Raw genomic sequence first — 221,438 nt, 5'->3', positions numbered from 1 at the left:
GGCCAGGGAGGACCCCGGCTACGACGGTGCGTCCACCCTGTCGGCGGTCCGCTGGCTCGGGCGAGGTCGTGGCCTCGAAACGACTCTCGATGTCATGCCTGGCGCGACTCCTGTCGTGAGGGGCCAGTCTGTGGCGGCACCAGAAAACCGCACGGCTTGATGATCATGCCAGCGTTGGTGCTGGCCGGAAGAGGTCAGAGCCTGGCAGGAATGGGACAGAACCGACGTTCGGGTTGATCCGAAGGGGGCAAACCGTGAACAGCATTCGTATTCGGTGTGCCCGGCGATGGTGGGTTCCCTTCGCCGGTCGCTCGACGCGCCGGGACGCTCGATGTCCATCACGGCGTGGTGGAGGAGTCCACCCGGACGGAGTAGTGGCAGGCGTGGCGAGCCGAGGCCGCCCGGAGGAGGAGTGTCCGAAGTGGACAGGCGGTGTGCTGGGGGGTTGATCGGGGCGCAGTGATCCGGGTGCCGCCCGGCGACGGCCCGGCGACCGGGGTGGGCCGGAGGGGGGAACCGGGCGGCGCGCGGCTGCGTCGAAGCGACGTCGAGGAGCGTTCAGGCGAGATCCGCAGGAGCTACATGAGTGACGAGCACGGCAGGGCCGACGATCCCGACTCGGAGTTCCACCCCGGCAGCGCCGACGATTCCGTCTATCGATTCCTCCTCAAAGGCCCCGCGACGCTTCCCGACTGCTGCGCCGCCACAGGTCTCGACGAGGACACGGTGGCCCGCGCTCTCGCCGACCTCACCCGATCCAAGCTGGTGAGGCCGCTGTCCACTCAGCCGCGATCGTGGCTCGCCGTGTCGTCCAACCTCGCCTTCCTCCGCTACCTGACGAGGCTGCGGACGGAGTACACGGCGCTGAGCAGACAGACACGGTCGCTCAACGCCGTCCTCGACGAGCTGAGAACGGCGATGAGCGGGGACACCTTCGACCACAGGGCGATGGTGGGCATCAAGAAACTCGAAGACTCCCGGCAGACCCGGCGCACACTCGCCGAACTGCTCGCGGGCGCCCAGCACAGCGTGCGGGCCATGCACCCCACCGTCTCCTCCGACGAGGAGGTGCGCGCCGATTTCTCGTCAGACCGCACCCTGCACGACCGGGGCATCGAGGTCCGCTCCATCTACCCGCACACGGCGCGACGGCAGAGGGAGGGGCTGAACTATCTCAGGCACATCCAGCGGATCGGCGGCCAGTTGCGGACCACGGTCGCGGTTCCCAGCCGCGTGATCCTCATCGACGACCGGGTCGCGGTGTTGCTGCGCTCACGCAACGACGGCGGCATCATCGCCCGCGAGCCCAACATCGTCGGCTTCTTCGAGCAGCTCTTCGAGGACACATGGGACAGAGCGCTCCCCGTGTCGGAGTACGACTACGACAAGGATGTCTGGCGCGAGATCGAACTTCTGGTGCTCGTCGAGCTGAGCACCGGCCGGTCCGACGAGGCCATCGCGCGCAGGCTCGACATCTCCACACGCACCCTTCGCCGGTACATCACCGGGCTCTACGAGCGGTTCGGGGTCGAGACCCGGTTCCAGCTCGGGGTCGCGGCGGCCAGAGCGGGAGTGCTGCCGGGCGAACCGGGTCTCGACTGAGTCGGTGACCGGATCAGCCCCCCGATTCCGTGGTGAGCGCGGAGAGATCGGGTGCGTACACGCTCATCCAGTGCGGATGCAGGCGGAAGTAGACCACGTCGCTGTCCCAGTCGAAGGTATCGTCGCCGTAGAAGTCCTTGACGTACGCGAGCAGGCCGGGCCAGTCGGGCGAGGGCTCGCCGTGCTCGGGGTTGAGGATCTCCACCGTTCCGTGGGTGAACACACCGAGGTCCTCGCCGCGTAGGTGCGCGGCACTGGCGGAGGGCCTTGCGGCGAGGTGGCGGGCCTTGGCCGCGTCGCGGGCAGTGCCGAAATGCCACTTCCCGTGCAGGAAATGCCCGTCCACCGCGCTGATCCGAGGTTCACCCTTCGCCGTCACGGTGGACAGAGCGAGGGTGCACATGCCGGTGAGCACACCGGTGAGTTGCTCCGCGGTCAACGTCCGCTCCGCGTTGATGATGGAGCGGAGATGTGAGGTGGAGCGGGCCAGCGAAGTGTCCAGCAGGGTTTGGAGTGCGTCGAGCTCCTCCGGTGTTTCGCGCATTGAGGTCCTTGTCGTCGAACATCTGCCGGCCCACGGGTTCGTGGTGCCGATCGGTGTCTCCATCGTGACCCCGAACCCTGACAACCGCTGTCATGGTCACCGTGCGCAGGGTGCCAACACGCGTACATAAGGTGCGGACACGAGACGCAGCGTGTCGTGTCCGCAGTCTGTGCACGGGTGTTGGCATCTCACGGGACGGCCATCCGTGCGGGAGGTGCCAACACCCGTACGGGAGGTGCGGACACAGGTGCGGAAGTGCCAACGCCCGTGCGGGAGGTGCCAACACCCGTGCATGAAGTGCGGACACGGGTGCATGAGGTGCGGACACGGCTTACAGGTATTGGCCTGACAGTGGGGGGAGTTCCGGGGCGGGGCTTCGCAGTTCGCCGATGTCCTCGGCCCGCAGGGTCCTGATCTCCTCGGCGTCGTCGGCGGACAACCCCTGCCCTGTGATGCGCTCGGCCTGCAACGCCACAGCCCTGTCGAACAGGTTCCGCATCACCCTGCCGTTGCCGAACGACTCGTCGCGGGGCATGGTGCGCAGGCGGTCGCGCACGGCCTCGATGACGTCGCCCGCGAGGGTGTAGCCCGCCGAGCCGGCCAGGTGCTCGAAGATCGCGACGAGTTCGGCGTCGTCGTAGTCGGGGAAGTCAACGGTGGTGGGAAACCGCGAGGCCAGCCCCGGGTTGGTGGCGAGGAAGGAGGTCATGCGGTCGCGGTACCCGGCGACGATCACGACGAGGTCGTCGCGGTACTCCTCCATGAGCCGCAGCAGTTCGGCGATCGCCTCGGGACCGTAGGAGTTGTGCGAGTCGCCGGTCAGCGCGTACGCCTCGTCGATGAACAACACGCCGCCCCGTGCGCTCTCGACGGCGGCCCTGACCTTGGGCGCCGTCTGTCCGATGTACTCGGCGATGAGGTCGGCGTGGGAGACCTCCACCAGGTGACCCGACGTGAGCAGGCCCAGCTTCGCGTATCCCGCCGCGACCAGGCGGGCCACCGTGGTCTTCGCGGTGCCGGGGTTCCCGGTGAACACCAGGTGCCGGGTGGGCCGCGCCGGTGGGAGCCCGACCTCCTTGCGCAGCCGGTCGGCCTCCACCTCGGCCACCAGCAACCGGACCTCTCGCTTCACCGACGCGAGCCCCACCAGCCGCTCGATCTCCCCGATGGGGTCGTCCGGCAGATCGGTGTGGACGGCGGGAACGGCGGTGGAAGGCAGGTCGGCCACCGTGATCGGGGAGTGCGCCTGCTCCTCGCCGTCGCCGGAGAGCAGGCGGCGGGAACGCAGGGACAGGCAGCGGTCGAGCAGCGTGACGGCGAGGCGGGCGTTGGCGAACACGGCGTCCTTGCGGGCCGAGCGGGCCAGCGTGCGCACCCTGTCGAGCACACCGTCCGACAGTTCCACACCCGCCCTCGCCGCGCGGTCGGCGAACACCTCGGCCACCTCGGCATCGCCGAGGTCGGGGAACCGCAGCACGGAGGGGAACAGCGCTCCGAGTCCTGGTTCGGACTTGAGCAGTCCCGTCACGGTGGCGTCCGCACCGGTGAGCACCACGAGCAGGTCGTCGTGCCCTTCCCTCAACAGTGACCGCAGCGCGTCGATCACCTCGCGGTTGCGGACGGCGTCCAGTTCGGAACCAGCGCCGGCGAGCGATCCGGCGTCCTCGACACAGAGCACTCCGCCCTCGGCGCGATCCAGCGCCCGCCGCACCCCCGCGGCGCCGTCGCCCGCGGCGCGGCCGACGAGATCCGAACGATCGACGGAGACGAGATGCCCTGACGAGAGCAGGCCCGCGTCGGCGCACAGACGGCCGAGAATGCCGGCCACCGTGGTCTTCCCGGTGCCTGCCGATCCCGTGAACACCAGATGCCGCAGAGGTGTCCCCTGCGGAGCGAGGCGTGCTTCGGCGACGAACAGCCGCAGCTCCCGCTTGACGGTGTCGCTCCGCACAGCCCTGTCGAGCCGGGCTCCCGCGTCCCCGGCGGTCTCGGTGTTCCCGCCGTCCCGGCCGTGCGCACCGGTCGCGTCGTGGACCGGCAGCGTCGGCGGAAGGTCGCGGGTGCTCACCACCACGGACACTGCGGGCGCGAGGTCGCAGCGGTGCCTCGCGGCCTTCACGGCGGCGGCGGCGAGGTGATCGACGAGCCTGGCGCCGCGCAGGTTGCGCGTGCCGGGCGTGGTGCGCAGCAGCGCGGTGGCCTGGGCGACCACATCGGAGTCCTCGGCGCTCGCGTTGCGGCGTGCGAGTGCCCTCCGGAACAACTCGGCATGGTCGGCTTCGGTGAACTCCCGCGTGCGGACGACGGTGAACTCGTGGTGCAGTGCGGGGTCGGCCTCGGCGAGGCGCACATCGGCACCGCGGCGGCAGATCGCCGCGACGTGCAGGCCGGGACGTTGCCGCAGCAGCCTGCGGACCTCGTCGAGCACCGCCGCACCGCAGCGGGGGAACGAGGCGATGCGATCCAGCCCGTACACGACGAGGATGTCGCCGTCGGCCAGATCCCTCGTGCGCGTCAGCAGATGCAGGACGGCCTCGCTCGGGGCGAGCGAGGTGAAGGCGTGATCGGAGACCCACACCACCTGTGGTGTCCCCTCGGGCTTCGGCAGCGCGTCGCGCAGGATCTCCACGGCGGTGGTGCGGCCGGTGCTTTCCGGCCCGCACAGGAGCAGTCGCGCGGCCGGGGCTCCCTCCCGCAGCACGCGATCGATGACGGCACCCAGCACGCCCGCCAGCCCGGGCTGCCCGACGAGCCGGGCCCCGGGGTCGGCCACGGGCCGGGTCTGCGACCACTCTCCGGCGTAGCGGCGCAGCAGCGGATTGACGGCCTTGCGCGGCGCGCACAGGATGCGCAGGTCACGCTGGAACGGCCCGATGGGCAGGTAACTCTCGGGGTTCACCGCCGGTCCCGGGAGCCCCTGCACGGCGCCGGTGACGCGCAAGGCCATGTCGAGCCAGTCCCGGCAGGCGTCCACCTCACCGGCCAGCACGGCCCTCGTCAGCCAGCCCCGCACCCTGGCGTGCCAGGCATCGCCGTCGAAGCCGTCCTTCACCTTGACGAAAAGCGCGCGCACCCGCTCGAACATCGAGGTCCCGATGCTGAGCGCCAGTTCGGCAGGCACCTCGGGCACGTCGGCCTGCGCCATGAGGCAGGCCAGTATCACGTCGTGTTCGAGCGAGAACTCCATTCCGGGAAGAGGTCCCGCTGCCGAATCGCCGGGCGCGTACTCGATCAGTCGCGTGTGGACGGCAAGGAACGCCGAGCACGCCCAGTCGAGATATCCGGCAGGGCCGAGGAGTTCGGGCAGCACCGAGAGGATGTCCTCGTCGGCCCGGTCGGCCCACAGTCGCGGAAGCGCGGCCAGCGGCTCGACGAGGTCGGCCTTCGCCAGCGCCGGGTGCTGGTGCCGCAGCTCGTGCAGGCGGATCAGCGCCTGCCGCCGGGGTTCGAGCGGCTCGATCCCGGCGAACACGTCGAGACACCGGCGGGCCATGGACAGCGCCAGCTCCCGCAGTTCCGGGTCGTCCTCGGTCGCGTCGAGCAGCCAGTAGGCGGGAGGCCGGTACACGGTGTGTCCCGAGGCCCAGATCCAGCTCCGGTTGGGCAGGCGAGGGTCGGCCACGAGGTCGCGCAGCGTCTCGTACGCCAGGTCGCACGCGGACCCGCCGCGCAACGCGACGGAGCCGATGAGGAATTCCAGCAGAGCCCACAGTTCCGCGCCGATCACCGTGGTCGCGTCGGCGAAGAAGTCCGGCAGGTCCACGGCGAGTGCCTCGGCGGCAGGGTCCTGGTTCAGCTCGACTGCGCGCCGCCGGATCTCCTCGAACAATCCGTCCGGCACCCGCCACGGCCCGTACGAGTAGAGGTCGAAGACGGGCTCGTCGGACAGCAGCAGGGCGAGGTGGTCGGGAAGGGTGGGGCGGCTCACGAGCACGATCCTAGGACAGTGCCGTGGGCGCCTCGTGCGCTCGTGCGACGATGCGCCGGTGCCGGATTATCAGTGGTTCGTCCGTATCCACGACGACGACACGACCTCAATGATTGTGGCGCTGTACCTGCTGCACCGCCTGTGTGGTGTCGCCTGGCCGCAGGCCGCGCAGCTGACCGTCGCGGTGCAGCGGAAGGGTTTCGCCGACGTTGCCGCGTGCGCGAGCAGGGACGAGGCCGAGGGTCTCGTCGTGGCCCTGCAACGGGGCGGGCTGCGCGCCACGCTGAGGTGCCGATGAGCCGGGACGAGGCATGGCAGGACGTCACACCGGACTACTTCGACGCCGTCCCATCGGCGGGTGGCGTCGCCGTGCGAATGGGAGCCAACGTCGCGGCGACCCTGCATCACCACGCCGACCGGCTCGTGCGCGCGCTGGAGGAGCCCGGCGACCCGGATGAGATGCTCGCGCGGTTGTTCGGCGACGCCTACCCTGACCGGGCCGCCTCGCAGGACTTCCGCCGCAGGCAGGCCCGCTGGCTACGGGACAGCTCGGCGCCGAGGCGGGTGCGTGACCAGCTCGCCGTCGCGCCCAATCATGTGCTGTCACCGCCCGAGGTGGATGACTGGCTGGTCACCTTCGCGCTGGCCCGCTTCGTCGATGCGCCACCGAGGCGGCGACGGCGGTTGTCCCGGCCCGTCCTTGCGGAGATGTGGTTCAACCACGTGCAGGAGAGTCTCGTGCTCGCCGCGCACCCCGAACTGTTGTGGGAGAACCCTTGACGCCGCTTCAGGGACGGATCACGTACACGATGCCGCCGGGACCGCCCGCGACCCCGCCGCTGGCGGTGTGCCGCTTGGTGCGTTGCCACACGGTCTCGAACTGGTCACGCCGGTAAACGTTGCGCACGCCGTCGTTGGAGTCGGAGGCCGGGTCGTTGACGATGACGTCGCCCTCGGGCGTGAAGCCGATCACCACCATGAGATGACCGTTCGTGCCGTATCCGGCGCCGTCGAGTTCTTTCTCCAGGAAGGACACCGACGTCACGACGGGGATGCCCCGCGCGATGTAGCGTTCGAGCTCGGCCAGGGAATGCAGGCGTGTGACGTGGCCGCGCAGCCCGTAGTGGGCGGCGTAGGCCGTGTTGAACGGCCAGTTCCCCGTGCCCTCGTAGGAGTAGTCATAGGTGTGGCGTGCGGCGTGGGCCACCGTCGGGTCGGGGTAGTCGCCGGGCAGCCACGACAGCTCGGCGGCGTCCGGTCCGCGTCCCCAGTATTCGACGACCATCTCGGTGGAGGTGGGGCTGCACCAGTTCTGGCCGCCCCCGCCGTACTCGGGATAGTTGCCCGTGTGCAGGTTCTGCGCGTAGCGGGGTACGGCCAACTCGATGCCGGAGGCCACCCCCGGCTCGGAGGTCGGTACCGTGAACCGTTCCGGAACGGCCGAGGTCATCGCGCCGAGTGCCCGCACCGTGGGGGTGGCCCGCGACAACTCGGCTCGGTGCAGCGTCACCCGCAGCCGGTACGACTGCAACGCCACGCCGTCGGCGGCGGCGAGCGTGTCCACGTACACGGCGGCGTGCTCGTCGCGCTGCCCGGCCACCGTGGTGCGCTCGATGTCGCCGTCACCGAAGGACCACCTCCCGAGCACGTACCAGGCCGTGAGCTCCCCGCCGCCGGTACGCGCGGACGCCTCGACGGTGATCCAGGTGCCGTCGGGGGTGTCGGCGTTCCAGGAGGCGATGAGTTCGCTGGCGTCGAAGCCGGGCGTGTACCAGGGGGAGGTCCAAGTGCCGTACTCGGAGCCGTCGTCCGCCCGTGAAGGCCGGGTGAGACGCAGACCGGCGGCGGTGGCGCGCACCCCGTCGGCCTCTCCGCGGTGGAAGGCCGAGACGCCGGACCACTCGTGGTAGTCGATCTCCTCGGCTCCGGGTTCCGTTGCCGAGGCCGAGGCGGCCGGGGCGAGTGTGGCCGCGACGGTGACGGCGGCGAGGGCGAACGACAGCAGGCTCCTGCGCATGGCCAGTGATTTTCACCATGCCGTCACGTCTTGTAAACCTCTGTCCGGGTGAGGAGTGCCCCTCGACGCCCATGCTGTTCCCTCGGATCGCGTTCGCGAGATACTGCGAGGTGAGGCCGCGATCGCGGTCCGACCGACCCTTGGTTCGTCCCACGAGGAGACGTGAGTGACTGCTCAGATCGAGACGCACGAGTTCCAGGCCGAGGCCCGGCAGCTTCTGCAGTTGATGGTCCACTCCATTTACTCGAACAAGGACATCTTCCTGCGCGAGCTCATCTCCAACGCCTCCGACGCGCTGGACAAACTGCGCCTTGAGTCCTTCCGCGACAAGAGCATCGAGGGCATCGACATCGATGACCTCCACATCGACCTCGAAGCCGACCGCGCCGCCAGGACGCTCACCGTCCGCGACAACGGCATCGGCATGTCCCGCGACGAGGTGGTCGGCCTCATCGGCACGATCGCGAAGTCGGGAACCGGTGAGCTGATCGAGAAGCTCAGGGCCGCGAGGAAGGCCGAAGGCGGCGACGGCGCCACCGGCGAGCTCATCGGCCAGTTCGGCGTCGGTTTCTACTCGGCGTTCATGGTCGCCGACACGGTCACGCTCGTGACAAGGCGAGCGGGGCGGAGCGAGGCGACCCGCTGGTCGTCCGACGGCACCGGCACCTACACCGTGGAGACGGTCACCGGCGAGGACATCCCCGTGGGCACCTCGGTCACCCTCCACCTCAAGCCCGAGGACCCCGACGACCAGCTCCACGACTACACCTCCGAGCCGGTGCTGAGGGAGATCGTTCGCCGCTATTCCGACTTCGTCACCTGGCCGATCCGGCTGCGGACCGAGAAGATCGAGGACGGCACCACCACGCACGAGTGGGAGACGATCAACTCGCGGAAGGCGCTGTGGGCTCGGCCGAAGGACGAGGTGTCCGAGGAGGAGTACCGCGAGTTCTACAAGCACATCAGCCACGACTGGCTCGACCCGCTGCGCACGGTGTCGGTCAGGGCCGAGGGCACGTTCGAGTACCAGGCGCTGCTGTTCCTGCCGTCCCGCGCGCCGATGGACCTGTACTACCGCGACGCCAAGCGCGGCGTACAACTCTACGTCAAGCGCGTGTTCATCATGGACAACTGTGAGGCGCTGGTCCCCGATTACCTGCGGTTCGTCAAGGGCGTCGTGGACGCGCAGGACCTCTCGCTGAACGTGTCGCGGGAGATCCTGCAACAGGACCGGCACATCCAGCTCATGCGGCGGCGGCTGGTGAAGAAGGTGCTGGGCGCGGTCAAGGAGATGATGACCGACGACAGGGGCCGCTACGACACTTTCTGGAGCGAGTTCGGCCGCGTCGTCAAGGAAGGGCTGGTCGAGGACCCCGACAACCGCAAGGCCATCCTCGACATCTCCTCATTCGCCTCCACCCACTCGGCCGACGAGCTGACGACGCTGCGCGACTACGTGGAGCGAGCGAAGGACGATCAGGACCACATCTACTACCTGACCGGGGCATCGCGGTCCATTGTCGAGAACTCCCCGCACATGGAGGCGTTCCGGGCCAACGGGCTGGAGGTGCTCATCCTCACCGACCCCATCGACGAGTTCTGGGTCGAGCAGGTAGGCGAGTACGAGGGGAAGACGTTCCAGTCGATCGCCAAGGGGCAGGTGGACCTGAAGACCAGCGAGGGTGACGAGCCCGGTTCGGAGAAGGTGGACGAGAGCAGCTTCGACGGAGTGCGGGAATGGCTCGCCGAGACGTTGTCCGACCACGTCAAGGAGGTGCGGCTGTCCCACCGGCTCACGACCTCGCCCGCGTGCCTCGTCGGCGACACCTTCGACATCCCTCCCGCGCTGGCGAAGATGTATCAGCAGGCGGGTCAGGAGGTTCCGATGGCCAAACGCATCCTGGAGCTGAACCCGGATCACGCGCTGGTGACGGGACTTCGCGACGCCCACAAGGCCGGAGCCGATACGGCCGCGCTGGCCGAGACCGCCGAGGTCGTGTACGGGATGGCGCTGCTGGCTGAGGGGAGTGAGCTGCCCGATCCGCAGCGGTTCACCACGCTGCTGGCGAACCGGCTGGCCGGGTCGCTGTAGGGGCGCGGGGTCTCGTTCTCGGTGGCAGGCAGGGAACGAGACCCCGGCACTACAACCGTAGTGCGTTATGGCGAAACGGGTCCGGTCAGGAATCCCGTGTCGGATCACAGTGGACGGTCGTGGCGCGTGACCCGAAGGTGGCACGCTGACTTGACGCTCACCCCGGCCGCGCCGAAGCTGTTGCCCGACGGTTCGGGAGGCGCAGTGACCGATCGCGAGACCAGGCAACCGCCGCGAAGGCCGCGTCGCGGAACCGGCCGCCTTTCCCTGCCGCACTCTCCCCGTCACGGTGCGCGCCGAGCTCGCGCGGCTGCCCGTGCCGCCAGGAGGACCCGTGGAGCGGGATAGGGCCAAGCCGTACGGAAGGTGCGCACCTCCGCACGACCGAGGCGGGTTCTGTCTCACCGAGACCGCGCTGTACTGGCTCGTCCTTCTGGCTCGGCTCCGCCGCACCGAGTTAGCACGGGATCTCGCGGAGCTCGGGATGTACAGCGGGCAGGAACAGGTGCTGCTCCAGCGGTGGGACGGCCGGGGTTTCACGCAGTCGGAACTGGCGGGCCGGGTCCAGGCCGCGCCCGCGACGATCACGAGGATGCTCCAGCGCATGGAACGCGCGGGGCTCGTCCGCCGCGAACGCGGCCGGGGAACGCGGGGCGGCAGGGTGTTCCTCACCGAGCGCGGCTGGGCGGCGCGGGACGCGGCCGAGTCGCTGTGGTTACGGGCGGAGGAACGGCTCGTGGCGAACCTGAGCGGATCGGAATACGCGTCACTGCGGTCTCTGCTCACCAAGCTGGGAGACTGATTATTACCGGCCGACCGTGAACGATATTCAGCTCCGGTCGCGCGAGGGAAGTCGATTAGCTGGCTAAATAACTGGTCTCGACCGGCGTTATACTTGCTCCCCGCCCTCGGGTTTTCGCTTTCGGTTTCGCCGACGTGCTGAACTGGCAACGTTGTCGCGTTTCTTCCGCCCGGTGGCGGTCTGTCGCCGTCGGCGTCGCAACGCTGAGGGGGACGCAGGCCAATGGTCTCGGTGAAGTACCGCGTCGCGGTGGAGACGGAAGCCCTGGGCCCGCACGGGAGCGGCGGGGAACGGGTGGCGACCGCGGTCGTGGTCAGGGTAGGGCGGTGGCGGAAGGACGAGGTGGTCTGAATGTCCGAAGAGCTTCCGTCGCCTGGTGTGCGGGCGGCACCGAGGCAGGCGTGTCCCGCCGAGGTGGAGGGCGCGGGCACGGCATCGCACCGGCGCCAGCCTGGCAGGCCCCGCAGTGAGCGGGCGAGCCGCGCGATCACGCGGGCCGCGCTGGAGTTGTTGCTGGACGGCGTCTCGGTGGACGCGCTGTCGGTCGAGGCCATCGCCGCGAGGGCAGGTGTCGGCAAGGCGACGATCTACCGGCGCTGGCCCAACAAGGAGGCGGTGCTGCTGGAGGCGCTGGAGTCCCTCGCCGAGCCGCAAACGGGGAGCGCGGGAGGTGGCGTGCTCGGCGAGTTGACGGCGATCGTGGAGGAGTTCTGCCGCTGGGCGGAGGAATCGCGGTCGGCGCGCCTGCTGCCCCGGCTGATCGGTGCGCCAGGGCTTCGCGGGCACTACCTGCGGGTGGTGATCGATCCCAGGGTCACCGCGATCCGGGAGGTGCTGGGCAAGGGTGTCCACCGTGGCGTGCTCGCGGCAGACGTTGATGTCGAAACGCTCACGACCCTGATCGTGGGGTCGGTGCTCTGCGGGCTCGTGCTGTGCGAGGAGGCGTCGATGTGGAATCCGGCCGACCGCGCCGCGCACATCGTCGATCACGCCCTCGCCGGGCACCTCACGGATCAGGCGGCGTCCCGGACGGCATGACCGCCTGCCGGGCTGCCCGATCTTGAGCATGCGCGTTCGGCGATGTGATCAGTAGCATGCTGAACGTGCGCCAACGAACGGACGGGCTCGTCTTCCGGATCAACCTCGTCTCGCGGCGGCTGCGCGGAGAGGCGCAACGGCGGCTGCTGCCGCACGGCGTGCACTCGGGGCAGGAGTCCATCCTCGGCTGTCTCTGGGAACGTGACGGGCTGACGCCGGGCGAGATCGCGGCGCGGATCTCCGTCGAGGCTCCCACGGTGACCCGTGCCGTGCGGCGCATGACGGACGCCGGTCTCGTCCGCGTGGACGGTGACCGGGACGACGGAAGGCGCGTCAGAGTGTGGTTGACGGCGCGGGGGGCGACCCTGAGGCACGCCGTCGATGAGGTCACCCGGAACCTGGAGGCCGACGCGCTGGCGACCCTGTCCGGTGAGGAGCGAACGCAGTTGCTCGACCTGCTGGGGCGTATCGAGACCGCGCTGCTTTCGCGCCGGTCCTGATCCGCGGCGACGCTGAAACGACCCTCACTCGTTTCTTTTTCCGGTAATTCGCACCTGTCTCGTTCATGAATTCCGGTCATCCATTTCCCGTATTGACATTCCATTTCTCCGTGCGCGAGCCTGGAAAAGCGAATTGGTCGGGAAGGTGTTCGGGACGGCTCTCGGGAAATCGCGTTCCGGCGATTCGCCGAGACTTCCACCGCTTCGTGTGCACGGTGTCGAAGGTGGCGGAGGAACCGACGCGGCTACCAGGCCGTGGCCTCGACCGGAGGTGAGGAACATGACCGAAAGAGCTGGGTTCCGTGTGTTGTTCCTGCTCACCCTGAAACCGGGAGCGCAGGAGCGGTTCCTCGCGGCCTATGAGGCCGTGCGCTGGGCCGTGGCGCGCGTTCCCGGCCATCTCGGCGACCAGGTGTGCCAGTCCACAGAGGACCCTGAGGAGTGGCTGCTGACCAGTCAATGGCGCAGCGCCGAGGACTTCCTCGCCTGGGAACGCACGCCGGAGCACCGTGCGCTGGCCGCGCCCATGCTGGCGGCCGTGGCGCGGCGACGATCCCAGCGCTACGTCGTGCGTCGCGACACCGTCGGAAGAACCGGGAACCGCCGCGCCGAACCCGCAGCCGGAACCGCAGACCTGGAGGGATGATCCATGGAACGACACGCTCTGACTTTCCGGGTGCTGCGGGGAAGTGAGGACAGGGTCCGCCGCGTGCTCGCCGCATACCCGCGTCCGGAAACCGAGATCGGAAACGGCTGCCGGTTGCTCTCGACAACGGTGTTCCTGTGGGACAACCGCGTCGTCAGGGTGATCGACGTGGAGGGCCCGCTCGCGGCTGTGGCGGGACACCTGGCGAGCGACCCCGCGATCCGGAGGACCGAAGAGGAGCTGAACCCGTTTCTGGTGCTGCCGCGTGACTTCAGCGATCCGGAGTCGGTGGGCCGGTTCTTCCGCCGTGCCTTGATGACGCGGGTGGTGCACCACCGGGTCAGGAGAGAGTCACCGGAATCCGATGGCGGCCGGACGCGCGTGGCTCTGCGCTATCCCGTTCGCCCGGGCCGGGGTGAGGCGGCGGCCCGCCTCTTCGCCTGGGGCCAGTCCCTTCCGCTGGGGACAGCCCTCGGCACGGCGCTCGTGGACACGACGGTGTTCCGCAAGGGAGACCTCGTGATCCGGGTGCTCGACGTCGAGGGCGATCCCGACGAGGCTCTCGACCGGCTCGGCCCCGTGGTCCTCGGAGGACCGACCGCGCCCGCGCTGACCGAGCTGCTCGAACCCGGCTGGAACCTCGGCACGGCGGCAGGCCGCGCGAGGTTCCTCGCCGAGCAACGCATGACCGTGGTGACCCACCGCGAGGCGGGGGATGTCGCGGGCGGTTCCGCCCCAGGACCGGGGCCTGCCGAGTTGTCGCCGAACTGAGCAGGGGAGACATCATGCCGGACGAGACCGAGCCCTCGGTGCGGACAGCCGCTGACGGCGTGCACCGACGTCGGCCCGAACGCCTCGTGGTTCGTGTGCGCGAGGCGGACATCGCCGCCGACCACCGCAGAGGCGGGGTGATCCGCACGATGCTGAGTCCCCGCAACGCAGGTTCGGTGTCCGGCTTCCTCGGGGTGGCCAGGCTGGAGCCGGGGGAACGCATCGCCGAGCACTATCACCCGTACTCGGAGGAATTCCTGTACGTGGCCGACGGCGAGCTGACCGTCGATCTCGACGGTGAGCCGTGGAATCTGGAGTGCTGCTCGGCGCTGCTGATCCCACCAGGAACCCGGCACCGGCTCCGCAACGAGGGGCCCGTGCCAGCCCGCGTGGTGTTCCAGCTCGGCCCGCTCGCTCCCCGGCCCGAACTCGGGCACGTGGACACGGAGCCGTCCACCACGTCAGGAGGACGTGACGGAGGTGGCACATGATCCGGAGGGTCGCCGTGACAGGGCTGGGCGTCGTGGCCCCCGGTGGCGCGGGAGTGAGGGCGTTCTGGGACCTGCTCACCGCCGGCACCACCGCGACGAGGGGCATCACGCTGTTCGACCCGAGTGGTTTCCGGTCGCGGATCGCCGCCGAGTGCGACTTCGATCCGCTCGCCGAGGGACTCGACCCCGCCGACGTCGCCCGCCTCGACCGGCACGTGCAGTTCGGGCTCGTGGCGGCGCGGGAGGCCGTGGACGACTCCGGACTCGAACTCGACGCCGTTGACCCGTGGCGGGTGGGGGTGAGCATGGGAACCGCTGTGGGCTCGACGATCCGGCTCGAACGGGGATACGTCGAGGTCTCCGGCGGCGGGGCCGAATGGCTCGTCGATCCGGGGCGCGCCGATCCGTTCCTGTACCACGCGCTGGTGCCCAGCACGCTCGCGGCGGAGGTAGCCGACGCGCACGGTGCGCGAGGGCCCGTGCGCACCGTCTCGACCGGATGCACGTCGGGCCTCGACGCGGTCGGCTACGGGGCGATGGCCGTCGAGGACGGCGCGGCGGACGTGGTGATCGCGGGGGCCGCCGACGCGCCGATCTCGCCGATCACGGTGGCGTGTTTCGACGCCATCAAGGCGACCAGCGCCCGCAACGACGAGCCCGCGCGGGCGAGCAGGCCCTTCGACGCGCTGCGCGACGGGTTCGTGCTCGGCGAGGGCGCGGCGGTGCTCGTGCTGGAGGAGCTGGGCAGGGCGCGGCGGCGGGGCGCGCGGGTGTACTGCGAGGTCGCCGGGTTCGCGACGTTCGGCAACGCCTACCACATGACCGGGCTGACGGCGGAGGGTGCGGAGCTGGCGAGGGCGATCACGGCGGCGTTGCGGGCGGCGAAGGCAGAGCCCTGGGAGGTCGGCTACGTCAACGCGCACGGGTCGAGCACGAAGCAGAACGACCGGCACGAGACGGCGGCGGTGAAGCGCAGTCTCGGCGAGCACGCGTACCGGACGCCGATGAGCTCCATCAAGTCGATGATCGGGCATTCCCTCGGCGCGATCGGCAGCCTCGAACTCGTGGCCTGTGTGCTGGCGATCGACACCGGGGTGGTGCCACCGACGGCGAACTACGAGCACCGTGACCCCGAGTGCGATCTGGACTACGTGCCGCGCGAGGCGCGCGAGCGGCAGGTCGATCTGGTGCTCAGCGTGGGCAGTGGGTTCGGCGGTTTCCAGTCGGCTGTCGTGCTGGACGCGGCAGGCAGGAGGGCCCGATGAGCGACGTGGTGATCACCGGGCTCGGCGTGGTGGCCCCGACGGGAACGAGCGCCGAGGACTTCTGGCGGTCGGCATTGGCAGGCGCGTGCGGTGTGCGGCGTATCAGCCGGTTCGACCCCGGCCGCTACCCGGTCCGGTACGCGGGCGAGGTGACGCGGTTCGACCCGGCGGGCTCCCTCGACCCCCGGATCGTGGTGCAGACGGATCTGTGGACGCAGTTCGCGCTGGAGGCCACCTGGCAGGCGCTGGCCTCCGCCGCGCTGGGTCCACAATGCTGGGACGGCTCCGGTGACCTCGGCAGCTTCGACGTCGGGGTGACCACCTCGGCCGGGTCGGGCGGCAACGCGTTCGGGCAGCGGGAGATCGAGGCGCTCTGGGCTCGCGGCCCTCGCCACGTCGGCCCCTACCAGTCCATCGCATGGTTCTACGCGGCCTCGACGGGGCAGATCTCGATCGCCAACACGATGCGGGGCCCGTGCGCGGTGGTGAGCAGCGAGTCGGCAGGCGGGCTGGATGCCGTGGCGCACGCCAGGCTCGCCGTCCGGCGCGGGTGCCGGGTGCAGGTCTGCGGCGGCACCGAGGCGCCGATCAGCCCGTACGCGCTCACCTGCCAGTGGCGCTCGGGACTGCTCAGCGAGCGTGACGACCCTCAGGCGTACCGCCCGTTCGCCCACGACGCCTCGGGTTACGTGCCGGGTGAGGGCGGCGCGGTGCTGGTGCTGGAGAACGCCGGGCACGCGCGAGCCCGTGGGGTCCGCGCACTCGCGGCGGTGGCAGGGCATGCGGCGACGTTCACGGGTCCACAGCAGGCTGTGGGAGACACCGACTACTGGCGGCACACCTCGGAGGCGACGGCCGCCGCGATCCGGCTGGCGCTTCAACAAGCCCGCGTGCCGCCCACCGGCATCGACGCCGTGTTCGCCGACGGGATGGCGGTGCCGCAGGCCGACGCGGCCGAGATCGCCGCGCTGCGGCTCGCTCTCGGCCCCTCGTTCGACCGTGTGCCGGTGACGGCGGTGGCGGCGGGACTCGGCCGCGCGTACTCGGCGGCAGGCGCGTTCGCGGTGGCCGCCGCGGCCCTGGCGCTGCGCGACGGCGTGGTACCGCCGACACCGGGACTCACCGCGAATGAGGTCGCCGTGCCTGCCGACGTGGTCACCGGCGCGCCCCGCAGCGGACCGCTCCGGCACGTCCTGGTGCTCGCGCGAGGCTTCGGCGGATTTAGCTCCGCAGTCGTACTCGCATCGGCCACGGACTCGGAAGGAATGACCGGGAGAAGGAGGACACCATGAGTGGAGCGAACAGCCACAGGGAGATCACGGCGGAGGAACTCGGCGAGCTGCTGTCAGCCACCGGCGGGCTCCGCATCGATCAGTCCGATGTGGACTCGGCGACGACGTTCGACGAACTCGGGCTCGATTCGCTGGCACTGCTCGGCGTGATCACGGCCGTCGAGCGGGAACGCGGTGTCGCCCTGCCCACCGAGGCGCAGGAGGCGCGATCCGTGCGGGAATTCCTCGCGATTCTCAACGACACCCTGCGGAAGGCGGCCTGACATGCCGGGACACACGGAGAACCACGTGATCGTCAACGCCCCGATGGACCTCGTGTGGGCGAGAACCAACGACGTCGCGGACTGGCCGAACCTGTTCACGGAGTACGCGAAGGCCGAGGTGCTTCAGGACGCGGGCGACCGCGTCCGCTTCCGCCTGACCATGGTTCCCGACGAACAGGGCAGGGTCTGGTCGTGGGTGTCGGAGAGGGAACTCGATCCCGCGACCCGCACGGTGGTGGCGCGCCGGATCGAGACAGGGCCGTTCGAGTACATGCGGATTCGCTGGACCTACCACGAGGTCGAAGGCGGTGTGCTCATGCGATGGACCCAGGACTTCGCGATGAAACCGGACGCCCCGATCGACGACGAGGGTATGACCGAGCGGATCAACGCCAACACACCGGTCCAGATGAACGCCGTCAAGCGGGTGCTGGAGGCGGAGGCCGCCGCCATGCCACCGTTGCAGGGTCCCCTCGCGCCGGGCAGGGAGACGTTGTGAACCCCGCTCCTCGCACGATGTCAACCCCGAGGGCGCACGCGGGTCCCCTCGCGCAGGGCAAGGAGAAGGTGTGAACCGCACATTGATCGTCGCGAGGATGGACGAGGCCGACAGCGAGGCGGTCGCGGCGCTGTTCGCCGAATCCGACGCTGGCCCCCTTCCCGCGAGGGTGGGTGTCCGCGCGCGCACCCTGTTCCGTTTCCACGGCTTGTACTTCCACCTGATCGAGGCGGACGGCGATGTCGGCACCAGGGTCGAACGGGTACGCAGCGACCCCGATGTCAGCGAGTTCCGTGACCTCAGCGCCGCCCTCGACGCCTACATCCGCCCGTTCGACCCCGAGACGTGGCGCTCGCCCTCGGACGCGATGGCCACGCCGTTCTACCACTGGCGCGCCACACCCTGACCCGGCCGGCCCACCGGCGTGTCCGCACTTCCTGCACGCGTGTCCGCACTTCCTGCACGCGTGTCCGCACTTCCTGCACGCGTGTCCGCACTTCCCGCACGGGAGTCCACGGCGTCGGTGCGGCCACGAGCCTGCCCGGCGCGTGGCGTGGCCTGTGCTGGCCTGTACCGGGCCGCGCCGGGCCGGGCCGGGCAGCCTCCTGGGATGCGGTCACCCGGCGCAGGCCCTGGTGCGCGACGCCGCTCGGACCGAGCCAAGCTGCACCGGACCCGGCCTCGCCGTGCGAGCGGTGGACGTTCAGTCGCGCGGCAGCAGCACGACTCCGTCGTCGTCGGCGTGGAGCACGTCACCGGGCACGAACGTGACCCCGCCGAACCCCACGGGCACGTCGATCGCTCCCCGGCTCGCCTTCGCGCTCTTGCGCGGGTTGGTGCCGAGTGCCTTGATGCCGATCGGCATCGTGGCGAGCGCGGCGCTGTCGCGCACGGCGCCGTTGATGACGAGACCCGACCAGCCGTTCTCGACCGCGGAGGCGGCGATGAGGTCGCCGGTGAGCGCGGTGTGCAACGACCCCCCGCCGTCCACCACCAGCACGCAGCCTTCCCCCGGAGTGCGCAGCAGCTCCCGCACCAGGCCGTTGTCCTCGTGGCAGGAGATCGTGCGGACGCGCCCGCAGAAGGAGCGGCGCCCTCCGAACTGCCGGAACTGGGTGTCGCACACCGAGAGCCGGTCTCCGTGCTCATCGACGAGGTCGGCGGTGGGCAGTGGTGTCACCGGTGTCACCGGCGTGGTCGCATCGGTCACCGTGGGCCTTTCGTCGTACGGTCGCGAGTGCGCCCATCCTGCACCGCACCGGCAAGGGAGGGAAACACGAGTGCGACCGTGATCGCGCGTGACCGGCATCTCGCCGTCCCGTCAGTGGGGCCACACGTGAGGGTGCGGGAGACGGTCAGTGGGGGGCCCTGGCCTGAGCGGCGGGAAGCAGCCGGGGATGGGCCGGGGTCGGCCACTCCATCAACAGCAGTGTCGCGTCGTCGGAGAGCCTGCCTTCCTGGTGGTCGAGCACGGCATGGGTGACCCTGCGTAACGTCTCCGGAGCGGGCAACCCCGCGGCGTTGTGGCGCTCCACGGTGTCCACAAGGCGGGCGAGGCCGAAATGCTCACCTCGCGTGTTCCTGGCCTCGGTCACCCCGTCGGTGTACAGCAGCAGGCGGTCGCCGCGTTGCAGGCGTTCGGAGGCAGGCGGTGGGGCGGGATTGCCGGTGTCGAGGTGCTGAAGGCCCAGCGGAAGACGCCGCCCGTGGACGAGTTCCTTCGCCATGCGGCCGCTGCGCAGCAGCACCGGCGGCGGATGCCCGGCGTTGATGTAGGTCAGCACACCGGTCGCGAAGTCGAGTTGCATGAGCACGGCCGTGGAGAACCGGCTGTGTGATGTGTTGGCGCGGACGACTTCGTCGGCGCGGGTGGCGATCTCGCTGAGATCGCAGCCCAAGCGGCGCGCGTGGCGGGTCGCGGCCAGCGCCGTCGAGCACACCAGACCCGCTTGGAGGTCGTGTCCGGTGGCGTCGAAGGCGGCGACGTAGCCGACGCCTCCGCTGGAGTCGTAGTCGAAGCCGTCGCCACCGGCCTCGTCGTAATATTCCACCACGGCGCTGACCGTCATGTCCGGGGTCGCGAAGGTCTGCGGAGGCAACAGCTGCCACAGCAGCTCGGCGGACGCCGACAGCGGCCTCGGCCTGCGCAGCCGGTTCAGGGTGTCGCTCTGCGCGAGCTTGGACATCACCGTCTGACCGAGTGCGCCGCCGAGTGCCCAGCAGCATTGGTGCAGGCCAGGATCGTCGGCGTCGGCGTCCTCCGGCAGCACGAGGTAGAGCACCCCGAGACGGTGGGCGCCGTCGAGCATCGGCACCCACAACGCGGGACGGCCGGTGCGCCGGTCTTTCACGGGCAGGATCTCGACGAGCCGGAACGCGCGGCCCGCGACGGTCGAGCCGATCGGGACGGGGTCACCACCGTCCAGGGAACGCAGGTGCCGCTGGGGAAGATCGACGAGATAGGGCCGGGCGGCCATGCCAAGGCCCGCGACGGCGTCATCGACGATCGTCGCCAGGTCCTCGCCTCCTGCGAGGTGAGCACGGTCGATCACGTCGCTGAGCGCGGTGAACCACGTCGCGGTCACGTCTCCACGGTAGGTGTCGCGGAGGCGTTCCACTGGGGACGTTGGTCTCCTCTCCTGCGCTTCGCCCGGTATGAGTCCGCGACGTCAGGGGTATCCGGCCGCCCGTGGGAGGAGGGCGCGGCGTGAGGTGGGACTGGGCAGCCCCCGCCACCGGTTCCGGTCGCGAAGGAAGGCGGTCGTAGCGTGCTCGCGGTCGCTGTGGCGCTCGCGGTGGCCGGGGCGTTGTTCATCGCGATCGGCTCCGCGATGCAGGAGCGGGTCGTGGTCGGCATGCGGTTTCTCGGCGGGAGGGGCGTGCGGTGGCTGCTGCGGCTCGTGCGGCAACCCCGGTGGCTGCTCGGCGCCGCGTTCGCGGGACTGGGAGTCGGCCTGCACGTGCTGGCACTCAGTCAGGGGCCGGTCAGCGTCATCCAGCCGGTGGGCACCGTCGGGCTGCTGTTCGCGCTGATCGTCAAGGCAGTGCTCGACCGTCGCAGGCCCGGTCGTTCTCAGCTGGTGGGGGGAGCCGCCATCGTGGTGGGTCTGGTGGGGTTGCTGTTCGCGCTGCCGCCGGGTCCGAAGGGCGCGGGACTCGCGACGCAGGCCGCCGTGCTGCTCACCGCGGCCACCCTCGTCGTGGCGGGGACCGCGGTGGGGCTCTCGTGGCTTGCGGACTCACGCAGCGTGCGGTCGGCGGCGTTGGCGTTCGCCGCGGGGACCACGTTCGGGGTCGGCTCGGCGTTGGTGGGCGTCGTGGGACACCGCATGCTCACCGATCCGTCCGCGATCGCCGACTGGCTCACCCTTCTGGTGGTCGTGTTGCTCACGACGGGAGGACTCGCCCAGCAGCACGCGTACCGTATGCGGCGTTTCGCGCTGACCTTCGCCATGCTGGAGATCGCGGACCCGGTCGCGGCCGCGACGGTCGGCGTGCTCGTCCTGGGCGAGCCCGCGCCCGGCACGGCAGCGGCGGCGGCCTGGATGGCGCTGTCGGCCACCGGCATCGTGGCCGGTGTCGCCGGGATCGCCCGCTCCTACCTGCAAACCCCGGGACACAGTGATCATGCGCGTGTTGATGGCGACCGACACCTACCCTCCTGACGTCAGCGGAAGCTCCTTCTTCGCACACCGCCTCGCGTCCGGGCTCGCAAGGCGCGGGCACGAGGTGCATGTGGTGTGCGCGTCGGAGACGGGCCCGCGCAAGGTCGTGCGGGACTCGGGAGTGTGGCTGCACCGGCTCGGTTCGGCGCGGCTGCTGATTCATCCGAGTGTGCGGTTCGTGCCGCCGCCCGGCGTACCGGCGCTACTGCGCAGGCTCGTCGCGGCGGTGGCGCCGGATGTGGTGCACACGCAGGACCACTTCACGATCGGCAGGGCCGCCGTGCGGGCGGCGAGGCGGCACGGCGTGCCCGTCGTCGCGACCAACCACTTCATGCCGGACAACCTGCTTCCCTACCTCCCGCGTCACCTGCATCGGACGGTGTCCGACGTGGCGTGGCGGGATTTCCGCAGGGTGTACGACCGGGCCGATCACGTCACCACCCCGACGAACGCGGCGGCGGCCCTGCTCGCCGAGAACGGCTTCGGCCTGCCAGTAGAGGCCGTCTCGTGTGGCGTGGACACGCGACGGTTCTCCCCGCCCGAAACCCCGAGGGCGGGATTCCGCGGTGAGCTGGGGCTGCCTGACGCGCCCACGGTGGTCTACGTCGGCAGGCTCGACGCGGAGAAACGGCTCGACGAGCTGATCAGAGCATTGCCGACGGTGACCGGTCCCGACACGCAGCTCGTGCTGGCCGGCACCGGAACGCGGCGAGCGGATCTCGAACGGCTCTGCGAGCGGGAGGGCGTCGCCCACCGGGTGCGGTTCCTCGGGTTCGTGCCCGGCGAGCGGCTCCCGATGGTGTACCGGGCCGCGGACGTGTTCGCGATCCCGGGTGTCGCCGAGTTGCAGAGCATCGCGACGCTGGAAGCGCTGGCGTGCGGACTCCCTGTCGTCGCGGCGAATGCTGTGGCCCTGCCTCACCTGGTGTCGCAGGGGGACAACGGGTACCTCGTGGAGCCTGGTGACGTGGCAGGGCTCGGCGCCGCACTCGACGCGATCCTGACTTCGGCGGACCTCCGGCGCCGCATGGGAGGCGTCAGCAGGGCGATCGCCCTCGCCCACGACGAGCAGCGCACGCTGGCGCGGTTCGAGGAGATCTACCGCAGCGTCGTGCGAACTCGCGCCTACCGGGGGTGACGAGACGAGGTGTCTGAGGCCCGCAGCAGGTGCTCGCCGGTTCTCGTCCGAGGCGTTCGGCGACCTCACAGGTCGTATAACGTCCTATACGGTGGGGCTGTAGTGCTGGTTCTCGGACGAGAAGTGCGGACACGAGTGCAGGAAGTGCGGACACGGGCGTCGGCGTGGTTCGGTTGTTCGCGGTTGTGTTGCGATGGGTGACTCGGTGTGTGCCGTCGCCATGACAGCAGGCACACTGAGGTCCTACTACGGATGATCATGACAGAGGGACAATCATGACAGAGGGACAGAGGGAGCGTGGGTCCGATGTCGGCGAGCAATGCCGACCGGCTCGCTGAGTCGGTGAACAAGGTGTCGGTGGGGCGGGTGTACGACTACCTGCTCGGTGGCGTGCACAACTACGCGGTGGACCAGGCGTTCGCCGAGGAGCAGCTACGCCTCCTTCCCGACATCCGCGATTTCGCGGTGTCGAACAGGGCCTTCCTCGGGCGCGCGGTCCGCTACGCCGTGGAACACGGCATCCGGCAGTTCGTGGACATCGGGTCGGGTCTGCCGACGCAGGGCAACGTGCACGAGGTCGCCGACGAGGCGGCGCCGGGCGAGTGCAGCGTGGTCTACATCGACAACGAGCCCATCGCACAGGCACACGCGGAGATCCTCCTCGAACGCACCGCGGACCCTGACCGCCACCGCGCCATCGATGCGGACTTCTTCGACGGCGCGCTGCTGTGGGAGCGCGTGCTCGACACCGGGGTCATCGACGAGACCAAGCCGATCGCGCTGCTCGCCGTGGCGCTGCTGCATTTCATGCCACCGGCCACCGAACCGGGCCGCGTGCTCGCCTACTACCGCGACCGGTTGCCGCAGGGCAGCCTGCTGGCGCTGTCCCACATCCATGTGGACCCTTCCGACACCGAGACGCTCGAGGTGTCGAAGAAGCTGACCGAGTCGTACACGAAGAAGACCAACAGCCCGGCGATGCCGCGGTCACGGGAGGAGATCGCCGCCTTCTTCGACGGTCTCGAACTCGCGGAACCCGGTCTCGTGTGGCTGCCGGAATGGCGGCCCGGCGGGGAGGACCCGTACAGCGGTGAGCCTGCCCGCTCGCGGGGACTGGCTGGGGTGGGGTGGAAGAGATGACAGGGACATCAGCGGCATCGGCGACATCATCGTCCGGCGTGGAGGTGCTGCGCTACGCGGCGTTCACCACCGACCCCTCGGGGGGAAACCCGGCAGGGGTCGTGTGCGAGGCCGAGGGGCTGGCCGACGCGGACATGCTCGCGGTGGCCGCCGAGGTCGGATACTCGGAAACCGCGTTCGTCACCGGCGGCGACTCGCAGCGGCGGCGGTTCAGGCTGCGGTACTTCAGCCCGAAGGCGGAGGTGGCGTTCTGCGGGCACGCCACCGTGGCGACCTCGGTGGAACTCGGACGCAGGCTCGGCCCTGGACGGCTCGACTTCACCACCAACGCGGGCGAGATCTCCGTGGACGTCACCGCGAGCGGCGGCGACGTCCCTCGTGCCACGCTCACCAGCGTGCCCACGTCGTCCCGTGAGGCCGGGGACGCGGTGGTTGACGCGGCGCTGGCCGCCCTGCGCTGGTCACGAGCCGACCTCGACCCGCGATTCCCGCCTCACGTGGCGTTCGGCGGCAACGACCACCTCGTGCTGGCCGCGGCCTCGCGGGAGCGGCTGGCCGACCTCGACTACGACTTCGACGCGCTCGGTGATCTGATGCGTGCCGAAGGCTGGACCACCGTGCACCTGTTCTGCCCCGGTGAGCCGGGCGAGTTCCATGCCAGGAACCCGTTCCCCGTGGGCGGTGTCGTGGAGGACGCCGCCACCGGAGCGGCTGCCGCGGCGTTCGGCGGCTACCTTCGGCAGCTCGGGTACGTCACCGCCGCCACGACCTACCTCGTCCACCAGGGCGAGGACATGGGACGGCCGAGCGAACTGCGGGTCGAGGTGGACCCGGCCGATCCGCGGGTGCGCGTCAGCGGTCAGGCCGTCGTCATCCCGGCCTGACCGCGCGTGCGGGAACGCTCAGGTGTCCTGGGTGTCCTGCGGGTAGTACCGCAACTCGACCGAGTTGCCGTCAGGGTCCCGCACATAGATCGACTGGCCGGTGCCGCGTGCCCCGAATCGCGGCACCGGTCCCTCCTCGACGGTGAACACCCCGGAGTCGATGACCTCCTGCCAGTCGAGCGGGGCCACGACGAGGCAGAGGTGATCCATGTTGGCCTCACCGCGCGGCCCGTGGACGAGGTCGAGGATGGTCCCTCGGTCGATCCGTACCGACGGGAACGGTGCTCGTCCCGCCCGCCATTCGTCCACTCTCACCGGTTCGAGGCCGAGGACACCGGTGTAGAAGGCGAGGGAACGTTCCACGTCGGCCACGGTGAGGACAAGGTGGTCGAACCCGGTCACCCGGACAATGCTCTTGGTGCTCATTTCTCCTCCAGTGAGTAGGCCTGGCGCCGCCAGTCGGTGAACAACGCGCGGGCGATCTCGGAGACGCCGGCGAGCTTCACCGACGCCATCATGCGGGCGCCGGCCCGCAGCCGCCCCGGCTCGTCGGTCACCTGCCGTCCCCGCCACAGTCCGAACGTGACCGTCGCCGAGTGTGCCTTGACCAGGCACACGGGGCGTCTGCCCGGCTTGTCGCCGAGACTCCACGTCGGGTGTCCGTGCCACAGCGCACTCGTCGCTTCGGGCAGCGCCTCGTCGATGAGTGAGCACAGTGGTTCGGCGACCCGCCGTAGCGGCGGCGCCAGCGAGGCCACAGAGCCCGCTGTGGTGGCCGGGCTGCTTGTCGTGGTCAGGGTTGTCATGGTGTTCCTCGTCTGCTGGCTTTTCGGTGTTGTCCGGCCCTGTCAACAGTGGCTTCTTGCGGCGTCTCCACCAAGCCGCGATCGGGCTACGATCGTTGAACCGGAGTCAACGATGTGAGGCGGCATGCTGGAGCGGCACGAGATCGAGACGTTTCTGACGCTCGCCGAGGAGTTGCACTTCGGCCGCACGGCGGAGCGGCTGCACGTCACAACGGGCCGCGTGAGCCACGTCGTCAAGAAGCTGGAACGCGGTATCGGCGCGCCGCTGTTCGAGCGCACCAGCCGCAGAGTCCGGCTGACCGCGATCGGCGAACGTCTCGCCGACGACCTGGCGCCGCTGGTCGCGGGCATCGAGGAGGCGTTGCGGAGAGCCACCGACGCGGGAAGGGGAGTGTCGGGTGAGCTGACCGTGGCGTTCTTGGGGGAGTGGGGAGCGCCGGTGGTGAGCGCGGTCGCCGGTCTGTTCTCCCGCCGTCACCCCGACTGCACGGTGCGGGTGGTGGAGGTGCAACTGTCGGGCAGCAGGGCGAGCCTGCTCGACGGCTCGGTGGATCTGCTGCTGGCGTCGTACCCGTTCGACGGCATGGCCAGGGGCCCGGCGCTGCTCACCGAGCGCAGGCTGCTGGCCGTGGCGCAGCGGCATCCCCTTGCCTGCCGCGAGTCCGTGTCGCTGGAGGTGCTGGGCGATCACCCTGTGGTGCAGTACCCGGCCGTGACCTCCGCCGCGTTCAAGCGCGACCGGACTCCGGAGCGGACGCCGTCGGGAAGACCGGTCCCCGCAGGGCCTGCGGGAGCCACGTTCTCCGAGATGCTGTCGCTGGTCGCGATGGGCCACGGCGTGTTGCCGGTCGGCGAGGACACCCAGCACTACTACCCGCGCCCCGACCTGGCGTATGTGCCGATCCACGACGCGCCGCCGATCGAACGCGGTTTCGTCTGGCTGGAGTCGAACACGACGGCGCGGGTGCGCGAATTCGTGCGCACGGCGTCGGACACCATCCTGAATGGGCAGTCGAGGGTCACGGAGGCGGGTCAGCCTGCCAGTGCGGCGAGGTAGGTGTGCAGTGCCTCACGGACGACTCCCGGCGGGTTCTGCTCGGGGTAGCGGCTGGCGTGCAGGGTGAGGCCGTCGAGGTAGACGTGCAGCGCTGCGGCCGCGTCCTCCAGCGCGCGGGGGCGCAGCGGTTTCGCCGAGTTGTCCGGGCGCCCGGCTCCGCGTAACTCGACGATCGCGAGTCGGCACACCTGGCGGGTTCCCTCCCAGGACTGCCTGCGCAGCGCGGCGAGGTGGGGGTCGGTGCGGGCCCGCTCCAGCGCCGCGAGCCAGACGGTGACCTCGACCCCGCGGTCGCTGTCGAGCGGCAGGAACTCCTCCATCAGGCGGCGGGCGAGTTCGGGTCCGGTGATCCCGGCGCCGAGATGCGCCCTGAGCCGGTCGCCGATGCGCTCGATCAGGATTTCCACGGCGAAGTGCAGCAGCCGTTGCTGGGAGTCGAAGTAGTACCGCAGCGCGCCCATCGACCAGTTGGCCTCCGTGGCGACGGCGCGAACGGTGGCCCCCTCGAACCCTGCCCTGTCCACCACCCGCCACAGAGCCTGGGCCAGCTCCTGTCTTCGCTGTTCGTGGTCCACGACCTTGGGCATGTCCGACTTTCTAGCACACTTGTGTTTTAATATCTTCGTGCGAAAAAGAAGTGGCCGATGACCTGGGGGATGCTGGCAGGACTTGCCGGCCTCGCCGTAGTGGACAGCACCAGCGTGGGAACGCTCGCCGTGCCGTTGTGGCTGATGCTGCGGCTCGGCGAGCCGGTACGCCCTGTGCTCGTGTACCTGGCGACGCTCGCCGGGTTCTACTGGCTCGTCGGGCTCGCGCTGGTGTTCGGCCTCGATCACCTCGAACCCGTCGGCGCGGCGCTGGCGTCGAGCACGCCGGTCACCTGGGCGCAGCTGGCGCTTGGTGTGGCACTGTTTCTCGCCGGTCTCCGCCTCGATCGCCGACGAGCCGGGGCCGCGTCGCGCCCGGCGCGGTGGCGCAACCGCGTCACAGGAGATGCCATGCCGGATCGGAAGGCGGTGGGGCTGGCACTCGGCGCCGGGGTCGTGGAGATCGCCTCGATGCTGCCGTACCTGGCGGCGATCGGGCTGCTGTCGGCAGGGGGCGTCGCTCCGGCGACGGCCTCGGCCATCCTCGCAGGCTACGCCGGGCTGATGATCGTGCCGGGACTCGGTGCGCTCGTCGCCCTCCGGTGCGCGCGGGGCAGGGCCGAGCGCGCACTCGACCGGCTGCGGCGCTTCCTGGAATCGCGTGGTGACCAGGTTCTCGGCTGGGTGCTGCTGGTGGTCGGCTTCTCCCTCACGGGTGACGCGGTACAGCGGCTGGAACTCTTCGATTGATCTTCGGAAAGGGATGAGAAGGAATGGGAATGGCGACCAAGGCGAAGGTGGCGCTCGGGGTGGTGCTCATCGTCGCGGGGGCGGTGCTCGCGCTGCTCTTCCGCGAGGACGAGTTCCTGTGGTTCCGAGGCGGGCCGCTCGGGGTGGTGCTCGTCGTGGTGGGTGTGCTTGATCTCGGTGAGGCCCTGTGGCGGGCGCGGGGCAGGGCGGAGGTCGAGCGCCGCGAGTGAGGCACCGCGTGCTCCCACCGCCGGTCGTGCCGGTTGTGCCGGACGAGCGGGGGCCGGTGGAATCGCGTTCGGCGGCGGGTAGGAAACGGCTGCTGGTCGATGCGGCACGGTACCTACGCGGGCGGGGGCACCGTGATCTCGTGCGGGTCGCGATCGGGGCGCAGTCCCCGCCACGACGGGTGCCGCAGCCTCCGGTCGGTGGTCCACTGCCGGTGCTCGACCTCGCCCACCAGAGCGGGTTCCACCCAGTGCGCGTGGCGGGCCCTGTCGCGGGGAACGGGGGTGGCGAACGGGCTGGAGGGCCGGGCGAGCGGGCGGAGCCGGGCGAGCAGGTCCGCCAGCGCGGCCTCGGTGAACCCCGTGCCGACGTGCCCGACGTAGCAGAGCGAGCCGTCGGCGGTGTAGGCGCCGAGCAGGAGCGCTCCCAGCGTGCCCGACCGGCGGCCCTCACCGGAGACCCAACCGCCGACAACCACTTCCTGCGTGGCCCGCAGCGGTGTCTTCACCCAGCTCCGCGACCGCATACCGGGCCGGTAGATCGAGTCGAGCCGTTTGGCCACCACGCCTTCGAGTCCGTGTTGTGCGGCGACACCGAGCAGTTCGGCGCCGGAGACGTGCGTGTAGTGCTCCGGCGTGTGGACGGTGGGCGAGGCGGTCAGGCCGAGCGCGGTGAGCCTTTCCCTGCGCACGCGATAGGGCAGGCCGCACGTGTTCTCGCTGCCCATGACGAGCAGGTCGAATACGTAGTAGTGGACGGGTACCTTCCGCAGCAGGCGTGCCGAGGGCACGTGGACGTGCATGCGGGACTGGAGGCGCCCGAAGCTGGGGCGGCCGTGTTCGTCGAGCGTCACGATCTCCCCGTCCAGCAGCAGGCTGGCGCGGGTGAGGCTGGTGAGGGCGTGCAGTTCGGGATACGTCGCGGTGATCTCGCGGAGGTTGCGGGAGTGGATGCGCACCTTTCCGCCTCCGACGCCCACGATCGCGCGGACACCGTCCCACTTCCACTCGTAGGCCCAGTCCTCGCCTTCCGGCACGTCACCGGACACGGCGAGCATCGGCGACAGCGGTGCCGGTGGCGATGGTGGCAATGGTGGCGGTGACGATGGTGGCAATGGTGGTGCCATGCCCTCATGCTCGGCGCCTCCCACCACAGCCGCAGCCGACACCCCCGCCGAGGGTGAACCAGGCCGACCGTGTCCGCACTTCCCGTACCCGTGTCCGCACCTCCTGCACGCATGTCGGCACTTCCTGCACGGCGTGGGGGGCCGGTCGGCGGTAATCCGGTGCGCCCGAAAGGCTCATTACCGACTGAAATCGGTCGGTTACAGTACAGGGTCGCCACCGATAGGGGAGGTCCGCATGAGACGTGATTCGACACGGTGGAGTGCCGCCTCCGTGGCGGTGGTGTCGCTGCTGTCCACGCTGGTCGTCGCGCTCTCGCCTGCCGAGAGCCGGGCCGACGACGGCGATGCGCTGTCGTTGCGGGTGCTGTCGGGCAGGGCTGACATGGTGACAGCGGGCGACGCGCTGCTCCAGGTCACGGTGGCGGAGGGGTTGCCGTTGCGGGCCGTCACCGTGCGGCTGGATGGCTCTGACATCACCGATCTATTCACAGTGGACAGTCGGGACCGCACGCTGATGGGCCGGGTGACCGGCCTGCGCGAGGGCTCCAACGAGGTGGTGGCGTCCGTGCCGGGGCGAGGGCGGCCTCGTAGCGAACTGACCGTCGTCAACCACCCGGGGGAAGGGCCGGTCTTCTCCGGCCCGCACCAGCAGCCGTTCGCCTGCGAGACGACGCGTTTCCGCCTTCCGGTCATCGGCGGCACGCTCGGCGAGCCGATCGACGAGAACTGTTCGATCGAGACACGGGTGGACCATTTCTACCGCACCACGGGCGGGGTTTTCGCGCCGTGGCCTCCCGATGCCACCACCTACCCCGACGACCTCGCCACCACCACGACGTCCGTCGGCGACCGCGTTCCCTACGTGGTGAGGATGGAGACCGGCACGCTCAACCGGGGCATCTACCAGATGACGGTGCTGCACGATCCGCTCATCGAACCGGAACCGGGCCCCGCCTCCCGGCCATCGGCGTGGAACGGCCGGGTGATCTACACCCTCGGCGGGGGTTGCGTGAACGGCTGGTACCGGCAGGGCAACAGCACCGGCGGGGTGACCGACGACTTCATGCTCGGCAGGGGATACGGCGTCATGTCGTCGTCGCTGAACGTCTACGGCGCCAACTGCGCCGACGTCACGGCGGCGGAAACGGCGATGATGGTGAAGGAACGCTTCGTCGAGCGGCACGGCCCGATTGAGCACACCATCGGATTCGGCTGTTCGGGAGGCGCTTACCAGGCGCATCAGATCGCCGACAACTACCCCGGGATCTTCGACGGCATCATCGTGGGCTGCTCGTTCCCCGAGGTGGGCTTCGGCACGGTCAACTTCATCACCGACGCCTGGCTGCTGCACGAGTACTTCACCGGAACGGGCCTCGACTGGTCGCCGGAACAGAAGCGCGCGGTCACGGGATTCCTGCGCTACGAAACGGCTCCGAACGTGGCGGCGGGCGCGCGACGGATCTCGCCGACGGCGTTCTGCGACATGGTGCCCGCCGACCAGCGGTACCACCCGGAGACCAATCCCGGCGGCGTGCGCTGCGGCGTGTACGACCACGCGGTCAACGTGTACGGCCGCGATCCGGAAACCGGGTTCGCGCGAAGGCCGCTCGACAACGTCGGCATCCAGTACGGTCTCGCGGCACTCAACGACGGCACCATCACGCCCGAGCAGTTCCTCGACCTCAACGGCACCGTCGGTGGCTTCGACAACGACGCCAACCTCGTGCCCCGGCGCACGCACGGCGACCGCGACGCGATCAGGATCGCCTACCGGACAGGTCGGCTCACGAGCGGCGGCGGCGGACTCGGCAGCATCCCGATCATCGACTACCGCGCCTACACCGACGACCGCCCCAACGGCGACATCCACGTGCGCTACCACACCTTCTCGATGCGGGAGCGGCTCCGTGCGGCCAACGGTTCGGCCGCCAATCACGTCAGCCTGCTCGAGGACAACCGCTACGGCGGGTTCAGCACCCGAAGTCCGTTGCTGCGCAGTGCCATCGAGGGCATGGATAGCTGGTTGACCACGTTGGACAGATCAGGCGAGGCTCCTTTCGACATCGACGAGATCGCCGAGGCGAAACCCGCGACGTTGCGGGAGGGCTGCCTCTCCCGCGATACGGAGCCGGTCTTCGTGGCGCAGCCACTGGACCGTGATCCGGCCAGCGAGTGTGAGCAGTGGTATCCCTCGGCCTCCTTCCCCCGTGAGGTCGCGGGGGAGAACGTGGCGGCCGACGTCATCAAGTGCGACCTCAAGGCAGTGGACCCTGCCGACTACGCCGTCGCCTTCACCGGCGAGCAGTGGCAACGACTGCTGGAAACCTTTCCCGACGGGGTCTGCGACTACTCCCGGCCGGGTGCCGAGCAGCAAGGCCTGATGGGCACGTGGCTGCGGTACCCGGTGGCGGGTGTGGCCAGGGGGGTGGGGGTGGACCCTCAGAGCACGGACCGGTAGATCCGGGCGTAGCGGTCGGCCATCATGTCAACGTCGAAGCGGAGTTCGGCCTCTCTGCGGCAGTCGTGAGGTGAGAGTTCGCCGACTCGCCCGATGGCGGTCGCCAGGCTCTCGACGTCGTCGCACACGTAGCCGGTGCGGCCGTGGGTGACGACCTCGGGAACCGAGCCTCTGCGGAATCCGACGACCGGCGTGCCGCAGGCCATGGCCTCGACCATGACGATGCCGAAGGGTTCCTCCCAGCAGACGGGGAAGACGAGGCAGCGGGCGGAGCGGAGCAGTTCCACCTTGCGGGCGCGGTCGGCTTCGCCGAGCCATTCGACGCCGTCGCCGAGCAGTGGCACGATCTCGCGGTCGAAGTACGCCTTCTCCTCGGGTTCACGGCATTTCGCGGCGATCTTGAGGTGGATTCCCGCCCTCCTCGCCGCGGCGATGGCCTGCGGGATTCCCTTCTCGCGGCAGGCTCTGCCGAGGAAGAGCGCGTAGTCGTCCTTGTCCTCACTGAACGGGAACCGTTCGACGCGCACAGCATTGTGGACGGTGCCGACCCAGTTGAGGTCGGGGGAGAGCCGCCGCTGCGCGTCGGACACGGCGACGAGTTGCACGCTGTCGCCGAGACCTCGGTAGTACTGGCCCATCTCCCCGTTCACGGGTCCGTGCGCGGTGAGGACGGTCGGCACGGTCCTGCCGCGCGCCATGAGCGGGCCTGCGAGGCTGTGGTCGTGGACGACGTCCGGGTCGATCTTCTCGATGATCTCGGTGAGAGCCGCGGCGTGGGTCACCTCGGGCAGCACCTGGCCGAGCCGGTTCTCGTTCGGCGTGTCGTACGTGGGCACGAAGTCGGCCGGAGTTCCGTTGCGGCCGACGCCGACGAGTGTGATGTCGAGTCCTCGGAGGGTGAGTTGTTCGATGAGATCGCTGGCCATGGCCTCGATGCCACCGTAGGCGGTGGGCGGAAGTTCGAACCACGGGGGAGCGATCATGGCGATTCTCGGTTGACTCATGTTGGCCCCAATTCCCGTGGGGCGATGGGGTAAACGGTTCGGTCTCGGATGTCCTTCGACCTAATGAACCAATTCGATCCCCGAAGGCAGATGTCCGACTCTGACTTCGGTTCCCCGCGCTTCGATGGAAATGCGGCTTCCTCCGAGCGGAACGTCATCGATCAGTAACGCTCCGAATGATTCCGGAAGTGCGGGGGAAACCCGGAGCCTGCGGTGGGGAAGTGAGGGCTGGAACCGCAGCAGGGTGCGCAGGAGGTGCACCGGAGCGGCCGATGCCCACGCCTGCGGTGAGCACGACGTGGGGTAGGGCACGGGGGTGTCGTACTCGGACCTGTCGAAGCCGCACATCAGTTCGGGAAGTCTTCCGTCGAACGCCCGCGCCGCGTCGAAGACGGCGACGGCGACCCGCTGGGCGTGCTCGACGAAGCCGTAACGCATGAGTCCCGCGGCGATGAGCGCGTTGTCGTGCGGCCACACGGAACCGTTGTGGTAGCTCATCGGGTTGTAGGCACCCATCTCGGAGGAGAGCGTGCGAATTCCCCATCCGCTGAACATCGGGGTGGATAGAAGTGAATTCGCGACCGACTCGGCGCGGGACTCGTCCACAATTCCCGTCCACAGACAGTGACCGATATTCGACGCTACGGAGTCGATGGGGCGTTTGTCGCCGTCGAGACCGAGCGCGTAACGACCGAGTTCTGCGAGCCAGAATCGTTCGTTGAATCGTTTTCTCAGCGCGCCTGCGCGGTCGCGCCAGTACCGGCTTCCTTCGCGGTCGCCGAAGTTCTCGGCCAGCTCAGCCCTTGCCACGAACGCCGCGTAGACGTAACCCTGCACCTCGCACAGCGCGATCGGGGAGCGGGCGATGGTGCCGTCGGCGAAGTTCACGCCGTCCCAGGAGTCCTTCCAGCCCTGGTTGATCAGACCGCGTTCGGTGGCGCGGTGGTACTCGACGAAGCCGTCGCCGTCGCGGTCGCCGTAGCGGTCGATCCAGTCGAGCGCGCGGTCGGCGTGCCCGAGCAGTGCCTCGACGTGGTCCCTTCCGATGCCCCAGCGGCTGAGTTCGCCGAGCAGCATCACAAACAGCGGTGTGGCGTCCACGGTGCCGAAGTAGATGTGGCTGCCGCCGAGGGCGAGTGAGACGTCCGCACCGAAACGCACCTCGTGCAGGATGCGGCCCGGCTCCTCCTCGCTGTCCGGGTCCACCTTGGTGCCCTGGTGGTGCGCGAGGGTCTGCACGGTGCCGAGCGCGAGTGTGGGGTCGATCGCCAGCGACATGAGGGAGGCGAGCAGCGAGTCTCTGCCGAAGAGCGCCATGAACCACGGCGCTCCGGCTGCGATGGCGACGTCGTCGGGCCGGTCGGGGTCGAACATGCGCAGTGCGCCGAGGTCTTCCCTGCTGCGTTGCAGGGTGTGCGCGAGTGATCGGTTGTCGGAGTAGCGCAGCACGGGGCTTTCCTCGCGCCAGCGGCGGGCGAGCACGGCAGGCCGCGAATGTTCGACGGGATGTTCACGGGGAAACAGCGGGATGATCGGGGTGCCGTCGATGACGGGAAGGGCTCCCACGGAGGCGTACCACTCCTCGCCTCCCGCGACGACGACGCGGAAGCTCACGCGGTCGCGCGAGTACTCGGCGACGGTGTCGTCGAGGGTCTGTCCCGTGATGCGCACGCCCCTGCTGGTGGAGTCGAGATAGCGGGTCAGGTGCAGGCCAGTGCCGGTGACCTCCACCGCGTGGTGGCCCTTCTCCTGGATGCGGCCTGCTTTGACCTCGAACACGTCGGCGAAGTCGGCGGTCACCCGCAGGCTGACTGTGCAGGTGACCTTGGTGCGGCCGTAGTTGCGGAGGATGAGGTCCTCGCGCATGCCTCCGCCGATGTAGCGTTCTCTGCGCACGAGAAGGGAACTCTCGCCCTCGCCCTCGCCGGAGTGCGCGCGGCCGACGAACCTCGCATGGAACGGTTCCGGCGTCTGCACGGTGATCGGTTCGACGGGCCTGCCGTCGATCCGCAACTGCCAGCCGGAGAGGATGCGAGTGTCCTGGTAGAAGGCGCCTTCGGCGCGCGAACCGCTGAAGTCGCCGTCGTCGTCGCACACGCAGAACGACGTTCCGTGGACGAGGGTGACGGTCATGCCAGGACCTCCTCGGCGTGGTCGTTCGAGATCACGACCGCGGGGTCAGTGCTCGGGGCCTTCCTGCCACTCGTACACGCCGGCGCCGAGGGCGTAGGAGAGATGGCCGCCGAGCGCGCCGCCCGCCGCGACCGCGGCCAGGCCGAGCAGGCTCCACAGTGTTCCGGTTCCGTGAGAGCCTCTCCTCCGGCAGCGGTGCGAAGTAAGGTAACACGTTTGTGCCACCACGTTGGCCGCCAAATGCAGCGCGCCGACGCGGCGTTGCACGGTGGACAGGCGGGCGAACTCCGCCAGTCCGGTGACGGCGGCGGCCGGTGCGGTGAGCGAGCCGATGGCGATGAGTTTTCGTGCGGTTTCGCGGTCGCCGAGCGCGTCGAAGGCCGCGGAGCAGACCCATGCGCCGATGGGCACGGTGACCACGAGCGGGTGGGCAGGATGGCCGATCCAGGAGCCTCGCAGTAGCCGGTCGGCGGTGTTGTTCCGCAGCAGGCGGCGCGCACGCTGGGCGATGGTCTCGGCGACACCGTCGATGCGGTGCACGGATTCGGAGGCACGGAGCAGTCGAGGAAGCATCATCCCGGCTGGTACCCGTTTCCGGGGCGCCCAATCGGGCCGGGGTGTGATGAGCTTCCATTCCAGGCTGGGCCACTCCAGTGATGCCGTTGGCGGTGGCGGTGACGGAAAGCCAACCACCGGATCGGATTAAGCATGTATAACGTCCTATACGGCTTGGCTTAGTGTTGTTCTCTGTTGTTCACGGCACGCATACGTCGCTCGCACTCCGGGTACGCACCAGGGCATGGGGCTGGAGAACATCTGGATCGCCACACTCACCGACGGGCTGGTGAGGGCCGATCACATCGCGGGCATCGAGGCACACCAGACACCGGCGCTGACGGGTAAGCCGTCACGCTGGCTGCTCGACATCACGCTCGCGGTACCGGCGGGCAGTGGCTCGGGAGAAGGGTGGGAGATCTCCCAGTTGCATCGCACCCTGGCGCAAACCGACGGCTACCCGGCACGTGCGGCGGAGGAGCTCGCCCGCGCGCTGGATCAACTGCGGAGGCGTGATGCCGCGGGGGTGCTGAGAGCGATCACGCGGCACGAGATCCTGCGGTTCGAGTTCTTCCCCTTCGACTTCGACGACGACTGAAGAGCCGTGAGCCCGCCGCCTCAGGAGGAGGGGGACGGCTGCCGCCGGTCCCGCGCGGGACGCCTCGCCCAGTAGGTGGCGAGCGCCGAGCCGGACACGTTGTGCCAGACCGAGAACAGCGCTGCCGGGAGCGCGGCGAGCGGCGCGAAATGAGCGGTGGCGAGGCTCGCGGCCAGTCCGGAGTTCTGCATGCCGACCTCCACGCTCACCGCGCGGCAGGCGCTCTCGTCGAGCCGCGCGACCCTCGCCGCGAGGTAGCCGAGACCCAACCCCAGCCCGTTGTGGACGACGACCGCACAGGCGAGCAGCAACCCACTGGTGGACACCACATCGGCATTGGCTCCCACCACCCCGGCGACCACGACGACGATGCCGGTGACCGACACCAGAGGCAGGTACGGCATCAGCCGCTCGACGAGGCGGCCCGCGACCGCTCGCACGAGTACGCCTCCCAGCACGGGAACGAGCACGATCTGCACGATCGAGCCGAAGAGATCGGCGAAGCCCACCGGCAGGTCCGACCCGGCCAGCCACAGCACCCACAACGGCGTCAGCACCGGCGCCAGCAGCGTGGCGACGGACGTCAACGTCACCGAGAGGGCGACATCGCCGCGGGCGAGGTAGACGATGACGTTCGACGCCGTGCCTCCTGGTGCGGCGCCGACCAGCACCATCCCGGCCAGCAGCAGGCCCGTGAGGCCGAACAGCCAGCTCACGGCCAGCGCCGACAACGGCATCACGACGAACTGCGCGCACAACCCGAGCAGGACGGCCCACGGGCGGCGCAGCACCAACGCGAAATCACGGACCCGCAGAGTCAGGCCCATCCCGAACATGATCACGCCAAGCAGCAGCGGCACGAGGCCGGCGAGCTGCGCCGTCTGTTCGGGCAGCGCCAGACCAGCCACTCCGCCGAGCACCACGAGGACCGCGAACCAGCGGCCGACGACATCGGCGAGTGCCGCGAGCGCACCACGTCGGTTGCTCATGATCTCCCTTCGGCGCCGGATTGGGAGCCACACTCTACGGCCAGGGGCCACGATGGTGAACCGGGTGCAGCGCGGATCACTCCCGGCCATCGTCACCGCCGGGGACCGCAAGGCCGGGTGCGGACGCCCGGAGGAGTGGTCCAGACCGGATTCGGTGCCGTCGCAGGACGCGAGGGGGACGGCAGGAGTCAACATGCCTCCGTGCGGGTACTGCGCACGGGGAGGTGAACGGGATGATCGAGGTCAGCCGGGTGATGCCGGCTCGGCCGGAGCGCGTGTACGCGGTCCTCGCCGACGGGTGGTCCTATGCGGGGTGGGTGGTCGGCAACGCGCACATCCGCAACGTGGACGCGTCCTGGCCTGCCGAAGGCAGCCGCATCCACCACAAGGCGGGGCTGTGGCCGCTACAGGTACCCGACGTGTCCACGGTGACGGCCGTCGCGCCAGGCCGGATGATCGAGCTCGCCGCGCGGCTGTGGGTGCTCGGCCGCGCCCGAGTCCGCATCACGCTGACCTCCGAGGGCGAGCACGGCACGAGGGTGACGATGGCGGAGGAAGCGGTCAGCGGCCCCGCGAGCCACCTCCCCACGTCCGTTCAAGCGCTCGTCCTCAAGCCACGCAACGCGGAGGCGCTCGCGAGGCTGGCGGACATCGTCGTGAACCGCGGCCCCCGGCAAGGAGCGTGACCGGACAACCGCCCCCTTGTCAGTGCTGCGACTGGTGGCTCGGCGTGCCCCACCGCCCGTGTGCCCACCGCCGCCACAGCGGCGTCGCCGGCTCGGGCGCGAGGGCCGCGCTCGCCGTTCCCGCGCGGTCGCGCAGACCCGACACCAGCGCGGTTACCGTCTCCACCGCGCCGTGCACAGGAGTCCACCCCAGGTCCGTCCTCGCCCGCGTCGTATCGACGAGCGCGGCCTTGTCCGCCAGCTCCAGCCACCCCGGATGCAGCGGATGAACGCCCGCTCGCCACGCGAGCCCCGAGGCCGCCGTCAGCACGCTCCTCGGCACGGGAACGCGGTGACCACCGAGGGCGGAGGCGAGGTCCCCTGCGCTCAGCACGGGTTCGGCCGCGAGGTTGAACGCGCCCTCCACGCCCCTGTCGAGGGCGGCCACCGTCGCCGCGGCGACGTCGTCGGCGTGAACGACCTGCGCGCGCAGGTGCGGCCACAACGGCAGGGGAAGCCATCGCGCGCCGACCCAGCGGCCAGGGACCGGTCTGCCGAACAGCCAGGCCGCGAACTCGCCCGCCGCGTCGCGTTGCAGGATCGCGCACGGCCGGAGCCGGGTCACGGCGATGCCGGGATGCTGCCGGGTGAACTCGTCGAGATGGTGTTCCAGCCACACCTTGCCCCGGCTGTAGGCACTGCCGTCGATACCGCCCCGCTCCCAGCCCTCACTCACCCTGGACCAGCGCGGCGCGGGGGAGTAGGCGGCCACGGACGAGCCGACCACGAGCCTGCGGACCCCGGTCGTGGTGATCGCGCGCAGCAGGCGGCGGGTGCCTGCGACGTTGGTGCGCCACATCGGCGGATCGTCCCGGCGGGGATGGATCGCCCACGCGAGATGCACCACCGCGTCGGCGCCCTCGACGATTTCGGCCAGCCGCCGTGACCCGCCGGGACCACCGAGATCGCACGCCACCCAGTCGGCGTGCCGGTACGGCTCGCTTCCCCGAGGGGGAACGCGCCGGGCGATGCCGACCACCTCCCGGTCGCCGCTGAGAGCCAGACGCCGCAACAACGCCGTCCCGACGTTGCCGGTCGCACCGGTCACGACGATTCTGCGGCCGACTGTCACACCCGTGGAGATTTCCGGTCACCGCCACGGTGAAACGCGGGCGGCAGGCCCGCGCGTGTAGCGTCGCACCCAGTGGGTACGTCAAGGGCCGTGGCACGCACGAAGGCACCGGTGTCGAACGGCGGTGCGGACGACACCGTGGACGCCGTCGTCGTCGGCGCGGGACAGAACGGACTGGTGGCCGCGAATCTGCTGGCGGATGCGGGCTGGGACGTCCTCGTTCTGGAGGCCACGCCACATGTCGGGGGCGCGATCCGCACCGCCGAGCTGACCGAACCCGGGTTCCGGCACGACGTGTTCAGCGCGTTCTACCCGATGACGGCAGCCTCGCCGATCATGCGTGGACTGGACCTCGAACAGTACGGGCTGCGGTGGCGGCACGCGCCCTCCGTGCTCGCCCACGTGCTGCCCGACGACAGGGCCGCGGTTCTCTCCCGCGATCCGGACGCCACCTCGGCGTCGCTGTCCGCTTTCGACGCCCGCGACGGCGACGCGTGGAGACGACAGTTCGACGAGTGGCTGCGGATCAAGCAACCGTTCCTCGACGTGCTGTTCACGCCGTTCCCCCCGGTGCGCGCGGCGACGCGGCTGGCGCGCACGCTCGGCGTCGCCGACGGCCTGAGGTTCGTGCGGATGCTGTCCACCCCGGTGCGCACTCTCGGCACGGAGACCTACCACGGCGACGGCGCCAGGCTGCTGCTCGCGGGCAACGCGCTGCACAGCGACCTCGGCCCCGGCGCGGCAGGCAGCTCCGTGTTCGGGTGGCTGCTCAGCATGCTCGGCCAGGACGTCGGTTTCCCTGTCCCGGAAGGCGGGGCGGGAAATCTGGCCGAGGCGCTGGCCACCCGCCTTCGCACGCGAGGGGGCCGGATCGCGTGCTCGCGCCCTGTCACCCGCGTCCTCGTGGCCGGCGGGCGCGCGCTCGGCGTGCGGGACGCGCACGGCACCCTCGTGAGGGCGCGAAGGGCGGTGCTCGCCGATGTGCCTGCGCCGTCGCTGTATCGCGATCTCGTCGGTGAGGAACACCTTCCGGCCCGACTTCTGTCCGATGTGGACCGGTTTCAGTGGGACGACGCGACCGTCAAGGTGGACTGGGCGCTGTCGGGGCCGATCCCGTGGAGCAATCCGGACGCGAGCGGGGCCGGAACGGTGCACCTCGACAACGACCTCGACGGACTCGCCCGCTACAGCGCCGAACTCACCTCGGGGCGCGTGCCTGCCGAGCCCATGCTCGTGCTGGGCCAGATGACCACCAGCGACCCGACGCGATCACCGGAGGGCACGGAGGTCGCCTGGGCGTACACGCACGTGCCGCAGCGACTGGAGTGGGACGCCGACCGGCTGCGCCGGTTCGCCGACCGCGTGGAGAGCGTCGTCGAGCGGCACGCCCCCGGCTTCACCTCGCGCATCCGGCGGCGGCACGTGATGGGTCCGGCCGACCTGCACCGCGCGGAACCGAGCCTGGTCGGCGGCGCCATCAACGCCGGGACGGCGGCACTGCACCAGCAACTGGTGTTCCGGCCGGTGCCGGGGCTCGGCCGGTCGGACACGCCCATCGACCGGCTCTACCTCGCGGGCGCGTCGGCGCACCCCGGAGGTGCCGTGCACGGCGGGCCTGGAGCCAACGCGGCGAAGGCCGCGCTCGCGAGAGCGGGCCACCTCGCCGGGGCAGGCTACGGCAGGCTGATGCGCACGCTGCACGCGGCGTTGTACGCGGACTGACGCACCGGGGGCGCGCGACAGGGTCAACGTGGGATCGGGCCGGGCACTCGCCGGGGCGGTGTCGCCGACCCGGGTCGGCCACCCTTCGGGGCGCGGGGCGGTGTCGGAGCCGCCGTAGCGGGTATCCGGCGGCCATGCTCGGCACCGGCACCGTCGATCTCGTCCTGGCGACCTACCTCAACGACCACCACGCCATCACCGTCGGCGGCGTGGAGCTGGCCCGGCGGCTGGCCTCCCAGCAGCGCACTTCGGCTCACGCCACCGAGCTGACCGCGCTGTCCGACGAGCTGGCGGAGGACTTGCGGACTCTGCGCAGGATCATGGCCGACCTCGAGGTCCCCGTCCGCGCCTACAAAGCCACAGCGGCGTGGGCCGCGGAGAAGCTCGGCAGGGTGAAGTTCAACGGGAAGCTGGTGGCGTCGTCGCCGTCGAGTCCCGTGCTCGAACTGGAAGCGCTCGCGATGCAGGCCACCGCCAAGGAGGGGTTGTGGCGAAGCCTGCGCGTGCGAGCCCAGCGCGACGGCAGGCTCGACCTCACCGAGCTGGACGATCTGCTCACCCGTGCCGAGAGCCAGAGAGCCACCGCGGCCCGCCTGCACCAGCGTTTCGCCGAAGCCGCCTTCTCCTGAAACCCTGCGGGCGTGTCCGCAGGTTGCGCACGGGTGTTGGCACCTTGCGCGCGGGTGTTGGCACCCAGGGGACGCCGAAGTGCAGGCACGCGTGCGAGAAGTGCAAAGGCTTGTGCACAAGGTGCGGACACGCGTGCGGGAAGTGCGGACACGCCGGTGGGGGTGTGGTGGCCCTGGCACATCCCCAGCACTTTCGGCATGATCGTCGCGGAGTCGTAGTGGGAGGCTTTCTGTGAGCATCGTCGGTACCAGGGTGGTCCGCGTCGAGGACGACGCACTCATCACGACGGGTGGCACCTACATCGACGACCTTCGCGAGGAGGCGCTCACCGGCGCACTCCACGCCATGTTCGTGCGCAGCCCCATCGCACACGCGACGATCACGTCGATCGACACCTCGGAGGCCGAGTCGGCGCCGGGGGTCGTCGCCGTCTACACCGCCGCCGACCTCGACCTCGCGCCGGGCAAGGCCGGTCCCGTGCCGCAGCCGTGGCTCGCCGACGGGGTCGTCCGCTACGTCGGTGAGCCGGTGGCGCTGGTGCTCGCCGAGCGGGCCTACCAGCTCGCCGACGCGGCCGAACTCGTCGATGTGGACTACGAACCGCTCGACGTCGTCGCGGACGTCGAGGCGGCACTGACCGGCGAGGTCGTGCTGCATCCCGGGCTCGACGGCAACGTGGCCCAGACCCACGGCGGCGAGTTCCACGACGACACCTTCGCCGACTGCGACGTGGTCGTCACCCGCACCATCGTCAACCAGCGCGTCGCTCCCGCCCCCCTGGAAGGCAGAGGCGCGGCGTGCGTGTGGGGAGCCGACGGTCGCGTGACCATGTGGCTGTCCACCCAGAACGCCCATTTCGCGCGCTCGGCGCTCGCGAAGAGTCTCGGCCTCGATACGGCGCAGGTCAGGGTCGTCACGCCGGACGTCGGAGGCGGGTTCGGCGCGAAGATCGGCGCTGACCCCGAGGCGGTGCTCCTGGCGTGGGCGGCGCGGCGTGCGGGACGGCCGGTGCGCTGGGTGGAGAGCCGCAGCGAGAACCTGACGGCGATGACGCACGGCAGGGCGCAACGCAACACGATCACCATCGGGGGTCGCCGCGACGGCACCGTGCTGGCGTTCCGCCTCGACGTCGTGCAGGACGCGGGAGCCTACCCGCGCACGCTGTATCTTCCGACGCTGACCGAGCTGATGGCGGCAGGCGTGTACGCGTTCCCGCGCGTGGAGACGCGCAGCAGGGCCGTGGTCACCAACACCACGCCCATCGCCGCATACCGGGGTGCGGGACGGCCGGAGGCGACCGCGGCGGTGGAGCGGGCGATCGACCTGTTCGCCGCCGAGATCGGCGCCGACCCGGCCGACGTGCGCAGGAAGAACGCCATCCCACCGGACGCGTTCCCTCACACGACGCAGACCGGGGCCACCTACGACACCGGTGACTACGCCGCCGCCCTCGACAAGGTCCTCGACGCGGCGGGGTACGCGCGGCTGCGGGAGGAGCAGGCCCGCAGGAGGGCGGAGGGCGATCCGATCGCGCTGGGCATCGGGATGTCGGCCTACGTCGAGATCACCGGAGCCGACGCGCGCGGGGACAGCGGGCGCGTGGTGATCAACCCGGACGGCACCGTCACGGCCTACACTGGTGTGTCCCCGCACGGCCAGGGCATCCACACGACGTTCGCGATGCTGCTGTCCGACCGGCTCGGCGTGCCCATGGAGAAGATCACCGTGCGGCACGGCGACACCGACGAGATCCCCAAGGGTGTCGGCACGATGGGGTCGCGGTCGTTGCAGTTCGGCGGATCCGCGATGCGCAAGGCGGCCGACGAGGTGATCGAAAAGGCCCGCACGCTGGTGGCCGAGGAACTGGAAGCAGCGCCGGGGGATCTCGAACTGGACACCGAGTCGGGCACATGGCGAGTGCGGGGAGCGGCCTCGGCCGGGGGTGTGAGCTGGGCGCAGCTGGCCGAACGCGCCGACGGTGAGCTGACGGCCGACGTGTGGACCGACGACGTGGCGCCCACGTTCCCGTTCGGTGCGCACCTCGCCGTGGTGGAGGTGGACACGCTCACGGGCAAGGTCACGTTGCGGCGCATCGTCGCCGTTGACGACGCGGGCCCGGTGGTCAACCCCGTCACGTTCACAGGGCAGCGGCACGGGGGGCTCGCGCAGGGCGCGGCGCAGGCGCTGCTGGAGGTCATGCACTACGACGCCGACGGCAACCCCACCACGGCGACCTTCGCCGACTACTCGTTCCCCACGGCCGCCGAACTGCCCGACTTCGAGCTGGTGGACATGGTCACGCCCACCGACCGCAACCCGCTCGGTGTCAAGGGCATCGGCGAGTCGGCCACCATCGGGTCCACGCCCGCGGTGCAGAACGCGGTGGTGGACGCGCTGTCGCATCTCGGCGTGACCCACGTGGACATGCCTGCGACACCGCTGCGGGTGTGGGAGGCGATTCAGGCGGCGGCTGGAGCACCGGCGCGAGTACGGAAGGCGGACTGACAGCGTTGCGCGTCACGATCGAGATCAACGGACGGACGGTGACCGAGGAGGTCGAGGACCGGATGCTGCTCGTGCACTTCGTGCGCGACGTCGCCGGGCTCACGGCCACCAACGTCGGATGCGACACCACCTCCTGCGGCGCCTGCACGGTGTTGCTTGACGGCGAGTCGGTGAAGTCGTGCACGGTGCTGGCGGCGCAGGCCGACGGACACCGCGTCACGACGCTGGAGGGGCTGCCAGGGGAGAACGGCCGCAGGCACCCGTTGCAGCGGGCCTTCTCCGAACAGCACGGACTCCAGTGCGGGTTCTGCACCCCCGGCATGATCATGGCTGCGGCCTCGCTGCTGAACGAGAATCCCGAACCCACGCGGGAGCAGGTGCGCCAGGGCCTCGAAGGCAATCTGTGCCGCTGCACCGGCTACCACAACATCGTCAACGCGGTGATGGCCGCCTCGGGGCAGGAGGCCGAGAAGTGATCCCGGCGACGCTGCGCTACCACCGCGCGTCCTCTGTGGACGATGTGCTTTCCGTGCTGGCCGACCACGGTGACGAGGCGGCCCTGCTGGCGGGAGGGCATTCGCTGCTGCCGCTGATGAAGCTGCGGCTGGCCGCGCCCGACGTCGTCGTGGACATCGGCGGCCTGCCCGGGCTGTCGTACGTGCGGCTCGACGGCGACACCGTCGCGATCGGCGCGACGACCCGCTACCACGACCTGATGCGCCATCCTGTGCTGACCGAGCACGCGCCGCTGGTGGCGCACGTGGCCGGGGTGATCGGAGACCCTCAGGTGCGGCATCGCGGCACCATCGGCGGAGCCGTGGCCCACGCTGATCCCGCAGCGGACCTGCCTGCCGCATTGCTGGCCTGCGACGCCGAGTTCGTCGTCCGTGGCCACGAAGGCGAGCGCACCATCGCGGCGGGGGAGTTCTTCCTCGGCCCCTTCACCACCGCGCGCGAACCCGGAGAACTGCTGACCGAGATCCGCCTGCCCCGCGCCGACGGCAGAGGGTGGGGTTTCGAGAAGTTCACGCGCCGCGCGATCGACTGGGCCATCGTGGGAGTCGCGGTGCAGGGCAACCAGATCGGCCTGATCAACATGGCTGGCACGCCGAGGAGGGCTTCGGCCACCGAGCGGGCGCTGGCCGAGGGGGCGTCCATCGCCGAGGCCGCGACATTGGCCGCCGAGGACACCCATCCCGCCGACGAACCCCACGCCACCGCCGAATATCGCGCCCATCTCGCGCGGGTGCTCACCGAGCGGGCGTTGCTGCGGGCGAGCGGGAACGGCTGAGGAGCCCCTGTGCTATCCACGTCCGCATGACGGACACATCGTATGCCGCGCTGCTCGCGACCCTCGACGAGCTCGCCGAACGCACGGAACCGCAGGTGCGGCTGGCCTGGCTCCACGACCTGATCGCTCCGCTTCTCGACCGCGTCGAGCAGGAGGACGACCCGCTCAGCGACGAGCCCCGGATCTCGACCCCCGACGCTGTGCGGGCATGGCACCGCGCGGCCGCGGGGGACCAGGTTGACGTCGATGCGGTCTACGACCAGTTGATGACGGTAGGTCTGGTCTATTCCGAGGACCAGGACCCGGACCTGCACGTGATCTCGCAGACCGCCTACGCGGCGGCGGCCTGGCTGCGTCTGCTCACGGGACGCGACCTGCGTTCGACCGTCGAGGACGAGGAGGAGGTCGAGGGCATCGAGGAGTGGTCGGGTTCGTCGGTTTTCACGCAGATCATCGACATGCTGGCCTGGACGAGAACGGGCCAGGTCTACACGTTCTGGCAGGACGCCGCAGCCGATCCCGGCTACTGCGATTTCCCCGTCGCGACACGCGAACTCGACGCGATGGTGTCCACGCTCGTGCACAGAGCTTGATCGTCGCACTGAGCCGCGAACCCCCCACGGAAGCCGAAGCCGTGCGCGGCGGGGTTTCGCGGCGCGTGGCGCGCGGTTCGGCCGGGCACCGCGTCGTCGCGGCGCAACCGCACCACCGAGGGCCGCTCGCAGTGGTCAGCGCTGCCGCACGACCGTGTCGAGCACAGGGTGGCCGGGAATTCCGGCCGTCCAGTTCCCGGAGTCGGTCCCGGTGTCGAGCACCCACATGCGGCCCGTGTCGGCGATGCTCGCGACGATGTCGGCGAACGCCGCTCGCGCCGAGACCTGCTCCACCCGGCCGTCGGCATCCTGGACGGTGGCGGTGAACCGGTAACGTCCCGCACCTGCCGGCGACGGCTCCGTCTCGTGAAGCCGAGCACGCAGGCAGCGCCACCCGGATGCCGAGACCACCCGGTGGCGCAGGCGACACAGCGACACCACGACGGTCACGGCTCCGACGAGCAGCAGCACGGCCAGCACCACGCTGCCGTAGGTGAGGACCACGTCGTCGCCGGGGCCACCGTCGAGCAGGACCGGCACCGACTGGGCGGCCAGAAAGATCGCCGTGGAGGACAGCACCACGGCGGCGACCGTGAGAATCCACGTGTTCATCGCGAGCCACGCGGACAGCACCACGTCGTGGCGGGGAATCGCGGAGACGGTGTGACTCGGCGCCGCGGTCTGCGGGTGTGCCCCCTTCGGCGCGGCACGACGCGACCGTGCGGTGAACACCGCGAGCGAGCCAGGCACGATCACCACGACCCGGCGCGCGGAAGCAGGCTGGACGACGAGCACCCGCCGGTGTCGCAGCAACATCTCGCGGTAGGCGCGGGGAAACCAGCCGCACACCCAGTGCCGGTCGGTGGGCCCGCCGACGCGCAGCGCGACCCGCCATCGCGTCAGCACGACGTCCTCCGGCACCAGCGACACCGACCGCAGCCGCGTGCCGAGAACCCGATCGGAGGCGAGCCTTCCTGACGACACCCGCGCGAGCGTCCACAGCAGATACATCCCGGCGCCGAACGCCACCAGCACGGGAACGGCGAGCGACCCCTCCGTCGTGACGAACAGCGAGGCGGCGCACAGCACGAGCAGCGGAGCCAGCACCGCCGACCGCACCACGGCGCGGTGGACACCGCGGAGCACGTCGGGCAGGAACGGCGTGTCGCGAACGAGTACACCGTCGGCAGGGGTGAACCCGAGCGGCCGCACGTCGAGGGTGGCGGCTGGGACAGGGGATTCGGTCACCGGGGAACGGTAGCCAGTGCTGCGCCACCTGTCCCTACCGCACCGCAGGCATCACTGCCCGCGCTTGCGCTGCTTGATCCGGTACAGCAGGTAGGTCACCCAGAACGCGAGCGCGGACGCCAGCATGAGAATGCCGAAGAACCACATCATCCAGTTCGGCTCGGTGGTGAGCATCGCGACGACGAAGACCCCGACACCCACGACGGTCATGAGTGCCACCGACACCAGACGTCGCCTGGACAGATCGGCTTCTGGGCGTTGTGGTTGTTCGGCCATGTGTTCGTATTCTGCCAGCCACCCCGAGGCCGCAGGGCAAGATGGGGATCATGGCGACGATCGTGGCGTTCCACGCGCATCCCGACGACGAAGCACTTCTGACCGGTGGCACCCTCGCCCGTGCGTCCGCCGACGGCCACCGCGTTGTGCTCGTGGTCGCCACCGATGGGCTCATGGACCGGGTGTCCGAGGCCGGAGCGCCCCGGCTCGCCGAGTTGCGCGCGAGCGCGGCTGTTCTTGGCGTGGCTCGGGTGGAACACCTCGGGTACGCCGACAGCGGACACGGGCCCGTGCTCTATCCCGATCCCGGTGACCGCACGCGATTCGCGAGAGCGGACACCGGCGAGGCGGCTCGCCTGCTGGCCGCTCTGCTGCGGGAGGAGAACGCGGACGTGCTCCTGAGCTACGACGCCAACGGCGGATACGGCCACCGGGATCATGTGAAGGTCCACGAGGTCGGCCGCGCCGCCGCCGCGCTGGTGGAGACCGTGCGGCTGCTGGAGGCGACGCTGCCCCGCGAGCCGCTGGTGCTGATCGCGCGCGCACTTCGCGCGCTGCGGGTTCCACCCGGCTTCGACGACACAGCCCTCGCCCGCGTCTACAGCCCGCGTTCGGCGATCACCCACGCCTTCACCGTGCGGCGTTTCGCGCGGCACAAGCAGGCCGCACTGGCGGCCCATGTGTCCGAATTGCACAAACCAGGCCGGATGTCCGGAGTGTTCCGGATGCTCGTGCGGCTACCGGCGCCCGTGTTCGGGTTGCTCCTGGGCCGGGAGTGGTTCACCGCCGTCGAACGACCTGTGGCCTTCCGCGGCGGGAACACCTAGCCTGGGGGCCGTGGCGAGGTATTTGGATGTGCACCCGGTGAACCCGCAACCGCGTTCGATCGCGGAAACGGTACGGATTCTGCGGTCGGACGGCGTCGTGGTGTATCCCACCGACTCGTGTTTCGCGCTCGGCTGCGCGCTGGGCAACAAGCAGGGCATGGATCGCATCCGCGCGATCCGCAAACTGGACGAACGGCACCACTTCACACTCGTCTGCCGGGATTTCGCGCAGCTCGCGCAGTTCGTCCACATCGACAACGCGGCGTTTCGCGCGATCAAGTCCGCCGTTCCGGGCCGCTACACGTTCATCCTGCCCGCCACGAAGGAGGTGCCCCGCCAGCTGGCGCACCCGAAGAAGAAGACCGTCGGCGTGCGCATCCCGGACCACGCGGTGGCGCAGGCGCTCGTCGCCGAACTCGGCGAGCCCATCGTGTCGAGCACGTTGCTGCTGCCGGGCGAGGACGAACCGTTGACGCAGGGCTGGGAGATCAAGGAACGTCTCGACGCGGTGGTGGACGTCGTGCTCGACTCCGAGGACTGCGGCGTTGAACCCACCACGGTCGTCGATTTCTCCGAGGGCGCGCCGGAGATCGTGCGCGAGGGTTCTGGCGACCCCGGACGGTTCCGCTGAGACCGTCCGCTCGCTTCACTCCGGGAGCTTCCGGCGCACAGCCCGCAGCCTGCGCGCCACCTCCGGTGAGACGTCCACGAGCGTGACCTCGGTGTCCAGCGCCATGATCACCACGACGTACTGCGCGACCAGATCCACCGACTCCGCGCTCAGCCGCACCGTGCAGGCGTTCGGACCGGCGGGTTCGATCTCACCGGGAACGGTCGTGAACACCCGCTGCCGCACATCGTCGGCAGGCAGCGCCACCGCGAGCCGGGCGTTGTGCGCGTACTCAGCGGCGGCGAAGGACCGGCGCAGGTAGGTCGCAGGGTCCGGCGCGGGCAGCGCGCGCGGGACGAAGCGGTGCCGCACCGGCGTCAGGCAGCCGAGCCGGTCGGCACGGAAGGACCGCCAGCCGTGCCGCCGAAGGTCGTAGGCGAGGAGGTACCAGTGACCTCGCACGGTGATCAGGTGATGTGGTTCGACTCGCCGGGCGCTGCGGGAGCCGTCGCGCGCGTGGTAGTCGAAGGTCACGATCTCGCGGTCGCGGCAGCACGAGGCGAGCACGGCCAGCACGGCGGGGTCCACGCCGGGTGCCTCGCGGAGCGGGACGGCGAGCGCACTGCGGCCGAGGGCAGCGAGCCGGGGCCGCAGCCGGTTGGGCAGACCGCGTTCCAGCGTGGCCAGCGCCGTCATGGCGTTGTCCGCGATCCCGGTGACGCTTGTGCTCGCCACCGTCACCAGTCCCAGCGCCACGGCGACCACTTCGTCGTCGTCCAGCTGGAGCGGGGGAAGGTCGCGGCCTGAGGTCAGCCGGTAGCCGCCCGCGGTGCCGGGTGCGCTCGCCACGGGATAGTCCAGCGCCCGCAGCCGGTCGATGTCGCGCCGCACCGTGCGGTCGGTGACACCGAGCTTCGCGGCGAGTTCGGCCCCCGACCACTCCCGCCGGGTCTGCAACAGCGACAGCAGCCGCAGCAACCGGGACGGCGTGTGCTGCCGCCTGCTCCCCGGCTCGTCCGCGAGTACGGACACGATTCCTCACTTTCGCTCACCGCTTCCGGACATCAGCTGTCCGGAACGGTCCATAGCGTGCCGCACATGACCGACAGGACCCCTCTTCGAGCCGACCTTTCCGCACACACCAGAGCCCCGGTGCTCACCCCCGGCACCGGCGGGTACGACGCCGAGTGCGGCGGCTACCAGCTGCTCGACCCCCACACTCCCATCACAGTTCTCGCCGCCACCCGCGCCGAGGACGTGCGCGCCGCCGTGTCGCTCGCGGCGACCAGAGGAGTCCCGTTCGCCGTGCAGGCCACGGGGCATGGGCGTGTCACGCCCACCACGGGACTGCTGATCAGCACCCGCCGGATGACCGGTGTGCGCGTCGATCCCGCCGCCCGCACCGCGTGGGTCGAGGCGGGAGCCACGTGGCGGCACGTCGTCGAGGCGGCGGCCCCGCACGGCCTCGCGCCGCTGTCCGGCAGCTTCCCCGGCGTCGGCGCCGTCTCCTACACCCTGGGCGGGGGTCTCGGCCTGCTGGCCCGCCGCTACGGTCTCGCCTGCGACCACGTGCGCCGGTTCGACGTGGTCACCCCCGATGGGCGGGCGCGGCAGGTGACCGAACACCGCGAACCCGAGCTGTTCTGGGCCCTGCGTGGCGGAGGCGGCCACGTCGGTGTGGTCACCGGGATGGAGATCGGCCTCGTTCCCGTCGCCCATGTCTACGGCGGCAGCCTGCTCTTCGATGTCGAGCAGGCGCCGGACGTGCTCGACGCCTGGCGGCGCTGGACCTCGGACCTGCCGGGCGAGTTGACCTCGGCCGTGACCGTGCTGACCTATCCGGACCTGCCGGGGCTGCCCGATCCGCTGCGCGGGCGGCCGGTGGCGCACATGCGTGTCGTCCACTGCGGGAAGGCCGACGAGGGGCGGGAGCTGGTGGAACCACTGCGCGCGATCGGGCCGGTCATCGGCGACACACTGGCCGAACGGTCCTACCTCGACACCGGGGCCGTCTTCGACGAACCCGAGCAGCCACACCCTTACCTCGGTGACAACGTCGTCGTCCGCGATCTCGACCCGCAGGCCCTCGCCGGCCTGACGAAAGCGGCGGGACCATCCGCGCCGGTGCTGACCGTGGTAGGGCTGCGTCATCTGGGCGGAGCCATCGCTGAAGCGCCGCGCGGGGCGAGCGCGGTGGGCCATCGCGACGGCGCCTACCTCGTGTCGGTTCTGTCACCGGTGGAGGGTGCGGAGCGGGAGAGGGTGCGCGGCCTCCACGACGCCGCGCTCGGTTTGTTCACCGACGCCGCGCTCGGCAGGTGGCTCAACTTCACGTTCCGCGCGCTCAACCCTGCCGAGATGCGCTCAGCCTTCGCACCCGGAGACTACGAACGGCTGCGGCGGATCACGGACGAGATCGATCCCGGCGGGCTGCTGCACACCGGCCACGGCGGTGTCTCAGGGGAGTGATCAGCGGGATTCCCTGCCGGTCCGGGACCGGAACCGCACCGAGTGCGCGGGCACGAACGCCGTCACGGTGGTGCGCCACGCCAGGTCGGCCGTCAACAACTGGTAGGTCACCAGTGCGAGCGCGGCGCCATCGACCGACGGCATCCACGCCCTGAGCAGTCCCTTGGCCTCGTAGCGGTACTGCAATCCGGCCGGGTTGTCGTCGGTGAAGGTGAACGCGTCCTTGCGCAGCGCGGCACGCAGGTCCACCCACACCCACCGGGGCGGATCGACGGGGCGGAACCCTGCGGGTGCCCCGTCGGCCCGCCGCCAGACGGGCCTGGCCGGTGTGGAACTCGCGTCGCGCTGCCACCACGGCCACGGCGGCTCACGCGGCTCGCCTGGCTCACGCTGCGGTTGTGGTGCTGGCTGGTTCACGTGCACTCCCGACTACTCCCTTGAGTCGAACAATAGTTCGAACGAATGGAGCAGTGTCAAGTGCTGTCACCGAGGACACCCGCCCGTGAGTCCCGCGATCGGCGGGCGGTGTCGCGGCGGTGACCCTCAGGTGATGAGCCCGGGCAACAACCCGGCCGTGGCGAGCGATCGCCGCCGTCGCAGCCACACCTTGCGGGTGCCGTCGGCGAACAGCCGCACGTTCGACAACTCCCAGCCGGAGAACTCGGCCTGGATCGACAGTTGCACGGCGGCGGAGAGCCGGGACACACCAGGAGGCAACTGCACCCGGCGGTACTCCCAATCCCCGTCGATCACCGCTTCCGCGTTCGTCATGGAGTGATCACCTGGATCCCTTCACCGGTCGCCGAGCCCACCACGACTCGGGCCGTCTTGGAATCGACGGTAACCGAATCGGGCTGGCGAACGGTGGGATAGCGGTACCGCTCCACCGGTTCACCGCCGCGCACGTCGAAGCCGACGACCTCGTTGCGTGCCGTCAGCGTCACCCACAGCACGTCGCGTCCGGAGTCGTAGGCCATTCCGTAGACCCCACCGGCCACCGGGTAGAGCTGGCGCAGCAGCAGCGGGTCGGCGGAGAACGCCAGGACGGCGCCGCTGCGGGTGTCGGTGACGAACACCCGGCCGTAGTCGTCGGCGACCATGTTCGTGGCGCCCTGGCCTGCCCGCAGGCCGACGCCCACGTCCTGCCCCTCGATGTCCACCTGGAACACGGCGCTGCGCAGGCGGTCGAGAACGAGCGGTCGGCCGTCGGCCACCACCACGTCGTCGGCACTGTTCAGGCCACCCGCGATCACCGGGTCCGTCCGGCCGTCGTCCAGCACACCGACGCCCTTGCGCTCGCGCAGGCTCAGCAGTGTCCGGTCATCGACGGTCGCCGCGCCGCTCGGCTCGCCGGTGACCGGGACCAGGCGAACGTCACCGTCGAGAGTGATGCGAGCGAGCGTGTTCTCCGACGGCACGGGTGCCAGTACCTCGTCGTCCGCGACGGTGAGGTGCTCGACCGGTCCTGGGAGCTCGACCACGGTGGGGTCCGGATCGGGTTCGCCGAGAGCGTCGCGGGCGTAGAGCAGGACCCTGGCGGGGTCGGTGACCGCGACGGCGACGGTGCCGTCACCCGGTGCGGTGGTCAGAGCCGTGACACCACCGTCGAGGCCGATCACCACGCCCTCGGGCGCCGTCGTGGTCTCCGGAGACGGCTGCGGGGTCGCGGCGGTGGGGTTGCCGACCACCTGGAGTTCGTCGGTGACCTCCTCCTCTCCGGAGCAGGCAGCCAGCGGCCACACCAGCGCGGCGGCCAGCAGTACCGAGGTCGTCGTGGAGAGCCGTGCGGGGATTCTCATACCGGCCACCGTTCCGGATAACCGAACTCGATGGCGCTGACGTCGTCGAGCGCCGCCTTGATCGCTGCGGGCAGGGTCAGACTCTCGGCGGCGAGCGAGCCCGCGAGCTGGCTCTTGTCGCGCGCGCCGACGATGGGCGCGATCACACCGGGCCGGTCACGCACCCACGCCAGTGCCACGGACAGCGGCGAGGTGCCGAGGCCCTCCGCCGCCGTGACGACCGCCTCCACGATGCGCGCCGCGCGTTCGGTGCGGTGCTGCTCGACGTAGTTGGCGTAGGCGGTGGAGGCGCCACGCGAGTCGGCGGGGGTGCCGGTGCGGTACTTACCGGTGAGCACGCCCCTGCCGAGCGGGGCCCACGGCAGCACACCGATGCCGTGATGCGCGGCGGCGGGAACGACCTCGCGTTCGATGCCGCGTTCGAGCAGCGAGTACTCGGACTGCACCGACACGATCCGGCCCCCGTCCAGCTCCGAGGCTGCTGTCGCGAGCTGCCAGCCCGTGTAGTTGCACACTCCGACATAGCGGACCTTGCCGCTGCGCAGCGCGTACTCCAGCGCGGACAGGGTCTCCTCGATCGGAACGGCATGGTCCCACGCGTGCAACTGCCACAGGTCGAGGTGTTCGACCCCGAGCCTGCGCAGCGAACCGTCGAGCGCGGACAGCAGAGCCCCGCGCGAGGCGCCACCCCCGAAAGGGCCTCCGGTTCTGCGGGCAACGGCCTTGGTGGCGAGCACCACGTGATCGCGGGGCACCAGACTGCGCAGCAGCGACCCCAGCAGGCGCTCGACCTCTCCCTCGCCGTAGATGTCGGCGGTATCGACGAGAGTGCCGCCCGCGTCAACGAACGCCGCGAGCTGGTTGGCGGCGTCCTCGGCGTCGGTGCTGGTTGACCACGAGAGCGTGCCGAGCCCCATTCGCGACACCCGCAGGCCGGAGGTGCCGAGCTGACGGCTTTCCATAGCGTCAGAGCCTATCTGTCGCCCGTACGGGGCCGTGACCAAGGCGTGTCAGGCGGCGCGTCACCGCCCGATAGTGTCAGCGTCCGTGCGATTGGGACTGAATCTCGGATATGGCGCGGGCAGCGAGGTGTCCAACCTGGCACTGGCCAGGGAGGCCGACTCGCTCGGCTACTCGGTGGTGTGGGTCGCGGAGGCGTACGGTTCCGACGCGGCGACGGTGCTGGCGTGGATCGCCGCGCAGACGTCGTCCATCGACGTCGGAAGCGCTGTGCTCCAGATTCCGGCGCGGACCCCGGCCGCGACGGCGATGACGGCCGCGACGCTGGACATGCTGTCCGGGGGGCGGTTCCGCCTCGGCCTCGGCGTTTCCGGCCCGCAGGTGTCCGAGGGCTGGCACGGCGTGCGGTTCACCTCGCCGATCGGCAGGACCCGCGAGTACCTCGACATCGTGCGGATGGCCCTGCGCAGGGAGAAGGTCCGCTACGACGGCGAGCACTTCCAGCTCCCGCTTCCCGACGGTCCCGGAAAGGCGCTCACGCTGACGGTGCACCCTGTGCGCGAGCACATCCCCACCTACCTCGCCGCCATCGGGCCGAAGAATCTGGAACTCACCGGGGAGATCGCCGACGGCTGGCTTCCCGTGTTCTTCTCGCCCGACCACGCCGATCTGCAGCTCGACCACCTCAGGGCCGGGGCGGCCAAGGCGGGCCGCACGCTCGCGGACATCGACGTCGCGCCCTCGGTGCCGCTGGTGCCCGGCGACGACTGGACGGTGTGCGCCGACTCCGTCCGCGGCTACGCGGCGCTGTACCTGGGCGGGATGGGCAGCAGGGACAAGAACTTCTACAACCGGCTTGCCGTGCGCATGGGTTTCGCCGACGCCGCGGCCGAGGTGCAGGACCGGTATCTGGCCAAGGACCACGAGGGTGCGATGGCGGCGGTGCCGCTGGAGTTCCTCGACGCGACGTCGCTGCTCGGGCCGCCGTCGCGGATCGCCGAGCGCATGGCCGCCTTCGCCGAGGCTGGCGTGACCACGCTGACCGTGCTGCCCTTCGTGCCGCCGGAGGACGCGCCGGCGGCGTTGCGTGTGGCGCTGGAGGCACTGGACAGGGCGGGAGTGGCCTGATGGGCTGGTTCGAAGCACTCGTACTGGGACTGGTGCAGGGGCTCACGGAGTTCCTGCCGATCTCGTCAAGCGCGCACATCCGCTTGACCGCGGCCTTCGCGGGGTGGGACGACCCGGGGGCGGCGTTCACGGCCGTCACGCAGATCGGCACCGAACTCGCCGTGCTGCTGTACTTCAGCCGCAAGATCGGCCGGATCCTGCACCGCTGGTTCTTGTCGCTGACCAAGCGTGAGTACCGTTCCGATCCCGACGCGAGGATGGGCTGGCTCATCATCGTCGGATCGATCCCGATCGCGGTGCTCGGCCTGCTGTTCGAGGACCGCATCGAAAGCGTGTTCCGGGATCTGCGGCTGACGGCCACCACGCTGATCGTGTTCGGTCTGCTGCTGTTGCTGGCCGACCGGGTGGGCCGCAAGGACCGTGGCCTCGACCAGCTCACCATCCCGCACGGCCTCGCCTACGGCTTCGCGCAGGCACTCGCGCTCATCCCAGGGGTGTCCCGCTCCGGGGGCACCATCACCGGCGGTCTGCTCCTCGGCTACACGAGGGCCGACGCCGCCGAGTACGCCTTCCTGCTGGCCGTGCCCGCTGTGCTCGCGTCGGGCGTGTACAAACTCACCGACATCGGCGAGGCCGACGCGCCGGGAGTCGGGCCGACCCTGCTGGCCACCATCGTGTCGTTCGGTGTCGGCTACGCCGTGATCGCGTGGCTGATGTCCTACATCAAGAAGAACAGCTTCCTGCCGTTCGTGATCTACCGGGTCGCGCTGGGCGTGCTGGTGCTGGTGCTGGTGTTCACCGGCGTGCTCGACCCGAACGCGGGCCCTGAGGAGGCCGGCGTGGCCGAACAGCGAAACTGAACCCGTAGGGTGGCGGCGTGGGAACTGTGATCCTGCTCAGGCACGGCCGATCGACGGCGAACGGCGCCGGGGTCCTCGCGGGGCGGGCCTCCGGCGTCGGTCTCGACGACACCGGCCGTGCGCAGGCGGAAGCGCTGGTGCCTCGGCTCGCTGACGTGCCACTGGCCGAGGTACTGACCTCGCCGTTGCTGCGGTGCAGGCAGACGCTGGCACCGCTGCTGAAGGCGAGGGAGCTGACCCCGCGCACCGAGACCCGGCTGTCCGAAGTTGACTACGGCGAGTGGACCGGTGCGAAGCTCGCCGATCTCGCACGGCTTCCCCTGTGGAAGGTCGTGCAGGCCCAGCCGTCCGCCGCGGTCTTTCCCGGAGGGGAGGGCCTGGCCCAGATGCAGGCCAGAGCCGTGGGCGCCATGCGGGAGCACGACGCCCGGATCGCCGAGGAGCACGGCGAGCACGCGGTGTGGCTGGCGTGCACCCACGGAGATGTGATCAAGGCGGTGCTGGCCGATGCGCTCGGCCAGCACCTCGACCTCTTCCAGCGCACGGTCGTCGAGCCGGCATCGGTCTCGGTGATCCGCTACACCGAGACCCGGCCGTTCGTGCTGCGCATGAACGAGTGCGGTGGCGATCTGAGCGGAATCGTGCCGTCGAAGCCGAAGCGGCGGCGCCGGGGCGGCAGGCTGTCCTCCGACGCGGACGTCGGGGGAGCGACAGGACGAAAGGACCGAGCGTGACGACTGCGGACAACCCGCTGTTGACGGCGAGTGATCTCCCGTACGAGTTCCCGCCGTTCGACCGGATCTCGGGCGAGCATTTCCTGCCCGCGTTCCGGGCTGGCATGGCGGAGCAGTCCGCCGAGGTGGAGGCCATCGCGAACAATCCGGAGCCGCCGACGTTCGACAACACGATCGTGGCTCTCGAACGCTCCGGTGAGCTGCTGGACCGGGTGTCGGAGGTGTTCTTCAACCTCAACGCCTCCCACACCAACGACACACTCAGGGCCGTGCACGCCGAGATCGCGCCGAAGCTGTCCGCGCACTCGGACGCCATCCACCTGAATCCGGCGTTGTTCGCGCGGGTGGAGCGACTGTACGAGGAGCGGGACTCGCTGGGGCTCGACGAGGAATCGGCGTGGCTCCTGCGTCGGTACCACCTCGACTTCGTGCGTGCCGGTGCCGCGCTGCCCGAGGCCGACCAGGCCCGGCTGCGGGAGTTGAACACCGAACTGTCGTCGCTGGCGACCCGCTTCCAGGACAACCTGCTCGCCGACACCAACGACCTCGCCGTGCTGGTGAAGGACCGGGAGGAGCTGGCGGGACTTCCTGAGGCGACGATCGCGGCGGCGGCCGAGGCCGCGGCCGCCCGTGGCGAGGACGGCGGGTACCTGCTGACGCTGGCGTTGCCGACCCGGCAGCCGCTGCTGGCGTTGCTGGAGAACCGCGCGTTGCGGGAGCGGGTGTTCCGTGCCGCGACGGCGAGGGGCAATCGGGACAACGAGCATGACAACAAGGCGGTCCTGGTGCGGATCGCGCGGCTGAGGGCCGAGAGGGCCGCGTTGCTCGGCTACCCGCACCACGCGGCGTACGTGATCGAGGACGAGACGGCTGGCACGGCGGAGGCCGCCACGGAACTGCTGCACCGGCTGGCCCCTGTGGCGGTGGCCAACGCCCGCGCCGAGGCTGCCGAGCTGACCGAGGAGATCGTGCGATCCGGGGCCGATCACGCGCTCGCGCCGTGGGACTGGACGTTCTACGCCGAGCGGGTGCGCAAGCGCCGGTTCGATATCGACGAGGCCGAGCTGCGCCCGTACTTCGAGCTGGATCGGGTGCTGCGGGACGGGGTGTTCCACGCCGCCACGATGCTGTACGGGCTGACGTTCACCGAGCGCCCCGACCTGCCGGTCTACCACCCCGATGTGCGGGTGTTCGAGGTGTTCGACGCCGACGGCGGCCAGCTGGGGCTGTTCATCGCCGATTTCTACGCGCGCGACTCCAAGCGCGGCGGCGCGTGGATGAACTCCTACCGGGTGCCGTCGAGGCTGCTGGAGCGCAAACCGGTGGTGGTGAACAACCTGAACGTCACCAAGCCGCCGGAGGGCGAGCCCGCGTTGCTGTCGTTCGACGAGGTGGAGACGATGTTCCACGAGTTCGGGCACGCGCTGCACGAGCTGCTGTCGGACACGCGGTACCCGACGTTCGCGGGCACGAACGTGCCGAGGGACTTCGTGGAGTTCCCCTCGCAGGTCAACGAGATGTGGGTGCTGTGGCCGGAGGTGCTGGCCAACTACGCCCGCCACCACCGCACGGGTGAGCCGTTGCCGGAGCGGCTGGTGGAGAGGCTGCGCGAGTCCAGCACGTACGGCGAGGGGTTCGCGACGACGGAGTATCTCGCCGCGTCGCTGCTGGACCTGGCGTGGCACACGCTGGACGCGGACACGACGGTGGAGGACGTGGCGGCGTTCCAGGCGCAGGCGCTGGAGAAGGCCGGTGTCGCGGTGGAGGAGATCCCGCCGCGTTACGCGGGCACGTACTTCGCGCACATCTTCTGCAACGGCTACTCGGCCGGCTACTACTCCTACATCTGGAGCGAGGTGCTCGACGCCGACACTGTGGAGTGGTTCAGGGAGAACGGCGGTCTCACGCGCGCGAACGGCGACCACTTCCGGAGGGAGTTGCTGTCCCGGGGTGGCAGCAAGGACGCGATGGTGGCGTTCCGGGCGTTCCGTGGCCGTGACCCGGAGATCGAGCCGCTGCTGAAGCGCCGTGGCCTGACGGGGGCGTAGCCGGTGGTGGGGGCGTCGGCGGTCAGTTGGGTTTCTCGCCGACGTCCTCGCCGCGCCGGGCGGTGAGGGTCCACGGCCAGGTGAGCGCTGCCCAGACGGCGAGGATGATCGCGACTTCCGCGACGACGTACCAGGGCCAGGGGCCGAGGGCATCAAGGATCGAGCCGGTGGTGGGTTTGCGGTTGAGGTAGCCGTAGTTGGTGCCCGTTGCGCTGTTGAAGGCGATGGCGAACACAGCCCAGCAGGCGGTGATGGCGACGGCGGTGCGGTAGTCACGCCAGGTGGGGTGCAGCCCCACGCCCCAGGTGAGGTAGATCGCGGCCCACACGACGAGCAGGTGCAGGGCCCAGAACGCCAGGAACTCGTGGTGGGGGAAGTCGGGGCCTGCGAGGACGGGGGAGAACAGTGCCTGCGGGGAGAGGGTCAGGCACCAGTAGTAGGTGAGCGCGTAGGCCCAGCGGGTGTGGGTGAGCAGCGCGAACGCGGCGACGAATCCAGCGAGGTCGGACAGGTGCAGGGGGATGGTGTCGAGCAGACCCCAGTCGCGTGACGACATCGTGTAGCCGAGTGCGCTGAGGTGGATGGCGAGCAGCACGACGCCGAAGGTGCGGCTGATCAGCCGTTCGGAGGGGGAGTGCCGGTGTGCGCGGCCGGTGAGGACGAGCAGGGCGGCACCGACGGCGAACACGGCGAGGACCGCCCAGTGGGAGAGGCCGTAGGCGGTGAACTGGTGTTGTGCTGCCGTCGTGTCCATGGGCTGTGCCGTGAGGAGCCGGGTGCTCCTGTCGCTTTCCATCGTGGCAGGCGTGGCGTCGAACCGACACCGAAAATGTATAACGTCCTATACGCGAGAGCCTTGAGGAGGAGATCCTTCCAGTTCCATTCACACGAAAAAGGTCACCTCCCACAGCAGACACGCTGAGGAGGTGACCTTCCCTTCGGGACCGGCTCAGACGAGGCCGAGCTTGCGCACGGCGTCGCGTTCCTCGCTGAGTTCGGCCACTGAGGCGTCGATCTTGGCGCGGGAGAAGTCGTTGATCTCCAGGCCCTGCACGATCTCGTAGGAGCCGTCGCGGCAGACCACGGGGAACGACGAGATCAGACCCTCGGGAACGCCGTAGGAGCCGTCGGAGGGGACGCCCATGGACACCCAGTCACCCTCGGGGGTGCCGTTGACCCAGTTATAGATGTGGTCGATGGCGGCGTTGGCCGCCGAGGCGGCCGAGGACGCGCCCCTGGCCTCGATGATCTCGGCACCGCGCTTGGCGACCCTGGGGATGAACTCGTTCTCCAGCCACGCCTGGTCGCCGACGGCCTCGGCGGCGCTGGTGCCGTTGACCTCGGCGTTGAAGATGTCCGGGTACTGGGTGGCGGAGTGGTTGCCCCAGATGGTCATCTTCTTCACCTCGGTGACCGGGACGCCGAGCTTCTTGGCGAGCTGGGCGATGGCCCGGTTGTGGTCGAGACGGGTCATCGCGGTGAAGCGCTCCGCGGGGACGTCGGGGGCGTGGGCCTTGGCGATGAGCGCGTTGGTGTTGGCAGGGTTGCCGACCACGAGAACCTTCACGTCGTCGGCGGCGCCCGCGTTGATGGCCTCGCCCTGCGGCTTGAAGATGCCGCCGTTGGCTTCAAGCAGGTCGCCGCGCTCCATGCCCTTGGTGCGCGGGCGGGCGCCGACGAGCAGCGCCACGTTAGTGCCCTCGAACGCCTGCTTCGCGTCGTCGAAGATGTCGATGCCCGCCAACAGCGGGAAGGCGCCGTCCTCGAGTTCGAGGGCGGTTCCCTCGGCCGCCTTCACCGCCTGCGGGATCTCCAGCAGCCGCAGCCGGACGGGCTTGTCCTGACCGAGAAGCTGGCCGGACGCGATGCGGAACAGCAGCGCGTAGCCGATCTGGCCGGCGGCGCCGGTGACGGTGACGTTGACAGGGGCCTGCGTCATGACGTTCTCCTGCTGACGGTTCCAGTGCTTGTGTGTACCCGGGATGTTATCGGCCGTTCGCGTGGCGGTACGGGTGCGTCGGCTCACCTGAACCGATTGAGCGGTGTTGGCATGATCACCCGTAGGTCAGCGGGCAGCCAGGTCCCCTTCGAACACGGTCACAAGGATCCCGGCGAGTGGCCCGATTCCGACAGCGAGCGCTGCGGCGACAGCGGCGGTGAACAGTGGCCATCGGCTCACCGGTTCGCCGATTCCCGGTTCGGTACTGACTGCGGGTGTGATCCAGCGCAGGTAGTAGAAGAGGCTGGCAACCGTGTTGAGGACGGCGATGACGACGAGCCAGGTGAGACCCGCGTCGAGGGCTGCGGTGAACACGGTGAGTTTTCCGGTGAACACGCCGGTGGGTGGCGTGCCGACGAGACCGAGCAGACAGACGACGAGGCTGAGCGCTGCCCCACGGTTGCGGTGCAGCAGTCCTCGGTAGCCGGCGAGGGTGTCTGTTCCGGGGAAGGCGGCGGTGACGGCGAACGCGCCGAGATTGGTGACAGCGTACGCGGTGAGGTAGAGCAGCAGGCTCGGCAGAGCCAGTGCGGAGAGTCCCGCCGCGGCGACAGCCATGAGCAGATAGCCGACCTGGCTGATCGTGGAGTAGGCCAGTAACCGCCGGACGTTGTCCTGAAAGAAGGCGGCGAGGTTGCCCAGCGTCATGGTCAGCGCGGCGAGGATCGCGACCAGCAGCCGCCAGTCCAGTGTGGTCGGTGCGAGACCGGTGGTGGCGAACCGGTAAACGGCCACAACGGCGCCGATCTTGGGGATGGTGGTGATGACGGCGGCGACTGCGGGGCGTGCGCCTTGGGCTGCGTCGGGTACCCAGAAGTGCACGGGGACACCACCTGCTTTGAACAGGGGACCGGCGAGAAGCAGGGCGGCGCCGAACGCAACGGCTGCGGGTGGTGCGGAGGGCAGGGTTGTGGCCAGTCGGGGGTAGATGGTGGCGTGGGCCACGCCGAACAGGGTCGTCAGGCCGAACAGCATCAGTACGCCCAGCAGCGCGCCCATCAGGTAGTACTTCAGTGCGGCCTCGGTACCGGGGGAGTCCTTGGCGAATGCGGTCAGGGCGTAGAGGGGGACGCTGGCCAGCAGGTAGGCGGCGGCAAGGAGAAGTAGGTCGTTGGCTCCCGCGAGCAGCACGGCGCCGAGCGCGCCGAGGGACAGCAGGACGACGAACTCGGTTTCTCGTGGCTGATCGCGTGTTTCCGAGGTGGCGAGACCGAGGACGAGCAGTACGGACAGTAGTACGACGGTTCGGACGGTATTGGTGGCCACGTCGATGGCGTAGGCGTTCTCGAACGTGGTCGTGGCTTGTTGTGTCCAGCGGGCGACGGTGGCGGCGAGTCCTGCCGCACAGGTCAGGGCGACGAGCAGGCGCACCATCCACTGCTTGCGCCGTGGGAGGTAGGAACCGAGCAGCAGGCCGAGCACGGCTGCGCCCGCGAGAAGGAGTTCGGGGAGCAGGTTGGTCAGGTCTTCGAGCATGGCCGTTGGTCTCTCACCGGTTCAGCAGGGTGCCGAGGGTGTGGGCGGCGGGTTCGATGAGGTCGAGCAGGAAGCGCGGGAAAAGTCCGATAAGGATGGCGAGCGCGATGAGCGGAACGATCGAGGCGGTTTCCGGGGTGGTGAGGTCGGCGACCGCGCGGGTTGCCTGTGGGGGGCCGAGGAAGAGTCGTTGGAAAGCACGGAGGAACAGGGCGGCTGTGATCAGGATTCCGAGGAAGGCCAGTGGGGTGGCGATCGGCGCGCCGGGTAGTGACCCGGTGAAGATCTGGAACTCGGCGATGAATCCGGAGAATCCGGGCAGGCCCAGTGCGGCGAACGCCGCGGCGGCGGTGAGCCCGGCGAAACGGGGTGCGCGGGCGGCGAGCCCGCCGTAGGAGTTCATGTCGTAGGTACGGCCCCGTTCGTGGAGTACGCCGGTGAGCAGGAACAGCGCGCCGGTGATGAGGCCGTGGCTGACCATTTGGGTGACCGCGCCGGTGACGGCGAGGTTTTGGGCTTGTGTGTTGGTGGTCGTGACCAGGCCTGTCGCGCCGATCGCGAGGATGATGTAGCCCATGTGATTGACCGAGGTGTAGGCGATCATTCGTTTGAAGTCGTGTTGCCCGAGTGCGACCAGTGCGCCGTAGAGGACGCTGAGCACTCCGATGATCACGATGGCCTGGGCGTAGGTGCGCCAGGCGTCGGGGAGCATCGGCATCGCGATGCGGACGAACCCGTAGGTGCCCAGTTTCAACAGCACTCCGGCCAGGATCGCCGATCCCGCGGCGGGTGCCTCGGTATGGGCGGGTGGCAGCCAAGTGTGGAACGGGATCGTGGGTGTTTTGACGGCCAGTCCGAGGACGATGGTGAGGAGGATGAGTACGCCGGGGGTGCCGCTCTCGGCGAGGGGGTTCTGTTCGGTCAGCCGCACGATGTCGAAGGTGTTGGGTTCGGCTGCGACGAACAGGCCGATGAAGCCGAGTAGGAGGGCGAGTGAGCCGAGAAAGGTGTAGAGGAAGAACTTCTGTGCCGCTTGCGCGGCTTTGTGGTGGCCCCAGCCCGCGATGACGAAGTACATGCCCACGATGGACAGGTCGAAGAAGACGAAGAAGAGGATGAGGTCGAGCGACACGAACAGTCCGAGGCAGACTGTTTCGAGGAAAAGGAAGAGTGCGGCGAACGCACGTACTCGCGGTGTGTGGCGCAGGGAATAGATCGCGCAGGCGAGGAAAAGGGTGGCCGTCATGGCCACCAGTGGCAGGCTGAGGCCGTCGATGCCGATGTGGTAGCCGGAGTTCACGCTGGGGATCCAGCTCCGGTTGACCTCGTAGGCGAATCCGGATTCCGAGGGTGTGTAGTTCGCCCACAGCACGATGACCAGGACGAGTTCGGTGGCGGTGGTCGTGATCCAGGTCCAGCTCACAGCTGTGTCGCTGATCCGGGGCATGGCGAGGAGCACGGCCGCGACGGCCAGTGGCAGGAACACCAGAATGCTGAGCACGCTCACCTCGTTTCCTTGCCGGATCCTGTTTTTGTGGTGCCGTTCTGGTCAGAGCAGCGTCAGGAGGAGTGCCACTATCGCGAGCGCGACGACGGTCTGCGCGTAGTAGTGGTGGAGTTGCCCGGTTTGTGGGCGGCGGGCGAGTCGCCCGAGTTCACGGGTGTCGCGGGCGATGGCTCCGACGACGGCGTCGGTGGCGGGTTCCAGTCGGGTGGCGGTTGTGTGGGCCAGTGTCGTGCCGAGGGCGGCGGTGGCGCGGACGCCGCCGTCGAGGGTGTGGTCGTCGAAGTGGGCCAGTGTGCCGGCGGTGTGTGCTGTCGGTGCCGCGACGGCCGTGTGTGCGAGGGTTTCGAGTCCGAGCCATTCGGTGAGGCGTGGGGGTGCGGGTAGGTCACCGCGGAGCCGGAGGGCTGTGGTGACCGCTCCTGCGGCGGTGATGGCGATCGCGGCGGAGAGCAGTTGTTCCCACCAGGTCGGTGTGGGGTGTGTTCCGGTGGAGATGACGTTGGTGAAGGCCGACCACAGGGCGGGCGCGGCGAGGACGCTGAGTGCCGTGGTGGCCACGGCCAGGGCTGGCAGGGTGATGCGTTGCGGTGAGGGGATGTGGCGGGTCTCCGGTCGCGCGGTGTCGGGTGAAGGAGCGGACCAGATCACGGTGACGGCTCGTGCCGCGTATCCGGCGGACAGGGCTGCGGCGGCGGACCCCAGTAGGTACAGGGCGGGTGTCTCGGGCAGAGTCGCGGCGAGGATGTGGTCTTTGGTCGTCCACAGTGGCAGTGGTGGGATTCCGGCCAGCGTGGCCGCGCCGATGGTGAAGGTGATTCCGGTCAGTGGGTGGTGTCTGGCCGCGCCTCTGAGGCCGGTGAGTTGTTGGGTGCCGAGTGTGGCCAGCCATGCCCCTGCGGCGAGGAACAGCAGGCTCTTGGTGAGCGCGTGCGTGACGAGCTGGGCGGTTCCTGCGGTGACTCCGCCGGTTCCGGCTGCCAGCAACATGAATCCGACTTGGGCGCAGGTGGAGGCCGCCAGGAGTTGTTTGAGGTCGGATTGTGTCAGTGCGACGGCGCCGAGTGCGAGTGCGGTGGTGGCTCCGAGCCAGGCGATCAGTGTGGCTGCCCATGCGGTGGAGGACAGCAGGGGGTGCAGCCGGAGGAGGAGGTAGGCCCCTGCCGCGACCATGGTGGCCGAGTGCAGGAGTGCCGAGACCGAGCTGGGGCCGTCCATGGCCCTGGACAGCCAGAAGCTGAACGGGAGTTGGGCGGATTTGCCGAGGGCGGCGAGGGTTACGCCGGCGGCGACGACGTCGCGCCATCCGTCGGGCAGGGTTGCGAGCCGGTCGAGTGTCAGGCCGCCGGTGCCGCCGGCGAGTGCCGCCCCTGCGGCGAGGTAGAGGCCGAGGTCGCCGGTGCGGGTGGTGAGGAATGCGATGGTTCCGGAGTTGGGGGGTCGGGTTTCGCGCCATCGGAAGCCGATGAGGGCGTACGAGGTGGCGCCCATGATCTCCCATGCCATGAGCAGGGAGACGAGGGTGGTGGCGGTGACGGTCACCAGCATCGAGCCCGCGAAGAGGAGCATGAGCCCGAAGAATCGGGCTCGGGGCTGGTCCGGGCCGATCTCGCCGGTGGCGAAGAGAAGGACCAGGAGCAGGACTGTGGTGATGGTGACGACGAGGGTGGCGGACAGTCCGTCCACGTGGAGGCCGAAGGTGGCTCCTGCCACGAAGGGCGCTGAGGCGCTGGGGTGGGTCAGCGCCACAGTGATCGAGCCTGCCAGGGTCAGTGCTGCGGTTGCGAGCGCGGCTGGTGCGGCGTGGGGGTTCGCGCGGGGGCCGGTGAGGAGCAGGGTCGCGCCGACCGCGAGGGGGATCACGATGAGCGCCCAGAGCATGTTCAGCCCTTCAGATCCGCGGCCATGTCGGTGGTGTCCACGTCTCTGGCGCGGAACAGTGCTGTGGTCACGGCGAATCCGGCGGCCATCTCGATGGCCATGGCTGTGACCGCGAGGGTGATGAGCACTTGTCCGTCGGGTTGGTGTGGGGAGGTGAAGTACCAGAATCCGGCGGCGCCGACGATCACGGCGTTGATCATGAGTTCGAGTCCCATCATGATCATGACAATGGATTGTTGAGAAAGTGCGCCGTGGAGGCCGATGCTGAACAGCGCGGCGGCCAGGAGGAGGTAGTCCTGCAGGGTCATCGTCCGGTGCCGCCTTGTACCGGGTCGGCAGGGTGCTGGCGTTCGAGTTCGTCGCCAAAGCGGTCGTAGCGTCCTCGGTGGGTGGCGAGAAGGACGGTGGCGACGATGGTGGCGAAGAGTGCGAGTCCGAGGACCATCATGACGAGCATCTTCTGGCCCATGAGTGCCTCGCCCAGTGAGGTCGTCGGGTCGGTTGGCGGGCGGGTTGGGGTGCTGGGCCAATCGATGAGGAGGATGCCGGTGGTGAGGACGGCGAAGGTTCCGGCCGCGATCGTCAGTGATCCTTTCCGGTTGTGCAGCATGGTCATCGGCATCAATCCGGCGGGATTCATCATGTACATGAGCATGAAGACGACCATGACGAGCATTTCCATGATCATCATGAGGATCACGAGTGTGCCCAGGTAGGCCAGTTCGACCAGCAGCAGTGTCACGCCGGTGAGCACGAAGGAGGCGAGCAGGGAGAAGGTGGCGCGGGCCATGGAGTCCACCCGGAACACCAGCATTCCTGTGACGACGGCGCCCACGGCGCACACCCAGAACGCGAGTTCGGTCCACATGTTCTCTCTCTCCTTCAGATCACCACGGTGGCTACGACGAGTGCCTGCGCCAGTGTCAGCGGGAGGAGCACAATCCAGGAGAGTTCCTCGAACCGCTCCATGCGGATGGTCGGCAGTCGCCGTCCGGCCCAGACCAGGGTTGCCAGGACGGCGGCGGTTTTGACGGCTGACCACAGCCAGCCGGGGAGCAGTGGTCCGAGTCCACCGCCGAGGAACAGGGCCACCGACATCGCCGCGCCGGAGGTCAGTAGGACCCAGCGTCCTGTGAGGAAGATCAGCCGGTCCACGCCGGACAGTTCCGCTGCCGCGCCGCCTGCGATGTCGTTGCCCGTGGGGTGGGCGAACGGTCCGGAGAACGCCATCGCCAGCACGGTGGCGAGGAACACGACGAACGCGAACGGCATCCATACCACGAACCAGAGGTTCTGCTGTGCGGCGACGATGTCGGCCACGCGCAGGGAGCCGGCGCCGATCGCCGCGGTGGTGAGGACGAACATGTGTGGGAGTTCGTAGGCCAGGCCTTGCGCGAGGAACCGGTACCCGCCGACGAGTCCGAAGGCGGAGTTGGCGCCCCACCCGGCCAGCCAGACCGCGGCCCAGGCGACGATCTCCATCGCGTTGAACCACACCACTCCTACGGACAGGTCGCTGACGGCCCAGCGACCCAGCGGGGTGGCGAGTGAGGCCAGTGAGGCCGCAGCCAGTAGCGCGATTCCGGCGCCGCGCCAGAGCAGGGTGTCGGCGGCGAGCGTGCGGCGCCGCTGCTGCACCAGCAGGCTTGCGGCCGCGCGGAGCGGGATGGTCAGTGCTGCACGGGTGTCGCTGCCCGCTGCCCGCGCGGCGAGGGCGGAGTCCAGGGCCGCGGCGCCGAGGGCGAAGGTTCCCAGCACCGGAGGAAGCAGCAGCGCTCCTTGCCAGCCGGTGGGCTCAATCATGGGATGCCCCGGAGTGGGTGAGTGTGTCGAGGTCGGGGTCGAGGCTGGCGATGACGAGCCTGGCGCCAGCCAGTTCGGTGCCTTCCAGGAGTGCGGGGAGGGTGTTCAGGGTCCACTGGGTTCGCTCGGTTCTGCCCGGGTCGGGTGTGGTGGGGGTGGGGCGGTGAAAGGTCTGTTCGGCCGTGTCGATCCAGTGGTGGAGACGGGTGATCGCATCCCCGTGCAGTTCGGGTGGCGTTGTTGGCTCGTGTGGGGTGGTGCCGATGCCGGTCAGGAGCCAGCGGAGTGTTCGCGAGCGGCGCACTTGCCTGGACCATCGCGTCAGCGATCGTGCTGTCTCGGCGGAGCGTGTCCCGCGGAGGATGTCGTCGCGCAGACGCCGGGCTGTTGTGGCGGCGTCTGGCCAGCCTGCGACGGACAGCAGCCGTGCGCAGGAATCGAGACTGCGTGCGGTCGGCGGAGGGGTGTTCCTGCCCGGGGTGGGGTGGCTGTCGCGGAGGCCGACCGTATCGACGGTGGCGTGCTGGATGATGTCGCCCTGGAGGGTGGTGCGCACGACGAGTCCGGCAGGCCAGTCCGGGAGTGCGGGGCCGAGGGGAAGGTGGAGCTGGTCGAGTGTGAGCCCGTCGCGGTCGTCGGCACGGTCGGCCATCGGTACGTCGCCGGGCATCCGCATGCTGTCCGGGTCGGGTGCGTCGTGCCCCCGTTCCGAGGGCTCGTGGTGACGGGGCGCGCGGTGGGTCGCCAGCGCCCGTTGCCGTCCGGGGTCGCGTAATGCGGCCACCGCTGTGTTCAGCTGTGCTTCCGACGTTGCCTCCTGCTCGATGTCCGCGCGAGCGCAGGGGGCCGGGATGAGGGTGTGCACCTGGTCGAGGTAATGGCGGAGGGGGTCGGTCACCGGGCCGGTCACGAGGAGCAGGTTCGCGTCGGCGGGACTGGTCGCGTGCTGCCAGCCGCGTTCTCTGACGAGGCGCTCGACGGTGATTCGTGTCTGGGTGCCGCCTGGTGTCGCGACGATCAGGGCGCGTGGGGGCGTACGTTGCAGAAGCCATGTGGTCAGGTCCATCGCAGGGCCCCTTCCCGCCACGCGTAGCCGACCCCGGCCATGAGGATTCCGAGGAAGACGAACATCTCCACGACGGCGGGTGTGCCCTTCTCCGCGACGACCAACGTCCACGGATACATGAACACCATTTCCATGTCGAAAACGAGGAAGATCATCGCGACTGGGTACCAGCGGACGTGGTAGCGCGACACCGCGTGTTCGGTGGGGTCGTGTCCGGAGAGGAACGGGTAGGTGTTCGTGGTCGTGGGACCGAGGCGGGTCAGGAAGGCGATGCCGTAGACGGAAGCGCAGAGTAGGAGCGTCACGGCGAGGACGGTGAGTGCGCTTCCGGCGTTCATCGCGCGCCACCTCCTGCCGCCACTGTGGGGTGTCACCGTTGTTTCTGCCCTCGGATCGTGGGCAGGTTTCCTCGGTGACCGTCGGCGCAAACGTTGTTACCAGGAGTGAGTGAGGGGCGGGCTGGGTGACCCTGTCGGCCGTCGGTCTCAGCCGAGACGCCGTTCTCAGGCGTTGAGCAGGAGATGCTCCAGCACGCGCGCGCCGAACCGCAGACCTTCGACGGGGACGCGCTCGTCAACGCCGTGGGCCATGGCGCGGTAGTCGAACCCCTCGGGTAACCACAGTGGTGCGAAGCCGTAGCAGTCGATGCCGAGTTCGTTGAAGGCTTTGGCGTCGGTGCCGCCGCCGAGGCAGTAGGGCACGACGACGGCGTCGGGGTCCTGTGACCGGAGCGCGTCGCTCATGGCGTCGAACCACGGTGAGTCCACGGGGGCTTGGACTGCTCTGCTGCGGGCGAGGAATTCGCGTTCGACGTCGGGGCCGATGAGGGCGTCCACTTCGGACAGAAGGGTGTCTTCTGTTCCGGGGAGGACTCGGCCGTCAACGCGGGCTTCCGCTGTGCCGGGGATGACGTTGACCTTGTAGCCCGCGGTGAGGACGGTGGGGGTGACGCTGTTGCGGACGGTGGATTCGACGAGGGGTGCGGCGTCGCCGAGGCGGTCGAGGGTTCCGTCGATGTCGTGGAGGTCGATGGTGACGCCGAGGGCTTTTCCCGTGCGTTCGAGGAAGGCTTCGACGGTGGGGGTGAGCACGACGGGCCAGTCGTGGGCGGCGAGTGCGTGCAGGGCGGTGACGAGGCGGGTGACGGCGTTGGCGTCGTTGCGCCGGGAGCCGTGTCCGGCGCGGCCCTTGGCGGTGAGCTTGAGGTGCGCGGTTCCGCGTTCGGCTGTGCCCACGGGGTAGAGGCGGATCTTGCGTCCGTCCGCGGCGCGGACGTGGTAGGTGTAGCCGCCGGATTCGCTGATGGCGGCGGCACAGCCGGTGAAGAGGCCGGGATGGTGTGCGGTGAGCCAGTGTGCGCCGTACTCGCCCCGGTCCTCCTCGTCGGCGACGAACGCGAGGACGATGTCGCGGCGGGGTCTGCGTCCTGTGGCGGCGAGTGCTGCGACGGCGGCGAGCACGGTGGCGCAGAAGTCCTTCATGTCCACCGCGCCCCTGCCCCAGACGTAGCCGTCGGTGACGATGCCGGAGAACGGGTGGACGGTCCATTCGGTGGCGTCGGCGGGGACGACGTCGAGGTGGCCCTGGATGAGCAGTGGTGGCAGGGCGGGGTCGTCGCCGGGGACGCGGGCGACGACGTTGGCGCGCCGGGGTGCCGATTCGAGGATGGTGGAGTCGATTCCCGCGTCGGCGAGGATGGTGGCGCAGAATTCGGCGGCTTCGCGTTCGCCTCGGGCGTCGCCCGCTCCGTGGTTGGTGGTGTCGAAGCGGACCAGCTGGGCACAGAGGTCCACGACGTCGGTTGTCATTGGGGGTCACACCGCCCTTGTCCGGTCGTTGTCTGGGGTGCTCAGCCGTACTTGCCTTGGACGGCGCCGTCGGCGATGGCGGTGACGATCTTGAAGGTTTTCATCGCTTCGGTCATGGTGGGCGCGTCGAAGCCGACGGTGCGGACACCGGTCTGTTCGACGGTCGGAACGACGGCCGCGGCCTGTGCGAGGTGGCTGGCGTCGAACTCGACGTCGATGTGGTGTGCCATCGTGGTGGGTTTTCCCCGTCCGGCGCGTCGCATGCAGGTGGTGGCGGCGGTGGTGAGGTCGGCTGAGGTGCGTGACGGTGGCAGGCAGATGGCGGCGTAGCGGCTGATGCATTCCTTGACGGCGACGTGTGCGGCGCCGGGGGCGTAGTCGGCCGCGTCGTCGCAGGTTTTGTCGTCGCCGCTGACGAGGAGGACGGGTACGCCGTACTCGGCGGCCAGTGTGGCGTTGAGGCGGCCTTCGCTTGCGGGGATCCCGTCGAGTGTCACGCCGGTGATCTGATTGGGCAGGTAGGTGTGGGAGAGCACGCCGTCGCAGCCCGCTCCGGCGTGGTAGCCGAGGAAGACGACGCCATCGACGCCGGTGTCGATGCCTTCCATCATCGACAGTGGTTTGTGGCGGCCGGTGAGCATGCGGGCGCGGGGGTCGAGGTCTTCGAGGAGCAGGTTGCGCTGGGAGGAGTGTGCTTCGTTGACGAGGACGTCGGTGGCGCCGCCGTCGGCGAGTCCGGCGATGACGGCGTTGACGTCGCCGGTGAAGAGGCGCCGGAATCGCTGCCATTGTTCGGTGCCGGGGACGACGTCGTCCGTCCAGGTGACACCGGTGGCGCCTTCCATGTCGGCGGAGATCATGATCCTCACGGGCGTCCAATCTAGTCGTGATGTCACAGGTTGCACACCCGTGACCGCAAATCGTTGACATCGCGAGGCGTGAAGTGGTTACTTTTCCGCTCCGGCATCCTCTCGGATCGCAGTGAGGTGTACACAGTGAGTTGGACTCGCTTTCGGCGTCGGGTCGCGTCTGTCGGCGCGGCTGCCTCGGCGCTGCTGATGGTCGGGCCGCTTGTCCCCGCGGCTGTCGCGCAGGAGCAGGCTCCGCGCGTGTTGCGGGTGGCACTGGTGCAGGAGATCGATCACCTGAACCCGTTCACGGCCAGTTTCGCGTCGAGCACGATGGTGGGCCGGTTCGCGTGGGAGTTCTTGACACTGCCGTCGTCCGAGGACGCCACGCCCACGGGTGGTGTGGCGGAGTCGTGGAAGGCGTCGGAGGACAAGCTCACGTGGACGTTCACGATTCGTGAGGGCATGACGTGGTCGGACGGTGAGCCGGTGACGGCGCACGACGCGGCGTTCACGTTCAACACGATCATGTCCGATCCGAAGGCAGCGGAGGCCAACGGCGGGTATGTGGAGAACTTCGAGGAGGTCACCGCGCCGGACGATCGGACGTTGGTGATCGAGACGAAGGAGCCGCAGGCGAGTATGACGGCGCTGGATGTGCCGATCGTGCCGGAGCATGTGTGGTCGAAGATCGAGGACATGCAGGATCCGGCCACCGACAGCGTCGAGGTGGTGGGTGTCGGCAGTGGCCCGTTCGTGATCGCGGAGTACCGGCCGAACGAGCTGGTGCGGATGAAGGCCAACGAGGATTACTGGCGGGGCGCCCCGGCCTACGACGAGTTGCACTTCGTCAAGTTCGAGAACGCCGATGCCGCGGTGAACGCGTTGCGTAACGGTGAGGTGGATTTCATCAACCGGTTGACGCAGGCGCAGTTCGACAGTTTGTCCGGTGAGCCGGGGGTGGAGACCAATCAGGCTTCGGGGCGGCGGTACCGGGAGTTGTTGATGAACCCGGGTGCGCGCAACGCCGAGGGTGACGAGATCGGTGACGGGCACCCCGCGTTGCGGGATGTGAAGGTGCGCAAGGCGATCGCGATGGCGATCGATCCGAAGGTGCTGGTGGAGAAGGTTCTCGGCGGTTACGGCGAGTTGCCGGGCGGGTTGGTGCCGCCGATCTACGCGGCGTTCCACTACGAGCCTGGCGATGATGTGCGGTATCGGTTCGATCCGCAGGCGGCGAACCGGTTGCTGGACGAGGCGGGTTACCGGCGTGGCGCCGACGGCATCAGGGTGGATTCGGAGGGCAGGCGGCTGGAGTTCCGCTTGACGGGCCGGTCCAGTGAGGACTATGCGCAGCGCGCGAGCGACTACATCGTGTCGTGGTTGAAGGATGTCGGGATCGCGGTGTCGAAGAACCTGGTGTCCGACAACGAGGTGGATGAGACGACGTCGTCGGGTCATTACGATCTGGCGTTCTCGGGGTGGGGTACGAACCCGGACCCCGATTACATCTTGAGCAAGCAGACGTGCGCGGCCTTGCCCGCGGCGTCGGGCAGTAGCAGCAGTAACGCGTTCTTCTGCGACGAGACCTACGACGAGTTGTACTACCGGCAGGCCGCTGAGCTGGACCCGGCCAAGCGGGCCGAGTTGGTGAAGCAGGCGCAGGCGCGGTACTACGAGCTGGTTCCGAGTTTGGTGCTGGGCTACGACAACGTGCTGGAGGCTTACCGGTCGGACCGGTTCACCGGCTTCGTGCGTCAGCCGGAGGGTGAAGGCCAGATCATGGAGCAGACCGGGTACTGGGGTTTCTACGGCGCGAAGCCGGTGAACGCCGCGGCCGAGGGGCAGGAGTCGTCGGGGCTTTCGACCGGGGTGTGGGTGGCGTTGGGTGCGGGTGCGCTCGTGCTGCTGGCCATCGGGGGCACCGTGGTCGTGCGGCGCCGATCCTCGATCGACGACAGGGAGTGACGTCGGCCGTGACGTTGACGTCGTCCGACGCCGCGCCGGGCCCTGACGGATCGGGCCCGCGCGGCGGCGCTGGTGCGGGGGTCGTGCCTTCGACGGTGCGGTTCGTCGCTTCGAAGCTGGGTGGTGCGCTGGCGAGTTTCGCGCTGGTGGTGGTGCTGGGGTTCCTGCTGTTCCGCATGATCCCGGGTGACCCGGTCGCGACGATGACGCGTGACCGGCCCACGAGCCCGGAACAGCTGGCCGCGTTGCGGGAGCGGCTCGGGGTGGACGAGCCGATGTACCAGCAGTTCCTCGACTATGTGCTGGGGCTGCTGCGCGGCGATCTCGGCACCTCCTACATGTACAACCGGCCGGTGTCGGAGATGATCGGCGAGCGGTTCTGGCCGACGCTGTTGCTGGTGGGCACGGCGACCGCGCTGGCGGTGGTGCTGGGGTTGTGGCTCGGTGTGCGGGCGGCGTGGCGGCGAGGGAGCGCGTTCGATCGTGTGAACACCGGTGTGGCGTTGACGTTGTGGTCGGTGCCGCAGTTCTGGCTGGGTCTGCTGTTGCTGATCGCGACTCAGGGGTTGTTCCCGAGCAGAGGGATGCGGTCCGCGGTGATCCCGGACGATCCGGTGGCGCAGGTGCTCGACGTGGCCCATCACCTCGTGCTGCCGTGTGTGACGTTGCTGGCGGTGATCTACGCCCAGTACATGCTGGTGATGCGGTCGTCGCTGCTGGAGGAGATGGGTGCCGACTATCTGACGACGGCGAGGGCGAAGGGGCTGCGCGACGACCTGGTGCGCAGGCGGCATGCGGTGCCGAACGCGTTGCTGCCGACGGTGACGCTGGTGTTCCTGCAGTTCGGCATGGTGGTGTCGGGCACGGTCACGGTGGAGACGGTGTTCTCGTGGCCGGGGCTGGGATTGCTGACCTACGAGGCGCTGCGCGGCCCTGATCTGCCGTTGTTGCAGGGTGTTTTCGTGGTGCTGGCGGGATCGGTGCTGGTGATGAATCTGGTGGCCGAGCTGCTGTACCGGGTGCTGGACCCGAGGGTGCGTGAGTCATGACCTCTCCTGTGTGGCAGCGGCGGCGGGCCGCGGCCGTGTCGGTGTGGACCGCGTTCCGCCGTGAGCGTGGTGGCCTTGTGGGGCTCGGTGTGCTGGTGGCTGTGGTGTTGCTGGCCGTGGGGGCGCCGCTGTTCACCGACGAGGCGAACTTGGATGTCACCACGGCGCCGGGGGACCCGTTGCGACCGCCGAGCGCGGAGTTCCTGCTGGGCACCGATGTGGACGGCCGGTCGGTGCTGCTGCTGACGGTGTGGGGCGCGCGGGTGTCGCTACTGGTGGGGTTCGCGGCGACGGTGCTGTCGGTGGTGATCGGCACTGTGGTGGGCCTGGCTGCGGGGCACTTCGGCGGGTGGGTGTCGAGTGTGCTGCTGAGGTTCACCGATTTCTTCCTGGTGTTGCCGTCGCTGGTGCTGGCCATCGCGTTGTCCACGGTGTTGCCGCAGGGGGTGGCCACGATCGTGCTCGCGGTGGGGGTGACGTCGTGGCCCGCGACGGCGCGGTTGGTGCGGGCGCAGACGTTGACCATCGAGAGCAGACCGTTCGTGGAGAGGGCCCGCGCGCTCGGTGGTGGGCACGGCCACATTCTGGGCAAGCATGTTCTTCCGTCGGTGCTGCCGCTGGTGCTGGCGAACACGACGCTAGTGGTGGGTAACTCGATCATCGCGGAGTCCACGCTGGCGTTCCTCGGGCTGGGTGATCCGAGCGCGGTGTCGTGGGGATCGATGTTGCAGACGGCGTTGTCGTCGGGGTCGGTGAGCGCGGGCGCGTGGTGGTATCTGTTGCCGCCGGGACTGGCCATCGTGGTGATCGTGTTGTCGTTCACGCTGGTGGGCAGGGCGCTGGAGACGGTGCTGAACCCGAGGTTGAAAGGACAGTGAAGCCGCCGATGGTAACGCCGCCGACCACGCAAGGACCGTCGGAGCCTCAGGAGGCTCGGGAGGCGCCGCTGCTCCGGTTGCGTGACCTTGGGGTCACCTACCGCACCTCCGGTGGTGAGGTGCCCGCGGTGCGGGGTGTGAATCTGGAGTTGCGGCAGGGTCAGACGCTGGGCATCGCGGGTGAGTCGGGGTCGGGCAAGTCCACCGTGGCGATGAGTGTGCTGCGGCTGTTGCCGGGGTCGGCTCGCGTGACCGGCGAGGTGCTGCTGGACGGCGAGGACGTCAACACCATGCGGTGGGGGCGGCTGCGGGCGGTGCGCTGGTCGTCGGCGTCGATCGTGTTCCAGGGCGCCATGCACGCGCTGAACCCGGTGCGCACGGTCGCCGAGCAGATCGCGGAGCCTCTTCGCCTGCACACGGCCGCGAACGGGGCCACGAAGGCCAGGGTGGCTGAGCTGCTGCGGCAGGTCGATCTGCCGCCGGAACGCGCGAGCGCCTACCCGCACGAGCTGTCCGGCGGGCAGAAACAGCGGGTGATGATCGCGATGGCTTTGGCGTGTGAGCCGAAGCTGATCGTGGCCGACGAACCCACCACCGCGCTGGACGTGGTGGTGCAGGACCAGGTGCTGCGCCTGCTGAGTGACCTGGTGACGCGGCGGGGAATCGGGCTGGTCATGATCAGCCACGACCTTGGTGTGCTGGCGCAGACCTGTGAGCGGGTGGCGGTGATGTACCGGGGCGAGGTCGTGGAGGAGGGGCCGTCGGAGGAGGTTTTCGACCGGCCCCAGCACGACCACACGCGGGCGCTGGCCGCCGCCATTCACCGCATCGGCGACCCGGACACCCGCATGGTCACTGTGCGTGAGACCGTGAGTGAATCCGACACCATGGACCCAGCCGATCCAGCCGACGCGGCTGATGCGGCTGATGCGGCTGATCCGGCTGATCCGGCTGACGACGGTGGCGAACTGCTGGCCGCACGCGACTTGGTCGTGACGTTCCGTGACCGTTCGCGGCGGGTGGTGCGCGCGGTGGACGGGGTGGACCTCGGCGTCCGGCAGGGGGAGATCGTGGCGCTGGTGGGGCAGTCGGGGTCGGGCAAGACCACGCTGGCTCGCACACTGCTCGGTCTCCAGCGTCCCACGTCGGGATCGGTGCTCTACGAGGGCGCGTTGTTGCCGACGTCGGCGTCCGGGTTGCGGGCCTACCGGCGGCGGGTACAGCTGGTGTTGCAGGACCCCACCAGCGCCCTCAACCCCCGGCACACGGTGTACGAGGCCGTGGCGGAGGGACCGCGTATCCACGGCCTCGGCGGCGCGGAGCGCGACATCGTCGTGGCGGCGCTGGAAGCCGCCGAGCTGCGGCCTGCCGACCGGTTCCTGGCCCGGCTGCCGCACGAGCTGTCCGGCGGGCAGCGGCAGCGGGTGGTGATCGCGGGTGCGCTCGCGTGCGACCCGAGTGTGCTGATCGCCGACGAACCGGTGGCATCGCTGGACGCGACGGTGCGCAACGAGATCCTGGCGTTGCTGTTGCGGCTGCGGCGGGACCTCGGGCTGGCCGCGTTGGTGATCACTCACGACCTCGGGCTGGCGTGGGCCATCGCCGACCGCGTCGCGGTGATGCGCAACGGCCGCATCGTCGAGCACGGTCCCGTGGAGAAGGTGCTGCTCAATCCTCGCCACGAGTACACCGCCTCGCTGCTGGCTGCGTTGCCGACACCTTCGGCGAGCGCATTCCGTCGCGGTGTGTAACCTCAGAACACAGTATGGCCACCACCACCGATTCCGCGCCGAGCGCCGAGACGCCCGCGGAGGAGACCGCAGCGGCACGGGCAGCGGCCCGTGCCGGGGAGACGACTCGTTTCCCCTACCGCACCATCGCGATGGGTGTCATCGGCAGTGTGGTGCTCATGTTGGCGTCGCTGGGCGCCGGGGGCATCCTCGTGAGCGACCCGGTGATCGGCACAGGGCCGCTGTCGTGGATGCGGTACGGGCACGGGCACGCGCTCGCCACCACCGTCCTCTACATCGGGTTCGGTCTGGTCGTGTGGGCGTGGGTAAGGCTCGGCCGGTACGCGCTCGCCGGGCGGATCGGCACCAGGCCCATCCTCGTCGCCGCGTTCGCGTGGATGGCGCCGCTTTTGATCGCGCCGCCGCTGTTCACGCGGGACGTGTTCTCCTACCTCGGGCAGGGCGCGCAGTTGCTGCACGGGCTCGACCCGTACGACTACGGGCCCGCCGCGCTGGATGTGCTGCCTGATGTGGTGGAGAACGTGCACCCGCTGTGGCAGACGACACCGGCCCCGTACGGGCCGCTGTTCTTGCTGGTGGCCAAGCACATCGTGGGCATCACCGGCAACAACATGATCGCCGGTGTGATCCTCACCCGGCTGGTGCTGCTGCTGGGGCTGGCCGGGATGCTGTGGGCGCTGCCGAAGCTGGTGCGCCACCTCGGTGGGCGGCTTCCGGTGACGATGTGGCTGGCCGTGGCCAGCCCGATGACCGTGATCCACCTGGTCGGCGGGCCGCACAACGATCTGTTGATGCTGGCGTTCCTCACCATCGGGGTGTGGGCCGCGCTGGAACGCAGGCACGCGCTCGCGATCGTGCTCGTCACGATCGGCATGCTGATCAAGCCGACCGCGGCGGTGGCGCTGCCGTTTTTGGTGTGGGTGTGGGCCAACCACCTGCCGCGTGAACAGAGCCTTCTCCGGCGGTTCGTCAAGGCGGTCACCCCGTCTGTGGCGATCTTCGCGGTGGTGTTCACGGCCGGAACGTGGGTGTCGCTCGGGTCGTTCAACCTGGGCTGGTTCGCCGGGCTGAAGGCACCGCAGATCATCGCGAACTGGCTGAACTTCCCCACCGGTATCGGCGAGGTCGTCCACACGCTGGTCAACCTCGTGATCGACGTGCCGGTGTCGCCGTTCGTCACCGTAGCGCGCGCGATCGCGTGGGCGGCGCTGGTCGCCGTGATGGTGTGGCAGTGGTGGCTGGCGCGGCACGGCGGGCGCGAGGCGATCCTGCGCATGGGGATCACGCTGCTCGCGGTGGCTGTTTTCTCGCCTCCGACTCTGCCGTGGTATCTGACCTGGGGTTTCGTGATCCTGTCGGCGTTCGCGTGGCGGAGGGTGCAGCTCTCCGTCGTGGTGGCCGTCTCGGTGTTCCTGGTGTTGGTCTACTACCCGACGGGTGAGCAGAGCCTCTACGACTGGTGGTTCATCATCGGGGTGATCGTCGCGAGCCTCTACGGTGCCGCGTCGCTGCTCAAGCCCGACCCGCTCGGTCTGATCGGAGTGTGGCGGCGACAGCCCGTCACCCCTGCCGACCCTGCTGAATCGCTTGCGGGGTCGCCGACCAGCCGCGCCACGTCCTGACCCGCACCCGCACCACCGGCCCCTCCGGCGGGGTGCGGGCGTATTGGCTGTACTTCGCCACCAGCGCCGCCACCGCGGACGTGTCCTGGCCCGCGCCTGCGACGCTGGCGTCGCCGTCGGCGCGCACCCACCACAGCATCGACCAGTCCTCGTCGTAGTGGTCCACCAGCAGGCACACGCCTCGCTGCGCGGCGATGTTCCGCAGCCGCCGCAGCGCGGTCGTCGTCTTCGGTTTCGCATCCACGGCCCACACCACGTCGCCGCCGTCGAGGGCGAACGTCACCGGCACCAGGTGCGGCATACCGTCGGCGCCCGCTGTGGCCAGCCGCGCCAGGCGCGCCGTGGTGAACAGCCGCCGCGCCGTCGCCTCGTCCATGTCGGCCATAACCCAGACTAGGCACGCCTTCCCCTGCGCCGGGGGTGCGGCGCGGGGAGGATCTGTGTCGAACACGAGTTCGGCCGCCCTCAGCCGCGCGGGGGTGTCACGTGTGCGGTGTGACGGTGAGGGTGCCCGTGCCCGCGTCGAGTTCGGCCCGCACCCCCAGCGGCACCGCGAGCGCACCAGGGTGGTGGCCGATGTCGAGCCGCCACACCGTCGGCACGCCGAGCGGGAGGAGCCGGTCGCGCAACACCTGCCGCACCGCGTCGCTGTCGCCTCCGCAGTCGGTCCACGACCCGATCGCCAGCCCCGCCACACCGTCGAACCAGCCAGCCCGCAGCAGCTGGGTCAGCATCCGGTCGATGCGGTAGGGCTCCTCACCGATGTCCTCCAGCACCACGACCGCCCCCACAGCGGGCCGGTACTCGGCGCTGCCGACACTCGCGGCGAGCACCGTGAGGTTGCCCCCTGCCAGCCGTCCTTCGGCCACGCCGGGGCGCAACGTCTCGGCGGCGGCACTGGGCAGCCTGCGGGTGCCGTGCGGGTCGAACAACGCCCCGCGCAGGTGGTCGGCGGCCACGGGGTCGAAGTAGGCCGTGGCCGGCATCGACGCCAGGATCGTCGGTGTGCCCACGTGCGTGGCGATCGCGGCGTGCAGGGCGGTGGCGTCGCTGGCCCCGGCGAACACGGTGGGTTCCGCGCGGCGCAGCGCGTCCCAGTCCACCAGGTCGATCATGCGGTGGGCGCCGTAGCCGCCTCGGGCCGCGATCACGGCGTTCACGTCGGGGTCGAGCCAGGCCCGCTCGAAGTCGCGGGCGCGGTCGGAGTCGGTGGCCGCCAGGTAGTCGAGGTGAGGGTGCCTGCCCAGTACCGTCGCACCGAGCCGCACCCGCAATCCCCAGGAGCGCAGCGTCGCGGCTCCGCTGCGCAACGCGTCCGCGTCAACGGGCCCTGAGCAGGCCACGAGCGCCACGGTGTCGCCCCGGCGCAGGGACTTCACCGGAGTCCGCGCGCTGCTGTCCACGCTGTCGCCCCCGTTCTTCCGGTCAGCCGCGTAGTTCCACGGGCGGCACGTCCGGGGTGGCGAACCCGAACACCTGCCCGTAGAAGGCGAGTTCGGTGTGCAGGGCGGTCACGATCGTGTCCGCCTTGCGGAATCCGTGTTGCTCGCCCTCGAACGTCACCAGCGTGTGCGGGACGCCGCTGCCGCGCAGCGCGGCCACGAACCGCTCCGCCTGCTCCGGTGGGCAGATTTCGTCCTCGCTGCCCTGCAACAGCAGGATCGGGCCCGCGAGCGAGGCGACGTTGTGGACGGGGGAGCGGGCGGGATAGCGGCCTTCGGTGTCCGGCAGCGGCCCCACGAGGCCCTCGACGTAGCGGGATTCGAAGTCGTGGGTTTCGCCACCGGCTTTCGTCCACGACAGCAGATCGAGGATCGGGTACTTCGCGGTGGCGGCGCGGTAGACGTCCACGGAGGTGATGGACGCGGCCGCGGTGAACCCGCCCGCGCTGCCTCCCCGGATCGCCAGCCGCCGCGGGTCGGCCAGTCCCTCGTCCACCAGCGCGCGCGCCACGGCCGCGCAGTCGGCGACATCGACGACACCCCACTGGCCGCGCAGCCGTTCGCGGTAGTGCCGTCCGTAGCCGGTGGAGCCGCCGTAGTCCACGGCTACCACCCCGATGCCCCTGCTGGTGAAGTAGGCGAAATCCAGGTCGAGCACCGGGTGGTTGCGGCCGGTCGGCCCGCCATGCACGTGCACCAGATACGGCGGTTTCTCCCCTGTGGGGCCGGTGTGATCGGGATTGGCGGGCGCGTACACGTAGGCGGGGATGCGGGTTCCGTCCTCGGCGGGAAAGGACCGCACCTGCGGCAGGGGTAGATAGTCGGCCGGTGGGGCGGGAGGCGAGTCGGTCAGGCCGGTGACACTGCCGTCGCGCAGATCCACCCGCACCACGGCAGGGCCGCGCAGGGGTCCGGCCGCGACACCGACCACGCTGTGACCGTGGCGGGCCAGCGTCGGCGACCACCCCGTGAGCTGTTCGGCCACCGGTGTCAGCGCCCCGGTCGCCTCGTCGAGCACAGTCAGGCCCGTGCCGGTGAGCACCGCGTGCTTCCCGCCGCCGAGCGCGGTCATCCACCGCGACCCCAGCTTCCACAGCGGGCCGCCCATCTCCTCCTTGGCCGCCGTCAACGCCGCCTGCGCAGGCGGCGCCGCCACCGAGGGTCCGGCACCGCCGTCGATCGTGACCCGGTGCGGCACCCACCAGCCTCCGGGATCGGCGAGGACCAGCAGCGCGCCCGGCCCGTCCCAGTCGAGCTGGCACACCGACACCCCGTCACCGCCTGCCACGACCCGGTGCGGCCCGAACGTTCCGTCGGCGGCGATCTCCGCCACACACACCGACGTCGCGTCCCACGGCATCGCGGGGTGATCCCAGCCCAGCCAGGCGGCGTGGCGACCGTCGGGGGAGCACTGCCCGGATGTGAGGAAGTGGTGCGAGGCGGCCAGCACACGCGGCTCACCCCCGGCCGCCAGTGGGATCGCCACCAGATCACGCGTCACGTCAGCCCTTCCGGGGCCGGTCACGGATTCCCGCACCGCCCACACCTCACCGGGCAACCCGGGGCGCAGGTCGGAGAACCGGACACCATGCGGCGTCTCGGGCTCGGGGGTGAGCGCGGTGACCGCGCCGTCACGCAGATCCCGCGCGTACACGCGCTGGTCGTCCCAGTGCGTGAACACCACCAGCTCCCCGGACACCAGCCACGGGCGCCCGCCGTATTCGTGCACCCGGTTGCGCGCGTTCCACGGCGCGGGCAGCGTCTCCTCCACCGCGCCGTCCACCCAGCGCATCAGCGCGACCCGCCCGTTCTCCGACGGCCGTGACTCCGCCCACCACACCGCGTCGTCCACGACGTCCACCCAGTGCGGAGTGACACCAGCCGCGGCGACGTCGTGGGCGGTGATCGGGGAGGTCCAGCTGCCGTAGGGCGAGATCGAGGGCATTGCGCCAGCCTAGAAGATCTTGCGCGAGACTCCAGCCCCCGAACGAGCCCGATCGTGGGAGTTGGCATAGGGTCGTAGGTGCCATGGCTCGTGTCATCCACGTCTTCCGTCAACCCGACCGCTTCGTCGCGGGCACCGTCGGGCAACCCGGCGACCGCACCTTCTACCTCCAGGCCCGCGAGGACACCCGCACAGTCAGCGTGACGATCGAGAAGCAGCAGGTCGCGGTGCTGGCCGAGCGGCTGGCGTCCTTGCTGGAGGAGATCGCCACCCGCTTCGGCGCCGACGTCCCCGGCGAGGTACCCGACGATCTGATCGACAACGAACCCCTCGATGTGCCCGTCGAGGAGGAGTTCCGGGTCGGCACCATGGGCCTCGGCTGGGACGCCGAGAGCAAAGCGGTGGTGATCGAACTGCTCGCGATCACCGAGACGGAAGTTGACGAGGCCGTCGTGCTCGACGACACCGAGGAAGGCCCCGACGCGGTACGGGTGTTCCTCACTCCGGCCGCGGCCCGCGCGTTCGCCACCCGCGCCGACCGGGTCGTCAACGCGGGCCGCAAACCCTGCCCGCTGTGCGGGGAACCGCTCGACCCCGCAGGGCACATCTGCCCGCGACAGAACGGATACCGGCGCGGCACCGACCTGGGCGACGAGAGCTGAGCGCACGGTGGCTCAGCACGTGGAGGCGAGCGACCCCGCGGCCATCGACCTGCTCACGCACGGCACGCTGACCGTGGAGGGGCGCCTCGTTGACGCCTCCAACCTCACCCTGTTCTGCGCCGTCGAACTCGACGGGACGGCCGGAAACGCCGTCTACAAACCGGTGTCGGGGGAGCGGCCGCTGTGGGACTTCCCCGACGGCACCCTCGCGGGGCGCGAGACCGCCACCTACCTGATCTCGGCAGCCTCGGGACTCGGGCACGTGCCGCCGACAGTGCTGCGCGACGGCCCGTTCGGCGAGGGCATGGTGCAGTTGTGGATCGACACCACCGGCGACGACCTCGTCGATGTGCGCCCTGCGGACGCGGTGCCCGAAGGGTGGCGGGTGGTGCTGCACGCGCACGACGCCGACGGCCGCCCCTCCGTGCTCGCCCACGCCGATCACCCCGGTGTACGTGAACTCGCCGCGCTGGATGTGGTCGTCAACAACACCGACCGCAAGGGCGGGCATGTCCTCGACGGCGCCGACGGCCGCGTCTACGGCGTCGATCACGGCGTCTGCCTGCACACCGACCCGAAACTGCGCACCGTGCTGTGGGGCTGGCTCGGCGAACCGCTTCCCGCCGACATCACCGACAAACTCCGCAAACTCCGCTTCGCCCTCGACCACGACCTCGGGGACACACTCGCCCCGCACCTGACGGCGGCCGAGATCCGCGCGGTGGCCGACCGCACCGACACACTCCTGGCAGACGGGGTGTTCCCCGCGCCGGGCGAGGACTGGCGCGCCCTTCCCTGGCCGCTGTTCTAGCGGGCGGCAGCGTCACCCCGCGAATCAGGCTTCCGCGAGGGGAACCTCGCAGCCCGCGTTATCCGTGTGCGAGCGCCGCGATCTCGTCAGGACGCTCGTCGGTCACGAAATGCCCGGCGCCGTACACGACTCTCAGCTCGGCACCGAGCGCACGTCGAACCTGTGGTCGGAGACGCCGGGGCGGGAGGAACACGTCCCTCGCCCCGACCGCGACGGTGCGGCGCACAAGACGGGCCGGCGCGGGCAGCGGTCCCGGATCGGCGCTCGACCGCACGTGCCGGGCCACCAGGGGCAGCCATTCGACCAGTTCGGCACGCGGCCGGTTGCCGGGCGCGTGCATCTGGCGCAGCAACCGCAGGCTGCCGGAGTCCGATCGCCGGATCATCCAGCCCGCCGCCGCCAGCACGACACCGGGAGTGACCCGCAACGACACCAGTCCAGCAGGGGAGACCAGCACCTGGTGCTCGACCCTGCCCGCCGGGCACGCCAGCGCGACCGCCGCGCCGAGTGAATGTCCGAGCACCGTCACAGGGCCGTGCGTGGCCGCGTCGATCACCTGTTCCAGCCACCGGCCGTACCAGGTGAGACGGTCCGCCGCCGGTGGGCGGTCGCCGCTGCTGAGCCCGGGTTGGCCCGGCAGGTCCGCCGCCACCACCCTGCACCGCTGGCTCAGCGCCGCGATCAGCGGATACTGTGCCGCCACGCAGGTGTTGGTGCCGAACACGACCACCACGGTCCGATCACCGCGGCCTGCCGTCACCACGTGTGTCCCCGCACCGTCGATCGTGAACTCCTGGGGGCCGGTGCTCCAGCGGCCATGCCGCGAGCCGTTCCCGGCACCACCGCGCCACCGCGTCACGGCCTTCCCCGGTGCGGTAGATCGAGCGGTTCTCCGGCTGGGGTCGCGTGGCCATGCGCGATCACGTCCGTTCCGTCGTCGCCTCATACGAATGTTCGACGCGACCAGACTTCCCGGCACACCGTGATCACCGTAGCGTTCCGGCGCTCTCGCGGGCCGACCGGCCTGCGCCGCAGGGAACGTCACCTGTGACGGTTAGGGTCTCCGCCACTACATCCGCGGTCCACAATGGAGGTGCTCGTGGCGGACACGTACTCGCCCATGCGCGAACTCAACCAGCTCAAAGAGTTTTACGACACCCAGGACGATCCCTTCGCCGTGGGATTCGAGATGCCGGGATACGGCGAAAACTGCTACACCGACCCGGAACCGGAGCTCGCCGAACGGCTGGTTTACTTCGCCCACGCCAACAGCAGCGGCTCGCTGTACGGCATCTGGCGCAAGGACGACCGCGACGACCTGGCCACCCTGCCGGTCGTGGCCGCGGGTGACGAAGGCGGCCTGCATCTCGTCGCCCGCGACTTCCTGGCGTTCCTACAACTGCTGGCATCCCTGCCTATCGACGCGGAACCGTACCTCGGCTGGGACTTCCTCGACGTCAACGACGGGCACGACCCGGTGGACAACACGCCCTACCTGACCTGGTTGGCGCGTACCTTCGACCTCGCACCCGTCGCGGAGTGGGAAGACCTCGTCAACGCCGCGCAGGAGGAGCTGGGCCGCGAGTGGGCGGCGTGGATCCATCCGATCGTCCCCGACGCGGTGTGGTCACCGGTCCATGAACTCAACCAGCTCGCGACGCTCGACGACTCCTGCGCCGGTGACCTCGCGACCGGTTTCTGCCTGAACCGCGACTACGGCGACGCCGGGAAGGCGACGAACCCCGACCTCACCGCCGACCTCGTGCCCTTCGCCACCAACCACGACACCGCCACTGTCTTCGCCCTCTGGTGCCGCGACGGCGGCGCGGCCTCCGCCGACGCTCCCGTGGTGGCGCTGGGAACAGAGGAAGGGGCACACGTGATCGCCCGCGATCTCCGCGAGTTCCTCGAAGTGATCGCCGGTCTCACCCGCACCGGAATCCGGTGCGACCACACCGGAGTCGTGCTCTGCGACGGCGAACCGGCGCGGAACCACGGGGCGTTCGTCGCCTGGCTGGAACGCGCGCACGGACTGCGCCCCGCCACCGATCCGGCAACGGTGATCGCGACCGCGCACACCGAACTCGGCGCGCCCTTCGCGACAGGCCGCCTCCGGCACTGACACCTGCGGCGTGGCAGCGCGCGCCCGGCGCCCGCGACGACTACGGTCGGTGCCCGTGCGTTCCCACTCCTATGACGACGTGCTCGCCACACCCCGCCGCAGGCGGCAGGTGCCCGAGCTGCCTGCCGAACCCGGCCTCGTGGTCGAGGACGCGGCAGGCGGGTTCTGCGGCGCGGTGGTGCGCTGCGAGTCCGGTGGGGTCGTGCTGGAGGACCGGCACGGCCAACACCGGATGTTCCCATTCGGTCCCGCCGCGTTCCTGCTCGACGGCCAACCGGTCACCCTCGTTCCCGCGCGCAGGCCGAAACGCACCGGCCTGTCACGGTCGGCGTCCGGTTCCGTGCGCCTCGACGGCGTGCGCGCCCGCGTCGCCAGGGGGTCCCGGATCTGGGTGGAGGGCCTGCACGACGCCGAGCTCGTCGAGCGCGTGTGGGGCCACGACCTGCGCGTGGAGGGCGTGGTCGTCGAACCCCTCGACGGCGTTGACTCCCTCGCCGAGCGGGTCGCCGCGTTCGCCCCCGCTCCGGGCAGAAGGCTCGGGGTGCTGGTCGATCACCTGGTGCGGGGCAGCAAGGAAGCCCGGCTGGTTGACGCGATCGACCACGAACATGTGCTGGTCACCGGCCACCCCTACGTTGATGTGTGGCAGGCGGTGAAACCGGCGAGCGTCGGCATCGCCGCCTGGCCTGCGGTGCCGAAGGGGAAGGAGTGGAAGAGCGGTGTGTGCGCGGCACTCGGCTGGGGCGACCCTGGGGAGGGCTGGCGGCGGGTGCTCGCGGGAGTGAGGAGTTTCCGCGATCTGGAGACACCCCTGCTAGGGGCGGTCGAGCGTTTGATCGATTTCGTCACCGAGCACCCGGCGTGACAGAACACGAAGTAACGGCTGGATCACGGCGCCGGTGCTACCCGGTGTAGTGATCGGGGATCTGGGAGCATGAACCCATGACAGCGGCCATCATCTGGCTCATCGTCGGACTCGCCCTGGTCGCGGCCGAGACGCTTTCCGGGGACTTCGTCCTCGTGATGCTCGGCATGGGAGCGCTGGCCGCAGCGGGTTCCGCGGCGTTGAGCGGCAACCCGATCCTCGACGTGCTCGTGTTCGCGATCTCCTCCGTCGCGCTCATCGTCCTGGCCAGGCCCGCGCTCAAACGCCGGTTGATCACCGGGACCGGTGTCCGCACCAACACCGAAGCGCTGCTGGGCACCACGGCAGTGACGATCTCGGTCGTGGACAGCACCGGCGGGCAGGTCAAACTCGCGGGCGAGGTGTGGTCGGCGCGCAGCCTGACCGAAGCGGAAGTGATCGAGCCAGGGACGACGGTGACGGTCGTGGAGATCTCCGGCGCGACCGCCGTCGTCTCGGCCTCACCCTGACACCACCCGGTGTCGGCAGCGGAACAGCAGTAAGGAGAGGTCGTGCAAGAGGCGACAACATGGATCGTGGTCGCCGTCATCGCCCTGTTCGTGATCATCACGATCGCGAAGGCGTTGATGGTGGTGCCGCAGGCGCAATCAGCGGTGATCGAAAGGCTCGGCCGGTTCCGCACGGTCGCGGGGCCTGGGCTGAACTTCCTGGTGCCGTTCCTCGACAAGGTGCGCGCCCGCGTTGATCTGCGCGAACAGGTCGTGTCCTTCCCACCGCAGCCGGTGATCACCCAGGACAACCTCACTGTCTCGATCGACACCGTGGTGTATTTCCAGGTCACCGACTCCCGCGCTGCGGTGTACGAGATCTCGAACTACATCGTCGGTGTCGAACAGCTCACCACCACCACGCTGCGGAACCTGGTCGGCGGCATGTCACTGGAGGACGCGCTGACCTCCCGCGACCAGATCAACAACCAGCTTCGTGGCGTGCTCGACGAAGCCACCGGCCGGTGGGGCATCCGCGTCGCGCGAGTGGAGCTGAAGGCGATCGACCCTCCGCCGTCCATCCAGGACTCCATGGAGAAGCAGATGCGCGCCGACCGTGAGAAGCGCGCCATGATCCTCACCGCCGAAGGTGAGCGGGAAGCGGCCATCAAGACCGCCGAAGGGCAGAAGCAGAGCCAGATCCTCGCCGCGGAGGGCTCCAAGCAGGCGTCCATCCTCGCCGCAGAGGCGGAACGGCAGTCCCGCATCCTGCGCGCCCAGGGTGAACGCGCCGCCCGCTACCTTCAGGCGCAGGGGCAGGCCAAGGCCATCGAAAAGGTCTTCGCCGCGATCAAGGCCAGCAAGCCCACCCCTGAGGCGCTGGCCTACCAGTACCTCCAGACCCTGCCGCAGATGGCGCAGGGCGACGCCAACAAAGTGTGGCTGGTGCCCAGCGACTTCGGCAAGGCACTCGAAGGGTTCGCCCGCCAGTTCGGGGCCAAGGGCGATGACGGGGTGTTCCGCTACGAGCCGCCTGCCGAGGAGACACCGTCCCCGGTGATGGAGGACGAGGAGGTGGCCGACTGGTTCGACACCTCGACAGACCCGAAGGTCGCCGAAGCGGTGCGCGCGGCCGAGGCCGTCGCACGGCAGGAAGTGCCCAGCCCACTCAACACCGGCGGCACCACACCGCCCGCAGCCGCCGCGCTCAAGGGCGCCCGCCCGGACACTCCGCCGCAGGCGAGGGACGACAACCCCGAGGACGCCACGCCCGCGCCGCAACAACCCGCGGCGCCCCCGCGGCCGCAACAGCCGCCAGCCGGAGGCACCCCGTACGGCGGTCCGCAGCAGGGCCACTACCCACCCCCGCCTCCCGCAGGTCCGATGCCGCCGCAGGGACCGCCGTTCGGGAGGCAGTGAACCGGCCGAGCCCGGGGCGGCATCACCGCCCCGGCTCCCGGCGAACCCGCCGTGCACAGGTCGTTCTCCGAGCAACCGACACCTGGAGAAACTCCTGCCTCGTCACCATGCGGCGAGCCCAGCGCGCACGGTGCCGCCGCCCGGGTCGCTCACCTCGCGCGGCGAGAGTTGCCGCGCCGAACCAGAGGTGCGTTCAGCGCCCCGAGCCCTCCACGACAACCGGGGCCAGCTCCGGACGCTTGGGCCGCAAACCGTCCCCCGACGATTCACCCCGCAACCTTCGCCCGATCCACGGCAGCGCATGTTCCCGCGCCCACCGCAGGTTCTGCGCCCGCCGCTGCGCCCGGCTCACCACCACAGCCTCGCCCAGCGGCGTAGGGGAGATGTCGTGCTCGACACCCAGCGTGTCCAGCACCGCCGCCGCCACCAGCACATGCCCGTCGCTGTTGAGGTGAATGCGGTCGGCCGACCACAACCGCCGATCCCGCAGCGCCCGCATCGCCCACAGATCCACCACCCGAGCGCCGTGCCGCGCCGCGATCAGCCGTACATGCTCGTTGTAGACGGCGGTGCGGCCCCGCATCCTGCGGAACACCGGGTCCTCCACACCGTCAACACCCGTGAACAACACCACCGTGGCGCCCGTGGCCGCCAGCCGCTCCACCGCCACGTCGTAGTCGCCGCACAACGCGTCGATGTCCACCGTCGGCCGCATGAGATCGTTGCCGCCCGCGTACAACGTCACCAGGTCCGGCTTCATCTCCACAGCGGGTTCGACCTGCTCGGCGAGCACCTGGTGCAGCAGCCGCCCCCGGATCGCCAGATTCGCGTAGCGCAGGCCGTCCCGCGCGCGGGCCAACTGTTCGGCGACCCGGTCGGCCCACCCGCGCACGGCGTTGGGGGAGGAGGGGGCGTCGTCACCGACTCCCTCGGTGAAGGAGTCACCCAGAGCAACGAAGCGGCAGAACATTCCCGCACTCTAGCGACGCGGCCGCTGTGGGCCCGCGCACGCTCCACGCCACGAAAAAAGTCGGAGAGGGTGTCGAAAACCGGTTCGCCCGTTCGACGGGAATACGAGAACACGGGCACACAGCCCACCACCAACCACAGGAAGGACCGACACCATGCGCTACCTGATGTTCGTGAAGGCGGACGAGCGATCCGAAGCAGGCGAGATGCCCAGCGAGCAGGACCTGACCACCATGACCGCCTACAACGAGGAACTCGTCAAGGCAGGCGTGATGCTCGACGGCAACGGCCTCGCCCGCAGCGCCGAAGGCGTCCGCGTCACCTTCGGGGACACGGGCAACCCCACCGTGATCGACGGCCCGTTCGCCGAGGCCAAGGAACTCGTCGCGGGCTACTGGCTCATCGAGGTGTCCTCCCGCGAGGAAGCCATCGAATGGGCCCGCCGCGCACCACTCGGCCCCGGCGGAACCATCGAACTGCGCCGCGTGCTCACCGAGGAGGACTTCGGCGACAACTACACCCCCGAGGTCCGCGAGGCCGAAGCCCGCATCCGCGACGCCGAAACACTGCGCCGCGAAGAATCGTCCCGCTGACAACAGGCCACAGCCCAGCCACGGCCGGCCGTGAAACGGCGCGGCGCACCTGGTTGACTCTCTCGACGTGGACACGACCGAGGTGCGCCGCGCCGTGGACGCGGTGTGGCGAATCGAATCCGCCCGCATCGTCGCGACACTGGCGGCCTGGACACAGGACATCGGCGCGGCGGAGGAACTGGCACAGGACGCCCTCGTCGCCGCGCTCGAACAGTGGCCTGCCTCCGGCATCCCCGCCAACCCAGGGGCATGGCTGCAAACCGTGGCCAAACGACGCGCCATCGACAACCTCCGCAGGCGCAGAAACCTCGAACGCAAACTCGACGAACTCGGCCGCGAAACCCCCGCCCACACCGAGCCCGAACTCCCCGACGGCGACCTCACCGACGACGTACTCCGGCTGGTCTTCACCGCCTGCCATCCCGTGCTGTCCACCGACGCCCGCGTCGCACTGACCCTGCGGCTCGTCGGCGGCCTCACCACCGCCGAGATCGCCCGCGCGTTCCTCGTCGCCGAACCCACTATGGCCCAGCGCATCACCCGCGCCAAGAAAACACTGACCCGCAAGCAGGTGCCCTTCGAAGTCCCGCAGGGAGCCGACCTCGCCCCCCGGCTGGCGTCGGTGCTGGAGGTCGTCTACCTCATCTTCAACGAGGGCTACTCCGCCACCGCAGGCGAGGACTGGATACGCACCGACCTGTGCGCCGAAGCCCTCCGGCTCGGCCGCATGATCGCCGAACTCGCCCCCACCGAACCCGAAGTCCACGGACTCATCGCCCTGCTCGAACTCCAGGCATCCCGCACCCGCGCCCGCACCGGCCCCACCGGCGAACCGATCCTGCTGCTCGACCAGGACCGCACCCGCTGGGACCGCCTGCTCATCCGGCGCGGTCTGACCGCCCTCGACCGCGCCCTCGCCCTCACCGACACCCCTGGCCCGTACGTGCTGCAAGCCGCCATCGCCGCCTGCCACGCCCGAGCCGCCACCCCTGACACCACCGACTGGCCCCGGATCGCCGCCCTCTACGCCGCACTCGCGCGGATCAACCCGTCCCCGGTGGTGGAACTCAACCGTGCCGTCGCCGTGTCGATGGCCGAGGGCCCCGCAGCCGCACTCGACCTCGTCGATCAGCTCACCGGCGAACCCGCGCTCGCCCGCTACCACCTGCTTCCCGCCGTGCGCGGCGACCTCCTCACCAGACTCGGCCGCCACGACGAAGCCCACCACGAATTCCTGCGCGCCGCCGACCTCACCGGCAACGCCCGCGAACGCACACTGATGCAGGACCGGGCACGGCAGGCACAACAACACAACCAGTGATCCATCACCCCGTGCCGGGGAGGTTCGGCCGAACCGCGACGAAGCGCGCCGACCCCGCAAACCTTTGCACCGTCTCACCGCTGACGCCACGAACCTGTCACCACCCGCGCCGAACCACCCACCGCGAACACCCGAAAGCATGGCGTGTCGCTGCTTTCGTCCTCCGAAAGACGCAACAACACGTCATGCGGCGCTGAGAACCGCCGCTGGCTGTGCTTACCGTTCCGCCATGGACACACCGCATACACAGTCGCCCACGGTCGGCATCCGCCGCCCCCGGCGACTTCTCCTGATCACGGCCGCCGCGCTCGGCGCAGGCGTCCTCACCGCACCCACCGCGATCGCCGACCCCTCAGCCGACGACTGGGCGGCGCTGCGTAGGTGCGAGTCCAGCGACCGCTACGACACCAACACCGGCAACGGCTACTACGGCGCCTATCAGTTCGACCTGCCCACCTGGCGCAGCGTCGGCGGCACCGGACGCCCCGATCAGGCAAGCCCGGCAGAACAGGACTATCGCGCCCTCTACCTGTATCGCATGCGCGGCTGGCAGCCCTGGACCTGCGCCGCCACACTCGGGCTGGCCGCCGACGCCGACGCCGCCAGCGGAACACCACCGACCCGCGCCGAGGCCGCCTACATCAGCGGCGGCACAATCAGCTCCCAGCCCGAAACGTCCACACCGGAATGGCCGGGCACCGTCTACCGCTACGGCGACTGCGCCGCACCACTGCGCACTTTCCAGCTCCGTATGAACGAACTCGGCTACGACTTCCAGGGCACCGGCTGTTACTACGACAAGACCCGGCGCGCCGTGCTCGACATCCAGCGCGCCAACGACATCTACCCGTCGGGGCTGCTCGGCCCGAAGACCTGGCACGCCGCCTGGCACGGCACCCCACCCCGCTGACGGGTATCGCGGCATCGTCACCGGGACGGCCAGCTACCCCGCTCGATCAGCAGTTCCCGCAACAGATCGGGCCGGTCGGTGACGATGCCGTGAACACCGAGGTCGAGCAACGACCGCATCCGCTCCTTGTCGTTGATCGTCCAGGTGTGGACCTCGACACCCAGCCGCTGCGCCGCCGTGATGAATGCCTTATCGACCACGGTCAGCGGGCCCTGCCGCAGCGGAACCTGCGCCAGGACACCCCGGCTGAACGACCCGAGACGAAGAAACGGCAACCACCCGTCCGCCCGCAACAACGCCGCCGACCTCGGTCCCAGCGACGTGAGCAGGCGAGGACCCGCCAGCTTCCGCAGTCGCGCGAGCCGCGCCTCGGAAAACGCCGCCGCCGCGATCCGGTCGAACGCGCGCTGCCGCCGCACCACCCGCACGAACGGCTCCACGGCCGCATCCGATTTCACGTCGATGTTGAAGAACGCGTCCGGCAACTCCTCCAGCACGTCCTCCAGCCGCGACACCGGCTCCCTGCCACCGATGCGTGCGCGCCGGACGACGTTCCACGGCTGGCCGAGGATCGCCCCCGACCGGTCGGTGGTGCGGTCGAGGGTGGGATCGTGGTGCACGACCACGACACCGTCGGCGGTGGCGTGCACGTCCGTTTCGACGTAGCGGTAGCCCTCGGCGACAGCACGGCGAAACGCGAGCAGGGAGTTCTCCAGACCCGACAGGTCACCCACGTGCCAGCCACGATGGGCGAAGGCGCGCGGCGGCGGGTCCGCGAGGTAGGGGTGGGCGGCTGTCATGGTCACAGTCTGCCCGCCGCGAGCGGCACGGGCACGAGGACGTGACGAACCCGGCCCCTTTCCCGCCACGCTCTCTTGTGGTGACCACGCCACCTTTGCGAGAGTGCCTGGCGGGGCAGAACCGACGTCGTCGAGGGGATCGCATGGGCACCACACCGTTCACAGGCTCACCGGAGGAGCTGGACCTGCGGCGAGCGGACTCCCTGGCGCGGGAGATCTTTTCCGACATCGCCACAAAGTGGGCGTTGTTGATCATAGAGACGCTGGGGGAGCGCACCCTCCGGTTCAGCGAACTGCGTGACGAGGTCGAGGGCATCAGCCACAAGATGCTCACCCAGAACCTGCGCATGCTGGAACGCAACGGCCTGATCGAACGCCGCGTGTATCCCACGGTGCCGCCACGGGTGGAGTACACGCTCACCGAACCGGGACTGGCCCTGCGCGCCACGGTGGACGGGATGTGCGACTGGACCCACCGCTACCTCGGGCACATCGAAGCTTCCCGCCGCCGGTTCGGCACGTGAGGCGGCAGGGGTTGCCCCGGCTGTCATCGATCGACGACGGCGATGGCTTCGACCTCTGCCAAAAGGCTTACGTCGGCCAGCGCGGCGACCCCGAGCCCGGTGAGCGGTGGGGTAGTGGTGATGCCGAGCTTCGCGGTCGCCGACGCGATGCCCTCGGCTAGCAGCGGCATCTTCTCGGGCGTCCAATCCACCAGATACACCGTCAGCTTCGCCACGTCGTCGAACGTCGCGCCGGCCTCGGCCAGTGCGGCGGCGACGTTGAGATAGCACTGCTCGACCTGCCTGGCCAGGTCGCCCCGCCCGACGAGGTCGCCGTCCGCATTCCACGCGACCTGGCCTGCGAGGAAGATCAGCCTCGAACCGGTGGCCACCGACATCTGGTGATGGCTGCCGGCCTGGGGCAGACCGTCAGGGTTGATCAGGGTGATGCTCATGTGCCTCCTCGTCGCGAGAGCCCCGAAGTGCTCTCCGTTGGTTACTGAGAAACCTTAGGAGACTGGGGCTGACCTGGAAAGAACGCACTTTTCGGTAACCCGGTCACCTCCTGGTGACCGTGGGGCGAGACTCGAACGGGGCCGGTCAGCCGCGGCGCGTCTCGACGCGAGGCGCGGGTGACGAACGGCTACTGTCGGGTGCGATGAGTGACAATCGGGCAGCCCAGGACACCAGCGCCATAACGTCACGTGACGAATTACCGTCGAGGGGGCGGCGCGGATCGGCGCCGGAGCATTGCGGCTGGTGCGGGCGCCGCCTCGACGCACAGGGAACAGTCGGCCGTAGGCGCCGGTACTGCGGGCACGCCTGCCGCCAGCGCGCCTACGAGCGGCGTACGGCCGTGCAGCGTGGCGGCCTGCCCGCCGATGCGGTGGTGCTGTCCGAAACCGAGGTCGCGGCGCTCCAGGATCGGCTGTTCCAACTGCGCTGCGCCGCGGAGGACATCGTCACCGCCGCGCGGGAAGGCGCGAACCCGGAGGAATTGCGCAGCCTCGCCGACGAGCTGGCCCGATCGGCGCAGGATCTCGAACGCCTGCGCTGACCGCCGACCTCGAACACAGGCGAACGCGTCGAAATCCGTCGAACCGAGTGCGCAGGCCGCCGAGTCTGAGCACAGTTGTCGAGTTCGACCACCCCTGCCGGCACGATCCCGCAACGCCGATAAGAGACATTATGTCAAGTTAAGTCCTGCGCGAGCGGTTCGGAGACCTCCCCTGGCCGCGTGACCACAGCAGGCGTCACGCGGTGTCGGTTCGGTGTGGCCGGATGCAGGCCCACACAGCCGACCTCGATGCAGTCGAGGTTCGGAAATCCGTGGGGATCAGCAACGCGAGATCGTGTGTGCCTCGCTTCGAGGAGCCGGGGTTCTCCGGCGGCTGCTTTCCAGGGCTGTGGTCGTGCGGCCCGGCCTGGTGTCGCCCCCAGAGTGTCGAGGGCTTCCGCGTGAGCGGCCGGTGCGACGATCCCGACCCGTTCCGGCCGGAGCGGGTCGGCCGGAACGGGTCTCCCCGCCGTCCGCAGCATGAAGGGTGTCCCCTCTCAGGACGTGCGGTGAACGGATGCGACCCCGAGACCTTCACCCGGGCATCGTCGGCAAGCGAGCTGAGCGATGTCGTGGCGAAGCCGTGGGCGCCGACTTACTTGATCATGGCCGGGGACCGGCGTGCCTCCGGCCCCCGGCGGTACCGTGTGACCCGAAACGTGAATCCATGTCGTGTATTGTGCAGTCCACGACATGCTCCATATCGCTACGATCGTGTTGTGGCGAAACCGGAACGGCTGTCCGACATCACGGTACGCGACGCGACACTCGAATACCTGGAGATCCTGGAACGGCGCGTGATGCGCGCTCAGCTCAGCGAGGCGACCCTCACCTCCTACCGTCGCGATCTCATCGAGTTCACCACTCTCCTCGGCCCCGAGACGGAACTGGACTCGATCGAGGCCGACGACCTCGAGATCGCACTGACCACACTCGCCAAGGCGCCCGACCGCCGTTACCGGGTCGGCTTAAAGATCGCCGAGGACGGCTCCACTCCCCCCGGCCGTGGCCCGTACTCGCTGGCGCGGTGGTTCGTCGCCGTGCGGGGCCTGTTCCGCTGGGCCGCAGACAAAGGCTACGTGCAACTGGACCCGACGTTGAAGGTCTCGCCGCCCAGGCCCCCGAGCAGGGCGGCCGGTGCGCGCGTCGGGTTGCGGCTCGACGAGGCGCTGGTGCTGCGCGGGGCGCCGACGGAGCGCGCGTCCAGCCGTTTGCGGGCCGACCAGAAGCTGAGTTTGCGTGATGAGGCGATCCTGCGGTTGCTCGTCGAGTCGGGTCCCCGGGTGTCGGAGTTGTGTGGCGCGAACCGCGGTGATATCCGGTCGCACGAGGAGACCGCAACGCCTGTGCTGCATGTGCGGGGCAAGGGGCGCAAGGACCGCGACTTGCCGCTGTCGAGGGCGACCGCCGAGGTGATCGAGCGGTACCTCGCCGAGGAGCGGCCCTCTCCCCCGGTGCCGAGTGCGGCACACGATCCGGTGGAGCGTCGCCGGATCGCCGACGCGGAGGGCGCGCTGTTCGTGTCGATCCGGGGCTGGCGGCTGTCGCCGAGGGACGTGCAGCGCATGGTGCAGCGCTACACGAGGGAGTTCCTGGGAAGGCGGGCGACTCCGCATTCGTTGCGCCACACGGCGTTGACGATCCTGGCGAGGGCCGGTGTGGACATCGCGACGGTGGCGCAGATCGCGGGGCACGCGAGCCTGTCCACCACGTCGGTGTACATGGACGACTCGATGAGCGCCGCGGCGGAGGCGATCGAGGAGTCTCCCCTGGCGCGGCCGTGACGTCCGTGAGCGGACTGGTCGCGTGGGTGGGTGTCGCCGCCGGGCTGGTGGAACGCTGCACTGGTGAAACGCTGCAGCGCGGCGACGGCATCCGGTGCCACGATCACTTGCTCCAGTAGGTCCTGCAGGTCGCGGTGGTGTATTTGGTGATGTTCGCGTCGGAGACCGCGCCGGGGCCGACCCAGTCGGAGTCCTTGCTGCCGTCCATCGTCACGGACGAGCCGTGTGAGACGGAGTTGTGCCGGTACTGCGAGTAGCAGACCTTCTGGCCGATGAGATTGGTTGTGGCACCGTGGCTCCAGATGCCGCCGCCGACACTCTCCGTGACCTGGATGGTGATGTCGTCGGCGGTGTCGTCGATCGCGTACTCGCCCCAGCCGCCGGTAGCGGTGTGCGCCTGCGCGACGACGCGGATTCCGGCATTGTTCGTCGTGGCCGTGTCCCCGGGGGTGGCGGCAGCGGCGCCGGTCGCGAAGATGGTGCTGGTGAGGGCCATCGCAACACCCGTTGTGAGGGCCATCCTGCGCAGGGGGCGCTTCATTGTTTTGTTGTCTCCTTGGTCGTGCACAACGTCAGACTTCATCAATTAATGACAATTTCGCGGTGGGCAATCGGCTGAACGGTGCATCCATGATCGACTGAGTGGCCGTGTGTCAGGTGGTTGAGGTCGGAGGGGTGTGGGCTGTGAGTGCTGCGGCTCGGCGGCCACCGCCGCGTACCCTGCGGGGATGACGGACACCGGGTTGGTGGTGGAGCGGCTGCGCGCGGCGGGGTGCGTGTTCGCTGAGGAGGAGGCGGGGTTGCTGGCGGATGCGGCGGCCGATGCGGAGGGGTTGGAGTCGCTGGTCTCGCGGCGGGTGTCGGGGGTTCCGTTGGAGCACCTGCTGGGGTGGGTGGAGTTCGGCGGTTTGCGCGTGGTGGTGGAGCCCGGTGTGTTCGTGCCGCGTCGGCGGACGGAGTTCCTCGCCGAATCTGCGGTGGCGCTCGCGGGAGCGGGCTCGGTGGTGGTCGATCTGTGTTGCGGTGCGGGGGCGATCGCGGCGGTGGTGGCGGCGAGGGTGCCCGGGGTGAGGGTGTTCGCGGCGGATGTCGATCCGGTGGCGGTGCGGTGTGCTCGGCGGACGTTGGCAGGCGCGGGGGCCGAGGTGTGGGAGGGCGATTTCGACGCGGCGCTGCCGGAGAAGTTGGCGGGCCGGGTGGATGTGCTGGTGGCGAACGTTCCGTATGTGCCGAGTGCGGCGGTGCGGTGGATGCCGCCCGAGGCCAGGGAACATGAGCCGTTGGCTGCGCTGGACGGCGGGCGTGACGGGTTGGCGATGGTGCGGCGGTTGCTCGGCGTCGCGCCTTGGTGGCTGGGCGGGGGCGGCCGGGTGTTGTTCGAGGTGGGGGTGTCGCAGGTGGATGCGGCGGTGGCGGCGGCGGAGGCGGCGGGGCTGGTTCCTGAGGTGCGCTCGTGCGCGGAGCGGGATGCCACCGTGGTGTCCGCGCTCTCCCCCTGATGCCGTGTCCGCAGCCTGTGCACGTGTGTTGGTAGTTCACGTCCGTGTGTTGGCAGTCTGCGGACGTGCCTCACTGTCGGGTGGGTGCGGCAGGTGCGGACCTGCGTTCCTGGGGTGCGGGCACGCTCGTTGCGCCGCCTCCGTTTAGCCGCTTCGCGGCCGGGAAGTCACCCCCGGACAACGGTGTCGGCGGTGTCGGCGGTGCCACGGACCTCGGGGCTGGAGCATGGTGACCTACTCGTTTCGGTGCAGGCGGTGCGGTGACTTCGACGTGCGGGCGGCGATGGGTGAGGCCGGGTCGCGGTGGCCGTGTCCGCGGTGTGGTGATGCGTCGGCGCGGAGGTTCACCGCTCCCCGCCTCCGTCGTGGTGATCCGGCGGTGTGGCGGGCGATGGAGAGTGCCGAGCGGACCGCCGAGCAGCCGGGCGTGGTGTCGGCGCCGCCGCGATCCGGGACGACGCGGGTGAGCCGGGACCCCCGGCATGCGCGTCTGCCCCGGCCGTGAACTGTCCACATTGGTGAGGGGATGTGCCATGCCTGAGGTGAAGTTCAGTGTCGATCAGTCGCGCCGGTTCGCCGAGCAGGACGTGCGCGGGCACAACCGGTGGCATCCGGATGTGCCCGCGGCGGTGACGGTGCGGCCCGGTGAGGAGTTCCGGGTGGAGTGCCGCGAGTGGTTCGACGGGACGATCCACAACGACGACTCCGCCAACGACGTGCGTGACGCGGATCTGTCGATGGTGCACCAGTTGTCCGGTCCGATCGCGGTGGAGGGTGCCGAGCCGGGTGATCTGTTGCTGGTGGACATTCTGGATCTCGGTCCGGTGCCGCAGGAGCAGGGCCCGGTAGCGGGTCAGGGCTGGGGTTACACGGGCATCTTCGCGCGGGAGAACGGTGGCGGGTTCCTCACCGACCACTTCCCCGACGCGTACAAGGCGGTGTGGGACTTCCACGGGCAGACGGCGACGTCGCGGCATCTGCCGGGGGTGTCGTTCGTGGGGATCGCCCATCCCGGTCTGATGGGGACGGCGCCGTCGGCGGAGTTGCTAGCGCGGTGGAACCGGCGTGAGGGGGATCTGATCGCGACGAACCCGTCGGCGGTGCCGCCGTTGGCGTTGCCGCCGGAGCCGCACAACGCGCTGCTGGGGTCGTTGTCGGGTGCGGAGTTCGAACGGGTGGCCGCGGAGGCGGCACGGACGGCCCCGCCCAGGGAGAACGGTGGCAACCAGGACATCAAGAACCTGTCGCGGGGTTCTCGGGTGTTCTATCCGGTGTTCGTGCCTGGGGCGAAACTGTCGCTGGGTGATCTGCATTTCAGTCAGGGCGACGGTGAGATCACGTTCTGCGGGGCGATCGAGATGGGCGGTTACGTCGATCTGCACGTGGACGTGATCAAGGGCGGTATGGAGATGTACGGGGTGGAGACACCGGTGTTCATCCCGGGCCGGGTAGAGCCGAGGTACTCGGAGTACCTGACGTTCGCGGGGCTGTCGGTGACGGAGTCCGGCGAGCAGCGGTATCTGGATTCGACGCTGGCGTACCGGCGGGCGTGCCTGCACGCGATCGACTATCTGACGACGTTCGGGTACACGCGGGAGCAGGCGTATCTGTTGCTGGGGGCGGCGCCGATCGAGGGCAGGTTCTCGGGTGTGGTGGACATTCCGAACGCCTGCGCGACGCTGTACATCCCGGTGGAGGTGTTCGACTTCGATCCCCGGCCGTCGTCGCAGGCGCCGAGGAAGGTGGATCGGGGCCAGTGTGCGGTGAGTGGCTGACCCCTCTCCCCCGCAGTGTGGCAGTTCACCTCGCCACCATGGGAGCCACGGCTCATCGGCGGGCTCGCGACGACGATCGCTGACCGGCGTGGGGCGGCGTGTCCGGGTGCGGCAGCGTCATCACCATCGTGCCCGAGGCAGGCGCCGTGGTCCCGCCAGGTGGTCCGTGAGCTGGAACTTTGGGTGGCTCACCGAGAACGCCCGATCGGCTATCTGCCCGCTTTGGCCTTGAGGTTCCCCACGACCATCGCGGCGACCTTCTCCGCAGGAACGCAGGAGTCGGTGCCTTCCGATTCCTGCTCGAAACTCAAACTCACAGTGGCCGTTACTGAAAACTCGTTCGCCAGTCCGACGGCCACAGTGCAGTGACGGTTGTCCTCGCTGTCCTTGAACGCCACGGCAGGAAACCCGGCGACCGAGGTCAATTCCCGGAAAATCGCCTTCTGGGGCTTCGTATTCGCATACTGCGCACTCAACCCCTGCCGCGACACGACACTGAAGCCAATCTGGAACCCGGCCCCGAGATTTTCCGAGTTCGACCAATCGCAGCCCGGCCCGACCGGCTCCAGATCCTTACGCTCCCCCGCCGACGCGCCCCGTCCCAACGCCTGCCGCACCTGCTCCGGCGTGAGCACCTCGCACGGGTGGCTGGACAGCACCGACTCCGGCAGCGGATCCGTCACCGCAGGAGCACCACTGTGCGGCAACCCTGGGCTGCCTGGAGAACTCGCTGAGCGGGACATCGACGCTCCAAGGTTCGGTGCCGCTTCCCCACTCTGCTCCGCTGAGCAGCCGGCGGCGACCACCACAGCACAACCGCACAGCACCGCGCCCATGCGCTTCATCAGATGAAACCTCCACCGGAGTCGGACTCGCCGCCGGAAGCGGTGATGTCACGTCCCGCCTGCTCGTCGGACTCCTGATACAGGCCCAACGCCTTGCCCAAGGCCCTGGCAAGACTCCAGTAGTAATCGACTTCGGCCTGGACGTGCACAGCGCCCGCTTTGAATGCTTCCACACCGGCATTGTTGAAACTCACGCTGGCCGGATCATCGGCAGGCGGCTGAGTCTCGCAAAGGCGTTCCGCAACACGCCTCACCTCCTCCAGATCCTCGGCCAGAGAGACCGCTTCCCGGTAGAGGCCTTCGGCGGTGGCGAGATCGAGGTCGAAGCCACCCTCCGCGCCCGGCACCGACGGCTTGCCGTCCACGATGAAATTCACGCCGTTCCACAGATTCGCCATACCACCGGCCGCACCGCCGTCACCCGGCTCCACCGACGCCCTCCGTTCGGCGCCACCGGCGGGAAGATCACCAGTTCCCTCGCTGGTTTCCATTCCTGCTCGCCCCCTCACCTCATCCGCGAACGAGCAGCATCGTAGCGTGACCGAACCCTCACCGTCCGGAAAACCGCGAGGCTCAAAAGGCCCTGCGGGGTGCGGCACCCCCACTGAGCCGCGCGTGCCGGATGCACTGACAGGCAAGGCTGCTCGCTGGATCACAGGTGTGTACCGGCGATGTCGGTGTCCGGAGTGGCAAAGCCCCTGGCAGCGCGGTTTTCGGCCGGAACCGTTCTGCACGTGCCAGGGGCCCTTGTTGTTCGCCATGCCGGGTTCCCGTCGTCACATCAGGCCCTGACGATCCCGGCCCGGCGCTCAGGAAGTGCAGACAGATGTGCACAAGGTGCGGACACACGTGCAGGAGGTGCGGACACGATTACGGGAGCATGTTCAGGTAATGGGGGCTGTGGATCAGGCCGAGGATGTTGCCGAACGGGTCGGTGACGGAGGCGGTCAGCCAGTCCTCGCTGCGCCATGTCGGGCCTTCGTGTTCGGTGGCTCCCTTGGCGAGCAGGGTGTCGTAGGTTTTCTGCACGTCATCGACATGCCAGTAGACGACGGCGCCGGACGGGTGCGGTGCCGCCGGATGCGGTGCGTAGGCGCGGGCGACGATGCCGAGTTCGTGCGCAAGGTCGCCGAGCCGGAACTCGATGTAGGCGGCGGGGCCTTCGTCGGGTTTGGCGAAGTAGGGCGGCACACCCAGCACGTCGGTGTACCACTCGCGGGCGGCGTCGAGGTCGTCGGCCTGGAACACGACGGTGGACAGTCCTCGCAACATGGGGTCTCCCTGGTTGGTGTGCTTGCTGATGAAGCCATGGTGCTGGGGTGAAGTGCTCATCCTGTGAGCACTTTTCCGCGCGAGGATGGTGATATGCGTGCGGATCGTTTGGTGGCGGCTTTGTTGGTGTTGCAGGCGCGGGGGCGGGTGACGGCGGCGCAGTTGGCCGAGGAGTTGGAGGTGTCGGTGGCGACGGCGCGCCGGGATCTTGAGGCGTTGTCGGCGGCGGGGGTTCCGGTGTACGCGCAGCCAGGGCGTGGTGGGGGTTGGTCGCTGGTGGGTGGGGCGCGCACGGATCTGACCGGTTTGACGGAGGGTGAGGCGCGGGCGGCGGTGTGGTCGTTGAGCGCGGCGGTGACGGGGGCTTCGGTGTCGCCCGCGTTGCGGTCGGCGCTGCGCAAGCTGGTGCGGGCGTTGCCGGAGCCGATGCGGGATCAGGCGCGGGCGGCGACGGATTCGGTGGTGGTCGATGCGGCGAGGTGGGGGCAGTCCGGTGACGACGGGCCGGAGTCGCTGGAGGTACTGCGGCGTGCGGTGGTGTCGCGGCGGGTGGTGCGGTTGACCTATGGGCGCGGTGAGCGGCCGAGGACGGTGCATCCGTGGGGGCTGGTGGAGAAGGGCGACGTCTGGTATCTCGTGGCGGGCACCGAGGCGGGGCGTCGGACGTTCCGCGTGGACCGGGTGCGGGCCGTGGACATCACGGACGAGCGGGCTGAGCGTCCTGAGGCGCTGGATCTGTCGCGGACGTGGGAGGAGATCGTCGCGGAGGTGGAGCGGCGGCGTTCGGGGGTTGAGGCGACGGTGCTGGTTGACCCCGGGTTCGTGTGGGTTTTGCGCAGACAGTTCGGCCGCCACTGCACTGTGGTGGACGAGGCCGGGGGCCGGGTGCGAGTGGCCGCGCACACGTCGAGGTCGGTGGCCGAGCAGCTCGCGGGGTGGGGTTCGGCGCTGGAGGTTGTGGAGCCTGAGCCGGTGCGGGTTGAGCTGGCGCGGATCGGCGGCGAGTTGGTGGCGCGCTACGGCTGAGTGCCGATCCGAGTCGCCATCAGGCTCCGGACTTACTGAGTTCGTTGGACGCCGGTCGGAGCTGTTGTTATTCGACCGTGTGACGACAGGCGACCGATGCGTCCGAGTGGTGTCGTCGGAACGGATTGCTGTCTGCCATCAGTGAACACCACCCGGAGCGCGCGCAACGGCCATTACTGTCCAGTCGCATGACGACAGTGACAACCCGTACGGTCGAATATCCGGCCGACGATCTGACGATGATCGGGTACCTTGCGCTCCCGGCCGGTGCCGAGCGCAGGCCGGGAGTCCTGATCGGACCCGAAGGGATGGGGCTCAGCGATGTCGAGCGCCGGCGGGCCGAGGCTCTGGCTGAGCTGGGGTACGTGGCGCTGGCCTTCGACCTCCACGGCGGACGCTATCTGGACGACCCGGAGGAAATGTTGGCCCGTTGCATGCCGCTGCTCGGCGAGCCTGACCGCATGCGAGAAATCGGTCACGCCGCGCTCGACGTGTTGCGTGCCGAACCTCGGGTCGATCCCGACCAGACGGCCGCCATCGGCTACGGCACCGGGGGCGCCGTCGCGCTGGAACTTGGGCGCGATGGCGCCGACCTGCGCGCGATCGGGACAGTCAACGGACTGCTCACGGGCCGACCGGGTGAGGCGGCACGTATTCGCTGCCCGGTATGGGCCGGGGTCGGGTCGGAAGACCCGATCATGCCGCCCGCGCAACGGGAGGCGTTTACCGCGGAGATGCAGGCCGCAGGTGTTGACTGGCGCCTCGTGGTCTACGGAGGAGCCCTGCACGCCTTCCACCACCCACCGGTAGACCACGCCGCGCCTCCCGGCGTCGGCTACCACCCACGGCACGCCCAGCGAGCCTGGCGTGACATCGTCGCCTTGCTCACCGAGTGCCTGCCCGTCACAAAGTGATCCTCACTCCAGCCCGCCGTTCCTTCGATCTCGAAGTGACTACTTCTGTAGTAGCAGGCTTGGCGGGCAGGGTCACCCGCGTCCGGCTGCGCGGCTGAGTTCTTCCCAGCGTTCGAGGTCGGCCTGACGTTGCTTGGCGATATCGCGGACGATGTCGAACGAGGTGCTGCCGAGGATGGCGCGCCGGGGTGGTTCGGGCATGTTCACGATGTCGTGGACGACGGCGGCCGCTTTGGCGGGGTCGTCGGAGACTCCCTCGCTCCACATCGCCGCGAGTTCGGCGCGCAGGTCGGCATAGGCGGGGTCGGGTTCGGTGTTGGTGAGGCCCTTGGTGAACAGGCCGGTGTCGTAGCCGCCCGCGTTGAGGACGGTGACGGCGATGCCGAACTGGGCGACCTCCATGGCCAGCGCTTCGGTCATCGCCTCCAGCGCGGCCTTGCCCGCACCGTAGAGGCCGACGCTGGCATGGCCGCCGACGGAGCCCATCGACGAGACCTGGAGCAGCCTTCCGCCGCCCCGGCGCCGCAGATGCGGAATCGCGGCCTTGGCCACCCAGAGTGCGCCGAAGAAGTTGGTGTCGAGGTGGGCTCTGGCCTGCTGCTCGGTGGTCTCCTCGATCATGCCGAGGAGGAACTGGCCCGCGCTGTTGAGGACGACGTCGAGGCCACCGAAGACGGCGGCTGCTTTGTCCATCGTGGACACCACGGCGGCGTGGTCGGAGATGTCGAGAGGCAGCGTGACAAGGGCGCCGTCGTGGGCTGCTGCCAGGTCGTCGAGGGGGCTGACGTCGCGGGCGGTGGCGATGACACGGTCACCGCCCGCGAGCGCGGCCTCGGTGAAGGCTCGGCCGAGCCCTCGGGATGCGCCGGTGATGAACCAGACGCGGGGCTGGGACGGGGCGGTGGTGGTCATGACACTCCAGACAAGACGAGACGAGACGTTGCGTTCCGCTTTATCATGCGCACCCGCACATCGCTTGTCAAGACGCAACGTCTCGTCTCGGTCTAGGATGTGGTCATGACATCACCCCGAGGTTCCCTTCGCCGCAGCGAACGCTCCCGCCGCGCGATCCTGGACGCCACGCGCGCGCTGGTCGCCGAACACGGCTACGCGAAGGTCGGCATCGAAGCCATCGCCGCCCGCGCGGGCGTGGGCAAGCAGACGATCTACCGCTGGTGGCCGTCCAAAGGCGCGGTGGTGCTCGACGCGGTGCGCGCTCTGAGCGAGAACGGCGAAGGTCAACTCGCCCTTCCCGACACCGGTGATCTGGAGGGCGATCTCAAGCAGGTGCTGCGGGCCACGGCGGCCGAGTTCGCCGATCCCACGTTCGACGCGCTGATCCGCGGACTGACCACCGAGCTGGCGCACGACCTTGGCCTGGCCGCCGCCTACGCCGAACACACCGCCGAGCTGGAGGAGGCGAAGCGGCAGCGGTTGCGCAGCGGCCAGCGGGCAGGGCAGCTGTCCCCCGACGCCGATCTCGACATCGTGCTGGACCTGCTCTTCGCTCCCCTGTTCCGCCGCTGGCTGCTGCGCACCGGCCCGCTGACCCCCGACTACGCCGACACGCTGGTGGAGGCGGCGCTGCGGGCATTCGCGCCGCCCGAGCCCGTCACCGCTTCCTGATCACCTCGTAGAGGCTCGGCCAGCCGTTGCCGCCGTGCCCGGCCGCGATGGCGCGGTGGTAGTAGGACTGCACCGCCCGTGGCAGCGTGGCGTCGATTCCGGCCGCGTCGCTGGCGCCGACGATGTGGTCGGCGGTGGCTCCCATCATGGTCACCGATGCCCCGTCACCCGGGTAGTCGCCGCGTTCGAGCTGCTCGGCGATGCCTCGCAGGAAATACGACACCATGTCGAACATCTCCGTGGCGTAGGGCGCGAACGTCGGTTCGGGCACGCCAGCGGCCTTCAGCAGCGCCGTGGCGTGCAGGTAGGCCGCCAGTGAGGTGAGGAAGATGTCGAGCTGCGCCTGGTAGTAGAGCTGGGCCAGCGCGTGGTCCTCGCCGCGGTAGTCGGGCCTGCCCAGCACCGCGAGCGTCGCCTCGTGCGCGTCGAACGAGTCGCGAGGGCCGCTGTAGAAGACGTAGGACTGTTCGGTGCCCACCAGCTCCTCGGACACCATGACCCCGCCGACGAGCAGACGGGCGCCGTGGTCGCTCAGCCAGCGCGCCGCCTCGACGGTCCGTTGTGGAGTGTCGGAGCTGAGGTTGACGATCAGCTTGCCTGCCAGGGAGTCGGTGGCGGTGGACAGGATGTCGTCCATGGCCTGGTAGTCGGTGAGGCTGAGAAGCACGATCTCGCTCGCGGCCAGTGCGTCGGCGACGGTGGCGGCACGGGTGGCTCCCTTGGCGACGACGGCGTCGGCGCGGGAGGCCGTGCGGTTCCACACTGTCACGGGGTGGCCCGCGCCGAGCAGGGCGGTGGTCATGGCCTGCCCCATCGGGCCGAGGCCGATGACGGTGACGGGCTCGCGGGTGTCGTTGGTGCTCATGCGTTGTCTCCTGTCGTTGTTGTCGTGGTGGTGAGGTCGTCGATGACGCCAGTGATGTCCTCGTGGCCGTGACCGTCGTCGGTGCGGCGGCGCAGCAGCTGCCCGAGTGGTTCCAGCAGCAGCGGGTTGACGCCACGGTCGCGGGCCACGGTGAGGAAGGCGTCGTAGGCGGCGGCCTGCATGGCGAGGGGGGACACGACGTCCCCGGCGTGGTCGCCGTCGTCGATGCGCCCTGCCGCCGAGTCGGCCCACGCGGCCATGCTGGTCAGCCACTCCCGCAGCACGGGTGCGAACTCGCGGGCGGTGATCCCGCCGGTGCGCACGAGCGCGAAGGCGTGCAGGATGCCGCCGAGCATGCCGTACATGCCGCTGAGCAGCGCGAGATCCTGCAACGCGGCCAGGCTCGGGTCGCTGCCGAGGTAGCGGACGTCGCCGAACGCCTCCAGCGCCGGGCGTGCGGTCTCCAGCGCCTGTTCGGAGCCGCTGTAGATGACGAACGCCGACGGGGTGCCGATCTGCGGCGGGACGGCCATGATGCCGCCGTCGAGGAACTCGGCGCCGTGGCAGGCCGCCCAGGAGGCGAGTTCGGCGGAGCCCTCCGGTGTGGTGTTGGTGACGTTGACCAGTGTGCGCCCGGCCAGCGCGCCCGCGTGGTCGTCGAGGACGTCGTGGACGGCGGTGTGGTCGAGCAGGCAGGTGACGATCACCTGGCCGGCTCGCAGAGCCTCGTCGATGTCGCCTGCCCGTGCCGCGCCCCTGGCGACCAGCGGTGCTGTCTTCGCCGGGGTGCGGTTCCACACCGTCACGGCGTGGCCCGCGTCGATCAGGGCCGTGGCCAGTGCGGATCCCATCGCGCCGAGGCCCAGCACCGTGACGGAGGTGGGTGGTGGTCGTTCCATACCGACCACGATGCGAGGCCGCGCGCACGGATTCCGCACGGGCGGCGCACGGGAATGTCAGTGCGCGCGGCTACGGTGGGGCCGTGCGTTTCGGGGTGCTGGGGCCGCTGGCGGTGTGGACCGACGCGGGTACGCCGGTGCGTGTCCGGGAAGGCAAGGTCAGGGCGTTGCTGGCGGTGCTCGCGCTCAACGCGGGCGCCGAGGTGCCACTCGGCCGGATCGTCGAGGCGCTGTGGGAGGGCGCGGCGCCGTCCGACCCGGCGAACACCGTGCAGACGAAGGTTTCCCAGCTGCGGCGCGCGCTGGAGGCGGCCGAGCCCGGTGCCCGCGCGCTGGTGGTGCGACGAGGCAGCGGCTATGTGCTGGACGTGGCCGGTGCCGCCGTCGATGCCTGCCGGTTCCGGCTGCTGACGGCGAAAGCGGCGGGGACGCGTGACCCGCACGGCCGGGTGGCGGTGTTCGGCGAGGCTCTGGCGTTGTGGCGGGGGGAACCGCTGGAGGAGTTCGCCCAGCCCGTGCTCGTCGCCGAGGCCGCCCGGCTGTCGCGGCAGGAGCTGGCTGCCCGCGAGGAGCTGGCGCAGGCCCGGCTCGACGCCGGTGGCGATCTCGCAGGGCTGGCCGACGAATTGGCCGAGGTGGTGTCGCGGCATCCACTGCGGGAACGCCTGCGCGGCCTGCACATGCGTGCCCTCTATCTCGCGGGGCGTCAGACGGAGGCGCTGGCCGCGTTCGCCGATCTGCGCGCGCGGTTGGCCGAGGAGCTGGGCGCCGACCCCGGCCCGGAGATCCGCAGCCTGCACGAGGCGATCCTGCGGCACGATCCCGCACTCGGCGCCACAGCGGCGCAGCGCGAGGGTGCCGGGCGGGCGCGGGCCGAGTTGACGCGGACCGAGCAGACCAACCTGCCGGTGCCTCTCACAGGTCTTGTTGGGCGTGACACCGCCGTGGAGGCGGTGCGCGCGGCGTTGCGGGCGCACCGCCTCGTCACCCTCACCGGACCCGGCGGTGTCGGCAAGACGCGCCTCGCCGTCGAGGTCGGTACCCGGGAACTTCCGTCGGTGCGCGACGGCGTGTGGCTGGTGGAGCTGGCCGGTGCCGAACGCGACCACCCCGGACGTCCGGTGCCGGTCGAGCGGATCGCCGACGCGCTGGCCGCTGCGCTCGGTGTGCAGGAGAGCGCGAGCCGCGGCGGGCGCTCGATGCTCGATCAGCTCGCGGGCGCGCTGCGCGATCGCAGGCTGCTGCTGGTGGTGGACAACTGTGAGGCGGTGGTCGAGCCGGTGGCGGCCGTGGTGAGCCGCCTGCTGCGCGCTCTTCCTCGGCTGCGGGTGCTGGCCACCAGCAGGGAACCGCTCGGGGTGGCGGGGGAAGCGCTGTGGGAGGTGCCCGCGCTGGGTGTCCCGCAACGGCCCTCGCGTCCGGTGTCCCCCGGCCACGACGGCGTGCATGAAGATCACGGCGACGCTGCGGCTGTGGAGCGGGCGGTGACCTTCAGCTCCGTGCGCCTGTTCATGGACCGCGCCACGGCGGCCGTGCCCGGATTCGCGCTCACCCCGGACATTGTGGGCGCCGTCAGCGAGATCTGCCGCAGACTCGACGGGCTTCCCCTTGCTCTGGAGCTGGCGGCCACCCGCCTGCGGAGCATGGGCCCGCACGAACTGCTGTCCCGATTGGACGATCGGTTCCGGTTGCTCACAAGAGGTCCCCGTGACATGCCGGAACGGCAGCGCACCCTGCGCGCGGTCATCGAGTGGAGCTGGCGGTTGCTGGACGACACCGAGCGCGCGGTGCTGCGACGGCTGGCGGTGCACCCCGGTGGGGCGGGGCTCGCCGAGGCTGAGGTCGTGTGCGCGGGCGGTGACGTGGCAGGTGAGGATGTCGCCGAGGTGCTCGCGCGGCTGGTCGATCGGTCGCTCGTCGTGCGGGAGGCCCACGGCACCGCCACTCGATACCGGCTGCTGGAGTCGGTCGCCGCGTACAGTCTCGAGCAGCTCGCCGACGCCGGGGAGACCGGCACCGCCCGCGCCCGCCATGCCGACGTGTACGCGGAGCTGGCCTCGGCGGCCGACCACGGCCTGCGTGGTCCGGGCCAGTGTTGCCTGCTCGGCGACCTCGACGTGGAGTCGGCCAACCTGAGTGCTGCCCTCGACACCCTGCTGGGCACGCGGCAGCCGGTTGCCGCTGCCCGCCTGGTCATCACGCTGACCTGGTACTGGTTCCTGCGGGGCAGGCTCTCCACCGCCCGCAGAGCCTTGCGGGAGACCCTGGCCGTCATGGACTCGGAGACCCCCCAGGCGCCCGAGGCGGAGGTGGTGTCGGCCTGGCTGGCCGGTCTGGAACTGCTGTCCGGGCACCGGCTCGCCCGCTCGGTCGGCGATGTCGCCGACCGGCTCGGAGGTGGTCGGCGGGACGGGGCTCGCGCGCGGGCGTTGTGGTGGCTCGGCCACGCACTCGGCACGGTCGGGGACCTGCGGGCGGCCAAACGCGCCACCCGCCGCGCGCTGGAGGATTTCCGCTCCTGCGGCGACCGGTGGGGTATCGCCGCCGCGCTCGGCGATCTGGCGAGTCAGCGGCTCGCCGTCGGTGACCTGCCCGGCGCGCATATCGCCGCCGACGAGTGCTCGGCGCTGTTCGCACAGCTCGGCGACCGGTGGGGCCAGTTGCAGGCGGCGTTCATCTCGGGCACGCTGGCCGGCCTGCACGGCGACGACGTCAAGGCCGAGCACGGCTTCCGCACTGCCTTGGCCATGGCGGATGAACTCGGGCTGCGGCCGGAGATGTCGTATCAGACCTCGTGGCTGGGCCGGGTGGCGTTGCTGCGCGGTGATCTCGCCGAGGCTCGCCGCCTGCACGAGGAAGCCCTACGGATCGCCACCGACCAGGGTTTTTCGCCCGGCGAGATGTACGCGCGCACGGGCCTCGCGCTCGGTGCGCGCCGCGAAGGCGCGCTGGAGGAGGCGCAGCGTCATCTGACGGTGCTGCTCGGCTGGCACCGCGACCACGACGCGCCGTCCAGCGAAGCGCTCATCCTCGCCGAGCTGGGTTTCGTCGCCGAACTGCGGGGGGACGCGGAGGAGGCGATGCGCAGGCAGCGCGAGGGCCTTGCCGCGGCCCGCCGCAGCCGTGACCCCAGGGCCGTCGCGCTCGGCGTCGAGGGCCTCGCCGGGGCCGAGGCTCTCGCGGGTAACACCCGGAGGGCGCGGCGGCTGCTCGCGGTGGCCGCCCGCATCCGCGCGGGTGTCGGTGTGCCGCTGCGGCCGGGTGAACGCGGCGACGTGGACCGCATCGCCGCGCGGATTGCCGAGGCCGCCGCCGTTCCCGCCGGTGCGCGGTGACGGCTCGCGTCGTGCGGGGGGTGTGGGCGAGTGCGGCGCGGTTCCCGAGGTGGGCGCGGTGTCCACAACGTCGCTGCCGAGGTGGCCTCGGCCCTTTCTCGCCACCCGAGGCGTGGTCGTGATGGCCGCGACGGCTGCGCTGTGTCACCGATGATGGCCGGTTTCGGCCACCGCATCCCTCGTTTCGCCGATATCGGCGCGACAGTGGTATGTACCAGTGTGGATCTTCTCGGAACTGCACCGGGAAGGGTGGCGATACCAGTGTTGGATCGCAGAGATCTGTCACCGCGCGCGACCACGGCCAGGCTCACCGTCCTCGGTGTCGCCGTCGTGCTCAGCGCCGGACTGGCGACCGTCCCGCACTCCCCCGTGTCGGCTGACGCAGGGGCCGTGTCGGTGACCGTCACCGAAGGGACCAACCTCACCGCGTCGGCCGCGCCGGACGGCAGCGTGGTCATGGACCTGCAAGGACTGCTCTTCCGTGTCCCCGCAGGCGGAGGGAAAGCGCAGCGGCTGACCTCGGTGGAGGCCGAAGCCGCGCGACCCGACGTCGGACCGGACGGCCGCATCGCCTACCAGGGCTACGCCGACGGCCGCTTTCACATCTGGATCGCCGGCCCCGACGGCGGTGACCCCGTGCGGCTCACCCACGGCGGGTTCGACGACCGCGAACCGAGCTGGTCACCGGATGGCCGCACGATCGCGTTCTCCTCCGACCGGGGCGGCTCCTACGACATCTGGACCGTGGACGTCGCCACCGGCGAACTCACCCGCCGCACCGACGGGCCGGGGCAGGAGCACACGCCCGCCTGGCATCCCGGAGGGGAAGACCTCGCCTACGTCGCCGATACGGAGATCGCCGCCGTCGCTCCCGACGGCACCACCCGCACCCTCGTGCCCGCGCCCGAGGGCAAAGCCGGACTGCATGCTCCCTCCTGGTCGCCGGACGGCGAGCATCTCGCCTACGTGCGCCACGACGGCACCCGCGCCGACCTCGTCGTCGATGGCAGGGCTGTCACCCACGGCGAGGACGTGTTCCTCTTCGCCGCCGACTGGCTCGACGACGAGCGGCTGCTCTACACCGCCGACGGGGCGCTGCGCTCGCGTGACCTCACCGCAGGCACGGCCGGGGACATCCCGTTCGAGGCCACGATCGAGATACCCCGCGTGGAGTACCGTCGCAAGGATCACGACTTCGACGACACCGGCAGGCATCCCGTCCGGGGCATCCTCACCCCGGCCCTCTCGCCCGACGCGCGGCACGTGGCGTTCGTCGCGCTGAACGACCTGTGGCTCATGCCGCTCGACGGCACACCTCGCAGGCTCACCCACGACCACGCCGCCGAGAGCAATCCCGTGTTCTCCCCCGACGGGCGCCTCCTCGCCTACGCCACCGACCGGGCAGGCACCCCCGACCTGTATGTGCGGGATCTGCGGGACGGCACCGAACGCAGGGTCACCGCGCTCGACGGCGCCGAGACCTCCCCCGCTTTCTCCCCCGACGGCACCAGACTCGCGTTTCAGGACCAGGACGGCGCCACCTACGTCCTCGACCTGCGCACGGGGAGGGTGCGGCAACTGGTGCCGTCGTTGTTCGGGCCGGGCCGCCCGAGTTGGTCGGCCGACGGCAAGACCCTCGCGTTCGCGGCGGTCAAACCGTATTCGGCCCGGTTCAGGGAGGGCACCAGCCAGATCCTCGCCGTCGATGTGGCCACCGGAAAGCAGACCTTCCACGCCCCTGGCGGGGAGCACGCCTCCATCTCCACGCGCGGCGATGACGGTCCCGTGTGGTCACCGGACGGGCGGTCGATGGCCTTCGTGGTCAACTCCACGCTGCGGGTCATGCCGGTGGCCGCCGACGGCACCCCGGCAGGCCCGGCGCGCGAACTCAACGGCGAGGTCGCTGACGCCCCCTCGTGGAGCGGCGACTCCAGGCGGCTGTTGTACCTGTCGAACGGGACTCTGCGGCTGGCCGACGTCGCCACAGGTGAGGCCCGCGACGTGAACGTGCCCCTGCACTACCGCCCCGACGTGGCGCGGGGCCGCACGGTCATCCACGCCGGCGCGTTCTGGGACGGCGCGAGCCGCCGCCTCCGCCACGACGTGGATGTGGTCGTGGAGGGCAACCGGATCGCGTCGGTGACATCACATCGTCGCGGCGCTCACGGTGAGGGCCGGTTCGTCGATGCGTCCGACCTCACTGTGCTTCCCGGGCTCATGGACTCCCATGTGCATCAGGAGTACGAGTCCCGCTTCTACGGCGACCGGCAGGGCAGGATCAGTCTCGCCTACGGCATCACCTCGACCCTCTCGGTGGGCGACCAGGTGTATCGGGCGGTGGAGGATCGCGAGTCGCTGGATTCCGGCTCCCGGGTCGGCCCCCGCTTCCACGCCACCGGGGAGCCGATCGACGGCTCCCGCGTCTACTACAACTTCATGCGCCCCACCACCAGCGACGCGCAGGTGGAGCTGGAGCTGTCCAGGGCGAAGGCTCTCGACTACGACATGCTCAAGACCTATGTGCGACTGCCGGCCAACCGGATGCGCGCCGTCATCGACGCCGCCCACGAGCTGGGGGTGCCCTCGGCGTCGCACTACCTGTCCCCCGGTGCTCACCTCGGTCAGGACGGCACGACGCATCTGGCCGCGACCCAGCGGCTCGGCTACGCGCGTACCCTGACCGCCACCGCCACCTCCTACGGCGACGTCGCCGCCCTCTACGGGCAAGGGCGGCGTTCGGTGACGGCCACGCTGTTCACCACGGAGTTCCTGGGGGCGGAGGAGATCGCCTCGGATCCGCGCCTGGCGCTGTATCCGCCGTGGACCCGGCAGAAGTTGCTCGCCGACACCCATGACAACACAACAGCACCGTCCGATCCGGACTGTTCCACCGCCGACTGCCGGGAGGTGCGGGCGCTGGGGGCCGTCGCCGACGCGGGAGGCCGCGTTGTCGCGGGCACCGACTCGCCGCTGGCGTACGTGGGTGTGGGACTGCACGCCAACCTGCGGGAACTCGTCGGCTACGGCTGGACACCGTACGACGCGCTGCGCACCGCCACCGTCAACGCCGCCGAGAACCTCGGCGTCGCCGACGACGTGGGCACCCTGGAGCCGGGCAAGATCGCGGACCTCATCATGGTGCGCGGTGACCCGCTGCGTGACATCGACGCCGCGATGAACGTCGAGGCCACCATGGTGGGCGGGCACCTGTTCACCCGCGACGAACTGCTGCGCCCCTACACTCCCGGCCACACCGCGACCCCGGTGGCCACGGAAGCGGATTCTGCTGCCGCTGCCGAGCCGGCCACGACGGTGGCGGAGTGGGCGGACCCCGCGGCCGGGTCGCGCTACTGGTGGCATGCCCCCGAGGTGGTGGCCGACGCCTACGACCACTCCTGCAGCGCCTACGACGACCCAGGCCATCGGCACGAACCTCGGCAGGCGGGCGGAACGACCTAGTCCGGCCAGGGCAGTGACGCCGCCTCGTGTCCCGGGAACACCGGCCAGGGCACGAGGCGGCCTTGCTCACGGCCCGGCAGGATCGAACCTGTCCCGTACCCTGGTGACTTCCCACGGTGCGTCGTCCACCGGCCAGCTCTCGATCAGCTTTTCGACCAGATCACGATGGTTTTCGGCGCCGACCCCCAACAGACCCCACGCCGCAGCGGCCTGGACCGCAGGCTCGGGACAGCGGGTCGCTCTGAGGAGCAGTGGTACGAAGTCACTCCCCGCGTCGCCGAGCAGCTCCAGTGCCCTGGCCCTGTCGCGCACAGGCACGCCACCGTCGCATGCGATATTCCCGAGGGCTTCCCCGAGCCGCCGGTCAACCGTCCCGGTGTTCGCGACTACCGTTTCGACCGTGTCGAGAACCCGCTCACGAAGGTGATCACTCCCGGCAGTTTTGACGATCTCGGCCAACAGCGTGGGATCGTCCGCAGCCAGAACGTCCAATGCGGACAACGCGGACAGATACCGTGGCTCAAGGCGGTGTGTGCCGCGGCTCTCGGGTGGTGGGGGTTGTCGCAAGATCTCCCGGACACGGTCCGCCACGAGCGCCTTCTCCGGTTCACGGGTTTGCTCACCGCCCCGCCTCACAGCGCCGTCAGGGCTCCACCAGTGGTCGAGGGCGATACCCACGGCCGCAGGATCGCCGCTGTTCAGCAGCGTGCGGAGCGCCTCGTGGTACGAGTCGTCCATCGTGGGAGCCCGCAGCCTCCGGTGCGCGCGGGCCAGGTCCGGGTCCGTCAGCCGATGACCCTTCCAGTGGACGCTGTGGGGGCTGCCGAGGATCAGATCGATGGGATTGGAGCCCCAGGGACGCGAGGGAGGCTGATCTCCCCAACTGTCGGCAGCGTCTTCCAGAACGGCGCGGTGCCGATCCAAACCTCCCGTGTTGACCAGGAAATAGGCGGCGTGGGCCTGAACCCTCGGCTCGCACTCGCGAAGCGCCCGGAGAAGTACGGGGTCCGCGTCGGCGCCGAGGCCATCGGCGAGCACGCGGATCGCGGTCTCCTTGACGGCGAATCCCACGGACGGCTCGGCAAGCAGGTCGCGCACGGCGCCGACGAGCCTCTCGTCTCTCACCTTGACGCCGTCGAGCAGGCCGTGGACCACCCACAGCGCCTCCTGACGGACCGCGTCGGACCTCGTGCGTGAGAGGACCTCCAGCAGAAGATCGGCATCGCCGTGTTCGGGAGGCTGCGTCCTGAGAAGGTTCAGGGCGCTCACCTCTGCGGGAGGCAGAGGCCGCCGGAGCACCTCACGAGCACGGCACAGCACCTCGGGAAGGTAGTCCTCCGCTTGCTGCCGATCCTTGAGAACACGAGTCAAACCCCTTGACGACTCGAAGTGATCCAGTGCGATCCCCACGGCGACCGGATCGTCGCTGTGCAGCAAGGTCGCGAACGCGCGCAGGCATTCCTCATCGCCGGACGGGAACCTCAGCTCCTCGTGAGCCTTCCGCAGCGCCGGATCGTCCGGCTCGGTGTCCGTCCAGTAGGTGCTGTGAAAGCCGTCGAGCACCTCCCGGCGAAGGTGCCCGGCCTCCCCTCCCACGTCCTCGGGCCAGCACTCCACCACCCGCCTGACCAGTTCCCGGTGAACACGGAGCCGTAACGGTGCCGCGAGCCAGCTCACCGCGCGCACCTGGAGTTCCTCCTCGGCCGAATCAGCGAGCCGTACCATCAGATGCTCGATCTCGGGGAGATCAAGATCCTCCAGCGCCTGCACTGCGTCCTTCCTGGTTTGCGCATCCAGATTCTCGTCCAGCACCATGGCCGTGATCAGCGCCAGCAGCCGCCGGTTCGGCTCTTCACTCGCTGTCAGAGCCGTGCTGGCGGCGAGGAGTGCCGTTGCCCGCACCTCGGCGTCCGGTGTGCCGTCGAGGACGTCGGCGATGACGTCGGCGTCCTCCTCCTCGGCGAGATGCCACATCACGGCGAGAGCGCTCACATGGCCTGGGCCGATCGGAGCCCGGCCGAGTAGCTCTCGGGCGGCGAAAAGTACCTCACTGTCCAGCGACGTGTAGGGGTTGTCCACGCCCCATCGCGTGGCCGCCTGCGCCGAGAGGTAGTCGTCCAGAGCGTCAAGGACGACCTCGGGATCGTCGCTGCGCAGCCGGGCACTGAACTCACAGAGCCGGGACCTGTCACCCTCGCCCACGAGACTCCCTTCGTCACTTTTCTCTCAGCCTGGCACGTTCGCCGAACCCGCCGGATGGTCGTCAACCGGCAGCGGACAGCGCCGACAGCGCGGAGCGAGCCGACTCTCCGGATCGCGCCTGCCGCTGGATTACGCCGGTGGCGTAACCGCTTCGCGCAGCCGGTCGGCGCCCTACCGTGACCGCATGCACTCACCTGTCACAGGCACCGCAGCCGGTGTGCCGTTCACCGCCCTGCCACCCGCGTCCCCCGGCCCCGCGCCGCTGATCGTCACCTGGCACATGCTCGACGCGCCGCGATCGGATGCCGCGTTCGCCGCAGCACTGCCGATGAACGACGTCCCCGCGTGGCGGGTCCACCTCGGCATGCCGATGTGCGGGGCACGCATGGTGGACGGCAGCATGGCCGCCGGTCTGGAGCTGTTGCGCGAGGACGTGCTGATGTCCGCCCTCTGGCCTTTCGTCTGGCAGGCGACCGAGGAGTTCCCCGCCGCACTGGCCTCGATCCGCGCGCAACTGCCGGTCGAAGACGGCCCGATCGGCGTGCTCGGCGGCTCGCTGGGTGGCGCCGTCGCGCTCCGCGTCCTTGCCCACACCGAGATCCCCGTGTTCGCCGCAGCCGTCGTCAACGCCGCCGTCCGGATCCGGTCCGTCGTCAGCCTTTTCCCCGGCGACTACCCGTACGACGCCGAATCGGAGAAGGTCGCCGACGACCTGGACTTCGTCACGAAGGCCGGCGTCATCGCCGAACGCGCGCCGCTGCTGGTGGTCAGCGGCGAGCAGGACCATCCGGCGCTGCGTGCCGACGCCAGCGATCTCACCGCCGCCGTGGGCGCAAGAGCCGAACTGGTGGCGATACCCGGACTGGCCCACCCGCTCGCCGACGAACCCGGCATCGAGCCCGCACCGCAACTGCCGCAGACTCGTGCGGTGGACGCCCAGCTGAGCACGTGGTTCCGCCGCCACCTGCCCGAGCCGGGACGACACCACTGACGGTTCCAGCCACCCCGGAATATCGGGCCCTGTCAGTGCTCGGCGGCGTAGTCGCGGAGGTACTCGGCGAACTTCTCCACTCCGTCGATGTTGCGAGGGCTGGAGATTCCCTCGTTGTAGGCGAGGACGAAGAAGTTGTTCTCCACGACGGCCGGGAGTTTCGCGGTCGTGGGGTTGCCGCGGAGGAAGGCGATCTTCTCATCGGCTGAGGTGTCGCCGTAGTCGAGAATGATGATGATCTCCGGTTGGGCTTCGACCACCGCCTCCCAGCTCACCTCGGTCCAGCGTTCGTCGAGCTCGCCGAAGATGTTCCTCCCCCCGGCGAGCCGGATGATGTCGTTGGGCGGGACCTGCTTGGCCGCGGTGAAGGGCCGGTCGGTGCCCGAGTCGTAGAGGAACACCGGAACCGGATTCCCCTCGGGTGCCTGTCGTTGCACCGCCGCGACCCGCTCTCGGTAGTCCGCCACCAGTGTCCGGGCCCGGTCCTCGGCACCGAAGATCCGGCCGAGGCGCTCCAGATCCGTGTAAAGGCCCTCGATCGGCGTCGTCCGCTCAGGAAAACCCGGATAGTTGTAGCAGGACTCGGTGTGCATGAAGCTCTGGATTCCGAGCGTGTCGAGGATTTCCGGGGTGATGCCCCGAGAGTCGGAGAAGCCGGAGTTCCAGCCCGCGACGACGAAGTCCGCGCCCGCGTCCACGACCAGCTCCCGGTTGAGCAGGTCATCACCGAGAAACTCGACCTTGCCGTATTCGTCGGCCCACGGTGACTCCGACACCGGCGGGTTGGCCGGGGGCATCACGTAGCCGTGCACGTGGTCGGTCAGTCCGAGGGCGAACATCTTGTCGGCGCTGCCGCCCTCGTAGACCGCCGCGCGCCGCGGCGTGGTGTATTCGACTTCTTCCCCGCACCGGTTCACGGTCACCGTGGTGTCCGCTCCGCTGTTGTCCACGTCCGCGCCACAGGCGGAGAGAACGAGAACGGTGGATAGTGCGAAGGAGGTCGCCGTCAGCTGGCGGCGTCGGGAGATCGTCATGTGTTTCCTTGTCTCGTTGTCGAGCGAGAACTCTGTGACTGCGGCGTGGTGCCGAGTGCGAACAGAACCTGGGGAGCGCCGGTCAGCGGGTGGTCCACGACAACGGCGTCCACTTCGAAGACCTCCCGGATCAGCGGCGGGGTCAGGACATCGCGGGGCGGGCCGGACGTGACGAGCCGGCCGTGGTCGAGGACGCCAATCTCGTCGCATCCGGCTGCGGCGAGGTTGAGGTCGTGGACGACTAGCAAGACCGTCACGCCCATCGAGCGGACGAGTGAGAGCAGCTGGATCTGGTGCCGCACGTCGAGGTGGTTCGTGGGTTCGTCCAGCACCAGAACGGACGGTTCCTGCGCGAGCGCGCGGGCGATGAGTACTCGTTGCAGCTCCCCTCCCGACAGCGCCAGAACGCCCCGCTCGGCGAGGTGAGTGATGTCGAGGCTCGCCATCGCCTCCTCGCACAGTCGCGCGTCGCGTGCGGCGAGGGGCGTGTTACCGCTCCGGTGCGGGATACGTCCGAACGCGACGAGTTCACGCACGGTGAAGTCCAGATCGGACCCGCCGTGCTGGGCCAGCGCAGCTACCCGCCGCGCTCCCTCACGCCGGTGCAGCGTGTGGAGGTCGTCGCCGCCCACCCACACGACGCCGTTGCTGGGCCGCAGCGCGCGGTACACGCAGCGCAACGCCGTCGATTTGCCCGATCTGTTCGGCCCGACGAGGCCGACGACCTTCCCTGCGGGCACGGTGAGATTCAGGTCGTGGACGATCTGGTGGCCGTCGATCTCGACGGAGACGGCGTCGAAGTGAACCCGCATCAGCGGCCTCCGAAAACGTAGGCGCGGCGGCGCAGAAGAACGACGAACACGGGCACGCCGACCACAGCGGTGAGCACGCCGAGCGGCAATTCCCGTGGAGCGGCGACCGTGCGGGCGAAGAGATCGACCCAGATCATGACCACCGCCCCGACCAGCGGGGCGACCAGCAGCACTCGATGGTGCATGGCGCCGACGAGCATGCGGGTGATGTGTGGAACGACGAGCCCGACGAAGCCGATCGCCCCGCTGGCTGCCACCATGGCGCCGGTCATCGCGGCGGTGACGGCGAAGAGCACTTTGCGGTTGCGTTCGCCGTGGACACCCAGGCTCGCGGCGGTTTCGTCGCCCAGTGTCAGGACGTCGAGCACGCGGCCGTAGCGCCGCAGGACGACCATTCCGAGCAGCACCACGGCTCCCACGATCGGGACCGTCGCCCAGGTGGCGGCACCGAAGCTGCCCATCGACCAGAACAGCACCGTGCTGGTTGACTCGCTCGTGGGCACCAGATACACGAGCAGGCTCATCGCGGCCTGGAAGCCGAAGGACAGCGCGACCCCGGTCAGAAGCAACCGCAGCGGGGTTACTCCCGCCCTGCCCTGCGCCAGGAGATACACCACGGCTGTCGCGCCGAGGGCCGCGACGAAAGCTCCGGCGGCCACGGCGTAGATGCTCAGTGCCGCCAAGGCTCCGGTCACGCTCACCGCCACCGCCCCGACGGACGCTCCGGATGAGACGCCGAGAACGAAGGGGTCCGCCAGTGCGTTGCGCACCACCGCCTGCATCGCGACGCCGACCGCGGCCAGCCCGGCGCCCACGACGGCGGCCAGCAGCACGCGAGGGGTGCGGATCTGCCAGATGATCTGGTACTTCGGGAACTCCTCGCGGGAGACGGTGCCTCCGGTGAGGGCCTCCCACAGCAGGCGCGCCGTCTGATCGAGCGAGATGGCGGCCGAGCCCAGTCCGATCGCGGCGAAGACCGAGAGCACGAGTGCCACCACCAGTCCCGGAACCAGCCACGCGAGCGAGTGGGAGCTTCTCGTCGCGGGAGCACGAGCCGCGCTCGGCCCACGGACGTCGGTACGATCAACCACGCGATAACGATAATAGTTTTCATTAACGTTTGGCTACTGCGGTGATTGTGCGACTCGTCTCGGCAGGCGTCAGGACTGGACCGCCTGCTCCTCGCCCGCATCGCCCTCGCTCCGCTCGAGCCGGGGCCAGGTTCCACTCCATGCGCGACCATGGCGAGCCAGGCCGAAGGTTCAGCCGGAAACCGACAATCTCCGGCTACGCGGCGACGACCTCGTCCACAGTGTTCGATCCGATGGCGTGGCAGTGCGGGCTGATGGCAGGTGAGCACGAGGATCGAGCGACGACGTCGCCGGATCGCTCGGCGCAACTCTCGTTACTACGACGGCGCGGCTGCGTGTTCGATTCACAGGAAGGGTGCGCAGTGCCGTGAACTGCGCTTTCAGCGGATCACCTTCCAAGATTGACCGACTGTACCAGCGCTGCCGAATATGACAACAGTTTTCATCTACTGTGGTGTCTCCGTCACCGGCCACGACCCGAGGAGCCCGTGTCCACCGTGTCCTCTCCGCCCCCATTGCCCGCTTCCGGCGCGTCCTCCGCTGACGCCCGGCGCCGGTCGATCCTCCGCGACGCGGCGTTCCTCCGGTTGTGGTCCGGCACCACCGCGTCCGGCCTGGCGACCTGGGCCCTGCCCTACGTGCTCGGGCTCGCCGTGCTCGATCGCTCACTCACCGCCGTCGAACTCGGTGTGCTGCTCGCCGCGCGCACGATCGGCTTCCTCGTCGCGGTCCCCGTCAGCGGTGTACTGGCGGATCGCCATTCCCGCAGGGCTGTGGTGTTCTGGTCCTGTCTCACCTCGGCCATCGCGCTGCCCGTGATGGCGCTGGGAGTGGGCTCCTCACCCTGGCTCGCGGCCGTCGCAGCCGGTGTGGCCGGAGCGGGTCAAGGCGCCTGCCGACCGGCATACCAGGCTTTGACCGCCGAGGTGGTTGACGAGCCACGTCGGCAGCAAGCCAACGCCGCGATGACCTTGGCGGTGCGGGTCACCACGCTGATCGCGCCCGCCGTCACGGCTCTGCTCGCGGTCCTGGCGAGCACCCGGGTCCTGCTGTGGGGTGTCGGCGTGCTGTGGTTGATCGCCGCCACGGTGCCTCCGGCCGGACGACGGGCCTGCGCGGGGAAGCGGCCTTCCACCGCTGTCGTCGCGGACTTCGCCGAAGGGCTGAGGGAAGCGCGCAGGCATCCGTGGTTTCTCGCCGGGCTCGGAGCACTGACCGCGGTGATCGCCACCGGATACTCGGCGACCGGGGTCGTGCTGCCGCTCGTCAGCCGCGACCGCTACGGCAGCGAAGCCGTTCTCGCGGGCGCCACCACGGCCTACGTCGTGGGCGCGCTCGTCGGGGCCGTGGTGGTGGCGCGGTGGAGGCCCGGCGCCCAGGGCTGGGCCGCGCTCGCCGGCCTCGCGCTCTACGGCTTCGCCCCACTCGCCCTGCTGCTCCCGGTGCCGCCCGCCGCCATCCTCGCCGCCTACGTCCTCGCCGGGATCGGCATCGAGATGTTCAACGTCCCGTGGTTCACCGCCACCCAGCGTGAGGTGGCTCCGGACAAACTGGCCCGCGTCTCGTCCCTGGATTTCCTGCTGTCGTACGGGCTCGCGCCCGTGGGACTGATCCTGATCGCCCCCGCCATCGACGCCTTCGGCGCCTCCGTGGTGCTCGGCGCCTGCGCCGTCGTGTGCTTCGCCGCGCCCGCCGCTGCCGCCCTCGTGCCGGGCACCCGAGGGTTCTCCCGCGAGCGGAGACAGGCCGGGGCGATCGAGGACTGACCCGGACTGTTCTCGCTCTGCCGGACACGACCAGTCGTCGCGGCCGACGGAGCAGGGCGGGAGGTGGCTCACCGAGGACCGGGGCTGGCGCCGAGCGAGAACAGCCCCGCCGATCAGGCAGAGACCGGCTCCAGTCCGGCGCCGTCGAGAGGCGGGTAGTGCTCGCCGCCCATCCTCTCGGCCGCGGCGATGTAGTCGAGCAGCGCGCTGCGGGAGCGGGCGATCCGATCCAGTTGCTCGTCGAGCCGGTGCAGCCGCGACCGCATCGCCGCCAGCAGTTCGGGACACCCGACCAGTTCCGGAACCTCCCCTCTCGCGCAAGGCAACAGGTATGCGATGTCCTCAGAGGACAGACCGGCGCCGAGCAGGTGCCGGATCTGGCTCACCCGCAGCACGGCGTCCTCACCGAACTCGCGATAGCCGTTCGCTCCCCGATCCGCCTCGAGCAGGCCCTGCGCCTCGTAGTAACGCAACTGGTGGGCGTTGACGCCCGTCCGGCGACTCAGTTCACCGATCCGCACCGCAAAAACCTCGCTTGACCTTCACACCGGTATCAACGTTGACGATGCTGTCATGACTCACAACACCGACACACCCGTGACCATTCTCGGCCTCGGACTGATGGGCCAGGCGCTCGCGGGCGCGTTCCTGAAGGCCGGGCATCCCGTCACCGTGTGGAACCGCACCGCGAGCAAAGCCGACCGCCTGGTGGCCGAGGGCGCGCAGCCGGCGCCGACGGTCGGCGACGCCCTCAAAGCCGGTGCGCTGACGATCGTCTGCCTCACCGACTATCAGGCCGTGCACGACGTGCTCGACACCGGCGTCAACCTGGACGGCACGACACTGGTGAACCTGACCTCGGGCGACTCGGCGCAGGCCAGGGACACGGCCCGATGGGCGTGGCAGCGCGGCGCCCGCTACCTCGACGGCGCCATCATGGCCATCCCCTCGGCGATCGGAACCGCCGAGGCGGTGATCCTGCACAGCGGACCCAAGCCGGACTTCGACGCGCACGCTGCGACGCTCGGCGCGCTCGGCACCGTCACCTACCTCGGCGAGGACCCCGGTCTGGCGTCCCTGTACGACGTGGCGGGCCTCACCATGATGTGGAGTGTCCTCAACGCCTGGTTGCAGGGAACCGCTCTGCTCAGGGCGGCAGGCATCGACGCGGCTACCTTCGCGCCGTTCGCCGCGCAGATCGCGACCGGAGTGGCCGGGTGGCTGCCCGGATACGCCGAGCAGATCGACAACGGCTCGTTCCCCGCCGAAGTCTCGGCACTGGAAACCGACGTGCGGGCGATGAAACACATGGTCCAGGAAAACGAAACGGCAGGCATCAACGCCGAACTCCCGAAGCTCATCAAGGCGATGGCCGACCGCGCGATCGCCGCAGGGCACGGCAAGGAGCAGTACCCCGTGCTGATCGAGGAATTCACCAAACCCTGAAAGCCCCTGACACAGCGGTCCGGCCGCCCTTGTGATCGAACGCCCTGTGCCGGGCGCTCTGACGCGGAAAGACCCGGCGCACGGCGTCCCCGACCGATGGCGTGGGCGGCAAGTACTGAAGCACGTCAGATTCCGCGACCACCCGATCCCCCTACGTTGGTGTTCACCAGCGAACACGCACCCGAGGAGAACCAATGAGCGACACGAACGAACTCGTCCAGCGCTACATCGCCGCCTGGAACGAGACCGACCCCACCGCGCGGCAGGCCGTCCTCACCGAGGCCGTCACCGACGACGTCGAATACACCGACCCGCTGGTCTCGGTGCGCGGCAAGGAGGGGCTCGACGCCACCATCGCCGCGGTCAAGGCCCAGTTCTCCGGGATGGTGCTCAGCCTCGGCAGCGCCGTGGACGCCCACCACGACATCGCGCGCTTCACCTGGCACCTGGGGCCGCAGGGCGGCGATCCTGTCGTCTCCGGCTTCGACGTCGTCGTCATCGACGGCGGCCGGATCAGCAGGGTGCTCGGCTTCCTCGACACGGTGCCTTCCGGACACTGAACCGGCCACCGACCACCCGCCCACGGACACAGGAGAATTCCCCATGACCGCCTACGTCATAGCCCACCTGCGCGAAGCCGAGCCGCACCCGGAGATCGCCGAATACATCCGAGCGGATCTCCGGAACCTTCGAGCCGTATGGCGGGCGTTTCCTCGTGCACAACACGGCGCACGAGGTCAAGGAGGGCACCTGGCCGGGACACGTCGTGATGATCGGCTTTCCCGGCGTCGCCGAGGCGAGGGCCTGGTGGGACTCCCCCGCCTACCGGGAGATCGCGCCGCTGCGTTCCCGGCACATCGACGGCGACATCATCCTGGTCGGCGGGGTCGCCGAGGACTACGACCAGACGTCCGTGGCGAAGGCGATCCGTGAGGCCGTGACACCACAGGGGCCTGCCCCCGTCTGATTCAATGCACGCGGCGCGGGGCGCGCCCGGCTCACAGACCCAGCACGTCGGCCAGCTCACCCAGCTCGCCGCGTGAGGTGACACCGAGCTTGGGATAGGCCTTGTAGAGGTGGTAGCCGACGGTGCGGTGGCTGAGGAAAAGCTGTGCCGCGATGTCGCGATTGGACAGTCCTGTCGCGGCGAGCCGCACGATCTGCGCCTCCTGCGGGGTGAGGCCCGCCGCCGCCCCCCGCGCCCCGCGAGGGCGTTCGGGCTTGACCCCGGTTGCGGTGAGTTCGCCACGGGCGCGGTCGGCCCACGGCCGCATGCCGAGCCGGTCGAACACCTCGACGGCAGCGATCAGGTGCCTGCGCGCGTCGGCCTTGCGCCTGGCCCTGCGCAGCCACTCGCCGTAGAGGAGGGAAGTCCTGGCGTACTCGACCGAGCGCCCACCCCGGTCGTGCTGATCCAGGGCCCTCACATAGGACACCTCGGCACGGGCGTCGGTGGCCAGCAGCGCGTGACAGCGCAGCACGAGCGCGTCGGCCCAGCGCTGCCGTGCCGAGGCCGCCCACCGCTCGAAGCGGGCGAGTGGTTCGGCGGCCCGCCCGGCAGCGCCCACGCGCACGGCCGCCTCCACCAGGTCGGGTGTGGCGCGCGTCGCGCAGATGTGGTGGCGCATGGGTTCCCGCATCATGCGTTCGAAGTGGTCGAGCGCCGCCTCGGCGCGGCCGAGGCCGAGGTGCAGCAGTCCGAGCGACCAGTGTGCCCACGGCGCGCCGGGCGACATGGTGGCGTTGCCTGCGTTGGCGAGCGCCTCCTCGGCGTGGCGCACGCATGCCGCCTCGTCTCCCTCCGCAGCGGCGAGGTAGGCGAGCACGCTGCTGAACTGGCTCACCCACTGCGTCTGGCCGGTGTCGCGGGCGAGCCTCAACGCCTCGGTCGCGGTGGTGAGCGCGTCGCGGTGCCGCCCGGTGAAGACCTCGCCTTCGGCCACGAAGAAGAGCACGGTCGGCAGGCGGCCTGCGCCGCCACTGGCGCGATGTTGGTCCGCGAGCGCGGACGCCGCCGTGGAGGCGTCGGTGTCCTGGCCGAGTGCGAGTGCCGCGCCGCAGAGGATCGCGGCCACCTGCTCCGGTATGCGGCCGCGCCGGGACACGGCGGTGAGCGTCTCGCGCAGTGGTGTGGGCTGGGAACCGTCCCGGCCTGCGCGGGTGAGCTGCGTGAGGTAGGACCGGACGGGGGTGAGGGGGTGCTCGTCGGCGAGCGGCAGTGCCGCCAGCCGGTCCAGTGTCGCCGCGAGGTGTCCCTCACCCAGATACCAGGACGTGTGCAGGGCTTGGACGAGCAGCCCTGCGGCCTCGCCGGGATCGCTGTGCCGGGCGAGGCCCGCGCCGTCGAGCAGCATGCCGTGCGCGGTCGAGTAGGCGCCCTGCCAGAAGGACGCCTGTGCTCGCACGCGGGTGAGACGCAGGGCCACCGAGGGATCGGCGTGGCGGGCCGCACGATCTCCCAGCACTCCGGCACGGTCCAGATCACCGGCTTCGAGTGCGGCTTCGGCCGCCAGTGCCTCGCGGCGGGCTCTGGCCGGTGGTTCGGCACTGAGCCGCGCGGCACGTTCGTAGGCCGAGGAGGCCGCCTCGTGCCCGCCGCGCTCGCGGGCGCGGGTGGCGGTGCTCTCCAGTGCCGCGGCGACCTCTTCGTCGGCTCCGGTGGTGGCGGCGGCCAGATGCCAGGCTCTGCGGTCGGCGTGGTCGGCCGAGGCGGCGGGATCGAGGGCGGCCGCGAGCGCACGGTGGACGGCGAGTCGCGCAGCGACCGGTGCCCTGTGGTGGACGGCGGCGCGGAGCAGAGGATGCCGGAACCGGATCGTGGTGCCCTCGGTGTCACCGTGAACCACCAGTCCCGCTTCCTCGGCGGGTGTCAGGTCCTCGGCCCCGATGCCCAGCGTGGCGGCGGCCCGCAGGATCACCGCGAGTTCGCCGGTCTCGTCCGTCGCGGCGACGAGCAGCAGGGTCTGGCAGGCGGAGGGCATCCGGCTGACCTGACCGTGGAAGGCCAGGTGCAGCCTGCTGGTGAGGGGAAGCGCTCCTGCCGAGGACGCGCTGCCGCCGTCCTCGGCGAGGGCGAGGGGCAGTTCCAGCAGTGCCAGCGGATTGCCCCGTGCCTCGGCGAGTAGGCGGTCGCGGGCTGCCGGGGTGAGCGGATGCCGGTCGAGCAGTGCCAGCGCCGCGTGCGGGGCGAGCCCGGTCAGGCGTAGTTCGGGCAGGCCGGGTCCAGGGAAGGAGCCCTCGCCGTCCCTCGCCGCGAAGAGCATGATCACGCCCTCGGCGTGGAGGCGGCGCGCCGCGAACACGAGCGCGTCGCGCGAGGCGCTGTCGAGCCAGTGCGCGTCGTCGAGGAGGCAGAGCAGCCCTTCCTCACCCGCGTGTTCGGTCAGCAGAGACAGCACGGCAAGCCCGGCGAGCGTGGGTTCGAACGTCGAGCCGCGCCCGAGCCCGAAGATCGCTTCCAGGGTTTCGCGTTGCGGGCCCGGTAGCGCGGGAAGGCAGCCGAGTGCGGGGCGTAGCAGGAGCTGAAGCCCCGCGAACGGAAGCTCGGCCTCGAACTCGACTCCGGCGCTTCGCAGCAGCCGCAGGTCCGGTGCCGCTTCGGCGACGTGGTCGAGTAGCGCGGTCTTGCCGATTCCCGGCTCGCCGCGCAGCACGAGTGCCGCGCTGGTGCCCGCGCGGGCTTTCTCCAGTAGCGCGGCGAGCGTTTCGGTTTCGGCTTCCCTGCCGTGCAGCACGGGGCCCATCCTGGCATTCGGCGCCGGGAGCAGGTCACGCGCCGCTGGCGGAGGGCGTCACTCCTCCCCCGCATACACCTGCCGCAGCCGGGCCAGGTCGTCGCCGTCCACGACGATGTCCAGCGAGCGCAGGACGTCCTCCAGCTCGTCGGCGGTGACGGTCCTGGCCTCGGTGGGGCGCCCGTCGGCATATTCAACCTGGTAGCCGCGGCCGGTGAGTTTGCGAACGTGTCCGCGGTCCTTGCGCTGGACGACGAGCCGCCGCGTGAACGGGGAGCTGGGGTGGGTGGCGACGAAGTGATTGCCCACGACGTAGTCGATCGGCCGCTGCGGTGTCTCGTCGAAACCGTGTTCGACGCGCCAGGCGCCGTCCACGGGTTTCTCCAGCAGCCAGAAGCGGTCGTCACGGCGCAGGCGGAACGGCCAGCCGCCGTGGTCGGTGCTCGCGCCGTCGGTCAGGGGAAGGGGCGTCAGCAGCCCGGAGCCGAAGCCGACATCGACGAGGAAGCGGTCGCCGCCGATGCGCGTGAGCAGCATCAGGTGTGTCGCCGGCGCGTCGGGTTTGGCGAAGCCCACTCGTGCGACGCAGCGGCTGACCTCGTAGCCCAGTCGCTCCAGGACGGCGGCGAAGAGCAGGCCGTGTTCGAAGCAGTAGCCGCCGCGCTGCCGGTGCACGAGTTTGGCCGCGATGTCGGCGAGCTCAAGGCTCGGGGTGCGGCCGAGCATGACGTCGATGTTCTCGAACGGGATCGTGCGGACGTGCGCCTCGTGCAGGGCGGTCAGGGCCTGCGCCGACGGCGGTTCGGCGGGAAGGCCGACGCGGCGGAGGTAGGCGTCGAGGTCGAGGGTGTCGATCTGCCAGTCGATCGCCGGGATCGCCTGCGTGGTTGCGGCGGTCGGGGTGGTCGGGGTGGTCGGGGTGGTCACGGTACTCACGAGGCTCACCCTCGCACCTCGACCGCGCTGGAGGTCAACCACCAAACCACCCGAACTGCATAGTTGCTGCACGCAACTTTATTCGTTAGTCTTGTTAATTAACTTTGTGTCCCGTCCGTGATCTCGACCTGCCCGAAGGAGCCACCACGTCCGCGCCGCCCAGCCAGCCGTCCCCCTCCCCCACGCCGATGCCGCACCGGCAGATCCTCAAAGCCTTCACCGGACTGCTGTCCGCCCTGCTGGTCGCGATGCTCTCCTCCACGATCGTCTCCAGCGCGCTGCCCACCATCCTCGCCGACCTTCGTGGCACCCAGGGCCATTACACGTGGGTGGTCACCGCCATGTTGCTGACCTCCACCGCCACCACACCGATCTGGGGCAAGCTGTCCGACCTGTTCAGCAAGAAGGTGCTCTACCAGACCTCGATCGTGATCTTCACCGTCGGCTGTGTGCTCGGCGGATTCGCCCAGTCGATGCCGCAGCTCATCGCCTTCCGCGCGGTGCAGGGTATCGGCATGGGCGGCCTGCAAGCGCTCATCCAGGCCGTCATCGCCGCGATGATCGTGCCCCGTGATCGGGGCCGCTACGCGGGCTACATCGGCGCCACGTTCGCCGTCGCCACCGTCTCCGGGCCCCTCGTCGGTGGGCTCGTCGTGGACTCGCCGCTTGGCTGGCGCTGGTCGTTCTGGGTGTGCGTGCCCATCGCGGTGATCTCCTTCGTCCTGCTCGGCCGCACACTGAAACTGCCCGTGATCAAGCGTGAGGTGTCCATCGACTGGCTCGGCGCCACCCTCATCGTCGGGGGTGTCACGGTGCTGCTGATCTGGGTGACCCTCGCCGGCAAGGACTTCCCCTGGTGGGGTCCTCACACGGCCGGGTTCCTCGGCGCCGCAGCCGTTCTCGTGGCCGCCGCGATCGCCGTCGAAGCCCGCGTGCGGGAACCGGTCGTGCCGCTGCACCTGTTCCGCGACCGCACCTTCACCCTCGCCGTCGTCGGCTCGCTCGCCGTGGGCGTCGCGATGTTCGGCGCCACCGTGTTCCTCGTGCAGTACTTCCAGCTCGCCCGCGACTTCTCTCCCACGGCCGCGGGGCTGCTCACCCTGCCGATGGTGCTGGGCATGGTCGGCTCCTCCACCATCGTCGGCCGGATCGTCTCCAGGACCGGCCGCACCAAACCGTTTCTCGTGGCGGGTTCGCTCGCCCTGCTCACCGGACTGGCACTGCTGTCCCAGGTCGATCACGACACCAACCTCTGGTGGATGGGCGCATTCCTCGCGTTGATGGGCATCGGCGTCGGCTCGATCATGCAGAACCTGGTGCTCGCCGCGCAGAACACCGTCGGCATGAACAACGTCGGCGCCGCAACCGCCACCGTCACCTTCTTCCGCACGCTCGGCGGCGCCGCCGGTGTCTCGGCCCTCGGAGCCGTGCTCGGTATGCGCGTGACCGACCTCGTCACCGAGTCGCTGGCCGCGCGAGGTCTTCGCGTGGGCGCCGGCCTCGCGGCAGGGGGCGACCTCGACGTGGACGCCCTACCACCACCCGTGCGGGAGGTCGTCCGCGCCGCCTACGGCGACGCCACGGGAACCCTGTTCCAGGTCGCCGCGATCGCCGCCGTGGTCACCGTGATCGCCGTGGTCTTCATCCGCGAAACACCGCTGCGCGACACGCTCGACCTCGAAGAGGAGGCGCAACCGGCGCGCCCGGTCCACCGTCAGCCCTCCGTGGCCAACCCGCGTCTGACCTGCACACGGCCCGGCACCGAACACCGTGGCGCGTCCCGGCGACCGGCGCGTGCGACGCATCGCCCCGCGACCACGCACATCCCCGCCGCCCGCGACACCACGGTCGCGGATCGGATGTGACCGAGGCCGCCCGGGCGAGGATAGCGTTGCCGGGACCGGGCGGCTCAGGGACGGCGACGTCGATCTCGCGGCGAGCCCATCACGTCCAGGCGCGGTCGAGGAAGTCGGCGATCAGGGGGGCGATCTCCGGCAGGTGGGTGTCGAGGGCGAAATGGCCGGTGTCGAGCAGGTGCAACTCCGCCTCGGGCAGGTCTCGCAGGTAGGCGCGGGCTCCGGCCTCGACGAAGTAGGGGTCGTCGCGCCCCCACACGACGAGGGTCGGCGGGGTGTGCTTGCGCAGCCAGGACTGCCAGCGGCCGTAGCTTTCGATGTTGGTGTGGTAGTCGAGGAACAGGGCCCGCTGGGCGTCCTTGCGGCCTGGACCGTCCAGGAAATGCTGATCGAGAGTCCAGCCGTCCGGGGAGATCAGACCCGTGTCGCGGACTCCGGTCTCGTACTGGCTGCGGGTGCCTTCGAGAGTGAACAGGTCGCGAAGGACGCTGTCCGTGGCGGGATCTTTCGGGTTCAGGGTGAGCGCGCTGTGCGCGGCGTCCGAGAGCCCCTCCTCGTAGGCGTTGCCGTTCTGCGTGATCAGGCCCGCGATCCACTCGGGGTGGCGTTGCGCGAGACGGAATCCGACCGGCGCCCCGTAGTCGAAGACATACAGCACGAACCGGTCGAGTCCCAGCCGTTCGACGAAGCTCTCGGTGATGTCGGCGAGACGGTCGAAGGAGTACGTGAATCCCTCGGGCGCCTCGGTATGGCCGAAGCCGGGATAGTCAGGGGCAACGAGACGGTAGTGCGCGCCCAGCACGTCGATCAGGCGACGGAACTGGTGCGATCCGGAGGGAAAACCGTGCAGGAGCAACAACACCGGTGCGTCCTGGCTGTCGGGAAGCGACTCGCGGTAGAAGACGCGGACCCCTTCGACATCGACGTGGCGATGCGCGACGCGGGCGACTGACGTCACCATGGCTAACCCCTTTGATGTCTAATGATGCATTAGTCGAAGCGGGCGCAAGGCTAACAGGTAAGGCGATCCGGATACCATTAGGGGCGTGAGTGATGCGCTGCCTGTGACCGGTGAACCGCTGGCCTTGGATCTGATCAACACCCGGACGTCAGCCGGTGACCTGCTGGCCACTCCGCCAGCCCTGGGCCGCTGGCTGGCACTGGAGGCTGACCGGTTACCCGAGACACCGGAGAAGATCACCGGACGGGAGCTGGAAGCCGTGCGCGCGCTGCGCGACCACACCGCACGCGCCCTCGACCACGCCCGCCGGGGCAGGCGACCTCCCAAAGCCGACCTCGACGCACTCAACCGCCTCCAGCGGGCGGCCCCCGTCGTCAGCGAGTTGTCGTGGCAGGACGCGATGGTCACCCTGGTTCGACGGCGCCTCGGCTCACCGGGTGAGCGGCTGACGGCATGGCTCGCCGAGGCCGCCGCCGAGTTCCTGGCCCGGCCGGACGTGACCAAGGTTCGCGAGTGCGAGGCCGACGACTGCGTCCTGCTGTTCCTTCCCGCGCACCCCCGCCGCCGCTGGTGTTCGGCCGCGCGCTGCGGCAACCGCGCCCGCGTCGCCCGCCACTACCAGCGCCACAAGACCAGCGGGCCCGAGCTGTCGTGACCGGCCGTGCTGTCACCCGCCTCGTCGTGCGCCCCTGAGCCTGACCGGGTATGACGTGCACCACGTCGGCGATTCCTTCGCGCCGCCATCGCGGTCACACGGCCGACACCTGCCCGACGAAAGGTGACCAACCATGGGCGACAACGTGGAGGCACTGGTCCTCACCGCCGTGCGCGACGGCGACCGGGCCGCGTTCGGTGAACTCACCACCCGCTACCGCCACGAGCTTCGCGTGCATTGCTACCGGATGCTCGGCTCCCGCGACGACGCGGACGACATCGTGCAGGAGACCCTGCTGCGCGCGTGGCGGCGGCGATCGACCTACCAGGCCCGCTCCACGTTCCGAGCGTGGCTCTACAAGATCGCCACCAACGCCTGTCTCGACCTCATCTCCGAACGCAAGCGCTTCGCGCGGCCCTACCACTCCGAGCCGCTGGCCGGAGAGAACACCAGCCCCCCGACCGACGTGCCGTGGCTGCAACCGATTCCAGATGACCAGCTCGCCGCCGCGCCCGATGAGCCTGCCGAGACGGCCATCGCCCGCGAGACCATCGAGCTGGCGTTCCTCGTTGCCGTGCAGCGGTTGCCTGCCACCCAGCGTGCCGTGCTCATCACCCGCGACGTGCTCGGCTGGCCCGCCGCCGACACCGCCGCACTGCTCGACACCAGCGTCGCCGCGATCAAGAGTGCCTTGCAGCGCGCCAGGGCCACTCTGCGTGAGCATCTCTCGCCCGATAGGGAATCATGGACCGTCACCGCGCCCACCGGCGACGAAAGGGCTCTCCTCCGCCGCTACGTTGACGCCCACGAACGCGCCGACCTCGACGTCCTCGCGTCGCTGCTCGCCGAGGACGTGCGGCTGACCATGCCGCCGCACCCGCACTGGCTGCGGGGCCGCGACTCTCTGTTGTCGTTCACCCGCGACGTCTTCGACTCGGCCTCGGCGTGGTATCACGGGCGGTGGCGCGGTGTTGTCACCGTGGCCAACACTCAGCCAGCCGTCGCCCACTACGTCGAACACCCCAGTGCCGCCGAGACCCGGTCGCTGCGCGGCGCGTTCCGCGCGCAGGTGCTGGACGTCCTCACTGTCGAGAACGGACAGATCAAGGCCGTCACCTCGTTCGAGCCGAAGCACTTCGCCGCGTTCGGCCTGCCCCTGGTGCTGCCATGAGCCGCGGCCCGCACCGCGAACTCCTCGTGCTCGACGCGGGCGAGAGCCGCGACTACGAACCGGACGCCTGGGCGGGGCTGCTCGTGGTCGTCGCTACCGGGGAACTCGAATTGGAGACCGTTCACGGTCAGCGGCAGCGGTTCGCCCACGGCAGCGTGCTCACCCTGGCCGGGTTGCCGTTGCGCGCGTTACGCGCCTCAGCGCCGACCACGCTGATCACCGTCGGTCTCAGGTGAACCGATTCCTTTTCCGGAGCACCACCGTCACATCACCAGATACCCAAAGATACTCGAAAGGACGTTTGTGCCATGGCCGCACAAGGAAAACCCGTCACCGGCACCGTCACTTCCCGCGACGGGACGCCGATCGCGTTCGAGACCAGCGGAGAAGGTCCCGCTGTCGTGCTGGTGGCGTCCGCACTCGCCGATCGGCGCGACACCCGCAAGCTGGCGACGCTGCTGTCGGATCGCCACACCGTCGTCAACTACGACCGCCGAGGCAGAGGCGACAGCGGGGATCACGACCACCACGCCGTCGAACGCGAGATCGACGACCTCGCCGCACTCGTCAAGCATGTGGGTGGGTCGGCGGCACTGTTCGGCAGCTCGTCGGGGGCCGTGCTGGCGTTGCGGGCAGCGGGCGCCGGCATCGGCGTGACGAAACTCGCCGTGTACGAGCCGCCGTTCGTGGTGCGCCCCGACAGCGGATTCGGCCCTCCTCCTGGCTTCGCCGACCGCCTCACCGCGCTGCTGGACTCGGGCGATCGCGCGGGTGCGGTGCGGGCCTTCATGACCGAAGCGCAGGGCATGCCGTCGGCCATGGTGACGATGATGCGTCTCATCCCGGGCGTGTGGTCAACGCTGACCGGGCTCGCCCACACCCTGCCCTACGACCTGGCGGTCATGGGCGACACCCAGCAGGGCGCGCCGCTGCGTGCCGGGGACTGGGCGTCGGTGACGTGCCCGACCCTGGTGCTCACCGGCGGCAAGAGCCCCGCAGGATTCCACGACGCCGCCCGCGCGCTGGCCGCCGTGCTGCCGGACGCGGAACACCGCACCCTTCCCAAGCTCAACCACGGCGCCGTGATGCAGGCGCCGGGCAAGCTCGCCGGCCCACTGACCGAGTTCCTCCGCTGACTCCCGCGACGACGCTCCACACGGACATTCCACACAGGAAGGACACCCACATGACCACGCTGCGCGACCTCGACCGGCTCGTCGGCACCTGGACCGTCTCCGGCGGCGCCACCGGCACCGTCACCTACGCCTGGCTCGATGGCGGCCACTTCCTCGTCCAGAACATCGACCTGCACCAGAACGGGCAGCATGTGACCGGTATCGAGATCATCGGCCACCACAAACCGTTCGGAGCCGAGCAGGCCGAGGAGGACGTCACGTCCCGCTTCTACGGCCGGGACGGCGACACACTGGACTACGTGTACGACCTCGACGGTGACACGCTCACCATCTGGGGCGGCCACCGTGGTTCACCCGCGCACTACCGCGCCACTTTCGACGCGGAGGGCACCACGCTGTCCGGTGAATGGGTGTGGCCGGGCGGCTCCTACCGCGCCATCCAGACGAAGGTGAGCTGATCCGGTTTCCGCCCGGTGTTGACCTTGCCGCCGGGGCAGGCCACACGCTCGACATCACCGGGCACGGTGCCCGGGTCGAGGAGGAAACCCATGGCAACACTGAGCATCGGCGAGTTCGCCGCGGCATGCGGGCTCACGCCCAAGGCGTTGAGGCTCTACGACGAGCTGGGTCTGCTGCTCCCGGTGCGGGTAGACGCGCTCACCGGTTACCGGCATTACGACACCGCCCAGCTCGATCGGGCGCGGCTCATCGCGTGGTTGCGCGGCATCGGCATGCCGCTGGCACGCATCCGGCTCGTGTGCGATCTTCCCGCAGGCGCGGCAGGTCAGGAGATCGCCACCTACTGGAATCAGGTCGAGGCCGACCTGGCCGCACGCAGGGAGACCGTGTCGTTCCTTCTGGATCGGCTCTCCGGCGACGACGACAACTCCGTCGGGCACGCGTCCGTTCGTCTCCACAGCGCCGTGGCGCTCGACCGCGGTCTGGTCAGAACCCGCAACCAGGACGCCGCCCACGCGGCAGCGGTGCTGTTCGCCGTCGCCGACGGCTTCGGGCTGCCCGAGAACGACACCGACGATGCCGACGGCCGGGACGGTGGGCACCCGCTGCCCTCCGCCGCCGACGCGGCACTGCGCGCCCTGCGCCACGCCGCGTCGGCGGTGCCTCCCGCTCAGCTCACTACCACGCTCACCTCGGCGTTCCACTCCGCCCGCACGGCTGTGGGCGAGTTCGCGTCCTCGGAGTCCGCAGCACCGGAAGCGCCCACAGCGTCTACAGCGTCCATGTCGGACATCGGGACGACGTTGACCGCGCTGCTGTGGTCGGGCGCCGATTTCGCGATCGCGCACGTCGGCGACTCGCGGGCCTACCTGATGCGGGACGGTGAGCTGTCCCGCCTGACCCAGGACCACACCTATGTGCGGTCGCTCGTCGAGGAGGGCAGGCTCACCCCGGCCGAGGCCGAGACCCACCCCGACCGCACCCGGCTGTTGCGCGCCCTGCACGCCGAAGCCGACACCGAACCCGACCTGCACCTGCGACGCGCCAGACCGGGTGACCGCTACCTGCTGTGCACGGACGGGATCCACGCCGTCGTGCCGGGGCTGGAGGCCGTGCTCACCGAAGCCGGGCCGCAGGAGGTGGCCGAACGTCTCGTCGCCGAGGCGCGGGCGGCGGGCGCACCGGACAACCTCGCCTGCGTCGTCATCGACGTCCACGGCCTTCACTGACCGGGCGTCACAGGCCCACCTGCTCGGCCGCCCACGCCGACAGTGTCTTGCGGACCTGCTCGTCCCGCGCCTGCGGGTGCGGCTCGGCCCGATCGAACCGGTCGAAGTAGGCGCCCTTGACGTCGGCCAGCGCGCTGTCGAGAGCCAGGCGCAGCACCGGGAGGAGCCCGTCGTCCATCGTCGCCTCGGGGACGAAACCGCTGTCGCGCACCATCCGCGTCGGCATGAGATGCGCGGGGTGGAGGACGTTGGCGTGCACACCCTGGCCGCCGAGGTCGATCGTGTCCATGATCAGGGCCAGTTTGGACCGGCAATACGCCTCCACCCCGTCGTAGTCGCGAGTGAAGCCGAGGTCGTCCAGATCGATCGGCAGTTGCCCGATCGAGGCGACGTTGACGATGCGCCCCTGCGGTGCCAGCAGGGGCAGCAACCGCCGGTTGATCTGGTAGGGAGCGAGGTAGTTGCCCGCGAGGCGACGTTCGGTGCCCGCCGAGTTGACCTCACGCCTGCGGGGATCGGTACCTCCGCCGACGGCGGCGTTGTTGATGATCAGGTCGAGCCGGTCGGTCAGCGCGCCAACCGACTCGCAGAGTGCGGCCACCGACGCCGGTTCGGTGATGTCGCCGACGACGCTTTCGACGTCACCGCCCGCCGCGCACAGCGTGTCGGCGAGCAGTCCGAGCCGCCCGGCGTCACGGCCGTGCACGAGCACGCGATCTCCCCGGTGCGCGAAATACGTCGCGAGCCCCAGCCCCAGTCCGGACGTGCAGCCGGTCACGAGCACAGTCTTCTTCATGCCTTGAACGCTATCAAAGCTTTTACAGGCATCTAGGCTTGGGCGATGAGCCTGTCTCCCGAGGAGCGCCTCGGCCTCGACATCGTGTCCACCGAGCACGTGCTGATGACCGCGAAAACCGCGGCCTTGCGGCCACTCGGTCTCACGGTCGCGCAGTACGCGGCGCTGCTGACCCTGTCGCAGAACCCCGGAATCTCCGGCGCGGGACTCGCTCGCGCATGCCTTGTCACGCCCCAGGCTGCCGCTGCCGTGCTCAAGACACTGGAGGCCAAGGCTCTGGTCGAGCGGTTCACCGACGACTGGAACCTCAACGTGCGGCCTGCCCGCCTCACACCGAAGGGACTGGACCTGCTGCGCAGGGCCGACGAGGCTGCCGTCCGCATCGAGCGGGCGATCCGCGACGCGCTGTCGCCCGGCGAACGAACCGAGCTGCGTGAGCTGCTGCACCGCTGCCGCGCCGCGATCGACGGCGCCACAGCCGAGGCGGCGGCGTCGGCATCGTCCTCGGCGCCGGCGGAGGCGCCGGAACACTGAGGACACTCCAGCCGCGACACTCGCGTCGCGGTTTTCGAATTTCAAAACCAGCCCTCTGCCCCGGCGAGCATGGACAGCGTTCGCGAACCAGCTCCGCACGTCCGTGAACAACGCCTGGAGGACCCCTGCTGACCAGCGCCGATGCCACGGTGCCGGAACACCCCCGCACGTCCGCGACGACAACCGCGCGTGAACGCCGCCGCGTCCGCGTGGCCTGGGTCCCGCCGAAGTCGTCGCGACGCCGCTTCCCCCGTCGTAGCATCCCGGCAGCGAAGACGAACTGGGGTGGCGGATGAACGGCTACGGCGTCGATCTCGACAGCCTCGTGGCGACCGGCGAGCGGCTCGTGGAGATCGCCGACGCGGCACGCGAGGCGAAGGCGGCGTTCACCGGAAAAGCCGCGGCCGACGAGGGAGCCAACGCGGGTTTCACCACGACGAGCACGGCGGCGTCCCTCGCCGAGGCATGGGAGCAGCAGATCGACGACCTGTGCAAGCGCACCGCCATGGCGGGCGGGCTGCTCCAGGACAGCGCCGACGGCTACCGCGACATGGAACAGGCCGTGCTCGACACCCTTCCCCCACTGAGTTCCGCGGAGTGATGCGCCGTGGTTTCCTTCCGCGACCTGCGTGACGCCGATCCCGGTGCCCTCGACGACCTCGCCGACGCGTGGGCCAGGGTGGCCGAGGAACTCACCGCCACCGCGAGCGACATCAAAACCGCGGTCGGCGGACTCGACGGCTGGCACGGCCAGGCCGCCGACACCGCGAGAACACACTTCGAGGAGGTCCGCGCCTCCTACGACACCGCCGCCGAATACATCGAGAAGGTCCCACCGGCGCTGCGCGCGCTCTCCGATGTGATCACCGGAGCGCAGAGCACCGTCGATGACGTCATCGACACGGTCAACGCCTACGACTCCTTCTCCCTCAACGCCGACACCGGTGAGGTCACCGCCGACTCAGGAGGACTGTTCGACTGGCGCAGTGACGAGGAGAAACAACGCGACCGCAACACCGCCGAGGAGCTGACCGACACCGTCCGGTCCGTGCTGACCGCCGTCACGGAGGCGGACGAGGTGGCGACAACGGCTCTCGAACAGGCCCTGCCCTCGGCCGCAGGGCTCGACCTGCACGCCGTCGGCGACGGCAACGTGCTGAGCCCCGCCGACGTCCCCGGCGAGGACACCTCACCGCAGGACGTCAAGCGATGGTGGGACAGCCTCACCCCGATGGAGCAGGAAGCCGCCATCTACACCCACGGCGACCTCATCGGCGGGCTCGACGGCATCCCCGCCGAGGATCGCGACCGCGCCAACCGCATCCGCTTCGCCGAGGAACAGGCCGAACTCACCGCGCGGCGCGACGAGCTGGAGGAACTCGGCGACAACCGCACCAAGGACCAGGACCGCGAACTCGACGACCTCAACGACACACTGCGCGGGCTCGACGCCATCGACGAACGCCTCGACGCCGAGCCAGGCGACGGCAGACCGAGGGCCTACCTGCTCGACTTCTCCACCGAGGGCAACGGCCGTGGCATCGTCGCGCTCGGCAACCCCGACACCGCCGACAACGTCGTCACCTCCGTGCCAGGCACCGGATCGAACCTGTCCGGCATCGGCGGCGAACTCCAACGCAGCCAGCTCATCCTCGACGAGGCGGGCCGTCAGTCCCGTGACAGCGACACCGTCGCCATCACCTGGGTCGGCTACGACGCACCGCAGGACCTCGGCGAAGCCACCGACGACAGCTACGCGGACGGCGCCGCCGACGACCTGCGCGACTTCCAGGAAGGCCTGCGGGCCACCCACACCGGCGAAGACTCCCACAACACCGTCATCGGCCACAGCTACGGCTCCACCGTCGTCGGCCACTCCGCCCAGGGCGAGAGACTCGACGTTGACAACGTCGTGTTCATCGGCAGCCCCGGCGTCGGCGTGGACAACGCCTCCGAACTCGACCTCCCCGACGACGCGGGCATCTACGCCAGCACGGCCGAGAACGACATCATCAGGGGCACCCCGACGTTCATCCACGGACGCCAGCCCATCTCCGACGACTTCGGCGCGCAGGTGTTCACCTCCGACCCCGGAACCGACGGCGACTGGTACACGGGGGGATACTCCACCGAGGCACACTCGGAGTATTGGAACCAGGACTCGGCATCGCTGCGCAACATGGCGACCATCGTCGTCGGCGGCGAACCCGACTGACCGGACCAGCGGCACGAGCGCGGCGAGGAAGGACCTGCATGATCCGGAAGGCGGCGGCCATCGCCTGCTTACTGCTCGCCGCCGCCTGCGGTGGGAACGCGAACACCTCCGGAACGACGGACCCGGAAGCCACAGGGAGCGACATGCGCACGATGACCGAGGACGAGGCGGCCCAGCGCGCCGAGGAGCACATCAAGAAGGCCGTGGCCGCGTTACCGGAGAAGCCGACCTTGACGTTGTTGCGGGCGGATTCGGCCGAATGCCTCGACCCCACCGACAACGGTCCCCGAGGCCGCTACGAGGTCAGCCGCTCGTATTGGCTGGACAACCTGCCCGAGGGCCGCAACGCCGAGTTCGTGGATGCCCTCCACGAGTACTGGACCACCAGCAACTTCCGCGTCCTCACCGACAAACGCGACGGCCACGACCGGTTCGTCTCCGTGGAGAGCAACGACGACGCCTTCCGCATGTCGGTCAAGGAAAGCGTCGAGGGCGACCTGTCGCTGGGCGCGTCGTCGCCGTGTGTCTGGCCGGACGGAACCCCGCCGGACGAGGTGGACGGCTGACGTCTGTGGCGGATCGTCCGGGGTAGCCGCCGCGTTGTCCCGCCGTCGCCGAGAGCGCTCTACCAACTCCTTTTCCGCTTCGCAGGACCTTCGTCGCAGCAAGCGATCTCCCGCACCACATCAATTCCGGACGGTCAGCCTTTCCGCACAACGGCGGTCGTCTCGATGTTCGCGGTGGCACCGTGTGCGTTGGTTGGGCGCAGTTCACGGATGGGGAGCCCGCTGTCGTCTACGAGAACGGAGTGTTCCTCGCCGGGGGCGAACGCATGCCGCTCACCCCACTGCCGCAACGCCACGATGGTGGTGAAGAGGTCTCGCCCCGCGTCGGTGAGCGCGTAGAGCTGCCGACGTCCCGATGGCGCCGTCGTCCGGTCGAGAATGCCGCGTTCGACCAGACGACGGAGGCGGTCGGCGAGGATGTTGCGCGCGATCCCTGTGCGGTGCTGGAAGTCGGTGAACGATCGCGCCCCGTCCATCGCGTCACGGATGATCAGTAGGCTCCACCGTTCTCCGACGAGGTCGAGCGTGCGCGCGACCGGGCAGGTGGGGTCGGTCCAGGACACGTCGGTGCGGTCGGCCGCCGGAATCATGCCTCCTCCAGGTTGCAGATTGAAACCATTCTGCCGTAAGCTCCGATCAGTTGCAATTTGCTACCGATCGGAGCGCCGGTGATTCTCACAGTCGGCCGGAAGATGCTACTCGCGACGACCTGCTCGGTCGCCGTTGCCACGATCTACCTCGCGCAACCCGTACTCGCCGAGATCGGTCACGCACTGGGGCTCCCGGAAGCCGACCTCGGCTGGATCGTGGCTGCCGGACAGATCGGCTACCTGATCGGCCTGGCCTTTCTCGTCCCACTGGGAGATATGGTCGATCGGCGCAAGCTCATCTTCATCCACCTGCTCCTCTCCGCAGTCGGCATGCTCCTCGCCGCAGCGGCGCCTCGGCCCTGGCTCCTGATCGCCGGAATCGCCCTCGCTGGTCTGTTCGCGGTCGTGGTTCAGATCACTGTCGCGTTCGCCGCGGACCTGTCAGAGGCAGCTGATCGGGGCCGCACGCTCGGAGCCGTCACGTCCGGCGTCGTCGTCGGCATTCTCGGTGCGCGCGTCGTCGCGGGAAGTCTCACCGCGCTCTGGGGGTGGCGCAGCGTCTACGCGGCACTCGCTGTGCTGCTCTCCGCTCTTGCGCTGCTGGTGCTGACACTGCTGCCACCCGACCACCGTGCCGGGACCACGACATACGGCGGAGTGCTCAGGTCGCTCGGTCTGCTTTTCGGAGAGCGTCTGTTCCTCGTGCGAGGGCTGATCGCTTTCTTCCTGTTCGCTTCCTTCGGCACGCTGTGGAGCGGGCTGGCGCTCCCGCTCGCGGGGGAACCATGGCACTTTAACACAGCGGAGATCGGTCTCTTCGGCATCGCCGGGCTCACCGGCGCTCTCGGGGCTGCTCGAGCAGGGCGGTGGGCTGATGCCGGGCGCGCCGATCTCGTCGCGGGAAGCGCGCTCGCGCTCCTGACCGTCTCCTGGGTCGCAGTGGGACAGGCGACCTGGTCGCTCTGGTCGGTCATCGTCGGTGTGATCGTTCTCGATTTCGCGGTCCAAGCGGTGCATGTCAGCAACCAGCACCTGCTCACCTCCACATATTCACACCGGACGAGCAGCGTCATCGGTGGTTACATGATTTTTTACTCGCTCGGCTCGGCACTCGGGGCAGCCACCACCACCGCGGTGTATTCGGCGGCAGGGTGGACGGGAACCACCCTCCTGGGAGCTGCCTTCGCCTTCTGTGGGTTGCTCTGCTGGGCCGCCGGACAGCGTGCGAACACTCCGGAGAGGTTTCGCACGGTCGCCGATACCCGCTGTCACCCCGCCGGACACGACACCGGGGTGGTGCGGGACGACCCGCGACCACCCCGGCACTGATCGAACCGAACCTCAGCCTGTGATCAACCTCAGGCCGTAGGCGTTGAGCACCTCGTTGACGGGCTGGAAGTACGTGGTGCCGCCCCAGGTGCAGTTACCGGAACCACCGGAGGTCATGCCCTGGGCCTGGTTGCCCGAGATGAAGGAACCACCGGAGTCACCGGGCTCGGCGCACACGTTCGTGCGCGTCAACCCGTACACGGTGCCCTGCGGGTAACGCACCGTCTGGTTCTTCGCCTCGACCGTGCCGCAGTGCCAGCCGGTGGTGGAACCCGAACGGCAGATCGACGAGCCGACCGGGGCCTCGCTCGACCCGGACACCACGCGGGCGGAGCCGTTGTACATGTTCACCCACGGCCGCAGGGTGTCACCGGAACCGGTCCGCACGAAGGCGTAGTCGTTGCCGGGGAACGACGAGCCCGCGAAGCGGCCGGTGGGCGAGGACGTGGTGGTGCCCGTGGTGCCGCAGTGGCCCGCGGTCACGAAACCACCCTGAACCGAGAAACCGACGGAGCAACGCCCGCCACTACCCATGTAGTAGGCGTTGCCGCCGATGATGTCCATCAGCGCGCGCGGCGATTCCTTCGACTCCACGACATCGACGGCGTCGGCGTCCACGCCTGCCCTGCTCACGAACCGTTCGGCCTGCCCGGCGGTACCGGGTTTCGTGGTCACCACCACCGAGTTGGCCTCGATGTCCACGTACCAGCCGGTGACGGACTCGGGTGCCCGGCTTTCCTTCGCGTCGAGCTTTTCGGCCGCCGACTCCAGATCCGCGACGGTGTGTTCCACGAGACGTGGCGTGGCGCCTGCTTCGCGCACCTCGCTGAACTCGGCCGCGTCGGTCACGCCGACCACGAGCGTGCCGCGCTCGGCGTCGTAGTGCGCACCGGCGAAGTCGGACCCGAGCCGCTCGCTCACGGTCTCGTGGACCTCGCGGGCCTCGGCCTCGCTGCGCAGGCGCTGCTCGGCCTCCTGCTTCGTGAGCCCGAGGTCACGCTGCATGGCCTGGACCACGGGGTCGGCAGCAGTGGCCGGGACCACAGCGTCGGCGGCGGGCGCTGCCGTGGCCGGCAGGGTGAATGCCACGGCCGTTCCCGCTGCCAATGTCACGGACGCGATCAGGCGTGCCGCGTTTTTGCGATTCATCACTTTCCTCCTGGGGGCGAGGATTGCGTCGTTTTTCAACGACTGCTGGAGTATGGCGCCCCCGAAACGCCCGCACAGCCGCCCAATGGTTCGCGACGAATGGCCCCCTCTGAGCCGACGGAACCACAACGAAAGTGGGAACACGGCGTTAACCGCCCTCGACATTCTCGTGCTTCGACAATGGTCGTGAGAGCGACCGGTGAAAACAGCACTGCCCGTTCGCCGGAAAGACCGGCGAACGGGCAGTACCGGGTGAGAAACGAGTCAGGCGCCGAAGGCGTCGGGGTCTGGACCGACCCTGACACCCGTTTCCAGTGCCGTGATGGTGGCCATGTCGTCGGCCGACAGCTCGAAGTCGAACACCTCGATGTTCTGCTTGATCCGCGACGGTGTCGCCGACTTCGGGATGGTGATGTTGCCGAGCTGGACGTGCCAGCGCAGGACGATCTGCGCCGGGCTCTTGCCGTACTTGGTGGCGAGTGACGTCAGCGTCGGGTCGTCGAGCAGGCCCTTGCCCTGCCCCAGCGGGCTCCACGCCTCGGTGGCGATGCCGTGCTCGGCGTGGAACTCCCGAAGCTGCCGCTGTGGCAGGTTCGGGTGCAGCTCGATCTGGTTCAGTGCCGGCACCACGTCGGTCTCGTCGAGGAGCCTGCGCAGGTGCGGGATCTGGAAGTTCGACACGCCGATGGCCTTGGCGCGACCCTCCTCGTGCAGGCGCTGCATGGCCTTCCACGTCTCGACATAGGCGTCCTTCGACGGCACCGGCCAGTGGATCAGGTAAAGGTCGATGTAGTCGAGACCGAGCCGGGCCATGCTCTCGTCGAAGGCCGCCAGCGTGCTGCCGTATCCCTGGTGGTCATTCCACAGCTTGGTGGTCACGAACAGGTCCTCGCGCGCGAGATCGGACTCGGCGATGGCCCTGCCGACACCCTCCTCGTTGCCGTAGATCGCGGCGGTGTCGATGCTGCGGTAACCGGCCCGCAGCGCCTCCGAGACCAGCCCGGTGACCTCGCCGGGTGAAACCTGGAAGACGCCGTAACCGAGCTGCGGCATCGTGGCGCCGGTGTTCAAGGTGATGTTCGGAACGTGTGTCATGAGGTCGCTCGCGTCCTTACCCTGTCGTGTTCGCGGTGGCCATCGGGCGGCCACACCGTGTGCGTGCGCCGGTGAAACGATTCAGCCATCTCTCCGGGTCCACGATAAGTGACTTCACCCGGACAGCTCGCGAACACGGCGGGCGAGTCGAGGTCACCTGCCGTCACCGCCGCTGGAAACGTGCGGACACGGTTGCACCAAGCGGAGGACACCCGCACGTGGCTGTCCTGGTTTACCGAGCTTGAAGAGGGTATGCGGGCAGGGGAAAGCCCCGTGCCGGGCGCCGAGAGCGTCGATGCGGGGTCGCTGTGCGGCGAACGATCTGTGTGAGGTGCTGACATGTCCACATCCGAGCAGACCGCGGCGAGCCGGTCGGCTGAGCGGTCCACGAAGGACCCGTTGTCGTCCGATGCCGGGCGGATCAGCGTGTCCCAGAGCGTGGTCTCCAAGATCGCGGGTGTCGCGTGCCGGGAGATCAGTGGCGTGCACAACATGGGCACGTCCGGAGGCCGAGCGGTCGGCGCGATCCGGGAACGGATTCCCGGCAGTTCAGGGCCCAGCGTCGCCCAGGGCGTCGGCGTCGAGGTCGGCGAGACCCAGGCCGCGATCGACCTCGACATCGTGGTCGAGTACGGCATCTCGATCGCGGAACTCGGCAGGAGCATCCAGCGCAACGTCAAACAGACCGTTGAGCGGATGACCGGTCTGGAGGTCACCGAAGTCAACATCAATGTGGACGACGTGTACCTGCCGGACGAGGGACAGGAAACGCCACCGAGGGTGTCATGACCGCACCGCGCGGCCATCGGATCGTGGACGGCGTCGATGTCGATGCCGTCGCCGCAGCCGCTGTGGCCTGCCGGGGAGTCACCGGGTTGGAGGGCGATGCGGCAGGACCCGCGCAGGCTCCCGTCGTGTCGTACCTGCCGGGACGCACCGTGGCCGGGGTCAGGGTGGAGCGGGAACGGGTGATCGTCCAGATCACCGCGGAATGGGGTGTCGCCGTCCCCGAACTCGGCAGGTGCGTGCAGGCCGCGGCCGCGCCGCACGTGGCGGGCAGGCGGGTTGACGTGATCGTGGCCAGGCTTTCCGGCGTGCCGTCCGAGCGCGCCGGTGTCGAGAGCGAGTAGTGAAGGTGAGGACCATGACCCGCGCGTACATGGGAACGCTCGTCGGGGTGGCGTTCGGTCTTGCCTGGGCCTTCGGTGGGTTCGGCCAGATGCTGATCGTGGTGTTCGTGACGCTGATCGGCTACGTGATCGGCAAGGTTCTCGACGGGGACCTCGACGTGTCCCGGTTCGTTCCGGAACGACGCCAGAGCCGATGAGCAGCCACCAGACGACCGCCCCGATAACGGCGACGACGGCAAGGCCGGGCCGGACGGACCTCGGTCGGATCGACATCGGTGAGAACGTGGTCGCCACACTCGCGGCGCGTGCGGCAGCGGAGATCCCGGAAGCGGGATCGGCCGCGTCGGGGCGGCTCGGAAGGGCGATCGGCCGCCGGACGCCGGGTGTGCGGCGCACAAGTCTCGACGTGGCGCCGAGAACGGTCGCGCGGGTCGATGGAGCCACGGCCCGCCTGTATCTCGCGATCAGCGTGCGCTGGCCGGCACCGATCCCCCGGGTCTGCGCGGCCGTGCGCAGGCACGTCGCGCAGCGGGTCACCGAGCTGACCGGGCTTGAGGTCACCGACATCGACATCGAGGTGACCGACCTGGTCAGACGATCGGGCGGCGGGATGCGAAGCGAGGACGGGGAGAGCATCGGATGAGGTTGGTCAATCGGCTGCTGGCCACGCTGCTGAGCGTCGCGCTCATCGCGCTCGGCGTGCTGGTGATCGCCGAAGTGATCGCCGCCGGATTCGACCGAGGTCCTGCGGTGTGGGACTGGCGTGCGGCACAGCGATGGGCCGCCGAGACACCGTGGCAGGACGTGATCGTGCGGATCGTCTGTATAGCGCTGTTCGTGGTGGGCCTCGTGCTACTCGTCGCGGAGAGCAAACGCCCAAGGGTGCGTCGTTTCCGGGTCGCTCGCGAAGCCGAGCCGGGGACCCGGCCCGTGGACACCGCCTACACGCGGCGTGGGGTGGCCGCCGCCGTGCGGTCGGCGGTGGCCAGGATCGACGGTGTCCGGTCGGCGCGGGTGAAGGTGAAGCGCCGCGCGGTGAAGGTGTCGGCGACCACGGGAAGCCACAGCAAGGCGACGGTGCACGGGCTCGACGTGGCGGCGACCGAGGCCGCGCGGGACAGTCTCAGGCGGCTCCAACTGCGCTCAACGCCGAGGGTTTCGGTCAAGGTCAGGAGTACGTGATGCACGGCGACCGCACCAACCGCACGGTTCTTCTCGTCCTCGCCGCCCTGATGGTCGCCGCCGGTGGTCTCGGCGGCGCGGCGTCGTTCGGTGCGTTCGGCCTGGAGGTGCAGCGGCGGGCGCTCACCGACAACGTGGTGGCCGACTACATCGATCGCAACTCGTCCTGGTTCTGGCCTGTCGTGGCGGGGGTCGCGCTGATCCTCGTGCTGCTGTGCCTGCGGTGGCTGCTGGTCATCCTCTTCTCCACCGACCGCGCCGGAGACCTGCTGATCACCTCCAAGGGGCCGGGACGCACGGCGTTGCGGCCGGGAGCCGTGACCCGCGCGGTCACCGAGGAGATCGAGAGCTATCCCGGCGTGTCGTCGGCGGGTGCCCGGATCGTCGGCGACCCCGACGCCGCTGAACTCGTCGTGAACGCCACCGTCGAGGACAGCTCCGACCTCGCGTCGGTGCGGCGGCGGATCGAGACCGAAGCACTCGCCGGTGCCCGCGCCGCACTGGACGACCCGCACCTGCCGATCCGGCTGGACCTCACCGTCACCACGGACCGAGCGGCCCGCGTGAGCTGACGCCAGCACGGCGCGTTCGACGGCGCCGTGGCTCACCAGCAGTGCCGGGGGGCATGGCCCGCGAAGGCCATGCCCCCCGGCGGAGCGGTGGGGTCGTCTCCACCAGCGCGCTCACCACGTCACCGGGAGTTCGAGCAGCCCGCCCGTCTGGGTGTTGTGGCGCATGCGGAGGTCGTCCACCGGCACCGCGAGCCGGATTCCCGGGAAACGGGACGCGAGCTGGGCGAACACGACTTCGAGCTCCACCTTGGCCAGTGGAGCGCCGATGCAGTAGTGCCGCCCGTGCCCGAACGACAGGTGTCCGCCCGCCTGCCTGGCGACATCGAACCGGTCAGGGTCGGGAAACGCGGCGGGATCGCGGTTGGCCGCGCCGTTGTCGAGCAGGACCAGGTCGCCCTTCCTGATGGTGACACCGCCGATCCGGATGTCCTCGCGGGCGTAGCGGGGGATGTCCCCGCCCGCGGGGCCCGGGGTTGCGCGGATGAGTTCGTCCACCGCCTGCGTGACGCGGGCCGGTTCGGCCGTGATCCGCTCCCACTGGTCGGTATTGACGAGGAACAGCAACATGCCGAGCCCGATGTGGACGGACGTGGTCTCGAACCCCGCGAAGAGCAAAGCCATGGTCAGAAGGGCCACCTCGTCGTCATCGACGCCGTCGGTGGCACACAACCTCGATGTGATGTCGTCGCCGGGTTCGCGATGCTTGCGCGCGACGAGTCGCTGACCGTAGGCGACGAGTTCGCCGAGGGCGCGTTCGGACGCGGGCCGGTCGGTCACGTCGGCCACGGCGTGAATCCACGAGCGGAACTCCTCGCGGTCGTCGTAGGGGACGCCGAGCAGCTCGCACACCACGAGGATGGGCAGCGGCAGCGCCAGCGTCTCGATCAGATCCACCGGATGCGGCGCCGCTGCGAGGGTGTCCATCAGTTCGGTGGTGAGGGCCTCGACCCGCACCTTCAGCTCTCTGATCCGCTTCGGGGAGAAGTGCGGTTGCAGCAGCGCTCTCGTTCTCGCGCTGTCCGCCTCCTCGGTCTCGTAGTCCCCCAGCGGCCCGCTGACGAGCGCGGACTCGCCGATGCGGGCGGCGTTCGCCGGATCGGGATGGGAGCGGCCGATCTTGTCGCTGGCGAGGAGCCGTTTCACCTCGGCATAGTCGGTGACGAGCCACGCGGGGTCGCCGACTGGGGTGAGGACGAGGTGCACCGGTCCTCGGGACTGGAGTTCACGCAACCGCGCGGGCATGCGCAGCGGGTGCTCCCGTTCGAACGGCAGTGTCGCGGCGGTTTCCATCATCCTCCACTGGTCGTGACGGCCGCCCCCGGCTCACGCGCGCGACCCGGGGGCGCGGACTTGCTGTGCTCACCGGTCCCGGTTGACGGCGGCCTCGGCGAAACCACGCAGCCGGTCCCTGCTCGCCGTCGGCCCGAGGGCATCCAACGACGCGATCGCCTTGCGCGAGTACTCCCGGGCGGTGTCGGCGGCGTCGGTGAGCGCGCCGGCGCGGGTGAGGATCGACACCAGCTCCGCGCGCCGCAGCACGGGATCGCCGTCCCCCGCGAGCACGTCCGTGATCGCCAGCCGCCCTTCGGGTGTCGCCGCCCGGTAGGCGAGGATCACCGGAAGCGTGAGCCTGCCGTTGCGGATGTCGCTCGTGTCCGGCTTGCCCAGCTCACCGGTCTGCCGGGTGTAGGAGAGGACGTCGTCGTGGATCTGGAAGGCACAGCCCAGGTTGAGCGCGTACTCGCCGAGGGCCCCCACCATGGTCTCGTCGCCGCCCGCGAGCAGTGCCCCGCACTTGCAGGCGCCCATGAACAACGCCGCCGTCTTGAGCCGCACCATGGTCAGGTAGGCGTCGAGGTCGAAGTCCATCCGCTCGCACAGCTCGGCTTCGAGACTCTGCCCCCGGCACAGGTCGATACCGCAGCGCGCGACCACCTCCAGCGCGGCGACGATGCGTTCGGTGGACGCTCCCGTGGCGCGGCATTCGGCCAGCGCGGCGAACAGGTCGAAGATCAGCGCGTCACCGGCGACGATCGCGTTGTCCACACCGAACTTGTGCTGCACCGAGGGTCTGCCCCGGCGCAGGTCGTCGTCGTCGATGATGTCGTCGTGCACCAGACTGGCCACGTGCCCGCACTCGGCGCCGACGGCGGCAGGTAGCACCACCTCGGCGTCACCTCCCACCGCCAGTGCCGATTCCAGCAGCAGGATCGGGCGGAAGAGTTTGCCTGAAGGGACGAGCGCGTGGACACACATCGACGCCAGCAGGCTCTGCTGATCCTCACGCCACCGCTGGGAGAGCGCGTCGGCGACACGTCCGGCGAGCATGGCGGGAACCGCGCCGAGGGCAGGGTGGTCGCGTTGCTCGGTACCGTCCGCCGCGCCGATCGTCACAGGACCACGCATGTTTGCCTCCAGTGTTCGGACGAAGTGGCCGGAGAAGAAGTCCTCGTCATGGGCGGCCGAGCAACTGGCGATCGAGTTTGCCCATGTAGTACACGATCTCCTCGTGGTTGGTGGACGGCAGGAAGCGGTCGGCGCCCACCTTGTAGTAGAGGGAGTGCACAGTCGGAGTCAGCAGGTGTTCGTAGGGTTCGTCGCGGCGCAACGCCATCGTCAGCGCCGGTACGTCGAAGCCGGTCCACACGTCACGCCACTCGTGGTAGCTCTCCCCGTCGATGTCCACGATCGGCAGGGTCTCGTTGGCGTGCCGGGACGAGGGATCGTGGCCGGGCTGGGTGTAGGCGGGGAGGGTGATCAGGTCGTATTCGAAGATCGTGTCGAGGACGGGCCGCACCTCGTCGGGCACCCGGGGCAGCACCGAGAAGGCCCACCACCTGCGCAGCATGTCCTTGGCCTCGTCGGTGCCGTAGACGCGGGTCAGCACGGGAGCGAGCACGTCGGAGTCGGTGAACGAGTTGATCATCCCGGTGCGGAAGGGCTCGGCCGAAGGGTCGGTGTCGTGTTCGAACCAGTCCATCAGCGAGCGGATCAGCTCGGACTGCGTGATGCCGCCGAGGGTGCGCAACGGAGCCCACGTGTACCGGAGGACGGGGTTCTCGGCGATGAGCCTCGCCACGAAGATGAACCGGTGCATGTACTGGTTGTCGCGCGGTGACATGGTGTCGTGCGACAGCAGGTACTCGAAGTCGTCGGTGTTGCCGCGCACCGTCACGAGCCCGAACCGTTCCCGCTCCGTGTGGTAGGTCGTGTTGGGAAGGATCAGCATCGGGTACACCGCGACCCGCGACACGTGGTTGGCGAGCCGGTCGTAGCCCTTCATGAAGCTGTCGATGGTCTCGCCGGGCGCGCCCCAGATCAGCTCGGCGTAGCAGTCGAGTCCTTCCTTGCCGAGCCACTCCGCGAGGCTCTCCCAGTCGTTGACCTTCATGTTGCGGCGGTTCATCAGGTCGAGCGTGCCCTCGTCGAGCGTCTGCAACGCGAGGGTGAAGGAGCTGTGCAGGCCCGCGTCCTTCATCGCCTTGACGATCTTGAAGAAGACCGAGGACTTGTTCTTCGCCCACGACGTCTCGATGCTGCGCGGGTAGCCGTATCGCTCGCGAGTGGCGATGACGTCTTCCACGAACTCCAGGTCGATGGGCATCATGCCGAAGTTCGCGTCGCACAGCACGAGGGTGTGCACCTTGTGCTGGGCGAACAGTTCGATCTCCTGACGGAGCCGTTCGCGGGAGAACGCGCGCACCCGCTGTCCCACGGCGCCGCCCCAGTAGCAGAAGGAACACTTGTAGGGGCAGCCCCGATTGGTCTCCAGCAGCGCGACGTCGTAGGGGAACCTGCCGTGCTCGTCGGTGAGCGGGATCGCGCCGGTGAGGAACGGCGACGCCACCTCGTCGAGGTTGTCGATCCTCGGCCTGTCCTTGGTGGTGACCACGCGGGCGTCGCCGTCGTGGAACGAGATGCCGTCGATGTCGTGCAGCTCGCGCGGCGAGCGCTCGTCGAGACGGGCCAGCAGCAGGTCACGGAAGGTGAACTCGCCTTCGCCGTTGACGACGACATCGACGTAGGGGTGAAGGGCGAAGACCCGATCGGCCTGCTGGGAGACGTGGTTGCCGCCGAAGATCGCCCAGCCGTCCGGGTTGATCTCCTTGAACGTCTCGGCCAGCGCGGCGAACTCGCGGTAGTTCCAGCCGAGCACCGAGAACGCCATCACGTCGGGAGCGCCGTCGTGGAATAGGTCGTTGGCCATCCCGAACAGCGTGCTGCCGCCGTCGAAGTTTCGGATGCGGATGTCGGCGTTGGCTGCGATGCGGTCGTCTTGCAGGGCGGTCGCCTTGAGGTAGCCGGATGCCAGCGGCATCGACTCCAGCGACATGGCCCAGACTCCCTGTTGCACCAACCAGACCTTGAGTGGTGGATCGACCATCGGATGTGTCCTCTTGTGCTGGTTCGGTGCCCTGCCGCGCTGCCGTTCGAGGGCGGCGGGTCACCAGGTCACGAGCACCTTCCGGGGCCCGCTGTCGAGCGGATGATCGGTCCAGGGGATCGACTCCCGTGGACCGGCGAGCGCGAGGCCGGGCAGCTGCTCGGCCAGTGCGCGGACGGCGGTGACGAGTTCCATGCGCGCCACCGCGGCCCCGATGCAGCGATGCGGGCCGTAGCCGAACTTGAGGTGCTGGTTCGGGGTGCGTTCCGGGTCGAAGTGGTCGGGGTCGGCGAACACCTCGGGGTCGCGGTTGGCCGCTTCGAGGCGCACGATCACCATGTCGCCCTCGGCGATGTGCCGTCCGGCCAGCTCGACGTCCTCGTGCGCCCACCGGGGGAACGCCTCGCCGCTGATGCCTGCCTGGTGGCGCAGCATCTCCTCGACGGCGGTCTCGGCGGCCCGCTCGTCCCGCCACGGCGCCAGTCCCCTGCCCAGCCCCAGCAGCTTCACCACGCCGATGCTCAGCGCGTTGACCGTGGTGAGCTGCCCTCCGGAGAGCAGCGACGCGGCGGCCAGCACCAGTTCCCGGTCACTGAGCCTGCCGTCATCCGCGTCACGGACCGCGATCATGGCGCTGAGCAGGTCGTCGGCCGGTTCCCGGCGTTTGGCCTCGATCAGCTCACCGAGGAAGGCGACCAGCTCGGCCCACGCCTGCCCCCAGCCCTCCACGTCGTCGGCGATGACGGCGGACACGGTTTCGGCCCAGGTGTAGAAGCGTTTGCGGTCGTCAACCGGGACACCGAGGAGTTCGGTGATCACGGCGAGAGTCAGCGGGCGGGAGACCAGGCCGACCAGGTCGGCAGGCGGGCCTGCCTCACGAAGTTCCGTGACGTGCTCGATCGCGAGCCGCTCCACGCGCGGCCGGAGATCGGCGAGAGCACGGGGGCTGAACCCGCGCGAGATGACGCGGCGCAAGCGGGCGTGGTCCTCGCCGTCGCACAGCAGCGACTCCGTATCGACCTGGGCGCCTTTCGGTGCGATGCCGAAGCGGCGGTCGGAGAGCACCCGCTGCGCCTCCTTCGCGCCGAGCACCACCCACGCCGGCGTGCCCGCCGCTGTGGTGGCGCTGGTGACAGGGCAACGTCGGCGCAGCTCGGCGTAGGCGGGCGGCGGGTCGAACGGGGAGAGCCGCTCGTACGGCAATGTGAACGACTGGGTGTCCACAGTGGTCACCGCCTTCCGTCGGAGAGCTGGTCGAGGAAGCACCGCACGGTGGCGGTGAACCGTTGCGGCTGTTCCAGATTCACCATGTGGCCTGCCCCTTCGAACACCTCCAGCGCACCGTCCGGCACCCCCGACACCACGCGTTCGGCCATCTCGTGGATGTCGTCGCAGTCGAGTTCGCCGACAATGCCCAGCAGCGGGGCCTCGACGCCGGCGAGGCGGTCCCAGGTGTCGGCCGCCTTGCCGGGGAACACCGGGTCGGGCCGGGCGTGCGTGAGCGCGGTGTGCATGGCCATCTCGCGGCACCGTTCGCGCACGGACGGATCGACCTCGTGCGGCGCTCGGTGGGGGCCGTCCACCCACAGGCGCAGGAACGTCTCGACGTAGCCTTCGGTGTCGCGGCGGAAGGCGTGTTCCATCTGCTCCTTGAGCAGGTCCACGACGAACGAGCTCCGCCAGTACTGCTCGGAGGTTCCGCAACCGCTCACCACGAGCCCGGCGACGCGGTCGGGGTGATCCATGACGGTGTCCAGCGCGCTCGTGCCGCCCATCGACTGCCCGACCAGGTAGGCGTCGGGAAGATCCAGGTGGTCCAGCAACGCGATGACGTCGTCACCCCGCAGGTAGGGCGTCGTGGGGGTGGAGGACTCGCCGTGCCCCCTCGCATCGAGGGCGAGCACCCGGTAGCCGGGGAAGGCATGCAGCTGCGGCTCCCACACGCGACGGTCGAGGGTTCCGTCGTGCAGGAGGAGCACGGCCGGGCCCTCACCGACGTCGTCGTAGGCGAGATGTCCTTCCGCGATGGGAACCCGGTGCATCAGGCAACTCCCGCCGCATCGGCGTGGCCTGCCAGCCGTTCCAGCAGCGCCGCCTTCACCGAAGGCCTGCTGGCGACCACGAGGGTGAACAGCGACTCACGGGCGAGTCGCTGCGCTTCGTGGCCGCGCACCAGCGCCCGCCCTCCCGCTGCCACCACGTACGCCGAGCAGGCGCGCGCGGCCAGTTCGGACGTCTCGGCGCGCAGCGCGGGAAGCGCGGGCGGGTCGGCCAGCGCCGCGTCGAAGCGATTCCTCAACTCGGTGGCCTGGGCGCGCAGCGCCCCGGCGACGGCCGTCTCCCCGAGTCCCGCGATGCCGCGTGCCGCTCGGTCGATCAGACCGAACGCGAGTGAACTGTCCACACGCAACCCGACGACGAGGCCGTCGAGGAACTCCTCGCGGTCGATCCGGGTGGTGACCCGCTCGTCGGGAACGAGCAGGTTGTCGAACACCAGCCGCACGGTGTTGCTGCCCTGCGCAGCCACGAGTTCCAGCGGGTGCACGGCCGCGATCCCCTTGCCCGGTTTCGCGTCAACGAGCCCGCTCACCACCTGCCCGCTGTCCGGGTCGAACGCGGAGACGTGCAGGACATCGACGTAACCCCACCCGCTGACGAACGTGACCTCACCGTTGAACGACCACCCGTCGCCGGTGCGGGTGGCCACGACCCTCGGCGGGACGGGGATGACACCGGAGAACGCGCCGCCGCCCCGCAGCGTGCCGTCGGCCGCCTGCCGCAGGCACTTCTGGCGCAGTTCGGCGTTCGGGGTCGTCGCGAGGCCCATGACGATGCCGTGGTGTTGCAGCCAGGTGAACGTGGTGGTCACGCATCCTGCCGCGAGGACCTCGATGATGCGGAGGAAGTCGCCGAACTCCACCCCGGCCCCGCCGGACTCGGGTGGTGCGACGAGGCCGTAGAAGCCCCCTTCGGCGAGGCAGTCGAAATGGCTGCCGGGGATCGTGCCGGTGCGATCGACCTCGTCCGCTGCGGGGGCGAGCACCTCGTCGGCGATTCGCATCGCCCTTTCGACCATGTCGGTCATGAGCAAGCGACTCCGTTCGTCTCGCGCGGCATCGCGGTCACCGTGGCCGCAGTTCCAGCAGGTGCAGGTGCCAGGACGCGGGCCCCTCGTCTCCGGCGATCAGCTCACCGGGGAACGCGTCGGCCAGCGCGTCGGGGATCTCCGACATCTGAATCTTCTTCAGCACGTGGAGCGTGCAGTCGTTCTCCTCGGCGAGGTCGTGGACGAGCGTCGGGTTGCCGAACGCCTCCCCGAACCACAGGTAGATCGCCCCACCCGGGTTCAACAGTTCACGACCCTCCCGCACGAAGCGCCGCAGTTTGGCGTAGGCGGGGTCGAACATCGTCTCGTGCCAGATCGAGGAGTCCACCTTGTCCTCCGGCGCGTCGAGGAACGGTGGGTTCCAGTAGATCCCGTCGAACCGCTCGCCCGGCCGCACCGCCGAGTACAGGTCGCTGTGTCGTGCGCTGACCCGGTCGGCCACACCGTGCCGGGCGGCGTTCAGTTCGGTGTTGCGGACGGCGGCGGGGTTGAGGTCGAGGCCCAGTACCCGTTCCGTCCCGGCCAGTGCGGCGAGGACACACATGATTCCCGTCCCGCACCCCATTTCGAGGAAGGAACCCATCGTGTCGAAGGGAATGTGGTCAGCGAACAGCTCACCGCCTGGTGAATACGAGGGAGGCCAGACGTCGTCGAGCAGATCCCATTCCTTGCCGAGCAGTTCGAAAACGGTCGCCCGATTGTCGTCGGAACGGTACCGGTCGATGATGTTCTGTCCGATGAGCAACTCGAAATCCCGTGCTTCCATGTTGTCCCGTCTTCACGTTCGAGTACGGAGCACGCACCATTCGACGACCTCCGGCGCGATCCGCGGGAATCCGGCGACCAGCATTCAAGCCCGAGGGCCTTCCGGATGGCAATGCCGGTGAACGGCGAACAACCGCCGGTCAGTGGGGCGGGGTCCAGGACACCATCGCGTCCATCGATCCCCGCGACACCGACTCGGGCAGGAACCCGCCGAGCCACACTCCCGCGTTGCGGGCGGCCACGGCGGGCAGGGGCGACAGCTCCGCGACCCTGCCCATCCACCTCGACATCGTCGCGAGGCGGGCGGTTCGCGGCCGTCGCGCGATGTCGTAGGCGGCGAGCGCGGCATCCGGGGTGGTCCGCGCGCCGGAGAGGGCCGACCCCAGCTCGACGGCGTCCTCCAGCGCCAGGTTGGCTGATCCGACATTGGGGGTCATCGCGTGCGCGGCGTCGCCGACCAGCGCGACGCGTCCTGCGACGAAGGTGCCGAGTGGGCGCACCAGCTCCTCGATCCGGTCGAAGAACAGTTCGTGCTCCCGCGCCCGGTCGAGCAGTGCGGGGATGGGGTCGTGCCAGTGCCCGAACAGCGGAGCGGGACCCCCGGAGTGGCCGGCCCGCCCGCGCGCGGTGAGCCTGGCGAGCGCCGAGAAGTGCACCCGCCGTCTCGGCAGGGGAAGGATCGACAGACGCAGGCCCCGACCCCACGTCTCGGCGGCCACCGGCGACAACCCGTCCGAGGGCACGACGCACCTCCAGCTCACCGCACCGGTGGAGCGAAGGCCGGGATGGCGGGGGTGCATCCGGTGCCGTGTCGCCGAGTGGATTCCGTCGGCCGCCACCACCACGTCGGCCTCCAGTTCGCTGTCCCCCGCCCGGATCACGGCCGGTGCGGTGGCGGTGCCGAAGGACACGACCTCGGCGCTTGTGCCGAAGCGCAGTGCGCCAGGTGGCAGCGCCCCAGCGATGGCGGAGAGCAGGTCGAAGCGGTGCAGAGCGCGGATGGCGTCGCCGTAGCGGCGCTCGACGAACCCCAGTTCGCTGCGGGCCAGCCACCGTCCACTGGGGACACGCACGCCGCCCTCGCCCTGCACGACCGCCCGCGCCCTGACGTCGTCGCCGAGGCCGAGCGCGTCGAGTGCCCGCATCCCGTTGGGGGTGATGCCGATTCCTCCTCCTGTCGCGCGCAGGGTGGTGGCGCGCTCGAAGACCCGCACCGTCCATCCGCTTCGGCTCAGGGCCACCGCCGTGGCCAGTCCTGCGATGCCGCCGCCGATGACATGCGCCGAACGTTTCATGGGCGTTTCCTTTCCCCGGTTGACGTCGAACTGCCGCAAAACTGCTCCATGATTTCGTTTGCTGCTAGCGTCCGGGGCCATGCACAGTGCCCCCGCTATGCGCGTTCGAGTACTGGCTCACCTCGAGGCATGCAGACCCGACACGATTTTCTACGCGGGCACGGTGGGATTGACCGGCGCGATTCTCACCGATCCCGGCGCGCCGCCGGGGTCGCTGGTGCTCGCGTGGCTTGTTCCGACACTGGCCTGGATCGCCTCCCTCTACGGCGGCGACTATTTCGACCGGGAACTCGACGCTCTCACCAAACCGCACCGGCCGGTTCCCTCCGGCCGCATCCGCGCGGTGACCGCGCGCAACGCGATGGTGGGCTTGATCGCCGTGTCCGCGGCGCTCGCCGTACTCGCCAACCCGTTGACCGTGCTGCTGGCCGTGCCCGCGGCCGTCTTCGGCATCGCCTACGCGAGCAGGCTCAAAGGGCGGGGCCTGTGGGGGAACGTGAGCAGGGGCCTTCCGACGGCGCTCACGGTGTTGTTCGGGTCGATGACGGTGCAGCCGCTCTTCGCTCCGGAACTCCTGCCGCTGGCGCTGATGTTCTGGGTCCACGACTCCGGGTCGAATCTCCTCGGCGCACTGTGCGACAGGGACGGTGATCGCGACGGCGGCTATTCGACTTATCCGGTCCGCTACGGCGACGACGCCACGGTGCGCGCGCTGGTGCGCTTCTACGTGGGCTGGCTGGTCCTCGCCCTGCTGTGGCCGGTGGCGTTCGGTGACACGGTCGATGAGGGGCTCTACTACGGCGTACTGCTCGTTCCCGCCGTGCTCGGCGGTGTTTCGCTCGCGAGCGTCGTCCGGTCGAGCAGGCCCATCCCCCGCGCCGTCTGCCTGCGGGCACACGAGATCGTGGTGGTCGAGCGCATCGTCCTCGGCTGCTTCCTCATCGCGGCGGCGGGCCGACCCGGACTCGCACTGGCGGTGGGGGTTCCGTCGCTGGCGTTCACGGTCATCGCTCGCAGGGTGATGCGCGGCCGGTACGAGCCGCGCCGGTGACGGCCCGGCCCCGGTGAGGGCCGGACCGCCCGGGCCTTCACCGGTCAGGCGGACGCGGATCGGGCGGACGCCGTTATCGCATTGCGGGGATGGCCTCCCTTGTAGAGGCCGAGGACGAGTTCGTGCGAGTAGCCGAGCAACTCCTGTAGTTCCGGGTCGAGCCCGGCCGCGACCTCGGGTGGCACGCTGAGCGTGCCGTTCTCCACCTGGCGCAGCCACGCCACCTGGAAGCCCATCGAGAAGATCTGCCGGACGTCGGAGGTGGTGGTGTTCGCGCCTCCGGCGTGAAACAGGTCGGCGCGGAACAGCAGCGCGTCGCCCTTGCGCAGCTCCGCCTGCACCGCCTCGCTCCAGTCGGGGGCCTGGGCGGTCGGCGGCCCGCCGTGGCTGTCGAGCACCACCCAGGTCGCGCCGTTGTCCGCCGTGAAGTCGCTCATCGCGGCCATCACGGTGAGCGCGATCGGGTTCGGCCCACCGGGGACGTGCCGCCACGAGAACGTGTCGCAGTGCAGTTCCTGCCGCGCCGCGCCCGGTGTACGCGCCATGTATTCGGCGATGGTCAGAAGGATCGTGTCCGACAGCGGTGCGAGTACCCGCCGCGCGCAGTCCACGAGGTCCCGCTGCAACACCATGCCTGCCGCGCACGGAATCCTGCCGACCAGTCCGTGCAGGGTGGCGGTGGTGTCGCCCTGAAACCCCCCGAGCACCGAGTTCGCCGCGTACGCCACCTCATCGGGATGGGAGGCGAGATAGTCCTCCACCTCGGTGAGGAAGGTGTCGCACTGTGCCGTCGGGTACGCCTGCTCGATGACGGCCGCGCCCCTGTCGCGCACGGCGGCGTCCAGCTCGCCGGGGTCGTAGCCTCGCGTGAACCGGGGAACCGTTTCTCCCATTTGCCTTCCCTCTTCTCTTCCGGACTCGGATACCGCTGTCACCAGGTGACGGGAAGTCGCTCGATGCTGACGTCCATCCCCTCGGCCCTCCACAACACCTCGTGCGGCGGGTCCGCCTGCCGCAGTCCTGGGATTCCGGTGTTGAGCGTGGTGAGCGCGACGGCCAGCTCCATGCGGGCCAGTGCCGCGCCGAGGCAGTGGTGGATGCCGTGGCCGAACGCCAGGTGCGGGCTGCGTCTCCCGCCGACGCGCAACGTCTCGGGGGCGTCGAACTCGGCGGGGTCGCGGTTGGCCCCGACCCGCGAGGCGATCACGACGTCTCCCTTGCTGATCCGCACCCCGCAGAGGTCGATGTCGGCCTGCGCGATGCGCTGGATGCCGACCTCCTCGTCCTGCAACCGCAGCAGCTCCTCGACCACACCGGTGACTGGGACCTCACCGGTCCTCAGCCCGTCGAGCACAGCCGGGTGGTCGAACAGGCGCAGCATGCCGTGGGAGATCGCCGACGCCGTCGTGACGTACCCGGCCATCAAAAGCCCCATCGCCATCGACGCGATCTCCAGCCTGCTGAGCCCGTCCGGCTGATCCGACTGGCGGGCGAGGTCGCTGAGCAGGTCGTCACCGTCGGGTTTGGCCGCCACGAGATCGAGGACGAACCGTTGCAGGTCGGTGAACGCCGTGGCGGTCTCGGCGGGATCACCCTCCACCGACCGCAGGACGATGTCGGCCCAGCCCCGGAACCGGCCTCTGTCCTGCTCGGGGATGCCGAGCAACTCCGAGATCACGGTGATCGGCAGTGGGTAGGCGAAGCCTTCCTGGAGGTCCGCGACAGGACCTTCGGCGAGCAGGTCGGCCACCAGCCCGTCGGCGACCGCCTGCGCGCGTTCGCGCAGCACGGTGACGCGCCGGGCGGTGAACGCCCTGCTGACGCTACGCCGCAACCGGGTGTGTTCCGGCGGGTCCTTGAGGAACATGAACCCGGCGGCGAGGTTGTTCTCGTCGGCGGTGGGGATGGTTCCCGGGTACTGCGTTCCGAACGCCGCGTGCCCGAGCACGGCGCGGACGTCGGCGTAGCGGGTGACCAGCCACGCCTGCCCTCCCCCGCTCGTCGTGACCTTGTGGATCGGGGCCGAGTCCCGCAGCCTGGCCAGCTCGGGTGAGGGGTCGATGATCGAATCGCGGACGAAGGGGTAGTCGGCGAGCGAGCCGGCGAGGTGCTCCTGCATGTCGGTCTCTTTCCTGGCACTCGTTCCTGACACTCTTCGGCTTGGTCGGGTACGGTCCTGCTCAGCGCGGCACGGCTTCGACGGCGTCGGCGAACTGGGCGGGTCCGTCGGCGTCCCGCACCGTGGCGCGGAACCGGTCGAGCCGTTCGGCCATCGCGCTGTCCTGGGACACCTGCTTGATCAGCTCGGCCAGCTCCTCCGCGGTGAACGGATCGGGGAGGAGCTGGCCGAGCCCGAGCGCCTCCACACGGTCGGCGACGCCGCGCTGCTCCCCGATCTGCGGTGAGATCAGCACGGGAACGCCCTCGGCGAGTGCTTCGAGCGTGCTGGTCAGGCCCCCGTGAGTGACCGCGACGGAGGCATGGCGCAACGCGTCGATCATCGGCAGGGTCGGTGTGAGCAACACCCTCGGCGAGACAGGACCGATCGCGGCCGGGTTGACCCGCTTGCCCAGCGCGGCGGCGGCATACCAGCCGAGCCGGTCGATGCCGTCGAGGCAGGTGCGGAAGAAGTCGATCTTCTCGTTGAACACCGTGCCCAGCGACACCACGGCCAGTGGTTGCGAGCGGGCCAGCCACGGCACCTCCGGCGAGCCCTCGGCTGGCCTGATGCACGGGCTGATGAAGGTGAAGCGCGCGTCGAACGTCTCCCCGCGCGGCTGCAACGCGCGAGGGAACAACGCGATGTTGTGCTCGGCCTCGTTGTCGAAGAACTGCTCCGGCGACACCGTGTCGAGCCCCACCTCGTCGAGGAACGCCGCGACCGCACGGAAGAACGCCGTCATCGACTCCTCGGTATCGGTGCGGGAGGTGTAGTCCTCGTGCAGGGAGAACTCGGAGTTCGACGCGAACACCGGCCAGGTGCGGACGACGGGAAGGTCGAAAGCCCTGCCCAGCAGCCAGCCCGCGTTCGACAGCACGTCGGACACGATCACCTCGGGAGGGTCGGCACGCACGACGTCGGCGAGCACGCTGTAGGCGGCGCGGGTCTCGTCGAGCATCATCGGCAGCACGCTGCCCATGTCGGCGAGGTCCACCTCGGTCGAGTCCATCGGCGAGTCGTACGGCACGACGTCGAGAACCTTGCCCACCTCACCGGCGAAACCACCCGAGGCGAGGCAGCTCACGCGGTGTCCCCTGCGGACGAGTTCGGCCAGCCCCGGAAGCACCGGGTAGAGGTGGCCCCATGCGGGAATCGACGCGAAGAGGATGTGGCATCCCATCACTCGCCTCCGTTCGCGGCGGGCAGCGCCCGCACCGGCATCCGTTCGGGGAACCGGTCGCCCAGCATGTTGACCTTCCAGGGGACCGCTTTCCATGCCTCGAGCATCACGAAGTCCATTCCGCACTCGACGAGTGCGTCCACCGCTATCCGCAGCTCCAGCCGCGCGAGGTTCGCGCCGAGGCAGCGGTGGATGCCGAACCCGAAGGCGACGTGGCGGCCGAGGTTCGGCCGGTGCGGGTCGAACACCTCGGGGTCGGAGAAGATGTCGGCGTCGCGGTTGGCCGCCACCAGCGGCGCCACCACGGTGTCCCCCTTGCTGATCAGCACGCCCCCGATCCGCACGTTCTCGGCGGCGAACCGGGGCATGGACTCGCCGTTGTCACCGGACTGGATGCGCAGGACCTCCTCGACGAACTGCTTGCGCAGCCCGGCCTCCTGCTCGCCGCGCAGCCGGGCCAGCCACCCGAACTCCAGCAGGTACCGCATGGCGACGGCGATCGCGTTGGCTGTGCTGACATACCCTGCGACGGGAAGGCCGAGCACCATGGTGGCCAGCTCGACGTCATCGACGATGCCGTCCTCCTCCTGCGCGCGGATCATGTGCGCGAGCAGGTCGGGGCGATCCCGGCCTTGCGGGTCGCGGCGGCGCTGGGCGATCAGGTCGCGCACGTAGTCGTTGAGCTGCCGCCAGCCCTCAAGGGCGACCACTCCCTGCGCCTCGGACAGCGGGACGAGAAGCTGGTCGGACAGGCGCTGGAAGAGCGCGCGATCGGGTTCCGGGACGCCGACGACCTCGGAGATGACGTTCATCGTCAGCGGCTTCGAGAAGTCCTCCATCACGTCAACCGGCCCGTCCACCTCGCGAATCCGGTCGAGGAGCAGGTCGGCCCCCGCGCGGATCGTGTCCTGGTACCGGCCGACGTAGCCCACCGCGAAGGGTCCCGCGACCAGACCGCGGAGGCGGGTGTGCTCCGGTGGATCCTGGAAGATCGACTCGTTGGCCTCCGCCGTGCCTGTTCCCCTGTCGGGGTCGATGGGTGAGACGCTGAACTGCCTGCTCGCCAGGACGGCGCGGATGTCGGCGTAGCGGCTCACCAGCCACACCTCGCCGCCCTCCGGGGTGTCCACACGCGACACCGGGCAGGTCGCCCTCAACCGGCTCCAGTCGCGCTCGTCGAGGTCGGCGGGGCGGAAGCGTTCGACAGGAGGCGGTTCGCGGGAGGTGACGCCTGCCTGCGGTTGTTCGGGTGCGGTCATGGCCTGCTCCTTTGGGGACGAGGTGACGCGGTCGGTGCGGGCGCTGTGGGGTCCACGGGGTCCACGGAATCCACGGCAAGCGGGAGCCGGGAGGGGCCGCGCACGAGCATCCCCTCCTTCCACTCGATGCCGTCGTTGTCCTCCGGTAGCCGCAGGTCCGGCACCGCCGTGGTGACGACGTCGAGGGCGACCTGAAGTTCCAGCCGCGCGAGCGGGGCTCCGAGGCAGAAGTGCGCCCCCAGCCCGAATCCGAGGTGCGGGTTGGGGCTGCGGGTGAAGTCGAGCCGATCGGGATCGGTGAAGACCTCGGGGTCCCGGTTGGCGATCACCGACGCCGGTACCACCGGCTCACCCGCCTCGATGCGCACGCCGCTCAGCGTCACGTCCTCCAGCGCGTAGCGGGGTGAGGTGCCGTTGGCCTCCAGCGGCACGTACCGCATCAGCTCCTCCACCGCGCCGGGGATCAGCCCGGGGTCGGCGACCAGCGTCTCGAAGCGGGCGCGGTCCTCCAGCAGCACGTACAGGAAGTTGGGCAACTGCGTTGAGGTGGTCTCGTAGCCGGCGACGAGGATGGTCATGGCCACGATCACGAGTTCGTCGTCGCTGACGGCGCCCGTCTCGGACTGCACGGCCAGCATCGCCGAGATCAGGTCGTCGCGCGGGTGCGCGCGCCGCTCGGCCACCAGGTTCGCGACGTAGTCCCACATGTTGCCGGTGGCGCGCCACCGTTCGTCCTCGGTGAGCGAGGTGGTGGCCAGTCCCGCTTCGGCCCAGTAGCGGAAGTGGTCGCGGTCCTCGTAAGGGACACCGAGCAGTTCGCAGATCATCTTCAGGGTGAACGGCAGCGCGAAGTCCTCCACCGCGTCGAACCCGCCCTCACGCCGCGCCGTCTCGACCAGGTCGGTGGCGATCGTGGTGGCCCGCTGCCGCAGCCTGGCCACGGTGCGGGCGGTGAACGCGTGCCTGCACACCGAACGCACGCGGGTGTGCTCCGGCGGGTCCATGGCCACGAGCCCGCCGCTGAAGTTCTCCTCGGTCACCCTCGGAACGTCACGCTCAAGGGACACGGCGCGGGAGAAGCGGGGATCGGTGAGCACGGTGCGCACGTCGGCGTAGCGGGTGACGAGCCACGCCTGCTCGCCGTAGGGGAAGGCGACCCTGCTCACCGGTTCCCGTTCCCGTAGCGCCCGGTACTCGGGTTCGAGGTCGAGACGCCTGGCGCGGGGGAACGGGAAGGCGCGGACGGTGGCGGTCATGTCGTCTCCTCGCTCACGGTCGCGCTCGCGGCGTAGGCGGGAAGGTGGTTCGCGTCAACGACCACCTCCGCGCCGTGTCCTGGTACGAGCATCGGCCCCTTGGGCTTGACCCGCTCCGGCGCGGCGCGGCGAGGCCGCAACCTGGCGTTGCGCAGGATTGTGGTGATCACCGTGCGCATCTCCACCATCGCCAGCGACGCGCCGAGGCATCGGTGGTTCCCGCCGCCGAAGGGCAGGAAGTGCGTGCTGGGCGGCTCGACAGGATGGAACCGGTCGATCGAGTACGACTCCGGCACCGGGTGCAGGTCCGGCGAAAGGTGCAACAGGCCGAGCGACACCGCGAACAGCGTGCCAGCCGGGAACGAGTGGCCCTCGGCCTCCCATCGCCCGACGGTGATGCGCCCGACGTCCAATGTGGTCGGCCTGGCACGGATCGCCTCGTGGATGGCCGCGTCGAGGACGCGGGTGTCTCCCTCATCGACCGCGGCCTGCACCCTCCGCAGTGCGGAGCCGCTGCGGAGCACCCTTTCGAAGAACCACGCGAGCTGCGTCGCCGTGGTCTCCTGCCCCACGGCCAGCAGCGTCACCATGTGGTCGCGCAACTCGGTGTCGGACAGCGGAGTCCCGGAACTGGAGGTGGTGAGCAGCAGCGTGAGCACGTCGCTGCCCCGCAGGTCCGGTTCGGCGGCCAGCCGTTGCCGCCGCTGGCGGATCTCGGCGTGGATGATGTCATCGACCTCGCGCAGCAGCCGCTGGAATCGCGCCCACGGTCCAATGCCGCCGAACGGCTTGCGCAGAGCGGGAAGCAGGATGATGAGCGGGTTCAGCGCGAGCAGCTTGGGCACGAGCACGCGGAGCCGGTCGAGCCGGGCGGAATCGGTGATGCCGAACACCGCGCGGATCATCACCTCCAGCGTCACGCGCTGGAAGCAGTCGAGCAGCCTGACCGTGGAACCCGGTCGCCACGACCGCATCTCCCGCTCCACGATGGACACCATCACATCGACGTAGTCGGCGACGTTGCGCCCGTGCAGCGGACGCATCAGCAGCTTGCGCCGCCGGGTGTGCTCGGCGCCGCCCGACATCAGCAGCGAATGCTCACCGACCACGAACCGGATCGACTCGTTGGCCGAGGCGGCGTCGAACGCGGCGGCGTCGTCCAGCAGGATGCGCCGGATCGTTTCGGGCGAACAGGCGTAGACGACGGGTCCGAAACCGAGGATGCGGGCGGTGAACAGCGGCCCGTACCGGCGGAGGCAGGTCCGGCCGAACCACACGGGCGCCGCTGCCCACAGCGCGGTCTGCACCACTGCGGGCAGCGCGGGGCCGGCAGGGAGGCCCGCGCCGCCGCCTCGGCCCGGCTGGGGCCGCCTGCCCGCCGCTGGCTTCACCGGGTCTCCCCCGCCGGAGCCAGCCTTCTCAACCAGCGGCCGATGGCGCGCAACGCGAAAGTGTGCGCGATGAGGTCGTCGGTGTAGCACAGGTCGTCGAAGTAGAGGCCGACGTTGCTCGGCCGCCACGTTCCCTGGTCGTCCTGGTGGTCCACCAGCCATTCCACCGCCCTCAGCGCAGCGGGATCGCGGGGATCGACCCCGCCCTTCACCAGCGCGAACAACGCCCACGCCGTCTCCTCGGCCGTGCTGCCCCTCGGCGGCAGCTCGTGCCGCAGCGGCCACCCGCCGTCCTCGGCCTGGTTGGCGAGCAGCCATTCGCGGGCGGCGACGGCGGAGGGAGCGCTGCCCCTGCGGGAATCCACGAACGCCTCGAGCAGCCTGCTCGTGCCGTGGGTGTTGTCCCTGAACCAGACCGACGAGATCGAGCCGTCGTTCTGCTGGTGGCCGCGCAGGTAGGCCAGCGCCCTGGCGATCGCGCTGCCGGGCGAGTCGGGCATCCCGTACCGCTGAAGCGCCATGATCACGTGCGCGGTGACGCCGGGGCAGGGACGGTCGTTCATGATGTGCGTGTTGCGCACCCATTCCGACCACGAACCGTCGCGGTTCTGCATCGCCAGCAGCCAGTCGATCCCGAGCTGTACCGAGGGATGTTCGCGCGGCACGCCGAGGTCGGCCAGGACGCCGAGCACGACGGCGGTGTCCTCGGATTCCGGCCAGCCGGACGGATTGGCCCAGCTCCAGCCGCCTGCCGGGATGTCGAACTCGCTGAACGGTTTGTTCCACTGGTTGCGCAGCAACCACTCGCGGGTGCCTTCCAGCAGCGGTTCCTTCGCCACGTCGGAGAACTCCGACAGCGCCATGATGGAGTAGGCGGTGACCGAGATCTCCAGGTCACGGTCGATGGCCCACGAACCGTCGTCCCGCTGCGTCTCAAGCAGGTAGCGCAGCGACGCCCGTTGCAGGTCGGGTGCGACGTCCGCCTGCCGGAGCCCGAGGTAGAGGAATCCCGCGATCATGGGGCATTCCTCGATACCGCCGTTGGTGCCGGAGATCCCCCGCAACCACCGCAGCGCCAGCGGTTCGGCGATCCGGCCGAGGACGCGCCGCGGCAGGCTACGGCGCATCGTGCGCGCCTGCATGACCCCGAGGCCGAGGATCGCGGGCAGCGCGATCGACACCTTGTTGCGCCAGCGGCGCGGCACCAGGATCGTCTCGACGGGAAGGTCGGGTTGCGCCTCAAAGTCCCGCAACCCCGTGAGAGCCCAGATCGTCGGCAGCGCCGCGGGCCACGTCTTCGGTGCTTCGCCGGTGAGTCCGGGGATCACGTTCATGCCGTCGTTGACGTCGATGAACGTGTGCGCCCGCTCGATGGCGCGCTGGGAGTCGTGCGGGTCGATCTCGTGCAGGGCGGCGAGCCCGAACGCGGTCATCCCGGGGCTGCTCGGCCACTCGGCGTCGGCCATGGCCCAGCCCCCGTCCTCCCGCTGATGGGTACGCAGCCACCGCACCGCGTTCTCGACCCTCGCCCCGTAGGCCACCGAATCGGCGCGGTGCAACGACAACGCCCCCAGCGCCGTCGCGATCGTCGAGGAGGACAACCGATCCACCCACGAGCCGTCCTCACGCTGCCGGTCGTAGAGGTGGGTGATGGCGCGCTCGGCCGTCTTCTCGGCGCGAGCCTGCAACTGCTCGACGTTCATCGAATCCGCCTTCCGTCGTCACGGTGCTCCTGCTGCCGGGTTGTGGTGCTCAGCGCGCCACGGCCACGATCCGGTAGGTGTTGCCTCCACCGCCCCTGCTGATCAGCGGATGGAGCAGCGAGTCCACGGCCAGTGCGAGCGCGAGCGCCGGAGCGGCCAGCACCATCGCCGCCGTTCTGGCCGCCCGTCCCGCCACGCTCGCCCTCCGCGACGACCACGGCCACGAGCGGGCCGGAGGAAGCCGGTGGTTGAGGGCCGTGAGCAGTGCGGCGACGTTGTCGAAGGGTTTGTTCGCCGCACCGCGCCGCACGTCCGCCACGGTGAAGCCGAGTTCCCCCAGCGCGCCGCACACGTTGTCCGCGGGCATGAGGTGCAGGTTCTGCGGGGCCAGCCAGCAGTACCAGTAACGGCCGTGCAGATCCGCGTACCGGCTGAGCGGGTTGACCTGTTCGATCAAGACCACGCCGCCGGGCCGCAGCAGGCGCCGCGCGGCCGCGAACTGCGCTCTCGGGTCGGCGGTGCGTTCGGCGTAGTGGACCAGACTCACGACGTCGAACTCGCCGGGGTGGTCCTCGGCGAAGCGGGTCAGCGGGCGCTGGTCGGCCTCGTCGGTCCAGCCACGGTCCCTCGCGCGCAGCACCTCGGGGCTCGGATCGAGAGCCGTCACGCGTGTCCCTGGCAGCATCCGCCGCGCCTCCCGGCACAGATGTCCCTGCCGGGCGCCCACGTCCAGCCACGATGTCGGGCGGCGGTGAGCCGTGACCAGCCGCACCCGCGCACGCTGCGCCGAGCGGCTGTACTCCGCCACCGAGGCGTAGTGGTCGCGGCCGAGACCGTCATAGGAGTCCCGGCAGTAGTAGGCGAGCGCGGCAGGCGTGAGCCGGGGGTTCTGGAACACGTGGCCGCAGGATCGGCATTCGTCCATGTCGAACACGCCTGGCTTGCACTGGCGGGTATCCACGAGCCGGGCACGGAATCCCGGTCCCGGATGTCCGCACCACGGGCACGTTCCCGCGCGCGGGCCGCAGAACATGCCCTGCGCGAGCAGGCCGGCCAGCTCGCGTTCGTAGTCCGTCCTGCGGCGATCCTCTTCATCGGCACCGTCGAAGGACCGCTCGGTGCTCGACAGCTCGCCCACCATTCCTCCGAATGTGCTCGGCTTGTCTATCGGGACAGGACGATTCACGTCCACCGCAGTGCGCGGCGGTGCTGCCCGTCAATTCGCGGTGTCGATTTCCGGGAATCGTTTCCCGGAGCTTTTCCAGCTTTTCCCGCTGCTGTTTCCGGTCACCTGTTCGCCGACCGTAGCCAGCGTTTCCCGTGCGACACAAGGGATCGGGGGTGTTCGTCAGGTTCGCCCCGATGAACCGGAAAAGGCGCGTACGGTACGGCGCAGGCCGTCCTTCATCGACACGGTGACGCGGAATCCCAGGCCACCGAGTTTCGTGGCGTCGCAGTGTTGTCTCGTCAAAGCACGGGGCAGTGCCGCCCCGGTGTCGGCTGCCACGACAACGTATCCGTTCTTCACGATCGCGCGGGCGCGGTCGGGGTCGGGCTTCTCGCACTCGCGCCGCGCCTCCTCGATGAGGTCCTCGACGAGGTCGAGCGTGGTGCGGTGGGCGGCCGGTGCCATGTTGAACACCTCTCCGAGGGCACGCGGGTGGAAAGCCACGGTGCGCAAAGCCCGCACGGCGTCGCTGACGTAGACGTAGTCGCGGCCGTGCTCCATCGAGCCCTCGTAGACCACCGGTGGGAGCGGGCCGTCCGGCGCGAACAGCCTGCTCAGAGTGCGAGGCACGATGCGGGAGCCGGTGTGCCGGTCGCCGGGCCCGAAAACGTTGCACAGCCGCAGTGTCGCCACCGGTAACCCGAGTTCGTCGCCGTAGAGGCGCGTGACCGTGTCGGCGGCCAGTTTCCCGACGTCGTAGACACCCCGCGCCGCCAGCGGTGACGTTTCCAGGTAGGCGTCCGCATGAAGTTCGCCGTAGACCTTGTCGGTGGAAGCGAGCACGAACCGGTGCAGGTTCGTGCAATGCCTTCGTGCGGCTTCGAGCAGGTTCATGGTGCCCGTGACGTTGCACATGAGGGAGCCGTGCGGGTCGGCGAAGGCGGAGTCGATGGTCGAGGACGCGGCGAGGTGGAACACCACCTTCGGATCGACCTCGCGCATCACCTCGCGGCATCCTTCGGGGTCGGTCACGTCGAGGCACACCGACTCGGCATGGCCGTCACGCCAGGGAAGGCGATCGACCACGACGACACGGTGACCGTGCCGGGCCAGGCTCCGGACCAGGTGGCCGCCGACGAAGCCACATCCTCCCGTGACGAGCACGGTGGATCGTGCGCTGCTGCGTTCCATGTCGCGTTCCCATCCAGACGGCGGCCAGCGCGGCGTCAGTGCCTGCTCTGCCTGCTCTGCCTGCCCTGCCACGGCCTTCGCCGGTCACCGGGCCTGCTCCGCTGATCCTTTCGCCTCGCCGAGCTCGCTGCGGTCGTCGAATTCTTCGAGTTCGGTGACGCGCTCGGCGAAGTCGGCCCAGAAGCGCGCGTTGTGGCGGGCGAGTGCGGCGACGACTCCGAGGCAGTGAGCGGGAATTCCCGTGGCGGGTGGTGAAGCGACACCGGCAACGGTGTGCTTGTCGAGCCAGCGCAGCAGCGCCTTTCCCGCCTCGCTGAACCGCAACGACGGGTCGCGGCGCAGCATGTGCAGGATCGCGTCGGGGCCGGGCTCCGCCACCGTGCGGGTGCTCGTGCGCCTTCGCGATGGCTCCCCTCGTGTGCGGCTCGTTCGCGCCGCGCCGTCCTTCCGCGCGGGCACGGGGTCCAGTCCCGCGCTGATCCGGTTGCGCACATCGAGCACAGTGGACGGAGCGATTCCCACAGCCCGCGCCACGGCACGCAGGGATCGGGCCGGGTCGGCCCGCATGAGGTCGGCGGCCTGCCTGCGCCCCACCGAGCTGTCGATAGGGCGGTTCCTGCCGTCGCGCCCGATTCTGGTGTTCGACCGCTCGTCTCCGACACTCGAACACCGGCGAAGCGCACCCACCGTCGTCGCGGCAAGCCCGCTGACGCGGGCGATCCACCGATCCGACCGCAGCGGGTGTGTGCGGATGATCCGTGCGGCGGCGGCCTTGCGGTCGGCCAGCGACAACGGCAGGCCGTGAGCCCTGTTCGCCTCGACGGCGAGCACGAAGGCGTCGTCGGGGTCACCGTCGAAGAACCGCACTGCGATCGCGGTCCTCCCCGCGAGTTCCGCGGCGCGCAGGCGATGCACACCGTCGATGACCCGCATGGTGGGCCGGTGGACGATGATCGGGGGAAGGCTGGTGCTCGCCGAGGCCAGGGCCAGCACGTGTGCGTCATCGACCCCGCCGGTACGGGGAACGACACCGAGCCGTAACAGTTTGACGGGTACGAGTTGCTCCGGAACCTCGGCCGATTGGTGCGCATGCCACGGCGAAGGGGCCTCCGCACACGCCCTTCCCCGTACGTCATCCGCCATCGGCGCCCCCTTCCCGGGCCGTTCGTGTGCCACCTCGTCACCGCTGCCACAGACCCGCCAGGACGTGTCCAGGATCACCCGGTTGCCGGTGTGCGAGGACTGTGCAGACAGACAGTCTTGCGATCGACCGCACACAGATACGCACACGCCGCGCGTATCGGCAGGCCGTTCGAGGGGAGCGTCGGTGATGCATGGCAGCCGCACGGTGGAATTCCGGTTGCTCGGCCCGGTCGGCGTCCGCCTCCACGGCCAGAACCGCCCCGTGGGAGGGCCGAGGCAGCGGGCGGTGCTCGTGGCGTTGCTGTTGCACGCCAACAAAGAGCTGCCGACGGCGCGGCTTCTTGAACTGGTCTGGCACGACCTGCCCACCTCCGCACCCTCCAACCTGCGCACCTACCTGACCCGCCTTCGCAGGGCATTGCGGGTGCCGGGCGAGCCGGAGTCGCGGCTCCGGACCGGCAGGGGCGGCCACCTTGTGCACGTGCGGCCGGGCGAGCTGGACCTCGCGACCTTCACCGACCTCGCGGCGAAGGGAGAGCGGGCCACCAACCGTGCCGTCGCCTGCCGCTACTTCGAAAGCGCTCTGGCCACCTGGCACGGCAGGGCACTGGACACCGTGGCTCTCGGGCCCCAGCTCGAAGCAGAGGCGGCCCAGCTCGAAGCGCGCAGGGAACAGGTGCGCGAGCAGTACCTCATGACCCGGCTGGCTCTCGGACGGCACGCCGAGGTACTGCCTGAGCTGCGCGCCCTGCTGTTGAAGAACCCGCTCTGGGAGCGGGTGGCCGCCATGCTGATGCTCGCGCTGCACCGATGCGGCCAGCGCACCGAGGCGCTGACCGTGTTCCGGCAGACCAGGGTGAGGCTCGTCGAGGAACTCGGTATCGAGCCGGGCACCGAGCTGCGTTCCCTGCATCAGCAGTTGCTCGCGGGCGGAGAGGGTGACAGCTTTCTCCTCGCGGCTGCCACGCCAGGACGTGCGGTGACCAGCGCCGGCGGCACCGGTGGCGAACCAGCCCAGCCGTGCGACGAACCTCCGGCACCCCCGGCGCCACGCGCGGTGCTCGGCGAGCGGCACTCCCCGCACCCGGCCGAACTCCCTGCCGATTTACCTTCCTTCACCGGGAGGGCGGCGGAACTGGCCGAACTCCTCGGCGACTGCTTCCCCGAGGACGACCGGGGGCCGGCGATCACCACGGTGGACGGCATGGCAGGCGTGGGCAAGACGACGCTCGCGGTGCACGCTGCCCACCGGCTCGCGCCCGCCTTCCCCGACGGACAGCTTTTCGTCGATCTGCGCGGGCACACGCCCGGCACCGGTCCGCTGTCGCCGGACGACGCGCTCGGCCAGATGGTGCATGCCCTCGGAGTGGCCGAACGGAACATTCCCGGCGACATCACCGCCCGTGCCAACCTCTTCCGGTCGCTGCTGGCCGACCGCGCGGTGCTCGTCCTGCTCGACGACGCGCATAGCGAGGAGCAGGTCCGCCCCCTGCTGCCCGGTGCGGGCGTGAGCCGCACCGTGATCACCAGCCGCACGCGTCTGACCGGGCTGCCGCAGGCGCACCCGGTGTCCCTCGACATCCTTCCGCTGCACGACGCCGTAACCCTGTTCACGCGGGTCGCGGGCGCGGCACGGCTGAGCGGGCAACGGCCCGCGCTGCTGGCCGAGGTGGCGAAACTGTGCGGGCAGTTGCCCCTGGCGCTGCGCATCGCGGCGACCCGGTTCCGCGACCGTCCTTCGTGGACACTGGAGCACCTGCGGGAACGGCTGCGCGACCATCGGAGGACTCTGCGGGAGCTGTGCGCGGGCGGGCACGGCGTCGCGGGTGCATTCACCGTGTCGATGACCAGGATCGGCCCGGAAGCACGGCGGGTGCTGGCACTGCTGTCCCTGAACCCGGCGACGAGCATGCATCTCAACGCCGCAGCCGCGCTCGCCGGTCTCGGCGTCGCCGAGGCCGACCGGGTGCTGGAGCGGCTCGTGGATGCCCACCTGCTGCGGCAGTCCGCCCCGTACCGGTACGAACTGCACAATCTTCTCGCCGCGTTCCTCGCCGATCGGGTTCGCTCCCAGCACCGTGCGGACGTCCACGCCGCGATGCGCCGCCTGCTCGACTGCTACCTGCACACGGCGGACGCCACCGACCTGCTCATCCATCCCGCACCGAGGCGCACGCCCCTCACCCCTCCCGACCCCGTGGTGGTGCCGCTGACGTTCGGCGGTGTCGAGCAGGCGCTGTCCTGGTGGGACGACACCCACCCGCACCTGCGGCGGCTGGTCGAGGCGGCGGAGGAGCACGGCTTCGACGAGCACGCGTGGCAGCTTCCGCTCCGGCTCACCGGGTACTTCGACCTGCGCGGCCACTGGCACGACGCCATCGCCGTGTACGAGACGGCACTCGCCGCGGCCCGCAGGAGCGGTGAGAGTGCCGCGGAGAGCGAACTGTTGCTCGGCATGGCGTTCGGACACGCCCAGTTGCACCGCTACGAGGAGGCCGCCGACCACTACGCCGAGGCTCTCGCCGTGTGCCGCGAGAGCGGCAACCTCTACGCAGAGGGGTTCGCGGCGATGGCGCTGGCCGAGGTGTGCCGGAGGCTGCGACGGCACGACGAGGCCGAGGGGTATCGCAAGGTGGCCATCGACGTCTACCGGGGTCGCGGCGGTGACGAGGCCATCGCCGCGACGCTCGACCACCTGCGCAACACGGTGTGGTCCGGGCCAAGGGCACCTCGGCCGAGGGCGAGAACAGCACGAACAGCGCGGCAGACTGCTGCCTTGACCGGATCGTGTCTTGTGCCGATCACCGTTCGCGGGCGGTCAGCCGGGTCCGGGTCGTGACGCCGGGAGTGTTCCGGTGCCGTGCAGGTGCGCGCGGGCCGCGGCGATGGCCTCGGGGGTCGTGGTGAAGACCCTGCCCGCGTCCGTGAGCCTGGTGAGCAGGCCGAGTGCTTCCAGCGGCCTGCGGTGGCCGTCCCGGATGCCGGAGATGTAGACGACGATGCCCCGGTGTTCGAGTTTCTCGACGGCGTCCTTGAGCACGAGCGCGCCGCTGGCGTCGATGGTGGTGACCCGTGACATTCGCAGGATCAGCGCCGACATGTCGGTGACGTCGGCCAGCTCCAGCAGGAACCGGTGGGCTGCGGCGAAGAACAAGGGCCCGTCGAGGCGGTAGGCCACGATGTGCTCCGACAGCAGTGCGTGTTCCTCGTCGGTGGTGGCTCCGGGAAGGTCCCCGGCGAGCGTGATCTTGTGCAGGCGGGCGTTGCGCGCGATCGAGCGCAACGCCAGCGCGCCTGCCAGGAGCATCCCGATCAGCACTGCGTAGATCAGGTCGAGGGCCACGGTGGCGACGGCGGTCACGGCGAGCACGACGGCGTCGGGCCGGGTCGCCCGCGCCATCGCGGTGACGCTGCCGACCTCCACCATCCGCACCGCCGTGGCCAGCAGCACCCCCGCGAGCGCGGCGAGCGGTATCGCGGACACCAGCGGCGCGGCGGCGTAGACGATCACGGCGAGCACGGCGGCGTGCGTCAGCGCCGCGAGCCGGGAACCGGCGCCCGCCCTGACGTTCACGGCCGTGCGGGCGATGGCGCCCGTCGCGGGAACTCCGCCGAAGAGCGGCGCGGCGAGGTTGGCAAGGCCCTGGCCGAACAGTTCGCGATCGGGGTCGTGCCGCTGTCCCACGGTCATGCCGTCGGCGACGGAGGCCGACAGCAGCGACTCCAGCGCGGCCAGTGCGGCGACGGCGAACGCGGACGGCAGCAGGCCGGGAATCGTGGCGAGGTCGAGGAAGCCGAGTGACGGCGCAGACAGCCCGGAAGGCAGTTCACCGATCGGCGTCACGTCGAGGCCCGCGATCTCGACGACCACGGTCGCGACGATGATCGCGAGGATGGAGAAAGGGACGCCGGGGCGCCAGCGGCTACCGGCGAGCATCACGACGGCCACGCCGACGGCGATCGCGACCGGTGTCCAGTGCGGCTGCCCCACGAAGGCCACCACGGCCTGCCAGGTGAGGCCGAGGACGTGGTCGCCGTCGAGCCCGTCAACGCCGAGCGCGTTCGGGATCTGCTGCAACCCGATCACGCAGGCGATGCCGAGCGTGAAACCCTCCACGACGGAGGCCGGGATGTAGCGCATCGCCCGCCCCGCGCGGGCGAAGGCGAGCACCACGAGAATGCCCCCGGCGATCAGCCCGACCGTGAGCACACCGCCGGGGCCGTGGGCCGCGGCGATCGGGACGAGCACGACGGTCATCGCGCCGGTGGGGCCGGAGACCTGCACGTTCGACCCGCCGAACACGGCGGCGAGAGCGCCCGCGACCACGGCCGTGGCGAGCCCCGCCTCCGCGCCGAGTCCCGAGGACACTCCGAAACCGAGCGCCAGTGGCAACGCGACGATCGCCACGGTGAGTCCGGCCAGCAGATCGCGGCGCGGGTTGCGCCGCACCGCCTTGAGATCGGCGCGGCCCGGCAACAGCGAACGCACCCGCGACCACGCGGCGGAGAGCGTCTCGCTCATCCGGCCTCCTCCGCGCGCAGCTCGTCGAGCAGTTCGTTCTGCCCTGCCAGCATGTCGGTGAGGATGCGGCGGGCCGCGCGCATCAACTCGGCGACGTCGCCGCCCGCGAGCGCGTAGACGACGGTCGATCCGTCGCGGGTGGCGGTGACGATGCCGGAGCGGCGCAGCACCGCGAGTTGCTGCGACAGGCTGGGAGCTTCGACGTCGATGGCGGCGCGAAGTTCGCGGACGGGTTTGGGGCCGTCCTGGAGCAGTTCGAGAACCCGGATGCGCACCGGGTGGCCGAGCATGCGGAAGAACTCCGCCTTCGCCTGATAGAGCGGGACCGGCACGGCACTCCCCACGCTGTCGGACATCGAGTGACCGCTCCATGATGTCTCGAATTGCAGAATTATGCAATTGTGCTTTCCGCAACAAGGCGAGCTATCCACCATGGGTATACATTTAGTGAATACACTCGGTGTATAGTCCGATGATCCAGTGACCGACGAAGACAAGAGGGGGAAGGCATGTCGGTGTCCAGGACACTGCTGGCCTTGCTCGAACCAGCGCCACGACACGGCTACGACCTCAAGCGCGCCTACGACGAGCGCTTCGCGCAGGGCAAACCACTCGCCTACGGCCAGGTGTACGCGACGCTGTCGCGGCTGCTGCGCAACGGCCTCGTCGAGGAGGCCGGGGTGGAGCAGGGCGCGGGGCCGGACCGCAAGCGCTACACCATCACCGACGCGGGCGTGACCGATGTGGAGAGCTGGCTGACCACCCCGGAGGACCCGGAACCGTACCTCCAGAACACCCTCTACACGAAGGTGGTGCTGGCGCTGCTGTCCGGCCGCAGCGCCCACGACATCCTCGACACCCAGCGCGCGGCTCACCTCGCGGTCATGCGGAAGCTGACCAGGCGCAAGGCCGAAGGGGATCTGGCCGATCAGCTCATCTGCGACCACGCGCTGTTCCACCTCGAAGCCGACCTGCGGTGGCTGGAACTGACGGCCGACCGGCTCGACGCGCTCGGCGAGGCGGTGCGGTCATGACCGAACCACTGCTGGTGGCCCGTGACCTGCACAAGTCGTTCGGCCCCACGACGGCGCTGCGCGGTGCCGGCGCGACCGTGAAGGCGGGTGAGGTACTGGCGGTGATGGGGCCGTCGGGGTCAGGCAAATCGACGTTGCTGCACTGCCTCGCCGGGATCGTCACGCCGGACTCGGGCACCATCCACTACGACGGACACGACCTGCACGCGATGAGCGACAGGCAACGCAGCGCACTGCGCCGCACCGAGTTCGGGTTCGTCTTCCAGTTCGGCCAGCTCGTGCCTGAACTGACGCTGTTGGAGAACGTCGCGTTGCCGCTGCGCCTGACCGGTGTCAGGCGCAGGGCCGCCGAGACCAGGGCCGGGAAGTGGCTGGAGCGGCTGCACGTCGGCGATCTCGGCTCGCGGCGGCCCGGCGACGTGTCCGGAGGGCAGGGCCAGCGCGCGGCGGTGGCCAGAGCGCTGGTCACCGGCCCGAAGGTCGTCTTCGCCGACGAACCGACCGGCGCACTCGATTCGCTCAACGGCGAGACGGTGATGCGGCTGCTCACCGAGGCCGCCCGCGACACCGGTGCGGCTGTCGTGCTGGTCACCCACGAAGCGAGGGTGGCCGCGCATTCCGATCGCGAGATCGTCGTCCGCGACGGCAGGGTGAGAGATCCGGAGCTGGTGGGATGATCCGCGATTTTCTGCTCGGGCTCCGGCTGGCCGTCGGGGGCGGCCGGGTCTCGGGTCAGGCTCTGCTGCGGCTGGCCATGACCACGCTGGGCGTGGCGCTGGTGGTCGCGCTGCTGCTTCCGGCGGCGTCGGTGATCACGCTCGTTGACGAGCAGCAACGCAGGGAGGCGGGTCAGACTCCCGTGCTCGTACCCCGGCCGGGTGTCGATCCGCTCTACCGGCTCGACTGGTTCCTCGACACCGGTGACGACTACGTCCAGGCCGTCGTCGTCGCCCCTGGCGGGCCGGACGCGCCGGTGCCGCCGGGGCTGGACCGGATTCCCGCGCCAGGGGAGGTCGTGGTCTCCCCCGCCGCGGCGGAGTTTCTGGCAGGCCCGCAGGGTGTCTCCGCGCGAGCACGGATCGGCGGCACCGTGGTGGGTGAGATCGGCAAGCCCGGACTGGCCACGGCGGGTGACCTCGTCGTCTACCTCGGCGCCGAGGAGGACCGGCTCAGGCAGGCCGGGGACACCGAGGCGGTCTACGGGTTCGGTGCCGAACCGGCTGCCATGGCACCGAACGTCACCGCCGCCGCGCTCGTGACACCCATCGCCGTCATCCTCGTGCTCCCGCTGCTCGTCTTCGTCACCACCGCGTCGCGGATGGGCGCGGCGCAGCGGGAACGGAGGCTGGCGGCGCTGCGCCTGCTGGGAGTCGGCGCCGCCCAGGTGCGCCGGATCGCGGCGGCCGAGTCGCTGCTCGGCGCGCTCGCCGGTCTCGCGGCCGGTGCCGCGCTGTTCATGATGCTGCGCCCGCTGATCGGCGGGCTCGATCTCTTCGGGCTCCGGTTCTTCCCCGAGGACTTCACCCCGCCCCTCCTGGTGGCGGTGGCGATCGCGCTGCTCGTGCCGGGGCTGGCCGTGGGCGCGGCCGTGTTCGGGCTGCGCCGGGTCGTGGTCGAACCGCTGGGCGTAGTCCGCCAGGGCGGGCCCCGGCGCAGGCGGATGGGCTGGCGGTGGGCGATCACCGCACTCGGCGCTTCGCTGATGACGGCGACGGTGTTCGTGGAGGAGAGGGAGAGCAGCGACCTCGTGGGACCGATCCTGGCCACGGGAAGCGGGCTGTTGCTGGTCAGCGTCGCGGTGTTGCTGCCGTGGGTGGTCGAGAAGCTGGTGTCCCGGTTGCGTGGCGGCTCACCTGCCTGGCAACTGGCGATCCGCAGGCTGCAACTCGACAGCGGAACCGCGAGCCGCGTCGTGTCGGGGCTGGCCGTCGTGCTGGCCGGGTCGGTGTTCGTCCAGACCCTGCTCGGCGCGATCGGCGGTGACCAACCCGGTCAACCCGGTCAACCCGGCCAACCCGGTCAACCCGGAGAAACCCGGTCGTCCTCCCCGGTGGCGGCCGAGGTCGTGGTGGACGCAGAGAACGCGGCGGAGGCGCAGCGCCTGCTCGCGGGCACTCCGGGAATCACCGGCGCCCATCACGTCGTGCGCACCTGGCTGCGGCCGGTGGACGACAGCGAGGGTGGCGGCGCGTTCGTGGAGATCGGCGACTGTGCGGCGCTCGCCGTCCTCGCCGAGATCGGGCGCTGCGCCGACGGTGATGTGTTCGTGGTCGGCTCCGAGGACGGAACGCCAGCCTGGCCGCCGAGTGAGCCGATGCGATTCGTCTCCCATGCGGGACCGGAAGCGGAACTCGGTCCCGTGTGGATACCTCGGGGCGAGGGCGTTCACGTTCCCGCGCAGCGGGCCACCCCTGCGGTCAGGGGTGTCGTGCTCGTGACGCCGGGAGCGCTCGGCCGGACACCGATGCCAGCTGGACTACAGGTGTTGTACGTGGTGGGTCAGGGCGAACCCGCTTCCGTCTACGAGGCAGCCGCACTGGCCATCGCTCCCCTGGCGTGGAACGCGGCTCTCGGGCCGGGCTCGCCGGACATGTTCGAAAGCGGGCGGCTGGACGAGGCGACGGCCACGCTGAGGAGCCTGCTGCTCGCGGCGTCGCTGTTCGTGCTGGCGGTGGCCGCGCTGTCGCTGCTGTTGCTGTCGATCGAGCAGATCGTGGAGCGGCGCCGCCCGCTGGCGGCACTGGCGGCCTCCGGGGTTCCACTGTCGGTGCTCGCGCGAGGAGCGCTGTGGCACAACGCCGTGCCGATGGCGGTCGGCGTTGTCCTCGCGCTGGTGGCGGGATGCGGCATCACACTGCCCATCCTGCGTTATGTGGGGCTGGACCTGTGGCTGGACGCAGGGCTTCTGGGGATCGTGTCCGGGGCGGCGGTGCTCGCCGTCCTCACGGCCACAGCACTCGCCCTGCCCCTTCTCCGGCAGGTAAGCAGGCAGGACGGCCTGCGATCCGAGTGACGAACCGGCCGGGGTGGCGTGCCCCGGTGGGCGCGCCACCCCGGCCGGGTTCACACCGCGGCCTGCTGCCCGAGATCCGGGTTGTTCTCGCCCGGAACGGCCAGTGAGGGAAGGGCGTTTTCGATCTGCTCGCGGTTCGGTTCGAGCCACGGCGGGAGCTTCAGCGCCCTGCCGAGTTCCAGCAGCGGCTCGTCAACACCGAATCCGGGCCCGTCCGTGGCGATCTCCAGCAGCGTCCCTCCCGGCTCGCGGAAGTAGATCGACCGGAAGTACCGGCGGTCGCGGATCTCCGTGACGTCCTTTCCGCTCGCGACCAGTTCGTCGCGCCAGCGTTGCTGCGTGGCGTCGTCTGGCGCGCGCAACGCCACGTGGTGCACGGTTCCTCCCGCGACAAGCCCGCGAGGTTCGGCCGGTGCGACGAGCACGTCCACCAGCGCACCGGGCCCTGTTTCGTCGGCGGCGAACCGCAGCCTCCGCCCGTGTTCCGCGGTGAGGCGAAGGCCGAGCTGCTCCAGCATGGTGCTGGTGCCTGCCGCGTCGGCGGTGGACAGCGTCACCGAGTGCAGGCCTCTGACGCCGTGCTCGGCGGGTACGACGCCGTTGTCCCACGCATCGCGCGGATCGGGCTGGGGGTGGGCGACGAGCATCAGTTCCAGCCCGTCGGGGTCCGAGAACGTCAGCGTCGCCTCGCCGTCGCGTTCGACCACCTCACCGACGTCGGTTCCGTGTCTCCGCAGGTGCTGCCGCCACCAGCCGATCGACTCGGCCGGCACGGAGAACGCCGTGGTGGTGGCCTGTCCCGCACCACGGCGCCCCGGGGGGACGGTGCCGAACGGGAAGAACGTCAGCAGGGTGCCCGGCCTGCCTTCGGCGTCCCCGTAATACAGGTGGTACACGTCGGGTGCGTCGAAGTTGACCGTGGTCTTGACCAGCCGCAGTCCCAGCGTCCGCAGGTAGAAGTCCGCGTTGGCCTGCGGGTCCGAGGCGATGGCCGTGACGTGGTGCAGCCCGCTGCTCGCGAGTGCCAGGAAAGGCGCTGAAGGCGCTGATGACATGGCAGGACTCCTCGTGCCGTCGTGCGGCTCAGCTCTGCTTGATGGCGGAGATCTCGAATTCCAGCGTGACCTTGTCGCTGACGAGAACGCCACCGGTCTCCAGCGCCGCGTTCCAGGTGACGCCGAAGTCCTTGCGGTTGATGGTGGTCGATCCCTCGAAGCCGACGCGGACGTTGCCGAACGGGTCGGTGGCCTGGCCCTCGAAGGTCAGGGGGATGGTGACCGTGCGCGTGACGCCCTTGATGGTGAGGTCACCGGTGACGTCGAAGCTGTTCTGGCCCGTCTGCGCGATCGCGGTGGAGCGGAAGGTGATCTCCGGGTGCTCGTCCATGGCGAGGAAGTCGTTGCTGCGCAGGTGCCCGTCGCGGTCGGCGTTGCGGGTGTCGATGCTCGCGGCCTTGATGGTCAGCTGCGCCGAGGAGGCGGCGGGGTCGTCGCCGTTGACGGTGGCGGTGCCGTCGAACTCGTTGAACGCGCCGCGCACCTTGGTCACCATGGCGTGCCTTGCCACGAAACCGATGCGGCTGTGGGAGGGGTCGATGGTGTAGGTGCCGGTCAGCTGGGCGTAGTCGGTGCTCGCGGTCATGTGTCCGCTCCTTCAGGTAGTTGACGTGTCATCCTGTCATCCCTCTCAACGTAGGTGACGCGTCAACCATTCCGGGTAGGCTGAGATGCGTGACACGATGGCTCGACGACCACGAACAGCGCGCCTGGCGCGGCTACCTCGCCATGCACGCCAAGCTCACGGCGCGCCTGAGCCGTCAGCTCCAGACCGAATCCGGCCTGTCCCTTTCCGACTTCGAGGTGCTCGTCCAGCTCACCGACCAGCCGGAACCGCGCATGCGCATCGGCAGGCTCGCGGTGGCACTCCAGTGGGAGAAGAGCAGGCTCTCCCACCACCTCGCCCGGATGCAAAAGCGGGGTCTCGTTTGCCGCGAGGACTGCCCCAGCGACGCCAGGGGCTCTTTCGTGGTGCTCACCGACCGTGGCCGCGAGGCCATCGAGCGCGCCGCACCTGGCCATGTCGCCACCGTGCGCGACCTGGTGTTCGATCAACTCACACCCGAGCAGGTCTCGGCGCTGGCCTCGATCGCCGAGAGCGTCCAGCGGCGGCTGGACGCCAGCGAGTACGACACTCAGCCCACGCCGAGCGCCTGATCCAGCAACCCACCCGGTGCCAGCGTCGCGGCGACGTAACCGAGGTTGTCCGACCGTTGGGCCTGTGCCGCGGTGGTGTCGAGCACCACCGCGGCGGGGTCGGCGACGTCCTCCAGCACACGCAGGCCGCGGTAGTAGCTCAGCAGCCGGTCGTCGGTCGCATGCGCGCCGTAACCCCGCAGGAACGCCTCCTGCTGCTCCGGCGTGACCAGCCGCCCCGGGAAAACGCCACCACCGAGGACGAACATCAAATCCCGCTCAGGCGGGGCGAGCACGCAGTCGTCGAAGTCCAGCAAGGCGACCGTGTCGGCTCCGGTGAGCACGAGGTTGCCCACGTGCGCGTCGCCGTGGCACGGAACGATTCGCACGTCACCGGCCCGCGCGGACAATGACCGCCCAGCACGCACAGTGCGTTCCCGCACTCCGCGCAGGTCGTCGCGCCGCTGCCGCCACAGCGCGGCAAGGCGAGTGAGACAGCCGTCCTCGCCGCGGTCCGGTGCCCGGTCCAGTGCCGCATCGACCCGGTCGAACGCGGCAGCCCACCGGCTGGGGTCGAAGTCCTCGCGCGGCAGCCACCGGCGCAGCTCGTCGTCGAGAGGCAGACCGTGGAGGGCAGAGAGAAGCCGACCGAACGCGACCCAGTGTTCGCTCGTCGGAGCGGACTCGGCGGCGCTGCGTCCTGGCAGCCACTCCACCACCGACAGCCGCCGCCCCGCCACCGTCGCCCACAGCGCGCCTGCCCTGGTTCGCACGGGCGCGGGCGCCCCATCCGGTTCAGGCGCGGGCGCCCCATCCAGTTCAGGCGCGGGCGCCCCATCCAGTTCAGGCGCGGGCGCCCCGCGCGTTGCCGACGCCGGCGTTGTGTCCGGCCGGACGGCGGCGAGCACCGAGGACAATACGAGCCCCGCGGGGGACCCGCCGGATGTCCACTTCACGGCGTAGGCGCGGCCACTGGGGACCTGGACCTTCCACACCGTCGCCGCCCGGTCGGTGCCCTCGCCGATCGGCACGACCTCCCGAACGTCGAGCGCGAAGTGCTCACCCAGCGCCCCGGCCACGTCGATGTCGCTCATCGTGTGGGCACTCTACCGGCGCGGTTTCTCACTCGTCGGGGCCGCCCGGCGAGGGGTCGTCCTGCCAGCGCAATGCCTCCACCAGCCTGGTCTCCACGATCGGCGACATCGTCTCCAGGTAGGTCGCGGTGACGTGGTTGTCGTCCATGTACACCAGCACGTTGCCGATCACCGGTGGGCACGTCTGCGCGTCGCAGAAGTAGTCGCTGAAATCGAGGAACGACACCGTCTGCGGCACGCCCTCCATGTCGAGGTACGGCGGGTTCGGGGACAGCAGGTCCGCTCGCACCCCCGCGCAGCGCGGCGCGTCGGCGCCGTGTTTCTGCACGCACTCCGACGGCTCGAAGTCGTAGCGGGGGCTGTCGCGGATCGCCACCACCGGAATCCCGGCGTCGTGGAGGGCCTGCCATTGCTCGACGTAGCCGGGAGGGGTCCATTCCGTCAATCCCGCGCGCACGTCCCGCGTCGCCATCGTGATCACCGCGTCCGGCCTGGTCTCGATGATCTCCCCCAGCACGGCGTCGTTCCACGCACGGCAGTCCTCCTCCACCGCGTCGGTGGTGAACGGGCAACCGCCCTTGCCCATCGAGACGACCTGCCAGCCCCGCCGCTCGACGACGGGGCGCAGCGCGGCGATGTACTGCTGGGAATGGGAGTCGCCGACGACGACGATCCTGCGGATCGGTTCGCCGTCGGGGTCAACGGTGCAGATCCGCAACTCCTCGTTCTCCGGCGAGTAGTGGCACTCCTCCTCGCCGAAGCTGTCGAACTGCTCGGGCAGCGCCGCGAACGGTGGCACGACGGGTTTGCGCGCGTCCATCAGGGGTGCGGGGTTGTGCACGGCCTGTGCCCCGAGGTGGACGCGCTCCTCGGCGGCCACGGTGAACGACGCGCGCTGCGCCGTCACCCACTGCCAGCCGCCCGATGCCAGCAACACCGGAACCAGCACGAGCGCCCCGAACCGGTAGGCGCCCCAGGGCGTCGCCGTCACCAGGCGCGCGGAGCGGGCGGGCTGCTCGACGAACCGGTGGGTGAGCACGGCGAGCACGACCGACACACCGATCACGACGGCGCCCTCACCGACGCCCACGGTGTCCTTCTCGCTCGCCACGAGGAAGAACACCAGCAGCGGCCAGTGCCACAGATACAGCGCATAGCTCCAGTCGCCCATGCGCACCAGTGGCCGGGCCGAGAGAAACCGGTCTACCCCGAACCGGCTGCCGGTGGAGCCCGCCACCAGCACCAGCACCGCGGCCATCGTCGGCCACAACGCGGCGTAGCCGGGGAAGGAGCTACCCACCCGCAACACGATCCCGCAGGAGACCAGCGCCGCCACCCCGGCCCAGCCGAGCACGATCCGCACCGTTCGCGGCAGGCTCACCGCGTCGATCGTCAACGCCACCAGCCCACCGAGGGCGAACTCCCACACCCTGGTCGCCGAGTGGAAGTACGCCAGCGGCTGGTCGGTCGCGGTCAACCACACCGAGTACGACAGCGACACCACGAACGCCACCGCCAGAGCCGCCAGAAGTGACCGGTGCAGGGTCCAGCCCGCCCTACGCGCCAGCAACGCCACGAACGCCACCAGCAGCGGCCACACCAGATAGAACTGGCCCTGGATGGACAGCGACCAGAAATGCTGCGTCACACTCGCCGTCGAGTGCTGGGCGAAGTAGTCCGCCGAGGTCGCCGCGAGCTGCCAGTTCTCGAAGAACAGCGCCGAGGCCACGACCTCCCGCGCCGTGGCCATCCAGCGGTGTTCCGGAAGCACCAGCACGGCCACGACCATGGTCACCGTCAGGACCATCACCGCGGCGGGGAGCAGGCGGGTGACCATCCGGCCCCAGGCGCGCCGGAACTCGATCCGCCCACGGGAAGTCGCCCGATACAGCTGGCCGGTGATCAGGAACCCGCTGATCACGAAGAACACGTCAACGCCGCCGGACACGCGATCGAGCCAGACGTGGTAGACGACCACGAGCAGCGCGGCCAGAGCACGCAAACCTTGCAACTCGGGCCGGAACGCGCGGCGCCGCGGCGCCACCGGCTCTGCTGTCGGCTCCGCGATCACACGCGAAGAGGGCGGATCGGACACAGACAACTCCCGCAACACCTTCCTGCCAGGTTCAGCGCGCTGACCGTACCGGCCGTGGGAAATCGCTGACGTGCCGTGTCCGGTGAGGTGTGCTCGACCGAACACACCGCCACGGTGGTGGCAATTCAGCGTCACGCGTGTGCTGTGCCGATCGGCCTCGATCGGCGCCGATCGGTGTCGTCCCGGTGCGCCCTCGTGCCCCGCCCGTGTCCTGCGGTGTTCTCGGCCGCGCCGGGGTTTGCGACTCCCCCGTCCTGGGCACGCGCTCCAACGCGAGCAATCACGCGAGGGAACCGTGACGAAGGGTGGCAGGAATGACCGACCGACCGGAACGCGACGCACTCCGGCCCCGGCTGTCGGGCGGGCTCACCGTCGAGGTGATCGAGACGTCGGCGCTGGGAGACCGCAGCTACGTCGCCTCCGACGGCGAGGTCGCGGTGGTGGTCGATCCGCAACGCGACATCGACAGAGTGCTCGCCGCGGCGGGCAGGCTCGGTGGGCGCATCGGGCTCGTCCTCGAAACCCACGTCCACAACGACTACGTGTCGGGAGGGCTGGAGTTGTCCCGGCTGACCGGCGCGGACTACGGCGTCTCCGCCAAGGACGACCCGCCGTTCCCGCATCGCGCGCTCGACGACGGCGACATCATCGACGTCTCCCCCCGCCTGCGCATCCGCGCCGTCGCGACCCCGGGACACACCTTCCACCACCTGTCCTACGTGCTGGAGGGCAGCGAAGGCCCGGTCGGCGTGTTCACCGGCGGTTCCCTCCTCTACGGCACCACGGGCCGCACCGACCTGCTGGGAGAGCACCACAGCGAGGAGCTGGCCCGCCACCAGCACACGTCGGTCCGCAAGCTCGGCGATCTGCTGCCGGACGGCGCGCACATCTGGCCGACCCACGGCTTCGGCAGCTTCTGCTCCGCGAGTCCCGCCGAGGGCGACGCCTCCACCATCGGAGAGCAGAAGTCGGCGAACCCGGCGTTCACACTCGCCGAACACGAGTTCGTCGAGCAGACACTCGCGGGCCTCGACGCCTACCCCGCCTACTACGCGCACATGGGCGTGCGCAACATCGCAGGCCCCGAACCGCTCGACCTGCGCGCCCCCACCCACGCCGATCCCGAGGAGCTTCGCAGGCGGCTCGACGGCGGCGAATGGGTCGTCGATCTCCGCTCCCGCAAGGCGTTCGTGAAGTCGCATCTCGCGGGCACCGTGAGCCTCGGACTGGACGGCCCGATGGTCACCTGGCTCGGCTGGATGATCGACTGGGGCGCCCCGCTGACCCTGCTCGGCGAGACCGCCGACGAGGTCGCCGAGGCTCAGCGCGAACTCGCGCGCATCGGCATCGACCGGCTGGCTGCGGCCGCCACCGGAACCCCGGATGAGCTGGCGGCCGACCGGGCTCAGCTGACGAGCATCCCGGTGGCCACCTTCACCGACCTCGCCGCCGCGTTCGACAGCGGTGGCAGCGGAGGCGGCGGAGGCAGCGCCACCGATGGGGAGCTACCGGCCCCCGACGTCGTTCTCGACGTGCGCACGAGAAGCGAGTTCGGCGACTCCCACGTGCGGTCGGCCGTGCACGTGCCCCTGTATGAGGTGACGCAGCGGGCAGGAGAGGTTCCCCACGGCACGGTGTGGGTGCACTGCGGCAGCGGCTACCGGGCCGCTGCGGCGGCGTCCCTGCTCGCCCGCGCGGGGCGGGACGTCGTGTTGATCGACGACTCCTTCGACAACGCGGCCGAGGCGGGCGTGCCGTTGGAGTCCTGACCCGTGCCGGAACTCGACGGCGGTGCCGGTTGTGCCGGTTGTGCCGGTTGTGCCGGTGGTGCCGGTGCTCGCGGGTGAGCCGTGATCGCGGCGATCGGGATCGGTGTCGGCATCGGGCTGACGCTCGGGGCGCTGGGAGCCGGGGGCGCGATCCTCGCCGTGCCCGCCCTCGTCTACGGGGCGGGTCAGCCACTGGACGTGGCGATCCCCATGTCGCTGTCCGTGGTCGCGGTCGCCTCGCTCGGGGCGCTGCTGCCTGGACGCCGCCGCGCGGCGGTGCGGTGGCGGATCGCGTTCGCGTTCGCGGCGGCCGGTGTTCCCGCCACCTTCGGCGGCGCGGCACTGGGCAGGCTCCTGCCGCAGCGCTGGCTACTGCTGGCCTTCGCGGGACTCATGGTCGCCGTCGCCGTCCGCATGCTGCGTGGCGGTGGCGAGGGTGGCGACGGTGATGACGGTGGCGAAGACCACGCTGGTGCCTGCCGCGCGTCCGGTGAAAAGGTGAACTGGCGGCGCTGCCTGCCCAAGGTCGTTCTCGCGGGAGCCGCGGTCGGTGTGCTGACGGGACTGTTCGGCGTCGGTGGCGGGTTCGTCGTCGTGCCCGCGCTCGGCCTGCTCCTCGGTCTGACACCGCAGCAGGCCGTGGCCACCTCACTCGTCGTGGTAGCGGCCAACTCCCTGTCGGGCCTCGTCGCGCACGCCGACGCGATCAGCGAGATCGATCCGGCCGTGTTCGTGCCGTTCGGGATCGCCACTCTGGTGGCGGCCATCGCGGCGGGCGGGCTGGCGAGCAGGCTTGCCGGCCGGATCGTACGCACGGCGTTCGCCGTCGTCGTGCTCGGCGTGGCCGCCTTCGTCGCGGTCGCCGCGATCGTCGCACCACAGGCGCTGGGCTGACCGGGGTCAACTTCTGCCGCACCCGATTCCAGGAAGGAACCGTCCGACACGGGCTGCATAATCGCGGTAGGCCGAGCCGTGTGCGTGCGGCAGGTAAGGCTCTTCCACCGCTCGGACCTGGATCTCCACGGCGGTCATCAGCAGCACGAACGCGACAAGTGTCACCGGGTCGCCGGAAAGAAGCGTGAGCCCGGCACTTGTGGCGATGATGCCCGCCATCGTGAGGACAAACCCGGCGACGTGCACCCCGGCGTGGTCCAGTGCGGCGACCTCGGATGACAACTCCTGTCAGTGAAAAGTGCACTATTCAGCATTGGCTGTTATATCAGCGTTGGCTGTACTATCCACCTCGTGCTGATGTATGAGACGCGGGAGTCGGCGCTGGCGCGCCTCGGCCGCGCGCTGGCCGACCCCACCCGCTGCCGCATCCTCCTCTCGCTGCTCGACGGGGCGCAGTACCCGGGCAAACTCGCCACCGAACTCGGTCTGACCCGCTCCAACGTGTCCAACCACCTGTCCTGCCTTCGCGGTTGCGGGCTCGTGATCGCCACCCACGAGGGCCGCCAGGTCCGCTACGAGATCGCCGAGGTGCACCTGGCCCACGCATTGAGCGAGCTGGTCACGGTGGTGCTCGCCGTGGACACCGCCGAGCCGTGCCTCGACGAGCAGCCCACGACACCGGCGGCGACCGTGAACACCGAGACGCCGCGATGACCACAAAGGACACCCGCGAGGACCTCGACCTCACGACCACGCCGCAGGAACGGCCAGACTGCGGCGACGCATGCTGCGCCGACACGTGCTGCGCCGACCGGCCCCCGACCGGACTCACGCCGAGCCGCCGCGCGCGACTGACCCGGCGGGTTCGCCTCCTGGTCGCCGCCACCATCACCTACAACGTCGTCGAGGCGATCGTCGCCATCACAGCGGGGACACTCGCCTCCTCGGCCGCGCTCATCGGCTTCGGGCTCGACTCGGTGATCGAGGTCGCCTCGGCGGCGGCCGTGGCATGGCAGTTCGCCGGAAAGGACCCCGAAGCACGCGAGCGGGTCGCGTTGAAGGTGATCGCGGTGTCGTTCTTCGCGCTCGCGGCCTATGTGAGCGTGGAGTCGGTGCGCGGTCTCACCGGCGGCGAGGACGCCGAGCACTCCACGGTCGGCATCGCCCTCGCCGCGGTCTCGCTGGTGGTGATGCCGTTCCTGTCCGCCGCGCAGCGAAGGGCCGGGCGCCAACTCGGCTCGGCGAGCGCCGTCGCCGACTCCAAACAGACACTGCTGTGCACGTACCTGTCCGGAGTGCTGCTGGTGGGGCTGCTGCTCAACTCCCTGCTCGGCTGGTCGTGGGCCGACCCGGCGGCAGCCCTCGTCATCGCCGCGGTGGCGGTGAAGGAAGGCCGCGAGGCGTGGCGCGGTGACGCCTGCGACTGCGCCCCCGCCCTCCGCTGAGAGGCCGAGGGGACCCGACAGGACAGTCCACACGCGACACCGCAGGAACGCGAAATCGGCGTAGCGTCTCTGGCTGGACGTTTTGAACGACCAGGGACGCGATGCTGACGAGGTGTGAAGGCGCCGGTGAGGCCCCGGCACGTCCTGAAAAGATCGAAAGCCGATCAGGAACTTCCACCGTGCCTCCGCGAGCGAGGTGTCCCACGCTTGCGGAGGCACCGAAAACCCCGAGAGGGATCGGTCAAGCGGCTCAGCGCCAGCTCTTCCCGTCGCTTCCCCGCCGCTTCCGGTACTTGCGGCCGCAGGCGACGAGGACGGGCATGGCGAAGAACCCGGCGAGGAGTGCCCGGCGGTTGACGTTCTTGGTCATCGAGTATTCCCCAGGATGCGCGGTGCGATCTGCCGGGCCGGAGATTAACGGACACCGAGAACTGTGGCCGTCACCCGCTGCGACGCGTGACGGCCATCCCTGTCGCGCCGGCACTTCCGCATCCGAGCGGTCAGGGTTGCCTGGACCCAGCAGGTGGCCGTCGGCTCACATGCGAGAGCACTCCGAAGCCGGCTCACTGGCGGCAGGCTTTTCCGATCGCCCGGTAATGGCGGCTCGCACGCCGCGAAGGACGATGTCGAGTACGGCTTCGGCCTCGGTGCGGGCGGCCTGTGGATCGGCGGCTCTGGCGATGTACAGCGCCGCGCCGTAGAGGCCTCCCAGCGCGACATGTGCCAGAGGGTCGAGCTCGACACCTGGCAAGGCGGCGCTCTCGACCAGCGGGGTCAGCACAATGCGCAGCATCGGCAGCTCGACGCCTTCGAGACCGCCTTCCCAGGAGTCCGCGGCTTGCACCCCCACGCTGTCGATGATCACGATCCGCCGGAACGCCGGCTGCAAGCAGGCGTCGAGGAACGCGGACAATCCCGCCCGCACCGCGGCCCACGGATCCTGTTCGGCCAGCGCCGCCGTCATCACGGATTCGGCGGTTTCGCCCAGCACCACGTCATAGACCGCCTTGAACAGCGCGTCCTTGCCGCTGAAGTGGTGATAGAGCGCGCCCTTCGCGATACCGGCGCGCCGCACGATGTCGTCGATCGCGGTCGCTGAGTACCCCTGCTCGACGAATCGCTCCCGCGCGATCCCGATCAGCAGTTCGCGCGTGGCCTCCGCTTGCCGTTCCCGAAGCCGCTTGACACTCACCGGCCCAAGCATACCGACTGACCATCGGTCGGTGAACGACCGTCAGTCGGTTTGGGGAGCCTGTGATGAAGAAACTTCCGCCCGGACAACGCCGCATCGACGGATTCCCGCGTTTCGGGACACATCTGCACCGGCCGCCACCTCCCATGCCCGAGGACCCCGTTATCGCCCTGAGCGGTGCGGTGCGCAGACGCCCGCCGGTGCGGCTGGAGGAACTGTCCCGGCTGCCCCGGCGTGAAATCGTCGCCGACTTCCACTGCGTAGCAGGCTGGACCGCAACCGACCTGCACTGGGAAGGAGTGCGCTTCGCCGACTTCTATCGCCTGTTCGTCCAACCCGTACTGGAACCGGACACCACGATCACTCACCTCGCGTTCGAAGGACTCGACGAAGTCGCATCCGTGGTCGAGTTGCGGGACGCCCTCACCGACGATGTCCTCCTGGCTGACCGGTTGAACGGGCGACCTCTCGGCGGCGACCACGGTGCGCCGGTACGTCTGGTCTCCCCTGGGCAGTACGGCTACATGAACATCAAGCACCTCTGCCTCATCGAAGTGTGTTCGACCCTGCCGGTACACCGTCTCGGCACTGGCATCGTCGAGCGACTGATCGAAGGGCATCCGCGGGCGCGCGTCTGGCACGAGGAACGCCACGCCCGCATCGCTGGGCGGCTGGTTCGGCCGTTCTATCGCGCCCTCATCCGCCCGATCCGCTATCTCTCCTCGAAAGGAGCGCGGGACTCGTGAGAGCGCCCAAGGACGTGCTGAGAGCCCGGCGATGGATCATCGACGACATCGTCCACGACTTCGACGTCGAGGACGTCTGGGTTCTCCCCATGGAGGGCGGGCCCGACGACTTCGAGGCCGTCATCGACCTCGTGCGATCCATCGACTTTCCCGGGTCGGCGCCGCTGCCGGTGCGCCTGCTGTGGGATATTCGCGACCTGCTCGGCCGCATATTCGGCCTGGGGCGCATCTCGGCATCGGCGGACGACGCCGGTGATTGGCCGCCCGTGCCCGGAACCGAGGAGCGGTCGCTGCTCGGCCGGGTGCCCGAGGAACTCCGTAACACGGCAACGAGTCCTCTCGTCGCGGACAAGCCATTCCGTCCGCTGTATCTCACCGACACCGAGTTCGCCGACGAGATCTCGAACCGGACGATGTACGGCGTGAAGCACCTGGCTTGGGCGCACCAGGGCGGCGGCCGGTATCGGGCCTACATGACCGTCTACGTCAAGCCGCGCGGCGCCGCGGGCAAGGCGTACATGGCCTTCATCAAGCCGTTCCGCTACGCGATCATCTATCCGGCGCTCCTGCGACACCTCGACCGATTCTGGACCGAACGTCGCGTCGCGCACTAGGCGTTGTCCCGTAGACCATCCGACCCCGCCCACGCACTGACGGGACAGCCCTCAGTCAAGCCACGGTTTCAATATTGAGCTGGGGACCACACACGGGAGCGGGGGAACATCCGGCGTGTCGCGGCGCTTGCGGGGCTGCCACGCCGGGAAACGGCGTCTCAGTGGGTGAGGCCGAGCCATCCGGCGTAGTCGGAGAGTTCTGGGTTGGACCTGTGGTGGAGGCTGACCAGCACTGCGGTGGTGTCGCGCACCATGGGTGCAGACGGGTTTGTTGGGGGGCGATGCGGGCCTGTTGCCGGGTTCGGGCGTGGTCCCTCAGGAGCAGCCCGTGGGTGCAGTCGCCGCCGCTCTGCAACGTCTGGACTCGCACCCACATCGCCAATGCGACGGCGAGCGGGTTCGACCAGCTCGGCGAGCCTGATCATCAATGTGCCACATAACATCCATTGTGTGGCATCCGGGTTAAGCGTTTCGCGTTCCGCTTAATTATTACGCGTTTCGCGCACGCGAAAAGGGGATGCGTTGAATGCGGGTTCATGCAAAGGGGATGTGGGGGCGTGCGACCTGACAACAGCGTGCGCTGCCCGACCGGGCGTTCCAGCCGAACCTTTCGGCCCGCGAGGAGAATCGGACACCGAGGTTTGGCGGTAGCGCAGAACTGCTGTGGAAGCTCGGGGAGGAGATCGCCGACACCATCCGGCTGACCGCCAAGGACGCGCCACTGATCTGGCGTACGACCTGGAACCACTCCCTGTCGGCAAGGCCCCGCAGCAGAACGACGCCATACTCAGCCGCCGGCTGGTCTTCACCCCGGATGAGCGCGCCTGACCAGCAGCACCAGCCAAACTCGGGGCTTGAGCAACAGCAGAACGGCCAGTGACGTCGGAGAGCCTGTGAGGGCTCGGGTTATCGCCACTGGCCGTTCTGATGCGGGTGGCGACCGGATGGCCTCTAGAGGGCAGGCCAGGCAAACCCGAAAAAGGGCAACGGGCTGGTCAGCGCGGTGCTGTGGTGGTGAGCGTCAGTAACCTGCGGCGGGCGGAGCGAGGATGTCCCCGCTGACCGGCCCGACCACCCTGGAGAGTCGTGCCGCTGCCCAGCTCGACCGGCGACCCGCGCGTACTGGCTGTGTCGTGCACCGATCGCTAGCGGGGTGCCCCGTCTCGCTCGTCTCTTCGGGCGAGGCGCTGGAGTTGCCCTTCGTGCACGTCGCTCACCCACTCCCAGCCGGGCTTGGCGGATGGGCCGACCCGAGGGTCGGCGGGGTCTTGGCCGTTGCGCAACGCGAGTACGTACGCCCGATCCTGATCGATCCGTTCCCGCACCTGGTCGGCTCCGCCGACGGAACCGTGGCCGGGGACGACGACATCGACGTCGCTCGCCACGCCCTCCAGCAGCCGCAGCGCGGTGAGGTAGTCCTCGATCGGGTTCGCAGCATCCAGGTCGAGCATCGGAACCAGGACATCAGAGAGCATGTCGCCCGCGACGAGAACCCCGCGTTCCTCGATCAACAGCCCCGCGTGGCCCGGGGCATGCGCTTGATGCTCGATGATCCGGACTTGAGGACCCTGCCAAGGAATGTACGTGGTTTCGGCGGGCAGGCCGGTGACGAGGCCGAGTAATTCCAGCGGTACCTGCCCGGCGATTTCCGTTTCGAGCAGGTGGTCGGCGATGCGGGCCTTCGCGCCCGGGTCCGACAGTTCCTCTCCGATGCTGGCCGCGCAGCGCGCCGTGCTGTAACGGGGAGCTTCGCCGAGCCGGGTGTGCCAGAGCAGGTGATCCCAATCCGGATGCGTGGAAAACCCCGCCACAACGGACTCACCCAGCTCGCGAAGGTCGTTCACCAGGCAGTCGATCTCGGAGCCGGTCACCCCGGGGTCGATGAGCAACACACCGGACCGGCCCCGCACCACAACGGCGTTGCTCTGCACGAACTCGCTCTCGTGGACCAGCACACCCTCCGCGACCTGCCTCAACATGAGCAGTCTCCGTCCGATCCGACGGTGCAGCCGCCAGGCGAGACGCTCATCGGATGGGAAACGTCGCGCATCAGGACTCCTCCTCGGTCACGGGTACGACACTGAGACCACCGGACACCGCAGAACTCATCGCGGCCCACGAGAAAGACCGCAACCGCATCCAACCGGATACCGACAAGATCGGTACTCGAGACCCGACGCACCGGGCAGGCTTGCCCGGCTGACCTCGCTGAGCTGCCGCGACCAGACCGAACCCACGGACCTCATCGCCACGCTGCTACCGCCAGAATCCGGTCCGATCGTCCTCGCGGGGCGATATGCGGAAGCTGATCCTTCGCGCACGGTGTCAGTGTCAGTCGCCGACACTGTCGCGCGCACCGAGGGCGCGACGGGCGCGCGCGTAGTGCACAAGGACGGTCACCGTGGCGGCGAGAAAGACGATCTGCATGAGCGTGCGCGGCACCAGTGCGTCACCGAACGAGGGTGAGATTCCCTGGTTGGCGGCGTAGACGTTCGCCGGATACATGCCGATCAACATCAGGGTGAGCCCGCCGGCCGCCCACAGAGCCGTCCGGCGCCACAGGATGCCCACCGCGCCCGCGAGTTCGAGCGCACCGGTCACCGTGACCACCACGCCGGGGGCGGGGATGGCTGGCGGCACCATCGCGATCAGCTCGTCGCGCATGCCGACGAAGTGCGAGACGCCGGTGGCGACGAACATCGCCGCGACTCCGCACTGCACGGCGAACGGCCAGGCCGGAATGCGGGTGATGCCGACGGCCCGCAGGGCAACCACGGCGAGGATAACGAGGACGAGAATGATGAACGGGGCCACGGGAATTCCTTGGAGACACGAAGTTGACAGTGTCAAGATTGGTCCGGTTGGACCGTCTTGTCAACGGCCTTCTCCAGGGAATCTGTGCCCCGTCGCTAGGCCGTCGAACTCCGGCGCAGCCAGGCGCGCAGCCGGTCGGGCTGGGTGCGGAAGGAGCGTGCACGCGCGACGCCTGCTCGCTGTTCGGGCGAGGCGACGCCTTCCGCCACCGCGCGTTCCGCTGCGGCAAGCTGGCGCGCGGCGCGCCGCTCGGTGTCGTCGAGCGCCGATTCCTCGACAGGGGTTTCAGGGACCCTGCGCATCGGCCGGTACGGGTTGTCCTCGGGAAGCGCCCCCGTGATCCGGCCGTAGCTGCCGAGCAGGAGCAGGACGAGACCCGCACCGATCGAGAAGAAGACGTTCGGCAGGCGGAAGGCCAGGACGTTGAGGTCCGTGCGGAGCACGGCGAGGCCGACCAGCGCGGCGATGAGAAACAGCACCCCGATCACGATCATGACGGTGGAGGCGAACCGGCCGCCGCGGATGGCCGCGAACACCAGAACGGCGGCGGTGACCAGGGAGACCACGGACAACAACCCGTTGGACGACAGATCGACGACCTGTTGCCCGCTGGTCGAGAAGAACGGGATGCCACCGACGAAGCCGAGGATGCCGAAGATCGCGATGACAGCCGCGACGAGCAACGACCCGATGCGGTGGGTCGCCACCACCTTGCCCTCGGCACGAAATCCGCGCACCTTGGCCTTCCTGCTCGCGGGAGCTCCGCTGACGTTCATCGGCTCACTCCAACCCACTCCATCATGGGGACAACGTTGACCTGCCCCCATGATGGGGAAACGACCGCCGCCGCCGCAGCTCGCGCGCACAAGGTTGTCCTGCCCGCCTGCCTCTGTCGCGCTGCGCTGCGGTGACTCCTGCCGCACCATCACGGCATGGCATCCCCCGCGCTGTGGCCGCTCGGTGACCAACTGGGATCGCACTTCCACGACACGGGAGAACCCGCGGACCGCGGCATCGGGCTGATCGAGTCGGCCCGCGCGCTGGGGCGCAGGCGCTACCACCGGCAGAACCTACAGCTCGTGCTGGTCGCGATACCTGCCCGGTCACGGCGGGTTACTGGGGTCTCCCGCACCGCAACGCCGACCGGCTCCGTGGCAACCACCGCATGCGCCGACCGCCGGCGGGATTGACCCGGCTCCGGGATCTCGGCCGGTTGCTCAACCAGGAACGCGGCCGCCGCCGATTCTGCACTCACCGAGGAGAGGACCACGACAGTGCCCGCGACCAAACAGGTGATCGTCATCGGTGCCGGGCTGGCGGGTCTGGCCGCCGCGACACGGCTCACGCAGGCCGGTGTGGACGTGCGCGTGCTGGAACGCGCGGGCAAACCCGGTGGGCGGGTGGCCACCGACCACGTCGAGGGTTTCCGCCTCGACCGTGGCTTCCAGGTACTCCTGCCCGCCTATCCCGAGTTCCGGCGGCTGGTGCGGCCTGCCCGCCTCGGCCTGCGCGGTTTCACACGCGGGGCGCTGGTGCGTGAGGACGGCGGGATGCGGCTGCTGGCCGGGCCGTGGCACGGTCCCGGCGCCGTCCGGGGCGTGGCGAGGATGGTCGGACAGCGCCCGGGGGACGTGTTCGCGCTCGCGCGGCTGTCGGTGCGAGACGCGGCGCTGCCCGCCTCGGCTCTCGGGCGCGGTGGTGATCACACTGTGGCGGAGGAACTGCGCGGGCGGTTCAGCGCCGAGACCGTCGAGACGGTGCTGCGTCCGTTCGTCGCCGGCGTGTTCCTCGACCCCGACCTCATGACCTCGGCGCGACTGTTCCACCTGATCTGGCGCAGTTTCGTCCTCGGTGGAGCGGCGGTGCCCGAACTCGGAATGCAGACACTGCCCCAGCTCCTCGCCGACCGGCTTCCGCCCGGCACCGTCGAAACCGGCCAGGAGGTGGCCGGACTGGGCGACCACGACGTCCGGCTCACCAGCGGAGAGACCGTCAGCGCCGACGCCGTCGTCGTCGCCACCGACGGCACCACCGCCGCGCGGCTGCTCCCTGAGATCGAGCCGCCCGCCTGGCACGCCGTCACGACCTGGTACTACCGCGTGGCGCGACCGCCGTGCAGCGCACCCACGCTCGCACTGGACGGCACCGGAGCGCTGCCGATCAACAGCCTCGTGCTCAGCCAGGCCGCCCCCACCTACGCCCCGCCCGGCGCGTCGCTGGTCCAGGCGTCCGTTCCCGGAGTCGCCGACAGTGCGGGCGATCTGGAGCCGAGGGTGCGCGAGCGGCTGGCCGTGCTCTACGCCACCGACACCCGGGGCTGGGACCTCCTCGCCACCTACCCCATCGAGCATGCCCTCCCTGTGCTGCCGCCGGGCACACCGCTGCGCAGGCCGGTGCGCGTGCGGCGGGGTCGTTACGTGTGTGGCGATCACCGCGACACCCCATCCATCCAGGGGGCGCTCGTCTCCGGCCGCCGCGCGGCGCAGGCCCTCCTCGCCGATCTGCTGTAGCGGTGAAGTCAGGACGACGGCAGGTTCGCGATATGCCGCGCCGGTCAGTACGGCTCCGTGGTCCCGGGTCGAGGCAAGCCGTGTCCTCAGGCAGCGGTTCGTCGTGCACATCGGCCGCGAAGACAGCATCCGAGCAGACGGCACCGCCTCCGCGTTGGTGGCAGAACAACTGCTGGGCGGACTCCACAGCCGCGGGGGGCGCCGCTGCCACGTCCCACGGTGTCGCCCACCCCTTATCGGGCGGGGTCGCTGCGACACAGCGCCGGACCAGGGTGCCCCGGATTGTCGCGGCCACGGCTTGCGCCGATCCTCACAAGCCTGAATACTTAGCCAAATGGCAAAGTGTTCGCCGCCGCTGGACGACGTACTGAGCGCCCTCGCCGACTCGACCCGGCGAGCAGTCGTCCAGCACCTCGGCCGTGGTCCCACCAGCGTCGGCGAGCTCGCCCGCGAGTTCCCGATGACGCTTCCGTCGTTCATGAAACACGTGCGCACGCTGGAAACGGCCGGGCTCGTCCACACGGTCAAGGCAGGCCGGGTGCGGACCTGCGTGCTGAACCGCGAGCGACTCGCCCTGATCGACGACTGGCTCAAGGATCAGCGCCGAATCTGGGAGGACCGCACCGACCGCCTTGAACAGTTCGTCACCGGCCAGAAGGAGAACGAACAGTGAACTCCGACCTCGACCTTTCTCTGGAGCGGATCATCCGAGCCCCGCGCACGACCGTGTGGAGAGCCTGGACCGACCCGTCCCGGCTTGAGCAGTGGTGGGTTCCGGCGCCGTCCCGCTGCCGCGTGGAGCGCCTGGACCTGTGGCCTGGAGGGGCGTTCGTGACACAACTGAGCGACGACGGAGCCGAGTTCGTCCCACATTTGGACGCGTGCTTCCTCGCCATCGACGAAGGCGAACGGATCGTGTTCACCAACGCACTCGACCACACCTGGCGCCCCGCGCAGCCCGCCCCGGTCGCGATGACCGCGACGATCACTCTGCACGATCACCCTGACGGCACGGATTACCGGATGCTCGTCCGACACGGCGACCCGGAGGCTCGCGCTCGGCACGAGAAGCTCGGCTTTGCCGAGGGCTGGGGCTCAGTCGCCGACCAGTTGACCGCGCTCGCCGAGGACACGGCCACACTATGAGGATCGCCGTCACTGAATTCCTCACGCTCGACGGCGTCAGCCAGGGACCCGGCTCGCCCACCGAGGACACCACCGGCGCGTTCACACAAGGCGGCTGGCTGGTGCCTCACCTCGACAGGATGTTCGTCCAGCACACCTCCGACTGGCTCGACCTCGCCGATGGTCTCCTACTCGGCCGGCGCACCTACGAGGCGTTCGCGCGCGACTGGCCGGAGATCACCGACCCCGCCGACCCGTTCGCCGAACGGATGAACACACTGCCGAAGTACGTCGTGTCCAACACGCTCACCGAGGGGTCCTGGCACCCCACGACTGTGCTCAACGGCGACCCGGTCCAGGCGGTTGCCCAGCTCAAGATGCGACCAGGGCGGGAACTCCAGATCCACGGCAGCGCCCGTCTGGGTGATGTGCTCCTGACGGCAGGTCTGATCGACACTCTCCGTCTCGCGATCGCGCCCACCGTGCTGCGAGCAGGGCGGCGACTACTGACTGGCCGGGGCATCCCGTGCGGTCTGCGTCTCCTCCGCCACGAGGCGACGCCCAGCGGACTACTGCTCCTCGAGTACGAGGTAAGGGGCCGAGCAGCCCACGGTGAATATGAGGGCGTCACCGCCTTCCTCTGAGTGGCGCCACGAGAAGGAGAATGGCAGCCGCGCGGGCGCGGGTGATCAGCTACCGGGGAGACTCCACAACCCGATGAATGCCATTGAAACGCTCGGCGCTGTTCACAACCTCTTGTCGCGCGCGAAGTCGGCGGGGAGTGGACGACCGCCGTGGTGGACACTGACCCGAACGCGGCGCTGTGCGGCGGTCAACGGCCATGCGGGCCGCCGGGCTCGCTGACTGAGCCGCCGATGGCACCGCCGTGACAGCGACCGGGCTCAGGCGCGGCTTGCCCCCGCGACGACCGCAGATGGTTGCTCCGGTTCACGAAGGCGGCGCAGCAGCAGCCAGCTCAGCATCGGCATCGCCACCAACGGCGCCAGCGCGGTGTGCAGCGACGTGGCATCGGCCACGCTGCCGATCACCGGGCTGGCCAGGCCACCGACGCTGACCGTCAAGCCAAGGGTCACCCCACTCGCGGTGCCCACCCGAGTGGGCAGATAGTCCTGCCCCAGCGTCACCTGCAACGAGAACGGCACATACAACCCGACCGAAGTGAGAGCGACGAACAGGTAGAGGAACGGGCCCGGCACCCACACCACGCCCGCGATCGCGACCGCGCTCAGCGCGTACGACCAGCGGCACACCACGATCCTGCCCCAGCGCGCCGCCAGTGAACCGCCGAGCGCCGAACCGACGATGCCTCCGGAATACAGCACGAACAGGGCGATGGTTCCGGCGGTGCCGCCCAGCCGTTGCGTGGCGAACAGGGAAAGGAAGGCGCTCAAGCCGACGAAGGCGATTGACCGGAACGCCATCGCCACGGCCAGTGTCACGAACGAGGAGGTGGCGTTCTGCCGTGCCGGGCCACGCGGTGGTGTCGGGGCATCGGATTTCCGGTGCAGCGCACGGAGGACGGGAAGGACGAGCACCGCGCCCACCAGCGCGGGCAGCACCAGCACGGGAGTCCAGCGCAGTCCTCCGGTGCCGATCGCGACGGCCACGAGGAAGGGGGCCAGTGCGAAACCGACGTTACCTCCGGTGGAGAAGTACGCCATTGCCCTGTGGCTGCCCTCGCTGGCCGCGCGCGCGATGCGTGCCGACTCGGGGTGATAGGCGGCGACACCGATGCCGGACACCGCGATACCCGCCAGGGTGAGGGCGTAGGAGCCGGTCAGCCCGCTGACCGCGATTCCTACTCCACTGAGGACAGTGCTGGCCGGGATGAGCCAGGGCATCGAATACCGGTCGGCCAAGGCGCCGAACAGCGGCTGCACCACCGACGACAGCAGCGACGCCGCCAGGACGAGGCCGGACACCGCCGCGTAGGTGTAGGCGCGTTCCGCGACGAAAAAGGGCACCAGAGCCGCGACCGAACCCTGATACACATCGACGCAGGCGTGTCCGGCAGCCAGCAGAAAAGTGGACGTGGTTCTCCGCACGGCTCCCGATCCTCGCGGCTGCCTGCCGTGTCGCGCTTCCGATAATCTGCCAGTTTGTGCCGGAAATCCGCCATCAACCGATCGCTCCCACGAGGCTTCAGCGACTCTGCCCCGGTGAGCGCATCGACGCCCACCGCCACGACGACCACCAGGTCGTGTACGCGGGGAGGGGCGCGCTGGCGGTCACCACTGACGCCGGGTCCTGGGTCGCTCCGGCCACGCGGGCGATCTGGGTGCCTGCCGGAACGGTGCACGCCCACCGCGCCTACGGCTGCCTCGACCTGCACCTTGCCGGGATTCCCGTGTCCGAGGATCCCCTCGGGCTGAAGTCTCCGACCGTGCTGGTCGTCGGTTCACTGCTGCGCGAACTCATCGTCGCCTACACCCGGCGCGCGGGCGGCGGGCCGGAATTCGCGCGCCTTCGCGCAGTGCTGCTCGACGAGCTCGCCTCGTCACCTCGGCAACCGTTGTGCGTGCCCCAGCCGGAAGACCCGGTGCTCGGCGCGGTGTGCGACATCCTGCGCCGCGATCCCGGTGACCCGCGCACCCTGGCTGAGCTCGGGCGCGAGGTCGGTGCCAGCGATCGAACGCTGTCCCGGCTGTTCCGCCGAGAAGTCGGTATGTCGTTTCCCCAGTGGCGCACCCAGTTGCGCCTTCAACACGCCCTGATCCTCCTGGCGCACAAGAAATCCGTGACCGCTGTCGCCCACGCGTGCGGATGGTCGTCGGCGAGCACCTTCATCGACGTCTTCCGACGCGCCTTCGGCCACACGCCCGGCTCCCCTTCCGGGAGGATCCGCAGCGGAGCTGACCGCGGGCTCGCCGTGGGTACCGGGGCGACGGAGCGGGGCAGCCGTAGCCGGGGGAACGCTGGTGCGGCGAACTGGACCGCACCGGCGTGCCCTCCCTTCATGCGCGAGATCCCGGAATGCCTCACCACGGTGGACACCGCCGTCACGGGTTCGACGAGCGACACTCCTCTTCACCGCGGCGCCGCGCTCGGCCGAGGACGAACAGCAGCGCGAGACACAACACCGCGACCACACCGGCGAAGTACCGGACGGCGACGGTGACATCGAGGATGGTGGCAAGGAAACCGACACCGATGATGGGCACACCGACACCGATGTAGGTGATCACATAGAAGCTGGAGAGCACACCGGCGCGGCGGTCGGCGGTGGCCGATGCGTTGACGGCCGCGAGTCCCCCCAGGTACACCAGCCCCTGGCCCGCACCGGCCACCACGACGGCCGCGAGCAGTACCAGTGGCGACGAGAGAGTGCCCGCGAGCGCCAGCAACCCCAGGCCGGTGGCCAGCAGTGGCAGTCCCGCGCGCTCGGGGCTGTGCGATGGTCTGCCGTAGGCGACGAGTTGGGCGATCGCCGACGAGGCGAGCATCAGCGCCACTACCCCGCCGCCGAGGACCAGATTGGCGGAGTGGGCGAGCGTGGCGACGTAGGCGGGAACAAGGGTGAGGAACAACCCGATCACCGCGAACGCCAGGAAAGTGGCGGTACCGCTGGTCGCGAACACGGTTCGCACCGAAGGCGGGATCTCAGGACGCCGTGGCCGCCACCGGGTCGTGGGCCGGGTATCCGGTAACAGCGCGATGGCGACCGCCGCAGGGATCAGCAGCATAAGCTCCACCACGAACGGCAGCACACGTGGCGCGGGCCCGTACTGGGCGAGCAGTGCGCCCAGTACGGGCCCGAGACCCATGCCGCCCACCGTGACCACGGTCGAGACCAGTGCCGCTCTGCGATGGTCGCCGGTGGGTTCGAGTTCGGTCAGGGCCGCCGTCAACGGCCCGGCCGCCGCGCCGATGGCGAGGCCCTGCAGCGCCCGCGAGGCGAAGAGCCACCCGGGCCCGCTCGCCAGCGCGAACCCCACCGTTCCCAGCGCTGCCACCGCCAGCGAGGGGATGAGCACCCGGCGTCGCCCGATCGCGTCGGAAAGCGGGCCGACCAGCAGCAGCGAGGGGATGAGCACGACGACGTAGGCGGCGAAGATCAAGGTGGTGGTCAGGGGCGACAAGCCGAAACGGTCTTCGTAGTCGCGGTACAGCGGTGTCGGCAGATTCGTTCCGGTCAACAGGATCAGCAGCGTGTAGGCCGTGGCCCAGAATCTCCACGTGGAGGCCCGCCGCGGTGACGGTTTGGGCCCGCCCGTGGCGCTGCTGTCCGCGACACCAGGGCGGTCTCGCCCTGTGTCGAGGTGATCGGTTCGCATTCCTTCCCACCCTTCTCATGTTCGGCGGTGGCCGAACATAGCACATGTTCGGATATCTCGAACATGTTTGGGTTAGAGTTGGGACCATGGCAAGCCGCACCGCGACAGAGCTCGTTCATCCTCATCGAACCGAACTACGGTTCACTGACGTGCTGAGCGCGTTGAGCGACCCCGTCCGCCTGGCCATCGTCGCGCACCTCGCCGACGTCGAACCCGAAGGCGAGCTGGCCTGCGCGACGTTCGCGCTTCCCGTCAGCAAGTCCACTCAGAGCGGACACTTCAAGGTTCTGCGCGAAGCGGGCGTGATCCGTCAGCGCAACGAGGGAACCCGGCGGCTGAGCCGGTTGCGCCGCGACGATCTCGACGCGCGCTTCCCCGGCCTTCTCGACCTCGCCGTGCCACAGGGCCGTGCTGTGATCGCGGGCTGGTCCCGGTGAACACGCGTTCATCGCCGCGCAGGCGGGCAGGCGTGCCAGGCTTGGTCGCATGTCTTCCGCATCCGAGGATTCCGCCGGTTCCGTGGCCGCTGCTGCCACTGACTACGACACCTTCGCCGACGCGTACACGGCCGAGAACGAGGACAGTCTCATCAACGCCTACTACGCGCGGCCCGCGATCCTGGAGCTGGCCGGGGAGGTGAGCGGTCGGCGGATTCTCGACGCCGGTTGCGGTTCGGGTCCGCTGTTCGCGGCGCTGCGCGACCGGGGCGCGACCGTGACCGGCTTCGACGCCAGCGCCAGGATGGTGGAGCTGGCCCATCGGCGGCTCGGCGCCGACGCGGACCTGCGGGTGGCTGACCTCGGCGCGCCGCTGCCCTTTCCCGACGGTGCGTTCGACGACGTCGTCGCATCCCTTGTTCTGCACTACCTCGAGGACTGGACCGCACCGCTGGCCGAGTTGCGGCGGGTGCTGCGGCCCGGCGGCAGGCTGATCACCTCGGTCAACCACCCCGTCGTCTACAAGCTGGTCCATCCCGAGGCCGACTACTTCGCGACGTGCCAGTGGTCCGACGAGTACACCTTCGATGGTCAGCGGGCGGTGCTCACCTATTGGCACCGGCCGCTGCACGCGATGACCGACGCCTTCACCGAGGCCGGATTCCGCACGGCCGTGATCAGCGAACCGCCTCCCGCGCCGGGCGCCCACGAGCGGTTCCCCGATGAACTCGGCGACAGGCAGGCGTTTCTGTGTTTCCTGTTCTTCGTACTGGACGCCGTGTGATCGCCGCGCTGTGCACTGGGGGCGGACAGGAGGGCGGAGCCGACGTTGACTCTCGCTCGGCTGAGCCGGTTCCGCCCACCAGGGTGCCGCGCTGAGACGGAAACCAGCGCCGCGTCCCGGAGCCGCCGAGGTGGCCGGACGCGGGTACCGGCAGCCAAGTCCTCCGGCTACCCGTTCCCGTTCCCGTGGCCGGGCGCGGGTCAGGTCAGCACGGCGGACAGGAGACGGTCCAGCACCGCGTGGGCCTGTGTCCGCGCGGCGGCGGGATCGGGCTGCTGAGCCGTCCAGAGCGCGGCTTCGTTCATCGCGCCGGAGAGCTGGGCGGTCATGGCGTCGAGCAGCTGGTCGGCGACGCCGACGTCGTGCAGCGCGTCGCGCAGGTGGGGCGCCGAGTTCTCCGCGTCCAGCCTGCGCCATTCCTGCCAGCCCACGACGGCAGGCGCGTCCACGAGCAGAATGCGCACCGAGGGCGTGGCGGTGATGGCGTCGAGGAAGGCGTGGCAGCCTGCTCGCAGCTGTTCGCCCGGGTCCGTGCCGGCACGGCCTGCCGCCTCGACGACGGTGTCGGCGACCGCGGCCTGCGCCCGCGCGGCGACGGCGCGGAAGAGCCCGGCCTTGTTGCGGTAGTGGTGGTAGACCGCGCCGCGGGTGACACCGGCGTCCTTGGCGACGTCGTCGAGTGACACCTCGGCGAACCCGCGTGAGGCGAACAGCCCGGTCGCGGAGTCGAGGATCTGATGGGCAGTCTGGGCGGCGGCGGCAGCGGTGGCACGGGGCACGGGCGCACTTCCTTTACATACATCGTGTATGTATCCTGGGCTACGTTACATACACATCGTACGTAAAGGGGATTCCCGTGCCTGTCACCAGCTTCTATCCCGTCCTCATGTCGGGCGACGTCGCCGCCGCGGCCTCGTTCTACCGCACCGCGTTCGGGTTCGAGACGACGTTCGAGTGCGACTGGTACGTCAGCCTGCGGCTCGGTTCCTTCGAACTGGCGATCTTGGCCCACGATCACGCGACGGTGCCCGAGGGTTACCGCGCGATGCCGCGCGGGGTGATCGTGAACGTCGAGGTGGACGACGTTGACGCCGTTCACGCCCGCCTGGTCGGCGACACCGGTCTCGACCCGGTGCTGCCGCTGCGGGACGAGGACTTCGGGCAGCGGCACTTCATCGTGGCCGGCCCCGACGACGTCCTGGTGGACGTGATCCAGCCGATCGAACCCACCGCCGAGTACGCGCAGGCTTACACCGGCTCCTGAACCGCGCCCGGCACCCCGCTTCGCGGCGAATCCGGCGAATACTGGGTGGCAAGGGATGTCGAAACGGGCCCTTCGGCTCCGTCCCCGATGTGAACGCGGCGCCTGTGGCCGCACCACGACAAGGAGATCACCATGCCGAAGTACCTGCTTCTCAAGCACTACCGGGGCGCTCCGAGCGCCGTCAACGACGTCCCGATGGAGCAGTGGACCCCTGAGGAGATCCAGAACCACCTCCAGTACATGGACGACTTCGCCGCCCGCCTCGAACGCACCGGCGAGTACGTCGATAGCAGGGCGCTCTCACCCGAAGGCACCTTCGTCCGCTACGACGGGGAGGGCAAGCCGCCGGTCACCGACGGGCCCTTCGCCGAGACCAAGGATCTCGTCGCGGGCTGGATGATGATCGACGTCGAGACGTATGACCGCGCGCTCGAACTGGCCGCCGAATTGTCGGCGGCTCCTGGGGCGGGTGGCAGGCCGATCCACGAATGGCTGGAGCTGCGCCCCGTCCTCGGAGCGCCGGAGACGATCAGCGAGTGAACCGGTCCGGCCGGGGAGCGTCAGTGATCGACGAGTTGCTGTTGCGGGAGCTGACTCCCGTGGTGATCGGCGTCCTCTGCCGTCGCGGAGCCGACTTCGCGACAGCCGAGGACGCCGTGCAGGAGGCACTCGTGCAAGCTGTGCTGACCTGGCCGGATCGACCACCCGCCGACCCGCTGGGCTGGCTGGTCACGGTGGCGTGGCGGAAGTTCCTCGACGCCCACCGCGCCGAGTCCGCCCGCAGGGACCGGGAAATCAGGGTCTCCGCTGAACCGCCGCCGGGCCCTGCCGGGGTCGCCGACGACACACTGCGGCTGTTCTTCCTGTGCGCGCACCCGTCGCTGACCCCGGCGTCCGCGGTGGCGCTGACACTGCGCGCCGTCGGCGGCCTGACCACCCGGCAGATCGCCCGCGCCTACCTCGTGCCCGAAGCCACGATGGCGCAGCGGATCAGCCGTGCCAAACGCACCGTCACCACGGCGCGCTTCGATCAACCCGGCGACCTCACGACCGTGCTGCGGGTGCTGTATCTCGTGTTCAACGAGGGCTACACCGGCGACGTGGACCTGGCGGCCGAAGCGATCAGGCTCACCAGGCAGCTCGCGTCGATGACCGAGGACGAGGAGACCGCCGGGTTGCTGGCGTTGATGCTGTTGCACCACGCCAGGCGAGGAGCACGCACCCTGCGCGACGGCACCCTGGTCCCCCTGGCCGAACAGGACCGCTCCCTCTGGGACACCTCGCTCATCGCCGAGGGCATCGCGATCCTGCGGAACGCGCTGGCGCGCGACCGGCTCGGCGAATATCAGGCGCAGGCCGCCATCGCCGCGCTGCACGCCGACGCGCAACGGGCGGAGGAAACCGACTGGGCGCAGATCGTCGAGTGGTACGACGAGCTGCTCACGCTCACCGGCAGCCCGGTGGTGCGGCTCAACCGGGCCGTCGCGGTGGGTGAGGCGGACGGCCCCACGGCCGGGCTCGCCGCTCTGGCCTCCGTGGAGTCCGGCCTGCCCCGCCGTGCCGCGGCCTCGGCGTATCTGCACGAGAAGGCAGGCGATCTCGCGACCGCGGCACGGCTGTACGCGGAGGCGGCCGACGCCGCACCAACCTTGGCCGAACGGCACCACCTCACCCGGCAGGCGGCGCGGATCGGCCAGGCACTGCGCCGGTGAGCGGTGCGCCGAGCGCCGGTGGCCGAATGAGGTGATCACGGCGCGCCGGGACGCGGCGGCCGTTCAACGCCGTTCAGCGCCGTGACCCCGGCGGGGCCGCCTGGGGCGCGGGCGCCCCGAACCACCGCGTCAGCGGCACGAGCAACTCCCGCTGGTCGTCCCCGGCCCACGCCACGTGGCCGTCGGGTCTCAGCAGCAGGGCGGGCACGTCCAGCTCCTCACTGGTGTCGATCACGTGATCGACCCGGTCAGCCCAGCCCTCCACCGACAACAACCCGGTCTGGTCGAGCAACAGTCCCCGCCCGCCGCGCATCAGCTCGTAGAGCCGTCCCCGGCTCAGCCTCACATCCCGCATCCTCCTGCCGACCAGTGCGTGCCCCTCACCGAGGTCGTAGCGCACCCCGACGGCGGTGATCTTCTCGATCAGATGCCGGTTCACCACGTCGAAGGTCAGCAGTTCCGCCATCAGCGCACGCATCGCCCTCGGGCCGGGCCCCGTGGCCATCAGCTCCGTCTGCGCGCGGGTGTTGTCGAGCACCTCGGCGGCCACCGGATGCCGTTCGTTGTGGTAGCTGTCCACCAGCCCTTCCGGCCCCCATCCCGCGATGTCAGCCGCCAGTTTCCAGCCGAGATTGACCGCGTCCTGCACTCCGAGATTGAGGCCCTGCCCGCCGAGGGGAGGATGGATGTGTGCCGCGTCCCCGGCCAGCAGCACCCGGCCGACCCGGTAACGTTCGGCGATCCGGGTGGCGTCACCGAAACGCGAGAGCCAGCGTGGGCAACGCACACCGAAATCGGTTCCCGCGTACGCCCGTAGCTGCCGTCTGACCTCGTCCAGCGTGGGCGGCACGGAGCGGTCAGTGGCGATTCCCTCGGCAGGCACCACGACGCGGTACACCCCTCCCCCGAGTGGCGACACACCGAACCTCAAGTGGGTTCTGCGGACCTCGGACACCACTGCCGCCACCGTGTCCGGCGCAGCGGTCACCTCCATCTCACCGAGCAACGTCTCCGACTGTGACGGTTCACCGGGGAAGCCGACCCCGAGAATGTCTCGCACCGTGCTCCGGCCGCCGTCGCACCCGACGAGGTAGCGGCAACGCACCCGCGTGCACTGCCCATCCGAACGGGGCCCGGCATCGGCGAGATCGACAGTCACCCCGTCGTCGTCCTGACCGAACCCCACGCATTCGACGCCACGCCTGATCTCGGCGCCGAGTTCGACGGCGCGCTCGGCCAGCAGACGGTCGGTGGTCGTCTGCGGGATACCGAGGACGTAGGGGTGCGAGGTGTCCAGCCCCTCGGGTGCGGGCGCGGGGATGGCGGCGAAGAACCCGCCGACCGGATACCGCTGCCCGTGCGCCAGGAACCGGTCGAGCAAACCACGCTGGTCCATGATCTCGATACTGCGGATGTGCAGGCCGAGCGCGCGCACGAAAGGGGCCGGCTGTTCCCGCTTGTCCACCACGAGAACGCGCATGCCGTGCAGCCGCAGCTCGCAGGCCAGCATCAGCCCGGTCGGACCCGCGCCCACCACGACAACATCACTGACATCGATCACAGTACTTCCCCCTCTTCCCTGAGATGATCGCCGCGGTCGAGCTCCTTCCCGAACCACCGAGCGGGTTCCCCTGACCTGCGGCTTGAGCGGCGATTCTGCGGCACGACCCGGGTCTTGCCGCAAGTCCCCCACCTCGCGGTACGGTGAAAGCAACGGAGAGCGCGTTCCTGTCAACAGATCCGACCTAGTCCATTGTGGATCGACAGGATGGCCGGGGCGGGATGTGACGCGATGTCTGCCCAGCCGGTGTTCCGCGCCGGGGACTTGACCTGAAATCCGTGTCAGGGATTGGCGTCCCGCCGCGTGACAGAGCACAAGCGTCACGACGCCGACGGCCCAGTCCCTGCGTCACATCACCGGTCGTCAGGTGAGCAGCGCCGCGAGTGCGGGGTGCACGCGGCCCACCTCGATACTGGTGATCGAATACTCCGCCACACCGGCGGCGACGAACGGGTCTCGCGCGGCGATGGCCTCCACCGTGGCCCGGTCCACACCACACGCCACGATCGCACCGCCTTCCGGCGAGGGCACGGTCTGCCCCGACACCACGAACGTGCCCTCGCCGTGGTGGTGCCGCAGGTACTCGACGTGTGCCGCGACGAACGGCGCGGCGTCTTCCTCCGAGCCGGTGTATCGGACTCGCATCAGGTGCAGCACAGCACCCGCATTTTCTCCCTCGGTCACGGCCCGCACGCTAACGCGCCGGCCCGACAATTCCAGGAAGGTCGTTCCCGGCTCCGCCACCTCTCCCAGCAACGCCGGAAACACCGCCACCCCGCCCAGGGGCTGAGCCCGCCGCGCTATGGGCGAGACTGAGCGGGTGGCAGAGGAGCTGACGGAGCAGACCGACCCCGGAACGGCCCGCGAGGACAGCACGCGGGGAGTGTGCGCGCTCGACGGATGTGACAACCCGTTGCCGCTACCGGCCGTGGACGAGAACGGGCGACGCAAAGGCGGAAGGCCATCGTCCTACTGCTGCAAACCCCACGCCGACACCGCGTCCCGCCAACGCCGCGCCGCCCGCACGGCCGCCGTGGTCGAGCCACTCGTGGAACTGCGCGCGGCGGCCGAGGCGTTCGCGGGCGCGTCGGCTCCCCTGCTGTCGGCGCTGACCGACATGCGACAGCAGCTCACCAGCGCCGAAGACCACGCACTGGCGCAGGTGCGGCACGCCGAGGAGCAGGCGCTGACCGCCCGCGCCGACGCCGAGGAAGCCCAGCAGCGCGCCGACGCCGCCGAACGCGACAGGGACCGTGCGCTCGCCAAGGCACGCGACCACAACGCGGCACGCGAGGAGGCCGAACTCGCCGCCCAGCACGCCAGAGCCGAGGCCGAGTCGGTGAAAACCCAGGCGTGGGCGGCCATCGCCGAGCACGAACGCGCACGGGGAGCCGCCGAATCCGCGGCCGACGCCGCGACCAGGGCCCGTGACGCGCTGGCCGCCGAGCTGGACCGAACCCGGCAGGCACTGAACACCGCCCGGTCCGAACGCGACGACCTCGCCGACCGCCTCGACCGCGTGCGAGTCGAACTGCACGAGCTGACCGCGGCGCACTCGGCGGCCACGGAACGCCTCACCGCCGCCACCACACACAACAACGCCCTCAGCGCGGCACTGGACCAGACCAGAGCCGACCTCACCGCAGCCCGCGACGACGCCGCGACACTGCGCGCCGACCTCGACGCCGCCCGCGACCAGCTCGCCTCCGAGCGCACGGCACGCGGCCTGGCCGAAGCCAGGGCGACCACGGCGGAAGCCGTCGCCACGGACAGGCAGAACCGCATCGCCGACCTCACCGACCAGCTCCGGCAGGCCAACACCCGGCTCGACCGCGTCCTGAGCGAACGACCCGCACGCCCTGCCCCCGAGGCACCCACCGAACCGCAGCGGTGACAACGTGATCCCGCAGGAGCACGCCGTGGACCTCGACGGCATCGACTGGGCGGCGATCCCCGGCCATCCGGGCTTCTACCGGCCCGAGCACGCCGAGGAAGGGCTGCGGCTGCTGACATCGGCGACAACGGACGCCGATGTCAGGGCGGCCACCGCGATGCTCACCGGCGGCGGTCTCATCCACGGCCACAGCGCCGCCGTCCTGCCCTCGGCCGCCGTCGCCGCACCGATCCTCGCGGCCGTCGCCGAGCACGGCATCCCCCTCGCGAGAGCGACGGCGGTGAGCCTGCTCGACGACGCGCTGACCCTCCTACCGCACGCCGGATTCGGCCGCACCGCCCAGGGCGTGCCCCTGTGCTGCGCGATCGCCGACTCCGCGCGTCACCACACCACCGCGCTCGCCCGCAACGGCCACAGGGACCTGCTCACCGAGATCGACCGGCACTGGCGGGTGGTCGTGACCGCCTCCGCCCCGCACGACCCGATACTCCTCGGCAACCTGACCGGCGCCCCACCCCCACAGCCGGCGCAGGCCGAGATCGTGCACGACGGCGCACCCGCCCGCGTGGTGACCGTCGCGGTGGACATCCCGCCGCCACACCGCGGCGGTGAGGCACTGCTGCGCGTCCCCGCTTCGGCGACCGCGATTCCCACCCGCGCACTCCTCGTTCCCGCCGCCTGCGGGAACGCCGTGCACTGACCCGCACCCAGCCACGGTGTCGGGCTGGCCGCACCCGAAGGCCGACACCGGCTCGTCCTCGACTCGCCGCCCTGCGTTCACGGCACGACCACCCCGATCGACGATCGTCGGAGCCCGCGGAATCCGAGAGAATCGAGGAGAGTGCGGACATGACAGCACAAGCGGGCGGCGGGATCGGCCGACGAGGCGCCCTCAGAGCGGGAGGGGTGGGAGCACTGGCCCTGACCCTGGGTTCCGGGCTCGCCGGAGGGCACTCCGCCGAAGCCACGCCACAGGGCAACTCCCGCCTGCGGTTCCGGCAGGACGGCGGCTTCACCATCGTGCAGTTCAACGACACCCAGGACGACCACCGCACCGATCGGCGCACCATCGAGCTGATGGAACACGTCCTCGACAGCGAGCGCCCCGACCTCGTCGTACTCGTGGGCGACAACATCAACGGCGGCCCCGCCAACGCCACGCAGGTGTATCAGGCGCTGAACAACATCATCCAGCCGATGGAGCGCCGCCGGATCCCGTGGGCGGCCACGTTCGGCAACCACGACGAGGACTCCACCGCCCGCACCGGTGTCGATGAGAGCGACATGCTGCGGTTCTTCCGCCGCTACCCGCACAACGTCAATCCCGCGGGCGCGCGCGAGATCACCGGAACGGGCAACACGAACCTGCTGATCCGCAGCGCCCGGAACGGCAAACCCGCGTTCAACGTGTGGCTGCTGGACAGCGGACGGTACGCGCCGGAGCGGATCGCGGGCCAGGACTTCACCGGCTACCCCACCTGGGACTGGTTGCGCGCCGACCAGGTCCGCTGGTACCTGGACACCTCCGAAGCCCTCGAACGCCGCTACGGCGCGCCGGTGCCGAGCCTGATGTTCCAGCACATCTGCCTGTGGGAGCACCGCTACATGTGGTTCGCCAGCGTGGACAGCCGCACGGAGGCCGACCACGCCCGCGCCGTGGCCAAGCACTCGATCGTGGGTGAGCGCAACGAGGACGAATGCCCAGGGCCGTTCAACTCCGGCATGTTCTCCGCCATCCAGCACCGAGGCGACGTGCGGGGCGTGTTCGTCGGACACGACCACATCAACACCTACGTCGGCGACTACTACGGTGTGCTCCTCGGCTACGGCCCCGGCACCGGTTTCGGCACCTACGGACTCGGCGGCGCCGACAAGCACCGCCTTCGCGGCGCGCGAGTGTTCAAACTCGACGAAGGCACCGACGGGGTGCTCACCGACACCTACACCGTCTTCGCCAAGGACTACGGCATCGACCTGTCCGTGACCGACCAGAGCATGGACCCGCTGCCGCTGCCCGACTGGAGCTAGGCATCCACTGAAGTTCCCTGCCCGGCGGGATCGTGGTGTGGTCGGCGATGAGGTCAGCGGCAGGGAACCGAGGCCGGGCCTCGACAAGAGAACCGAGGCCGGGCCTCGACAAGGGAACCGAGGCCGGGCCTCGACGTGACCGCGGTGGCGATGGTGGCTTCGGGGCCCCGGCCTCCCGCAACGCCGGCGGACGAGCGGCATGCGACCGCGGGTCGCATGCCGAGCTCACGCGCCATTCAGTGCTCCGAACCCCCCTCCGCCTCGCTCGCTAGAATTCCGGCGGCCGAACCTGGGGGTTTCTCGATGCCGCGTCTCACCACTGTCCACCGCCGAGTGGCGGCACTGGCCGCTGTCGTTCTGCTCCTCACCGCGTGCGGTTCCGCACCTGCCACGCCCCTCAACCGAACGCACAGCACAGCAGACGCGGGCACAGGCATTCCGCCGACACCGTCGATGGCGTATCAGCTCCAGGGCTACCCCGGCGGCGGGCTCGACGCGCTCACCGCCGCACCGCACGACGTGGCCGTGATCGACCTCGCTCGCGACGGTGTGGACGGCTACTTCACCGCCCACGAGATCACCCGGCTGCGGGCCTCGGGCAAGACCGTGCTGGCCTACTTCGAGATCGGCTCGATCGAGGACTTCCGCCCCGAGTTCGACCGCATCCGCGACGAGCAGGCCGATCTCCTGCTCAACGACGTGCCGTCGTGGCCGGGCGAGTACTTCGTGCGCTACTGGGACGCCCGCTGGTGGGACGACACCGTGCTCCCCCGGCTGGAGCGCGCGATGGACGCCGGTTTCGACGGCGTCTACCTCGACACCCTCATCGCCTACGAGCAGATCGACCTGGCGCTGGTGCCCGGCAGGACACGCGACGACCTCGGCCGCGCCATGGCCGCCCTCGTCACGAAGGTCAGCGAGCACGCGAAGAGCCGGCGGACCGAGTTTCTCGTGTTCCCGCAGAACGCTCCCGAACTGCGGCTCACCGACGGCTACACCGCCGCCATCGACGGCATCGGCATGGAGGACCTGTTCTTCCTCGACACCGACCGCCCCTGCGAGGAGGACTACTGCGCCGAGAACCTCGGCCACGTCCGCGCGCTGCGCGACGCCGGCAAGACGGTGCTCGCGGTGGATTACGCCATCGAACCGGCCAACGTCGAGCAGGCGTGCCGCCGCCATCGGGAAGAAGGTTTCGGCGGAACGGTCACGACGGTGGACCTCGACGCGCCAGCAGCACCCTGCCCCGCGGGGTGAGCACACCGCCCCACCCTGCTGGACGATCCGGACCGGCGTTCGGATCATCGAACCGGCGGCAAGGGTGGTCGCCCTCCCGCCGCAGTCGAGCCGGACACGACAACGTGCCGGCGGAGTCGCGTCACACCGATCTTCTCCGCGACGGCACCCGCCAGGGGCGAACACGGCCTAGAGTCGGCGCGTGCACTGCGATGACGAGGAGTTCGAGCAACTCCGTCTGCTGGACCGGTTGCGGCGGGACAATCCGGTGCTCACAGCGTGGCTGACGCGGCACAGCAACGCCTTCCCCGCGTGGACGTCGCGCCACAAAGGAGTGTGGGACTTCAGCCTCGACTCGCTCGACCGCCTGGAAACACTCGTTCGCGCCGCCTACCCCGGATACGACGAGGCCCGCGACGGCGAGGACGGCGACCTGCTCCCCGTCGCGGCCTGGTACCTCGGCGAGGTACACAACCGCCACTTCGGCACCTCCTGGCAGTACCACCCGGACTCCCCCACCGCCGCAGGACCCCGCATCCGGCCGTTCGTGATGCCACCGTGGGAGAGGATCTTCGACTACGAGGACGAGGACGGCATCGAAGACGACGCAAGGCCGATGTTCACACCGATGGAAGCCCTGTACCGGCTGTTCGTGCCCGGCACACCACCGCTGCGGGATGGCTCGCCGTACGAGCCGACGGCCTGACCGCAGGCACCATGTCGCTCGACACATCCCCGCCCGCACACTTGCACCGAGCAACTCGACAGCCATCTAATTAGATCCATGTCGAAACAACAGGGTCCGGTGGTGGACCTCGGGGACCTGTGCGCGACGCGCGTGACACGCGAACCGCTCACCGAAGAGCAAGCCGATGACCTCGCCTCGGCGTTCAAAGCGCTAGGGGACCCGGTGCGGTTGCGGCTGCTGTCACTGATCGCCTCCCACGCCGACGGCGAGGCATGCGTGTGCGACCTCACAGGCGCGTTCGAGCTGTCAGCACCGACGATCTCGCACCACCTCAAGGTGCTTCGCGAATCCGGCCTCGTCGAAAGCGAGCGCCGCGGAACCTGGATCTATTACCGGGTGCGACCCGAAGCCTTGCGGTCACTGTCGGAGTCACTGATGCCCGTGGCGGGGGTGCCGGCATGACACAGGTGAACGAACACGCCGTGGCGGCGCGAATGCCGACGCTGGACCGCCTTCTGCCCGTGTGGATCGGCGCGGCCATGGTGACCGGGCTGCTCGCGGGGCGCTGGATCCCCGGCCTCGGGACAGCCCTGGACGCGGTCCAGGTAGACGGGGTGTCCCTGCCCATTGCGCTGGGTTTGCTGGTGATGATGTATCCGGTGCTGGCCAAGGTCCGCTACGACCGCCTCGACACCGTCACCGGAGACAGGCGCCTCATGGTGGCGTCGCTCGTGCTGAACTGGGTACTGGGCCCAGCGTTGATGTTCGCGCTGGCCTGGATCTTCCTGCCCGACCTTCCCGAGTTCCGCACCGGGCTGATCATCGTCGGCCTCGCCCGCTGCATCGCGATGGTGGTGATCTGGAACGACCTGGCCTGCGGCGATCGCGAGGCCGCCGCCGTGCTCATCGCCCTCAACTCGATCTTCCAGGTGATCGCGTTCGCCGTGCTCGGCTGGTTCTACCTCTCGGTGCTGCCCGGCTGGCTCGGCCTCCCACAAACCGGCCTGGACACCTCGGCGTGGGAGATCGCCAAGAACGTCCTGATCTTCCTCGGCATCCCGCTCGTCGCGGGCTACCTCACCCGCAAACTCGGCGAGCGGGCCAAAGGCCGCGACTGGTACGAGTCCAGGTTCCTGCCCAAGATCGGCCCCGTCGCCCTCTACGGCCTGCTGTTCACCATCGTGATCCTGTTCGCGCTCCAAGGTGAGGCCATCACCAGCAGACCACTGGACGTCGCGCGGATCGCGCTGCCGCTGCTGGCGTACTTCACGGTGATGTGGGCCGGTTCGTTCGCTTTCGGCAAGGCCATCGGCCTGTCCTACCCACGGACGGTGACACTGTCCTTCACCGCGGCGGGCAACAACTTCGAACTCGCCATCGCCGTGGCCATCGCCACCTTCGGCGTCACGAGCGGACAGGCCCTCGCCGGGGTCGTCGGCCCCCTCATCGAAGTCCCCATCCTCGTCGCGCTCGTCTATGTCAGCCTCCGCCTGCGCGCACGCTGGACAGCACACAACCCGAGCCCCTCCCCGACCAAGGAGTGATCATGACCCCGATTCCCGAGGTGTTGTTCGTCTGCGTCCACAACGCGGGCCGCTCCCAGATGGCCGCCGCGCTGCTGCACCACCACGCCAAGGGGCGCGTCCAAGTGCGCTCGGCCGGCTCTCAGCCCGCCGACCGGCTCAACCCCGCCGTAGTGGAGGTGATGGCCGAACTCGGCCTCGACCTGTCACAGGAGTTCCCGAAACCGCTGACCACCGAGGCCGTGCGGGCCGCCGACGTGGTGATCACCATGGGCTGTGGCGACACCTGCCCGATCTTCCCTGGCAAGCGCTACCTCGACTGGGCACTCGACGACCCGGCGGGCAAGCCCGTCGAGCAGGTGCGGCCCATCCGCGACGAAATCGACCGCCGCGTGCGGGGGCTTCTCGCCGAACTCCTCGACGAGAAGGCCTGACACCGCGCCAGAAGCCGCCACACCCCTGGGCGTCCCAGCGACACCGCGCAGGGTGGCGGGAAGAAGGAAAGGTCAGGACGGCAGCCGGTGACGAGGATGACCGTGTCACCCCACCCACCGGCGCCGTCCGGCCGGATCAGGCGGTTCTCGCCGACGGCCTCCACCACGAAACCGCCGACGTGAACCGCACGAACCCACTGCCCCGGTGCGGAAACCCGCACAGGGCCCCCAGAACAGCCGAGCACGGTCGATCCGGCGCGCTCAGCCCTCCGTGAGCCGAAGCGTGGTCAAACAGGTCGCACCGTCCTCCGTCGTGGAGAAAGCACTTCGGCCGGTGAGGTCGCCATAGGCGACCTCGATACTGCCGTTCACACCCCGAGGCAGCCAGAAACCGACGAAACCGTTGTCGAACGTGGTGGTCCGCTCCTCGACGAGCACCTCACCCGTCACGTCGTCCACGGCCCTGACCCGCACCTCCTTGCCTGCCAGCTCACCACGACAGGTCGTCAACGAGTGGTAGACGCAGTCGTGGGTGCGATCGACATACGGCGCGACAGACAGGTAGAACCGGTCCTCACCGAGCGGCACCCTGACCTCCCGCACCCCATCGGCGAGCACAACGTGATCGGCGCGAACGGAGGCCACCAGATCAGCAGAACGCCGCGCCACCGGCACCCGATCGAGATGATCGACGATCTGCTTGCCGTCCATGCCGTCGAGACCGAAATCCGCGAGCAACGTACTACCGCCCGCAGTGGAGGCGGATTCGCCCTGCGACGTCCGGGACGACTCGGGCCCCGCGACCGAACACCCGGTGAGCAGCAGCAGAACCACCACACCCAAAGCGATCATGTTTCGTTTCACCCTGCCCACCTTGCCCCATGCCGTGCCCCACCGACTCCGGGAGGACCCCCCGCAACCCCGCACCACTCGCGGCACAGCACAGCGCCTGCAAGCATCGAGGGACATGGCCGGACAACCCGGGAATCCACGAACGACGGGAACACCCAACCGACCCCGGCCCACCACGCAGGACAGCCGGGTGATCAAGGACCCGACATGAACCACACCGACCACACCGACCACGTCGCCCTCTTCCGGCGACTGTTCTGGCTCAACCTCGCACTCGCTGTGCCGACCGTGCTGCTCAGCGGCATGTTCGCGGACCTGCTCGGCTACACACTGCCGGACCTGCCCGGACTGACGTGGATCTCCCCGATCCTCGGCACCGTCATCTACCTCTGGGGCGGCAGACCGTTCCTCACCGGAGCGATCAACGAGATCAAAGCCCGCGAACCCGGCATGATGCTGCTCATCGGCATGGCGATCACCGTCGCCTTCCTCGCCTCCTGGGGCGCCACCTCCGGCCTGCTGTCCCCCGAACTCGACTTCTGGTGGGAACTCGCCCTCCTCGTCGTCATCATGCTGCTGGGCCACTGGCTCGAAATGCGCTCACTCGCGAAAACCTCCTCCGCACTGGACACCCTCGCGGCACTCCTCCCCGACGAAGCCGAGAAGATCCACGACAACCAGGTGAGCACGGTTCCCGTCGCCGATCTCCAAGTCGGCGACACCGTGATCATCCGCCCCGGAGGCCGCGTGCCGGCCGACGGAGACATCACCCAGGGAACCGCCGCCCTCGACGAATCGATGATCACCGGCGAGTCCCGGCCGGTCACCCGGCACGAAGGCGATCATGTCGTGGCAGGCACTGTCGCCACCGACAACGCCCTGCGCATACGCGTCAGCGCCATCGGCGACGACACCGCACTCGCAGGCATCCAACGCCTCGTCGCCGAAGCACAGTCCTCGACCACCCGTGCACAACTGCTGGCCGACAGAGCCGCGGGATGGCTGTTCTGGTTCGCAGTCCTCACCGCCGTCATCACCATCGCGATCTGGACCACGATCGCCACACCCGACTTCGCCGTCGTCCGCACGATCACCGTCCTCGTCATCGCCTGCCCCCACGCCCTCGGCCTCGCCATCCCACTCGTGGTCTCCATCTCCACCGAACGCGCCGCACTCGCCGGAGTACTCGTCAAGGACCGCGCCGCACTCGAACGCACCCGCACCGTGGACACCGTGCTGTTCGACAAGACCGGCACCCTCACCAGAGGCACACCGGTGCTCACCGACGTCACCAGCACGCACGACCACAGCGACGACCACCTGCTCGCCATGGCTGCGGCAGCGGAGTCCGACAGCGAACACCCACTCGCCAGAGCCGTCGTCACCGCCGCCCGGCGACGACACCTCCGCGTGCCAGCCGCCTCCGACTTCCGCGCCTCCGCAGCCGTCGGCGTCACCGCGACCGTGGAAGGACACACGGTCGCCGTCGGCGGTCCCGCACTGCTCACCGAGCACGGCCACCAACCGCTGCCCGCGACCCTGCCGTGGACCGAGGCAGGCACCACCGTGCTGCACGTCCTCATCGACGGCCGCATCGCGGGCGCACTCGCGCTGGCCGACGAAATCCGCCCCGAGTCCCGCGAGGCCGTAGACGCCCTGCACGCACTCGGCATCCAGGTCGTCATGATCACCGGCGATGCCCAGTCCGTCGCCGAAGCCGTGGCAGCCGAACTCGGCATCGACCAGGTCTTCGCCCAAGTACGCCCCGAACACAAGAGCGAGAAGGTCGTGCGACTCCAACGCCAGAACCGGATCGTGGCCATGGTCGGCGACGGCGTCAACGACGCCCCCGCTCTCGCTCAAGCCGACGTGGGCATCGCCATCGGAGCAGGCACCGACGTCGCCATCGCCTCAGCCGGTGTCATCCTCGCCTCCGACGACCCCCGCTCGGTGCTGTCAGTCATCCAGCTCTCCCGCGCCGGGTATCGCAAGATGAAGCAAAACCTCTGGTGGGCGGCCGGATACAACATCGCCGCCATCCCACTCGCCGCCGGAATCCTCGCCTCGATCGGATTCGTCCTGCCCATGGAGATCGGCGCTGTGCTCATGTCGGCCTCCACCATCGTCGTCGCGGCCAACGCCCAACTCCTGCGCCGTCTCGACCTGACACCGCAGACCACGACCGCCGCCGCACACGCAGCGGTCCGGGCCGCCTGACCCCGGCACAACGGCGGGCCATGCCACCACCGCCTCGCCGGGGTAGCCGTGATCAGGTATGCGCCTCGCGGCTGACTACACCCCGCAGCCGCCGGTGTCGCCGATGCCGCCGGTCCCGTCCGTATCGTCCGTATCGTCTCTGTCGCCTTTATCGCCTTTATCGCCTTTGTGGTCTCTGTCGTCGGTGTCCCGTCCCGGAGGCGGCAGCACCAACCGCGCCACGACGGCATCGGCGATCAGCTCCGCCCTCTCCGGCGGGAGCCCTCGCGCAACGGCCTCGGCCACCACCCGCCGGCGCACCTCGGCCAACTGCTCCGAAGTCAACGGCGGCACCTCCACGAGGGCGGCCCGCCCCTTCCGGAACACCCGGCGCGCCAGGCGCCTCACCCTGCCGGACACGCTGTCCACCGCACCACCGACGATCTTGGCGGCGATCTCGTCCAGGACGAGCCACACGACAGGGGTCACCAGCACCACCACGTCACCGAGCCCGAAACCCAATGGTTCTCTGCGCGCCCCGCCGCGCCGGAGCCGCCGCACCACGACGGCATCGTCGAACCGGAACAGTCCGTCCACGACGGGAAGTTCGTGGACGGCGACCTCGGTGACCACGTCCCGGACGACGGTCCGGATCGGCACCTTCCGTGCTGCCGGGCGACGGCCCTCGGACGACGTCGATTCCAGTGCCATGCACTCCCCCCACCGTCAGGCTCTCTCGCTTCGGTGCGATGGACGGTATCCGGAAGGGGTCTCTTGGGCCAGGCACCGATGGCTTACGCCGCTTAAGCCCGACCGTATAGAGCGTTATACATCGTTATGTGGTGGAGAGACCGAGGAGTTGACGCAGCCACGCGACATGGCCGCGAGCCGTGACGTCGTAATGGGCGTGCTCGACCACTCCTTCCTCGTCGAGCACGAACGTCGATCGCACCGGCCCCACCACCGTCGCGCCGTCCACGCGCTTCTCCTCCCACGCTCCGTATCGCCGGTGAACCGCCCCGTCCTCGTCCGCCAGCAGCGGGTAGCTCAAGCCCTCCTCCCGCGACCACTCCCCCAACCGCTCTGGCGAGTCCGGCGAGACACCGACGACCACGTAACCGGCCCCCCGCAGGAACATCAGGTTGTCCCGGAAATCGCACGCCTGGGTCGTGCACCCGGGCGTGCCCGCCGCGGGGTAGAAGTAGAGGATCACCCTGGAGCCGCGCACGCTGCCGAGGGTCACCCGCTTCCTGTTCTGATCCGGCAGCGAGAAATCCGGTGCCACCTCGCCCGGCCGAAGCCATCCCCGTGCCATGTCCACGTTCTCCTTCCCGGTCACAGTCCCGGCCGCCACAACGTCGCGTGGCGGTTGACGTCCTTGTAGAGCAGGTAGCGGAAACGTCCCGGCCCGCCCGCGTAACAGGCTTGCGGGCAGAACGCGCGCAACCACATGAAGTCGCCCTCCCGCACCTCGATCCAGTCCTTGTTGAGCAGGTAGACGCCCTTGCCCTCCAGCACGTACAGGCCGTGCTCCATCACGTGCGTCTCGGGGAACGGGATGGAGCCGCCCGGCTCGAACGTCACGATGTTGACGTGCATGTCGTGGCGGACGTCCGCGGGATCGACGAACCGGGTGGTGGCCCACGCGCCGTCCGTGCCCGGCATCGCGACCGGCTCGACGTCCCGCTCGTTGGTGACGAACGACTGCGGCGTCTCGACACCGTCCACCCGCTCGTACGCCTTGCGAATCCAGTGGAACCGGGCAGGGTCGGCACCCCGGTTGCGCAACGTCCACACCAGACCGGGCGGCAGGAACGCATACCCGCCCTCACCGAGGACGTGCTCCCGGCCCTCGATGGTCAGCGCGAGCTCACCACCCACCACGAACAGCACGGCCTCGGCCCCGGCGTCCAGCTCGGGACGATCCGAACCGCCACCCGGCGCGACCTCGACGAGGTACTGCGAGAAGGTCTCCGCGAAACCGGACAGGGGCCTCGCGAGCACCCACAGCCGGGTTCCCTCCCAGAACGGCAGGTAGCTCGTCACGATGTCGGTCATCGTGCCGCGCGGGATCACCGCGTAGGCGTCGGTGAACACGGCACGGTCGGTGGTGAGACCGGTCTGCGGCGGAAGCCCGCCCTCCGGCGTGTAGTAGCGGCCATTCACGGTGTTCTCTCCCATCGTTGTCGGATGCGGGATCAGTCGTCGCCGCGGACCAGCAGGCGACCCCTCGGTGCGGCGTCGAGATCGACCGGTGCACCCCGCAGCCACGTGCGGCGCACCACCCCCTTGAGCCTGCGACCGTCGTACGGGGTGATGGCGTTGCGGTGGTACAGGTTCCGCGCGGCGACGACGAACTCCTCCTCGGGCGCGAAGACACAGAGATCGGCGTCGTAGCCCGGCGCGATGCGGCCCTTGCGGCGCAGTCCCGCCAGCTCCGAGGGTGCCTGCGCCATCCACCGCACCACATCGGCGAGGCCGAACCCGCGCGCCCGCGCCTCCGTCCACACCACGGAAAGCCCGAGCTGCAACGACGAGATCCCGCCCCACGCGGTACCGAAGTCTCCCGTGTCGAGGTGCTTGAGGTCGGGGGTGCTCGGCGAGTGGTCACTGACGACGAGATCGATGACCCCCTCCCCCAGCGCCTCCCACAACCGATCCCGGTTCGCGCGCTCGCGGATCGGCGGGCAGCACTTGTACTCCGTCGCCCCGTCGGGGATCTCCTCGGCGACCAGCGCGAGATAGTGCGGGCACGTCTCCGCGGTGACCCGCACCCCGCCTGCCCGCGCCTCCGCGATGATCGGGACGGCGCCCGCGCTCGACACGTGCAGGATGTGGACGCGGCAGCCGGTGCGCCGGGCCAGTTCCACCACCGTGCGCACCGCGCGGTTCTCCGCCTCCCCCGGTCGCGAGTCGAGGAAACCCCGGTAGTCCGTGCCCGAGCAGGCGGGCGCCCCAGCGATGGCCTCGTGGTCCTCGGCGTGGACGATCAGCAACCCGTCGAACGTGGCGAGTTCCCGCATCGCCGCCTCCACCTGGCCGGTGTCGAGGTGCCCGAACTCGTCCACCCCCGAGTGCAGCAGGAAGCACTTGAACCCGAACACACCCGCGTCGTGCAGTGGACGCAGGCAGGCGAGGTTGCCCGGCACCGCCCCGCCCCAGAAGCCGACGTCCAGGTAGACCCGGTCCGCAGCCGCTGCGAGCTTGACCTCCAACGCGGGGACGTCAACGGTGGGCGGGATGCTGTTGAGCGGCATGTCCACCAGGGTCGTCACCCCTCCGGCGACCGCCGCCCTGGTGGCACTCGGGAAACCCTCCCACTCGGCCCGCCCCGGGTCGTTCACGTGGACGTGGGAGTCCACGAGCCCCGGCAGCAGGACCTCGTCGTCGGCCAACCGCACCTCCTCCGCGCCGGGCACCTCGGCGTCGAAGGGCTCGACGCCGACGATCTCGTCGCCGTGGACGACCACGGCGACGGCTCCTTCTCCGTCCGCGCTCACCATCCGGCGGGCGCGGATCACCAGATCGCGGCCGGTCATGCTGTGTCCCTTCCGTCGTCGCCGGGCCCGTGTCCCGGTCCTTCCTTCACCGATCACCGTGTTCTCGCCGGCCGTCCGGCCAGGTGCTCGGCCGCGATGCGTTCCCCGAGCGACCGCAGCAGCCTTCCGCCCTCCCTGAAACAGACGGAGAGATCGGGTTCGAGGTCGGCCAGCGAGTAGGTCGTGCCGATCCCCACCGCCCTGAGCGAGTCCTCGGGCAGCGTGTTCACCCCGCACACAGCCACCACGTCAATCCCGGCGGCCCTGGCCGCACGCGCCACCCCCACCGGCGCCTTCCCGTGCAGGGTCTGCGCGTCGAGAGCGCCCTCGCCGGTCACGACGAGATCCGCCTCCGCGAGGTGCCTGGCGAACCCGGCGAGGTCGAGGACCAGCTCGATGCCCGGCCGCACGCTCGCGCCGAGCAGAGCGAGGCAGGCGAACCCCACCCCTCCTGCCGCGCCCGCTCCCTGCGCGGCCCGCAGGTCCCGCCCCGTCTCCGCGGCCACCACGTCGGCCCAGCGGGAGAGCGCGGCGTCCAGCCGGGCCACCTGCGCGGCTGTCGCGCCCTTCTGCGGCGCGTACACGGCGGCAGCCCCGTACGGCCCGGTCAGCGGATTGTCCACATCGGAGGCGAGCGTCAGCGAGACTCCGCGCAGCGTCGCGCGGAGCCCGCCGAGCTCGACCGTCGCCACGTCCGCGAGCGCCGCACCGCCGTCGGCGACCTGAGCGCCCTCGGCGTCGAGCAGTCGCGCCCCGAGAGCGCGAAGGAGCCCGGCGCCCCCGTCGGTGGAGGCGCTACCCCCCACCCCGAGGACGATCTCGCGGCACCCCGCCGCGACGGCCGCCGCGACGACCTCACCGGTGCCCCGGCTCGTGGCCCGCATCGGGTCCCGGCGCCCGCCGGGGAGGCGGCCGAGACCCGACACGTCCGCCAGTTCCACGACCGCCACCTCGCCCCGGCGCGCGTAGCGGGTGGACACCGGCAGCCCGGTGGGGCCACACGCGGTCACCGGGACCTCGGT

216 protein-coding genes and 1 pseudogene are annotated in these 221,438 nt (G+C 69.7%); 118 read left to right on the top strand and 99 right to left on the bottom strand.

What is annotated here, in order from left to right; translation table 11 throughout:
* Window positions 1-582 precede the first annotated feature (582 nt).
* Entirely contained in the window at window positions 583-1,602 is a 1,020-nt protein-coding gene (locus tag SACXIDRAFT_RS21520; protein WP_006240800.1) for a helix-turn-helix transcriptional regulator, read from the top strand.
* A 13-nt stretch (window positions 1,603-1,615) separates the two neighbouring features.
* Here the strand turns inward: SACXIDRAFT_RS21520 and SACXIDRAFT_RS21515 are convergent, their stop codons facing one another.
* The gene (locus SACXIDRAFT_RS21515) at window positions 1,616-2,146 is read right to left on the bottom strand and encodes a pyridoxamine 5'-phosphate oxidase family protein (protein ID WP_006240799.1); all 531 of its coding nucleotides are present in this window, start codon (window positions 2,144-2,146) and stop codon (window positions 1,616-1,618) included.
* 331 nt (window positions 2,147-2,477) lie between these two features.
* Complete coding sequence (locus SACXIDRAFT_RS21900; protein WP_006240798.1) at window positions 2,478-6,074, bottom strand: AAA family ATPase; 3,597 nt, start codon at window positions 6,072-6,074, stop codon at window positions 2,478-2,480.
* 58 nt (window positions 6,075-6,132) lie between these two features.
* Here SACXIDRAFT_RS21900 and SACXIDRAFT_RS22580 point away from each other — a divergent pair, with 58 nt between their 5' ends.
* Together SACXIDRAFT_RS22580 and SACXIDRAFT_RS21500 are read left to right on the top strand one after the other, a co-directional pair.
* Window positions 6,133-6,372: an ATP-dependent Clp protease adaptor ClpS gene (locus SACXIDRAFT_RS22580; RefSeq protein ID WP_232285360.1), complete on the top strand. Its 240-nt coding sequence runs from the start codon at window positions 6,133-6,135 to the stop codon at window positions 6,370-6,372.
* On the top strand, window positions 6,369-6,854 hold the full coding sequence (locus SACXIDRAFT_RS21500; protein WP_006240796.1) for a DUF2017 family protein: 486 nt from the start codon (window positions 6,369-6,371) through the stop codon (window positions 6,852-6,854). Before SACXIDRAFT_RS22580 ends, SACXIDRAFT_RS21500 begins: the two co-directional genes overlap by 4 nt.
* A 7-nt stretch (window positions 6,855-6,861) precedes the next feature.
* Here the strand turns inward: SACXIDRAFT_RS21500 and SACXIDRAFT_RS21495 are convergent, their stop codons facing one another.
* Complete coding sequence (locus SACXIDRAFT_RS21495; protein ID WP_006240795.1) at window positions 6,862-8,091, bottom strand: C39 family peptidase; 1,230 nt, start codon at window positions 8,089-8,091, stop codon at window positions 6,862-6,864.
* Window positions 8,092-8,257: 166 nt separating this feature from the next.
* Here SACXIDRAFT_RS21495 and htpG point away from each other — a divergent pair, with 166 nt between their 5' ends.
* The 12 genes from htpG (at window position 8,258) to SACXIDRAFT_RS21435 (ending at window position 18,156) form a co-directional block, all read left to right on the top strand.
* On the top strand, window positions 8,258-10,183 hold the full coding sequence (htpG, locus tag SACXIDRAFT_RS21490) for a molecular chaperone HtpG (RefSeq protein ID WP_006240794.1): 1,926 nt from the start codon (window positions 8,258-8,260) through the stop codon (window positions 10,181-10,183).
* Between the two features lie 334 nt (window positions 10,184-10,517).
* Window positions 10,518-10,985: a MarR family winged helix-turn-helix transcriptional regulator gene (locus tag SACXIDRAFT_RS21485; RefSeq protein ID WP_006240793.1), complete on the top strand. Its 468-nt coding sequence runs from the start codon at window positions 10,518-10,520 to the stop codon at window positions 10,983-10,985.
* 351 nt (window positions 10,986-11,336) lie between these two features.
* A complete protein-coding gene (locus SACXIDRAFT_RS21480; RefSeq protein ID WP_006240791.1) occupies window positions 11,337-12,023 on the top strand; it encodes a TetR/AcrR family transcriptional regulator in 687 nt (228 codons plus the stop codon).
* Between the two features lie 56 nt (window positions 12,024-12,079).
* Window positions 12,080-12,523 carry a MarR family winged helix-turn-helix transcriptional regulator gene (locus SACXIDRAFT_RS21475; protein ID WP_006240790.1) on the top strand — a complete coding sequence of 148 codons (444 nt, stop codon included), beginning with the start codon at window positions 12,080-12,082 and terminating at the stop codon, window positions 12,521-12,523.
* Between the two features lie 280 nt (window positions 12,524-12,803).
* Window positions 12,804-13,169 (top strand): antibiotic biosynthesis monooxygenase family protein, encoded by a 366-nt coding sequence (locus tag SACXIDRAFT_RS21470; protein ID WP_040922323.1) that lies wholly within the window; start codon window positions 12,804-12,806, stop codon window positions 13,167-13,169.
* Window positions 13,170-13,172: 3 nt separating this feature from the next.
* Window positions 13,173-13,940, top strand: a complete 768-nt coding sequence (locus SACXIDRAFT_RS21465; RefSeq protein ID WP_040922322.1) for a SchA/CurD-like domain-containing protein — start codon at window positions 13,173-13,175, stop codon at window positions 13,938-13,940.
* 14 nt (window positions 13,941-13,954) lie between these two features.
* A complete protein-coding gene (locus SACXIDRAFT_RS21460; protein WP_006240789.1) occupies window positions 13,955-14,431 on the top strand; it encodes a cupin domain-containing protein in 477 nt (158 codons plus the stop codon).
* Window positions 14,428-15,696, top strand: coding sequence for a beta-ketoacyl-[acyl-carrier-protein] synthase family protein (locus tag SACXIDRAFT_RS21455; RefSeq protein WP_006240788.1), 1,269 nt, complete (start codon window positions 14,428-14,430; stop codon window positions 15,694-15,696). Before SACXIDRAFT_RS21460 ends, SACXIDRAFT_RS21455 begins: the two co-directional genes overlap by 4 nt.
* A complete protein-coding gene (locus SACXIDRAFT_RS21450; RefSeq protein ID WP_006240787.1) occupies window positions 15,693-16,988 on the top strand; it encodes a beta-ketoacyl synthase N-terminal-like domain-containing protein in 1,296 nt (431 codons plus the stop codon). The genes SACXIDRAFT_RS21455 and SACXIDRAFT_RS21450 overlap by 4 nt, the downstream gene beginning before the upstream one ends.
* Complete coding sequence (locus SACXIDRAFT_RS21445) at window positions 16,985-17,251, top strand: acyl carrier protein (RefSeq protein ID WP_006240786.1); 267 nt, start codon at window positions 16,985-16,987, stop codon at window positions 17,249-17,251. Before SACXIDRAFT_RS21450 ends, SACXIDRAFT_RS21445 begins: the two co-directional genes overlap by 4 nt.
* A gap of 1 nt (window position 17,252) precedes the next feature.
* Window positions 17,253-17,750 (top strand): SRPBCC family protein, encoded by a 498-nt coding sequence (locus SACXIDRAFT_RS21440; RefSeq protein WP_006240785.1) that lies wholly within the window; start codon window positions 17,253-17,255, stop codon window positions 17,748-17,750.
* A gap of 70 nt (window positions 17,751-17,820) precedes the next feature.
* Complete coding sequence (locus SACXIDRAFT_RS21435) at window positions 17,821-18,156, top strand: TcmI family type II polyketide cyclase (RefSeq protein ID WP_006240784.1); 336 nt, start codon at window positions 17,821-17,823, stop codon at window positions 18,154-18,156.
* A 297-nt stretch (window positions 18,157-18,453) separates the two neighbouring features.
* On the opposite strand, the gene rraA is transcribed toward SACXIDRAFT_RS21435, so the two are convergent.
* Entirely contained in the window at window positions 18,454-18,960 is a 507-nt protein-coding gene (gene rraA / locus SACXIDRAFT_RS21430) for a ribonuclease E activity regulator RraA (protein ID WP_006240783.1), read from the bottom strand.
* Between the two features lie 145 nt (window positions 18,961-19,105).
* Window positions 19,106-20,335, bottom strand: coding sequence for a PP2C family protein-serine/threonine phosphatase (locus SACXIDRAFT_RS21425; protein ID WP_040922876.1), 1,230 nt, complete (start codon window positions 20,333-20,335; stop codon window positions 19,106-19,108).
* A 183-nt stretch (window positions 20,336-20,518) separates the two neighbouring features.
* Here SACXIDRAFT_RS21425 and SACXIDRAFT_RS21420 point away from each other — a divergent pair, with 183 nt between their 5' ends.
* The 4 genes from SACXIDRAFT_RS21420 (at window position 20,519) to SACXIDRAFT_RS21405 (ending at window position 24,577) form a co-directional block, all read left to right on the top strand.
* Window positions 20,519-21,415: a DMT family transporter gene (locus SACXIDRAFT_RS21420; RefSeq protein WP_006240781.1), complete on the top strand. Its 897-nt coding sequence runs from the start codon at window positions 20,519-20,521 to the stop codon at window positions 21,413-21,415.
* Entirely contained in the window at window positions 21,378-22,553 is a 1,176-nt protein-coding gene (locus tag SACXIDRAFT_RS21415; RefSeq protein ID WP_006240780.1) for a glycosyltransferase, read from the top strand. Before SACXIDRAFT_RS21420 ends, SACXIDRAFT_RS21415 begins: the two co-directional genes overlap by 38 nt.
* A gap of 306 nt (window positions 22,554-22,859) precedes the next feature.
* Window positions 22,860-23,693 (top strand): SAM-dependent methyltransferase, encoded by an 834-nt coding sequence (locus tag SACXIDRAFT_RS21410; protein ID WP_006240779.1) that lies wholly within the window; start codon window positions 22,860-22,862, stop codon window positions 23,691-23,693.
* Window positions 23,690-24,577, top strand: coding sequence for a PhzF family phenazine biosynthesis isomerase (locus SACXIDRAFT_RS21405; protein ID WP_006240778.1), 888 nt, complete (start codon window positions 23,690-23,692; stop codon window positions 24,575-24,577). The genes SACXIDRAFT_RS21410 and SACXIDRAFT_RS21405 overlap by 4 nt, the downstream gene beginning before the upstream one ends.
* An 18-nt stretch (window positions 24,578-24,595) precedes the next feature.
* Here the strand turns inward: SACXIDRAFT_RS21405 and SACXIDRAFT_RS21400 are convergent, their stop codons facing one another.
* Together SACXIDRAFT_RS21400 and SACXIDRAFT_RS21395 are read right to left on the bottom strand one after the other, a co-directional pair.
* Window positions 24,596-25,003, bottom strand: a complete 408-nt coding sequence (locus SACXIDRAFT_RS21400) for a VOC family protein (protein WP_006240777.1) — start codon at window positions 25,001-25,003, stop codon at window positions 24,596-24,598.
* The gene (locus tag SACXIDRAFT_RS21395; protein WP_006240776.1) at window positions 25,000-25,383 is read right to left on the bottom strand and encodes a DUF1801 domain-containing protein; all 384 of its coding nucleotides are present in this window, start codon (window positions 25,381-25,383) and stop codon (window positions 25,000-25,002) included. Before SACXIDRAFT_RS21395 ends, SACXIDRAFT_RS21400 begins: the two co-directional genes overlap by 4 nt.
* Before the next feature lie 124 nt (window positions 25,384-25,507).
* Between SACXIDRAFT_RS21395 and SACXIDRAFT_RS21390 the strand changes: the two genes are divergently transcribed.
* On the top strand, window positions 25,508-26,440 hold the full coding sequence (locus SACXIDRAFT_RS21390; protein WP_006240775.1) for a LysR family transcriptional regulator: 933 nt from the start codon (window positions 25,508-25,510) through the stop codon (window positions 26,438-26,440).
* Here the strand turns inward: SACXIDRAFT_RS21390 and SACXIDRAFT_RS21385 are convergent.
* Entirely contained in the window at window positions 26,416-27,027 is a 612-nt protein-coding gene (locus SACXIDRAFT_RS21385; protein WP_006240774.1) for a TetR/AcrR family transcriptional regulator, read from the bottom strand. The two genes, SACXIDRAFT_RS21390 and SACXIDRAFT_RS21385, sit on opposite strands and share 25 nt — an antisense overlap.
* 57 nt (window positions 27,028-27,084) lie before the next feature.
* On the opposite strand from SACXIDRAFT_RS21385, the gene SACXIDRAFT_RS21380 reads away from it, so the two are divergent.
* Entirely contained in the window at window positions 27,085-27,777 is a 693-nt protein-coding gene (locus tag SACXIDRAFT_RS21380) for a GAP family protein (RefSeq protein ID WP_006240773.1), read from the top strand.
* A 29-nt stretch (window positions 27,778-27,806) separates the two neighbouring features.
* Window positions 27,807-28,007, top strand: coding sequence for a hypothetical protein (locus tag SACXIDRAFT_RS21375; RefSeq protein ID WP_006240772.1), 201 nt, complete (start codon window positions 27,807-27,809; stop codon window positions 28,005-28,007).
* Between the two features lie 113 nt (window positions 28,008-28,120).
* Here SACXIDRAFT_RS21375 and ligD read toward each other — a convergent pair whose 3' ends face one another.
* Window positions 28,121-29,062 carry a non-homologous end-joining DNA ligase gene (gene ligD / locus SACXIDRAFT_RS21370; RefSeq protein WP_006240771.1) on the bottom strand — a complete coding sequence of 314 codons (942 nt, stop codon included), beginning with the start codon at window positions 29,060-29,062 and terminating at the stop codon, window positions 28,121-28,123.
* A gap of 304 nt (window positions 29,063-29,366) precedes the next feature.
* Between ligD and SACXIDRAFT_RS21365 the strand changes: the two genes are divergently transcribed.
* Window positions 29,367-31,589, top strand: a complete 2,223-nt coding sequence (locus tag SACXIDRAFT_RS21365; RefSeq protein ID WP_006240770.1) for a DUF6351 family protein — start codon at window positions 29,367-29,369, stop codon at window positions 31,587-31,589.
* On the opposite strand, the gene SACXIDRAFT_RS21360 is transcribed toward SACXIDRAFT_RS21365, so the two are convergent.
* The 3 genes from SACXIDRAFT_RS21360 to SACXIDRAFT_RS21350 are packed head-to-tail and all read right to left on the bottom strand — an operon-like array spanning window position 31,571 to window position 35,302.
* On the bottom strand, window positions 31,571-32,593 hold the full coding sequence (locus SACXIDRAFT_RS21360; protein WP_006240769.1) for a glycosyltransferase family 4 protein: 1,023 nt from the start codon (window positions 32,591-32,593) through the stop codon (window positions 31,571-31,573). The genes SACXIDRAFT_RS21365 and SACXIDRAFT_RS21360 overlap by 19 nt on opposite strands.
* Before the next feature lie 60 nt (window positions 32,594-32,653).
* Complete coding sequence (locus SACXIDRAFT_RS21355) at window positions 32,654-34,726, bottom strand: amylo-alpha-1,6-glucosidase (protein ID WP_006240768.1); 2,073 nt, start codon at window positions 34,724-34,726, stop codon at window positions 32,654-32,656.
* Between the two features lie 45 nt (window positions 34,727-34,771).
* Window positions 34,772-35,302 (bottom strand): DUF2231 domain-containing protein, encoded by a 531-nt coding sequence (locus SACXIDRAFT_RS21350; RefSeq protein ID WP_006240767.1) that lies wholly within the window; start codon window positions 35,300-35,302, stop codon window positions 34,772-34,774.
* A 223-nt stretch (window positions 35,303-35,525) separates the two neighbouring features.
* Between SACXIDRAFT_RS21350 and SACXIDRAFT_RS21345 the strand changes: the two genes are divergently transcribed.
* Window positions 35,526-35,879, top strand: coding sequence for a hypothetical protein (locus tag SACXIDRAFT_RS21345; RefSeq protein WP_006240766.1), 354 nt, complete (start codon window positions 35,526-35,528; stop codon window positions 35,877-35,879).
* A gap of 20 nt (window positions 35,880-35,899) precedes the next feature.
* Here SACXIDRAFT_RS21345 and SACXIDRAFT_RS21340 read toward each other — a convergent pair whose 3' ends face one another.
* A complete protein-coding gene (locus SACXIDRAFT_RS21340) occupies window positions 35,900-36,868 on the bottom strand; it encodes a bile acid:sodium symporter family protein (protein ID WP_040922321.1) in 969 nt (322 codons plus the stop codon).
* A 233-nt stretch (window positions 36,869-37,101) separates the two neighbouring features.
* Between SACXIDRAFT_RS21340 and SACXIDRAFT_RS21335 the strand changes: the two genes are divergently transcribed.
* On the top strand, window positions 37,102-37,554 hold the full coding sequence (locus SACXIDRAFT_RS21335) for an SRPBCC family protein (protein WP_006240764.1): 453 nt from the start codon (window positions 37,102-37,104) through the stop codon (window positions 37,552-37,554).
* 19 nt (window positions 37,555-37,573) lie between these two features.
* Here SACXIDRAFT_RS21335 and SACXIDRAFT_RS21330 read toward each other — a convergent pair whose 3' ends face one another.
* Entirely contained in the window at window positions 37,574-38,647 is a 1,074-nt protein-coding gene (locus tag SACXIDRAFT_RS21330) for an NAD-dependent epimerase/dehydratase family protein (RefSeq protein ID WP_157599798.1), read from the bottom strand.
* A 90-nt stretch (window positions 38,648-38,737) separates the two neighbouring features.
* On the opposite strand from SACXIDRAFT_RS21330, the gene SACXIDRAFT_RS21325 reads away from it, so the two are divergent.
* The 6 genes from SACXIDRAFT_RS21325 (at window position 38,738) to SACXIDRAFT_RS21300 (ending at window position 45,406) form a co-directional block, all read left to right on the top strand.
* Window positions 38,738-40,387, top strand: a complete 1,650-nt coding sequence (locus SACXIDRAFT_RS21325; protein WP_083840173.1) for a phytoene desaturase family protein — start codon at window positions 38,738-38,740, stop codon at window positions 40,385-40,387.
* 134 nt (window positions 40,388-40,521) lie between these two features.
* On the top strand, window positions 40,522-41,016 hold the full coding sequence (locus tag SACXIDRAFT_RS21320; protein ID WP_006240761.1) for a hypothetical protein: 495 nt from the start codon (window positions 40,522-40,524) through the stop codon (window positions 41,014-41,016).
* Between the two features lie 232 nt (window positions 41,017-41,248).
* The gene (locus SACXIDRAFT_RS21315; protein WP_006240760.1) at window positions 41,249-43,522 is read left to right on the top strand and encodes a xanthine dehydrogenase family protein molybdopterin-binding subunit; all 2,274 of its coding nucleotides are present in this window, start codon (window positions 41,249-41,251) and stop codon (window positions 43,520-43,522) included.
* A 5-nt stretch (window positions 43,523-43,527) separates the two neighbouring features.
* Complete coding sequence (locus SACXIDRAFT_RS21310) at window positions 43,528-43,998, top strand: (2Fe-2S)-binding protein (RefSeq protein WP_006240759.1); 471 nt, start codon at window positions 43,528-43,530, stop codon at window positions 43,996-43,998.
* A complete protein-coding gene (locus SACXIDRAFT_RS21305; RefSeq protein ID WP_006240758.1) occupies window positions 43,995-44,813 on the top strand; it encodes an FAD binding domain-containing protein in 819 nt (272 codons plus the stop codon). The genes SACXIDRAFT_RS21310 and SACXIDRAFT_RS21305 overlap by 4 nt, the downstream gene beginning before the upstream one ends.
* 26 nt (window positions 44,814-44,839) lie before the next feature.
* On the top strand, window positions 44,840-45,406 hold the full coding sequence (locus SACXIDRAFT_RS21300) for a hypothetical protein (RefSeq protein WP_006240757.1): 567 nt from the start codon (window positions 44,840-44,842) through the stop codon (window positions 45,404-45,406).
* 135 nt (window positions 45,407-45,541) lie between these two features.
* On the opposite strand, the gene SACXIDRAFT_RS21295 is transcribed toward SACXIDRAFT_RS21300, so the two are convergent.
* Both SACXIDRAFT_RS21295 and SACXIDRAFT_RS21290 read right to left on the bottom strand, forming a co-directional pair.
* Window positions 45,542-46,654: a hypothetical protein gene (locus tag SACXIDRAFT_RS21295; protein WP_006240756.1), complete on the bottom strand. Its 1,113-nt coding sequence runs from the start codon at window positions 46,652-46,654 to the stop codon at window positions 45,542-45,544.
* Between the two features lie 51 nt (window positions 46,655-46,705).
* Window positions 46,706-46,930 (bottom strand): hypothetical protein, encoded by a 225-nt coding sequence (locus SACXIDRAFT_RS21290; RefSeq protein ID WP_040922320.1) that lies wholly within the window; start codon window positions 46,928-46,930, stop codon window positions 46,706-46,708.
* Between the two features lie 50 nt (window positions 46,931-46,980).
* Between SACXIDRAFT_RS21290 and SACXIDRAFT_RS21285 the strand changes: the two genes are divergently transcribed.
* Both SACXIDRAFT_RS21285 and SACXIDRAFT_RS21280 read left to right on the top strand, forming a co-directional pair.
* Window positions 46,981-47,757, top strand: a complete 777-nt coding sequence (locus SACXIDRAFT_RS21285) for a PIG-L deacetylase family protein (RefSeq protein ID WP_040922875.1) — start codon at window positions 46,981-46,983, stop codon at window positions 47,755-47,757.
* 10 nt (window positions 47,758-47,767) lie between these two features.
* Window positions 47,768-48,388 carry an L-threonylcarbamoyladenylate synthase gene (locus SACXIDRAFT_RS21280; protein ID WP_006240753.1) on the top strand — a complete coding sequence of 207 codons (621 nt, stop codon included), beginning with the start codon at window positions 47,768-47,770 and terminating at the stop codon, window positions 48,386-48,388.
* Between the two features lie 15 nt (window positions 48,389-48,403).
* On the opposite strand, the gene SACXIDRAFT_RS21275 is transcribed toward SACXIDRAFT_RS21280, so the two are convergent.
* On the bottom strand, window positions 48,404-49,399 hold the full coding sequence (locus SACXIDRAFT_RS21275) for a helix-turn-helix transcriptional regulator (RefSeq protein WP_006240752.1): 996 nt from the start codon (window positions 49,397-49,399) through the stop codon (window positions 48,404-48,406).
* Window positions 49,400-49,465: 66 nt separating this feature from the next.
* Here SACXIDRAFT_RS21275 and SACXIDRAFT_RS21270 point away from each other — a divergent pair, with 66 nt between their 5' ends.
* A complete protein-coding gene (locus SACXIDRAFT_RS21270) occupies window positions 49,466-50,836 on the top strand; it encodes an FAD-binding oxidoreductase (RefSeq protein WP_006240751.1) in 1,371 nt (456 codons plus the stop codon).
* On the opposite strand, the gene SACXIDRAFT_RS23675 is transcribed toward SACXIDRAFT_RS21270, so the two are convergent.
* The 4 genes from SACXIDRAFT_RS23675 to SACXIDRAFT_RS21250 all read right to left on the bottom strand — a co-directional run bounded on the left by SACXIDRAFT_RS23675 (window position 50,837) and on the right by SACXIDRAFT_RS21250 (window position 53,597).
* A complete protein-coding gene (locus tag SACXIDRAFT_RS23675; protein ID WP_232285358.1) occupies window positions 50,837-51,253 on the bottom strand; it encodes a hypothetical protein in 417 nt (138 codons plus the stop codon).
* A gap of 126 nt (window positions 51,254-51,379) precedes the next feature.
* A complete protein-coding gene (locus SACXIDRAFT_RS21260) occupies window positions 51,380-51,607 on the bottom strand; it encodes a DUF5703 family protein (RefSeq protein WP_006240749.1) in 228 nt (75 codons plus the stop codon).
* Window positions 51,604-52,635 (bottom strand): YncE family protein, encoded by a 1,032-nt coding sequence (locus SACXIDRAFT_RS21255; protein WP_006240748.1) that lies wholly within the window; start codon window positions 52,633-52,635, stop codon window positions 51,604-51,606. Before SACXIDRAFT_RS21255 ends, SACXIDRAFT_RS21260 begins: the two co-directional genes overlap by 4 nt.
* Window positions 52,632-53,597 carry an aldo/keto reductase gene (locus tag SACXIDRAFT_RS21250; protein WP_006240747.1) on the bottom strand — a complete coding sequence of 322 codons (966 nt, stop codon included), beginning with the start codon at window positions 53,595-53,597 and terminating at the stop codon, window positions 52,632-52,634. Before SACXIDRAFT_RS21250 ends, SACXIDRAFT_RS21255 begins: the two co-directional genes overlap by 4 nt.
* Before the next feature lie 85 nt (window positions 53,598-53,682).
* On the opposite strand from SACXIDRAFT_RS21250, the gene SACXIDRAFT_RS21245 reads away from it, so the two are divergent.
* From SACXIDRAFT_RS21245 to SACXIDRAFT_RS21230, 4 genes are read left to right on the top strand one after another with little or no spacing between them, the layout of a single operon-like run.
* A complete protein-coding gene (locus SACXIDRAFT_RS21245; RefSeq protein ID WP_006240746.1) occupies window positions 53,683-54,723 on the top strand; it encodes an LLM class F420-dependent oxidoreductase in 1,041 nt (346 codons plus the stop codon).
* Entirely contained in the window at window positions 54,723-55,583 is an 861-nt protein-coding gene (locus tag SACXIDRAFT_RS21240) for an undecaprenyl-diphosphate phosphatase (RefSeq protein WP_006240745.1), read from the top strand. Before SACXIDRAFT_RS21245 ends, SACXIDRAFT_RS21240 begins: the two co-directional genes overlap by 1 nt.
* A 17-nt stretch (window positions 55,584-55,600) precedes the next feature.
* Window positions 55,601-56,317: a histidine phosphatase family protein gene (locus SACXIDRAFT_RS21235; RefSeq protein WP_006240744.1), complete on the top strand. Its 717-nt coding sequence runs from the start codon at window positions 55,601-55,603 to the stop codon at window positions 56,315-56,317.
* On the top strand, window positions 56,314-58,365 hold the full coding sequence (locus SACXIDRAFT_RS21230; protein ID WP_006240743.1) for a M3 family metallopeptidase: 2,052 nt from the start codon (window positions 56,314-56,316) through the stop codon (window positions 58,363-58,365). The genes SACXIDRAFT_RS21235 and SACXIDRAFT_RS21230 overlap by 4 nt, the downstream gene beginning before the upstream one ends.
* Window positions 58,366-58,387: 22 nt before the next feature.
* Here the strand turns inward: SACXIDRAFT_RS21230 and SACXIDRAFT_RS21225 are convergent, their stop codons facing one another.
* The 12 genes from SACXIDRAFT_RS21225 to SACXIDRAFT_RS21170 form a co-directional block, all read right to left on the bottom strand.
* Complete coding sequence (locus SACXIDRAFT_RS21225; RefSeq protein WP_040922319.1) at window positions 58,388-59,119, bottom strand: YwaF family protein; 732 nt, start codon at window positions 59,117-59,119, stop codon at window positions 58,388-58,390.
* Window positions 59,120-59,314: 195 nt separating this feature from the next.
* Window positions 59,315-60,304 (bottom strand): malate dehydrogenase, encoded by a 990-nt coding sequence (locus SACXIDRAFT_RS21220; RefSeq protein ID WP_006240741.1) that lies wholly within the window; start codon window positions 60,302-60,304, stop codon window positions 59,315-59,317.
* A gap of 126 nt (window positions 60,305-60,430) precedes the next feature.
* On the bottom strand, window positions 60,431-61,840 hold the full coding sequence (locus SACXIDRAFT_RS21215; protein WP_006240740.1) for an NADH-quinone oxidoreductase subunit N: 1,410 nt from the start codon (window positions 61,838-61,840) through the stop codon (window positions 60,431-60,433).
* A gap of 13 nt (window positions 61,841-61,853) precedes the next feature.
* Entirely contained in the window at window positions 61,854-63,341 is a 1,488-nt protein-coding gene (locus SACXIDRAFT_RS21210; protein ID WP_040922874.1) for a complex I subunit 4 family protein, read from the bottom strand.
* 48 nt (window positions 63,342-63,389) lie between these two features.
* Window positions 63,390-65,225 (bottom strand): NADH-quinone oxidoreductase subunit 5 family protein, encoded by a 1,836-nt coding sequence (locus SACXIDRAFT_RS21205; RefSeq protein WP_006240738.1) that lies wholly within the window; start codon window positions 65,223-65,225, stop codon window positions 63,390-63,392.
* Window positions 65,226-65,227: 2 nt separating this feature from the next.
* Window positions 65,228-65,533 (bottom strand): NADH-quinone oxidoreductase subunit NuoK, encoded by a 306-nt coding sequence (nuoK, locus tag SACXIDRAFT_RS21200; protein WP_006240737.1) that lies wholly within the window; start codon window positions 65,531-65,533, stop codon window positions 65,228-65,230.
* Window positions 65,530-66,093, bottom strand: a complete 564-nt coding sequence (locus SACXIDRAFT_RS21195) for an NADH-quinone oxidoreductase subunit J (protein ID WP_006240736.1) — start codon at window positions 66,091-66,093, stop codon at window positions 65,530-65,532. Before SACXIDRAFT_RS21195 ends, nuoK begins: the two co-directional genes overlap by 4 nt.
* Window positions 66,094-66,107: 14 nt before the next feature.
* Window positions 66,108-67,028, bottom strand: coding sequence for an NADH-quinone oxidoreductase subunit H (locus SACXIDRAFT_RS21190; RefSeq protein ID WP_006240735.1), 921 nt, complete (start codon window positions 67,026-67,028; stop codon window positions 66,108-66,110).
* Complete coding sequence (locus tag SACXIDRAFT_RS21185; RefSeq protein WP_006240734.1) at window positions 67,021-68,094, bottom strand: hypothetical protein; 1,074 nt, start codon at window positions 68,092-68,094, stop codon at window positions 67,021-67,023. Before SACXIDRAFT_RS21185 ends, SACXIDRAFT_RS21190 begins: the two co-directional genes overlap by 8 nt.
* Window positions 68,085-68,432: an NADH-quinone oxidoreductase subunit A gene (locus tag SACXIDRAFT_RS21180; protein ID WP_006240733.1), complete on the bottom strand. Its 348-nt coding sequence runs from the start codon at window positions 68,430-68,432 to the stop codon at window positions 68,085-68,087. Before SACXIDRAFT_RS21180 ends, SACXIDRAFT_RS21185 begins: the two co-directional genes overlap by 10 nt.
* 165 nt (window positions 68,433-68,597) lie before the next feature.
* Complete coding sequence (locus SACXIDRAFT_RS21175; protein WP_006240732.1) at window positions 68,598-69,902, bottom strand: M20/M25/M40 family metallo-hydrolase; 1,305 nt, start codon at window positions 69,900-69,902, stop codon at window positions 68,598-68,600.
* Between the two features lie 41 nt (window positions 69,903-69,943).
* On the bottom strand, window positions 69,944-70,762 hold the full coding sequence (locus SACXIDRAFT_RS21170) for a M55 family metallopeptidase (RefSeq protein WP_006240731.1): 819 nt from the start codon (window positions 70,760-70,762) through the stop codon (window positions 69,944-69,946).
* Window positions 70,763-70,960: 198 nt separating this feature from the next.
* Here SACXIDRAFT_RS21170 and SACXIDRAFT_RS21165 point away from each other — a divergent pair, with 198 nt between their 5' ends.
* From SACXIDRAFT_RS21165 to mptB, 5 genes are read left to right on the top strand one after another with little or no spacing between them, the layout of a single operon-like run.
* Window positions 70,961-72,718: an ABC transporter substrate-binding protein gene (locus SACXIDRAFT_RS21165; protein ID WP_040922318.1), complete on the top strand. Its 1,758-nt coding sequence runs from the start codon at window positions 70,961-70,963 to the stop codon at window positions 72,716-72,718.
* An 8-nt stretch (window positions 72,719-72,726) separates the two neighbouring features.
* The gene (locus SACXIDRAFT_RS21160) at window positions 72,727-73,767 is read left to right on the top strand and encodes an ABC transporter permease (protein ID WP_408640385.1); all 1,041 of its coding nucleotides are present in this window, start codon (window positions 72,727-72,729) and stop codon (window positions 73,765-73,767) included.
* Window positions 73,764-74,645, top strand: coding sequence for an ABC transporter permease (locus SACXIDRAFT_RS21155; RefSeq protein WP_006240728.1), 882 nt, complete (start codon window positions 73,764-73,766; stop codon window positions 74,643-74,645). The genes SACXIDRAFT_RS21160 and SACXIDRAFT_RS21155 overlap by 4 nt, the downstream gene beginning before the upstream one ends.
* Before the next feature lie 8 nt (window positions 74,646-74,653).
* Window positions 74,654-76,396 (top strand): dipeptide ABC transporter ATP-binding protein, encoded by a 1,743-nt coding sequence (locus tag SACXIDRAFT_RS21150; RefSeq protein ID WP_006240727.1) that lies wholly within the window; start codon window positions 74,654-74,656, stop codon window positions 76,394-76,396.
* Window positions 76,397-76,410: 14 nt separating this feature from the next.
* Window positions 76,411-78,018, top strand: coding sequence for a polyprenol phosphomannose-dependent alpha 1,6 mannosyltransferase MptB (mptB, locus tag SACXIDRAFT_RS21145; protein WP_006240726.1), 1,608 nt, complete (start codon window positions 76,411-76,413; stop codon window positions 78,016-78,018).
* On the opposite strand, the gene SACXIDRAFT_RS21140 is transcribed toward mptB, so the two are convergent.
* The 3 genes from SACXIDRAFT_RS21140 to SACXIDRAFT_RS21130 form a co-directional block, all read right to left on the bottom strand.
* Entirely contained in the window at window positions 77,957-78,403 is a 447-nt protein-coding gene (locus SACXIDRAFT_RS21140; protein WP_006240725.1) for a TIGR03668 family PPOX class F420-dependent oxidoreductase, read from the bottom strand. The genes mptB and SACXIDRAFT_RS21140 overlap by 62 nt on opposite strands.
* Window positions 78,404-78,500: 97 nt before the next feature.
* A complete protein-coding gene (locus SACXIDRAFT_RS21135) occupies window positions 78,501-79,421 on the bottom strand; it encodes a S66 peptidase family protein (RefSeq protein ID WP_040922317.1) in 921 nt (306 codons plus the stop codon).
* A gap of 22 nt (window positions 79,422-79,443) precedes the next feature.
* Window positions 79,444-81,405, bottom strand: coding sequence for a S9 family peptidase (locus SACXIDRAFT_RS21130; protein WP_006240723.1), 1,962 nt, complete (start codon window positions 81,403-81,405; stop codon window positions 79,444-79,446).
* Between the two features lie 83 nt (window positions 81,406-81,488).
* Between SACXIDRAFT_RS21130 and SACXIDRAFT_RS21125 the strand changes: the two genes are divergently transcribed.
* The gene (locus tag SACXIDRAFT_RS21125) at window positions 81,489-82,067 is read left to right on the top strand and encodes a DUF3090 domain-containing protein (protein ID WP_006240722.1); all 579 of its coding nucleotides are present in this window, start codon (window positions 81,489-81,491) and stop codon (window positions 82,065-82,067) included.
* Between the two features lie 7 nt (window positions 82,068-82,074).
* The gene (locus SACXIDRAFT_RS21120) at window positions 82,075-82,878 is read left to right on the top strand and encodes an SCO1664 family protein (RefSeq protein ID WP_006240721.1); all 804 of its coding nucleotides are present in this window, start codon (window positions 82,075-82,077) and stop codon (window positions 82,876-82,878) included.
* Between the two features lie 58 nt (window positions 82,879-82,936).
* Here SACXIDRAFT_RS21120 and SACXIDRAFT_RS21115 read toward each other — a convergent pair whose 3' ends face one another.
* On the bottom strand, window positions 82,937-83,737 hold the full coding sequence (locus SACXIDRAFT_RS21115; RefSeq protein WP_006240720.1) for an alpha/beta fold hydrolase: 801 nt from the start codon (window positions 83,735-83,737) through the stop codon (window positions 82,937-82,939).
* 240 nt (window positions 83,738-83,977) lie between these two features.
* Here SACXIDRAFT_RS21115 and SACXIDRAFT_RS21895 point away from each other — a divergent pair, with 240 nt between their 5' ends.
* The 4 genes from SACXIDRAFT_RS21895 (at window position 83,978) to SACXIDRAFT_RS21095 (ending at window position 87,772) form a co-directional block, all read left to right on the top strand.
* On the top strand, window positions 83,978-85,000 hold the full coding sequence (locus SACXIDRAFT_RS21895; protein WP_006240719.1) for a hypothetical protein: 1,023 nt from the start codon (window positions 83,978-83,980) through the stop codon (window positions 84,998-85,000).
* A 55-nt stretch (window positions 85,001-85,055) separates the two neighbouring features.
* A complete protein-coding gene (locus SACXIDRAFT_RS21105) occupies window positions 85,056-85,865 on the top strand; it encodes a DUF3097 domain-containing protein (RefSeq protein ID WP_040922869.1) in 810 nt (269 codons plus the stop codon).
* A 77-nt stretch (window positions 85,866-85,942) separates the two neighbouring features.
* Window positions 85,943-86,374, top strand: a complete 432-nt coding sequence (locus SACXIDRAFT_RS21100; RefSeq protein WP_006240717.1) for an NfeD family protein — start codon at window positions 85,943-85,945, stop codon at window positions 86,372-86,374.
* A gap of 42 nt (window positions 86,375-86,416) precedes the next feature.
* Window positions 86,417-87,772: an SPFH domain-containing protein gene (locus SACXIDRAFT_RS21095; protein WP_006240716.1), complete on the top strand. Its 1,356-nt coding sequence runs from the start codon at window positions 86,417-86,419 to the stop codon at window positions 87,770-87,772.
* A 193-nt stretch (window positions 87,773-87,965) separates the two neighbouring features.
* On the opposite strand, the gene SACXIDRAFT_RS21090 is transcribed toward SACXIDRAFT_RS21095, so the two are convergent.
* On the bottom strand, window positions 87,966-88,742 hold the full coding sequence (locus SACXIDRAFT_RS21090) for an SGNH/GDSL hydrolase family protein (RefSeq protein WP_006240715.1): 777 nt from the start codon (window positions 88,740-88,742) through the stop codon (window positions 87,966-87,968).
* A gap of 154 nt (window positions 88,743-88,896) precedes the next feature.
* On the opposite strand from SACXIDRAFT_RS21090, the gene SACXIDRAFT_RS21085 reads away from it, so the two are divergent.
* The 3 genes from SACXIDRAFT_RS21085 to SACXIDRAFT_RS21075 all read left to right on the top strand — a co-directional run bounded on the left by SACXIDRAFT_RS21085 (window position 88,897) and on the right by SACXIDRAFT_RS21075 (window position 91,565).
* The gene (locus SACXIDRAFT_RS21085) at window positions 88,897-89,334 is read left to right on the top strand and encodes a YciI family protein (protein WP_006240714.1); all 438 of its coding nucleotides are present in this window, start codon (window positions 88,897-88,899) and stop codon (window positions 89,332-89,334) included.
* A gap of 67 nt (window positions 89,335-89,401) precedes the next feature.
* Window positions 89,402-90,655 carry an RNA polymerase sigma factor gene (locus SACXIDRAFT_RS21080; RefSeq protein WP_085978669.1) on the top strand — a complete coding sequence of 418 codons (1,254 nt, stop codon included), beginning with the start codon at window positions 89,402-89,404 and terminating at the stop codon, window positions 90,653-90,655.
* A gap of 229 nt (window positions 90,656-90,884) precedes the next feature.
* Entirely contained in the window at window positions 90,885-91,565 is a 681-nt protein-coding gene (locus SACXIDRAFT_RS21075; RefSeq protein WP_006240712.1) for a transglycosylase family protein, read from the top strand.
* A gap of 17 nt (window positions 91,566-91,582) precedes the next feature.
* On the opposite strand, the gene SACXIDRAFT_RS21070 is transcribed toward SACXIDRAFT_RS21075, so the two are convergent.
* On the bottom strand, window positions 91,583-92,365 hold the full coding sequence (locus SACXIDRAFT_RS21070) for a glycerophosphodiester phosphodiesterase family protein (RefSeq protein WP_006240711.1): 783 nt from the start codon (window positions 92,363-92,365) through the stop codon (window positions 91,583-91,585).
* A gap of 143 nt (window positions 92,366-92,508) precedes the next feature.
* Here SACXIDRAFT_RS21070 and SACXIDRAFT_RS21065 point away from each other — a divergent pair, with 143 nt between their 5' ends.
* On the top strand, window positions 92,509-92,889 hold the full coding sequence (locus SACXIDRAFT_RS21065; protein ID WP_006240710.1) for a winged helix-turn-helix transcriptional regulator: 381 nt from the start codon (window positions 92,509-92,511) through the stop codon (window positions 92,887-92,889).
* A 23-nt stretch (window positions 92,890-92,912) separates the two neighbouring features.
* Here the strand turns inward: SACXIDRAFT_RS21065 and SACXIDRAFT_RS21060 are convergent, their stop codons facing one another.
* The gene (locus tag SACXIDRAFT_RS21060) at window positions 92,913-93,323 is read right to left on the bottom strand and encodes a RidA family protein (protein ID WP_006240709.1); all 411 of its coding nucleotides are present in this window, start codon (window positions 93,321-93,323) and stop codon (window positions 92,913-92,915) included.
* Between the two features lie 203 nt (window positions 93,324-93,526).
* Here SACXIDRAFT_RS21060 and SACXIDRAFT_RS21055 point away from each other — a divergent pair, with 203 nt between their 5' ends.
* Both SACXIDRAFT_RS21055 and SACXIDRAFT_RS21050 read left to right on the top strand, forming a co-directional pair.
* Window positions 93,527-93,925 (top strand): hypothetical protein, encoded by a 399-nt coding sequence (locus SACXIDRAFT_RS21055; protein ID WP_006240708.1) that lies wholly within the window; start codon window positions 93,527-93,529, stop codon window positions 93,923-93,925.
* A gap of 719 nt (window positions 93,926-94,644) precedes the next feature.
* Complete coding sequence (locus tag SACXIDRAFT_RS21050) at window positions 94,645-95,709, top strand: tyrosine-type recombinase/integrase (RefSeq protein WP_040922314.1); 1,065 nt, start codon at window positions 94,645-94,647, stop codon at window positions 95,707-95,709.
* A 103-nt stretch (window positions 95,710-95,812) separates the two neighbouring features.
* Here the strand turns inward: SACXIDRAFT_RS21050 and SACXIDRAFT_RS21045 are convergent, their stop codons facing one another.
* Window positions 95,813-96,250, bottom strand: coding sequence for a lactococcin 972 family bacteriocin (locus SACXIDRAFT_RS21045; RefSeq protein WP_006240706.1), 438 nt, complete (start codon window positions 96,248-96,250; stop codon window positions 95,813-95,815).
* A 187-nt stretch (window positions 96,251-96,437) separates the two neighbouring features.
* On the opposite strand from SACXIDRAFT_RS21045, the gene SACXIDRAFT_RS21040 reads away from it, so the two are divergent.
* The 3 genes from SACXIDRAFT_RS21040 (at window position 96,438) to fmdA (ending at window position 98,983) form a co-directional block, all read left to right on the top strand.
* Complete coding sequence (locus SACXIDRAFT_RS21040) at window positions 96,438-97,208, top strand: putative protein N(5)-glutamine methyltransferase (protein ID WP_040922867.1); 771 nt, start codon at window positions 96,438-96,440, stop codon at window positions 97,206-97,208.
* A 226-nt stretch (window positions 97,209-97,434) separates the two neighbouring features.
* Window positions 97,435-97,713: an FmdB family zinc ribbon protein gene (locus tag SACXIDRAFT_RS22575; protein ID WP_006240704.1), complete on the top strand. Its 279-nt coding sequence runs from the start codon at window positions 97,435-97,437 to the stop codon at window positions 97,711-97,713.
* 28 nt (window positions 97,714-97,741) lie between these two features.
* The gene (gene fmdA, locus SACXIDRAFT_RS21035) at window positions 97,742-98,983 is read left to right on the top strand and encodes a formamidase (protein ID WP_006240703.1); all 1,242 of its coding nucleotides are present in this window, start codon (window positions 97,742-97,744) and stop codon (window positions 98,981-98,983) included.
* A 209-nt stretch (window positions 98,984-99,192) separates the two neighbouring features.
* Here the strand turns inward: fmdA and SACXIDRAFT_RS21030 are convergent, their stop codons facing one another.
* The 3 genes from SACXIDRAFT_RS21030 to SACXIDRAFT_RS21020 all read right to left on the bottom strand — a co-directional run bounded on the left by SACXIDRAFT_RS21030 (window position 99,193) and on the right by SACXIDRAFT_RS21020 (window position 101,100).
* Complete coding sequence (locus tag SACXIDRAFT_RS21030) at window positions 99,193-99,828, bottom strand: DUF3558 domain-containing protein (RefSeq protein WP_006240702.1); 636 nt, start codon at window positions 99,826-99,828, stop codon at window positions 99,193-99,195.
* Window positions 99,828-100,259 carry a hypothetical protein gene (locus tag SACXIDRAFT_RS21025; protein ID WP_006240701.1) on the bottom strand — a complete coding sequence of 144 codons (432 nt, stop codon included), beginning with the start codon at window positions 100,257-100,259 and terminating at the stop codon, window positions 99,828-99,830. The genes SACXIDRAFT_RS21030 and SACXIDRAFT_RS21025 overlap by 1 nt, the downstream gene beginning before the upstream one ends.
* Window positions 100,260-100,698: 439 nt before the next feature.
* Complete coding sequence (locus SACXIDRAFT_RS21020) at window positions 100,699-101,100, bottom strand: VOC family protein (protein WP_006240700.1); 402 nt, start codon at window positions 101,098-101,100, stop codon at window positions 100,699-100,701.
* A 93-nt stretch (window positions 101,101-101,193) separates the two neighbouring features.
* On the opposite strand from SACXIDRAFT_RS21020, the gene SACXIDRAFT_RS21015 reads away from it, so the two are divergent.
* Window positions 101,194-102,126 carry a helix-turn-helix transcriptional regulator gene (locus tag SACXIDRAFT_RS21015; RefSeq protein WP_006240699.1) on the top strand — a complete coding sequence of 311 codons (933 nt, stop codon included), beginning with the start codon at window positions 101,194-101,196 and terminating at the stop codon, window positions 102,124-102,126.
* A gap of 188 nt (window positions 102,127-102,314) precedes the next feature.
* Entirely contained in the window at window positions 102,315-103,040 is a 726-nt protein-coding gene (locus tag SACXIDRAFT_RS21010) for a dienelactone hydrolase family protein (RefSeq protein WP_006240698.1), read from the top strand.
* A 72-nt stretch (window positions 103,041-103,112) separates the two neighbouring features.
* Here the strand turns inward: SACXIDRAFT_RS21010 and SACXIDRAFT_RS21005 are convergent, their stop codons facing one another.
* On the bottom strand, window positions 103,113-103,952 hold the full coding sequence (locus SACXIDRAFT_RS21005; RefSeq protein WP_006240697.1) for an SDR family NAD(P)-dependent oxidoreductase: 840 nt from the start codon (window positions 103,950-103,952) through the stop codon (window positions 103,113-103,115).
* Window positions 103,953-104,057: 105 nt separating this feature from the next.
* On the opposite strand from SACXIDRAFT_RS21005, the gene SACXIDRAFT_RS21000 reads away from it, so the two are divergent.
* Window positions 104,058-104,666: a TetR/AcrR family transcriptional regulator gene (locus tag SACXIDRAFT_RS21000; protein WP_006240696.1), complete on the top strand. Its 609-nt coding sequence runs from the start codon at window positions 104,058-104,060 to the stop codon at window positions 104,664-104,666.
* Here SACXIDRAFT_RS21000 and SACXIDRAFT_RS20995 read toward each other — a convergent pair.
* Both SACXIDRAFT_RS20995 and SACXIDRAFT_RS20990 read right to left on the bottom strand, forming a co-directional pair.
* The gene (locus SACXIDRAFT_RS20995) at window positions 104,653-105,531 is read right to left on the bottom strand and encodes an NAD(P)-dependent oxidoreductase (RefSeq protein WP_006240695.1); all 879 of its coding nucleotides are present in this window, start codon (window positions 105,529-105,531) and stop codon (window positions 104,653-104,655) included. The genes SACXIDRAFT_RS21000 and SACXIDRAFT_RS20995 overlap by 14 nt on opposite strands.
* The gene (locus SACXIDRAFT_RS20990; RefSeq protein ID WP_040922312.1) at window positions 105,528-106,430 is read right to left on the bottom strand and encodes an NAD(P)-dependent oxidoreductase; all 903 of its coding nucleotides are present in this window, start codon (window positions 106,428-106,430) and stop codon (window positions 105,528-105,530) included. The genes SACXIDRAFT_RS20995 and SACXIDRAFT_RS20990 overlap by 4 nt, the downstream gene beginning before the upstream one ends.
* Before the next feature lie 83 nt (window positions 106,431-106,513).
* On the opposite strand from SACXIDRAFT_RS20990, the gene SACXIDRAFT_RS23740 reads away from it, so the two are divergent.
* Window positions 106,514-109,765 carry an ATP-binding protein gene (locus SACXIDRAFT_RS23740; protein ID WP_198284332.1) on the top strand — a complete coding sequence of 1,084 codons (3,252 nt, stop codon included), beginning with the start codon at window positions 106,514-106,516 and terminating at the stop codon, window positions 109,763-109,765.
* Between the two features lie 255 nt (window positions 109,766-110,020).
* Window positions 110,021-113,224, top strand: a complete 3,204-nt coding sequence (locus SACXIDRAFT_RS20980; RefSeq protein ID WP_040922865.1) for an amidohydrolase family protein — start codon at window positions 110,021-110,023, stop codon at window positions 113,222-113,224.
* A gap of 66 nt (window positions 113,225-113,290) precedes the next feature.
* Here SACXIDRAFT_RS20980 and SACXIDRAFT_RS20975 read toward each other — a convergent pair whose 3' ends face one another.
* Complete coding sequence (locus tag SACXIDRAFT_RS20975; protein WP_006240691.1) at window positions 113,291-115,426, bottom strand: hypothetical protein; 2,136 nt, start codon at window positions 115,424-115,426, stop codon at window positions 113,291-113,293.
* A gap of 184 nt (window positions 115,427-115,610) precedes the next feature.
* Here SACXIDRAFT_RS20975 and SACXIDRAFT_RS20970 point away from each other — a divergent pair, with 184 nt between their 5' ends.
* Window positions 115,611-116,417 (top strand): alpha/beta hydrolase family protein, encoded by an 807-nt coding sequence (locus SACXIDRAFT_RS20970; protein ID WP_006240690.1) that lies wholly within the window; start codon window positions 115,611-115,613, stop codon window positions 116,415-116,417.
* 32 nt (window positions 116,418-116,449) lie between these two features.
* Here the strand turns inward: SACXIDRAFT_RS20970 and SACXIDRAFT_RS20965 are convergent, their stop codons facing one another.
* Genes SACXIDRAFT_RS20965 through SACXIDRAFT_RS20955 form a run of 3 tightly spaced genes read right to left on the bottom strand, consistent with a single transcriptional unit; the run spans window position 116,450 to window position 119,354 of the window.
* Window positions 116,450-117,451, bottom strand: coding sequence for an ABC transporter substrate-binding protein (locus SACXIDRAFT_RS20965; protein ID WP_006240689.1), 1,002 nt, complete (start codon window positions 117,449-117,451; stop codon window positions 116,450-116,452).
* Window positions 117,448-118,263, bottom strand: coding sequence for an ABC transporter ATP-binding protein (locus SACXIDRAFT_RS20960; RefSeq protein WP_006240688.1), 816 nt, complete (start codon window positions 118,261-118,263; stop codon window positions 117,448-117,450). Before SACXIDRAFT_RS20960 ends, SACXIDRAFT_RS20965 begins: the two co-directional genes overlap by 4 nt.
* Window positions 118,263-119,354: a FecCD family ABC transporter permease gene (locus SACXIDRAFT_RS20955; RefSeq protein WP_040922311.1), complete on the bottom strand. Its 1,092-nt coding sequence runs from the start codon at window positions 119,352-119,354 to the stop codon at window positions 118,263-118,265. The genes SACXIDRAFT_RS20960 and SACXIDRAFT_RS20955 overlap by 1 nt, the downstream gene beginning before the upstream one ends.
* Before the next feature lie 560 nt (window positions 119,355-119,914).
* On the opposite strand from SACXIDRAFT_RS20955, the gene SACXIDRAFT_RS20950 reads away from it, so the two are divergent.
* On the top strand, window positions 119,915-121,120 hold the full coding sequence (locus tag SACXIDRAFT_RS20950) for an MFS transporter (RefSeq protein ID WP_040922863.1): 1,206 nt from the start codon (window positions 119,915-119,917) through the stop codon (window positions 121,118-121,120).
* Between the two features lie 113 nt (window positions 121,121-121,233).
* Here the strand turns inward: SACXIDRAFT_RS20950 and SACXIDRAFT_RS20945 are convergent, their stop codons facing one another.
* The gene (locus tag SACXIDRAFT_RS20945; RefSeq protein WP_006240685.1) at window positions 121,234-121,641 is read right to left on the bottom strand and encodes a MerR family transcriptional regulator; all 408 of its coding nucleotides are present in this window, start codon (window positions 121,639-121,641) and stop codon (window positions 121,234-121,236) included.
* 52 nt (window positions 121,642-121,693) lie between these two features.
* Here SACXIDRAFT_RS20945 and SACXIDRAFT_RS20940 point away from each other — a divergent pair, with 52 nt between their 5' ends.
* The 3 genes and pseudogenes from SACXIDRAFT_RS20940 (at window position 121,694) to SACXIDRAFT_RS20930 (ending at window position 123,533) form a co-directional block, all read left to right on the top strand.
* Window positions 121,694-122,566, top strand: a complete 873-nt coding sequence (locus tag SACXIDRAFT_RS20940; RefSeq protein WP_006240684.1) for an NAD(P)-dependent oxidoreductase — start codon at window positions 121,694-121,696, stop codon at window positions 122,564-122,566.
* A gap of 194 nt (window positions 122,567-122,760) precedes the next feature.
* Window positions 122,761-123,126, top strand: coding sequence for a nuclear transport factor 2 family protein (locus SACXIDRAFT_RS20935; RefSeq protein ID WP_006240683.1), 366 nt, complete (start codon window positions 122,761-122,763; stop codon window positions 123,124-123,126).
* 43 nt (window positions 123,127-123,169) lie between these two features.
* Window positions 123,170-123,533, top strand: a pseudogene (locus SACXIDRAFT_RS20930) (DUF1330 domain-containing protein).
* A gap of 31 nt (window positions 123,534-123,564) precedes the next feature.
* On the opposite strand, the gene SACXIDRAFT_RS20925 reads toward SACXIDRAFT_RS20930, so the two are convergent.
* Both SACXIDRAFT_RS20925 and SACXIDRAFT_RS20920 read right to left on the bottom strand, forming a co-directional pair.
* A complete protein-coding gene (locus SACXIDRAFT_RS20925) occupies window positions 123,565-126,309 on the bottom strand; it encodes a helix-turn-helix transcriptional regulator (RefSeq protein WP_040922310.1) in 2,745 nt (914 codons plus the stop codon).
* 48 nt (window positions 126,310-126,357) lie between these two features.
* Complete coding sequence (locus SACXIDRAFT_RS20920) at window positions 126,358-127,245, bottom strand: arylamine N-acetyltransferase family protein (protein WP_006240680.1); 888 nt, start codon at window positions 127,243-127,245, stop codon at window positions 126,358-126,360.
* Window positions 127,246-127,424: 179 nt separating this feature from the next.
* Between SACXIDRAFT_RS20920 and SACXIDRAFT_RS20915 the strand changes: the two genes are divergently transcribed.
* Window positions 127,425-129,101, top strand: coding sequence for an MDR family MFS transporter (locus SACXIDRAFT_RS20915; protein ID WP_040922309.1), 1,677 nt, complete (start codon window positions 127,425-127,427; stop codon window positions 129,099-129,101).
* Between the two features lie 79 nt (window positions 129,102-129,180).
* On the opposite strand, the gene SACXIDRAFT_RS20910 is transcribed toward SACXIDRAFT_RS20915, so the two are convergent.
* Window positions 129,181-130,053 carry an alpha/beta fold hydrolase gene (locus SACXIDRAFT_RS20910; protein WP_006240678.1) on the bottom strand — a complete coding sequence of 291 codons (873 nt, stop codon included), beginning with the start codon at window positions 130,051-130,053 and terminating at the stop codon, window positions 129,181-129,183.
* 85 nt (window positions 130,054-130,138) lie between these two features.
* On the opposite strand from SACXIDRAFT_RS20910, the gene SACXIDRAFT_RS20905 reads away from it, so the two are divergent.
* From SACXIDRAFT_RS20905 to SACXIDRAFT_RS20880, 6 genes are all read left to right on the top strand, one after another.
* The gene (locus SACXIDRAFT_RS20905; RefSeq protein WP_006240677.1) at window positions 130,139-130,708 is read left to right on the top strand and encodes a CGNR zinc finger domain-containing protein; all 570 of its coding nucleotides are present in this window, start codon (window positions 130,139-130,141) and stop codon (window positions 130,706-130,708) included.
* A 133-nt stretch (window positions 130,709-130,841) separates the two neighbouring features.
* Entirely contained in the window at window positions 130,842-131,879 is a 1,038-nt protein-coding gene (locus tag SACXIDRAFT_RS20900) for an RNA polymerase subunit sigma-70 (RefSeq protein ID WP_006240676.1), read from the top strand.
* Window positions 131,876-132,115 (top strand): hypothetical protein, encoded by a 240-nt coding sequence (locus SACXIDRAFT_RS20895; RefSeq protein ID WP_006240675.1) that lies wholly within the window; start codon window positions 131,876-131,878, stop codon window positions 132,113-132,115. Before SACXIDRAFT_RS20900 ends, SACXIDRAFT_RS20895 begins: the two co-directional genes overlap by 4 nt.
* Window positions 132,116-132,187: 72 nt before the next feature.
* On the top strand, window positions 132,188-133,015 hold the full coding sequence (locus SACXIDRAFT_RS20890; protein WP_006240674.1) for an alpha/beta fold hydrolase: 828 nt from the start codon (window positions 132,188-132,190) through the stop codon (window positions 133,013-133,015).
* A gap of 50 nt (window positions 133,016-133,065) precedes the next feature.
* On the top strand, window positions 133,066-133,473 hold the full coding sequence (locus SACXIDRAFT_RS20885) for a hypothetical protein (protein ID WP_006240673.1): 408 nt from the start codon (window positions 133,066-133,068) through the stop codon (window positions 133,471-133,473).
* A 90-nt stretch (window positions 133,474-133,563) separates the two neighbouring features.
* A complete protein-coding gene (locus tag SACXIDRAFT_RS20880; RefSeq protein WP_006240672.1) occupies window positions 133,564-134,703 on the top strand; it encodes a MerR family transcriptional regulator in 1,140 nt (379 codons plus the stop codon).
* A 7-nt stretch (window positions 134,704-134,710) separates the two neighbouring features.
* On the opposite strand, the gene SACXIDRAFT_RS20875 is transcribed toward SACXIDRAFT_RS20880, so the two are convergent.
* Complete coding sequence (locus tag SACXIDRAFT_RS20875) at window positions 134,711-135,499, bottom strand: SDR family NAD(P)-dependent oxidoreductase (protein ID WP_006240671.1); 789 nt, start codon at window positions 135,497-135,499, stop codon at window positions 134,711-134,713.
* 45 nt (window positions 135,500-135,544) lie between these two features.
* On the opposite strand from SACXIDRAFT_RS20875, the gene SACXIDRAFT_RS20870 reads away from it, so the two are divergent.
* The 4 genes from SACXIDRAFT_RS20870 to SACXIDRAFT_RS20855 all read left to right on the top strand — a co-directional run bounded on the left by SACXIDRAFT_RS20870 (window position 135,545) and on the right by SACXIDRAFT_RS20855 (window position 138,814).
* Window positions 135,545-136,033: a MarR family winged helix-turn-helix transcriptional regulator gene (locus tag SACXIDRAFT_RS20870; RefSeq protein WP_006240670.1), complete on the top strand. Its 489-nt coding sequence runs from the start codon at window positions 135,545-135,547 to the stop codon at window positions 136,031-136,033.
* A gap of 292 nt (window positions 136,034-136,325) precedes the next feature.
* Entirely contained in the window at window positions 136,326-136,634 is a 309-nt protein-coding gene (locus tag SACXIDRAFT_RS20865) for a hypothetical protein (RefSeq protein ID WP_006240669.1), read from the top strand.
* Between the two features lie 6 nt (window positions 136,635-136,640).
* Window positions 136,641-138,248 (top strand): alpha/beta hydrolase, encoded by a 1,608-nt coding sequence (locus tag SACXIDRAFT_RS20860; protein WP_006240668.1) that lies wholly within the window; start codon window positions 136,641-136,643, stop codon window positions 138,246-138,248.
* Window positions 138,249-138,286: 38 nt separating this feature from the next.
* Window positions 138,287-138,814, top strand: coding sequence for a hypothetical protein (locus tag SACXIDRAFT_RS20855; protein ID WP_006240667.1), 528 nt, complete (start codon window positions 138,287-138,289; stop codon window positions 138,812-138,814).
* Window positions 138,815-138,948: 134 nt separating this feature from the next.
* On the opposite strand, the gene SACXIDRAFT_RS20850 is transcribed toward SACXIDRAFT_RS20855, so the two are convergent.
* Window positions 138,949-139,404, bottom strand: a complete 456-nt coding sequence (locus tag SACXIDRAFT_RS20850) for a winged helix-turn-helix transcriptional regulator (RefSeq protein ID WP_006240666.1) — start codon at window positions 139,402-139,404, stop codon at window positions 138,949-138,951.
* A gap of 78 nt (window positions 139,405-139,482) precedes the next feature.
* Here SACXIDRAFT_RS20850 and SACXIDRAFT_RS20845 point away from each other — a divergent pair, with 78 nt between their 5' ends.
* Complete coding sequence (locus SACXIDRAFT_RS20845) at window positions 139,483-140,733, top strand: MFS transporter (RefSeq protein ID WP_006240665.1); 1,251 nt, start codon at window positions 139,483-139,485, stop codon at window positions 140,731-140,733.
* A 12-nt stretch (window positions 140,734-140,745) separates the two neighbouring features.
* On the opposite strand, the gene SACXIDRAFT_RS20840 is transcribed toward SACXIDRAFT_RS20845, so the two are convergent.
* Together SACXIDRAFT_RS20840 and SACXIDRAFT_RS20835 are read right to left on the bottom strand one after the other, a co-directional pair.
* Window positions 140,746-141,882 (bottom strand): S1 family peptidase, encoded by a 1,137-nt coding sequence (locus SACXIDRAFT_RS20840; RefSeq protein ID WP_006240664.1) that lies wholly within the window; start codon window positions 141,880-141,882, stop codon window positions 140,746-140,748.
* Between the two features lie 264 nt (window positions 141,883-142,146).
* Entirely contained in the window at window positions 142,147-142,977 is an 831-nt protein-coding gene (locus SACXIDRAFT_RS20835; RefSeq protein ID WP_006240663.1) for an aldo/keto reductase, read from the bottom strand.
* Between the two features lie 339 nt (window positions 142,978-143,316).
* Between SACXIDRAFT_RS20835 and SACXIDRAFT_RS20830 the strand changes: the two genes are divergently transcribed.
* Genes SACXIDRAFT_RS20830 through amaP form a run of 6 tightly spaced genes read left to right on the top strand, consistent with a single transcriptional unit; the run spans window position 143,317 to window position 145,861 of the window.
* Entirely contained in the window at window positions 143,317-143,766 is a 450-nt protein-coding gene (locus SACXIDRAFT_RS20830) for an Asp23/Gls24 family envelope stress response protein (protein ID WP_006240662.1), read from the top strand.
* Window positions 143,763-144,107, top strand: a complete 345-nt coding sequence (locus tag SACXIDRAFT_RS20825) for a hypothetical protein (protein WP_006240661.1) — start codon at window positions 143,763-143,765, stop codon at window positions 144,105-144,107. Before SACXIDRAFT_RS20830 ends, SACXIDRAFT_RS20825 begins: the two co-directional genes overlap by 4 nt.
* A 14-nt stretch (window positions 144,108-144,121) precedes the next feature.
* Window positions 144,122-144,304 carry a DUF2273 domain-containing protein gene (locus SACXIDRAFT_RS20820; protein WP_006240660.1) on the top strand — a complete coding sequence of 61 codons (183 nt, stop codon included), beginning with the start codon at window positions 144,122-144,124 and terminating at the stop codon, window positions 144,302-144,304.
* Entirely contained in the window at window positions 144,301-144,750 is a 450-nt protein-coding gene (locus SACXIDRAFT_RS20815; protein WP_006240659.1) for an Asp23/Gls24 family envelope stress response protein, read from the top strand. Before SACXIDRAFT_RS20820 ends, SACXIDRAFT_RS20815 begins: the two co-directional genes overlap by 4 nt.
* Entirely contained in the window at window positions 144,747-145,289 is a 543-nt protein-coding gene (locus tag SACXIDRAFT_RS20810) for an alkaline shock response membrane anchor protein AmaP (protein ID WP_006240658.1), read from the top strand. Before SACXIDRAFT_RS20815 ends, SACXIDRAFT_RS20810 begins: the two co-directional genes overlap by 4 nt.
* Complete coding sequence (amaP, locus tag SACXIDRAFT_RS20805) at window positions 145,289-145,861, top strand: alkaline shock response membrane anchor protein AmaP (protein WP_006240657.1); 573 nt, start codon at window positions 145,289-145,291, stop codon at window positions 145,859-145,861. Before SACXIDRAFT_RS20810 ends, amaP begins: the two co-directional genes overlap by 1 nt.
* A gap of 111 nt (window positions 145,862-145,972) precedes the next feature.
* Here the strand turns inward: amaP and SACXIDRAFT_RS20800 are convergent, their stop codons facing one another.
* The 8 genes from SACXIDRAFT_RS20800 to SACXIDRAFT_RS20765 form a co-directional block, all read right to left on the bottom strand.
* Window positions 145,973-147,154 (bottom strand): cytochrome P450, encoded by a 1,182-nt coding sequence (locus SACXIDRAFT_RS20800; protein WP_198284331.1) that lies wholly within the window; start codon window positions 147,152-147,154, stop codon window positions 145,973-145,975.
* Between the two features lie 66 nt (window positions 147,155-147,220).
* A complete protein-coding gene (locus SACXIDRAFT_RS20795) occupies window positions 147,221-148,267 on the bottom strand; it encodes a polyprenyl synthetase family protein (protein WP_006240655.1) in 1,047 nt (348 codons plus the stop codon).
* 46 nt (window positions 148,268-148,313) lie between these two features.
* Complete coding sequence (locus SACXIDRAFT_RS20790; RefSeq protein ID WP_006240654.1) at window positions 148,314-150,245, bottom strand: KedN5 family methylcobalamin-dependent radical SAM C-methyltransferase; 1,932 nt, start codon at window positions 150,243-150,245, stop codon at window positions 148,314-148,316.
* A gap of 60 nt (window positions 150,246-150,305) precedes the next feature.
* Window positions 150,306-151,478 carry a cytochrome P450 gene (locus tag SACXIDRAFT_RS20785; protein ID WP_040922308.1) on the bottom strand — a complete coding sequence of 391 codons (1,173 nt, stop codon included), beginning with the start codon at window positions 151,476-151,478 and terminating at the stop codon, window positions 150,306-150,308.
* Complete coding sequence (locus tag SACXIDRAFT_RS20780) at window positions 151,475-152,287, bottom strand: alpha/beta fold hydrolase (protein WP_006240652.1); 813 nt, start codon at window positions 152,285-152,287, stop codon at window positions 151,475-151,477. The genes SACXIDRAFT_RS20785 and SACXIDRAFT_RS20780 overlap by 4 nt, the downstream gene beginning before the upstream one ends.
* Window positions 152,287-153,330, bottom strand: a complete 1,044-nt coding sequence (locus tag SACXIDRAFT_RS20775; RefSeq protein ID WP_006240651.1) for an acyl-CoA dehydrogenase family protein — start codon at window positions 153,328-153,330, stop codon at window positions 152,287-152,289. Before SACXIDRAFT_RS20775 ends, SACXIDRAFT_RS20780 begins: the two co-directional genes overlap by 1 nt.
* Window positions 153,331-153,367: 37 nt before the next feature.
* The gene (locus SACXIDRAFT_RS20770) at window positions 153,368-154,117 is read right to left on the bottom strand and encodes a methyltransferase (RefSeq protein ID WP_006240650.1); all 750 of its coding nucleotides are present in this window, start codon (window positions 154,115-154,117) and stop codon (window positions 153,368-153,370) included.
* A 139-nt stretch (window positions 154,118-154,256) separates the two neighbouring features.
* Window positions 154,257-155,411 carry an FAD-dependent monooxygenase gene (locus tag SACXIDRAFT_RS20765; RefSeq protein ID WP_006240649.1) on the bottom strand — a complete coding sequence of 385 codons (1,155 nt, stop codon included), beginning with the start codon at window positions 155,409-155,411 and terminating at the stop codon, window positions 154,257-154,259.
* A gap of 97 nt (window positions 155,412-155,508) precedes the next feature.
* Between SACXIDRAFT_RS20765 and SACXIDRAFT_RS20760 the strand changes: the two genes are divergently transcribed.
* Window positions 155,509-156,462 (top strand): UbiA family prenyltransferase, encoded by a 954-nt coding sequence (locus tag SACXIDRAFT_RS20760; RefSeq protein WP_157599698.1) that lies wholly within the window; start codon window positions 155,509-155,511, stop codon window positions 156,460-156,462.
* Between the two features lie 44 nt (window positions 156,463-156,506).
* Here the strand turns inward: SACXIDRAFT_RS20760 and SACXIDRAFT_RS21890 are convergent, their stop codons facing one another.
* The 10 genes from SACXIDRAFT_RS21890 to SACXIDRAFT_RS20710 form a co-directional block, all read right to left on the bottom strand.
* Window positions 156,507-157,355, bottom strand: coding sequence for a phytanoyl-CoA dioxygenase family protein (locus SACXIDRAFT_RS21890; RefSeq protein ID WP_006240647.1), 849 nt, complete (start codon window positions 157,353-157,355; stop codon window positions 156,507-156,509).
* A gap of 38 nt (window positions 157,356-157,393) precedes the next feature.
* The gene (locus SACXIDRAFT_RS20750; RefSeq protein WP_006240646.1) at window positions 157,394-158,581 is read right to left on the bottom strand and encodes a cytochrome P450; all 1,188 of its coding nucleotides are present in this window, start codon (window positions 158,579-158,581) and stop codon (window positions 157,394-157,396) included.
* A 61-nt stretch (window positions 158,582-158,642) separates the two neighbouring features.
* Window positions 158,643-159,803 carry a macrolide family glycosyltransferase gene (locus SACXIDRAFT_RS20745; RefSeq protein WP_006240645.1) on the bottom strand — a complete coding sequence of 387 codons (1,161 nt, stop codon included), beginning with the start codon at window positions 159,801-159,803 and terminating at the stop codon, window positions 158,643-158,645.
* Window positions 159,803-161,062: a cytochrome P450 gene (locus SACXIDRAFT_RS20740; protein WP_006240644.1), complete on the bottom strand. Its 1,260-nt coding sequence runs from the start codon at window positions 161,060-161,062 to the stop codon at window positions 159,803-159,805. Before SACXIDRAFT_RS20740 ends, SACXIDRAFT_RS20745 begins: the two co-directional genes overlap by 1 nt.
* On the bottom strand, window positions 161,059-162,318 hold the full coding sequence (locus SACXIDRAFT_RS20735; protein WP_006240643.1) for a cytochrome P450: 1,260 nt from the start codon (window positions 162,316-162,318) through the stop codon (window positions 161,059-161,061). The genes SACXIDRAFT_RS20740 and SACXIDRAFT_RS20735 overlap by 4 nt, the downstream gene beginning before the upstream one ends.
* Complete coding sequence (locus tag SACXIDRAFT_RS20730; protein WP_006240642.1) at window positions 162,315-163,709, bottom strand: cytochrome P450; 1,395 nt, start codon at window positions 163,707-163,709, stop codon at window positions 162,315-162,317. The genes SACXIDRAFT_RS20735 and SACXIDRAFT_RS20730 overlap by 4 nt, the downstream gene beginning before the upstream one ends.
* Window positions 163,706-165,412 (bottom strand): prenyltransferase/squalene oxidase repeat-containing protein, encoded by a 1,707-nt coding sequence (locus SACXIDRAFT_RS20725; RefSeq protein ID WP_006240641.1) that lies wholly within the window; start codon window positions 165,410-165,412, stop codon window positions 163,706-163,708. Before SACXIDRAFT_RS20725 ends, SACXIDRAFT_RS20730 begins: the two co-directional genes overlap by 4 nt.
* Window positions 165,413-165,461: 49 nt before the next feature.
* Window positions 165,462-166,553 carry a class I SAM-dependent methyltransferase gene (locus SACXIDRAFT_RS21885; protein WP_050986969.1) on the bottom strand — a complete coding sequence of 364 codons (1,092 nt, stop codon included), beginning with the start codon at window positions 166,551-166,553 and terminating at the stop codon, window positions 165,462-165,464.
* Between the two features lie 207 nt (window positions 166,554-166,760).
* Window positions 166,761-167,771 carry an NAD-dependent epimerase/dehydratase family protein gene (locus SACXIDRAFT_RS21880; RefSeq protein WP_006240639.1) on the bottom strand — a complete coding sequence of 337 codons (1,011 nt, stop codon included), beginning with the start codon at window positions 167,769-167,771 and terminating at the stop codon, window positions 166,761-166,763.
* Window positions 167,772-167,855: 84 nt separating this feature from the next.
* Window positions 167,856-168,914, bottom strand: coding sequence for a ParB/RepB/Spo0J family partition protein (locus SACXIDRAFT_RS20710; RefSeq protein WP_006240638.1), 1,059 nt, complete (start codon window positions 168,912-168,914; stop codon window positions 167,856-167,858).
* A gap of 187 nt (window positions 168,915-169,101) precedes the next feature.
* On the opposite strand from SACXIDRAFT_RS20710, the gene SACXIDRAFT_RS20705 reads away from it, so the two are divergent.
* Window positions 169,102-171,753 carry an AfsR/SARP family transcriptional regulator gene (locus SACXIDRAFT_RS20705; RefSeq protein WP_006240637.1) on the top strand — a complete coding sequence of 884 codons (2,652 nt, stop codon included), beginning with the start codon at window positions 169,102-169,104 and terminating at the stop codon, window positions 171,751-171,753.
* Here SACXIDRAFT_RS20705 and SACXIDRAFT_RS20700 read toward each other — a convergent pair.
* Window positions 171,733-173,436, bottom strand: coding sequence for a SulP family inorganic anion transporter (locus SACXIDRAFT_RS20700; RefSeq protein ID WP_006240636.1), 1,704 nt, complete (start codon window positions 173,434-173,436; stop codon window positions 171,733-171,735). The two genes, SACXIDRAFT_RS20705 and SACXIDRAFT_RS20700, sit on opposite strands and share 21 nt — an antisense overlap.
* On the bottom strand, window positions 173,433-173,768 hold the full coding sequence (locus SACXIDRAFT_RS20695) for an ArsR/SmtB family transcription factor (RefSeq protein WP_040922848.1): 336 nt from the start codon (window positions 173,766-173,768) through the stop codon (window positions 173,433-173,435). Before SACXIDRAFT_RS20695 ends, SACXIDRAFT_RS20700 begins: the two co-directional genes overlap by 4 nt.
* A 177-nt stretch (window positions 173,769-173,945) precedes the next feature.
* On the opposite strand from SACXIDRAFT_RS20695, the gene SACXIDRAFT_RS20690 reads away from it, so the two are divergent.
* The 3 genes from SACXIDRAFT_RS20690 to SACXIDRAFT_RS20680 are packed head-to-tail and all read left to right on the top strand — an operon-like array spanning window position 173,946 to window position 177,483.
* Window positions 173,946-174,470: a PadR family transcriptional regulator gene (locus tag SACXIDRAFT_RS20690; protein WP_006240634.1), complete on the top strand. Its 525-nt coding sequence runs from the start codon at window positions 173,946-173,948 to the stop codon at window positions 174,468-174,470.
* Window positions 174,467-175,147: an ABC transporter ATP-binding protein gene (locus SACXIDRAFT_RS20685; protein ID WP_006240633.1), complete on the top strand. Its 681-nt coding sequence runs from the start codon at window positions 174,467-174,469 to the stop codon at window positions 175,145-175,147. Before SACXIDRAFT_RS20690 ends, SACXIDRAFT_RS20685 begins: the two co-directional genes overlap by 4 nt.
* Window positions 175,144-177,483, top strand: a complete 2,340-nt coding sequence (locus tag SACXIDRAFT_RS20680) for an FtsX-like permease family protein (RefSeq protein ID WP_006240632.1) — start codon at window positions 175,144-175,146, stop codon at window positions 177,481-177,483. The genes SACXIDRAFT_RS20685 and SACXIDRAFT_RS20680 overlap by 4 nt, the downstream gene beginning before the upstream one ends.
* Before the next feature lie 50 nt (window positions 177,484-177,533).
* Here SACXIDRAFT_RS20680 and SACXIDRAFT_RS20675 read toward each other — a convergent pair whose 3' ends face one another.
* Window positions 177,534-178,511: a ring-cleaving dioxygenase gene (locus SACXIDRAFT_RS20675; protein ID WP_040922847.1), complete on the bottom strand. Its 978-nt coding sequence runs from the start codon at window positions 178,509-178,511 to the stop codon at window positions 177,534-177,536.
* Between the two features lie 55 nt (window positions 178,512-178,566).
* On the bottom strand, window positions 178,567-179,124 hold the full coding sequence (locus tag SACXIDRAFT_RS20670; RefSeq protein WP_006240630.1) for a YceI family protein: 558 nt from the start codon (window positions 179,122-179,124) through the stop codon (window positions 178,567-178,569).
* A gap of 89 nt (window positions 179,125-179,213) precedes the next feature.
* Here SACXIDRAFT_RS20670 and SACXIDRAFT_RS20665 point away from each other — a divergent pair, with 89 nt between their 5' ends.
* On the top strand, window positions 179,214-179,696 hold the full coding sequence (locus SACXIDRAFT_RS20665; protein ID WP_006240629.1) for a MarR family winged helix-turn-helix transcriptional regulator: 483 nt from the start codon (window positions 179,214-179,216) through the stop codon (window positions 179,694-179,696).
* Here SACXIDRAFT_RS20665 and SACXIDRAFT_RS20660 read toward each other — a convergent pair.
* Window positions 179,675-180,769, bottom strand: coding sequence for a phosphotransferase (locus SACXIDRAFT_RS20660; RefSeq protein WP_006240628.1), 1,095 nt, complete (start codon window positions 180,767-180,769; stop codon window positions 179,675-179,677). The genes SACXIDRAFT_RS20665 and SACXIDRAFT_RS20660 overlap by 22 nt on opposite strands.
* 28 nt (window positions 180,770-180,797) lie before the next feature.
* Entirely contained in the window at window positions 180,798-182,864 is a 2,067-nt protein-coding gene (locus SACXIDRAFT_RS20655) for an acyltransferase family protein (protein ID WP_006240627.1), read from the bottom strand.
* Between the two features lie 314 nt (window positions 182,865-183,178).
* Here SACXIDRAFT_RS20655 and SACXIDRAFT_RS20650 point away from each other — a divergent pair, with 314 nt between their 5' ends.
* Together SACXIDRAFT_RS20650 and SACXIDRAFT_RS20645 are read left to right on the top strand one after the other, a co-directional pair.
* On the top strand, window positions 183,179-184,633 hold the full coding sequence (locus SACXIDRAFT_RS20650; RefSeq protein ID WP_006240626.1) for an MBL fold metallo-hydrolase: 1,455 nt from the start codon (window positions 183,179-183,181) through the stop codon (window positions 184,631-184,633).
* A gap of 81 nt (window positions 184,634-184,714) precedes the next feature.
* A complete protein-coding gene (locus tag SACXIDRAFT_RS20645; protein WP_006240625.1) occupies window positions 184,715-185,527 on the top strand; it encodes a sulfite exporter TauE/SafE family protein in 813 nt (270 codons plus the stop codon).
* 6 nt (window positions 185,528-185,533) lie between these two features.
* Here SACXIDRAFT_RS20645 and SACXIDRAFT_RS20640 read toward each other — a convergent pair whose 3' ends face one another.
* Window positions 185,534-185,809 carry a methyltransferase family protein gene (locus SACXIDRAFT_RS20640; RefSeq protein ID WP_083840165.1) on the bottom strand — a complete coding sequence of 92 codons (276 nt, stop codon included), beginning with the start codon at window positions 185,807-185,809 and terminating at the stop codon, window positions 185,534-185,536.
* A 69-nt stretch (window positions 185,810-185,878) separates the two neighbouring features.
* On the opposite strand from SACXIDRAFT_RS20640, the gene cmtR reads away from it, so the two are divergent.
* Window positions 185,879-186,241: a Cd(II)/Pb(II)-sensing metalloregulatory transcriptional regulator CmtR gene (gene cmtR, locus SACXIDRAFT_RS20635; RefSeq protein WP_040922307.1), complete on the top strand. Its 363-nt coding sequence runs from the start codon at window positions 185,879-185,881 to the stop codon at window positions 186,239-186,241.
* Complete coding sequence (locus SACXIDRAFT_RS20630; protein ID WP_006240623.1) at window positions 186,238-186,972, top strand: cation efflux transmembrane domain-containing protein; 735 nt, start codon at window positions 186,238-186,240, stop codon at window positions 186,970-186,972. The genes cmtR and SACXIDRAFT_RS20630 overlap by 4 nt, the downstream gene beginning before the upstream one ends.
* A 535-nt stretch (window positions 186,973-187,507) precedes the next feature.
* Here SACXIDRAFT_RS20630 and SACXIDRAFT_RS20625 read toward each other — a convergent pair.
* Window positions 187,508-188,164 (bottom strand): TetR/AcrR family transcriptional regulator, encoded by a 657-nt coding sequence (locus SACXIDRAFT_RS20625; RefSeq protein WP_157599697.1) that lies wholly within the window; start codon window positions 188,162-188,164, stop codon window positions 187,508-187,510.
* Window positions 188,165-188,229: 65 nt separating this feature from the next.
* Here SACXIDRAFT_RS20625 and SACXIDRAFT_RS20620 point away from each other — a divergent pair, with 65 nt between their 5' ends.
* On the top strand, window positions 188,230-188,910 hold the full coding sequence (locus tag SACXIDRAFT_RS20620; RefSeq protein WP_006240620.1) for a molybdopterin-dependent oxidoreductase: 681 nt from the start codon (window positions 188,230-188,232) through the stop codon (window positions 188,908-188,910).
* A complete protein-coding gene (locus SACXIDRAFT_RS20615) occupies window positions 188,907-189,524 on the top strand; it encodes a DUF2867 domain-containing protein (RefSeq protein ID WP_006240619.1) in 618 nt (205 codons plus the stop codon). The genes SACXIDRAFT_RS20620 and SACXIDRAFT_RS20615 overlap by 4 nt, the downstream gene beginning before the upstream one ends.
* 1,145 nt (window positions 189,525-190,669) lie before the next feature.
* Here the strand turns inward: SACXIDRAFT_RS20615 and SACXIDRAFT_RS20610 are convergent.
* The 3 genes from SACXIDRAFT_RS20610 to SACXIDRAFT_RS20600 all read right to left on the bottom strand — a co-directional run bounded on the left by SACXIDRAFT_RS20610 (window position 190,670) and on the right by SACXIDRAFT_RS20600 (window position 193,114).
* Window positions 190,670-191,503 (bottom strand): MBL fold metallo-hydrolase, encoded by an 834-nt coding sequence (locus SACXIDRAFT_RS20610; RefSeq protein ID WP_006240618.1) that lies wholly within the window; start codon window positions 191,501-191,503, stop codon window positions 190,670-190,672.
* A gap of 352 nt (window positions 191,504-191,855) precedes the next feature.
* Window positions 191,856-192,338: a DoxX-related protein gene (locus tag SACXIDRAFT_RS20605; RefSeq protein WP_006240617.1), complete on the bottom strand. Its 483-nt coding sequence runs from the start codon at window positions 192,336-192,338 to the stop codon at window positions 191,856-191,858.
* Window positions 192,339-192,433: 95 nt separating this feature from the next.
* A complete protein-coding gene (locus SACXIDRAFT_RS20600) occupies window positions 192,434-193,114 on the bottom strand; it encodes a DUF4383 domain-containing protein (RefSeq protein ID WP_006240616.1) in 681 nt (226 codons plus the stop codon).
* 156 nt (window positions 193,115-193,270) lie between these two features.
* Between SACXIDRAFT_RS20600 and SACXIDRAFT_RS23135 the strand changes: the two genes are divergently transcribed.
* The 5 genes from SACXIDRAFT_RS23135 (at window position 193,271) to SACXIDRAFT_RS20580 (ending at window position 196,617) form a co-directional block, all read left to right on the top strand.
* A complete protein-coding gene (locus tag SACXIDRAFT_RS23135) occupies window positions 193,271-193,528 on the top strand; it encodes a cryptochrome/photolyase family protein (protein WP_006240615.1) in 258 nt (85 codons plus the stop codon).
* Between the two features lie 84 nt (window positions 193,529-193,612).
* On the top strand, window positions 193,613-194,848 hold the full coding sequence (locus tag SACXIDRAFT_RS20595; RefSeq protein ID WP_006240614.1) for an NAD(P)/FAD-dependent oxidoreductase: 1,236 nt from the start codon (window positions 193,613-193,615) through the stop codon (window positions 194,846-194,848).
* A 334-nt stretch (window positions 194,849-195,182) separates the two neighbouring features.
* Window positions 195,183-195,521 carry an ArsR/SmtB family transcription factor gene (locus tag SACXIDRAFT_RS20590; RefSeq protein WP_006240613.1) on the top strand — a complete coding sequence of 113 codons (339 nt, stop codon included), beginning with the start codon at window positions 195,183-195,185 and terminating at the stop codon, window positions 195,519-195,521.
* Window positions 195,518-195,994, top strand: coding sequence for an SRPBCC domain-containing protein (locus tag SACXIDRAFT_RS20585; protein WP_006240612.1), 477 nt, complete (start codon window positions 195,518-195,520; stop codon window positions 195,992-195,994). The genes SACXIDRAFT_RS20590 and SACXIDRAFT_RS20585 overlap by 4 nt, the downstream gene beginning before the upstream one ends.
* A complete protein-coding gene (locus SACXIDRAFT_RS20580; RefSeq protein ID WP_006240611.1) occupies window positions 195,991-196,617 on the top strand; it encodes a dihydrofolate reductase family protein in 627 nt (208 codons plus the stop codon). The genes SACXIDRAFT_RS20585 and SACXIDRAFT_RS20580 overlap by 4 nt, the downstream gene beginning before the upstream one ends.
* Before the next feature lie 258 nt (window positions 196,618-196,875).
* Here SACXIDRAFT_RS20580 and SACXIDRAFT_RS20575 read toward each other — a convergent pair whose 3' ends face one another.
* Window positions 196,876-198,039: an MFS transporter gene (locus SACXIDRAFT_RS20575; protein ID WP_006240610.1), complete on the bottom strand. Its 1,164-nt coding sequence runs from the start codon at window positions 198,037-198,039 to the stop codon at window positions 196,876-196,878.
* A gap of 56 nt (window positions 198,040-198,095) precedes the next feature.
* Between SACXIDRAFT_RS20575 and SACXIDRAFT_RS22570 the strand changes: the two genes are divergently transcribed.
* Window positions 198,096-199,112, top strand: a complete 1,017-nt coding sequence (locus tag SACXIDRAFT_RS22570; protein ID WP_006240609.1) for a helix-turn-helix transcriptional regulator — start codon at window positions 198,096-198,098, stop codon at window positions 199,110-199,112.
* On the opposite strand, the gene SACXIDRAFT_RS20560 is transcribed toward SACXIDRAFT_RS22570, so the two are convergent.
* Window positions 198,994-200,268, bottom strand: coding sequence for an MFS transporter (locus tag SACXIDRAFT_RS20560; RefSeq protein ID WP_006240608.1), 1,275 nt, complete (start codon window positions 200,266-200,268; stop codon window positions 198,994-198,996). The genes SACXIDRAFT_RS22570 and SACXIDRAFT_RS20560 overlap by 119 nt on opposite strands.
* A gap of 86 nt (window positions 200,269-200,354) precedes the next feature.
* Between SACXIDRAFT_RS20560 and SACXIDRAFT_RS20555 the strand changes: the two genes are divergently transcribed.
* Complete coding sequence (locus tag SACXIDRAFT_RS20555) at window positions 200,355-200,705, top strand: ArsR/SmtB family transcription factor (RefSeq protein ID WP_006240607.1); 351 nt, start codon at window positions 200,355-200,357, stop codon at window positions 200,703-200,705.
* 49 nt (window positions 200,706-200,754) lie between these two features.
* Window positions 200,755-201,489, top strand: a complete 735-nt coding sequence (locus SACXIDRAFT_RS20550) for a class I SAM-dependent methyltransferase (protein ID WP_006240606.1) — start codon at window positions 200,755-200,757, stop codon at window positions 201,487-201,489.
* A gap of 200 nt (window positions 201,490-201,689) precedes the next feature.
* Here the strand turns inward: SACXIDRAFT_RS20550 and SACXIDRAFT_RS20545 are convergent, their stop codons facing one another.
* Window positions 201,690-202,268 carry a TetR/AcrR family transcriptional regulator gene (locus SACXIDRAFT_RS20545; RefSeq protein WP_006240605.1) on the bottom strand — a complete coding sequence of 193 codons (579 nt, stop codon included), beginning with the start codon at window positions 202,266-202,268 and terminating at the stop codon, window positions 201,690-201,692.
* A 77-nt stretch (window positions 202,269-202,345) separates the two neighbouring features.
* On the opposite strand from SACXIDRAFT_RS20545, the gene SACXIDRAFT_RS20540 reads away from it, so the two are divergent.
* From SACXIDRAFT_RS20540 to SACXIDRAFT_RS20530, 3 genes are all read left to right on the top strand, one after another.
* Window positions 202,346-202,753: a VOC family protein gene (locus tag SACXIDRAFT_RS20540; protein WP_006240604.1), complete on the top strand. Its 408-nt coding sequence runs from the start codon at window positions 202,346-202,348 to the stop codon at window positions 202,751-202,753.
* A gap of 132 nt (window positions 202,754-202,885) precedes the next feature.
* Window positions 202,886-203,293 (top strand): YciI family protein, encoded by a 408-nt coding sequence (locus SACXIDRAFT_RS20535; protein ID WP_006240603.1) that lies wholly within the window; start codon window positions 202,886-202,888, stop codon window positions 203,291-203,293.
* Window positions 203,294-203,319: 26 nt separating this feature from the next.
* Window positions 203,320-204,465, top strand: a complete 1,146-nt coding sequence (locus SACXIDRAFT_RS20530) for an RNA polymerase sigma factor (RefSeq protein ID WP_040922841.1) — start codon at window positions 203,320-203,322, stop codon at window positions 204,463-204,465.
* A 73-nt stretch (window positions 204,466-204,538) separates the two neighbouring features.
* Here the strand turns inward: SACXIDRAFT_RS20530 and rox are convergent, their stop codons facing one another.
* Window positions 204,539-206,026: a rifampin monooxygenase gene (gene rox / locus SACXIDRAFT_RS20525; RefSeq protein WP_006240601.1), complete on the bottom strand. Its 1,488-nt coding sequence runs from the start codon at window positions 206,024-206,026 to the stop codon at window positions 204,539-204,541.
* A 363-nt stretch (window positions 206,027-206,389) separates the two neighbouring features.
* Entirely contained in the window at window positions 206,390-206,710 is a 321-nt protein-coding gene (locus tag SACXIDRAFT_RS20520) for a YciI family protein (protein ID WP_232285355.1), read from the bottom strand.
* 136 nt (window positions 206,711-206,846) lie between these two features.
* Between SACXIDRAFT_RS20520 and SACXIDRAFT_RS20515 the strand changes: the two genes are divergently transcribed.
* The 8 genes from SACXIDRAFT_RS20515 (at window position 206,847) to SACXIDRAFT_RS20480 (ending at window position 213,829) form a co-directional block, all read left to right on the top strand.
* On the top strand, window positions 206,847-207,920 hold the full coding sequence (locus SACXIDRAFT_RS20515; protein WP_232285354.1) for a coiled-coil domain-containing protein: 1,074 nt from the start codon (window positions 206,847-206,849) through the stop codon (window positions 207,918-207,920).
* Between the two features lie 4 nt (window positions 207,921-207,924).
* Window positions 207,925-208,620, top strand: a complete 696-nt coding sequence (locus tag SACXIDRAFT_RS20510; protein ID WP_050986967.1) for a hypothetical protein — start codon at window positions 207,925-207,927, stop codon at window positions 208,618-208,620.
* A 149-nt stretch (window positions 208,621-208,769) separates the two neighbouring features.
* Entirely contained in the window at window positions 208,770-209,948 is a 1,179-nt protein-coding gene (locus SACXIDRAFT_RS20505; RefSeq protein ID WP_006240597.1) for a metallophosphoesterase family protein, read from the top strand.
* Window positions 209,949-210,251: 303 nt separating this feature from the next.
* Window positions 210,252-211,205, top strand: coding sequence for a glycoside hydrolase family 191 protein (locus SACXIDRAFT_RS20500; protein WP_157599696.1), 954 nt, complete (start codon window positions 210,252-210,254; stop codon window positions 211,203-211,205).
* A gap of 181 nt (window positions 211,206-211,386) precedes the next feature.
* Window positions 211,387-211,890, top strand: a complete 504-nt coding sequence (locus SACXIDRAFT_RS20495) for a hypothetical protein (RefSeq protein ID WP_006240595.1) — start codon at window positions 211,387-211,389, stop codon at window positions 211,888-211,890.
* A gap of 78 nt (window positions 211,891-211,968) precedes the next feature.
* Window positions 211,969-212,334 carry an ArsR/SmtB family transcription factor gene (locus SACXIDRAFT_RS20490; protein WP_006240594.1) on the top strand — a complete coding sequence of 122 codons (366 nt, stop codon included), beginning with the start codon at window positions 211,969-211,971 and terminating at the stop codon, window positions 212,332-212,334.
* Window positions 212,331-213,416, top strand: a complete 1,086-nt coding sequence (gene arsB / locus SACXIDRAFT_RS20485; protein ID WP_006240593.1) for an ACR3 family arsenite efflux transporter — start codon at window positions 212,331-212,333, stop codon at window positions 213,414-213,416. The genes SACXIDRAFT_RS20490 and arsB overlap by 4 nt, the downstream gene beginning before the upstream one ends.
* A 2-nt stretch (window positions 213,417-213,418) precedes the next feature.
* Window positions 213,419-213,829: an arsenate reductase ArsC gene (locus tag SACXIDRAFT_RS20480; RefSeq protein ID WP_006240592.1), complete on the top strand. Its 411-nt coding sequence runs from the start codon at window positions 213,419-213,421 to the stop codon at window positions 213,827-213,829.
* A gap of 261 nt (window positions 213,830-214,090) precedes the next feature.
* On the opposite strand, the gene SACXIDRAFT_RS20475 is transcribed toward SACXIDRAFT_RS20480, so the two are convergent.
* A complete protein-coding gene (locus tag SACXIDRAFT_RS20475) occupies window positions 214,091-214,681 on the bottom strand; it encodes a CueP family metal-binding protein (RefSeq protein WP_232285353.1) in 591 nt (196 codons plus the stop codon).
* A gap of 207 nt (window positions 214,682-214,888) precedes the next feature.
* Between SACXIDRAFT_RS20475 and SACXIDRAFT_RS20470 the strand changes: the two genes are divergently transcribed.
* The gene (locus SACXIDRAFT_RS20470) at window positions 214,889-216,898 is read left to right on the top strand and encodes a heavy metal translocating P-type ATPase (RefSeq protein WP_006240590.1); all 2,010 of its coding nucleotides are present in this window, start codon (window positions 214,889-214,891) and stop codon (window positions 216,896-216,898) included.
* A gap of 75 nt (window positions 216,899-216,973) precedes the next feature.
* Here the strand turns inward: SACXIDRAFT_RS20470 and SACXIDRAFT_RS23400 are convergent, their stop codons facing one another.
* From SACXIDRAFT_RS23400 to SACXIDRAFT_RS20445, 5 genes are all read right to left on the bottom strand, one after another.
* On the bottom strand, window positions 216,974-217,588 hold the full coding sequence (locus SACXIDRAFT_RS23400; RefSeq protein ID WP_006240589.1) for a hypothetical protein: 615 nt from the start codon (window positions 217,586-217,588) through the stop codon (window positions 216,974-216,976).
* A 124-nt stretch (window positions 217,589-217,712) separates the two neighbouring features.
* Window positions 217,713-218,192, bottom strand: coding sequence for a peroxiredoxin (locus SACXIDRAFT_RS20460; RefSeq protein ID WP_006240588.1), 480 nt, complete (start codon window positions 218,190-218,192; stop codon window positions 217,713-217,715).
* A gap of 20 nt (window positions 218,193-218,212) precedes the next feature.
* Window positions 218,213-219,043: a bifunctional allantoicase/(S)-ureidoglycine aminohydrolase gene (locus SACXIDRAFT_RS20455; protein WP_006240587.1), complete on the bottom strand. Its 831-nt coding sequence runs from the start codon at window positions 219,041-219,043 to the stop codon at window positions 218,213-218,215.
* A 32-nt stretch (window positions 219,044-219,075) separates the two neighbouring features.
* On the bottom strand, window positions 219,076-220,416 hold the full coding sequence (gene allB / locus SACXIDRAFT_RS20450) for an allantoinase AllB (RefSeq protein ID WP_006240586.1): 1,341 nt from the start codon (window positions 220,414-220,416) through the stop codon (window positions 219,076-219,078).
* A 53-nt stretch (window positions 220,417-220,469) separates the two neighbouring features.
* A partial coding sequence (locus SACXIDRAFT_RS20445) for a glycerate kinase (protein ID WP_006240585.1) occupies window positions 220,470-221,438 on the bottom strand: 969 nt, incomplete at its 5' end.

It is taken from the genome of Saccharomonospora xinjiangensis XJ-54 (assembly GCF_000258175.1).
GTDB lineage: Bacteria > Actinomycetota > Actinomycetes > Mycobacteriales > Pseudonocardiaceae > Saccharomonospora > Saccharomonospora xinjiangensis.
This window is presented reverse-complemented; position numbering and strand designations above follow the sequence as displayed.

What these genes read in the sequence shown, in the direction of transcription:
- SACXIDRAFT_RS21520 (WP_006240800.1), top strand. Translation starts at nt 583, where the DNA reads ATGAGTGACGAGCACGGCAGGGCCGACGATCCCGACTCGGAGTTCCAC.
- SACXIDRAFT_RS21515 (WP_006240799.1), bottom strand. Translation starts at nt 2,146, where the DNA reads ATGCGCGAAACACCGGAGGAGCTCGACGCACTCCAAACCCTGCTGGAC.
- SACXIDRAFT_RS21500 (WP_006240796.1), top strand. Translation starts at nt 6,369, where the DNA reads ATGAGCCGGGACGAGGCATGGCAGGACGTCACACCGGACTACTTCGAC.
- SACXIDRAFT_RS21495 (WP_006240795.1), bottom strand. Translation starts at nt 8,091, where the DNA reads ATGCGCAGGAGCCTGCTGTCGTTCGCCCTCGCCGCCGTCACCGTCGCG.
- SACXIDRAFT_RS21480 (WP_006240791.1), top strand. Translation starts at nt 11,337, where the DNA reads ATGTCCGAAGAGCTTCCGTCGCCTGGTGTGCGGGCGGCACCGAGGCAG.
- SACXIDRAFT_RS21475 (WP_006240790.1), top strand. Translation starts at nt 12,080, where the DNA reads ATGCTGAACGTGCGCCAACGAACGGACGGGCTCGTCTTCCGGATCAAC.
- SACXIDRAFT_RS21470 (WP_040922323.1), top strand. Translation starts at nt 12,804, where the DNA reads ATGACCGAAAGAGCTGGGTTCCGTGTGTTGTTCCTGCTCACCCTGAAA.
- SACXIDRAFT_RS21465 (WP_040922322.1), top strand. Translation starts at nt 13,173, where the DNA reads ATGGAACGACACGCTCTGACTTTCCGGGTGCTGCGGGGAAGTGAGGAC.
- SACXIDRAFT_RS21460 (WP_006240789.1), top strand. Translation starts at nt 13,955, where the DNA reads ATGCCGGACGAGACCGAGCCCTCGGTGCGGACAGCCGCTGACGGCGTG.
- SACXIDRAFT_RS21455 (WP_006240788.1), top strand. Translation starts at nt 14,428, where the DNA reads ATGATCCGGAGGGTCGCCGTGACAGGGCTGGGCGTCGTGGCCCCCGGT.
- SACXIDRAFT_RS21450 (WP_006240787.1), top strand. Translation starts at nt 15,693, where the DNA reads ATGAGCGACGTGGTGATCACCGGGCTCGGCGTGGTGGCCCCGACGGGA.
- SACXIDRAFT_RS21445 (WP_006240786.1), top strand. Translation starts at nt 16,985, where the DNA reads ATGAGTGGAGCGAACAGCCACAGGGAGATCACGGCGGAGGAACTCGGC.
- SACXIDRAFT_RS21440 (WP_006240785.1), top strand. Translation starts at nt 17,253, where the DNA reads ATGCCGGGACACACGGAGAACCACGTGATCGTCAACGCCCCGATGGAC.
- SACXIDRAFT_RS21415 (WP_006240780.1), top strand. Translation starts at nt 21,378, where the DNA reads ATGCGCGTGTTGATGGCGACCGACACCTACCCTCCTGACGTCAGCGGA.
- SACXIDRAFT_RS21410 (WP_006240779.1), top strand. Translation starts at nt 22,860, where the DNA reads ATGTCGGCGAGCAATGCCGACCGGCTCGCTGAGTCGGTGAACAAGGTG.
- SACXIDRAFT_RS21405 (WP_006240778.1), top strand. Translation starts at nt 23,690, where the DNA reads ATGACAGGGACATCAGCGGCATCGGCGACATCATCGTCCGGCGTGGAG.
- SACXIDRAFT_RS21400 (WP_006240777.1), bottom strand. Translation starts at nt 25,003, where the DNA reads ATGAGCACCAAGAGCATTGTCCGGGTGACCGGGTTCGACCACCTTGTC.
- SACXIDRAFT_RS21395 (WP_006240776.1), bottom strand. Translation starts at nt 25,383, where the DNA reads ATGACAACCCTGACCACGACAAGCAGCCCGGCCACCACAGCGGGCTCT.
- SACXIDRAFT_RS21390 (WP_006240775.1), top strand. Translation starts at nt 25,508, where the DNA reads ATGCTGGAGCGGCACGAGATCGAGACGTTTCTGACGCTCGCCGAGGAG.
- SACXIDRAFT_RS21385 (WP_006240774.1), bottom strand. Translation starts at nt 27,027, where the DNA reads ATGCCCAAGGTCGTGGACCACGAACAGCGAAGACAGGAGCTGGCCCAG.
- SACXIDRAFT_RS21380 (WP_006240773.1), top strand. Translation starts at nt 27,085, where the DNA reads ATGACCTGGGGGATGCTGGCAGGACTTGCCGGCCTCGCCGTAGTGGAC.
- SACXIDRAFT_RS21375 (WP_006240772.1), top strand. Translation starts at nt 27,807, where the DNA reads ATGGCGACCAAGGCGAAGGTGGCGCTCGGGGTGGTGCTCATCGTCGCG.
- ligD (WP_006240771.1), bottom strand. Translation starts at nt 29,062, where the DNA reads ATGCTCGCCGTGTCCGGTGACGTGCCGGAAGGCGAGGACTGGGCCTAC.
- SACXIDRAFT_RS21365 (WP_006240770.1), top strand. Translation starts at nt 29,367, where the DNA reads ATGAGACGTGATTCGACACGGTGGAGTGCCGCCTCCGTGGCGGTGGTG.
- SACXIDRAFT_RS21360 (WP_006240769.1), bottom strand. Translation starts at nt 32,593, where the DNA reads ATGAGTCAACCGAGAATCGCCATGATCGCTCCCCCGTGGTTCGAACTT.
- SACXIDRAFT_RS21355 (WP_006240768.1), bottom strand. Translation starts at nt 34,726, where the DNA reads ATGACCGTCACCCTCGTCCACGGAACGTCGTTCTGCGTGTGCGACGAC.
- SACXIDRAFT_RS21350 (WP_006240767.1), bottom strand. Translation starts at nt 35,302, where the DNA reads ATGATGCTTCCTCGACTGCTCCGTGCCTCCGAATCCGTGCACCGCATC.
- SACXIDRAFT_RS21345 (WP_006240766.1), top strand. Translation starts at nt 35,526, where the DNA reads ATGGGGCTGGAGAACATCTGGATCGCCACACTCACCGACGGGCTGGTG.
- SACXIDRAFT_RS21340 (WP_040922321.1), bottom strand. Translation starts at nt 36,868, where the DNA reads ATGAGCAACCGACGTGGTGCGCTCGCGGCACTCGCCGATGTCGTCGGC.
- SACXIDRAFT_RS21335 (WP_006240764.1), top strand. Translation starts at nt 37,102, where the DNA reads ATGATCGAGGTCAGCCGGGTGATGCCGGCTCGGCCGGAGCGCGTGTAC.
- SACXIDRAFT_RS21320 (WP_006240761.1), top strand. Translation starts at nt 40,522, where the DNA reads ATGCTCGGCACCGGCACCGTCGATCTCGTCCTGGCGACCTACCTCAAC.
- SACXIDRAFT_RS21300 (WP_006240757.1), top strand. Translation starts at nt 44,840, where the DNA reads ATGACGGACACATCGTATGCCGCGCTGCTCGCGACCCTCGACGAGCTC.
- SACXIDRAFT_RS21290 (WP_040922320.1), bottom strand. Translation starts at nt 46,930, where the DNA reads ATGGCCGAACAACCACAACGCCCAGAAGCCGATCTGTCCAGGCGACGT.
- SACXIDRAFT_RS21285 (WP_040922875.1), top strand. Translation starts at nt 46,981, where the DNA reads ATGGCGACGATCGTGGCGTTCCACGCGCATCCCGACGACGAAGCACTT.
- SACXIDRAFT_RS21270 (WP_006240751.1), top strand. Translation starts at nt 49,466, where the DNA reads ATGACCGACAGGACCCCTCTTCGAGCCGACCTTTCCGCACACACCAGA.
- SACXIDRAFT_RS21260 (WP_006240749.1), bottom strand. Translation starts at nt 51,607, where the DNA reads ATGACGAACGCGGAAGCGGTGATCGACGGGGATTGGGAGTACCGCCGG.
- SACXIDRAFT_RS21255 (WP_006240748.1), bottom strand. Translation starts at nt 52,635, where the DNA reads ATGAGAATCCCCGCACGGCTCTCCACGACGACCTCGGTACTGCTGGCC.
- SACXIDRAFT_RS21250 (WP_006240747.1), bottom strand. Translation starts at nt 53,597, where the DNA reads ATGGAAAGCCGTCAGCTCGGCACCTCCGGCCTGCGGGTGTCGCGAATG.
- SACXIDRAFT_RS21240 (WP_006240745.1), top strand. Translation starts at nt 54,723, where the DNA reads ATGGGCTGGTTCGAAGCACTCGTACTGGGACTGGTGCAGGGGCTCACG.
- SACXIDRAFT_RS21225 (WP_040922319.1), bottom strand. Translation starts at nt 59,119, where the DNA reads ATGGACACGACGGCAGCACAACACCAGTTCACCGCCTACGGCCTCTCC.
- SACXIDRAFT_RS21220 (WP_006240741.1), bottom strand. Translation starts at nt 60,304, where the DNA reads ATGACGCAGGCCCCTGTCAACGTCACCGTCACCGGCGCCGCCGGCCAG.
- SACXIDRAFT_RS21215 (WP_006240740.1), bottom strand. Translation starts at nt 61,840, where the DNA reads ATGCTCGAAGACCTGACCAACCTGCTCCCCGAACTCCTTCTCGCGGGC.
- SACXIDRAFT_RS21205 (WP_006240738.1), bottom strand. Translation starts at nt 65,225, where the DNA reads ATGCTCTGGGCGCTCATCGTGATCCCCCTCGCGGTCGGCGCGACCCTG.
- nuoK (WP_006240737.1), bottom strand. Translation starts at nt 65,533, where the DNA reads ATGACCCTGCAGGACTACCTCCTCCTGGCCGCCGCGCTGTTCAGCATC.
- SACXIDRAFT_RS21195 (WP_006240736.1), bottom strand. Translation starts at nt 66,093, where the DNA reads ATGTGGACCGAACTCGCGTTCTGGGTGTGCGCCGTGGGCGCCGTCGTC.
- SACXIDRAFT_RS21190 (WP_006240735.1), bottom strand. Translation starts at nt 67,028, where the DNA reads ATGATTGAGCCCACCGGCTGGCAAGGAGCGCTGCTGCTTCCTCCGGTG.
- SACXIDRAFT_RS21185 (WP_006240734.1), bottom strand. Translation starts at nt 68,094, where the DNA reads ATGGACCTGACCACATGGCTTCTGCAACGTACGCCCCCACGCGCCCTG.
- SACXIDRAFT_RS21180 (WP_006240733.1), bottom strand. Translation starts at nt 68,432, where the DNA reads ATGAACGCCGGAAGCGCACTCACCGTCCTCGCCGTGACGCTCCTACTC.
- SACXIDRAFT_RS21175 (WP_006240732.1), bottom strand. Translation starts at nt 69,902, where the DNA reads ATGACAACCGACGTCGTGGACCTCTGTGCCCAGCTGGTCCGCTTCGAC.
- SACXIDRAFT_RS21170 (WP_006240731.1), bottom strand. Translation starts at nt 70,762, where the DNA reads ATGATCTCCGCCGACATGGAAGGCGCCACCGGTGTCACCTGGACGGAC.
- SACXIDRAFT_RS21165 (WP_040922318.1), top strand. Translation starts at nt 70,961, where the DNA reads ATGGTCGGGCCGCTTGTCCCCGCGGCTGTCGCGCAGGAGCAGGCTCCG.
- SACXIDRAFT_RS21155 (WP_006240728.1), top strand. Translation starts at nt 73,764, where the DNA reads ATGACCTCTCCTGTGTGGCAGCGGCGGCGGGCCGCGGCCGTGTCGGTG.
- SACXIDRAFT_RS21150 (WP_006240727.1), top strand. Translation starts at nt 74,654, where the DNA reads ATGGTAACGCCGCCGACCACGCAAGGACCGTCGGAGCCTCAGGAGGCT.
- mptB (WP_006240726.1), top strand. Translation starts at nt 76,411, where the DNA reads ATGGCCACCACCACCGATTCCGCGCCGAGCGCCGAGACGCCCGCGGAG.
- SACXIDRAFT_RS21140 (WP_006240725.1), bottom strand. Translation starts at nt 78,403, where the DNA reads ATGGCCGACATGGACGAGGCGACGGCGCGGCGGCTGTTCACCACGGCG.
- SACXIDRAFT_RS21130 (WP_006240723.1), bottom strand. Translation starts at nt 81,405, where the DNA reads ATGCCCTCGATCTCGCCCTACGGCAGCTGGACCTCCCCGATCACCGCC.
- SACXIDRAFT_RS21125 (WP_006240722.1), top strand. Translation starts at nt 81,489, where the DNA reads ATGGCTCGTGTCATCCACGTCTTCCGTCAACCCGACCGCTTCGTCGCG.
- SACXIDRAFT_RS21100 (WP_006240717.1), top strand. Translation starts at nt 85,943, where the DNA reads ATGACAGCGGCCATCATCTGGCTCATCGTCGGACTCGCCCTGGTCGCG.
- SACXIDRAFT_RS21090 (WP_006240715.1), bottom strand. Translation starts at nt 88,742, where the DNA reads ATGTTCTGCCGCTTCGTTGCTCTGGGTGACTCCTTCACCGAGGGAGTC.
- SACXIDRAFT_RS21085 (WP_006240714.1), top strand. Translation starts at nt 88,897, where the DNA reads ATGCGCTACCTGATGTTCGTGAAGGCGGACGAGCGATCCGAAGCAGGC.
- SACXIDRAFT_RS21075 (WP_006240712.1), top strand. Translation starts at nt 90,885, where the DNA reads ATGGACACACCGCATACACAGTCGCCCACGGTCGGCATCCGCCGCCCC.
- SACXIDRAFT_RS21070 (WP_006240711.1), bottom strand. Translation starts at nt 92,365, where the DNA reads ATGACAGCCGCCCACCCCTACCTCGCGGACCCGCCGCCGCGCGCCTTC.
- SACXIDRAFT_RS21065 (WP_006240710.1), top strand. Translation starts at nt 92,509, where the DNA reads ATGGGCACCACACCGTTCACAGGCTCACCGGAGGAGCTGGACCTGCGG.
- SACXIDRAFT_RS21060 (WP_006240709.1), bottom strand. Translation starts at nt 93,323, where the DNA reads ATGAGCATCACCCTGATCAACCCTGACGGTCTGCCCCAGGCCGGCAGC.
- SACXIDRAFT_RS21055 (WP_006240708.1), top strand. Translation starts at nt 93,527, where the DNA reads ATGAGTGACAATCGGGCAGCCCAGGACACCAGCGCCATAACGTCACGT.
- SACXIDRAFT_RS21045 (WP_006240706.1), bottom strand. Translation starts at nt 96,250, where the DNA reads ATGAAGCGCCCCCTGCGCAGGATGGCCCTCACAACGGGTGTTGCGATG.
- SACXIDRAFT_RS21040 (WP_040922867.1), top strand. Translation starts at nt 96,438, where the DNA reads ATGACGGACACCGGGTTGGTGGTGGAGCGGCTGCGCGCGGCGGGGTGC.
- SACXIDRAFT_RS22575 (WP_006240704.1), top strand. Translation starts at nt 97,435, where the DNA reads ATGGTGACCTACTCGTTTCGGTGCAGGCGGTGCGGTGACTTCGACGTG.
- fmdA (WP_006240703.1), top strand. Translation starts at nt 97,742, where the DNA reads ATGCCTGAGGTGAAGTTCAGTGTCGATCAGTCGCGCCGGTTCGCCGAG.
- SACXIDRAFT_RS21030 (WP_006240702.1), bottom strand. Translation starts at nt 99,828, where the DNA reads ATGAAGCGCATGGGCGCGGTGCTGTGCGGTTGTGCTGTGGTGGTCGCC.
- SACXIDRAFT_RS21020 (WP_006240700.1), bottom strand. Translation starts at nt 101,100, where the DNA reads ATGTTGCGAGGACTGTCCACCGTCGTGTTCCAGGCCGACGACCTCGAC.
- SACXIDRAFT_RS21015 (WP_006240699.1), top strand. Translation starts at nt 101,194, where the DNA reads ATGCGTGCGGATCGTTTGGTGGCGGCTTTGTTGGTGTTGCAGGCGCGG.
- SACXIDRAFT_RS21010 (WP_006240698.1), top strand. Translation starts at nt 102,315, where the DNA reads ATGACGACAGTGACAACCCGTACGGTCGAATATCCGGCCGACGATCTG.
- SACXIDRAFT_RS21005 (WP_006240697.1), bottom strand. Translation starts at nt 103,952, where the DNA reads ATGACCACCACCGCCCCGTCCCAGCCCCGCGTCTGGTTCATCACCGGC.
- SACXIDRAFT_RS21000 (WP_006240696.1), top strand. Translation starts at nt 104,058, where the DNA reads ATGACATCACCCCGAGGTTCCCTTCGCCGCAGCGAACGCTCCCGCCGC.
- SACXIDRAFT_RS20995 (WP_006240695.1), bottom strand. Translation starts at nt 105,531, where the DNA reads ATGAGCACCAACGACACCCGCGAGCCCGTCACCGTCATCGGCCTCGGC.
- SACXIDRAFT_RS20990 (WP_040922312.1), bottom strand. Translation starts at nt 106,430, where the DNA reads ATGGAACGACCACCACCCACCTCCGTCACGGTGCTGGGCCTCGGCGCG.
- SACXIDRAFT_RS20970 (WP_006240690.1), top strand. Translation starts at nt 115,611, where the DNA reads ATGCACTCACCTGTCACAGGCACCGCAGCCGGTGTGCCGTTCACCGCC.
- SACXIDRAFT_RS20965 (WP_006240689.1), bottom strand. Translation starts at nt 117,451, where the DNA reads ATGACGATCTCCCGACGCCGCCAGCTGACGGCGACCTCCTTCGCACTA.
- SACXIDRAFT_RS20960 (WP_006240688.1), bottom strand. Translation starts at nt 118,263, where the DNA reads ATGCGGGTTCACTTCGACGCCGTCTCCGTCGAGATCGACGGCCACCAG.
- SACXIDRAFT_RS20940 (WP_006240684.1), top strand. Translation starts at nt 121,694, where the DNA reads ATGACTCACAACACCGACACACCCGTGACCATTCTCGGCCTCGGACTG.
- SACXIDRAFT_RS20935 (WP_006240683.1), top strand. Translation starts at nt 122,761, where the DNA reads ATGAGCGACACGAACGAACTCGTCCAGCGCTACATCGCCGCCTGGAAC.
- SACXIDRAFT_RS20925 (WP_040922310.1), bottom strand. Translation starts at nt 126,309, where the DNA reads ATGGGCCCCGTGCTGCACGGCAGGGAAGCCGAAACCGAAACGCTCGCC.
- SACXIDRAFT_RS20915 (WP_040922309.1), top strand. Translation starts at nt 127,425, where the DNA reads ATGCCGCACCGGCAGATCCTCAAAGCCTTCACCGGACTGCTGTCCGCC.
- SACXIDRAFT_RS20910 (WP_006240678.1), bottom strand. Translation starts at nt 130,053, where the DNA reads ATGGTGACGTCAGTCGCCCGCGTCGCGCATCGCCACGTCGATGTCGAA.
- SACXIDRAFT_RS20900 (WP_006240676.1), top strand. Translation starts at nt 130,842, where the DNA reads ATGGGCGACAACGTGGAGGCACTGGTCCTCACCGCCGTGCGCGACGGC.
- SACXIDRAFT_RS20895 (WP_006240675.1), top strand. Translation starts at nt 131,876, where the DNA reads ATGAGCCGCGGCCCGCACCGCGAACTCCTCGTGCTCGACGCGGGCGAG.
- SACXIDRAFT_RS20890 (WP_006240674.1), top strand. Translation starts at nt 132,188, where the DNA reads ATGGCCGCACAAGGAAAACCCGTCACCGGCACCGTCACTTCCCGCGAC.
- SACXIDRAFT_RS20885 (WP_006240673.1), top strand. Translation starts at nt 133,066, where the DNA reads ATGACCACGCTGCGCGACCTCGACCGGCTCGTCGGCACCTGGACCGTC.
- SACXIDRAFT_RS20880 (WP_006240672.1), top strand. Translation starts at nt 133,564, where the DNA reads ATGGCAACACTGAGCATCGGCGAGTTCGCCGCGGCATGCGGGCTCACG.
- SACXIDRAFT_RS20875 (WP_006240671.1), bottom strand. Translation starts at nt 135,499, where the DNA reads ATGAAGAAGACTGTGCTCGTGACCGGCTGCACGTCCGGACTGGGGCTG.
- SACXIDRAFT_RS20870 (WP_006240670.1), top strand. Translation starts at nt 135,545, where the DNA reads ATGAGCCTGTCTCCCGAGGAGCGCCTCGGCCTCGACATCGTGTCCACC.
- SACXIDRAFT_RS20865 (WP_006240669.1), top strand. Translation starts at nt 136,326, where the DNA reads ATGAACGGCTACGGCGTCGATCTCGACAGCCTCGTGGCGACCGGCGAG.
- SACXIDRAFT_RS20855 (WP_006240667.1), top strand. Translation starts at nt 138,287, where the DNA reads ATGATCCGGAAGGCGGCGGCCATCGCCTGCTTACTGCTCGCCGCCGCC.
- SACXIDRAFT_RS20850 (WP_006240666.1), bottom strand. Translation starts at nt 139,404, where the DNA reads ATGATTCCGGCGGCCGACCGCACCGACGTGTCCTGGACCGACCCCACC.
- SACXIDRAFT_RS20840 (WP_006240664.1), bottom strand. Translation starts at nt 141,882, where the DNA reads ATGAATCGCAAAAACGCGGCACGCCTGATCGCGTCCGTGACATTGGCA.
- SACXIDRAFT_RS20835 (WP_006240663.1), bottom strand. Translation starts at nt 142,977, where the DNA reads ATGACACACGTTCCGAACATCACCTTGAACACCGGCGCCACGATGCCG.
- SACXIDRAFT_RS20830 (WP_006240662.1), top strand. Translation starts at nt 143,317, where the DNA reads ATGTCCACATCCGAGCAGACCGCGGCGAGCCGGTCGGCTGAGCGGTCC.
- SACXIDRAFT_RS20825 (WP_006240661.1), top strand. Translation starts at nt 143,763, where the DNA reads ATGACCGCACCGCGCGGCCATCGGATCGTGGACGGCGTCGATGTCGAT.
- SACXIDRAFT_RS20820 (WP_006240660.1), top strand. Translation starts at nt 144,122, where the DNA reads ATGACCCGCGCGTACATGGGAACGCTCGTCGGGGTGGCGTTCGGTCTT.
- SACXIDRAFT_RS20815 (WP_006240659.1), top strand. Translation starts at nt 144,301, where the DNA reads ATGAGCAGCCACCAGACGACCGCCCCGATAACGGCGACGACGGCAAGG.
- SACXIDRAFT_RS20810 (WP_006240658.1), top strand. Translation starts at nt 144,747, where the DNA reads ATGAGGTTGGTCAATCGGCTGCTGGCCACGCTGCTGAGCGTCGCGCTC.
- amaP (WP_006240657.1), top strand. Translation starts at nt 145,289, where the DNA reads ATGCACGGCGACCGCACCAACCGCACGGTTCTTCTCGTCCTCGCCGCC.
- SACXIDRAFT_RS20800 (WP_198284331.1), bottom strand. Translation starts at nt 147,154, where the DNA reads ATGATGGAAACCGCCGCGACACTGCCGTTCGAACGGGAGCACCCGCTG.
- SACXIDRAFT_RS20795 (WP_006240655.1), bottom strand. Translation starts at nt 148,267, where the DNA reads ATGCGTGGTCCTGTGACGATCGGCGCGGCGGACGGTACCGAGCAACGC.
- SACXIDRAFT_RS20790 (WP_006240654.1), bottom strand. Translation starts at nt 150,245, where the DNA reads ATGGTCGATCCACCACTCAAGGTCTGGTTGGTGCAACAGGGAGTCTGG.
- SACXIDRAFT_RS20780 (WP_006240652.1), bottom strand. Translation starts at nt 152,287, where the DNA reads ATGCACCGGGTTCCCATCGCGGAAGGACATCTCGCCTACGACGACGTC.
- SACXIDRAFT_RS20775 (WP_006240651.1), bottom strand. Translation starts at nt 153,330, where the DNA reads ATGACCGACATGGTCGAAAGGGCGATGCGAATCGCCGACGAGGTGCTC.
- SACXIDRAFT_RS20770 (WP_006240650.1), bottom strand. Translation starts at nt 154,117, where the DNA reads ATGGAAGCACGGGATTTCGAGTTGCTCATCGGACAGAACATCATCGAC.
- SACXIDRAFT_RS20765 (WP_006240649.1), bottom strand. Translation starts at nt 155,411, where the DNA reads ATGAAACGTTCGGCGCATGTCATCGGCGGCGGCATCGCAGGACTGGCC.
- SACXIDRAFT_RS20760 (WP_157599698.1), top strand. Translation starts at nt 155,509, where the DNA reads ATGCGCGTTCGAGTACTGGCTCACCTCGAGGCATGCAGACCCGACACG.
- SACXIDRAFT_RS21890 (WP_006240647.1), bottom strand. Translation starts at nt 157,355, where the DNA reads ATGGGAGAAACGGTTCCCCGGTTCACGCGAGGCTACGACCCCGGCGAG.
- SACXIDRAFT_RS20750 (WP_006240646.1), bottom strand. Translation starts at nt 158,581, where the DNA reads ATGCAGGAGCACCTCGCCGGCTCGCTCGCCGACTACCCCTTCGTCCGC.
- SACXIDRAFT_RS20745 (WP_006240645.1), bottom strand. Translation starts at nt 159,803, where the DNA reads ATGGGATGCCACATCCTCTTCGCGTCGATTCCCGCATGGGGCCACCTC.
- SACXIDRAFT_RS20740 (WP_006240644.1), bottom strand. Translation starts at nt 161,062, where the DNA reads ATGACCGCACCCGAACAACCGCAGGCAGGCGTCACCTCCCGCGAACCG.
- SACXIDRAFT_RS20735 (WP_006240643.1), bottom strand. Translation starts at nt 162,318, where the DNA reads ATGACCGCCACCGTCCGCGCCTTCCCGTTCCCCCGCGCCAGGCGTCTC.
- SACXIDRAFT_RS20725 (WP_006240641.1), bottom strand. Translation starts at nt 165,412, where the DNA reads ATGAACGTCGAGCAGTTGCAGGCTCGCGCCGAGAAGACGGCCGAGCGC.
- SACXIDRAFT_RS21885 (WP_050986969.1), bottom strand. Translation starts at nt 166,553, where the DNA reads ATGGTGGGCGAGCTGTCGAGCACCGAGCGGTCCTTCGACGGTGCCGAT.
- SACXIDRAFT_RS21880 (WP_006240639.1), bottom strand. Translation starts at nt 167,771, where the DNA reads ATGGAACGCAGCAGCGCACGATCCACCGTGCTCGTCACGGGAGGATGT.
- SACXIDRAFT_RS20710 (WP_006240638.1), bottom strand. Translation starts at nt 168,914, where the DNA reads ATGGCGGATGACGTACGGGGAAGGGCGTGTGCGGAGGCCCCTTCGCCG.
- SACXIDRAFT_RS20705 (WP_006240637.1), top strand. Translation starts at nt 169,102, where the DNA reads ATGCATGGCAGCCGCACGGTGGAATTCCGGTTGCTCGGCCCGGTCGGC.
- SACXIDRAFT_RS20700 (WP_006240636.1), bottom strand. Translation starts at nt 173,436, where the DNA reads ATGAGCGAGACGCTCTCCGCCGCGTGGTCGCGGGTGCGTTCGCTGTTG.
- SACXIDRAFT_RS20690 (WP_006240634.1), top strand. Translation starts at nt 173,946, where the DNA reads ATGTCGGTGTCCAGGACACTGCTGGCCTTGCTCGAACCAGCGCCACGA.
- SACXIDRAFT_RS20685 (WP_006240633.1), top strand. Translation starts at nt 174,467, where the DNA reads ATGACCGAACCACTGCTGGTGGCCCGTGACCTGCACAAGTCGTTCGGC.
- SACXIDRAFT_RS20680 (WP_006240632.1), top strand. Translation starts at nt 175,144, where the DNA reads ATGATCCGCGATTTTCTGCTCGGGCTCCGGCTGGCCGTCGGGGGCGGC.
- SACXIDRAFT_RS20670 (WP_006240630.1), bottom strand. Translation starts at nt 179,124, where the DNA reads ATGACCGCGAGCACCGACTACGCCCAGCTGACCGGCACCTACACCATC.
- SACXIDRAFT_RS20660 (WP_006240628.1), bottom strand. Translation starts at nt 180,769, where the DNA reads ATGAGCGACATCGACGTGGCCGGGGCGCTGGGTGAGCACTTCGCGCTC.
- SACXIDRAFT_RS20650 (WP_006240626.1), top strand. Translation starts at nt 183,179, where the DNA reads ATGACCGACCGACCGGAACGCGACGCACTCCGGCCCCGGCTGTCGGGC.
- SACXIDRAFT_RS20630 (WP_006240623.1), top strand. Translation starts at nt 186,238, where the DNA reads ATGACCACAAAGGACACCCGCGAGGACCTCGACCTCACGACCACGCCG.
- SACXIDRAFT_RS20620 (WP_006240620.1), top strand. Translation starts at nt 188,230, where the DNA reads ATGAAGAAACTTCCGCCCGGACAACGCCGCATCGACGGATTCCCGCGT.
- SACXIDRAFT_RS20610 (WP_006240618.1), bottom strand. Translation starts at nt 191,503, where the DNA reads ATGTTGAGGCAGGTCGCGGAGGGTGTGCTGGTCCACGAGAGCGAGTTC.
- SACXIDRAFT_RS20600 (WP_006240616.1), bottom strand. Translation starts at nt 193,114, where the DNA reads ATGAACGTCAGCGGAGCTCCCGCGAGCAGGAAGGCCAAGGTGCGCGGA.
- SACXIDRAFT_RS23135 (WP_006240615.1), top strand. Translation starts at nt 193,271, where the DNA reads ATGGCATCCCCCGCGCTGTGGCCGCTCGGTGACCAACTGGGATCGCAC.
- SACXIDRAFT_RS20590 (WP_006240613.1), top strand. Translation starts at nt 195,183, where the DNA reads ATGGCAAAGTGTTCGCCGCCGCTGGACGACGTACTGAGCGCCCTCGCC.
- SACXIDRAFT_RS20580 (WP_006240611.1), top strand. Translation starts at nt 195,991, where the DNA reads ATGAGGATCGCCGTCACTGAATTCCTCACGCTCGACGGCGTCAGCCAG.
- SACXIDRAFT_RS20560 (WP_006240608.1), bottom strand. Translation starts at nt 200,268, where the DNA reads ATGCGAACCGATCACCTCGACACAGGGCGAGACCGCCCTGGTGTCGCG.
- SACXIDRAFT_RS20555 (WP_006240607.1), top strand. Translation starts at nt 200,355, where the DNA reads ATGGCAAGCCGCACCGCGACAGAGCTCGTTCATCCTCATCGAACCGAA.
- SACXIDRAFT_RS20550 (WP_006240606.1), top strand. Translation starts at nt 200,755, where the DNA reads ATGTCTTCCGCATCCGAGGATTCCGCCGGTTCCGTGGCCGCTGCTGCC.
- SACXIDRAFT_RS20535 (WP_006240603.1), top strand. Translation starts at nt 202,886, where the DNA reads ATGCCGAAGTACCTGCTTCTCAAGCACTACCGGGGCGCTCCGAGCGCC.
- SACXIDRAFT_RS20505 (WP_006240597.1), top strand. Translation starts at nt 208,770, where the DNA reads ATGACAGCACAAGCGGGCGGCGGGATCGGCCGACGAGGCGCCCTCAGA.
- SACXIDRAFT_RS20500 (WP_157599696.1), top strand. Translation starts at nt 210,252, where the DNA reads ATGCCGCGTCTCACCACTGTCCACCGCCGAGTGGCGGCACTGGCCGCT.
- SACXIDRAFT_RS20490 (WP_006240594.1), top strand. Translation starts at nt 211,969, where the DNA reads ATGTCGAAACAACAGGGTCCGGTGGTGGACCTCGGGGACCTGTGCGCG.
- arsB (WP_006240593.1), top strand. Translation starts at nt 212,331, where the DNA reads ATGACACAGGTGAACGAACACGCCGTGGCGGCGCGAATGCCGACGCTG.
- SACXIDRAFT_RS20480 (WP_006240592.1), top strand. Translation starts at nt 213,419, where the DNA reads ATGACCCCGATTCCCGAGGTGTTGTTCGTCTGCGTCCACAACGCGGGC.
- SACXIDRAFT_RS20475 (WP_232285353.1), bottom strand. Translation starts at nt 214,681, where the DNA reads ATGATCGCTTTGGGTGTGGTGGTTCTGCTGCTGCTCACCGGGTGTTCG.
- SACXIDRAFT_RS20470 (WP_006240590.1), top strand. Translation starts at nt 214,889, where the DNA reads ATGAACCACACCGACCACACCGACCACGTCGCCCTCTTCCGGCGACTG.
- SACXIDRAFT_RS23400 (WP_006240589.1), bottom strand. Translation starts at nt 217,588, where the DNA reads ATGGCACTGGAATCGACGTCGTCCGAGGGCCGTCGCCCGGCAGCACGG.
- SACXIDRAFT_RS20460 (WP_006240588.1), bottom strand. Translation starts at nt 218,192, where the DNA reads ATGGCACGGGGATGGCTTCGGCCGGGCGAGGTGGCACCGGATTTCTCG.
- allB (WP_006240586.1), bottom strand. Translation starts at nt 220,416, where the DNA reads ATGACCGGCCGCGATCTGGTGATCCGCGCCCGCCGGATGGTGAGCGCG.